A 161,808-nucleotide genomic window follows, 5' to 3' on the forward strand; every position below is an offset into this window, starting at 1 on the left:
TGTAGTCATGCGCCCAGGCGACGCGGCCGCGCAAGGTTATCAGGCCGCCGGCTGCGGCAAAGGACTTGTCCGCGCGCAGGCCGAGTTCGGTGCGGGTGCTGGTCACGTCCTTGGCGGCATAATTCAGCGCGAAGACGTTGCTGCCGACCACAGCGAACTCCGAATAGCTCGGAAGGCTGAACACGGTGGCCTGGAGCGCTGCATAGGGGGTGAGGCCGATCCACTGCCAGGCATAGCGATAGCCGCCCTCGACACGGCCCGAGAGCGCGTTGGCGTTGAACTGCGCACGCAATTGATCCACGCCGGCGGCGGTGACGATGCGATTGGTCGTGACGTCCTGCCAGCCATAGGCCAGCGCGGCCGTGACATAGGCCGGTCCTGCGTTGTGACGCACGAAGGCGCCGGCCTGGAACAAATCCGAGCGGCCCCAGCCGAGCCCGTTGACATTGAAGCCGGTGCCGCCGCCGGCGAGCGCAAAACCTACGATCGTCGACGGCGAGAAGCGATAATCCAGACCAACCGCCGTGCCGTACACGCTGCTGGTGGCGTTGTTCGAGCCAAGCGCCGCATTGCCGTCAGTCGCCTGCGAGCCGCCATAGCCGGCGGCCCAGACGTCCCAGCGCTGCTCGAATGTCAGCGGCGGTGCCTTGCGGTAGATCGAAGCAAGGGCGTCGCTGGCGTTCTTGCGGGTCGCGGCATAGGCAGTCGCGTTCGTCTCGTCGGCATAGGGCGTCGCGCCCGGTGCGCCGCCGCGTCCCGCGCTGAAGACGTCGGTCAACAAGCCGATAAATTGGTTCATCGCATTGAACGTCGTCTGCTGCGATCCCGTCCCTGATTCGCCGGAGGCTTGCGTCAGTCCCGTCGGCGAGAGATTCGCCAGCACCACGGGAAGGCTGCCGGTGTTGTCGAAGTAGTGCGTCAGAATGTTGGCGACATTCTGCTGGTTGATATTGAGGCCGCCGCCATAGCCCAGCGCGAGATCCAGGAAGACGTTGTTGGGGTCGTAGCTCAGGGTCGCATGCAGGTTCGACGACAAACCCGCGACGACCGGATTGAAGCTGTCGGGCAGCGTGCCCGCGTTCAGGATCGTGTAGTGCTTCGCGATCGAGCCGGTCGGTACGACGACGACCGTGGCGCCGGCGAGCGTCGCCGTTCCCGTGACGACCGCGACGCCGTTGCTGGTGCCCGAGACCTGCACCATGTAGTGCGACGCCGACGTAAACGAGAGATCACCGGACACGTTGAGCGTCCCGGTGGGACTGCCCGGTGCTAGCGTGCCGCCGTTGACGGAGATGGAGCTTCCGACCGTGCCGACGCCACCGAACGTGCCGCCGGCCGCGACACTCACATTGCCATTGATGGTGCCGGCCAGCGTGAGCGTGCCGCCCAGCACGTTCCAGTCCTGATTACCCGTGCCGGTCACCGTCCAGGTCGAATTGTCGACCTTGTTGAAGGTCGAGAAGCCGTCATACTGAAGAAGGGGACCGATCAGGTCGAGGTTGAACGTATCCTTGCCGATGCCTCCGAGCTGGAACGTGTCGACGCCAGTGCCGAGCACCAGGCCGTTGATGATGCTGCCGGGTCCTAGCGTCAGCGTGTTGGGGCCGCAGGCACAAAACTCGATTGCAGCGATTCCGGCCGCAGCGTTGATGGTCCCGGAGTTGAAGACGTTGGCCCCGCCGCTCACGCTGATGCCGACGCCGCCAGCACCGACGGTGATGGTTCCGGTATTGACAACGTGGTTTGTCGTTGTGAACGAGCTCACGTCGATGCCGAAGCCGGAATCGCCGACCGTGATCGTACCTCTGTTGATGATGGTGTTGGAATCACCGAGAGCTACGATGCCCTCGGCGAAATCGGCCCCTGTGATCCGTCCATTGTTGCTGATCGTGGAGGACAGGCCCGTAAACGCGATGCCCGCACCGCCCAGACCCACGCTGATCGTCCCGTTTTGGTTGATCGCGACCCGATTGCCCTGCACCGCAATGCCGGCGGACGTGCCATCGCCCGACTTGATCGAGCCACTATTGGTGACCTTGGCGTCATCACCGAACAAGGCGATGCCGGCACCAAAGTCGCCGGCCGTGATTGCGCCGAAATTGCTGACGATTTGAAAACTACCCTGCATAAAGATGCCAGCGGCACCCTGCCCGACCGAAATCGTGCCGGTGGCGGTGTTGGTGACCGTGTTGTTATCCATGGTCGCAACGATGCCGCCGGAGAAGCCGGAGGAATCGCCGACCTTGATCGCGCCTGCATTGGTCACGGTCGTGCCACCGAACGAAGCGAAAATCCCGATTGAATCATCGAGTCCGGTGATCGTGCCCGTCGCGGCGTTGGTGATCGTGTTGCTCTGGACCGCGAAGATGCCCGCGCCCGACGCGCCGATGGACAGCGCACCGCTGTTGCTAACGCTATTGTTGTTTCCTACCGAGATCGCGCTGCCGTGGTCGCCGGTGGTGACGGTCCCGGCATTGATGATGATGTTGTGATCGAGCGCGGAGATACCGAGGCCGTTATCAAGCACCGTGATGGCGCCGTTGTTGGTCACGGTGTTCGAATTGCCGCCATTGATGCCGGTGAGGCCCGAGCCCGCCGCCACCGTGCCATTGTTAGTGATGACGTTGGTGTCATTGACGTTGATCGCCGCCGTGCCGTTATCGTTGACGCTGGCGCCAGTCAGCACATTTACGGTCAGATTGGTGACGCCGCCGCTTGCCGCAAAGCCGTCGGCATCGGTGCCGCTACAGGTGACGGTCTGCCCGCTTGCCGCCGGGTCGGGCGCGCAGTCCGCCTGCGCAGGTGTCGCCGATAGGCCGAGGCTGAGAACGACCGCCACGACAGACGAAGCGACCGCGGCAAGGCGCAGCCCAATCCGACCAGCCCTCGGCGGCCCAAATTCCACTTTGATGCCCTCAGTCCAGCGCTCCCCAGCGGCGCCGCCGGCAAACTAGGCCGCCGGGCCCCTCCGTGGAACTACGGAATCGGCGGAATCGCTGGGGGACAGCAAAACCGGACTGATTCAGCGGACCATGTTGCACCAGAGGCACGCTTTTCCGGCGCAGCCTGGTCGATCCACGACGTTTGCGTGTTCGGTTCGGTCGCAATATTGACCGTCGTTCACATCAATGACTGATCATCTGGGGCGGCGCCGCGTCCCAACGGGAGCGAGCGGCACGCCTTCACACACACTGATTTGGGCAACGGCTTAGTAATTGGTGGGCGCCGCTTCATTCGGGATGCCGTCGATCGGGCATTCGGCGGTACCGGGCGTCGCGCGCGTCATCGCCTCGACCATGTCCCGGGTGCCTTCGGGATCGGCGATCCAGTTCTTGTAGAAATCATAGGGGCAGACGGCGAGGCCGCGCGGGCTTTCGCCGGAATTGATCATGCCGGTGTAGCCGCGGTGGACCAGCTTGTAGAGATGGTTCTGCGACTGGCCGTTGCGGCGCGCATCGCGGATCAGATGCTTCGACAGCTGGGCATATTGGATGCCGTAGTCCTCCTCGCCGCACTCGCCGAGGGTGCGGCCGTCGAAACCGATGATCGCGGAGTGACCGAAGTAAGAATAGACGCCGTCGAAGCCGGCAGCGTTGGCGACCGCGACATAGACATTATTGGCCCATGCCATCGCTTTTGAAATCAGGATCTGCTGCTCCTTGGCCGGATACATGTAGCCCTGGCAGCGCACGATCAGCTCGGCCCCCTTCATGGCGCAGTCGCGCCAGATCTCCGGGAAGTTGCCGTCGTCGCAGATGATCAGGCTGACCTTCATCCCTTTCGGGCCGTCGGAGACATAGGTGCAATTGCCGGGATACCAGCCCTCGATCGGCACCCACGGCATGATCTTGCGGTACTTCTGCACGATGTCACCCTTGTCGTTCATCAGGATCAGGGTGTTGTAGGGCGCCTTGTGCGGATGCTCCTCGTGGCGTTCGCCGGTGAGCGAGAACACGCCCCACACCTTGGCCTTGCGGCAGGCCTCCGCAAAAATCGCGGTCTCTTCACCGGGCACCGCGCAAGCGGTCTCATACATCTCCTTGGATTCGTACATGATGCCCTGGGTGGAGTATTCCGGGAAAATCACCAGGTCCATGCCGGGAAGGCCGGTCTTCATGCCCACCACCATGTCGGCGATCTTGCGGGCGTTGTCGAGCACCTCGGCCTTGGTGTGCAGGCGCGGCATCTTATAGTTGACCACCGCGACGCCGACGGTGTCGTTGCTGCTGGAGATGTCACCGTGAAGCATTTGAATTGCTCCTCTACTCTGTTTGAGATTGCCGCGTGAATCAGTGACTGATCATCCAGGGCCGCGCGGTGGGAAAACCCTTGGCACCGCTCCTGGTCTTGGTCACCAGCCGCGCCGGCTTGTTCTTATCCGGCGCGTTCTTTGACGAATTCTTACCCGTGGAGCAGCAGCCGCAACCGGGGCCATGCGAGGCCTTGTATTGCGCCAGCGTCTGCGGCGCGTGCGTGCTGCGCTCGTTGGCGGCGTGAGCCTTGCGCGTCTCCGACGGCATGCAGAAGAAGTTCGGGGCGGTCAGAATCACGCGGGGCGCCATGATTTCACATTGCGGACAGGCTTGCGGATCGTCGCATTCGGCCATCGGGCGCATATCCTTGAACGGACCGCAATCGTCACAGAGATATTCATAGACCGGCATCGCATCATCCCTACGCTGTTGTCTGTGAGAGAACTGTCGCGGCGGATGCGGGGCGACAGATACGCCGTCTCGCATCCGGTCGCGCAGGGATTACTTGTCCGGCGATATCGGCATCTGGATATCGCCCTTGATGTGCTTGATCGGACCTGCCGAGGACGGCATCACGTCGAAGTCGAAGATTTCCGTCGGCAGCCATAGCGTGGCACAGGCATTGGGCACGTCGACGACGCCGGAGATGTGCCCCTGAACCGGTGCCGTACCAAGGATCGAATAGGCCTGGGCGCCGGAGTAGCCGAACTTCTTCAGATATTCGATCGCATTCAGGCAGGCCTGGCGGTAGGCGATGGTGACGTCGAGATAGTGCTGCTTGCCGGCCTCGTCGACCGAGATACCTTCGAAGATCAGATAGTCCTTGTAGTTCGGTGTGATCGGCGACGGCTTGAAGATCGGATTCTTGACGCCGTACTTCGCCATGCCGTCCTTGATCACCTCGACCTTCAGATGCAGCCAGCCGGCCATCTCGATCGCACCGCAGAAGGTGATCTCGCCGTCGCCCTGACTGAAGTGGAGATCGCCCATCGAGAGACCGGCGCCGGGCACGTAGACCGGGAAGTAGATCTTCGAGCCGCGCGAAAGGTCCTTGATGTCGCAATTGCCGCCATGCTCCCGCGGCGGCACGGTGCGCGCGCCTTCGGCTCCGATCTTGTCCTTGACCTCACCCTTGGCGCGGCCGCCATGAGCGGTCGGCGCGAACGGCGGATTGGCGAGGCCGGGCACACGGGTCGGATTGGTTGCGATCAGCTCGGCCTCGCGCTTGTTCCAGGTGTCCAGCATCTTCGGATCGGGGAGACAGCCGATCAGGCCGGGATGGATCAGGCCGGCGAAGTTGACGCCCGGAATATGCCGCGACGAGGTGTAGAGACCCTTGATGTCCCAGATCGACTTCTGCGCCAGCGGGAAATGATCCGTAAGAAATCCGCCGCCGTTCTGCTTGGAGAAGAAGCCGTTGAAGCCCCACATGCTCTCCTTCATCGGGCCAACGTCGAGCAGGTCGACGACGAGGAGGTCACCGGGCTCGGCGCCCTTGACGCCGATCGGGCCGGAGAGGAAGTGCACGATCGACAGATCGATGTCGCGCACGTCGTCGGCGGAATCGTTGTTCTTGATGAAACCGCCGGTCCAGTCATAAGTCTCGATGATGAAGTCGTCGCCGGGATTGACCCAGGCCACGATCGGAATGTCGGGGTGCCAGCGGTTATGCACCATGTCATTTTCATAGGCCGACTTGGTGAGATCGACCTTGATCAGTGTCTCTGGCATCGAGAAGCTCCCCTTTTACACGGTTGGTTAGACGGACAGATATTTCGAGACCTGCGCGGCATCGACGGCGCCGCGCGGATCATCACGGACGATCTCGCCGTTCTCGATCACCAGCACACGGTCGGCGATATCGAGCGCGAAGCTCAGGACCTGCTCGGACACGACGATTGAAAGCCCCTTCTCGTCGCGGATGCGCTTGAGCGTGCGCGCCATCTCCTTGATGATCGACGGCTGGATACCTTCGGTCGGCTCGTCGAGCAGCAGCACTTTTGGCTTGGTCGCCAGCGCACGAGCGATCGCGAGTTGTTGCTGCTGGCCGCCGGAGAGATTGCCGCCACGGCGGTCCTTCATCTCCAGCAGCACCGGAAACAGTTCGTAGATGTCACCGGGCACTTCGGCTCCGCCGGAGACCACGAGGCCGGTCTCGATGTTCTCCTTCACCGTCATGGTAGAAAAGATCATGCGGCCTTGCGGCACATAGGCGAGCCCCTTGGCCACCCGCTCGTAGCTCGGCAGGCTGCCGAGCTCGGCGCCGTCCATGGTCACCGAGCCACTCTTGGCCGGCAGGATCCCCATCAGCGATTTCATCAGCGTGGTTTTGCCCATGCCGTTGCGACCCATGATCGCCACGATCTCGTTGGGCGCGACTTTGACGTTGAGCCCGTGCAGCACCTCGCTCTGGCCGTAGGCGACGTGAAGATCAGAAATAGCCAGCATCGTCGCGCTCCTTAGTGACCGAGATAAACTTCGACGACCTTGGGATCGTTCTTCACCTTTTCCATGGTGCCTTCCGAGAGGATCTGGCCCTGGTGAAGCACGGTGACCTTGTGCGCGATGTCCTCGACGAACTTCATGTCGTGCTCGATCACGAGCACCGAGCGATTTTTGATGATGCGGTTGAGCAGCTCGGCGGTCTTGGTGCGTTCGGACACGCTCATGCCGGCGACGGGCTCGTCCAGCATCAGTAGGTCAGGATCCTGAATCAGCAGCATGCCGATCTCGAGCCATTGCTTCTGGCCATGACTGAGCTCGGAGGCATAGGTGTTGAGCTTGTCCTTGAGGAAGATCATCTCGGCAACCTCTCCGACGCGTGACCTCACCAGCTGGTCACGCTGGAACGTGAGTGAGCCGAATACGGTGCGGCCGCGCGGAAACGAGATCTCGAGATTCTCGAACACGGTGAGGTCTTCGAACACCGACGGCGTCTGGAACTTGCGGCCGACGCCGGCCTTGACGATCTCGTTCTCCTTCAGCTTGGTCAGCTCGGTCCCGCGAAACTGGATCGAGCCTTCGGTCGCCTTGGTCTTGCCGCAAATCAGGTCGAGCACCGTGGTCTTGCCGGCCCCATTGGGGCCGATGATGACGCGGATCTCGTTCTCCTCGACGTAAAACGAGAGATCGTTGACGGCCTTGAAGCCGTCGAAGGAAACCGTCAGCCCGGAGACCGCGAGCAGGAATTCCTTGGGCTGATGACCAACGAGCATGATGGTCTCCTCACTCTGCTGGTGCGCCGTCGGCAACCGAATTGTCGCTCCAGCCCGGCTTCTTGCGCGAGGCGAAAAGGCGGTCGACGCGCGGCTGCACATAGTCGGCCCAGAGCCCCGACAGGCCGTTCGGGAAAGCGAGCACGACCGCGATGAACAGCGCGCCGAGACCAAACAGCCAGAGTTGCGGAAAGGATTCCGACAGGCTGGTCTTGGCGAAGTTCACCAGAATGGCCCCCCATATCGCGCCAAAGATCGACATCCGTCCGCCGACCGCGGTGTAGATCACCATCTCGATCGACGGCACGATGCCGACAAAGGACGGCGACATGAAACCGACATTGAGCGCGAACATGGCCCCGCCGATCGCGGCGAAAACCGCGGCCATACAGAACGCAAAGATCTTGAAGTTGGCGACGCTGTAGCCGGAGAAGCGGACGCGGTCCTCCTGTTCGCGCATAGCCACCAGGATGCGGCCGAGCTTGGTCAGGCGGATGAACTGCGCGATGCCGATGCAGGCGAACAGCAGCACCACTTCGACGAAGTACAAGATGACCTTGGCGTGGTCGGGCCGGATGTCCCATCCCTTGAGGGTGCGCAGGTCGGTCATGCCGTTGATGCCGCCGGTGTAGCCCTGCTGGCCCACGATCAGGATGGTGAGGATGGCCGCCACCGCCTGGGTGATGATGGCAAAGTAGGTGCCGCCCACGCGCCGCTTGAACATCGCAGTGCCGATGATCAGCGCGAAGATGCCGGGGACCAAGATGATGGCGAGGATGGTGAAGGCGAGACTGTGAAACGGCTGCCAGAACAGTGGCAGTGACGTGATCTGATTCCAGTCCATGAAGTCCGGGATGCCTGGCGTCGACTGGATTTTGGTATTTTCGACGCTGGAGGCCTCCAGCTTGAGGAACATCGCCATGCAATAGCCGCCGAGGCCGAAGAACACGCCCTGCCCCAGACTGAGAATGCCGCCGTAGCCCCAGCACAGCACGAGACCGAGCGCGACGAAGGCGTAGGTCAGATACTTCGCGACGAGGTTGAGACGGAACACATCCAGCGAGAGCGGCAGGATGACGAACAGCACGGCGGCCAGCACGAGGAAGCCCATGAGCTCGGATCGATTGAAGAAGCGTGAGTTGATGACCATGACTTGCCTGCTTCTTGTTATTTGCGGACCTTGAGGGCGAAGAGACCCTGCGGCCGCAGCATCAGGATTCCGACAACGGCAAGCAGCGTCAGCACCTTAGCCATCGAGCCCGACAGGAAGAACTCGAGGGTGGATTGGGTCTGCGAGATTGAGAAGGCCGATGCGATGGTGCCGAGCAGGCTTGCCGCGCCGCCGAACACGACCACCAGGAACGTATCGACGATGTAGAGCTGTCCGGAGGTCGGCCCGGTCGAGCCGATCATGGTGAAGGCGCTCCCAGCGACACCGGCAATGCCGCAGCCGAGGCCGAAAGTGTAGCGATCCACCTTTTCGGTGTTGATGCCGACGGCACCGGCCATGATGCGGTTCTGCACGACGGCGCGCACCTGTCGACCCCAGCGCGATTTGTACATCACGTAGGCGACGCCGACAGTGATCAGGACGGTGAGGCACATCACGAAGACGCCGTTGATCGGCACTTCGATGCTGTCGGTCACGTGCAGCGAGCCGAGCATCCATTGCGGCAGCTCGACGCCGACCTCGCGCGCGCCGAACACGGAGCGATAGGCCTGTTGCAGGATCAGGCTGAGGCCCCAAGTCGCGAGCAGCGTGTCGAGCGGGCGCTTGTAGAGATGCCGTATCAGCACCCATTCCACCAGCATCCCCAACGCACCGGATGCGACAAAGGCCAGGATCATCGCGAGGAAGAAATAGCCGCTGAACAGGCTCGGCAAATAGGATTGGAAGAAGCTCGAGGTCATCCAGGTGACGTAGGCCCCAAGGATCATGAACTCGCCATGGGCCATGTTGATGACGCCCATCTGGCCGAAGATGATCGCAAGACCCAGCGCCATCAGGACGTAGACGGAGAACAGGATCAGTCCTGCAAAGCCCTGCATGACGAAGATGGAGCCAAGGTCACCAAGCGAGTAGTCGCCGAACATCGATGTCCTCCGTCGGGAAAGGGTCCCGCGTCGCGAGCAGGTTCGCGACGCGGGGGTCTTCGGCGTGGATTTGCGGTCCACGCCAGGGAGAGGTTTTGCCTGAGAGGGAAACGGCGACGAACGCCGTGACTAACTGATAGATCTCGTCTTACTGGTAGCCCTTGGGGAACGGATCCGGCTCGACCAGATCGGCGGTCTCGTAGATCAGTTCGAACTGGCCATCGAGCTTGGCGCGTCCCACCCGGGTCTTCGACCAGAGGTGATGATTTTCGTGGATGCGCACATAACCTTCCGGAGCGCCCTTGAACTCGATGCCCGGCGACGCCGCGGCGATCTTGTCGATGTCGAAGGAGCCCGCCTTCTCCACCGTCAACTTCCACAACCACGGTCCGAGATAGGCAGCCTGGGTGACGTCTCCGATCACGGTCTTCTCGCCCCACATCTTCTTGAACGCAGGAACGAAGGTCTTGTTGTTCGGATTGTCGAGCGACTGGAAGTACTTCATGCAGGCATAGGCGCCCGCGATGTTCTCGCCGCCAATGCCGTCGATCTCGTCTTCGGTCACCGAGATCGTGAGCAGCGCCTGCTTGGAGAGGTCGATGCCGGCCGCCTTGAGCTGCTTGTAGAACGCGACGTTCGAGCCGCCGACGACGTCGGTGAAGATCACGTCGGGCTTGGTCAGCTTGATCTTGTTGATGACCGAATTGAACTGCGTATTGCCGAGCGGATAATACTCTTCGCCGACCACCTTGCCCTTCAGCACGTTCTCGACATGCTTGCGCGCAATCTTGTTCGAGGTGCGCGGCCAGATGTAGTCGGAGCCGATGAAGAAGAACGACTTGGCGCCCTTCTCCTTGGCGATCCAGTTCAGGCCGGCGAGGATCTGCTGAGTGGCTTCCTGACCTGTGTAGATCACGTTCTTGGACTGCTCGAGACCTTCGTAGAAGGTCGGGTAATAGAGCATGCCGTTGTACTGCTCCATGACGGGCAGCACGGCCTTGCGGGACGCCGAGGTCCAGCAGCCCATGATCGCCGCGACCTTGTCGTTGACCAGCAGCTTCTTGGCCTTCTCGGCAAAGGTCGGCCAGTCGCTGGCGCCGTCTTCCTGGATGAACTTGATCTTGCGACCGAGCACGCCGCCCATGGCATTGATCTGCTCGATGGCAAGCTTTTCGGCTTCGATCGAGCCGGTCTCGGAGATGGCCATGGTGCCGGTCGCCGAATGCAGGATGCCGACCGTCACCTCGGTGTCGGTGACCGCGAGACCCGTGGTGTTGACTGCCGAGGTCGCTGGGGCCTGCGCAAAAGATGCTCGCGGTAGCATGGTGATGGCCGGCACGGCCGCCATTCCCATCAATAATTTGCGCCGGAGCGGCGATAACAGGCCCTTGTTCGCTTCGTCTGACATGAGCACCCCACTGTTGTTCGAGGACACGCGATTGGTGCCGTGAGGATGGCTCGAATTTGTGCACTGCAAGCATACGCAAGATCGCGTATACTGCACCGCAAAATGACGACGTAGGCTTTTGGTACGGATTTTGCGAGGGGGTCCGGCGCGTTCGGGAGTAGGAGTGGGGGCTGAAGTGGCAGGGCGGCAGCGAATAGATCGCGTCAGGCGCCAGTACAACCAATGGGTCGCCAACCAGACGCTGGAAGACTACGCGCTGCGCTTCACCGCCAAGAGCGCGCGCCGGTGGTCCGCTGCCCGCGTCGCCAACACTGCCCTGGGCGCCATCTCCTTTCTCGCGCTTGAGGCGATCGGCGGCACCATCACCCTGAATTACGGGGTTACCAACGCCACCGCCGCGATCCTCGTCGTCTCCATCATCATCTTCTGCTGCGGCGTCCCGATTGCCTATTATGCCGCCAAATGCGGCATCGACATTGACCTGCTCACCCGCGGCGCCGGCTTCGGTTATATCGGCTCGACCGTCACGTCGCTGATCTACGCCTCCTTCACCTTCATCTTCTTCGCGATCGAAGCGGTGATCCTGGCCACGGCGCTCGAGATGTGCTTCGGCATTCCGCGCCCGATCGGCTATCTCATCAGCGCGGTCGCGATCATCCCGCTTGTCACCTACGGCATCACGCTGATCAGCCGCTTCCAGCTCTGGACGCAGCCGATCTGGATCATCCTGCACATCCTGCCCTTCGCGGCGATCGCCTGGGCCAACCCTTACTCGTTCACGGAATGGCGCAAATTCGCCGGCGAGCACGGCGACCCCAGCGGACATTTCGATCTACTGCTGTTCGGCGTAGCATCCTCCGTGGTGTTTTCGCTGGTGGCTCAGATCGGCGAGCAGGTCGACTTCCTCAGGTTTCTGCCGCGCGACCGCCGCACCTCGCGAACGTCGTGGTGGGCCGCCCTGCTGATCGCGGGGCCCGGCTGGATCATCTTCGGCGCGCTGAAATTGCTGCTGGGCTCGTTTCTCGCCTTCTTCGCGCTGAGCCACGGCCTCTCCAGCGAACTGGCGGCCGAGCCTGCGCACATGTATCTCGAGGCGTTTCGCTACGTGTTGTCGCAGCCGGACATGGCTCTGGCACTCACCGGCGCGTTCGTGATCCTGTCGCAGCTCAAGATCAACGTCACCAACGCCTATGCAGGCTCGATCGCCTGGTCGAACTTCTTCTCGCGTCTCACTCATAGCCATCCGGGCCGGGTCGTCTGGCTGGTGTTCAACGTGATGGTGGCCTTGCTGCTGATGGAGATCGGCGTCTACAAGGCGCTGGAGCAGACGCTCGCGCTCTACTCCAATGTCGCGATCGCCTGGGTCGGTGCGCTGGTCTCTGATCTCGTGGTCAACAAGCCCCTCGGCCTGCGCCCGCCGCAGATGGAGTTCAAGCGCGCCCATCTCTACGACATCAACCCGGTCGGCGTCGGCGCGATGACGATCGCGACCATCGTCTCGATCGCGGCATTCTACGGCCTGTTCGGCTCGACCATGAAAGCGCTCGCGGCCTTCGTCGCGCTGACGGTCGCCTTCGTCACCGCGCCCGTCATCGCCTGGCTCACCGACGGAAAATATTACATCGCGCGCAAGCCGAAGAGGAGTTGGGCCAACATCGAATCGATCCAGTGCTGCATCTGCGAGCACCATTTCGAGCCGGAGGACATGACCTCCTGTCCTGCCTATGCCGGCCCGATCTGCTCGCTATGCTGCTCGCTCGATGCGCGCTGCCACGATTTGTGCAAACCGCATGCGCGCGCGCAGGTGCAGTTCGCCGACGCACTCGCCAGGATCTTGCCGCAGGCGATCTATCAGCGGATCAACTCGCAGTTCGGCCACTACATCGGTGTGTTCGTGGTCTCCGCGGGCCTCGTCGCGCTGGTGCTGGGGCTGATTTACCTCCAGAGCTCGGTCAGCGTGCCTGGCGAGAACATGCTCGTCTCCAACGTGCTCTGGAAGGTGTTCTTCTCGCTCAGCATCATCATCGGCGTGGTGGCCTGGCTGTTCGTGCTGGCGCAGCAGAGCCGACGGGCCGCCGAGGCCGAGACCCGGCGCCAGACCACGCTGCTGATTCAGGAGATCGACGCCCACAAGCGCACCGATGCCGAGCTCCAGCGCGCCAAGGAAATCGCAGAATCCGCCAACCTCGCCAAGAGCCGCTACGTGGTGGGCCTGAGCCACGAGCTGCGCTCGCCGCTGAATGCGATCAGCGGCTATGCCCAACTCCTGGAGCAGGACACCACGCTCAACACCAAGCCGCGCGACCAGGTCCGCGTCGTCCGCCGCAGCGCCGATCACCTCTCCGGCCTGATCGACGGCATTCTGGACATCTCCAAGATCGAGGCGGGGCGGCTGTACCTGTCGCGCGACGAGGTGCGCCTGACCGAATTCCTCGACCAGCTCGTCGGCATGTTCCGCCTTCAGGCCGCGGCCAAGAGCATCGACTTCGTGTTCAGGCGGCCGGCGCATTTGCCGGTCGTGGTCTATGCCGACGAGAAGCGGCTGCGCCAGGTGCTGATCAATCTGCTGTCCAACGCGATCAAATTCACCCAGGTCGGCAGTGTGCAGTTCGTGGTGCACTATCGCAGCCCGGTCGCGGAGTTCGAGGTGATCGACACCGGCCCCGGCATCCAGGGCGACGATCTCGAGCGCATCTTCGCACCTTTCGAACGCGGCGCGCTCGGTGTCTCGCAGCCGCAGACCGGCACCGGGCTGGGCCTGACCATCAGCCGGCTGCTCGCCGGCGTCATGGGCGGCGACATCAAGGTCTTGAGCACGGTCGGCAGCGGCAGCACGTTCAAGGTCAAGATGCTGCTGTCGGAAGTCACCAATCCGCGGCGCATTGCGCCGGTGGAGGCCCCGATCTCCGGCTATCACGGCGCGCGCAAGACCATCCTCATCACCGACGACGATCCCGTGCATCGCGACCTCCTGCGCGAGGTGTTGACCCCACTCGGCTTCATCCTGCTCAGCGCGCCCGACGGGCCTGGCTGCCTGGCGCTAGCCCAGCACTGCCGGCCTGATCTGTTCCTGCTCGATATCTCCATGCCTGGCATGGACGGCTGGACGGTGGCGGAGACGCTGCGCGCGAACGGCCACCATCAGGCGCGCATCCTGATGGTGTCTGCTAGCGCGCTCGAGGCGCACGGCACACCGCTGGCACAGCCTTTCCACGACGGCTACCTGATGAAGCCGATCGATATTCCCAGGCTTTTGGAAAGCATCCGCCAGCTTCTCAAAGTCGAATGGCAATACGGCTCGGAGGAGATCGCGGTGCCGCTGTGGCGGCCGGAGAGCGGCTCGCGGCCGCCTGTACGACACATCGAGGCTCTGATCGGGCTCGGTCAGATCGGCTACGTCAAGGCTATCCAGTTGAAGCTGGACGAGATCGGCAGTGAGCACCCTGAACATGCCGACTTCGTCGCGGAAATGCGGTCGCTGGTCGACCGCTTCGATCTCGACCAGTACATGGCCACATTGAAGACGTTGCATGCGTATGAGCACTGAGTCGAAAAAGCGCGACGTCGCGCTCGTTGTCGACGACTCCCCGGAGACGCTGCGGCTGCTCACCGACGCGCTTGACAGCGCCGGGATGACGGTGATGGTGGCACTCGACGGCGCGGCCGCGATGCGTATCGTCGACCAGATCACGCCCGACATCGTGCTGCTCGACGCGGTGATGCCGGGCATGGACGGGTTCGAGACCTGCCGCCGCCTCAAGCGCGATGCGGGCCTTGCCAATGTCCCGGTGATATTCATGACGGGGCTCGCCGAGACCGAGCACATTGTGCGCGGGCTGGAGGCCGGCGGCGTCGACTACGTGACCAAGCCGATCGTGATCGAGGAGATGCTGGCGCGGATCCGCGTTCATCTCGGCAATGCGCGGCTGACGCAAAGCGCGCGCGCCGCGCTCGATGTCTCCGGCCGATTCCTGTTCGCGGTCAACCGCCAGGGCAAATTGTTGTGGGCGACCCCGCAGGCGCAGAAGCTGCTGGCGGACCACCACGGCGCGCAGGCCGACGACGATTTCGTCCTGCCGGTATCATTGCTGCAATGGCTGGAGCAGGCGAAGGGCAAGGGCAGCTCGAAATCTCAGGCGGCTTCCCTGCCCGACAATCCTCAACTCCGGTTGTACTACATGGGCGAGACCGCACCGAACGAGTTCCTGCTGCGGCTCTCCAGGGAATCCGGCACCGCGCCGCCACCCGAGTTCACCAGCGAGCTCGGCCTCACTACCCGCGAAGGCGAGGTGCTGGCCTGGCTCAGCAAGGGCAAGACCAACCGCGACATCGCGCAGATTTTGGGCTTGAGCCCGCGCACGGTCGACAAGCATCTCGAGCAGATCTACTCCAAGCTTGGAGTCGAGAACCGGACCGCGGCTGCGGCGATTGCAACGAATGCGACAAGAAGGAATTCGTAGTCTTGCTCCGAGTGAGTTGGGATGTGACTCAGCACACCGTGTCGTCCCGGCGAAGGCCGGGACCCATAACCCCAGGGAGTGATTTGGCGAAGACTAGTCGTTCGGACTAGCACCGTCCGCAATCGATAGGCCTCGCTGTATGGGTCCCGGCCCCCGTGCGCAATTGCGCACTAGGCCGGGACGACGTTGCAATGCTTGGTTAGCGCCTAGTCCTCACCCGTACACAAACTCCCCGCCATCCAGATTCGTCTTCGGGATCTCGTCCTTTTCGGTCCAGTAATCCTGGCTGTGCTGCCATTCCGGCTTGTCGCCGCGCTTGGGCAGCAAGTCCATGTTGCGCATCATATAGCCGGGATTGAAGTTTTCCGGATCGATCCAGGGCAGGATCGGCATGTTGTGGTCTTCGGCTCGCAACTTGACCTCGACCTTCTTCGCACCTTTGGCCTTCATGTGACCGAGCAGGCGGCAGACGAAGTCGGCGACGAGGTCGACGCGCAGCGTCCAGCTGGCGCGGAAATAGCCGAACACCCAGACCATGTTCGGCACGCCCGTGAACATCATGCCGCGATAGGTGACGGTGTCGCCGAAGGCGAGCGGCTTGCCGTCGACCTCGAAGGCGATGTCGCCGAGCGCCGCGAGATTGAAGCCGGTTGCGGTGATGATGACGTCGGCCTCGAGCAGCTTGCCGGATTTGAGCTGGATGCCGTTCTCGACGAAGCACTCGATCTCGTCGGTGACGACGGACGCCTTGCCGCTGGCGATGCCCTTGAACAGATCGGCATCGGGCACGAAGGCGATGCGCTGCCGCCACGGCCGGTAGCTCGGCGTGAAATGCGTGTCGACATCGTACTCCGGACCGAGCACTGCGCTGATCTGCCCGATCAGCTCCTTTTTCACCTGCTCGGGTTTTGACAAGCAAAGCTTGGTGAACGCGTCCTGCTCGAACAGGATCTTGCGGCGAACGATCTCGTGGATCCAGGCCTCGTCGACCTGCAGCCGGCGCAGCTCCTCCGCGATCTCGATGGCGTTGCGGCCGAGACGGAAATAGGTCGGCGAACGCTGCAGCATCGTGACATGCGCGCATTTGTCGGCAATGTTCGGCACCAGCGTCGCCGCCGTCGCGCCGGAGCCGATCACGACGACTTTCTTGTTCGCGAGGTCGATATCATCAGGCCAGGTCTGCGGATGAACGATGCGGCCCTTGAAGCGATCGGTACCTTTCCATTCCGGCGTATAGCCTTCCGAATGGCGGTAATAGCCCTGGCACATCCAGAGGAAGTTCGCAGTGAATGTTTTCGCTTCGCCGGTGTCGGTCGTCACCGCCTCGATAGTCCAGAGGTTTTGCTCGCTCGACCAGCTCGCCGAATTGATCTTGTGCTTGTAGCGGATATGCCGCGCGATATCGTTTTCGTCGATCACCTCGTTCATGTAGGCGAGGATTTCCTCGGCGGTCGCGATCGGCGGCCCGACCCAGGGCTTGAAGCTATAACCGAAGGTGTGGAGATCGCTGTCGGAGCGGATGCCGGGATAGCGATGCGTGGTCCACGTGCCGCCGAACGTCGCCTGCGTTTCCAGGATGACGAAGCTCGCACCCGGAAGCTGCTTGGTCATGTGATAGGCGCTGCCGATGCCCGAGATGCCGGCGCCGACGATCAGCACGTCGAAATGTTCAGAAGCCTGTTTGGCCGTGGCGTGACTGCGAACAGCGACATTCATTGTTGCTTCTATGCCTTGCTTGTTTTTGTGGCCGCCCTTGGTTGGGCGGCGCGTTTCCTCCGCGACGGACATGGTCGCCCATCGCGCTTCCGCTTCAAGATGACATAGATCGGGTCGCGGTCAAATCACAGCGCCGCACCCCAGCTCCGCGCGGTCTGCAAGATCCAGTCGCGATAGAGCGTGAGCGGCGTAACACCGGTCAGCCCGCCGCAGCCGGCGGCTCCGTTCGGCCCCGTGGACCAGCTGATGACGCCGACGAGCACGGATCCGGTCGGCTTGTCCTCGAATACGGGACCGCCGGAATCGCCGGTGCAGGCGCCAATTCCGTCGCGAACACCGTTGGTTACGGGGTCGACCAGCCGGATCTGGAGCGTGCCGGGCTGACCCGTCGCGACGAGGCCGGCAACACGCGTCGCGCCGCCACTCTTGCCCTCGCCACGCACGGTGACGCCGATACCGGCGATGACGAAGCGGCTGCCGACTTGGATCGGAATATTCGGCGCGCCGACGGGCACCGTCGATTTTCCCTTGAGTGGAATTTCCAGCTGCAGCAGCGCCACGTCGGCGGTAGCGCGATGCGCTTGCATTGCCTGCATGTTGAAATTCGGATGGATCGCGACGGTGCGGACATTCAGCAGTTGCGGCTGCCCGTCGGTGCCGCGATCGACGATCTTGTAGTCCGCGCCGGGTTGCACGCAGTGGGCGACGGTAAGCACCAGCTTTGGCGCAACGAGGGTGCCGGTACAGAAATTGCCGCGCGAGCCGACGATCGTGACGACGGCGCGCGCGACGCCATCGGCCTGGGGCGTGCCGCCACCAACGATGGCATAAGCGGGCGTGGCGAGCGGCAGCGCGGTCGCAATGAGGGTTACGAGCTTCTTCATGGGAACACGCTTTGGTGTTGGCGTCGGTGACAGCATTAGGATGGCTTCGGACTGGCCCTTGCCGATAGCGCATGCTAGCGCTCTTGGAAAGGAATTGACGAGGGCGGGATCTTGACGATCGAGGCTGTGATCTTTGATTTTGGTGGCGTGCTGACGAGTTCGCCGTTTGAAGCGTTCACGCGGTTCGAGACAGAGCGTGGCCTGCCCATCGACATCATCCGGCGCACCAATGCCGCCAATCATCTGGAAAATGCCTGGGCCAAGTTCGAGCGCGCCGAGGTCGATATCGACACGTTCGACAGACTGTTCGCGACGGAATCGCTGGCGCTCGGCGCGGAGGTGCGCGGCTGCGACGTGCTGCCGCTGCTTCAGGGCGATCTGCGCCCCGAGATGGTCGAAGCGTTGAAGCGCATCAAGGCGCAATTCAAGACCGGCTGCATTACCAACAATCTGCCGGCCAATGCGATCGGCAGCATGACCGGGCGCTCACTCTATGTCGCCGAGGTGATGGTGCTGTTCGACCATGTCATCGAGTCCGCCAAAATCGGCCTGCGCAAGCCCGACCCGCGCATCTATCAGCTGATGGTCGAAACGCTGAAGGTCGATCCGAAGAATTGCGTCTATCTCGACGATCTCGGCGTCAATCTGAAGCCGGCACGCGAGATGGGCATGACGACGATCAAGGTCACCAGCGGCGCCCAGGCGATCGCCGGGCTCGAGGCCGCGACGGGATTGAAGCTGAGCTAGAGCGTCATTCTCCGTCATTGCGAGCTATCGCCGAGCCAGAACTACTCCGCCGCAGCTGCGATCCGCTCCGGAAACGCCGCGGCAAGTGAGGCGCGATCGGGCTTCAGCACGCCGCGCTCGGTGATGAGGCCGGTGATGAGCCGTGCCGGGGTCACGTCGAAGGCATAGTTCGCGACCGGCGAGCCCTCCGGCACGATGCGCACGGTCTCAAGCCTTCCGTCCGCGGTGCGGCCGGTCATGTCGGTGACTTCCGTGCCGCTGCGCTGCTCGATCGGGATGTCGCGGATGCCGTCATCAACGGCGAAATCGATCGTCGGCGACGGCAGCGCGACATAGAACGGCACATTATTGTCGTGAGCGGCGAGCGCCTTCAAATATGTGCCGATCTTGTTGCAGACATCGCCATTGGCGGCAACGCGATCGGTGCCGACGATGGCGAGATCGACCATGCCGTGCTGCATCAGATGCCCGCCGGTGTTGTCCGGAATCACCGTATGCGCCACGCCGTGATGGCCAAGCTCCCAGGCCGTGAGCGAGGCGCCCTGGTTGCGCGGCCGCGTCTCGTCGACCCAGACATGGATCTTGATGCCGCGCTCGTGCGCCAGATAGATCGGCGCCGTCGCCGTGCCCCAGTCGACGGTCGCAAGCCAGCCGGCATTGCAATGGGTCAGCACATTGACGGTCTCGCCCGGCTTCTTCCTTGCGACGATCGCCTCGATGAGTTTCAGGCCGTTGCCGGCGATGCCGCGGTTGATCTCGACGTCCTGCTCGACGATCTCGTCGGCGCGCGCATAGGCGGCCTCCGCGCGCTCCAGTGCATCGATCGGCGCGAGGCTCGCGCGCATCTCGTCCAGGGCCCATTTCAGATTGATCGCGGTCGGCCGCGCCACCACGAGCGTGTCGTAGGCGCGCTTCAGGCCGGCGTCGGAAGCGTCCTCGCGCATCGCCAGCGCCATGCCGTAAGCTGCGGTCGCGCCGATCAGTGGCGCACCGCGCACCAGCATGTCGCGGATGGCGAGGGCCGCGTCCTCGCATGAGGTCAGCTTCGCAACGATGAACTCATGCGGCAGCCGGCGCTGGTCGATCGCTCCGACCGACCAGCCGTCGCGCTCACGCCAGATGCTGCGGAAATGCTTGCCGTCGACCTTCATGGGATTCTGCCTTTCGTATCACGTTCGCAGGATGCGCCCGGCCACCGCGTCGAGCTTCTTCAAGAGCTCGGGATCGCGCGCCTCGGGCGCGGTGATCAGCGCGGTATCGAGCGCGCGGTCCGAGCCGATCGGGCACGGCTCATGCTCGCGCGGGAAGTCTTTCGCCAGCCGCGCCACCAGCGCTTTTGCCTTGTCGGCGTTCGAGCTCAGAACGCGGATGATGTCCTGCACGGTGACGGCGTCGTGATCAGGATGCCAGCAATCGAAATCCGTCACCATCGCGACGGTGGCGTAGCAAAGCTCCGCCTCACGCGCGAGTTTCGCCTCGGGCATGTTGGTCATGCCGATTACGGAATAGCCAAGCGTCTTGTAGGTCATGCTTTCCGCATAGGTCGAGAATTGCGGTCCCTCCATGCAGACATAGGTGCCGCCGCGCGCAAACGCGATGCCCTCGGCTTCGGCCGCCGTGGCAAGGTGGATGCGCAGCCGCGGCGAGACCGGGTGCGCCATCGACACATGCGCGACGCATCCCCTCCCGAAGAACGAGCTCTCGCGTTTGTGGGTACGATCGACGAACTGGTCGACGAGAACGAAGGTTCCCGGCGGCAGTTCCTCCCTGAACGAGCCGCAGGCCGACAGCGAGATCAGGTCTGTGACCCCTGCGCGCTTGAGGACGTCGATATTGGCGCGATAATTGATGTCGGAGGGCGACAGCCGGTGGCCCTTGTCGTGGCGCGGCAGGAACACGATCGGCAGGCCGGCAATCGAGCCGCGCCGCAGGGGTGCCGACGGTTCACCCCAGGGACTCCTGATCACCTCTTCGCGAGCGTCCTCCAGCCCCGGCAGATCGTAGATGCCGGAGCCGCCGATGATGCCCAATACCGCCTGCGTCATGCCTGCTCCACCCCGTTCGCGCCATCGCGATTCCGTGGAGAAGCTATGCCAGTTTTACGTCGGTTTTGGAACGGGTGATGGGGTCAAGAGGTGCCGTCAGGAGAACGCGCGCCAGCACTCCCGGCTATGCCGCGGCCGCCGACCGCAGCTGGGTCGCGACCATGCGCTCCAGCGTCTCGACGGACTGGAAGTTCTCCGGTGTGATCTCGACCTGGGGAATCGTGAAGTCGAATTCGGCTTCGACGCCGAGCATCAGATTGACCATGTCCATCGAGGTCAGGCCGACGTCGACGAGCTTGGCCTGCGGCGTGACCTCAGCGGAGAGCGAGTTCTGCGCGAGGATGCCCTTCACCAGCTTGATGATGCGATTGCGCAACTCGGTATCGAAAGCCTGCATCGGTAAATTCCCATCTGTCGACAAAGGTCGGACCGGTTGCCGGCTACGATGGGCACGGCGGGCCGATCCCGCAATGGACGCCACCATTACTTCGCGTTTCTTAGTAAACGATGACTCAGATTGTCTGGATTTCCGGCTTCTTACAGATCCCTAACGCGATCGCGGAAATCCGGACGAGGCAAACAACCCGAACTTAACTGTTCGTTCGGAATTGGGCTTTGTTTACCCTCTATTTCATCGACGAATTTGAATTAAATCCGTAGCCTCATCTCATAAGCAAAGATGGTCGAAGGAATCGCTCAAGCGGCATCGCGAATGATGCCAGCGATCCTGAACGGCAAACCGGAGGCGGACGAGTATGAACGTGCGTGAAGCAGTCCTCACTGTCGACGAGACGCAGACGAGCTTTCTCGAGCATGGTCCCTCTCTCATTGAGCGCGCCGCCCGCACCGCCACCGTGGCGGCTGCCGACGCAGACGGGGTCGATCGCGATGCCCGCTTCCCCCACAAGGCTTTCGAGGTTGCGCGTGAGCAGAAGCTGCTCGGCGTCATGATCCCGGCCGAGTTCGGCGGCTTCGGTGCCTCGATCCACGACGTCACCGACGTCTGCTACACGCTCGGACGCGCCTGCGCCTCCACGGCGATGATCTACGCCATGCACACCACGAAGGTCGCCTGCGTCGTCAGGCACGGCCACGGCATCCCCTGGATGGAAACCATGATGCGCCGGGTCGCACGCGACCAGTGGCTGCTCGCCTCCTCCACCACCGAAGGTCAGAACGGCGGCAACATCCGCGCTAGCGCCGCCGCCGTCGACGTCGCCGGCGACACTGTCTCGCTGCTGCGCGACGCCACCGTGATCTCCTACGGTGCCGAGGCCGACGGCCTCGTGACCATCGCCCGCCGCGCCACAGACGCTTCTGCGTCCGACCAGGTGCTGTTGGCGCTCGCCAGGGACGATTATTCGCTGAAGCGGACGCTGGGCTGGGAAACGCTCGGCATGCGCGGCACCTGCTCGACCGGTTTCGAGCTGAAGGTCGACTGCCCGACCGATCGCGTCTTCCCGGAATCCTACGACAAGATCCACGCCCAGACCATGACGCCGTTCGCGCATCTGTGCTGGTCCTCGGCCTGGGCTGGTATCGCTGCAGCCGCCGTCACCCGTGCGCAGGCCTTCGTCCGTAAGGCGGCCCGCACCTCAGGGGGCCAGATGCCCCCGGCAGCCGCACATTTCACCGCCGCCAAGATGTCGCTGGCCAAGCTGCGGGCGCTGATATCGGCCAATATCGACGCCTTTGCTCGCGCCGAGCACGATGAACGCGCGCTCGGCTCGCTCGACTTCCAGTCTTCGATCACGCTTCTGAAGGTGCAGGCCTCGGAGCTCGCGGTCGAGACCGTGATGCATGCGATGCGCACCGCAGGCCTTTCCGGCTACCGCAACGACGGCGAGTTCACGATGGGCCGCCACCTGCGCGACGTGCTGTCGTCGCCGATCATGATCAACAACGACCGCATTCTGGCCAATGCCGCGACGTCGACCCTGATGAGCGGCGTGCCGACAAGCCTTCGGGACTGACGAGCTTTCGAGACTGACGTGCCTTCGTTCAATAAGAACAATTTCAGATAGCAGGAAGCCGACATGAACATTGCTGTTCTCCCCAACTCGCCCGAGACCGTGCCGCAGATCGCGGATCCGCTGGATCATCTCGCCGGCAAGCTCTTTCATCCGATGGGCTCGGACGGCGTCTATGCCCGCACCGCTCTTTATGAAGGCATCGTCGAAAAGCTCGCCGCGCTGATCACGAGCCATCGCGAGGCCGGCACCGAGGTGATGCGCTTCCCGCCGGTGATGAGCCGGTCCCAGCTGGAAAAATCCGGCTACCTGAAGAGCTTTCCGAACCTGCTCGGCTGCGTCTGCGGCCTGCACGGCACCGAGCGCGAGATCAACGCCGCGGTAAGCCGCTTCGACGCCGGCGGTGACTGGACCAGCTCGCTCTCGCCGGCAGACCTCGTGCTGTCGCCGGCGGCCTGCTATCCCGTCTATCCGATCGCGGCGAGCCGCGGCCAGTTGCCGAAGGGTGGCCTGCGCTTCGACGTCGCCGCCGACTGCTTCCGCCGTGAACCGTCAAAACATCTCGACCGGCTGCAATCGTTCCGGATGCGGGAATATGTCTGCATCGGAAGCCCCGATGACGTGGCCGATTTTCGCGAGCGCTGGATGGTGCGCGCGCAGGCGATTGCGACCGATCTCGGTCTCACCTTCCGCGTCGACTATGCCAGCGATCCGTTCTTCGGCCGCGTCGGTCAGATGAAGGCCGTGAGCCAGAAGCAGCAGCAGCTCAAGTTCGAACTGCTGATCCCGCTGCGCTCGGAAGAGCAGCCGACCGCCTGCATGAGCTTCAATTATCACCGCGAGCATTTCGGCACGACGTGGGACATCAAGGACGCCAATGGCGAGCCGGCCCACACCGGCTGCGTCGCTTTCGGCATGGACCGGCTGGCGGTCGCCATGTTCCACACCCACGGCACCGACCCTTCCGCCTGGCCCGCCAAGGTGCGGGAGATCATGGTCCTGCAGCCGCAGATCGCGGCCGATGCCCACGGCGAAGGCGGGCGCTAACGGAACGAGGCCGGTCATTTCCACGGGAAAGACGAGCGTGATCCACACCAAGGTCCGATGCCGCGAGATCACCGAGTCCGACGTCGATGCGGTCGCGGACTTGCTGACGCGCGGCTTCGTCGGGCGCTCGCGCGGCTATTGGATCCAAGGCCTGCGCCGGCAAGCCTTCCGACCGGTACCGGATGGCTACCCGCGCTTCGGCTACATGCTCGACAATGACGGCACGCCGGTCGGCGTGCTGCTGCTGATCTACACGGCGCGGAGGGACGGCGATGAGACCGCCATCCAGTGCAATTTGTCGAGCTGGTACGTCGATCCGGCCTACCGCAACTACGCCCCGCTCCTGACCAAGATCGCGCAGCGGCACAAGGACGTCACCTATCTCAACATCAGCCCGGCGCCGTGGACCTGGCCGATCATCGAGACGCAGGGCTTTCGCGCCTATTGCAGGGGTATATTCTTCTCCGTGCCTGCGCTGGCGCGCGTCCCACGCTGGAGCAAGATCGAGGTCATCTCGCAGCACGCCAAAACGATCGACGGGCTTTCCGATGCCGAGACCGAGCTCTTGACGCGGCATGCGCGCTACAATTGCCTCAGCCTCGTCTGCCGCACGCCGAAGGGAGCGTTCCCCTTCATCCTGCAACCGGTGCGCATCCGCCGTGGCATCATTGCGCCGCCCGCGATGAAGCTGATCTACTGCCGCAACGCGGCCGAGTACACCGAATGCGCGGGCCGCATCGGCCGGCTGCTGCTGCGGCTCGGCAAGATCGCGGTCGCCGTCGATTCCAACGGCTCCGTTCCCGGCCTCGTCGGCATCTACACCGAGCGTCGCGGCCGCAAATATTTCAAGGGCCCGCACCGGCCGCAGCTCGCCGATCTCACGGATACGGAACTCGTGCTGTACGGGCCGTAGGCCCGTTTGGACCAGACATTCGATGTCCATCCGGGCCTAAGGCGCAATTGCGCAGGCCGACCGGCGCGACGCTACCTTGCACCCCCCTCCACATTGGCAGCATCTCTGCATCACGGTCACCCTCCGTAAACTACGGCGCTTAAGGGAATTTTCCCGCCTGTTCGCTAGCCTCGGCGGCTGAATTGCCCTGCGTTAAGTCTATTGCCCGCCGAGACCCCGCCGCCCCATGACGTCGATCCGCGACAACGAGCTTGATGCACGCCGCGAGCAGGGCCCGAAGGCCCTGGTCGGGCTGAGCCAGCTTGCACTCGACCACATGGAACAGGGTGTCTGCGTCTACGATGCCGGCAACCGGATCGTGCTGGTCAATCAGCGCTATCTCAGCCTGTTCAACATGTCGGCCGAAATCGTGCGGGTCGGCACGAGCTACCGCGACGTGCTCGCCCACAGTGTGGCCCTCGGCAACATCCCCGCGGGGGAAGTCGACGCACTCTATGCCGCGCGCATGGCGCGGATCGCAGCCGGCCAGCCGTTCCGGACTCAACAGACACTCGCGAGCGGCCTCGTCATGGCGCTCGAGCTGAAGCCGCTTCCCGGCGGCGGCTGGATGACGATCTGCGACGACGTCAGCCGCCTCGCCCGGCTCGAGGCGGAGCTGCGCGTGCAGACCGAGCGCAGCCAGCACGCGCTCGCCAACATGGCGCACGGCTTGATCATGTACGATGCCGACAGCCGCGTCGTCGTCTGCAACGAACGTTTCCTGAATCTCTATAACCTCGACCCGGAAATCGTGAAGCCGGGCGTCTCGCATTGTACGGTCATCGAGCATTGGATGTCGCGCGGCAACCTGCCGGGCATGCCGGGCGAGGAATTCCACGACACCAGGCTGGAGGACGTGCGCACCAGGAAGGAGAAAACCCTGCTGGTGATGCGCTATGACGGACGGATGGTGCAGGTGGTTTCCCGTTTTCTGCCCGACGGCGGCTGGGTGACGGTGCACGAAGACGTCACCGAGCGGCTGCAATACGAGGAGATGCTGAGGCACCAGAACTTCATGCTCGATGCGGCGTTGGAGAACATGGCGCACGGACTCGCCTTCTACGACAGCGAGATGCGCCTGCGCGTCTGCAACACCACCTACCGGAAGATCTATCGGCTCTCGCCGGAGGAAGCCAAGCCGGGCACGCATCTCGGCGAACTGATCGAACGCTCGATGGCAAACGGCGCGTTCTCTTCCGAGTATAGCCCGCGACACCTCCTGGAGGCCGCCAGCGCAAGGATCGCTGACCGCAACTCCTCGCCGATACGCCGACGGATGTCGAACGGCACCACGATCTCCGTGCGCTTGCGCCCTGGCCGAGGGTGGTTTTGTGGCCACCTACGAGGACATCACCGAGCGCGAGCACGCAGTCGAGGAGCTGAGCGAGCAGTATCGGCGCTTCGACGCGGCCCTGAACAACATGAGCCAGGGCCTGTGCATGCTCGATTCGAGCTTGCGCGTCATTGTCTGCAATCGGCGCTACATCGAGATGTACGGACTGTCACCCGAATTGGTGAAGCCGGGTGTGTCGATGCGCGAGATCATGGAGCACAGCTGCGAGCTCGGCATCCATCCAAACACCACCGCCGCGCGGCTCTATGCCGACTATGTCGAGAGGCTGCGCGAGGGCGAGCACACACTGCACCGCTATTTGGGCGACGGCCGCATCATCAAGCTCAATCACAAGCGAATGGAGCATGGCGGCTGGGTCGTCACCTATGAGGACGTTACCGAGCGCCACAAGGCCCAGGCCCGCGTTGCGCATATGGCGCGGCACGATTCGCTCACCGACCTGCCCAACCGCACGCTGTTCCGCGAGAAGATGGGCGAGGGGCTGAACCAGGTCGCAATCGCAGGTGGCGCGATGGCCGTGCTGTGCTTCGATCTCGACAATTTCAAGACCGTCAACGACCGCCTCGGACACGCGGCCGGCGACCGGCTGTTGCGCTGGGTCGCGGCGCGGCTGCAGGAGAATGTCGGCGAGCACGACACCGTCGCGCGGCTCGGTGGCGACGAGTTCGCGGTTCTCCAGCGCGGACCGCAGCCGCAATCGGCGGAAAGGCTCGCACGCCGCCTGGTGGAGATCATCGGTCACCCGCCGCCGCTGGAGAACCAGTCGATCCATGTCGGCGTCTCCGTCGGCATCGCAATCGCTCCCGATCACGGGCTCGATGCCGACGAGCTGATGAAATGCGCCGACCTCGCGCTGTACGAGGCCAAGGCCAAGGGGCGCGGCGCCTATCAGCTGTTCGAGCCCAAAATGGAGGAAGAGGCGCGCAGCCGGCACGCGCTCGAGCACGATCTGCGCGGCGCGCTGGAGGCCCGTGAATTCCACCTGGCGTTCCAACCGCAGGTGCGGCTCGACACCACCGAACTTACCGGCTTCGAGGCGCTGCTGCGCTGGAAACATCCCTCGCGCGGCCTCGTCCCGCCGGCCGAATTCATTCCGATTGCGGAAGAGAACGGGCTGATCGTTCCGATCGGAGAGTGGGTGCTGCGCACAGCCTGCGCGACCGCCGCGACCTGGCCCGATCTCACGGTCGCGGTGAACCTGTCGCCGGTGCAGTTCCGATCGCGCGGGCTGGTGACGATGGTGACGAGCGCGCTTGCGGAGGCCGGCCTGCCGCCGCATCGGCTCGAGCTCGAGGTCACCGAGACGGCGCTGCTCGACGACAGCGAGGCGACGATCGAGATCCTGCACCAGCTGCGCGCGTTGGGGGTGCGCGTCAGCCTCGACGATTTCGGGGTCGGCTATTCTTCTCTGAGCTATTTGCGCAAGTTTCCGTTCGATCGCATCAAGATCGACCGCTCCTTCGTCGGCACGCTCGGCGAAAGCCCGGAGAGCGTGGCGATCGTCCGCACCATCGCCAGCCTCGGCTCGGTGCTCGGCGTCGAGACCACGGCGGAAGGCGTCGAGACGATCGAACAACTCGACTTCGTCCGCGAATGCGGCTGCACCGCCGTGCAGGGATATTATTTCGGCAAGCCCTCGCCGGCCGCGGAGGTCGGACGCATGATCGAGACGCTGAGCGCAGTCCGCCGTGTGGCGTAAGGGCTCAGCCGAGAGCCAAATTCCGTATCTCGGCACGCCTCCAAACGACCAATTGTCGCATGTGCGCTTTTCGGCGGGATCACCGTATCGCCCCTGCGGGGCCGCCGCGCAATGCGCTTTTCTTCTCCCATGATTTCGGGGACAATCCCGTCATAACAATGAGAAACGGCGGTCCGAACGAGGCCACCGCGAGGGAGGAGTTTCGATGTCGCGATACGGGCTGAAGACCTTTGCCATTGCCGCCATGCATGCCGTCGTGAGCGCGCTGCTCGCAACCGCCGCGGGTGCACAGGATTATCCCACCAAACCGGTGACGCTGATCGTTCCATGGCCGGCCGGCGGATCGACCGACATCTCGATGCGCGCGATCGCCGACAGCGCGTCCAAGGTCCTGGGGCAGCCCATCGTGATCGACAACAAAGCCGGTGGCGGCGGTACGGTTGGACCGGCCACCATGGCCGCGGCTGCGAAGCCGGACGGCTACACCATCTCACAGCTTCCGATCACCGTCTTCCGCCTGCCCCTGATGCAGGAGGTGTCGTGGGATCCGGCAAAGGATTTTACCTACATCATACATCTCACCGGCTACACCTTCGGCGTAACCACCAGCGCGGAGTCGCAATTCAAGTCCTGGAAAGACGTGGTCGAGTTCGCGAAGGCAAATCCGGGCAAGGTGACCTACGCGACGCCCGGCACCGGCACCTCGCTTCATATCGGCATGGAGCAGATCGCCGCGATGTCCGGCATCAAGCTCACGCAGGTGCCGTTCAAGGGCGGGGCAGAGACCAACGCCGCGGTACTCGGCCAGCACACCATGCTGCAGGCCGACTCCACCGGTTGGCGACCCTTGGTCGACGCCGGCAAGCTGAAGCTTCTCATGGTGTGGACCGGCGCGCGATCACCGAACTATCCTGACGTGCCGACGCTGAAGGAACTCGGCTATCCCATGGTCTATGATTCCCCGTTCGGCATCGCCGGCCCCAAGGGCATGGATCCCAAGATCGTCGCCAAGCTGCACGACGCCTTCAAGAAGGCAGTCGAGGATCCCGCAGTGATTGCCACGCTCGCCAAATACGACATGGTGCCGAGCTACAAGAATACCGAGGACTACAAGAAGTTCGTCGTCGAGGTCACGGAATCGGAGCGCAAGGTGATCGATACGCTCGGGCTTGCGAAGAAGTAGTATTGAGCCACTTTCGTGTTCCGGGCGTGGTGCAGCGCTTCTCCAGCGCTGCACCACAGAGCCGGGATCTACCTTTGCCACGCATCTATCGATCCCGGATCTGCAGCGCACCGCTTCGCGCCGCATAGCGTCCCGGCACGGCCGAGAGGTATTGATGAACGACCAAACCACCGTCAAACTCCGCCTCAACAACTCCGAACTCTGGGGTGGGTTGATCGGGCTCGCACTCGGCGGCTTCGTGATCTGGCAAGGCTTAAAGCTCAAGCTCGGCACCATCAACGACCCTGGCTCCGGCTACGTGCTTTTCTACACGGGCATCCTGATGTGCGTGTTCGCGGCCAGCATTATCATCTCGGCCATCACCGAGGGCGGACCAACGCTGGCTTCGCGCTGGCAGAACGTGAGCTGGAGCAAGCCGTTACTCGTCATCGTCTGCCTTACCGCGTTTTCTTTTGCCCTTGAGCCGCTGGGATTCCTACTGTCATCGATCCCGCTCATGCTGCTTTTGTTGCGCTTGATCGATCCCTTGCGGTGGACATTGGCGATGCCGATCGCCGCTCTGGCACCGCTCGGCATGTGGTGGATGCTCAAGCGACTGCTGCTGATCCAGTTACCCTCCGGCCTATTCGGGATCGGCTGATCGCATGGATACGCTTCTCAACGTCGCGCATGGGTTTGGCGTCGCTCTCCTGCCGATCAACCTGCTCTACTGCTTCATCGGCGTCTTCATCGGCACGCTGGTCGGCGTGCTGCCGGGCATCGGGCCGATCTCGGCGATGTCTCTGTTGCTTCCGGTGACACTGTCAGGAACGCCGGAATCCGGCATCATCATGATGGCGGGAATCTATTACGGCTCGATGTATGGCGGCTCGACGACCTCAATCCTGGTCAACATTCCCGGCGAGGCGGCTTCCGTCGTGACCTGTATTGACGGCCACCAGATGGCGAAGCAGGGTCGTGCCGGCCCCGCGCTGGGCATCTCAGCCTTCGGCTCGTTCATCGCCGGCACATTTTCACTCGTTGCACTGATGCTGGTGGCGCCTCGGCTCGCCAACATCGCCATCGCGTTCGGCCCTGCCGAATATTTCAGCCTGATGGTGCTCGGCCTCGTCGTGCTCACCTTCCTCACGCAGGGATCGATGCCGAAAGCGCTTCTGATGGCATGTATCGGCGTCGTGCTCGGACTGATCGGGCTCGACAGCATCACCGCGCAGCCGCGGCTGACATTCGGCCGCATGGAGCTGATCGACGGCATAGGACTGGTCCCCGTCGTGATGGGCCTGTTCGGCGTCGCCGAGGTGCTGCTCAATACCGAGCAGGTGATCAAACGCGACATCATCAACGCCAAAATCACGCAGCTGCTGCCCAACAAGGCCGATTGGCAGGCGAGCGCCGGCCCGGTGGCGCGCGGCACGTTACTTGGCTTCCTGCTCGGCATTCTCCCGGGCGGCGGCGCGGTAGTGGCCTCGTTCGCGTCCTATGCGCTGGAGAAGCGGCTGTCGAAGACGCCGGAGCGCTTCGGCTATGGCGCAATCGAGGGCGTAGCGGGTCCCGAATCCGCCAACAACGCGGCGGCCGGCGGCGCGTTCATTCCGCTGATGACCTTGGGCATCCCCCCAAATGTGGTGATGGCGCTGCTGCTCGGCGCCTTCGTCATCCACGGCCTGCAACCGGGACCGCTGCTGATCACGCAAAACCCGGGCCTGTTCTGGGGCATCGTCGCCAGCATGTATATCGGCAACGTCATGCTGCTGATCCTCAATCTGCCGCTGATCGGCATGTGGGTGCAGCTGCTCAAGCTGCCCTACAACATCCTGTTCCCGCTGATCATCCTGTTCACGATCCTGGGCGTCTACTGCTCCAGCAACAATGTGTTCGACGTCTACGTGATGATCGCATTCGGCATCGTCGGCTATTTCATGCGCAAGCTCGGCTTCGAGCCCGCGCCGCTGGTGCTGGCGTTCGTGCTGGGACCGATGATGGAGAACAATCTGCGCAAGTCGCTGATCCTGTCGCAGGGCGACCTCTGGACCTTCGTGCAGCGGCCGATCTCGGCAGCGTGTCTTGCGCTCGCGCTGGTGCTGCTGATGGCGCCGCTATTACCCGCGCTGCGTAAGAAGCGCGAGCTCGTGGCGCTGGATGAGGGCGCGTGAGGGATTGGCAGGTGTCTCAGCCTGCCGCGGGCAGCACGTTATCCGGCGGCGCGCCCCAGGGGCGGTCGGCTGAGGCGAGCCCGATCAGGCGGCCCTGGATGTAGTCGCAGCCCCAGTCGCGCAGCATGTTCGCAGCTTCTTCGTCCTGCACCCATTCGGCCACCGTCTTGATGTCGAGGCGGCGGGCGAGGTCGATCAGGGTCTGCACGAAGGCGCGGTCGTCGGCGGAACGGGTAATGTTCTGCACGAAGGCACCGTCGATCTTCACGATGTCCACGCCCAGCTTGCGCAGATTGCGGAACGAGGTGTAGCCGGCGCCGAAATCGTCGATGGCGATGCGGCTGCCGAAATTCTTCAGCCGGGTGACGAAGCCGCGCACATCGTCGATGTCCTGGATCGCGACGGTTTCGGTGATCTCGACGATCAGCCGCTCGGCGACGCCGGGATGGGCACGCATCAGCGATTCGATTCCCGCCCACCAATCCGGATCCATGGTGGTGTCGGGCGAGATGTTGAGGCTGAGGCAGATGTCCGGCGCGGCCGCGAGCTCGGCGACCACGAGCTCGAGCACCCGGTGATCGACCAGGCGGATCAGGCCGAGGCGTTCCGCAACCGGCACGATGTCGGGCGCGAGCAGCACCTGGCCCTCGCCCTGGTCCATCCGCACCAGGCATTCGTGAAAGGCGCAGTCGCGCGAAAGGGCGGCAACTACCGGCTCATAGGCAAGCTTGATGCGGCGCTCATTCAGTGCGGTGACGATCTCGTCGGTGACGCGGATGTTGACGCGGCGCTGGGCGTCGCGCGCGGCATCCGGGCGCCAGGCTGCGAACGAGCCGACGCGGCGTTGTTTCGCTGTGTCCAGGGTCTCGTGGGCGCGATTGACGGCTTCATCGGCGTTGCGGGCATAGCGCGGCACGCTGACCGCGCCGATCGAGGCGGTGACCGACACCGGTCCGGATTTGGTCGGCACCACCTCGTCGCGAATGCCGGCGAGGAAACGTTCGGCAGCCACGTTCATGTCATCGACGGTGCAGTTCTTCAGGATCAGGCCGAACTTGTTGCCGGAGAAGCGGCCGAGCACGTCGCCGCCGCGCAAGCGCGCGCGAATGCGCGTGGCGACGTCGAGGATCACGGCGTCGGCAACGTCGAAGCCGAAGGCCTCGTTGACACGCGCGAGATGATCGATGCCGACCAGCATGAAGGCCGCGGTCGAGCGGAAACGGGTCGTCTCCTCGATGGCCTCGGCCAGCGCGGCGATCAGATGCGAGCGATTGAGCTCGCCGGTCAGCGGATCGAGCCGGGCCAGCTTCGTCAGTTCCTCGTCGCGGGCATGGCGTTCATTGTTGATGCGGACGGAGCCGATCGCACGCACCGGGCGGCCGTCGGGGCCGGCGAACCAGCGGCCGGTCTCCTCGATCCAGACCATGGGATCGGCGGCGCTCATGCGCACGCCGTACTCGACCCGGTAGGGCGTGCCGTCGGCGCCATGCACGGCGGAGGTCTGTGCCAGCGCGGCGGTCCGCATTGATTGCGCGGGCTCGATCAGCCTGGCGAATTCGGCGCCGGTGGCCAGCCGTTCGGCGGGAATTCCGGGAAAGATGGCGCTGACCTGCTCACCCCAGACGATGGCATCGCTGGCGATGTCCCAGGCGAACACGGCCTGGCCGAGGGCAGCCAGGATGTCGGAGGCTTGCGGCAATGCGGGGGTCAAAATCGCCTCGTTTCGGGACAGCGGGGAGTCCTGAGCCGGCACAGGATAAAGCCAGATTCGCCATTGACCCTAGGCAAAGTTGATAAACAATTTGGAAACCACGTTTCCTCGCTCGCAGGAACCGAAGCGGCTCACCCGGCATAGGCCTTGCGAGTACATGACACGCACCGGCGCCAGCGTCTCGAAACGCGACAATCTAGGCCGGTCAACGGTGATTGCGATGTTGAGTACTGGTCAACGGGACGTGGCGGACAACGGCACAGGCTCGGCCCTGGTGCCGCTGATGCCGGTTTTGCAGTGGGTCCACAAGGCCCCGCTGCCACGCCCCGATCCCAGCTTCGTCGCCCAGCTCATCGCCAATGCCGAGCATCTGCCCCAGGCGAGCCGGCTCCGCCGCGCGTCTTCCGAGGATGCGCAGGTCGCCTATGGCAGCAAGCGCCCGCTTCCGAGCGTTAGCGCGCGCACGCGGCAGGTGGCTTGAATCAGCGCGGCGCGTCGGGAGACGGCTGGGTGCCGTTGCCCGGCTGCAAATGCGGCGAGGGAATTTCCGGCGAGGGCGCACTCACAGGCTTCGGCGCCGGGTGATCCATCAGCACGGATTCGGCGACCGATTGTGCCGTGGGCGCGGGCGGCTCCGCCGGAGCTGGTCGCGGAGCGGACACTGGCTCGAACTTGGGCTCGAACTCATCCGCCGGCGTCTCGGCCTGGCGCTTGGTCTTGCGGGGCGCCGGCACCGTCGTTTCGGCGACATAAGCGACGCGGCGGCGGGTGCGCTGGGCGATGCCGCCCAGGAAATCTGCCATCGCGAGCAGCACCAGAAGGAAATAGGTGGAGTTGCCGAATTTCGGCCACATCACGAATTCGGCCGCAGCCGCGCCGAACACGATCAGCGACAGCAGATGATCCATCAGGAATTTCGAGCCGGGCCGCGCGCCCTTGACCACTTCGAGCAGCAGCAGCACGATACCTAGCGCGAGCATCACGTCGGCGAGCGTGACCGGCCAGGCCTCGCCCGTGATCATCGGCACTTTGAACAGCACGTCCGCAAAGGACACGCTCGGCATCAGGAATGCGATGATGTTGTAGACCGCGAGCGGGATCAGGAGCAGCGGGAAACCGACCATCGGCGAAATGCCTTCTCGATCAAGATATCCAGACAGGACAATGCGGCGGCGATGCATTCGCTCCGCCGCCGTCACTGTCATATCTCATGGGTTGGCCGAAATCAGGCAGGCCCGATCGTCCTGCCCACAGAAAGGTCCCGAACTCAGGACTCTTTCTTCTTCAGGACCTGACGGCCCTTGTACATGCCAGTCTTGAGGTCGAGATGGTGCGGACGACGCAGTTCGCCGGAATCCTTGTCTTCCACATAGGTCGGCTTCTTGATGGCGTCTGCCGAGCGGCGCATGCCACGACGGGACGGCGAGGTTTTTCTTCTCGGAACGGCCATTTCAATATCCTCTAGGGATTGGTGTTTTGGGGCATCGTCCGCGAGGGGACGGCTCAGCACCCGCAAACCGAGGCGAGCTGAATGCCGGTCAAGGCCGGGCTTATAGAGGAAGGCCTGCCTTAAATCTAGGGCTCTGGGCTGGAAAATGCGCCCGAAAAGGACCGGAAATCAGCGGTTCTCCCGCCAGCAGGTCGAAAGCGAGCTCGCCTGCGCTCGCACCACATAGGTCCCGGCCAGCCGCCGGACACCCGGTCCCGGCGTCCTGGCGCTGCGTTTGACCGGATTCGGCAGGATGGAGGCCAGAAGCGCGGCCTCCCGGGGGGAGAGGTTCGCTGCCGACTTGCCGAAGGCATAGGCGCTGGCGGCCTCGGCCCCAAACTGGCTCTGCGGGCCGAGCTCGGCGACGTTGAGGTAAATCTCCAGGATCCGTGCCTTGGGCAGGACGAGATCGATCCACAGCGCCAACGGGAATTCCAGCGCCTTGCGGACGAAGTCCCGCCCCTGCCAGAGGAACAGGTTTTTCGCCACCTGCTGGGTGATGGTGGAAGCGCCCCGGAACGGGGTGCCGTCCTCCTTCGCATCGTCGATCGCCTCACGCAGCGCACCCCAGTCGATGCCGTGATGCTTGCAGAAATGGGCGTCCTCGGCCGCCACCACCGAGCGTGGCAGCGAGGGCGACATCGCTGCCAGATCGATCCATTCCCGCTGCATCGGCGCACCCCGCAGCGAGCGCCAGATCATCAGCGTCGAAACGGGATGGCCGGCACGGTAGAACGGCGCGACGACATAGGGCGCGAGAGCCGCGACCGCGAGCACCAGGAGAAGGGTTTTGACGACGCGCAAATCAACCTTTCCGGCGCAGAACGAAACGCGGCCACGGGCCCGGCATTAAGTCTGTGATAATTCGGGCCTTTTCCAGCACTTTTTAGGCCTTCCAAACGATTGACTGAGGCGGGCGCATAAAGGATTGTCCCGCCGAATTTTAGTTCTGGAGCCCTTCTTGATGACCGGCACGTCCCCGTCCGATTTCGCCAAACGTCTGGACAAGACCGCTGATGACACCGAGGCCCTGCTCGGGCGCCTGCTGTCGGACGACATCCTGCCCGATGAGATCGCCCGGCCCAAGCGACTGATGGACGCAATGCGCTATTCGAGCCTCAACGGCGGCAAGCGCCTCCGGCCCTTCCTGGTGGTCGAGAGCGCGGCCGTGTTCGGCGTGTCCCGCGAAGCCGCGCTGCTCGTCGGTGCGGCGCTCGAATGCATCCACTGCTATTCGCTGATCCATGACGATCTGCCGGCGATGGACAATTCGGACCTGCGCCGCGGCCGCCCGACCCTGCACAAGAAGACCGACGACGCGACCGCGATCCTCGCCGGCGACGGCCTCCTGACACTCGCCTTCGACATCATCACCCGCGACGAGATTCATCGCGACGCCAATGTGAGGCTTTTGCTGACCCGCGCACTCGCGCGCTGCGCCGGCATCGGCGGCATGGTCGGCGGCCAGATTCTCGACCTCGCCGGCGAAGGCCGATTTGGCGGCAACGAGCCGATCGACGTCGCCCGCATTCAGCAGATGAAGACCGGCGCGCTGCTGCGCTACGGCTGCATCGCCGGCGCGATCCTCGGCCAGGCCTCGCAAAAGGAATATCAGGCGCTCGACGATTACGGCCGCGCGCTCGGCGAAGCCTTCCAGATCGCCGACGACCTGCTCGACGTCGAAGGCGATGCCGCCGCGCTCGGCAAGCCTGCCGGCGCTGATGCAGCGCTCGGCAAGACCACCTTCGTCACCCAGCTCGGCATCGAAGGCGCCAAGCAGCGCGTGCGCGATCTGCTCGCGCGCGCCGACAGCGCCGTGTCGATCTTCGGCGAACGGGCCGCCGTGCTGCAAGCGGCTGCGCGGTTCGTGGCCGAACGGAAGAGCTGATAGCGCGATGGAGGGCGGCAGCAAGGAAGACCCCGCCCTCGCCCGCTTTCGCAAGATGTCGCGGCCGATGCGGCTGATTTATGCGCGTCCGCGGACGTTCATGTCGCTTGCCGTTGGTATTCTCGTCTGCCTGCTCATCCCGGGTTCGCACCGGCTGGTCACGCGGCTTCTGTTCGGCTGGGATGCGTTGATCGCCGTTTATCTGGTGCTGGTCTACGCGATGATGCTGTGCAACGACCACCAGCACATCCGCCGCGCCGCAGCGATGCAGGACGACGGTCGCTTCGTGATCCTGCTGGTGACGGCGATCGGCGCCTTCGCCAGCATCGCCGCGATCGTCTCCGAGCTTGGAACGCCGCATCGCGGCGGCCTGGAGCTGAGCATCGCAATCACCACCATCGTATTGTCATGGGCCGCCGTGCACACAATCTTCGCTCTGCATTACGCGCATGATTATTACCGGCACGCCACGCCGGGCGGCCTTCAGTTTCCCAGCGGCGACAAGGAAGACCACGCAGATTACTGGGACTTCGTCTATTTCTCGTTCGTGATCGGCATGACCGCGCAGGTCTCCGATGTCGGCATCTCCGACAAGACCATCCGCCGCACCGCCACCGCGCACGGCATCGTCTCATTCATCTACAACACGGCCTTGCTGGCGCTGACGGTCAACATCGCGGCGAGCGCGATCTCGACCTGAACTCATTTCCGCAATCCTAGTTACAGACCTCGGCATTGCCATCGTTGCCCGGGCCGCCGCCGCCGCGATATTCGAGATGGCAGCCGCGGTTGACCGCACGACAGCCACTGTTGTTGCAGAATAGCTGTCCGCCACTCGAGCGGCGGCTGGCGCCAGCGGCAGCAGCGATGCCCGCAGCGCCACCAAAGCCGCCGGCCGCTCCGGCAGCCTCACCGCCGGCCTGACGACGCTGCCGTGCGGGACGCTCGTCGCCGTCGTCCCGCTTGGCGGTCGCAGGCTTGGCGGTCGCAGGCTTGGCGGCACGCTGCTTCTCGCACTCGTTGTCGTCGTTGAGCGCATAGCCATCACGGCAGACGATCTTGGTGCATTTGTCGCCGTCGGTCTTGAAGCCGTGCTCGCAAACCAGCGGACAGACGCGCGACTGTTTCGACTTGACCGTGTCGAGTGCATCGGTGCTCGCCACCTTCACGTCGAGCTTGGTGCCGGCATAACGGTTGAACTGCGATAACGACCGCTGCGCGGATGTCGTCCAGTTGCCGTCGGCGGCGCCGGAGAAGCAGCCGACGCGGCCGAGCTCGGTCTGTACCGAGCGGCTGAGATCGGCCGGCGCGATGGCCGGCGTCAGCGAGGCGACGTTGGTGCCGGCGGGGCCCGCCGTGCTGGCGGGCGCTGCACTCGGCGCCGCGGCGGCGAGATTGACGCGCTGCTGCTCGGCAGCGGCCGCCTGCTGCTGCGCCTGCTCCTTGGCCTTTTGCGCCGCAAGCTGTATCTGCTCGGCGGCCTCCGCATCGGCGGCTGCCTTGGCCTGCGTATCCTTCTGCGCGCCAAGTGCGGCAAGACGATCGCGCTCGGCCTCGGCCTGTTTCGCCTTCTCGGTGGCCGCCGCATGAGCCTGCTCGGCGCCGATTTTCTCGAGTTGCAGCTTGGCAAGGCTCGCATAGAAGCCGTCGGGATGCTGGGCGAGAAAGGCCTCCCACGCCGGCCGGTTGCCGACCTGGAGCGCGAGCTCGTAATCGCGGCGGATGTCGGCCTGAGGGTTGGGCGCGGGCGCAGCGGCAGCCCCAGCGGTCACCTTGACCGGCACCAGCGGCACGTCCTCGCCGCCGAGCGAGCCATAGACGAACGGCTCCTGCTTATTACCTGTCGACTTGAGCACGTCGTCGCGCACGAAGCCGAAGGCACGGCGGACGTCGAGGCCGGGCCTCGTCAGATGCTTCGACAGCGCCACCGTAAAGGGGCTGTTCGCACCGTCGCCATCCTGCGCCGTGAAACCGGCCTTGGCCGAATAGGCGATCAGCGTGTTCGAGCTGGTCGGCTCGACCTGGGCGAGGCCGCGGCCGACGCCTCGCGAGGCGATCGTGCGCTTCATGGTCTTGCCGAACGGATTGTCACGGCAGGCATCCAGGATCACCAGGCGAAGCTGCTTGGCCGGTTCGACCGCGACCAGGACGCGGTCGAGGGAGAGCGCCTCGTCAAAGACGTCGGTGTCACGCTCCAGCTTGGCGTCGACAGGGATCAGATAGTTCGAGCCTTCGACCTCGAGGCCGTGGCCGGCATAATAGACCACGGCGATATCGGCATCGCGGGTCCGGTCGGCGAATTCGCGCAGCACACGCCGGGTTTCCTGCGCCGTCAGGTCGTGCCGGGAATCGACGATGTCGAACCCGGCCTCCTTCAGCGTCCGGGCCATCACCGAACCGTCATTGACGGGGTTCGTCAGCGACGGCGCATGCTGATAGGCGGAGTTGGCGATCACGAGCGCGACGCGCTTTCCGGCGAAAGCAGGCCCGGCGCCGAATAGCAGCGCGACGGCGAGGAGGACTGGGCAAAGTCTGAGCAATTTGCGCATGACACGACTTCCGATTTCGGGGCGGTTCGCGCCCTTTGGGACGGCTTTAGCAGGGTCCGTCGCGGACGCTTGTAACGGAGGTCACGAAGATGGCGCCGGCGGCAAGCCGAAAGGTCCCCTTTGTTCGTCGCGCCAGTCCGGCCGCGGTTCGCCGCCAAACAGGTGCGCAGCAGGTTCCCTCAGACATCCCCGATGTGGCCCCGATATTGCGGCAGATTATCCGTAATCTCGTGCCAGGGCGCCTTCGACCCCACGAAAATGTGGGCGCTCGGTCGGATCGAGGGGGCATCGACCAGGGTTCCCATGGCGACGTGGACCCATTTTCCGTCGCGCACCCGGGAATAAAGCAACGAGCCGCAGCGGGCGCAGTGGGCGTCGTGGGTGGTTTCGTCACCGTAGATGGTGAGCTGGTTCTCGCCTCTGACGATGCGGAGCTTGCCCTGCTCGATGCCGGCGAACGGCTTGAAGGCAGCGCCGGTGGTGCGGCGGCAATTCGAGCAATGGCAGTTCATCGCATAGGAGAACGCGTCCGCTACCTCGTAGCGCACGGCGCGGCAGCAGCATTCGCCGATCAGGAAGGGAGCGTTCGAATTCTCTGATCCGGTCATCACAGCGTCCCAGCAAATGGTACGGACACCATAGCGCATTTTGACGTGTACGACTAAGTTCGCCCTGAGCCATCATTCAAAGGGATGACCCATGAGCCAGAACCGTTCGAGCGTCGAAGCCGTCGTGCAATCTTACTTCGACGGACTTTACGAGGGTGATGCCGAAAAGCTCGGCGCCATCTTCCATCCCTCCGCCGATTTGCGCTGGGTCGAGAAGGGCGAGCTGCAGGTGCTGACCGTGCCGGACTGGCTCGACCGCGTGCGCAAGCGCCCCTCCGGCAAGGCCGAAGGCAAGCCGCGCGAGGATTTCATCGTCACGATTGACCGTTCGGACGACAAGACCGCCTTCATCAAGGTCCGATGCCAACTGCCGCCGCGTTTTTTCACGGACTATCTGGTGGCTATGAAGCTCGCCGATGGCTGGCAGATCGTATCGAAGTCTTACCGGTATGATCTGCGAGAGTGAGGGCTTCCGCTGCCCGAAATCGGGCACACTCGTCCCACATCCTCCGTCATTGCGAGCGCAGCGAAGCTAGCCAGAGTCTTTCCGCGGAGGAAGACCGGATTGCTTCGCTGCGCTCGCAATGACGATGCGGATGGAGTGCATGCCGCATCTCTCCTCCGCCCCCGTCTCGCTCAAAAGGTCCACCATGCTTCTCGACCGCCGTTCGCTGCTCGCCTCGCTGTACTGGATCGCCGCCTCCCCCGCGCTCGCCGCAGACGCGCAGCCTGAGCTCGAAACCTATGAGCGCGAGAGTGGCGGCCGGATCGGGGTCTATGCCGAGAACCTCGCGACCGGCGCAAGGCTCGCCTGGCGCGCCGACGAACGGTTCGTCATGTGCTCGACATTCAAGGCTTCGCTGGCGGCTTGCGTCCTGGCGCGGGTCGATCGTGGCGAGGATCAGCTTGCGGCCATGATCCCGTACGGCAAGGCCGACCTGCTGGAGTACGCACCGGTTGCCAAGCAGAACATTGCCGCCGGCGCAATGTCGGTCACCGAGATGTGCAAGGCGATCGTCGAGCTCAGCGACAACACCTGCGCCAATTTATTGCTGGCGCGGATCGGCGGTCCCGCCGCACTCACCGCGTTCTGGCGGTCGCTCGGCGACACCACCTCGCGGCTCGACCACAACGAGCCCGAGCTCAACCGCTCACCGCCCGGCGATCCCCGCGACACCACGACGCCGGCGGCGATGGCAGGCAATCTGCGCCGGCTGCTCACGGGCGAGGCGCTGTCGGCCACCTCGCGTGCGCAGCTCACGGAGTGGCTAGTGGGCTGCAAGACCGGTGCAAACCGGCTGCGTGGCGGGCTCCCCGCAAGCTGGAAGATCGGCGACAAGACCGGCAACAACGGCAAGGACGCCTCGGGCGACATCGCGGTGGCCTGGCCCAAGCCCGATACGAAGCCCGATGCACCGATCCTGATCGCGACCTATACCCAGGGCGGCACGCCGAGCGCGGCGCAGATCGAAGCCGTGTTCGCACGCATCGGCCGCATCGTGGCCGAGCGGCTGGCGTGAGCCGCACGCATTGACCTTGCGGCCGCTTCCGGGTGAAGACAGACCATCATGGAAGCGAAATTTCAGACCTTTCTCATCCTGCTCGCCGTGCTGGCGGGCACCGCGCTTGTCGCGCGCCGCTTCAACATCGCGCCCGCCATTCTGCTGATGCTCTCAGGTGTCGGCCTTGCCTTCGTGCCGGGCATGCCAGCGGTCGAACTGCCGCCGGAACTGGTGCTGCTGATGGTGCTGCCGCCGCTGATCTACTCGGCGAGCGTCGCGATGAGCTGGCGCGAGTTCAAAAAGAATCTTCGCCCGATCGTGCTGCTGGCGGTCGGTGCGGTGATCTTCACCGCGGCGTTGGTCGCAACCGCCACGCATTATTTCATCGGCCTGCCCTGGACGATCGGCTTCCTGCTCGGCGCCATCGTCGCGCCGCCCGACGTGGTGGCGCCGCTCGCGATCGCGCGCCGGCTGCATCTGCCGCGCAGGCTGATGGTCATCCTCGAAGGCGAAGGGCTCGCGAATGATGCCACCGCTCTGATCCTCTACCGCTTCGCGCTCGCCGCAATCATGGTCGGGCAATTCTCGCTGCCTCTGGCAGGCGGCGAGTTCTTGCTCATCGTCGCCGGCGAGATCGCCTTCGGCATCGGCGTCGGTTGGCTCTCCCTGCGGTTCCGCAAATGGTCGGGAGACCCGCAGGTCGAGCTGACACTGTCGCTGATCACGCCCTACGTGTCCTACTGGCTGCCCGAGCATCTCGGCGGCTCCGGCGTGATCGCCACCGTCGCCTGTGGCCTCTATGTGAGCTGGAATGGCCCGCTGCTGATCTCGGCATCGACGCGCCTGCAAGGCATCTTCTTCTGGGACCTCGTGATCTATCTGATCGAGGGCTTGCTGTTCCTGCTCACCGGATTCCAGATGCGCGCACTCTACGAGAAATCGAAGGCGTTCCCGCTCGACGACATCATGATTGCGACTGCCGTGGTGCTGGCGGTGGTCGTGATCGCGCGCTTCGCCTGGCTCTATCCCGCGACCTATCTGCCACGAATGCTCAGCAAGTCGCTGCGTGCGCGCGATCCGTCACCACCATGGCAATGGCCGTTCGTGCTTGCGTTCACCGGCGTGCGCGGCGCGGTGTCGCTGGCGGCAGCACTGGCGCTGCCGTTCACGCTGCCGGGCGGCGAGGCCTTCCCGTTTCGCGACCTGATCCTGTTCGTCGCGTTCGGCGTCATCGTCATCACACTGATCGGCGTCGGCCTCACGCTGCCCCCCGTGGTTCGTTGGCTCGGTGTCGCGGAAGCCGGTCGCAACGAGCATGCCGCCGAGCACGAGGCCGAGATCGCGGCACGGCGCCAGGCCCTCGACGCGGCGCTAAAGTCGCTCGACGCGCTGACCGAGGAAAAGGACGTGTCCGACGAGGTGATGCGGCTCCTGCGCGCCCGCCACGAGATCCGGGTCAACCAGCTGCCGGACTCGCTCGATCCCACCCACCACGACGTCTCCGCCGCCGGCACCGCCCTGACCCGCGGTCTGATCGCCACCGAGCGCAAGTTCATCCACGAGCTGCTGCGCGAGGGCCAGATCACCGACGAGACGCGGCGGCGGATCGAGCGCGATCTGGACCTGGAGGAGGCAAGCTTGGCAAACCGGGAGTACCGGGGAGGGCCGCTATAGATTCCCGTCATTGCTAGGGGCGCGAACTACCGCCTCTCGCAAAATTCCCTCATCGCCACCGCCACGGCGCCCGCAATGATCTCCTGCCGCTCCGGGGAGTTCATCGCCATCTCCTCGTCGCGGTTGATGATGGAGCCCGCTTCGAGCAGCACTGCGGCGCTGCGGGTCTGCGAGAGCACAACGAGCCCGTCATAGCGGTAGACGCCGACATCCTTGTCGAGCAATTGGCGCCGGTAGCGGCCCATCACCGGCAGGGTGTACTGGCTGGCATAGTGCAGGTCCTGCTGCTTCAGCTGCCTGCCGATCATCCGGGCCAGCATCAGGCTGGCGGCGAAGTGCGGATTCCGCTGCGACACGAACAGAGAGTGGCCCGAAAAGCGGTCGCTGAAATAGCTGTTCGCGCCGTCGAACTCCCAGCTCGCGAGCAGCTTGTCCGGCACCGAATCGTGATGGATCGACAGGAAGAGATCGGCCCGGGCGTCATTCGCGGTGCTGACGCGCTTGAACAGGCTCGGCCGCGCCTTGCCGTCCGTGACGAGCAACCGGGTCGCGGCAAAGCCTTCGGCCTTGAGCCTCGCCGTAATCAGACTTGCAAGCCGGAAGTTGAAGCCGAACTCCGTGTCGTTGCGCGCGCTCAACGCGCCGTAGGAGTCCGGGGTGTGCCCGACATCCACGAGGATCCGGAATTTCGACAGCTCACACTTGACCGGCGCGTGCGGCGGCTTGGGTTTCGCGATTTTCCGCGCGATAGCAGCATGACCAGAGTCTGCAGGCGCCAGCGACCATAGCAAGATCGACGCGACCAGCGTCGAGACGAGACTTGCGATGATGCTGCGCGGCTGTCCCAAGTACTACTCCGCTGCCGCTGTTCGCGGCCGGCCGACAAAGCCTGTGACGTCACCGAAACGCTCCAGCATCACCGCGGAAAGGTCCTTGGCCTTGCTGGTGACGCAGGCGCCCGAGCGCACGGCATAGCGATCCTGATGCGCGGCCTGCGGCGGCGGCTCGCCCTGCTGAAGCGCCCGCGCCAGCTCCATCACGACTTTCCGGAAATGCATGATACCGAGATCGGTCGGACCGAGATGCTCGCGGGTGCGTCGGCGATCGGGCCCTGGCTGTCCTGCACGGCCGCATCCTGTTCGGAGACGCCCTTGATGCCGGTGTAGCTCCTGGTCTTCTGCAGCTTGCGGTCGATCAGATAGTCGTTGCCCTTGTGGCGCAGCGGCACGTAATTGTCGCCAACCTCCGCGATCACGCCGTTGCCGCGGTCAAAGACGTCGCGCTCGGCTTGCGTCAGCGGCCGCTCCGGATTCCAGGCATAGGTGTAGATCCAGCAATTGGTGTCGGTGACGGGCACGAAAGTCTGCCCAAAGATGTTCTCACCCGGCATCGCGCTCGGGGCATAGGCGTGGAACGGCATCAGAAACTGCGCAATGCGCCAGTAGATGTTGTCGCCGCCGGTGAGCCGCCCGCCGGCGATGGTGAGGCCCGCCGCGTGCGGCGCGATCTTGATCACAGGACGCGGATCCTCCGCGATCCAGCGCATGTGATCGCTCGACATCCGCGCGATCGGATTCACGAAATGCTTCTTGATGTCCAGGATCTCGTTCTCCTCCTTGTCGAAGGAGAGATGGGCGAAGGTGAAATGCGCGGTGTCGATCGAGCCTTCCAACGCCTGCACCCAGTTGCAGTCCTGCCATTTCTTGCTGACATAGCGGTGCGAGGCCGGCAGCAGCGCCATTTCAAGATCGGGCAGCTCGGGCATCGCATCCGCGGGACCCATATAGGCCCAGATCATCTCGCCCCATTCGCGCGCCGGATAGGATTTGATACGGATGAGGTCTTTGGCATTGAGGTCGGGATAGGACGTCGGCATGTCGACGCAGCGGCCGTCGGTGTCGAACTTCCAGCCGTGATAGACACAGCGGATGCCGCATTCCTCGTTGCGCCCGAGCCAGAGATTGGCGCCGCGATGCGGGCAGTATTGATCGATGATTCCGACAACGCCGCGCGTATCGCGGAAGGCGAGCAGCTCCTCGCCGAGAACGATGATCTTCTTCGGCTCGCCGTCGGGTTCAGGGAGTTCTTCGGACAGCAGCACAGGAATCCAGAACCGGCGCAACAATTCGCCCATGCCCGTACCAGAGCCCGACTCGGTCAGGAATTTGTTGTCCTCGGCGCGGAGCATGGAAAATCCTCCCGACGGTCGTTGTTGCCGGCAAGATTGGCGCGGACGCGGGAAGACGTCAACGCGGAACGCGGCGCGCAGGCCGGTTAAACCGGCCGCTCCCCCTTCACCGTCACGCGCGTGCCGGAGCGCGTGTGCGGCCAGTAATCCCACATCGCGCGGTGCTGGGTGCAGCGGTTGTCCCAGAAGGCGATGGCATTCTCTGTCCAGCGAAAGCGGCACTGGAACAGCGGATTCTCGGCGTGCTGGTAGAGATAGGCAAGCATCGCCTCGCTCTCGTCGCGCGGGATGCCGTTGATGTGGCGGGTGAAGCCGCGGTTGACGTAGAGCGCCTTCTTGCCGGTGACCGGATGCGTGCGCACCACGGGATGCTCGGCACTCGGATAGGACGGGCGGTCGGCGACGCCGTAATTGGCGTAGAGCCCGCGATAGATCGGCTCGCCGTCATGCAACGCAGTCAGCCCGTCGAGATAGGCCTTCATCCGGTCCGACAGCGCCTCGTAGGCCGCATACATGTTGGCGAACAGCGTGTCGCCGCCGCGCGGCGGGCACTGCTTGATGTAGAGGATCGAGCCCATCGGCGGCTCGTGATCGCAGGACACGTCGGAATGCCAGCCCTCGCCATTGGCCCGCGGCGAATTCGCATCCGCATAGATCTTCATCAGGGCCGGGTCTTCATCCTCATGCGGCGCGGCGGGATGGAAATGCAGCTCACCGAACTTGCGGCCGAAGGCGAGATGCTGTTGTGGCGTGATGTGCTGGTCGCGGAAGAAGATGACGAGGTTTTCGGCAAGCGCGCGGTGGACCTCGTCCATCTGCCGGTTGGAGCGCGCATCGTCGGAGACAAGTTTGCCGATGTCGACGCCGGAGATCTCCGCGCCGATGATCGGGGTCAGCTTTTCGACCGCGATGGTCTCGTAAGGCGCGCCGTCGTCCATCGCGTGGCGATAGCGCGGGCCCTGCTTGCCGGCGAGTGAGCTCATGGCGTGTCTCCCGATGCATTCTTGCTTGGGAGCATCGTAGCAATGTATGGCGGCTTAGCGAAGCGTAACCCGCCACTTCGCGCCCACAAAAATAAGGCGGGTTACGCTTTCGCTAACCCGCCCTACGATTCCTGATCTGGAGCAGAACTATTCCGCCGCGGTCACCGGCACCTTGGCGCCCTGGCCGTAGCGCTGCTCGATGTAGTCGATCACGAGTGCTTTGAAGTCCGCGGAGATGGTCGGGCCGCGCAGGGTGCGGAACTTCTTGCCGTCGACGAACACCGGGGCAGCCGGCGCCTCGCCCGTACCCGGCAGCGAGATGCCGATATTGGCGTGCTTGGATTCGCCGGGGCCGTTGACGATGCAGCCCATCACCGCGACGTTGAGCTCTTCCACGCCGGGATATTTCGTCTTCCAGGTCGGCATCTCGTCGCGGATGAACCCCTGGATCGAGCTGGCCAGCTCCTGGAAGGTGGTCGAGGTGGTGCGGCCGCAGCCGGGGCACGCCGCAACCAGCGGCACGAAGGTGCGGAAGCCCATGGTCTGCAAGAGCTCCTGGCCGACCTGCACTTCGCGGGTGCGGTCGCCGCCGGGCTCCGGCGTCAGCGAGATGCGGATGGTGTCGCCGATGCCCTGCTGCAACAGGATGCCGAGCGCGGCCGAGGACGCCACGATGCCCTTGGTGCCCATGCCGGCCTCGGTCAGGCCGAGATGGATCGCGTAGTCGGAACGGCTGGCGAGATCCTGATAGACCGCGATCAGATCCTGCACGGCCGAGACTTTGGCCGAGAGGATGATGCGATTCTTCGGCATGCCGAGTTCCTCGGCGCGCGCGGCCGAGAGCAGCGCGGATTGCACCATGGCCTCGCGCGTCACCGCGCGCACGTCGCGCGGATCGGGGGAGGCGGCGTTCTCGTCCATCAGCTTGGTCAAGAGCTCCTGGTCGAGCGAGCCCCAATTGGCGCCGATGCGCACCGGCTTGTTGTTCTTGTTGGCGATCTCGATGATGTCGGCGAACTGGGTGTCGCGCTTGTCCTTGAAGCCGACATTGCCGGGATTGATGCGATATTTGGCGAGCGCCTCGGCGCAGGCCGGATAGGCGGCGAGCAGCTTGTGGCCGATATAGTGAAAGTCGCCGATCAGCGGCGTGGTGATGCCGCGCTTGAGCAGGCCGTCGCGGATGTGCGGGACGGCAGCGGCGGCCTCCTCGCGGTCCACGGTGATGCGGACCATTTCGGAGCCGGCGCGGGCGAGCGCTGCGACCTGGGCAATGGTGCCGTCGATATCGGCGGTGTCGGTGTTGGTCATTGACTGCACGACGATCGGGGCACCGCCGCCGACGGCAACGTCGCCGACCTTGACCTGGGTAGTCTTGTGCCGGGGCGCGGGGCCCGCGACGTCGGAATCGATGGTTTTTTCGAGCTTGTTCATGGCGTCCAAATATCAGGTTTTGGTGACGTTCAGCAATGCATCGCGCGGCGCCGCAGCGGATTGACTGGGACGGTTAACCAGAAAAAGCCCAGCAATGACAAGGACGGCGGCAGCCCCGAATGTCAGGTTCAGCGTGTCGTGCATGATGAAATAGCTACCCACCACGCCAAACAAAGGGGTGATGAAGGTAAAAGCCGACAATTTGCTGGCCGAATAGGTCTTCACCAGCGCGAACCAAAGCGTGAACGTGGTTCCCACGACCCAGATCGCCTGGAAGGCCATCAGGCCCAGCGACAGCGGCGACGGCGTGTGGGGGATGGTCTCCCCGAACAGCCAGGCGGCCAGCCCCAGGATCGGGATCGAGGTCGCGACCTGATAGCCCAGAGCCTTCTCGGGCGCCGCGAAGCGCAGCCGCGTGCCCTTGGCAACTAGCGTGGTCGCCGCCCACAGCGCGGCGCCGCCGACGATCATGAGATCGCCGAGCAGGACATGCGAATCGACGTTGGGCTGCGGCACGCCGATCGCGAGCGCGACACCGGCAAAGCTGATGGCGAGCCCCAGCCATTGCGTCCCACCAAGTCGCTCGCCGAGCACCTGGTAGGAGCCGAGCGCGACGAAGAACGGCGCGGTGTAGAGGAACACGACCGCCCGCGATGCTGGTGTGAACCGCAGGCCCTGGAAGATCAGCACGAACTCGATGCCGAACATCAGTCCGGCGATGACGCCGGGCTTCCAGGTGCCGTCGCGCTCGAAGAATTTAACGCCGCGCAAGCTGCCGATGATGAACAGCACCGGCAGCGCGCCCATCGAGCGGAACGTGGCCTGAAGCATCGGCGGAATGTCCGGCAGCACCAGCTTCACGGCGATCTGGTTGAACCCCCAGGTCAGGCACAGCATGAGCATCAGGGCGATGGCGCCGGCACTGAGGGGACGACCGGCGGACGGTATGGCTTGAGGTGAGGACATTTCTTCCTAAAAACCGGCTTTGCGCCGTTGTTGCTCTATGCGGCTTTCTGACAATGCGCACAAACGCCCGTGATTTCCACCACCGACAATTTGGGAGCGAAGCCTGAGCTGCGCGCGGCGGCGTTGAGGTCCTTGGCGAAGGATGCCGACGGAATCTCACCGACCAGGCCGCAGCGCTCGCAGATCAGGAACGTCACCGCCGAGATCGCGTCGTGGTCGTGAGCGGCGCAGGCGAGATAGGCGTTGCGGCTTTCGATCCGGTGCACGAGGCCGTTGGCCATCAGGAAATCGAGAGCACGATAGACCGTGATCGGCGCCGGCCGCTGCATCGATTTCGCCAGCTCGTCGATCACCTCATAGGCGCCGAGCGGCCGGTGGCTCGAGAGCAGCGCCCCCAGCACATGGCGGCGTATAGGCGTGAATTTCTGCGCGCGCTCTCCGCAGACGGCCTCGGCATGCGCCAGCGCATCCGCGGTGCAGCGGCCGTGATCGTGGTCGGGCGCGGGAAATGCCGGTCTTGCAAGGGTCATGCGATCGGCGTTCTAGCATTTCGAAAGGGGAACCCAAAGCAGGACCGGCGATGCGGCCAGCAGCCATGCTCGGCCTGCGGGACAGCGTCCCGCAAACCCGCCGTGAAATAATCATAAGCTTGCTTATTATATTCCAAGCTTATTGGAGACCAAGCTCATGAGCCCCGGACCCGTGGACCAGAATTTCCTGTTTACACTCGCCGAGCTCTACCGCCTGCTCCGGGTCTATGCCGACAAGGAAGCCTCGCGCTTCGGCATCACCCGCGCGCAATGGGCGGTGCTGGCCAAGGTCGAGCGCAGCGAAGGCATGAAGCAGTCGGAGCTTGCCGAGCTTCTCGAGGTGCAGCCGATCACGCTGACGCGCCTGATCGATAAACTCTGTGACAGCGACTGGATCGAGCGACGCAACGATCCTTCGGATCGCCGCGTCAAGCGGCTGTACCTGAAGAAGGCCGGGCGGCAGTTGCTCGGGCGGATGAGCGGGCTGAAGTCCGAGCTCACGGCCAACGCGCTCGACGGCATCACTCCGGCGGACGCCCATCGCCTCCTCACCCAACTCGAAACAATCAAGGAAAACGTGCGGTCCGCGATCCAGAGCAGCGGAGCGGAACAAGCGCGTAAGGAGCAACGCTATGGCTGATCAGGTTCTCAAGTTCCAGCCCGAGCAGAAAATCGACGGCGGCAAGCCCACCAAGAAAGCCGGCACCGATCCGCGCCGCCGCCTGGTGGCGGGCCTGCGCCGCTATCGCCGCGTGCTGCTCCTGGTTGTGCTGCCGCTCGTCGTCGCGGTTGCCGGCTTCACCTTCTATCTCAATGGCGGCCGTTACGTCGGCACTGATGACGCCTATGTCGGCGCGCAGAAAGTGCTGGTGACCCCTGATATCTCCGGCAAAATCCAGAAGGTCGTCGTCAAGGAAGGTCAGGTCGTCAAGCACGGCGACGAGTTGTTCGAGATCGACCCCGCTCCGTTCCGTCATGCGTTGGAAGAAGCCAAAGCGCAACTCGCCCAAGCCCGCATCACCTATGACAATCTTGTTGCCAACATCAAGATCTACGGTGACATGCTCAATCTTGCCCAGCAGGGCATGGACCTGAAGCAGCGCGACGTCGAACGCAAGCAGTCGCTGGTGAAGAACAATTACGGCTCGCAGCTCGATCTCGACAACGCGTCCAATGCACTGGTTACCGCCGGCGCGCAGGCGCAATACATCAAGCAGCAACTCTCCAATGCCAAGACCCAATTGCTGGGGAATCCCGAGTTGCCGCTGGAGCAATTCCCCGCCTACGCGCAAGCGAAAGCCAAGCTGGACGATGCCCAGCGCAACCTCGACCACACCGTGCTGCGCGCGCCGATGGATGGCGTGGCAACACAGGTCGAACAGATCCAGCTCGGCCGCTACGTCGCCGCCGGCACGCCGGTGTTCTCCATCATCGACGTGGCCCATCCCTGGGTCGACGCCAATCCGAAGGAGAGCGACCTCACCTACGTCACCGAAGGACAGCCGGTCACGCTCGAGGTCGACGCGTTCCCGAACCATACCTTCAAGGGCAAGATCGGCTCGCTCTCGCCCGGCACCGGCGCGCAATTCGCGATCCTGCCGCCGCAGAACGCCAGCGGCAATTTCGTCAAGGTGGTGCAGCGCGTGCCGATCCGCATCTATTTCGACGAGACCGACAAATACGTACGCAAGCTGAAGGCCGGCATGAGCGTTTACGCCACCATCGACACCGGCCACCAGCGCTCGCTCGCCGGTCTGCTCGGCCTGTCGGCGACCGCGAGCCAAGACAAAGATCAGGAGGACTAATCCTATGGCGGAGTCCAATCCCGCCCTTATGGTCCCCGGCCTGCGCCGGAACATGGTGACGATCTGCGCCATGACGGCAACCATCATGCAGGCGCTGGACACCACCATCGCCAACGTCGCCCTGCCCTACATGCAGGGCACGCTGTCGGCTTCGCAGGACCAGATCAACTGGGTGCTGACCTCCTACATCGTCGCCGCCGCGATCATGACGGCACCGGTGGGCTGGATCGCCAACCGCTTCGGCCGCAAGCGCATCTTCATCATCTGCTCGGCCGGCTTCACCATGGCATCGGTGCTGTGTGGGCTTGCGCAGGACATCAACCAGATGGTGATTTTCCGCCTGCTGCAGGGCGTGTTCGGCGCGGCCCTGGTGCCGTTGTCGCAATCGGTGATGCTCGACTATTACACGCTCCAGGAACGCGCCAAGGCGATGTCGATCTGGGGCATGGGCGTGATGATGGGGCCGATCATGGGTCCCTCGCTCGGCGCCTGGCTGACCGAGACTTATTCCTGGCACTGGGTGTTCTTCGTCAATTTGCCGTTCGGCGCCATCACCGTGATCGGGCTGATCATCTTCATGGACGAGACCCGGAAGGATCTCAGTCTCAAGTTCGACTGGTTCGGCTTCGCGGCGCTGGCGGTCGCGATCGGGTCGCTTCAGCTCGCGCTCGACCGCGGCGAGCAATTGGGCTGGCTCGAATCGGGTGAGATCCTTGCGGAGTTCATCGTCTCGGCCGTCGCCTTCTACTTCTTCATCGCGCATTCCTTCACGACCTCGACACCGTTCATCCGCTTCGGGCTCTTCAAGGACCGCAATTTCGTCACCGGCTGCGTGTTCATGGTCGTGATGGGCCTCGTGCTGTTCTCGACCATGGCGCTGGCCTCCCCCTATATGCAGAACGTGATCGGCTATCCCATCATCACCGCGGGCCTGCTGCTGGCGAGCCGCGGCTTCGGCACCTTCTTCGCCATGATGCTGGTCGGCCGCATGATGCGTTACATCGAAGCCCGCACACTGATCATCACCGGCCTGACGCTGACCGCGGGCTCGCTGTTCCAGATGACCGGCTGGACCGATTTGACCCAGGTGCCGGAGATCGTGACCGTCAGCGTCATCCAGGGCTTCGGCTTCGGCCTCGTCTTCGTGCCGCTATCGACGGTGGCGTTCCTGACCTTGTCGAATGAGCTGCGCACCGACGGCACCGCGATGCTGACCTTAATGCGCAACGTCGCGAGCTCGGTGGGCATTTCCGTCGTCATCGCCCAGCTGACACAAGGCACGCGGCGGACCTACGCGATCCTGTCCGAACACATCAACCCGTTCAACCATGCGCTCCAGATGCCCAGCGTCAGCGGCATGATCAATCTCTCCACCGACGCCGGTCGCGCCATGGCCGATCGCATGGTCAACGTGCAGGCGCAGATCATCGCCTTCGCGCACGACTACGAGCTGGTGATGTTCTTCATCCTCTGCACCATCCCGCTCGCCCTGCTGATCGGCTCGACCAAGGCCACCCTGCGCAAGCAGGCGGCGGGGCCGGAACATGCGGTGATGGAGTGATGCCTTCGCCGGGACGACACCGATGATGTTGCGCGCCTCTACCCCAAAATCTCCTCGCAGCCCAGATCCTCGACCGCCATCATCACCCGCTCCAGATTATTCCACCAGATCACCGGTGGGATGTTGATGCTCCACTGCCAGACTGGCTTGGTGATGTGCCACAGCACCGACCGCCGATAGTCCTGGTCGAGCGCGCCGCGCGTATAGCCGCTGACACCGTGCGCCATCAGCGTGTCGTGGTAATGATTGAGCAGAAGGCGTTCGAACGCCTGCCGGCGTTCCGGATACCACTGCAGCGCCATCATGTAGGCGAGGTCGTGAGTCGGCACGTTGATGTCCCACAAGTCGAAGTCGAAGATGCGGACAGTGTCGGACACGCCGGCGCGCGGCAGCAGAAAATTCCAGATGTGGGCATCGCCATGGGTGATGGTGAATGGTAGCGCAGTGACATCCTGTCGGACCGATCGATGAAGCGGCGGTAGAGCGTGCGGCGCTCTTCACTGAGACGATCGCCGAGCTGATCAGCGAATCGGTCGTAATGGGATGCGAACGTTTCCATATGCCCCGCCGTATCGTCGGTGCTCGCCCAGACCCCGACGGTCTCGCCGAGACCAGCATGGTCCCACCACGCCGCGTGCCAGCGCGCGAGCGCGGCGACGATGGCCATCGCCTGAGCGCGCGATGGCGGCAGCGGCCATTGGGTCGCTATCTCGTGACTATCAGTGAGATCCTCAAGCAGGAGATGCCAGGCGAGGCTCTCCTCGTCGAAATTCCCGTCAAAGCAGCGCGGCACCAGCAGCGCGGGCGTTCTGGGTGCAAGCTGTGTGTAGTAGGCCACCTCATGGCGACCGGCATTCGCCAGCGGCTTGGCAAACGCGGCATGGGGCGTCTTGAGAATCAGTGACTGCGGCGAGCCGGCGGATTCCCCGACATAGCGCAGGCCGAGTCGGGTGATATGCGACACGACCGTATCGCGCTCATGCAGGACCTTGACCTCGCGCACGGCACCGGCGTCCAGTGCGCCAGCCTTGCGCAGCGCCGCGGTTAGATTTGCCGCGTCCGCCACCGCCGGCAACCGTGTATCTTTCATGCGCGCCCGACCCCCGTCGCGTTGCTCCATTCTGTACAACCGCGCTGCCGGGCGCCAGCGGCATCAGCCGCCCGGCTCAAGCCGCAGCGGTCGAGTCACGCACGGTCCTGACGACAACCGACCGGAGCTGCTCGAGATTGGCCGCCATGCCGGCGATCGCCTGCCTGACCTCCGCGGCGCGCTCGTTCACGGAGGCGGCGTCGCGGCTGACATCACCGATCTTGGCCGAGACCTCCTTCGCCGCGGAAGTCGATTCGGAAATCGACCGCGTGATCTCGCGGGTCGCGGCGTCCTGCTCTTCCATCGCGGCGGCAACCGAGGTGGCGACGCCGTCGATCTCGACGATGTGGCCTCCCATGGTTTCGACGGCGTCGACGGCGGCTTGCGTCGAGGCCTGGATCTCGGCGATCAGCCGCGCGATCTCCTCGGTGGAGTTGGCGGTCTGGTCGGAGAGGGATTTCACTTCGGCGGCGACCACCGCGAAGCCACGGCCGGCCTCCCCGGCGCGCGCCGCCTCGATCGTGGCGTTGAGTGCCAGCAGATTGGTCTGGCCGGCGATGCCGCCGATGAGGTCGGAGACCTCGGCGATCTTCTTCACCGATCCAGCCAGCGTCTGGATGGTCGAGCGCGCCTGTTCCCGACCGGCGACCGCCGATTTTGTAACCGTGCTGGTCCGCGCGACCTGGGTTGCGATCTCGCGGATCGAAGCACTGAGTTCTTCAGCTGCGGCCGAGACGGTCTGCGAGCTGCCGAGGGCCTGGGTGGAGGCGGCTGCGACCGCCTGCGATTGTGTCGAGAGCGACCTTGCGATCTCGGACAGACTGGAGGCGGCACGCTCCACGCCTTGCGTCGCCGCGCTCGCGGTGTCGACCGAGCGGCCGGTCTCGCGCTCGACGGTTTCGGCCATCTGATGCAGGGCCTCACGCTTGGCGAGCGCCGCCTCCTGCTCCTTCTGCAACTGCTCCTCGCGCAGGCGGAAATTCTCGACCGCGGACTGCTTGAACACCAAGAGCGCACCCGCCATCGAGCCGACCTCGTCCTGCCGGTGCGCGAAAGGAATGTCGGCGGCGAGATCGCCGGTCGCGAGCTTTTGCATCGCGCTGGTCATGCGCACGATCGGGCGCATCACGCCGAAGGCGACGCCGAGCAGGCCCGCCGCAATGAAGGCGAGGACGGCGGCGGAGACGCCGAGGAGGATGTAAAGCATCGAGCTGTCGCGGTCCGCGGCCAGCTTCTCCATGTCGGCATTCTGCTTGTTGGCGCTCTCGACGATGCTGTCGATGACGGCGCGATGCGCGGTATAGGCCTCCTTGAGCTGCGCGTAGGCCCGCTCGGAGACGGCCGTATCCTTGGCCTTGAGGGCGGGGAGGAGCTGGTCGGACAACAGCTTCCAGAACTTCTGCACCTCGGCGTCGGATTTCGACACCAGGGTCGTCTTCAGGTCGGCCGAGAGGCTGGAGGTGACCCAGAATGCCTTGCGCTCGTCGTAATCCTTGCGGAGCTGGGCCAGGCGTTCGGCATGGGCCGCCAGCTGGTCGGGCTCGCGCATGGCGAGCGTGGCCTCGAGGTAGGCCTCGATCACATATTCCGGCGGCGGCAGGATGTCGGCGATGAGATCGTTTCCGAGCTTGATATCAGAATAGAGCGGACCGCCGACCTTGAGCTCTTTCAAGGCGTAGAGGCTGGTCGAGACCACGGCGGTAAAGCCGATGGCCAGAACGATGCCGAAAGCAATGATTGCGGAAGAAAGCGAAAGACGAATTTTCATGGAAAAATCCAATGGGCCGCGCTGAATCCCACGGACCCTAAAGGATTACGGTAAACACGGGATTGCATCGCGCGGAAATTGCATCGCGCGAACTCCGGAAAAATACGGGAAATGGCGTCAGGTCAACGGTTTCGGGCAGCGAAGCTTGGGCCCGTCCTCCGCTGTCGTCCCGGATCGGGGCTCCGCCTGTCCGGGACGGCGCTGGGGGTCACACGTCGAAAAATACCGTTTCGTTGTCGCCCTGGAGCCGCAGGTCGAGCCGGTACACCGGCTTGCCGGCCTCGCGCACGGCCGTCAGCGTGGCGCGACGGTCGGCAGGCACCACCGCCAGCACGGGATCGGCGGCATTGCCGGCCTCGTCACTGAAATAGATGCGGGTATAGAGATGCCGCAGCATGCCGCGACCAAACACCGCAAGCAGGACATGCGGTGCCTGCGGCTTGCCGTCGGGATCGGGCACCACGCCCGGCTTGATGGTTTCAAAGGAATAATTGCCGTCCTTGTCGGTGCCGCAACGGGCAAAGCCACGGAAGCTCGCATTCGACAGCCCGCGCTTGTCCTGCGGATCCGCGAAGCGCCCCTGCCCATCGGCCTGCCATATCTCCAGCATGACATCGGGCACGGCGACGCCATCGCCGTCGAACACGCGGCCCTCGATCCGGACGCGGTCGCCGGTGACGTCGGGCGTCAGGGTCGAGTTGGTGAACGCATCGTTCCAGGCGTACTCACCGGTCGGCGTCAGGCCGTATTTGAAGAACGGGCCGACGGTCTGCGACGGCGTGATCCCATTGTCCTGCACTTAATGGTTCTCCATAGGCGTGGCGTTCTTGCCGCGCAGCACGATGTCAAAGCGGTAACACAGCGCCCATTCGGGCTGGGTGTTCTCGAGATCAAACGATGACACCATCCGCGCCCGCGCCTTCTCGTCCGGCACCGAATTGAAGATCGGATCGAACGGGAACAGCGGATCGGCCGGGAAGTACATCTGCGTCACGAGACGCGTGACGAAGGAATGGCCGAACACAGAGAGATGGATGTGTGCGGGACGCCAGGCGTTATGATGGTTGCCCCAGGGATAGGCGCCAGGCTTGATGGTGACAAAGCGGTAGTAACCGGAGACGTCGCTCACGGTGCGGCCGGCGCCCGTAAAGTTCGGATCGAGCGGCGCCGGATGCTGGTCGCGGACGTGAACGTAACGGCCGCAGGAATTGGCCTGCCAGATCTCGACCAGCGAGTTCGGCACGCCGCGGCCGTCCTCGTCGCACACATGGCCGTGCACAATAATGCGTTCCCCGAGCGGCTCGCCGGTGTGTTGGGTGGTGAGATCATTGTCGCCCTCGCGAACGGTCTCGTGGCCGTAGACCGGGCCGGTCAGCTCCGACAGTGTATGGCGCATCGGGATCAAGGGCTTGTTCGGCGCCCGCTTGATCGAGCTTTTGTACTCGGGCGACAGCGGCAGCGGATGCGCCGTGTTGCTGTCGACGGGATAGATGAATGTCATTGGCGAACTCCTCCCCGGCCCTTTTCCGACCGGTCAACGCTTCCGCCAATCATTATAGGATATAACTAATTGGGGGAAGCGGCTTTGAGCCCTATTTGATCGGCGGACGCGGCAGGACGGCCTCGCCGGCTTCGAGCCGATAGACATGGTCCAGCGAATACCAGGGCGTCGCGACGTCGCGCTCGGTCGGATGTGGCGTGTCATGGCGCAGGAACTTGCCGATCAGCGCTTTGGTCACGCCGAACTGCACGTCACTACCGATATGCGGGTCGGCGGGGTCGTAGACCTGCGAGATCAGCACCTTGAATCCGGGCTTGAAGACCAACGCGTGCAGGTGCGCGGGACGATAGGGATGCCGGTTCTGCGCCTCCAGGAGGCGGCCGACCACGCCGTCGGTCGGAATGGGATAGCCGACCATCATCACGGAGCGGAACGAGAAGGCTCCGTCCTGGTCGGTCGTAAACTTGCCGCGCAGGTTCATGTCGGCCTGCTCGGGGTCCTGGTTTTCATAAAGACCAACCGGCGACGCGTGCCAGACGTCGACCTCGGCGCCGGCGACGGGACGGCCGTCCTTGTCCACGACGCGGCCGTTGACGAACAGCGGCGCGCCTGGGGTCTCGGAGCGGACGATCGATCCGCCATTTTCCACCCGCGGCGAGTTCAGCCGCCAGAATGGTCCGAGCAGCGACTGGTCGGTCTCCGTGTTGCCCTCATCGCCATTGTTCAGCAGGCACACCAGCGGCGAGACGCCGAGCGAGCCCGCCATCAGCACGACCTCGTTATGCGTGTCGGTCGAGAGCTTGCCGAGCTCGGCGATAACAGCCGTGGCGTCGCGGAATTCCTTCTCGGTCAGGCGAACGTCGCGAACAAAACCGTGCAGATGCTTGACCAGGGAGACCATGATCTGGCGTAGCCGTGGATCGGATGTCTGCTCCATCACCGCCAAGGCCGCGGCCGTGACGTCCTGCTCGCGCGCGATGATCATGGGATGCTCCCTCACCTTGCGTCATGGCCGGGCTTGTCCCGGCCATCCACGACCTTCTTCTCGCGGCACCAAGAACGTGGATGCCCGGGCCTTCGCCTCGCCGAAGAGGCTTCGGCCTCGCAGGCGGGACAAGCCCGGGCATGACGAGTCTGGGGCACCCGGCTCCGGGATGACGGAACGCCACGCGTCCCGTCAGTTCAGCTTCTCGATCGCGACCGCAACGCCCTGGCCGACGCCGACGCACATGGTGGCGAGCGCGAGCTTGCCGCCGCGCTTCTCCATGCCGTGTACCGCGGTGAGCGCGAGCCGCGCGCCGCTCATGCCGAGGGGATGACCGAGCGCAATCGCACCGCCATGCGGATTGACGAAATCGGCATCGTCGGCAACGCCGAGCTGGCGCATGCAGGCGATACCCTGCGAGGCAAAGGCTTCGTTGAGCTCGATCAGGTCGAAATCGCTGATTTTCTTGCCGAGGCGCTCCATCAGCTTGCGGGTGGCCGGCACCGGGCCGATGCCCATGATGCGCGGCGGCACGCCGGCCGAGGCGAGGCCGAGGATGCGCGCGCGCGGCGTCAGGCCGTGCTTCTTAACCGCAGCCTCGGACGCCAGGATCATCGCGGCGGCGCCGTCATTGACGCCGGAGGCGTTGCCCGCGGTCACCGTGCCGGGATTGCGCACGATCGGCCTGAGCTTCGTCAGGGCTTCCAGCGTGGTCTCGGGACGCGGATGCTCATCCTTGTCGACGGTGACAGGGCCGGCCTTGCCGCCGGGAATGGTGATTGGGGTGATTTCTTCGGCGAAATAGCCGGCCGCAATCGCGGCGCCCGCGCGCTGCTGCGAGCGGATCGCGAAGGCGTCCTGATCGGCGCGCGAGACCTGGAATTCCTCGGCGACGTTCTCGCCGGTCTCGGGCATCGCGTCGACGCCATACTGCGCCTTCAGCAGCGGATTGATGAAGCGCCAGCCGATCGTGGTGTCGAAGATCTCAGCCGAGCGCGAGAACGCTTCCTGCGCCTTGCCCATCACGAAGGGCGCGCGCGTCATGGATTCGACGCCGCCGGCAATCGCAAGCTCGATCTCGCCGGAGCGGATGGCGCGGCCGGCGGCACCGACCGCATCGAGACCGGAGGCACAGAGCCGGTTCAGGGTCTGGCCTGGAACGGAATCCGGCAGGCCCGCAAGCAGGAGCGCCATGCGTGCCACGTTGCGGTTGTCCTCGCCGGCCTGGTTGGCACAGCCGAAGAAGACCTCGTCAACCTGTGCCCAATCGAGATTGGGGTGCTTGGCCATCAGCGCCTTGATCGGGGCCGCCGCCAGGTCGTCGGCACGCACCTTGGCGAGCGACCCGCCAAAACGGCCGATCGGGGTCCGCACGGCATCGCAGATAAAGACGTCACGCATGGTTGTTCTCCCTGAATGCCGCGATCCGGCCTAAATTCTTCAATGTCGACGGAGTTTTAGGAGGGCGCCCGCGGCAGGTCAATTGACCGATACGCGCGTGTTCCGAGGGGTGTGCACGCGAGTTGCGCATGCCGCGGTGCGGACAACGTGGAAAACCTCCCCTCTCCGGCCAAAGCGATAGGAGCGCGGGGCGAAATTTTGTAGGTTGCGCCGCCCATGACAATGCAACAACCGATCCCTGCACCGCCTCCCGACGATACGCCCGCGCCGCAGGCGGAAGCTGCCGCGCGCGTCACGCCGATGATGGAACAGTACCTTGAAATCAAGGCGGCACATCAGGGCCTTCTGCTGTTCTACCGGATGGGCGACTTTTACGAGCTGTTCTTTGAGGACGCCGAGATCGCCTCCAGGACACTCGGCATCGTCCTGACCAAGCGCGGCAAGCATCAAGGCGCCGATATCCCGATGTGCGGCGTGCCAGTCGAGCGCTCCGAGGACTATTTGCACCGGCTGATCACCGCCGGGCACCGGGTCGCGGTGTGCGAGCAGACCGAGGATCCCGCGGCGGCGAAAGCACGCGGCAACAAGAGCGTCGTGCGCCGCGGCGTGGTGCGCCTGGTCACGCCGGGCACGCTGACCGAGGACACGCTGCTCGACGCGCGCGCCAACAATTACCTGCTGGCGCTCGCGCGCGCGCGCTCATCGGCGGGCGGTGACCGCTTTGGCCTCGCCTGGATCGACATCTCGACCGCCGAATTCACGGTGACGGAATGTTCGGGCGGCGAACTCGCCGCCACGCTGGCGCGGATCAATCCGAACGAGGTGATCGTCACCGACGCGCTCTATAACGACAGCGAGCTCGGACAGACCCTGCGCGAGCTGCCGGCGGTGACGCCGCTGACCCGCGACGTCTTCGACGGCGCCACTGCCGAGAAGCGGCTGTGCGACTATTTTGCCGTCGCGACCATGGACGGACTGTCCCAGCTCACGCGGCTGGAAGCCACTGCCGCCGCCGCCGCCGTCACCTATGTTGACCGCACCCAGGTCGGCAAGCATCCGCCGCTGTCGCCGCCCGCGCGCGAAGCCTCGGGCGCGACCATGGCGATCGATCCCGCCACCCGCGCCAATCTCGAACTGACGCGGACACTCGCCGGCGAACGCCGCGGCTCGCTGCTCGACGCGATCGACTGCGCGGTGACCTCGGCCGGCTCGCGCCTGCTGGCGCAGCGGCTTGCCGCGCCGCTGACCGATGCGGCGGCGATTGCGCGGCGGCTCGATGCCGTCGGCAGCTTCGTTGCCGACTCGGCCGCGCGCGAGGACATCCGCAGCATCCTGCGCGGCGCCCCGGACATGTCGCGGGCGCTGGCCCGTATATCCGTCGGCCGCGGCGGTCCGCGTGACCTCGCCGGCCTGCGCGATGGCATCATCGCCGCCGACCAGGTGCTAACGCGGCTTGACGAACTCGACCAGCCGCCGCAGGAGATCGCCGTGGTGATGGCGGCGCTGCAAAAGCCATCGCGCGAGCTCGCGGCGGAATTCGCCAGGGCGCTCGACGATCAACTGCCGCTGATCAAGCGCGACGGCGGGTTCGTTCGCCAGGGCTATGAGCCTGCGCTGGACGAAACGCGAAACCTGCGCGACGCCTCGCGCCTGGTGGTGGCCTCGATGCAGGCGCGCTACGCCGACAACACGGGTGTGAAGGGGCTCAAGATCCGGCACAACAACGTGCTCGGCTATTTCGTCGAGGTCACCGCGCAGCACGGCGACAAGCTGATGTCGGCGCCGCTGAACGCCACGTTCATCCACCGCCAGACGCTGGCCGGCCAGGTCCGCTTCACCACCTCCGAGCTCGGGGAGATCGAAGCCAAGATCGCCAATGCCGGCGACCGCGCACTCGGGCTCGAGCTCGAGATTTTCGAGCGGCTCTGCGCCAAGGCTTTGGCAATCAGCGAGGAGCTGCGCGCCGCCGCCCACGCCTTTGCGCTGCTCGATGTCGCGTCGTCGCTGGCCAAGCTGGCGCTCGACGAGAACTATGTGCGGCCCGAGGTGGACTCGTCTCTCGGCTTCGCGATCGAGGCGGGCCGCCATCCCGTGGTCGAGCAGGCCTTGAAGCGCAATGGCCAGCCGTTCATCGCCAATGCCTGCGATCTCTCGCCGGGCCCTGCGCAAAAATCCGGCCAGCTCTGGTTGCTGACCGGTCCGAACATGGCGGGTAAGTCGACCTTCCTGCGCCAGAACGCGCTGATTGCGTTGCTCGCCCAGATCGGAAGTTTCGTGCCGGCGACACGCGCGCGGATCGGCATCATCGACCGCCTGTTCTCGCGTGTCGGCGCCGCCGACGATCTCGCCCGCGGCCGTTCCACCTTCATGGTCGAGATGGTTGAGACCGCTGCCATCCTCAACCAGGCCGGCGAGCGCGCGCTCGTGATCCTTGATGAAATCGGCCGCGGCACCGCGACCTTCGACGGCCTCTCGATCGCCTGGGCCGCAATCGAGCACCTGCACGAGAGCAACCGCTGCCGCACGCTGTTCGCGACGCATTACCACGAGCTGACGGCGCTCTCCGCCAAGCTGCCGCGGATGTTCAACGCGACCGTGCGGGTGAAGGAATGGCAGGGCAATGTCGTGTTCCTGCACGAGGTGTTGCCGGGTTCGGCCGATCGCTCTTACGGCATCCAGGTCGCCAAGCTCGCGGGCCTGCCGCCGGCCGTGATCACGCGCGCCAAATCGGTACTGGCGAAGCTGGAAGCCCAGGACCGCGGCCAGACCGCGCGCGCGCTTGCTGACGATCTGCCGCTGTTCGCAGTGCCCTCGCGCGCCGCCGCAGAAGCCACACCGCCGAGCGAGGCCGAACTGCTGATGGACGCGGTGAAGGCGCTGCATCCGGACGAGATGTCGCCACGCGAAGCGCTCGATGCGCTGTATGCGTTGAAGGCCAAGCTGCCGAAGCAGTGACGGTGCCGCAGGGTGGGTTAGCCGAAGGCGTAACCCGCCACCTTTGTCAGCGCGCGAGAAGTGGGGGGACGCTTAGCTAACCCACCCTATGCTTCTGAACGCTACGCCCTCGCCGCGATCGCCGCCGCTTCCGCTGCGGCGCGCTGCATGCTGGTCGACATCTCGTTGGTCACCGTGCTCTGCTCTTCGATTGCCGCGGCCGTCGACGTCACATATTCGCTGACGTTGCTGATGGCCGTCTTGATCGAAGCCAGGGCGGTGACGACGTCTCCAGAGATGCCGTTGAGGCTACCGATCTCAGCGCCGATCTTGTCAGTGGCCTGCTTGGCTTGGTTGGCGAGGCTCTTGACCTCCGAGGCCACCACCGCAAAGCCCCGACCGGCTTCGCCGGCGCGGGCGGATTCGATGGTGGCGTTAAGTGCCAGGAGGTTGATCTGCCCGGTGATGTTGTTGATGAGCTCGACGATCCCGCTCATCGCCAGCGCCGCTTCAGTGAGGCGCTGGGCCTGGGCATCAGCGGACGCGACCTGCTCCACCGCGCTCATCGCCGTCTCGCGCGATTTGGTCATGGCCCCGGAAATCTCCCGCACCGAGGCGTTCAGCTCTTCCGATCCGGCGGCGACCGATTCCATCATGCCGCGGACGCGCTCGTTGCCCATGCGGACCAGCACCTGCTTCGTGACGTCGGTCGCATATTTCACGACCTTGAACGGCTTGCCGTTGAGATCCATGATCGGATTGTAGGAGGCCTGGATATAGACCTCCCTGCCGCCCTTGCCGATGCGCTTGTATTCGGCCGCCTGATACTGGCCGCGGTTGAGCGCCGCCCAGAACTCGCGATAGCCATTGCCATCGCGCTCCGAGGGCTCGACAAACATGCTGTGGTGCTTGCCCTTGATCTCAGCCAGCGAATAGCCGAGGGCGCCGAGGAAATTGGCGTTGGCGGTGATGATCGTGCCGTCCATGTTGAACTCGATCACCGCCTGCGCCTTCTCGATCGCCGAGATCTGGCCCGCAAGGTCGGCATTCTTCAGCTTCTCCGCCGTGACGTCGGTCGCGAACTTGGCGACGCCGAAGGGCTTGCCGTTCTCATCGAGTAGCGGATTGTAGGAGGCGAGAATCCAGACCTCGCGGCCGCCCTTGCCGATGCGCTTGAACTCGCCAGCCTGGTATTCGCCGCGGTTGAGCTTGGCCCAGAACTCGCGATAGGCCGCGCCGTCGCGCTCGGCCTGGGGCATGAAGAGGCTGTGATGCTTGCCCTGGATCTCGGCCAGCGAATAGCCAAGCGCGTTGCAGAAATTCTCGTTGGCCGTGACGATGGTGCCGTCGAGCTTGAACTCGATCACGGCCTGGGCGCGGCCGATAGCGGCGATCTTCGAAGAGGCCGTCATGCTCCGGATCTTCTTCTCGGTGATTTCGGTCGCAATCTTGGCGACCATCACCGTCTTGCCGTTGCCGTCGAGCACCGGATTGTAGGATGCTTCGATCCAGATCTCACGGCCGCCCTTCGCGATCCGCTTGAACTCGCTTGCCTGATACTCGCCGCGGTTCAATTCAGCCCAGAACGCCTTGTACTCGGCGCCGTCGCGCTGGTCGGCCGGCATGAACATGGCGTGCTTCTTTCCCTTGATTTCGTCGAGGGAATAGCCGAGGGCGTTCAAGAAATTTTGGTTGGCGGTCAGGATCGTGCCGTCCATGGCAAACTCGATCATGGCCTGCGAGCGGCCGATGGCTGCGAGCTGAGCATCCGCGTCGTTGCGGGACTTGCGACCAAACATCAGTGAATCTCCGAAATCATGAAATTGCGTGACGGGATCAGGGGACGTGACGGCGCGGCACACGCGCCGAATTCCAATCGAAACTTCCGCCGGTAAAACTCGCATTGCGAAGACCGAGGCGGGTATGCAGAATAATTCAGTACCCATAAGACTCGAATAAAGTGCTAACGAATTCTGCGAAAGGCGATGGCCGACAAAGCAGCCTAAAGCTGCACGACGGCGCGCCTTACACGCTGCTCGGTCGGCGCTGCGACTTGAAATGGCCTTGGTCCTTCAGGAGTTTGAAGGAATGCGTCTCGTGACCGGTCATGGCGAGTTTGCTACGGAAGTATCCGGCGACGCCGCGCCGCATGTCCGTAGTGTCACGGCGCTTGCCGCGCCCTGTGCAGCGTACGCCGCCCGATCCCCCACAGCGTAAGATTCCAAACAATGCAGGTGGCGAGTGCAAGCCCAAGACCGACGGCGGAGCCGAACCACGCCACCGCCACGTGCAACACCGCGATCGCCATTCCGAATCCGAGCAGCCCCCAGGCCGAATTGGCCAGCACCGCGGCGGTCGGCGGACCGCCGATTCGCGGATGCAGGATCACCATGATGCTGGAAAACACCACCGGATACAGCGCGATGATGCCGCTGATCCGGGGACCGACCCAGCCCGAGGTCGAGACGACGATTGCGACGAGGGTCGCGACCAGCGCGGCCCGCATCGGCACGTCATACCAGCGTCGCGTCACCAGCGGCATCTTTACATGGCGATAGCCCGCGAGCAGCGGAATGCAGATGCCGAATGCGATCAGATTGGCGGCGAGCCCGGCGGTGAGCGGCCAGTCAAACTGCTTGATGATCGAGGCGAACACGATCCAGACCGCGACCGCGCTTCCGCAACTCACCAGAAGGCTGCGCCGTTGCGCCAGCACCACATAGGTGAGACACATGAAGATCGTCGCGGCATTGACCGGCAAGCTCGACAGCGCGCCCTGCGCGATGAAGGCGGCATCGTGGTCGAGCGCAAGGAAGACGTAGGATGGCCCGGCCGAAACCGGCAAGGTCGCGACCAGCGCGCCGATCACCGGCCCTGAGCGCTCGGTGATGATCGACGCCGTCACGACGAACGCCGCCGCGACCATCATGCGCAGAACGAGGATGAGGATGAGGTGGAGCTCGGGGGACATTTTTTTCTTTTGTCGTCCCGGGCTTCGCCGAGACGACACGAATTGTTGGGCGAGCGGCCTTCGCTCGCTACATCCGCTGCATCGACACCGAGACCTTCGGGCCGTTCTTGATGGTCTGATAGACCACGCAGTAGCGCTCGGTGAGCTTGAGCAGCAGGTCGAGCTTGTCTTGCGGCGCATCAGTATCGACGTCGAAGCGCAGACGTATCTCGGCGAAGCCGACCGGCGTCTCCTTGTCGACGCCGAGCGTGCCGCGGAAATCGAGATCGCCCTCGGCGTAGACGTTGCCGGTCTTCAAGGGCACCTCGATCGCGGTCGCGACCGATTTCAGCGTGACGCCGGCGCAGGCGACCAGCGCCTCGAGCAGCATGTCGCCCGAGCAGAGCTCGAGGCCGGAGCCGCCAGTCGCGGGATGCAGGCCGGCCATCGCGATGGCGCGGCCGGTCTCGACCTTGCAGGCGATGCCCTCGCTGTCGGTCGAGCCCTTGGCCTTCAACGTGATCATCGCGGTCTTGGGGTCGGTCTTGTAGCGCTCCTTGATCGGGGCCTGCATCTGGCGCAGTGCTGCGGCGTCCATTTTGTCTCTCCCGGGAAAATCGTCTCTACGAAGTACCGGCTTGCGATGTACCGGCTCGGAGCGAAATTGTCACCACCACATGGCCTGACCGGGACCCTGGGTTGCGTCACGGTCGGGCACGCTGCGGTCGAGCGAACGGTCGAGTGACGTCAGCACACTTCGCTTGAAATTCTCGAACAGCGGCGAATTGCGGTCGCGTGGCCTGCCCAGGTTGATCTCGATCTGGTCGAACAGCCGGCCCGGCCGCGGCCGCATCACCAGCACGCGGTCAGCCAGCACCACGGCCTCGTCGACGTCATGGGTGACGAGGATGAGCGTCGGCCGCGTGTCGGCCCAGAGATCGAGCAGATGATCCTGGAGGTCCCTGCGGGTGAAAGCGTCGAGCGCCGAGAACGGCTCGTCGAGCAAGAGCACCTCGGGCTGCGGCACCAGCGCGCGGGCGATCGCGACGCGCTGTGCCTGCCCGCCCGAGAGCTCGCGCGGCCAGGCCTGCGCCTTCTCGGCGAGCCCGACACGCTCGAGCGCACGCGCCACCTTTTCACGCCGCTCGGTCGCGGGCCCATCGGCAAGACCAAAGCCGATATTGTCGGCGACGCTGAGCCAGGGCAGCAGCCGCGGCTCCTGGAAGATGATGCCGATCTTGGCATGCGGCGCGGCGATCGCCTCGTTGTCCAGCGTCACCGTGCCCGAGCTTGCGCGGTCGAGGCCCGCGATGGCGCGCAGCAGCGTGGACTTGCCACAGCCCGAGCCGCCAATGATGGCGACGATCTCGCCTTGCCTGATCTCGGCGGAGAAGCGCGCCAGCGCCTGCACGCCGTTGGGATAGGTCTTGCTGACCCGGTCGAGCGCCAGCATCGCCTTATGCTCCCGTTGTACGCCCAAAGGCGTCCTGCCAGCGCAGGAAGGGCGCAGCCGCGATCTCGATCAACCAATCCGTGAGCTTGCCGAGGATCGCGAAGATCACGATGGCGGCGAGGATCTGCGCGGGCTTGCCGAGCTGCTGGCCGTCGAGCAGGAGATAGCCGAGGCCTTCGGACGCGCCGATCAGCTCGGCCGCCACCACGAACATCCAGCCCAGACCAAGACCGACGCGCAAGGACACGACATAGGCCGGCAGCACCGCGGGCAGCAGGATACGGCGGATCATGGCAGGCCCGGAGAGACGGAATGTGCGACCGACCTCGACGATCTTGCGATCGACGATGAGGATCGCGCCCATCACGCCGAGATAGACCGGAAAGAACACGCCGACCGCGATCAGCGCGATCTTCGAGGTCTCGAAAATGCCGAGCCAGAGGATGAACAGCGGCACCCAGGCCAGCGACGGGATCGCGCGCAGCGCTTGCACGGTCGGGTCGAGCAGCCGCCGCGCCAGCGACCAATAGCCGGATATGGCGCCGAGCAAGGTGCCCGCGACCACCCCGAACGCGAAGCCGAGGCCGACACGCCACAGCGTTGCGGCGATGTGACGGAACAGTTCGCCGGAGCGCGCAAGATCAACGACGGTGGCGAACACGCGCGAGGGCGGCGGCACCAGCCGGCCGTTGGACCAGCCGGACCAGACCACGAGTTCCCAGCCAAGCGCGAGGGTCAGTGGCAACACTAATCCCAGCGTCGGCCCCGCATAGCGCGACAGCCGCGAGGGCGCGGCGCTCTCGGCCGGTTCCGTAGTCTGTTGCAGCACTGGCGCGTCAGAGATCATGGCCGGTAGGAAGCGCGTCTTGTGCGGGATTGCAAGGGCGCGCGGCATTCTCGGCGTCGTCCCGGACAATCGCAGCGAAGCGGAGCGCAGATCCGGGACCGATAACCACGGGAAGGCGTGGCTACGGGGACTTGGAGTTGCCCCTTTGGCGCCAAACCACTTCCTGTGGTTATGGGTCCCGGGCTCGCTTCGCGCCCCGGGACGACGACCGAGTTTGCCGCGCGCCTACCTTTAATTCGTCGGCAGCGGCACCTGATCGTCGATCAGCCCATCCAGCGTCGCCTTCACGTCGACCTTGGCGTCGACGACGCCGGCCTGTTGCAGGGCGAGGCCCGCGGCGAGGATCGATTCGCGCTGGGGCGCGCCGATGCGGCTGTGGGTCAGCTCGGTGCGCTCCTTGAGTTGCTTGTCGACGACAGGCTCCGGCAGCTTGGTCACGGCGATGAAGGTCTTCTTGAGCTCGTCGTAATTCGCGAGCGAATATTTGCGCGCCTCTTCGTACACCGCGAGCACGCGGCGGGCGGCGTCCGGATAGTCTTTCAAAAACTGCTCGCGCACATTGAGGATGCCCCAAGTGTTGGCGTCGGCCTTGCGATAGAACAGTTTCGCGCCGTCCTCGACCTCGGCCTGCGCCATCATCGGATCGAGCCCGGCCCACGCATCGACGTCGCCGCGGATCAGCGCGGTCTTGCCGTCGGCGTGCTGGAGCAGCACCGGCGTGATGTCCTTTTCGGTGAGACCTGCGCCAAGCAATGCGCGCACCAGGAAGATGTGCGGATCGGTGCCGCGCGTCACCGCGACCCGCTTGCCCTTGAGATCGGCGACATTAGCAATCTTGGAATCCTTTGATGTCACCAACGCCGTCCATTCGGGACGCGAATAGACGTAGATCGACTTGATCGGGTTGCCGTTGATACGCGCGACCAGCGCCGCCGAGCCCGCGGTCGAGCCGAAGTCGATCGAGCCCGCATTGAGGAATTCGAGCGCCTTGTTGGAGCCGGCCGACTGCACCCAGGTGACGGTGATGCCGTCCTTGGCGAACTCCTTTTCCAGGAGCCCCTTCTGCTTCAGGACCATCGACACCGGATTATAGGTCGCCCAGTCGATACGGATTTCCTTGAGCGGATCCGCCGCCCGCGCCGCGGGGGACATGGCAAGAGCGACCGCTCCCGCCAACAGTATGCGTCGCGTAATCCTGGTCATGCCAGACCTCCTCAAAACTTCATTGTTTTTCAATGAGTTAGATCTAGAAATCAACGAGAAAATCCATCCCTCGAAAGCGCGCCGGCTGAGAACAGCTTTGCCCAAAGCCGCACCTTTCCAGCATGGAACGACTATTGCGAGAGAATGGCGGGTGACAGCGCCGGCCGCCTCTTATATCCGGTGAGACATGGACAGCGTCGCGACTGAACACAAGGCCGAGGTGGACGATCGCTTCGACACCGCGCGGATCACCGCCGCGGTCGATGCGCTTGCCGAGAAGCACCAGGGACGCGAGGACGCGTTCCGCACGGCCATGGCGCAACTGCTCAAGGCCGAGCTGATTGCCTCGCGCGCTGCGGCACAGACGATCCTGCTGAAGGACCGTCATGGCCGGCGCTGCGCCGAGCGACTGTGCCACGTGCAGGACGAGATCATCCGCATCCTGTATTCGGCCGCGACCCGCCATCTCTACCGCTCGCCGATTCCGAGCGGTGCCGAGCGCATGGCAGTGGTGGCGACCGGCGGCTATGGCCGCGGCCTGATGGCCCCCGAGTCCGACATCGATCTGCTCTTCATCCTGCCCTACAAGCAGACCGCCTGGGGCGAGCAGGTCGCCGAGGCCATTCTCTATTGCCTCTGGGACATGGGGCTGAAGGTCGGTCACGCCACGCGCTCGGTCGACGAGTCGATCCGGCAGGCGCGCGGCGACATGACCATCCGCACCGCGATCCTGGAGACGCGCTTCCTTACCGGAGACCGGCCGCTCTATGACGAGCTGGTTGCCCGCTTCGACAAGGAGGTCGTGCAAGGCACCGCGTCCGAGTTCGTCACCGCGAAACTCGCCGAGCGTGAGGAGCGGCATCGCCGCGGCGGCCAATCGCGTTATCTGGTCGAACCCAACGTCAAGGACGGCAAGGGTGCGCTCCGCGACCTGCACACGCTGTTCTGGATCGCGAAGTACGTCTACCGCGTGAGCGACACCGACGAACTGGTCGACCGCGGCGTGTTCGACGCGCAGGAATACCGCACCTTCCGCCGCTGCGCCGACTTCCTCTGGTCGGTGCGCTGCAATCTTCACTTTTACTCCGGTCGCCCTGAAGAGCGCCTCTCCTTCGACCTCCAGCGCGAGATCGCGGTCCGGCTCGGCTACACCTCGCATCCCGGCATGCAGGACGTCGAACGCTTCATGAAGCACTACTTCCTGGTCGCCAAGGAAGTCGGCAACCTCACCGCCATCCTCTGCGCCAAGCTCGAGGACCAGCAGGCCAAGCCCGCGCCGGTGCTGAGCCGGATGATGGCGCGGCTGCGCCCCACCGCGGTGAAGCGGCGAGTGCCCGACAGCGACGACTTCATCGTCGACAACAACCGCATCAACGTCGCCGCGCCCGACGTGTTCAAGCATGATCCGGTCAATTTGATCCGCATCTTCCGCCTGGCGCAGAAGAACAATCTCGCCTTCCACCCGGACGCGATGCGCGACGTGACGCGTTCGCTCGGCCTGATCAACGCGCAGATGCGCGAGAATCCCGAAGCCAACCGGCTGTTGATGGAGATCCTGACATCCGACAACGCGGAAATCGTGCTGCGGCGGATGAACGAGACCGGCGTGCTCGGCCATTTCATCCGTGCCTTCGGCAAGATCGTCTCGATGATGCAGTTCAACATGTATCATCACTACACCGTCGACGAGCATTTGATCCGCTGCGTCGGGTTCCTCCAGGACATCGAACGCGGCGGCATCGAGGAATTCGCGGTGGCGAGCGACCTGATGCGCAAGATCCGGCCGGAGCATCGCTCCGTGATCTACATTGCGACGCTGCTGCACGACGTCGCCAAGGGCCGGCCCGAGGATCACTCGATCGCCGGCGCCAAGGTGGCGCGACGGCTCTGCCCGCGGCTCGGCTTCAGTCCGGCCGACACCGAGCTCGTGGCCTGGCTGATCGAGGAGCATCTGACGATGTCCACGGTCGCACAGTCGCGCGATCTCTCCGACCGCAAGACCATCGAGAATTTCGCCGCCGTGGTGCAGTCGGTCGAGCAGATGAAGCTCTTGACGATCCTGACCACCGCCGACATCCGCGGCGTCGGCCCAGGCGTGTGGAACGGCTGGAAGGCGCAGCTCTTGCGCTCGCTGTACTACGAGACCGAACCGGTGCTGACGGGTGGCTTCTCGGAGGTAGACCGCGGCAAGCGGCTCACGGCCGCGTATGCCGAATTCCGTAACGCCTTCGCGGAATGGCCGGCGGAAGAGCTCGACGCCTATATCGCCCGGCACTATCCGGCCTATTGGCTCAAGGTCGAGCTGCCGCGCAAGATCCGCCACGCGCGCTTCGTCCGTGCCAGCGAGCAGGCGGGCCACAAGCTCGCGATCAATGTCGGCTTCGACGAGGTGCGTGGCGTCACCGAGCTGACCATCTTCGCCGCCGACCATCCCTGGCTGCTGTCGATCATCGCAGGCGCCTGTGCCTCGGCCGGTGCCAACATCGTCGATGCCCAGATCTACACCACGACCGACGGTCGCGCGCTCGACACCATCTCGATTTCCAGGGAATACGACCGCGACGAGGACGAGGGACGGCGCGCCACACGCATCGGCGAGATGATCGAGGACGTGCTGGAAGGCAAGCTGCGTCTGCCCGAAGTGGTGGCCCGGCGCACCGTGCGCGGCAAGGCGCGGCCGTTCGTGATCGAGCCGGAAGTGACCATCAACAACCAATGGTCCGACCGCTACACAGTGATCGAAATGTCCGGCCTCGACCGCCCCGGGCTGCTCTACGAGCTGACCACCGCGATCTCGAAGCTCAACCTCAACATCGCCTCGGCCCATGTCGCGACCTTCGGCGAGCGCGCGCGCGACGTGTTCTACGTCACCGATCTCCTGGGCGCACAGATCAGCGCGCCGACACGTCAGGCCGCGATCAAGAGCGCGCTGACCCACGTGATGGCCGGCGACAAGGCGGTTCAGCCAGCGGCCTGACTTCTCTCGTCATTCCCCGCTGAATCATCGCGCCGACTTTTGTTCGGAGAATCGCAGCGCGTTCACCAGCGCAGACAGCGTCGCCGGTTGATGCCGACGACTGGGATAATACATGAAGAAGCCCGGAATTGGCGGAGTCCAATCCTCCAGCACCCGGACAAGGCGGCGCTTCGCAACATATTCGGCGACCTGCTCTTCATAAGCGAGTCCCACACCAACCCCGGCGAGCGCCGCCTGGATCACCAGGTGGGTATCGTCAATGATGAGTGGGCCGTTCACGTTGATCGTGACCGACTTTCGTCCCTGCTGAAACTCCCACCGATATGGTCCACCCGCAAGACGCAGCGTAATGCACCGATGATCGTTCAGATCCTTTGGTTTCTTGGGGATGCTTCGTGAAGCGAAATAGCTTGGCGAGCCCACTACCGCCAATCGCAGTTCGGGCGTGAGGCGAACCGCGATCATATCCTTTTGAATGTACTCGCCAAGCTGGATACCGGCATCGAACTCGCCTGCAACAAGGTCCACGGGGCCAGTGACGGTAACAACGTCCAGAACGATGTCCGGGTAGGACTCAGCGAAAGCTCTCAACCGCGGCAACAACACCATCACGGCAGCTGATCGTGACATTACGATTCGGAGACGACCTTCGGGTCGCTGCCGAACACTTCGGGCCTTGTCGAGGGCGTGACGAATTTGCTCAAGCGCCGGAGACAAGTCTTCCAAAAGAGCTGCCCCCGCAGCGGTTGGCGCAACGCTCTTGGTTGTTCGAGCGAGCAGCTGCAGCTCAAGCCGTTGCTCAAGCCTCCGGATTGTGTGACTCAAGGCAGACTGAGACACACCCAGCCTTATCGCAGCGCGCGTAAAGCTTCGTTCACTGGCCACGATTGCGAACGTCGCGAGCTCGTTCAATTCGTTTGTCATCGTCTATGAATATCGATCATAAGCCCATGCCGCGCAAGTCGGCTGGCTTCATAAACAACTATGCCGTAGGCTCCCACCCGCAATTCGACGACCTACGGTGCTTTTCTGCACGGGCGCCAGGCTGACGCTCGGCACGGCTGGCCGGGCCGGGCCGCATGAATGCCCGGTGTAACGGCTTTGAGGATGACAATGAATACGGACGTTCCCGCCTTGCACTCCCTTGCGCAAACCTATTTCGATGCTGCCTATGAAATGGATGCCGAGAAATTTGCATCCATATTTCACCCCTTGAGTTCCGTGACGAAGGTCGCCGAGGACGGCAACGTGGGCGTGACGCCGATTGCGACCTGGCTGGCAGCGGTCCGCGACATGAAAGCTCCAAAGCAACAGGGCTTCGAGCGAGACGATCAGATCCTGTCGACGGATGTTGAAGGAGAGCTCGCGCTTTTGAAGGTGAAATTGCGCATCCCGCCGCGTTACTTCACAGACCTGTTGTCGTGCTTGAAGGTGAACGGGACTTGGAAGATCGTGCAGAAAGTAATGACGTCGAACGTCTGATGGATTCGGTCACGGCGGGGGAGAGCGGCCGAAGGCTCGCTCGACGGCCCATCGCCGGCCGCCGCCAATCGCTCAACCGTTGTCAAACAGGCGCTTAGACCGCCACGCCTTCATGCCGCAGCAGCCAGCGCTTGCGCTCGAGGCCGCCGCCATACTTCACCAGAGAACCATCGGCGCCGATCAGGCGGTGGCACGGCAGCACCACGCTGATCGGATTGGAGCCGTTGGCATGGCCGACGGCGCGAATGGCTTTGGGCGTGTCGATCCTTGCGGCGAGCGCGCCGTAACTCATTGTGGTGCCGGCAGGGATTTGCGCCAATGCATTCCAGACCTTCTGCTGGAACGGCGTGCCGGCGATGCGCCAGGCGATGTCTGAGAGCTGGCCGAGATCGCCGTCGAAATAGTCCGACAGCGCAGTCCGCATGGCCGCGGGCGCGGGCTGGTCACTCAGGTCCACCAGACCGTAATGCAGGCGCAAGAGCTCGCGCATGCGGTGCTCGTAATCCTCCCAGTCGAGCGCGCGCAAGGCGCCCTCAGCGTCGGTGATCAGCAGCGCCATCCCGATCGGCGTCGCCAGCCGATCGAGGCCGAAGCTTACAGGCGGTTTGGTCGGTCGCGCGGGCATTGCGGCACCATTGCATCGAAACACGCCATCGCACTTGCCACGCCAGCCGTGCTAGCGTCCACCCGAAAGCTGACGCTGGGGGAGCTCAACTTGATCTGGATCGCGAATATCCTGGTGGCGCTGGTCGCCGCACTGCACGCTTACTTCCTGATCCTGGAGATGTTGCTCTGGGACAAGCCGCAGGGCTTGAAGGTTTTCCGCAACACGCCGGAGAAGGCAGCGATCACCAAGGTGCTGGCCGCGAACCAGGGACTCTATAACGGTTTCCTGGCCGCCGGCCTGGTCTGGGGGCTGGTGCACGGCAATCCGGCCTTCGCGTTCCAGATCAAGGCGTTCTTCCTGCTCTGCGTGATCGTGGCGGGCGCTTCTGGCGCGGCGACCGTCAGCACGCGGATCCTGATCGTGCAGGCGCTGCCGGCGGCGCTCGCGCTGTTGGCCTTGTTCCTGACCTGAGATGCCATAGCGCGGCACCGCGATCCTTGCGCGGCGCCTGCCGTTCCTCCACAATCTCCGACAGCGATGGCGACCGTTGGCAATCAACGGGACAAGACCGTCGGTCGGAAATTCCGTCAGGAGGAACAAGCCCACATGAGCAATCGCAGAGCCTTCATCACCGCCACGGCGGCGCTCGCCTTCGCGTTCTCCGCCAACCAAGCTCTCGCCCAGAAGAAATACGACACCGGCGCGAGCGACACCGAGATCAAGATCGGCCAGACCGTGCCGTTCTCCGGACCCTATTCCGTCTACGCCAATATCGGCAAGACCCAGGCCGCCTACTTCAAGATGATCAACGATCAGGGCGGCATCAACGGCCGCAAGATCAATCTGATCCAGTATGACGACGCCTATTCGCCGCCGAAGACGGTCGAGCAGGTGCGCAAGCTCGTCGAAGGCGACGAGGTGCTGTTCACCTTCCAGATCATCGGCACGGCCGCGAACGCTGCCGTGCAAAAATATCTCAACGGCAAGAAGATCCCGCAACTGCTGGCCTCGACCGGCGCCGCGCGCTTCAACGATCCGCAGAACTATCCCTGGACCATCGCCTATAATCCCAACTACGTGTCCGAGGGACGCATCTACGCCAAGTACATCCTCAAGGAGCATCCGAACGCCAAGATCGGCGTGCTCTACCAGAACGACGACATGGGCCGCGACTATCTCGCCGGCCTCAAGAGCGGTCTCGGCGACAAGGCCGCCAGCATGATCGTCGGCGAGGTGTCCTACGAGGTCACCGATCCGACGGTGGACTCGCAGGTGGTCAAACTGAAGTCGTTGGGCGCCGATCTTTTCTATGATGCCTCGACACCCAAATTCGCGGCGCAGGCGATCAAGAAGGTCGCCGAGCTCGGCTGGACGCCGGTGCACATTCTCGACATCAACGCGAGCCCGATCTCGGCGACGTTGAAGCCGGCCGGTCTCGACATCTCCAAGGGCATCATCTCCACCCAATATGGCAAGGAGCCCGGCGATCCGCAGTGGAAGGACGATCCGGGCGTGAAAGCGTTCTTTGCCTTCATGGACAAGTATTTCCCCGAAGGCGACAAGCTCAATACCGTCAACACCTATGCTTATTCAGTCGCCGAATTGCTGACGCAGGTGCTGAAACAGTGCGGCGACGACCTGTCGCGTGAGAACGTGATGAAGCAGGTCGCTAACATCAAGGACTTCACCCCGAGCTTCGCGCTACCCGGCATCAAGATCAACACCGGGCCGAACGACTACCGCGTCAACAAGCAGATGCAGATGATGAAGTTCAACGGCGAACGCTGGGAGCTGTTCGGCCCGATCATGGAGGATGCGGGTCCAGCGGGTTAGCCTCTCGGATATCTCATAGGGCGGGTTACGCCCGGCGGACTGCACTTCGCGCATCCGCCGGCGCTGGCCCACCTTACAAACCTGCTGCGCAGCCGCGCATGCTACGAACTGCGGGCGCACGCCCAGCTTGCGTTGCAACAACGCCTCATCCACTATCGCCGTCAGCGGTGACATCAGGTGCGCACAGGCGCACCTGATTGATCACCGGCAACAAACATTGAGGAAATGCGAATGAGGAATGGAATGCTGCATCTGGCCACGGCAACGGCGCTGACCCTGGCGCTATCGGTCTCGGCGGCCAATGCCCAGAAGAAATATGATCCGGGGGCCAGCGATACCGAGATCAAAGTCGGCCAGACCGTGCCGTTCTCGGGACCGGCATCGGCCTACGCGTCGATCGGCAAGACCCAGGCCGCCTATTTCAAGATGATCAACGACCAGGGCGGCATCAACGGCCGCAAGATCAATCTGATCCAGTATGACGACGCTTACTCGCCGCCAAAAGCAGTGGAGCAGGTGCGCAAGCTGGTCGAGAGCGACGAGGTGCTCTTGACCTTCCAGATCATCGGCACGCCATCGAATGCGGCCGTGCAAAAATATCTCAACTCCAAGAAAGTGCCGCAGCTGTTCGCGGCCACCGGCGCCTCGAAGTTCACGGACCCGAAGAACTTTCCGTGGACGATGGGCTACAACCCTAACTATTTCGTCGAGGGCCGCATCTACGGCCAGTACATCCTGAAGGAATATCCAAACGCCAAAGTCGGCGTGCTCTATCAGAACGATGATCTCGGCAAGGACTATCTGAACGGCATCAAGGCCGGGCTCGGCGACAAGGCCGCCAAGATGATCGTCAACGAGTCCTCCTACGAAGTCTCGGACCCGACCGTCGATTCGCAGATCCTCAAGATCAAGGATGCCGGCGCCGATCTGTTCTTCAGCGCCAGCACGCCGAAGCAAGCGGCGCAGGCGATCAAGAAGATCGGCGAGATCGGCTGGAAGCCGGTGCAGATCGTCGACATCAACGCCACCTCGGTCGGCGCGGTGATGAAGCCTGCCGGTCTCGACGCCGCCAAGGGCGTGATCAGCGTCAATTACGGCAAGGATCCGCTCGATCCGACCTGGAAGGACGATGCCGGCCTGAAGAAGTATTTCGACTTCATGGCGAAGTACTATCCGGACGGCGACAAGGATTCGAACTTCAATACCTACGGCTACGGTACCGCCCAGCTTTTGGCCCACGTGCTGCAGCAGTGCGGCGACAACCTGACGCGCGAAAACGTCATGAAGCAGGCGGCTTCGCTGAAGGACGTGACCAGCGATATCGCCCTGCCCGGCATCAAGGCCAACACCTCGGCGACCGACTACCGCGTCAACAAGCAGCTTCAGATGATGAAGTTCAACGGCGAACGCTGGGAGCTGTTCGGCCCGCTCCTGGAAGATGCGGGTCCGGCGGGTTAGTTCTCTCGGAGCAAGCAGGTGAGGCGTGGATGGCCGAGTCAAGCCCGGCCATCCACCTTGAGGAGGGAGTTCCGCCGACGCCGCTCAGGCCGGCACCTCGCCAAAGTTCTTGCCCACCGGCAGCACTGCGTGCCGAATGAGCCGTGAATCCTCCACGGCGGCCTGCCTGTGCTTAACCGCTTCGCGATAGACGGGATCGCGGATCATCTCGACGAACGCGGCGACGCTTGGGTATTCGGCGATGAAGCAATGGTCCCAGCGCTCAGTCTCGGGGCCGATCAGCATCAACTCGAATTTGCCTTGCCAGACGATGCGGCCGCCGAGGCGTTCGAACACCGGGCCGCTCTCGCGGCCATAGGCCGCATAGGCTTCCGCGCCGCTCGCCTTGCGGCCATCTGGATAGGCTGCCTCCTTGCGTAAGCGCACCAGGTTGAGCATGTGGATCGGGCCGGGACGGTCGTTGTCCCGGAACTGCGCGAAAATCTCCTTGGTTGGATCGATGTGGCCCATCTGGGTTTCCTTTTCTTTTATGCCGGCGATCCTAGCTCTGCCGACCTCCCAGCGGAACTGCGGCCAGCGAATGCCGCACCTCCTAATCGCGCGTTAAGCTCTGGGTAACCGGGCCTTAAACAGCGACCGCTAGCGTGCGGCGGGGCGGGCTGACCGGGCGTTTGCGTATGGGGTTGGGAAAGAAAAAGGGTGGGCGGAAGGAGCCGTTGTTCGGCTTGCCTGCGGCACTCGCCGATCTGCGCCTGACCGCGGCCGACCGCATTCCTGGCGGCGATGAGAAGCCGAAGAAATCAACGAAATCATCTGCCAAGCGCAAGAGCGAGGATGCCGGCGACGAGCCGCCGCGCGAGCGCAAGGCGCCAGCCGGCCGCGGCAGTGCCAAGCGCCGATCCAAGTCACGCATCGGCGCGAGCCTCGGCCGCCTGGTCTATTGGGGCGCGGTGCTGGGCCTGTGGGGCGCGATCGCCGTGATCGGCGTCGTGATCTATGTCGGCGCTCATCTGCCGCCGATCCAGTCGCTGGAAATCCCCAAGCGGCCGCCGACGATCCAGATCGTCGGCATGGACGGCAGCATGCTGGCGCAGCGCGGCGAGATGGCCGGCGCCAACGTCTCGCTGAAGGATCTGCCGCAATATCTACCCAAGGCGTTCATCGCCATCGAGGATCGCCGCTTCTATTCGCATTTCGGCATCGATCCCGTAGGCATCTTGCGTGCGCTCGTCACCAACGTGCTCCATCGCGGCGTGTCGCAGGGCGGCTCGACGCTGACGCAGCAATTGGCGAAAAACCTGTTCCTGACCCAGGAACGCACCATGGCGCGCAAGCTGCAGGAAGCGGAGCTCGCGATCTGGCTGGAGCGCAAGCATTCCAAGAACGAGATCTTGGAGCTCTATCTCAACCGCGTCTATTTCGGCTCCGGCGCCTACGGCGTCGAGGCCGCCGCGCAGCGCTATTTCGGCAAATCGGCCAAGAACGTCACCGTCGCGGAAGCGGCGATGCTGGCCGGTCTCGTCAAATCGCCCTCGCGGCTCGCGCCGAACCGCAACCCCGAGGGCGCAGAAGCGCGCGCGAAAATCGTGCTCACGGCGATGGCGGATGCCAAATTCATCACCGAAGCGCAGGCGCAGGCCTCGATCGGCCAGCCCTCCTACAATGTGAAGCCGGTCGGCGCCGGCACGGTCAATTACGTCGCCGACTGGATCGGCGAGGTGCTGGACGATCTGGTCGGCCAGATCGACGAGAGCATCAAGGTCGAGACCACGATCGATCCGAAGCTCCAGAGCGTGGCGGAAGCCGCCATCATCGACGAGCTCGCGGCCAAGAGCGTGAAATTCAATGTCAGCCAGGGCGCACTGGTGGCGATGACGCCCGACGGCGCGGTTCGCGCCATGGTGGGCGGGCGGAACTATTCCGAGAGCCAGTACAACCGCGCGGTCACCGCCAGGCGCCAGCCGGGCTCCTCGTTCAAGCCGTTCGTGTACCTGACCGCGCTCGAGCAGGGGCTGACGCCCGACACGGTCCGCCAGGACGCGCCGATCGAGGTCAAGGGCTGGAGGCCTGAGAACTACACCCACGAATATTTCGGCGCGGTGACGCTGACCCAGGCGCTCGCGATGTCGCTCAACACGGTCGCCATTCGCCTCGGCCTCGAGGTCGGGCCGAAGAACGTGGTGCGCACCGCGCACCGGCTCGGCATCTCCTCGAAACTCGAGCCCAACGCCTCGATCGCGCTCGGCACCTCCGAAGTCTCGATGGTCGAGCTGGTCGGCGCCTATGCACCCTTCGCCAATGGCGGCTTCACGGCGACGCCGCATGTCGTCACGCGGATCAGGACGCTCAGTGGCAAGCTGCTCTACATGCGCCAGGCGGACGAGCACAACCAGGTGGTCGACCCGCGCTATGTCGGCATGATGAACGCGATGATGCGGGAAACGCTGATCAGCGGCACCGCCAAGAAGGCGGAGATCCCGGGCTGGCCAGCGGCCGGCAAGACCGGCACCAGCCAGGACTACCGCGACGCCTGGTTCATCGGCTACACCGCCAACCTCGTCACCGGCGTGTGGCTCGGCAATGACGACAACTCGCCGACCAAGAAGGCCACCGGCGGCGGCTTGCCGGTCGAAGTCTGGTCGCGCTTCATGCGCACAGCGCACGAGGGCGTGCCGGTAGCAGCCTTGCCGAGCTCTCCAGGTGGCTGGGGCCTGTCGAACCTGGCGCAGGCGACGTCGCAGGTGTCGCCGCCAACAGCGGCAGCGCCCGGACCCGCACCGGCCAGCAACGGCGGCTATCGCCCACCCCCCACGCGCGCCAATGCGCGACCGGAGGCAGCCGCAGGACTCGATGGCTGGCTGATGGACCGGCTGTTCGGCGGGAATCGCTAGCGCCGACCTGAGGTCCGGGTGACCTCAAAACAAAAACAAGCGAAAACAACCCCATGCACAGTAGCCGAGGATAACGAAATCAACGGCTTGCGTGAGTCGCAAGACGGCTGATTCTGACAGCAAAGCCATTTGACACCTCGGGCAAAACAGAACCGTTCCGCCATCATCCCGAACGCGGCCGCTATCTCGGCTCTCCCGGTTCGCCACCGGTGTCGTCTTCGGCAAGTCCTGCCTACCATGGCAAAATCGGCCGATCCCCGCAGCTCCCGGAACGCAAAAACACCAGTCTCTTCAAGCTCCGGTCGGCGGCCCGGGATTTGCTCTCACAGGTTGAGCAAGTATCGGAGAGCGTTCCATGATGTCGGGTGTATCCAGCGCGGCGTTGCCTCATCTGCGACCCGCATCAACGTCCGCTTCGAATAGGACATCGAGTCTTCAGCCGGCGGGACCGGATGCGACTGATGCTGCGACCGACGGCTTTCGGATTGACGTCTCGCAGGTCAAGCCCCTGACAGGCGCCAAGTCGATATCGGCGGCGGACAATCCTCACCTGCGCGACCTCATGGCAACGAACTGGCTGATGACCCATGACACGAGCGCAACTCAGTCGGTCGTCTCGGACGATGCCACTGAGAACACCTATGCTCAGGTGAAGGTCGACGGCAAGGTGGTCGCCACCCTGTACAATGGCGGGTCCTCAACGATGACCAACGAGGCGGCTGGAAAGATCGGCAAGCTGGAGGATCCACCCGATCTGAGTGGACCAGATCTGGCGCAGTGGCGGGCCGACAGATACGCCGAGCGGCTCGGTGGCACCGTTGAAAAAGCTTCCACCGCGATCACGCAATCGCAATGGACCCCGCGTGAAAGCAGCTCCGCAACCTATAGCCGCGATCAACTCGACGCAGCCTTCCAGGCGATGCTGGCCGAGGGCCAGAAGGCCGGCGTGCAATTGCAGTCATCCTATCTCGCCTCGCGCACGCAGCCGGGGACAAGCGCGGATGTCAGCGCCTGAGCAGAGGGATGAATTGAGTACGCGCGGACGTCGCTGCATTCTCAACTGTCATTCCCGCGAACGCGGGAATCCAGTACGCCGCGGCCTCTCGGTTCAATAACAACCGCCTCGGAACACTGGATCGCCCGGTCGAGCCGGGCGATGACAGCGTCAGATGGAGGTTGGCAGCGAGGGCCTAATCCTCGACCCCGTAGCGGTGCAGGTCGTTGCCGTACGTATCGAGCCACTTCTTGGCGCGCTCCATCGACGGGCAGACCTTGCCGCAGACGCGCCAGAACCGCGCCGAGTGGTTCATCTCAACGAGATGGGCGACCTCGTGGGCGGCGAGATAGTCGAGCACGTAGGGCGGCGCGAGGATCAGGCGCCAGGAGAACGACAGCGAGCCGGCCGAGGTGCAGGAGCCCCAACGACTGGATTGATCGCGGATCGAGAGCCGCTTGACCTTGACGCCGAGCTCGGCGGCATAGGATTCCGCCGCACGCTGAAGGTCGCGGCGAGCCTCGCGCTTGAGGAAGTCGCTGATGCGACGGTCCGCATGCTCGACGCCGCCGGCGACGCAGAGAATGCGCTCCCCGCTGTCGCGCACTTCCGTCCACACCGTACCGCGCGTGCCGGCGCGATGAACGATGCGATGGGCCGTGCCGCGAAGTGGTATCACTGTGCCAGGCTGGAACGGCGCGGCCTTCGGCAAACGGCCGAGACGTGCCGCGATCCACGCGCCGTGGCGCTGCGCGAAGTCTTTTGCTTCGGCGAGCGTGCCGCGCGGCGGCATGGTGAGGATGGCTTCGCGATCGCTCGGATGAATTCTGAGCGTGTAACGGCGCGCGCGGCGATGCCGGCGCAGTCGAATCGCAAAATATTGCGATCCATGGGTGATCAGGAGGGTCTTCGGCTCGTGGGGCCGCCGATAGAGGAGTGCGCGAGTGGCCATGTCTGTCAGTCCGGGGGGCAGGAGAGCGCCCGGATTCTGCCATAACCGCCGCCAGGGAAAGCGCTCGGCGCAAAAACAAATCATTTGCCCAATATACAGGGGTCTGGCGTCCGGGAGACCCTACAGACTGGGGTTGGAACCGGCTTTTTTCGCCCCCGTTCGGCGCATGTGGCACCCCCAAGGGGTGAGGTTGGACTCACTCCTACAAAGCTACCTAAATACCGCGAATCTAGCGGGAACTCGCCCCTGTCGGAGCCTCCGACAGGGCGTCGATTTTCAGCGGGAAAGCCGAAAAACGCGATTATTCGGCCGCGAGAGCCTGCAATGAGCTCGGATTCGCCGCCGAGACCATGAAGTCGTGGATGCGCGGCACGATTTCCGATTTGAAGCGCGAGCCATTGAACACGCCGTAATGTCCGACGCCCTTCTGGACGTAATGAACGCGGCGGTGATCGGGAATCGAGCTGCACAATGTGTGCGTTGCTTCGGTCTGACCGATGCCGGAGATGTCGTCGTTCTCGCCTTCGACGGTCATCAACGCGACGCGCGTGACCTTGGAGGGATCGACGCGTGTTCCACGATGGGTCATCTCGCCCTTCGGCAGCGAATGCTTCACGAACACGGTGTCCACGGTCTGCAGGTAATACTCGGCGGAGAGATCCATCACCGCGAGATATTCGTCGTAGAAGTCACGATGCTTGTCGACGAGGTCGCCGTCGCCCTTCACCAGGTTGGCGAATAGCTGCTTGTGGGCATCCATATGCCGGTCGAGATTCATGCTGATGAAGCCGTTGAGCTGCAAGAAGCCCGGATAGACGTCGCGCATCATACCCGGATGCGGGAACGGCACCTTGGTGATGACGTGGTTGCGGAACCAGTCGATGCCGCGCTCCTGGGCCAGGTTGTTCACCGCAGTCGGATTGCGCCGGGTGTCGATCGGGCCGCCCATCAGCGTCATCGAGGTCGGCACAAAGGGATCGCGTAGCGCTTCCATAATCGAAACGGCAGCGACGACGGGAACCGAGGGCTGGCACACCGCCAGCACATGCGTGTTGCCGCCGAGGACATGCAGCATCTCGATGACGTAGTCGATGTAGTCGTCAAGATCGAAGCGGCCGTCGCTGAGCGGCACCATGCGGGCATCGGCCCAATCGGTGATGTAGACCTCATGCGCCGGCAGGAAAGCCTCGACGGTACCGCGGAGGAGCGTCGCGTAATGGCCGGACATCGGAGCGACGATCAGCACGCGTGGATGCGGACTGCGCAGTGGACGGGCGAACTTGCGATCGAAGTAGAGCAGGCGGCAGAACGGCTTTTCCCAGACCGAGCGGACCTCGACGGGAACGCGGATGCCGTTGACCTCGGTGTCGTTGAGGCCCCATTCCGGCTTGCCGTAGCGGCGGGTGGTGCGTTCGAACAATTCGCAGGCCGCGGCAACCGACTTGCCAACCTCGGTGCGTGCCCAAGGGTTCAGCGGATTCTGAAACAGGAGCTTGGTCGCGTCCGTGATCGCACGCGCCGGATTGAGAGAGGCTTGCCCCATCTCGTACATCCAGTACATCGGCGTCGTCAGGACAGGACTGCCTTCGGCCACCAGGGGCGGCGCGCCGCCAAACTCACCAATCGGCATCGCTATATTCCTCTTCGCATCGCAGCATACTGCCGAATGCGTAATATTGCGTCAATGCATGGTTCCGTACATCTACGTGGCCGAGGTGCCCAAACCGGGCAGAATCCACGAGAAAGTGACGTTATTCGCCGCCTGACAGCAGCGAGCCCTGCATCCTGGCGCTGCGCAAAAGGGCAAGGAATGCCCCAAAAGATGCAAGCAACAGCACCGCGTTGATGGCCAACGCGCTCAGCATCAGATCGGTCCTGAAGGTGTTTTCGATCAGCAGCGCGCGCATCCCTTCGAACACGTAGGTCGGCGGCAGCGTCCAGGCGATGTATTGCAACCAGACCGGCAGCACGCTGACGGGATAGTAGACGCAGGCGAGCGGCATGATGCCGAACATCAAGGTCCAGACGATGCTCTCGGCGCCGAGGCCGTTTCGCAGCACCAGTCCGGAGACGAAAATGCCGACCGACCAGCTCGTGAAGATCAGATTGCAGAAGAACGCGATCAGCGGCACGCCGAGCGCATAAACATTGAAGTGAAACAGGAATAACGCGAGCAGCGTCATGGGGATGACGCCGATCGCGAGCCGGATCAGGCTCATGATCATCAGGGACAGCAGAAATTCGATCGGCTTCAACGGGCTCATCATGAGATTGCCGAGGTTGCGCGCCCACATCTCTTCCAGGAACGAGATCGAAAAGCCGAGCTGCCCGCGAAACAGGATGTCCCAGAGAATGACGGCGCCGATCAGGGTGCCGCCGGCACGCGCGAAGAAGTTGGCATTCTGCGCGATGTAAAGCTGCAGAAAGCCCCAGGTGATGACCTGCAGCGCCGGCCAGTAGAGCAGCTCGAGCAGCCGCGGCCAGGACGACAGCAACAGGTACCAATAGCGCAGGATCATCGCGCCAATGCGGTGGACGGAGATGCCGCGGTGGAGGGAGAGTTCGGTCATTGCGGCACCGCGTAGCCCGAATGAGCGAAGCGATATCCGGGACCTTGCTGGCGGCGTTCCCGGGTATCGCTTCGCTCACCCGGGCTACGGTCGCAACATACGGCCTGGCTCATCGTGCCACCTCCTGCGCGCCGTTCACCCTTCCGCGCGCGACGTCCAGAAACACCTCTTCCAGCGTGGTGCGGTTGTAGCGGGCCATGATGGCTTCGGGCGTATCGTCGTCCTCGATACGGCCGCGCTTCATGATGATGACGCGATCGCAGAGCCGCTCGACCTCGAGCATGTTGTGCGACGCCAAGAGGATGGTGGCGTTGTTCGCCATGCGATAACGCTCCAGATGCCCCCGGACCCAGTCGGCGGTGTCGGGATCGAGCGAGGCGGTCGGCTCGTCCAGCAACAGCAGCTCGGGCTGGTTGATCAGCGCCTTGGCGAGCGCAACGCGCGTCTTTTGTCCTGCGGAGAGCTTGCCGTTGGCGCGGTCGATGAACTCGGTGAGATCGAGATCGTCGGCGAGCTCAGCGATGCGATCGGAGAGGTTCTTCACCGCATAGAGCTTGCCGAACACCGTGAGGTTCTGACGCACCGTGAGCCGCATCGGCATGTCGACATAGGGGCTCTCGAAGTTCATCCGACCCAGCACGGACGCGCTGTCCTCCGGCATCCGATGCCCGAGCACCTGCACGCGGCCGGAGGTCGGCAGCACGAGGCCCATGATCGTCGCGATGGTCGTGGTCTTGCCGGCGCCGTTGCCGCCCAGCAGCCCGGTGATGCTGCCGCGCGGAAGCGAAAAGGAGATGTCGTCGACGGCGCGGGTCTGCTTGTAGACCTTGACCAGGTGATCGACCGCGATTGCCGCGGAGAGGCTGCGATCCGCGACAGTCGGCCAGCTTGAAGCCTTGTCATTCTCCGTCATGCTGGGCGTTCTTCTGCTATTGCAGCGGAGAGCGCAAGGCTTGTAATCCGGCGGTTCCGTGAGCCGCGCGCTTGTGATCGAGAAGGCACCGCCCCATTGGCCGAAATGACCGAACTTGCCGCTTCCGACTTTCGCCCCGCGCAGCGGCATATCCGCCTGGATACGATCCTGCGACTGCGCTGGCTCGCGGTGCTCGGCCAGCTCGCCGCGATCTTCATCGTGGCGCAGGGGCTGGAATTCAATGTCGAGATCGTTCCCTGCGTCAGCATCATCGCCCTGTCGGCGGCGCTCAATCTGGCGCTCCAGACCGTGTCCAATCCGCTGCAGCGGCTGGAGCCGATGCAGGCGGCCGGACTGCTCGCGCTCAACATCGTGGAGCTGGCGGGTCTCCTGTTCTTCACCGGCGGACTCCAGAACCCGTTCTCGTTCCTGTTCCTCGCGCCCGTGCTGATCTCCGCGACGGCGCTGCCGGCCCGCTTCACCTTCGGCCTCGGCGTGCTGGCTGTCGCCTGCGCCTCGGTCCTGTTCTTCTTCCATCTGCCGCTGCCCTGGGATTCTGATGATCCGCTGGTGCTGCCGCCGATCTATCTCGTCGGCGTCTGGCTCTCGATCGCGCTCGCGATCGGCGTCACCAGCCTCTACTCGTTCCAGGTCACCGAGGAGGCGCGCAAGCTCGCCGACGCGCTGGCCGCGACCGAGCTGGTGCTGACGCGCGAGCAGCATCTGACCCAGCTCGACGGCCTGGCCGCAGCCGCAGCGCACGAGCTCGGCACGCCCCTCGCGACGATCTTCCTGATCTCGCGCGAGCTGGAGAAGACGGTGAAGGAGCCGAACTTTGCCGCCGACCTGAAGACCCTGCGCGAGCAGACGCAGCGTTGCCGCGACATATTGAGCAAGATCACCCAGCTCTCCTCCACCGGCGCGCCGTTCGACCGCATGAAGCTGTCGGAGCTGATCGAGGAGGTGGTGGCGCCGCACCGCGATTTCGGCGTCGATATCAAGGTGCGCATCGCCGTCGCCATCGTGGCCGAACCGGTCGGCTCGCGCAATCCGGCGATCCTCTACGGCGTCGGCAATATCGTCGAGAACGCGGTCGATTTCGCCCGCACCACCGTCGAGGTGAATGCGTGGTGGAACAAGGACACAATCGAGCTCGTGATCTCCGACGATGGTCCCGGGATTCCGCCTGACATCCTGAACCGGATCGGCGAGCCCTATTTGTCGCGGCGGCGCAGCAAGGACGAAGGCGGCGGCCTCGGGCTCGGCGTGTTCATCGCGCGCACCTTGCTGGAGCGCACCGGCGCCAAGGTCTCGTTTACCAACCGGACCTTTCCGGACCATGGCGCAGTGGTCCAGATCACGTGGCCGCGAGACCGTTTTGAGGCTATCGAGACCTTCGAAGAAACAATAGGATAGGCCGCGACCTTGCGTCGCACAACGGGGCCGATCGACCATTGGCGCCCTTGGCACCGCCCGATTGCGCCGCCATATGTAGACGCGCTGGAGAGAGGACGAAACCTTGAACGCCATCGCCGAACTGAACGAACAGACCGACCGCTCGCTGCTGATCGTGGAGGACGACAAGCCGTTTCTGGAGCGGCTGTCGCGCGCCATGGAAACGCGCGGCTTTGCGGTGACGTCATGCGACACCGTCTCGGACGGTCTGGCGCAGATCGGCAAGGCGGCGCCGGCATTCGCCGTGGTCGATCTGCGGCTCGGTGATGGCAACGGTCTCGACGTGGTCTCGGCGCTGAAGAAGAAGCGCCCCGACGCCCGCGCGATCGTGCTGACCGGCTATGGCAACATCGCCACCGCCGTCACCGCGGTGAAGATGGGCGCGGTCGATTATCTCTCGAAACCCGCGGACGCCGACGACGTCGTCGCGGCGCTGCTGTCGACCGGCTCGGACAAGTCCGAGTTGCCGGCGAACCCGATGTCGGCCGACCGCGTGCGCTGGGAACACATCCAGCGCATTTACGAGATGTGCAACCGCAACGTCTCGGAGACGGCACGCAGGCTCAACATGCATCGGCGCACGTTGCAGCGGATTTTGGCCAAGCGCGCGCCGCGATAACGGTGCCGTAGGGTGGGCAAGGCGCAAAGCGCCGTGCCCACCATGTCTGCTTCAATCTTTGACCTGGATGGTGGGCACGCTCCGCTTTGCCCACCCTACGGCATCGCGCTCGCGGCGCCGCTATTCCCAAAACTCCGCATGCCCCTGCGGATCGACCAGCCGGTTGATCCGCAACGCCGCCGCCATGGCGAACCGCACCGTCATCTGCTTGCGCGTGGCCGCAGCGAGCTTGTGCTCGGGCGCCTCGCATTGCAGGTGCGCACCATAGGCATCCGCGATGATCAAGCCGGTATCTTGCGGAAAGATCTCGCAAGGCAGGTCCTGCGTGAAGGCGAAGAACAGCCGGTCGCAATGCGCCCGGTATTCGTGCCATTTCTGATCGGCGCGCAAATCCTCCACCGACGATTTGATCTCGACGATCCAGATCTCGCCCCGCTCGTTCAGCGCGACGAGATCGGCGCGTCGCCCCGAGGGCAGCGGTAATTCGCTGATGCAGGTGAAGCCGAGCGAGCGCAACAATCGCGCCGTGCCGCGCGCGATCGCCAGCGCCGTCTCGGATTGACGGCGGTCCGGCGGCGGCACGAGGGCAATTCGGGCGGTGTTGTCCATCGGGGGAGGATAGCCGATTCCTCCGTCGTCGTCCTGGCCTAGTGCGCAATTGCGCACGGGAGCCAGGACCATGACTCCAAGGGATCGTTGGTGCACGAGGGGATCACCACCAGTCCTCGTCAAATTTCGGCCTGTGGTATTGGTCCTGGATCTGCGCTTCGCTTGTCCAGGACGACGGCGGGGTACGGAACCGCTCTCGCTCTTAACACTTATCACGCAGCCGCCGCACCTCGGCGGAACCACCGAGGCTGCGCGCGCATGATCGACGATCTCTGGTACAAGAACGCCATCATCTATTGCCTGTCCGTCGGCACCTATATGGACGCCAACGGCGATGGCATCGGCGATTTCAAGGGCCTGTTGCGCCGGCTCGATTATCTGCACGGCCTCGGCATCACCACGATCTGGCTGATGCCGTTCCAGACCTCGCCCGGCCGCGACGACGGCTACGATGTCGCGGATTATTACAGCGTCGATGCCCGCTACGGCACGCTCGGCGATTTCGTCGAGTTCACTCATGGCTGCAAGCAACGCGGCATTCGCGTCATCATCGATCTCGTCGTCAACCACACCTCCGACCAGCATCCCTGGTTCAAGGCGGCGCGGAGCGACAGGAATTCGCCCTACCGCGATTGGTATGTCTGGTCCGACAAGAAGCCGGCCAACGCCAATCAGGGCATGGTCTTTCCCGGCGTTCAGAAATCGACATGGACGCGCGACAAGGAAGCCGGCGCCTGGTACTTCCACCGCTTCTACGATTTCCAGCCCGACCTCAACACCTCGAACCCTCGCGTGCAGGCCGAGATTTTGAAGATCATGGGCTTCTGGATCCAACTCGGCGTCTCAGGCTTTCGGATGGATGCCGTGCCTTTCGTCATCGCGACCAAAGGCGCCAAAGTGAAAAAGCCGGCCGAACAATACGACATGCTGCGGACGTTCCGTGAATTCCTGCAATGGCGGCAGGGCGATGCCATCATCCTCGCCGAGGCCAACGTGCTGCCGAAGACGGACATGGAATATTTCGGCCGTGATGCCGACCGCATGCATATGATGTTCAATTTCCAGGTCAACCAGCATCTGTTCTATGCGCTGGCCTCGTCCGATTCCCGCCCGCTGGGGAAAGCGCTGAAGGCGACCAAGCCGCGGCCCGCCTCGGCGCAATGGGGCCTGTTCCTGCGCAATCATGACGAGCTCGATCTCGGGCGATTGACCAAGGCGCAGCGCGACACCGTGTTCAAAAGCTTCGGTCCTGACAAGGACATGCAGCTCTACGACCGCGGCATTCGCCGTCGCCTGGCACCGATGCTCGGTGGCGACCGCCGGCGGCTCGAGCTCGCCTACAGCCTGATGTGCACGCTGCCGGGAACGCCCGTGATCCGCTACGGCGACGAGATCGCGATGGGCGATGATCTTTCCCTCCCCGAGCGCAATTGCGCGCGCACGCCGATGCAATGGTCGACGGAGCCGCATGGCGGCTTCACCACCAGCGACAAGCCGGCCTTGCCCGTCATCGACGAAGGACCGTACGGCTATCCGCACGTCAACGTCGCCAAGCAGCGGCGCGATCCCAACTCGATGCTGAACTGGACCGAGCGCATCGTCCGCATGCGCAAGGAGGTGCCGGAGATCGGCTGGGGCGATTTTTCGATCATCGCGACGCGCGATCCCGCCGTGTTCATCATGCGCTATGACTGGCGCAACAATTCCGTGCTGTTCGTGCACAATCTCGACGAGAAGCCGCGCGAGATCGCGTTCTCGGCGGGGCTGCCACGCGAGGCCGGCGCGCACCTGATCAATCTGCTCGCGGAGGACCACAGCCACGCCGACAAGCGCGGCCAGCACCGCGTCGTGCTGGAGCCCTATGGCTATCGCTGGTACCGCGTCGGCGGATTGGACTATCTGTTGAAGCGGAGCGATATCGACGGGACGGTGCGAGGGAACAAGCATCCGGGGTAGTCAGTGCGACCACGCACTCCGTTGTCGTCCTGGCGAAAGCCAGGACCCATTACCCCAATAGGTGATTGTTGTACGAAGCTATCACCACGAATCTTCGTCAAACCACTCCCTGGGGCAATGGGTCCTGGATCTGCGCTTCGCTTGTCCAGGACGACGGTCAGGGTGGCGTGATGATCACGCCCTCGTTGCCGCGCAGATCCAGCACGCCTTCGATCCGCTCTCGCTCGCGATCCAGGAATGTCGACAGCAGAATCTCGCTGCCGAACCTGATCGCGCTGGTGGTGACCGCGATCGGCTCAGGGCCGAGATTGAGCACCACGGTGACCGCCCTGCCCTCGGCCTCGCGGCGATAGATCAGGAGATCGCCTTGCGCGGCAAGCGGATGATAGTCGCCCGCGACCAGCGGCGGACAGCCCTGCCGCAACGCGATCAGACGCTTATAGAGCGTCAGGATCGAACGTGAATCGGCCTCGAGATCGACGACGTTGTTGCGGATGTGATCCTCCGGCAGCGGCAGCCATGGCCTGACGTCCGAGAAGCCGGCGAAGTTGGAAGAATCCCACTGCATCGGTGTGCGGCAGCCGTCGCGGCCGACACCGATGCCGGGCACGTTCTTCTCGAAGGGGTCGCGCACGTCCTCGGGCGCGATCGCGAGCTGATGCATGCCGATCTCGTCGCCATAGTAGAGCGTCGGCGTGCCGCGCAGCGTCAGCAGCAGCATGGCGGCGACGCGGGCCTGCTCCGGCCCGACGCGGCTTGCGACGCGTGGACGGTCATGATTGCCGAGCACCCAGTTCGGCCAGGCGCCCTTCGGCAGCGCCTTCTCGTAATCCTCGACGATTTTCTCGATCGAGCGCGCGCTCCAGAAGGTCGAGAGCAGCGCGAAGTTGAACGGCATCTGCGCGCCGGTGAGATCGTTGCCGTAATAGGCCATGAGGCGATGCAGCGGCAGATAGATCTCGCCGATCAGGACGCGGGCATCATAGGCATCCGTGACGCGGCGCATCTCGGCGATGACGTCGTGCACCTCCGGCTGGTCGGTGGAATATTGCGTCATTATCTTTTCGTTCGGCGGCCGGCCCTCGGCATAATGCGGATTGGGCGGGTTGTCGCGGAACTCGGCGTCCTTGATCAGATGCCAGATCACGTCGACGCGAAAGCCGTCGACGCCTTTCTCCAGCCAGAACCGCATCACGTCGTAGATTGCCGCGCGGACATCGGGATTGCGCCAGTTGAGATCCGGCTGCTGGGCGAGGAAGGCATGATAGTAGTATTGGCCGGTGGTCTCGTCGAACTGCCACGCGCTGCCGCCGAACTCGGACAGCCAATTATTCGGCACGCCGCCACCCTCGCCCGGGTCGCGCCAGATGTACCAGTCGCGTTTGGGATTGTCGCGCGAGGAACGGCTCTCGACGAACCAGGGATGCTGGTCCGAGGTGTGGTTCGGCACGAGGTCGAGGATCAGCTTAAGGCCGTTGTCGTGCGCGGCGGCGAGAAGCGCATCGAAATCCGCCATCGTGCCGAACAGCGGCTCGATGCCCGTGTAGTCGGAGATGTCGTAGCCGAAATCGGCCATCGGCGAGGGGAAGATCGGCGACAGCCAGATCGCGTCGACGCCGAGCGATTTCACATAAGGTAGCCGCTGCAAAATGCCGGCGAGATCGCCGACACCGTCGCCGTTTGAATCCTGAAAGGAGCGCGGATAGACCTGATAGAAGATGCCGTCGCGCCACCAATCGCTGCCGCCCTGAGCCATGCGGGAAATCCATCCAAAACTGCTTGTTGCGCGGGAGAACGCGGAAGGAGCGCTCCGGTTCAAACCAGCAGGCGAATTGGGACGGCCGTGTGACGATGTCTGCGGTTGTTCCCAGGCCCCGGGGAGAAATCTTTTGCTTGGCGGCATGGCAAAAATCGGCATTGTGGCGCCATGACCGAGCAAAACGAGACACAAGCTGAGGCCAGCGCGAAGGCAGGCGCGATCATCGTCCCCGTGACGCTGTTCGAGCAGAATTGCACCATCATCTGGGACGAGCCTTCCAAGAAGGCCGTGGTGATCGATCCCGGCGGCGACGTGCCGAAGATCCTGGACGCCATCAAGCAGACCGGCGTCACCGTGGAGAAGATCTGGCTCACCCACGGCCATATCGACCATGTCGGCGGCGCGGCCGAACTGCGCGACGCGCTGAAGGTGCCGATCGAGGGCCCGCACGTCGCGGACAAATTCCTGCTCGACAACGTGGTCGAGAGCGGCGCGCGCTTCGGCATGACGGGGGTGCGCAATTTCGAGCCGGACCGTTGGCTCGACGAAGGCGACAGCGTGGCCATCGGCGATCTCCAGTTCGAGATCTATCATTGCCCCGGCCACTCGCCCGGCAGCGTGGTGTTCTTCAACAAGGACTTGCGCTTCGCCCATGTCGGCGACGTCCTGTTCGCGGGCTCGGTCGGTCGCACCGATCTGCCCGGCGGCAGTCACGCGACGCTGATCGACTCGATCAAGACCAAGCTGCTGCCGCTCGGCGACGATGTCGGCTTCATCTGCGGCCATGGCGCCGGCTCGAGCATCGGCCAGGAGCGGATGACAAATCCGTTCATCACCGGCGAGATGTGAGCGCCTATTCCGCGGCGTCTGCGAACGCCGCGGGCTGGCTCAGGTTGCGGTCACCCCATTCGCGGATCGCAGCGACGACGGGCACAAAACTCCTGCCTTATCGGCGCGACGGCCTGAGTTACTTCATCAATCCCGCGGCCGTGAGCGCGCGCGTAATGATCTGGCCGAGATCGAAGCCGCGGGCCTCCTCGCGCTTCGGCTCGGCCGGCTCTTCGGCGATCGCGGCGCGGATCGAGCGCGCCAGATGCGGCGCGGGCGAGCGGGCCGGCGTCGGCTTTGCCTCCGCCTTCTTCGCAGCGTCGGGAATCCAGCCGGTGAGGCCGAAGAATTTGGCGATGTGATAAGACGAGGAGATGCCGGCCTCGATCAGGAACGCGCCTTCCACGCCATAGCGCTGGTCGTTGTCGGCAAGGCCGAGCGGCGTGCCGTGGGCCATGTCGGTGATGGCGTAGGACTCGACGAGCGTCTCGCCGTCCTTGTTCCACCAGGCCTGGCGGGGATAGCCGTCGATGTCAGTTTCCGCCATCGGCGCCTCGGGCAGATCGTGCAGGTCGAGCCATTGCTTGACGATCTCGTTGGCATTGCCGGGATTGACGGTGCGATCGGCGCTGCCGTGCCACACCGAGATCCTCGGCCAGGGCCCGCGATGATTCGAGGCCCGCCGCACCAGATCGCCAAGTTCACGCGCCGGCCGCTCCGGGGAATGAAACATGCCGTCGAGCGCCTCGCGCAGATTGGTCGCGATGCCGTAGGGAAGTCCCGCGATCACCGCACCGGCCGCGAAGACTTCAGGGTAGGTCGCGAGCATCACCGACGTCATGCCGCCGCCGGCCGACAGGCCCGTGATGAAGATGCGCTTGGGATCGACGCGATGCGTTTCCGTCATATGCGCGATCATCTCGCGAATCGAACAGGCCTCGCCACTGTCCCGCGCCGTGTCTTCCGGATTGAACCAGTTAAAGCAGGTGTTGCTGTTGTTGATGCGCTGCTGCTCGGGCATCAACAGCGCGAAGCCGTAGTGCTCGGCGAGCGTCGACCATCCGGCACCGAGGTCGTAGCTTGCCGCCGTCTGGCCGCAGCCGTGCAGCACGACGACGAGCGCGCGCGGCTTCTGCAGTTGCGGCGGCACGAACGCGAACAGGCGCAGATTGCCGGGATTGTCGCCGAAGCCCGTGACCTCTTGCAACGGACTGGACGCATCGGCGCTCCGGCCAAACTCGGCGAAGCGCAATCCGTCCAGCTTTGGCAGACGTCTCAAGAGATCGACATTTCTGGTTAACGACACGGCAGCTCCTAGCAGGCGACGTTCAACGTCCACCCAAACCAAATAGTTGCTGCAGCGCAAAATAAAAAGACCGTGTGCTGTCGATGAGGTGCTAAATCTCAGGAAAGCCTGCAGAAATCAGCACGCATTAACCGCAATGCCTCAACTTCGTGCAGATACCCGGCGCATCCACGCCAGGAATGCGGCGCAGATCATGATTAATGTTGCGAACAGTGCGAGCGAGACGAGAAATCCTGCGCGCGCTGATTGCACCGCTTCGACGGCGAAAAACATGGCGCCGATTGCGGCCACTCCGGCCGCATTTCCGATCTGCGCCGTGGTGCCGTACATGCCGGAGGCAGAACCTGCGGCCACAGGCTTCACCGTCGAGAGCACCGCGCCGGAGAGCGGCGCCATCACCAGCCCCTGACCGTAGCCGAACACGATCATGGTGAGCGCGAGCAGGAGCGCGGACGGCGCGTCGACAGAGAACGCGACCAGCGCAAGCGCCGCGAGGCCCGCGATCTGAAGCGCGCAGCCTTCGATCAAGACCCTGGTGCCGCGATGGCGCGCCCGTACGCCGCTGTGGCGCGAGGCCACGACGAAAGCGAGCGCGAGCGGAATGAAGGCCATGCCGGCCGCGAGCGGCGGGATTTTCAGCCCTCGCTGCATGAACAGCGTCATGACCAGATAGAACGAGAGATTGGCGGAGAAGAAAAAGAACGCCGCGCCAAGGCCGCGCAGGAAAGCGGCGTCCGCCAGCAGCGAGAGATCAATCAGCGGCATGCCGCCGGCGCGTGTCACCGCATGCTCCAGCTTCGGGAACCCCAGGAGGATCGCGGCGCCGACCGCCATCACCAGCCACAGCCACGGTGCCCAGCCGACATCGTGACCCAGCAGCAGCGGACCGATCATGCACAGCAATCCGGCGAACAGGACGATGCTGCCCGTGATGTCAAGCCGTGTGCCGGCGCGATGCGGTGCCGAGGGCATGATGCGCCAGGCCGCCACCGCGATCACGAGACCGCACGGCACATTGACGAAGAACACCGAGCGCCAGCCGGTGCCGGCGAGATCGATCGTGACCAGGAGACCGCCGAGCAGAAAGCCCGCGGCACCCGCGAGCCCCAGCACAATGCCGTAGATGGCGAAGGCGCGGTTGCGCTGTTCGTCGGTGAACAGGAGATGCAGCGTCGCCAGCACCTGCGGCACCATCAGCGCGGCGGAGGCACCCTGCGTCAACCGCGCGACGATCAACTCCGAACCGGATCGCGCCAGTCCGCACCACAGCGACGTCAGGGTGAAACCGAGCAGGCCAGCCAGGAACACGTTCCTGGTGCCGTGAATGTCGCCAAGCCGGCCGCCGGTGACGACCAGCGTGGCATAGGCGATCAGGTAGATCGCGATGACGGATTCGATCTGAGCCGGCGACTCCTTCAACTCGACCGCGATGGTCGGAATGGCGACGTTGACCACGAAGGCATCGACGCCGAACATGAACTGGGCGGCCACGACGATCGCCAGCACCCACCAGCGACGCGACGTGTCGACCTGCTTTGTGACGGTTTGATGCATCGGCGCGTGATCCTCGGATGTCCTTGCCGATCATCTCAGACCGCATGCGGCGCCGCGATTACCTCGAAGGTAGGATCCTCGCGCGTTCCGCCTCTCTCAGCGTGCCGGGAGAGGAAGACGACATACGCATGGCTGCATTCCGCCGCGCGGGACATCGCGCGATTGCGTTCGCTGTCTCCAACACGTAGCTTCGCGCCACAAACAAAAAAATGTAAGCCGGAGAGAACGCCATGGCGCGCCTGAAGTTCGGAGCCTTCCTTGCCCCGCATCATCCGATCGGGGAGCATCCGATGCTCCAGTTCCGGCGCGATCTCGACCTGGTCGAGCAGTTAGATAGCCTCGGTTATGACGAGTTCTGGTGCGGCGAGCATCATTCCTCCGGCTGGGAGATGATCGCCTCGCCGGAGATGTTCCTGGCGGCGGCCGGCGAGCGCACCAAGCGGATCAGGCTCGGCACCGGCGTGGTGTCGCTGCCCTACCATCATCCCTACAACGTCGCGCAGCGCATGGTGCAGCTCGACCACATGACCGGCGGCCGCGCCATCTTCGGCTCGGGTCCCGGCGCGCTCGCCTCCGACGCGCATACGCTCGGCATCGATCCGATGACGCAGCGCGACCGCCAGGACGAAGCGATCGGCGTGATCCGCCGCCTCTTCAGCGGCGAGCGCGTCACGGCGAAGAGCGACTGGTTCACCATGAACGACGCCGCGCTGCAGCTCCTGCCGTTGCAGGAGGAAATGCCCTTCGTCGTGGCCTCGCAGATCTCGCCCTCCGGCATGACGCTCGCCGGAAAATACGGAATCGGCATCATTTCGCTGGGTTCGATGACGACGCAGGGGCTGATGTCGCTGCAGCAGCAATGGCAGTTCGCCGAGGACGCGGCGAAAAAGCACGGCACCAAAGTCGATCGCGCGAACTGGCGCGTGCTGCTGACCTGGCACATCGCCGAGACCCGCGAGCAGGCGCGCCGCGAGGCCGGCCCCGGCCTAATGCGCTGGCACAATGAATATAATGTCGGCACGCTGCAACGGCCCGGGCTCACCGCGTTCGCCTCACCCGACGAGGCCGTGGACAAGACCGCTTTCGTCGACGGCGCGGCCTCCGTCATCGGCACGCCCGACGACCTCGTCAAGATGATCAAGAACGTGATGCAGGTCTCCGGCGGAATCGGCGCCGTCATCGGCTTCGTGCACGACTGGGCCAATCCGGAGAACACGCGCCGGAGCTGGGACATGGTCGCGCGCTACGTGGTGCCCGAGATCAACGGCTACATCGACGGCTTGCGCAAGTCGCAAAAATTCGTGATCGAGAACCGCGCGATCTTCGAGCGCGCGGGACAGGCCGTGATGGCCAAGATCATGGAAAACGAAAAGGCCGCCGAGGCGCTGAAGGTGACCGGCGCCGGCCGCGTTGCGATTCCGGCCGTCAATGCGCCGGATTTGCAGAAGGAAGCGGCGAAGCGGTAGGCGCGGAGTCATCGCAGCTGGATTGTGTTATGTTGGCCGGGTCCAGCCAACCGGAGCAATCGTCATGTCGATGCAGAATGTGGCCGCCCCTGCGCACGGCTTCACTCCGCCCAAGCGCAACGAGCTGACCCACATCCCCGGCGACGAAGGCTGGCCGATCATCGGCAAGACCTTCCAGGTGCTCGCGGACCCCAAAGGGCATATCGAGGCGAACGGCGCCAAATACGGCCTCGTCTATCGCACGCATTTCTTCGGCGAGACCAATATCGTGCTGCTCGGCCCCGAGGCCAACGAGCTCGTGCTGTTCGACCAGCAAAAGCTGTTCTCCTCGACCCATGGCTGGAACAAGGTGCTCGGCCTGTTGTTTCCGCGGGGATTGATGCTGCTGGATTTCGAGGAGCACCGGCTGCACCGCAAGGCGCTGTCGGTCGCATTCAAGTCCGGCCCGATGAAGTCGTATCTGAGCGATCTCGACCGCGGCATCGCCGCCCGCGTCGCGCAGTGGAAGGCCAAGCCCGGCGAGATGCAGCTTTATCCGGCGATGAAGCAGCTCACGCTCGATCTCGCCGCCGCGTCCTTTATCGGCGCCGATATCGGGCCGGAGGTCGACGAGATCAACCGGGCCTTCATCGACATGGTCGCCGCTGCCGTCGCCCCGATCCGCCGACCGCTGCCCGGCACGCAGATGGCGGCCGGCGTCAGGGGACGCAAGCGCATCGTGGCTTATTTCCGCGAGCAGATTCCGCTGCGACGCGGCAATCTCGGCGGTGATGATCTGTTCTCGCAGCTCTGCCGCGCAACCCACGAGGACGGCGCGCTGCTCTCGGAACAGGACATCATCGACCACATGAGCTTCCTGATGATGGCGGCGCACGACACGCTGACCTCGTCGCTGACGTCGTTCATTGGCGAACTCGCGGCAAATCCCGGCTGGCAGGACAAGCTTCGCGCGGAAGTCATGGCGCTGGGGCTCGCCCCTGACGCGCCAAGCAGCTTCGACGATCTCGAAAAGATGCCGCTGTCGGAGATGGCGTTCAAGGAAGCGCTGCGGATCAAGCCGCCGGTGCCCTCGATGCCGCGCCGCGCTATGCGCGATTTCAGCTTCAAGGGTTTTTCGATTCCGGCCGGCACCGCGATCGGCGTCAATCCGCTCTACACCCACCACATGAAGGAGATCTGGCCGGAGCCGGACCGCTTCGATCCTCTGCGCTTCACCGAAGAGGCCCAGCGCAACCGCCACCGCTTCGCCTGGGTGCCGTTCGGCGGCGGCGCGCATATGTGCCTCGGCCTGCACTTCGCCTACATGCAGGCCAAATGCTTCGCGCGGCACTTCCTGCAGAACATCGAGGTATCGCTGGAGCCGGGTTACAAGCCCGACTGGCAGATGTGGCCGATCCCCAAGCCGCGCGACGGATTGCGGGTGCGGGTGAAGGCGGTTTGAGCATCGCAGTCGTCATTGCGAGCGATGCGAAGCAATCCTGACTTCCTCTGCGGAATGCTTCGTCGCTTCGCTCCTCGCAATGACGAAAACTACCCGGCCCCCTGATCGAACGCCTTGCGCAGGGCCACGTAGCCCTGCTGCTGCTGGCTCCAGTTGCGGCCGCCGGTCATCGCGCCGTCGATGACGAGGTCATGGCCGTTGATGAAGCTGGATTCGTCGCTGGCCAGGAACACCGCAGCATGGGCGATGTCATCGGGAAGGCCGGCGCGCGGGATCGGCTGCGCGGTCTTGTAGACCTCGCGCATCACCGCCGGCGTCTTCTCCGCCGCGTCGGTCGAAAGCCCGAGCGCCTTGCCGAAAATGCCGGTCGCAATGGCGCCGGGCGAGATCGAGTTGACGCGGACGTTGGATTCGCCGAGCTCCATCGCCACGCATTTGGTGAGATGGATCACCGCCGCTTTGGCTGCACCATAGACCATCGATGACGAGAAGCCGGCAAGACGGCCGGCGATGCTGCCATTGTTGATGATGCTGCCAAATCCCTGCTTCTTCATGTGCGGCGCGGCGTGCTTCATGCCGAGCATGACGCTGCGAAGCAGGGTCGCCATCGCCGCGTCAAAGCGCTCGACCTCGAGGCCTTCGATGCCGCCGGTCTGCGCCGGACCGCCGGCATTGTTGAACAGGCAGTCGATGCGGCCGAATTTGCCCACCGCGAGCGCGATCAGCGCCTGCATCTGCGCTTCGGCCGTCACATCCGTCTGGCGGAAGACGCAATTCGCCCCGAGCTGCTTCGCCAGGGCCTCGCCTTCCGGTATGCGCCGGCCCGCGATCACAATTTTGGCACCTTCGGCAACGAAGACTTCTGCGGTCCGCAACCCGATCCCGCTCGTCGCGCCCGTGATCACCGCGACCTTGCCATCCAGCCTGCCCATGGAATGTCCCTGTTTTCGAACCTCTTGACGCCAAATGGCGGACACCGACGACGGCGCCGCGACGGTCGGCGCCGCGGCAGGCACTATTCCTGCCGGCTTCCGACAAGGCAAGCTTTGCTTGGGGCCGGCGACATGCGTAACATTCCTGGCGATCGCTCGATTGTCGAACGCATATCGCGACCGGACTGCGCATGGGGAAGCTGATCGACGAATTCCGCAAGGGCTGGCAGGGCGTGGCACCGCCGTCGCTCGGCGTGAGCCTTGCGTTTGCGGTCGCCTGCCTGCTGGTTGCGACGCTGGCGCGCTGGGCCCTCGCCCATGTGCGGCCCGACGTCTATTTCACGCCGTATTTCCCGGCCGTGTTCTTTGCAGCCGCGTTCGGCGGCTTCCGCATCGGCATCATCACGGCGCTGGTGGGCGGCGTGCTCGGCGTCGTCGTGAATTTCGGCGATGCCTTTGCCGATAACGCGCGATTCGCCCTGCTGGCGCTATATTGGGCGGTCTGCGCGCTCACCATCTGGGGCGTCGAGCACTATCGCTCGCTCCTCGTCGAGCAGCGGCGGATTTCCAGACGCCTGATCGAGGAAGAAGACTACCGCAAGCTGCTGGTCGACGAGCTCCAGCACCGGCTGAAGAACAAGCTGTCGACGGTGCATGCCGTGCTGCATCAGGTGCTGCACGATCAGCCGCAGATCTGGGCCCGGATCGATCCGCGGCTGCGGTCGCTTGCCGCGACCGACGATTTGATCTCACGGATCGACAAGGCCGGCTGCGACATTCGCGACCTCCTGATCTCCGAGCTCGGCCCTTACGGCCATGTCCGCTTCACGCTCAACGGCGACCGGCTGTTCCTGCCGCCGAAACTTGCGGTCACGCTGTCCCTGATGTTTCACGAACTCGCCACCAACGCAGGCAAATATGGCGCGTTCTCCGCGCCGCGCGGGCTGTTGCAGGTGTCATGGACCGTCAGCGACGATCGCCTGACCGTGACCTGGGATGAAACCGAGGGTCCGAGCGTCGACAAGATCTCCGAGCCGGGTTTCGGCACCAAGCTGTTGAAGTCGGCGCTGTCGGCCTTCGACGGCAAGACGGAGGTCTCCTATCTCAGGACCGGACTTCATTGCACCATGCAATGCCGTATCCCCAAGGACGGTTAGACGCGGCGCCAACGAAACCCGTTCGCGCGCGTCGTTCGCGGTTTCACCGGACGCGTTGACGCCCTGTTAATGACGATAGGCTGCGCGCGTCGCATCGCCGCAAAACACCACCGTAATTCTCCGGGCCCCTTAACCAAACTTAAGAGGGAACCGCGCAAGATCGCGGCCATTGCAAAGGCGCGCTGAAACAACAAGATTCATGACTTCTATGAACGACAACAAATATTCCGGCGCGAGCGAAGCCGAACTCGGATTTCTCAAGGAAATCGTTAGAATGCTGCCTGCCGGCCTGACCGTGCAGGACGCGCAAGGCGAACTTCTCCTGGTCAACGATGTCGCGGCTGCCCAGCTCGGCATGGACGGCAGCCGCCCCTCGCGCGATCTCGCGTCGCGCCTCGAAGCCTGCCGGCAGGCCCTGAGCTCCGGCCAGGCGGTCGTCGCCGAGGAAGCGCTCCAAGACGGAGCCGCACGCCAGGTGCTGCTGACCACCCATCGTCCGGTCCGCCTCGACGGACGCGAGCTGCTGATCTCGGCCTCCTCCGACATCACCGAGCAGAAGAATTTCGAGGACCAGCTGTTCCGCTCGGCCTATTTCGACGATCTGACCGGCCTGCCCTCGCGGCGCGTGATCGAGCATCGCGCCACCAGCCTGCTCGCGCAGGGTCGCACGGGCGATCGCTTTGCGCTCGCCTTTCTCGACGTCGACAATTTCAAGCACATCAACGACTATTACGGGCACGCCGTGGGCGACGCCCTGCTGGTCGAGCTGTCGAAGCGGCTTGGACGCGGCTTGCGCGACTCGGACATGCTGTCGCGCATCTCCGGAGACGAATTCCTGCTGCTGCTATCGCCGATCCAGAACCAGGAGGAAGTCGCCGAATTCATGCAGTCGACGCTGGAGCGGCTGACGGCGCCGTTCTTCATCGACAATTCGGAAGTGTTCGCCTCAACCTCCGTCGGCATCAGCCTCTACCCCGATCACGGAAGCAGCTTCGAGACACTGCGCCAGAACGCCGACATCGCGATGTACCGCATCAAGAATGACGGCAAGGGATCGGCGGCCTTCTTCGATTCCAGCATGGAACGCGAGGCGCTGGCGCGGATGAAGATCGAGCAGTCGCTGCGGCAGGCCATCCTGGAGAAGCGCTTCTGCTGCGCCTTCCAGTCCAAGGTCGACATCCGCACGCAGGACGTGAAGGGCATCGAGGCTCTGGTGCGGCTGCGCGACGACGAGGGCGTGATCCAGGCGCCCGGCTCGTTCATCAATCTTGCCACCGAGCTCGGGCTGATCGACGAGCTGACCCATCTCGTGCTCGCCGAGATCGTCAAGTCGATCGACCTGATCAACGAGACGTTCGGTGCGGAAGCGACCATCAGCATCAACGTCGCGGCCAAGCAGGCCGGCAACCCGGAATTCATGCGCAGCTTTGCCCAGGCACTCGACGACACCGGCTTTCCGCAGCGCTTCATGATCGAGGTGACGGAAGACGCCTTCGTCGCCAAGAATCATTTCCAGGCCGAGATCCTGCCGATGTTCCGCAAGCTCGGCGTCGCCATCTCGATCGACGATTTCGGCACCGGCTATTCCTCGCTCTCGGCGCTGGCCGACATCACCGCGGACGAGATCAAGATCGACCGCTCCTTCATCACCGATATCCATAAGCGTCCACGCAACCAGGGCATCCTGCGCGCGATCGAATCCCTGAGCGAAGCGCTCGGCATGACCGTGATTGCCGAAGGCATCGAATCCTACGAGGAGCTCGCCTACCTCCAGGCTGCGACCAAGATCCGTTACGCGCAGGGCTATTACTTCTCCCGGCCGATCTTCCTGGAGGAGCTGAAGCTCGCAACGCCCATCTCCAGCGAAGCACGCGCCAGCGTCACAAATCGCTCGACGCAGCAGAACCGGCAGGGCTATTCCCGCGCGAACGGATACCGGCGGTAACCCCCGGCCTGATCGTTACTTTGCAAAGCCTGAGCGACCTGTTCCACGGGTGAGGTCAACAATTGCATCTGCCGATTTCCTCGGCAGAAGCGATCCGGCGCGGCCGGGCCGGACAATGTCACACATGCCCGTCGCGTGGTCCGCCGGAAGGTGGAATTGCAATGTCCGCACGGTTGTGCAAATCGCTATGGCCAAAGAATTCATCAGGAGGGACCATCGTGCGCCGATCGCTCATCTTAACAACAACCATCCTCGCCCTCTCCGCGGGCACCTCCGCACAGGCCGACGATCTCAAGATCGCGCTGATCTATGGCAAGACCGGCCCGCTCGAGGCCTATGCCAAGCAGACCGAGACCGGCCTGCAGATGGGGTTCGAATACGCCACCAAGGGCACCATGACGCTCGACGGGCGCAAGATCGTCGTCATCACCAAGGACGACCAGGGCAAGCCGGATCTCTCCAAGGCCGCGCTCGCGGAAGCCTATCAGGACGACAAGGTTGACATCGCGATCGGCACGACCTCGTCGGCCGCGGCACTCGCGATCCTGCCCGTCGCCGAGGAAAACAAGAAAATCCTGATCGTCGAGCCCGCGGTCGCGGATCAGATTACCGGCGAGAAGTGGAATCGCTATATCTTCCGCACCGCGCGCAACTCGTCGCAGGACGCGATCTCGAACGCAGTCGCGATCGGCAAGCAGGGCGTCACCGTCGCGACGCTGGCGCAGGACTACGCCTTCGGCCGCGACGGCGTCGCCGCCTTCAAGGAGGCGCTCGGCAAGACGGGGGCGACGCTCGCCGCCGAAGAATATGCCCCGACCTCGACCACCGACTTCACCGCGGTCGGCCAGCGCCTGTTCGACGCGCTGAAGGACAAGCCGGGCCGCAAGGTGATCTGGGTGATCTGGGCCGGCGCCGGCAATCCGCTGGCGAAACTCCAGGACATGGATCCGAAGCGCTACGGCATCGAGCTGTCCACCGGCGGCAACATCCTGCCGGCGCTCGCCGCCTACAAGGGCCTGCCCGGCATGGAAGGCGCGACCTATTATTTCTACGCGATCCCGAAGAACCCGGTGAATGACTGGCTCGTCGCCGAGCACCAGAAGCGCTTCAACGCGCCGCCGGACTTCTTCACCGCAGGCGGATTCGCCGCCGCGATGTCCGTCGTCGCCGCCGTCACCAAGGCGAAGTCGACCGATACCGAGAAGCTGATCACGGCCATGGAAGGCCTGGAGTTCGACACGCCGAAGGGCAAGATGATGTTCCGCAAGGAAGACCATCAGGCGCTGCAGAGCATGTATCACTTCAAGGTCAAGGTCGATCCGAATGTCGCCTGGGCCGTGCTCGAGCCGGTGCGCGAACTGAAGATCGAAGACATGGACGTTCCGATCAAGAACAAGCGCTGATCTTTCTTCCTTCACCTCTCCCGCTTGCGGGAGAGGCCGGGAGAAGGCTCTGTCCTCTTGGGGTTCTCGCCTGAGGAGACACCCTCTCCCACCCTCTCCCGCAAGCGGGAGAGGGAGCGCAGCCTGATCGCGGACAAATTCTCCTCTCATCATTTGCCAGATCCGCCATGACGCTGACCCTCGAAACCCGCGACCTCACCATCCGCTTCGGCGGCCATGTCGCGGTCAACAGCGTCACTTGCAGCTTCCGCCCGGGCGAACTCACCGCGATCGTCGGCCCGAACGGCGCCGGCAAGACCACTTATTTCAACCTGATCTCCGGCCAGCTCCGCGCATCGAGCGGCAGCATTCTGTTCGACGGCACCGACATCACCCAGCATTCCGCGCCGATGCGGACGCGCGCAGGCCTGGGGCGCGCCTTCCAGCTCACCAACCTCTTTCCGAATCTGTCGGTGGAGGAAAACGTCCGCCTCGCGGTGCAGGCCGCCAACGGCACTCACTACGACATGTTGCGGCCCTGGATGGTCCGCCGTGATCTGATCGCCCGCGCCGATGCTATCCTGGATCAGGTCGCGCTCGGCGGCCGCCGTGGCGTCGCCGCGACCGCACTGTCGCATGGCGATCAGCGTAAGCTCGAGGTCGCGCTGATGATGGCGCTCGAGCCAAAGGTGTTCATGTTCGACGAGCCGACCGCGGGCATGAGCATCGACGAGGTGCCGGTCGTGCTGAACCTGATCGCGCAGCTCAAGCAGGACAAAAGCAGGATCATTCTCCTGGTCGAGCACAAGATGGACGTGGTGCGATCGCTCGCCGACCGCATCATCGTGTTGCATAACGGGCAGCTTGTTGCGGACGGCAGGCCTGCCGAGGTGATTGCGTCACCGATCGTGCAGGAAGCCTATCTCGGCGTCGCGCCCAATAAAGTTGCAGGGAGCGCAGCATGACCGATCTGTTGAGGCTCTCCGGTGTTCACACTCATATCGGCCGCTATCACATCCTCCAGGGCATCGATCTCGCTGTCGCGCAGGGGCAGACCACGATGCTGCTCGGCCGCAACGGCGCCGGCAAGACCACGACGTTGCGCACCATCATGGGCCTCTGGCAGGCCTCCTCCGGCGAGATCAGCCTCGCCGGCGAGCGCATCGAGAGCCGTGCGACGCCCGACATCGCGCGGCTCGGCGTCGGCTACGTGCCGGAGAGCATGGCGGTGTTCTCCGACCTCACGGTGAAGGAAAATCTGGTGCTGGCGGCGCGCGACGGACCACTCGACGACGCCCAGCTCGACTGGATTTTTGGCTTCTTCCCCGCGCTGCGCCGGTTCTGGCTGTCGCGCGCGGGAAGTCTCTCGGGCGGACAGAAGCAGATGCTGTCGATTGCCCGCGCCATCATCGAACCGCGCAAGCTCCTGCTGATCGACGAGCCGACCAAGGGGCTGGCCCCAGCAATCGTGATGGCGCTGATCGAGTGTCTGAAGGAGATCAAGCGCAAGGGCGCCACGATCCTGATGGTCGAGCAGAATTTCTTTGCCGCCCGCGAGCTCGGCGACGACGTGCTGGTGATGGACAACGGCACCATCGTTCATCGCGGCGAGATGGCCGCCTTGGCCGCCGACGTGCCACTGCAGGAGCGGCTGCTGGGCCTGAGCCTGGAGACGCATCAATGACCGAGCTCGCCGCAACCGATCCGCTGCCGAAGCCGAAGCGCGACATCGCGCCGATCCTGCTGCCGATCGCGGTCGCCCTCGTGATGATCCCGCTGATCGGCTCGCCCAGCACCTGGCTGACGCTGACGGCCGCGAGCCTCGCGATGGGCATGATGATCTTCATCATGGCCTCCGGACTGACGCTCGTGTTCGGCCTGATGGACGTGCTCAATTTCGGCCATGGCGCCTTCATCGCGGTCGGGGCCTATGTCGCGACCCTCGTTCTGGCGCCGTTCGCGGCCTCGCTCCAGGTCGATTCGCTGTGGATCAACCTCGCGGTGCTGGCGCCGGCGGCATTGCTGTCGATGGCGGTGTCCGGCGCGCTCGGCCTGATCGTCGAGCGGGTGCTGATCCTGCCCGTCTACGGCCAGCATCTGAAGCAGATCCTGATGACGACGGGCGGCCTGATCGTCGCCGAGCAGACGCTCTATGCGGTGTGGGGGCCGCAGATCATCCCGACGCCGCTGCCGACCTCGCTGCGCGGCTCCTTCATCCTCGGCGACGTCGCGATCGCGAAATACCGCGTGCTGGCGACGCTGATCGGCCTCGCCGTCTTCATCGCGATCCAGCTGGTGCTCAACCGAACCAAGCTCGGGCTTCTGATCCGCGCCGGCGTCGAGAATCGCGAGATGGTCGAGGCGCTCGGCTATCGCATCCGCCGTCTGTTCCTCGGCGTGTTCATGACGGGATCGGCGCTCGCCGGCCTCGGCGGCGTGATGTGGGCGCTGTATCGCGAGCAGGTCCACGCCTCCATGAGCGACGACCTCACCGTCCTGATCTTCATCGTCGTCATCATCGGGGGCCTCGGCTCGATCGGCGGCTGCTTCATCGGAGCGATCCTGGTGGCAATGATTGCCAATTACGGCGGCTTCCTGGTGCCGAAGCTCGCCCTCGTCTCCAACATCCTGCTGATGGTCGCCATTCTGATGTGGCGGCCGCGCGGCCTCTATGCGGTGACCAGCCGATGATGATCCTGTCAGGCGATCCGCCGCGCAGCCGCGTGCTCACGCTCGTTCTCGTCCTCATCATCCTGGCGCTGGTGGCGACGCCGTTCCTGTTTCCCGGGGCGAAGGCGCTGAACGTCGCGGCCAAGATCTGCGTCTTCGCCGCGCTGGTCGCCTCCTACGACCTCCTGCTCGGCTATACCGGCTCGGTGTCATTCGCACACACCATGTTCTACGGGATCGGCAGCTACGCGATCGCGATCGCGCTGTACGGGATGGGCCCGAATTGGGGCGCGGTCGCAACCGGCATCGTGGTCGGCCTGCCGCTTGCCGCGCTGCTTGCGCTTGCAATCGGACTGTTCTCGCTGCGGGTCGCCGCGATCTTCTTTGCCATGATCACGCTCGCGGTCGCATCCGCCTTCCAGGTGCTGGCCTCGCAGCTGTCCTGGCTGACCGGCGGCGAGGACGGGCGCAGCTTTCAGCTGCCCGAGCTGCTCAGGCCCGGCACGGTGCTGATCTCGAAGAACGTGCTGGGATTTGAGGTCAACGGCCGCATCCTGACCTACTATCTGGTGTTCGCCGTCTCCGCCCTGATGATCCTCGCTTTGCTGCGGGTGGTGAACTCGCCGTTCGGGCGCGTGCTGCAGGCGATCCGCGAAAACCGCTTCCGCGCCGAGGCGCTCGGCTTCCGCACCGTTTTCCACCTGAGCTACGCCAACTGCATCGCCGCACTGGTCGCCGCCGGCGCCGGCATTCTCAATGCACTGTGGCTGCGCTATGCCGGCCCCGATACCTCGCTCAGCTTCTCGATCATGCTGGACATCCTGCTGATGGTCGTGATCGGCGGCATGGGCACGATCTACGGCGCGATCATCGGCGCCACCATCTTCATCCTCGCCCAGAACTATCTGCAGGCGCTGATGGGCGTCGCCTCCAAGGCGGCGTCGGAAGCCGGCCTGCCGCTGCTGCCAGGGCTGCTGCATCCCGATCGCTGGCTGCTGTGGCTCGGGCTGCTCTTCATCGCCAGCGTCTACTTCTTTCCGACCGGCGTGGTGGGACGGCTGCGCAGTGCCGGCGACCACAAGAGTGCGGGCAGCGCGCGTTAACGCGCGATTCATGATGCAGCGCGGCGGCTCGCTCGGCGCAACCGTATTCTCGCAACGAGATTAACGCCCAGGTAACTGGCTTTCCTAAGCTTTACGCCATTTGTGCGGTGTATTCCTGTCCTTCCAGGGGGAGGGAATGCGCCAGGTCTTTGCAGAGATTGCGTCACGAATGCTCCTAGCCGCGAAGCACGGCTGGGAGGCAGCCATTCGGCGCGGACCGGTGCTGTGGCTCACTTTGTGCGGCGTGTTGCTGGTCGCCGGGATCTTCGCCGTGACCGCCATGGCCGTCGGCGAATTTCGCGAACGTACCCTGGCCAACCGCGAGCGCGAGCTGGAAAATACCGTGCAGCTGATCGCGCGGCACTTCGATCAGCAATTCGAAGATGCGGACGTCGTCGCCGCCGATGTGATCGGGCAGATGAACCTGCCGGAGATCAGTTCCGCCGCGATGTTCCGCGAGCGCATGTCCGGACCTGCGACGAACCAGATGCTGCGGAGCAAGATCAGCTCGGTGTCTTATCTCGGCGACATCGCGATCTACGATGCCGATGGCGAACTGATCAACTGGTCGCGAGCCCAGCCGCTGCCCAAGATCAACATCTCCTCGCGCGCCTACTTCCAGACCTTCAAATCCGATCCGATGGCCGAACCGGTAATTCTGGAGTCGGTCCGCAGTTTCATCATCGGCAAATGGACCACGATTGTCGCGCGTCGGCTGAACGGCGTGGACGGCAGCTTCCTCGGCACGATGGTCCGCCGGATCGATCCGGACAGCTACCAGAACTATTTCGCATCCGTTGCGCTTGCGGAGGGCACGGCGATCTCGCTGTTCGACCGCAATGGCAAGATGCTGTCGCGCTACCCGCATGTCGAAGAGCTGATCGGCAGGGACTTCAAGGACGCGCCGCTGATGCGCAAGATGCTGGCCGAAGGTGGCCGGCACACCCTGCGCGTCAGGGGCCCGATCGACGGCGACGAGCGCCTCGGCTCCGGCGCCTCGCTTTCGCATTTCCCGCTGGTCATCGTCGCGACCAACACCACGAGCGCGGCACTGGCCGACTGGCGGCAGCAGACCGGTTTCATGGTCACCACCGCCGCGCTTTCGGCGACTGTGATTGCGCTGATCCTGTTCCTGATCGTTCGCCAGATCAGCCGGCAGAATCGGGAGGCGCAGCAGCGGCTGGAAGCGGAGCGAGGGCGGCTCGACACCGCCTTGAACAACATGTCGCAAGGGTTGATCCTGTACGATGCAGCCGGATACATCGTCACCTGCAACCGCCGCTACGCCGACATGTTCGGCCTCTCCCACGACGTCATCAAGCCCGGCTGTCACATCCGCGAGGCGATGTATCATCGCAAGGAGCGCAGCGCGTTCGAAGGCGATGTCGAGGCATTTTGCGCCGACGTCATGAGGATCGTCGCGGAGGGCACGGTCTCCACCAGAAGCCATCACTTGCCGAGCGGCCGCGCTTTCCAGGTCATCAACACCCCACTCGCGCAGGGCGGATGGGTGGCCACGATCGAAGACATCACCGAACGCCGCAATCTGGAGCAGGAACGCGACCGCAACTACATGTTCCTGCGCGAGATCATCGACCACATCCCATCGCAGATCACGGTGAAGGATGCTCAAACGCGGCAATATCTGCTGGTCAACCGGACCGCGGAAGAGCAATTCGGCCAATCGAGTGAAAACATCGTTGGCAAGACTCCCTTCGACATTTACCCGGATGCCTCCGCCAGAGTCGTCACCGACGACGACAGCAAGGCGCTGCAGATGACCGAGGGATTGTTCAAAGACGAACATGCCTGGCAGAGCCAGGCCAAGGGAATGCGCTACATCACCTCGACCCGGATCGGGATCCGCGACAATTCCGGCGAGCCGCGTTACCTCATCAACGTGGTCGAGGACGTCACCGAACGACGGCGCGCCGACGAGAAGATCGCGCATATGGCGCATTACGATGCGCTCACCGACCTGCCCAACCGGACGCTATTCCGCGAGCAGATCGAGCGCGAACTTGAGAAGGTCGGCGGCGGCAGTCAGTTCGCGCTGCTCTATATCGACGTCGACGAGTTCAAGGGCATCAACGATTCGCTCGGCCATCACGTCGGCGACGAGCTGTTGAAGGGAATCGCCGCCCGCATCCGCGGCTGCCTCGGACAGGACGACCTGATCGCGCGGCTCGGCGGCGACGAATTCGCGGTGATCCAGACCGGCATCAAGTCGTCCGCCGACGTGGTGTCATTCGTGACGCGGATCTTCGAGGCGATCCGCCGGCCCTATCACTGCTTCGGCCATCAGCTCTCCACCGACGCCAGCATCGGCATCGCGATGGCGCCGCAGGACGGCACCGATCTCGACCAGCTCATCAAGAATGCCGATCTCGCGATGTACGGCGCCAAGGCCGGAGGACGCCGCGCTCACCGCTTCTTCGAGCCGGAGATGGATGCGAGCGCCAAGGCGCGCCTGAGCCTGGAGCAGGATCTGCGGCAGGCCCTGGTGAACGGCGGTTTCGAGATCCACTATCAGCCGCTGGTCGACTTGCGCACCAATGAGGTCACAGGCTGCGAGGCGCTGCTGCGCTGGCGGCATCCCGAGCGCGGCATGGTGTCGCCGGCGGAGTTCATTCCGATTGCCGAGGACACCGGCCTGATCAACGAGCTCGGCGACTGGGTGCTGCGCATGGCCTGCAACGAGGCCGCGACCTGGCCGGCGCATGTGCGTGTCGCGGTCAACGTCTCGCCGGTGCAGCTCAAATGCGACACGCTGGCACTGCGGATCGCCGGCGCGCTCGTCGCTTCCGGACTTGCCCCCTCCCGGCTCGAGCTCGAGATCACCGAGGCCGTGCTGATCCGCGACGACGAGGCGGCGCTCTCGATCCTGCACCAGCTCCGCGCCATCGGCGTGCGCATCGCGCTCGACGATTTCGGCACCGGCTACTCCTCGCTCAGCTATCTGAAGCGCTTTCCGTTCGACAAGATCAAGATCGACCGCTGTTTCGTCGCTGATATCGCCGAGACGAGCGGCGCGCCCGTGATCGTGCAGGCGGTGGTGCACATCGCCGCCGCCAGCGACATGACCACGGTCGCGGAGGGCGTCGAGACCGAGGCGCAGCGCGAGATGCTGCGTGCGCTCGGCTGCACGGAGATGCAGGGTTATCTCTTCAGCAGACCGAAGCCGGCCAGCGAAGTGCGAAAGCTGTTCGGTTCGAGCCATGCCTTGCCGGTGGCGGCGGTGGCCTGAGATGGCGAAGCCGGGGAAAACGCCAGCCAAGACGGTCGACGTTGCGGATTCCTATGCCGTGCGGCTGATGCAGCATCTGGTGGTGCCGACCTTCGTGATCGACCCCAAGCGCCGCGTCGTGATCTGGAACAGGGCCTGCGAGCGGCTGACCGGTGTCGCCGCCTCCGAGGTGATCGGCACCAATAAGCACTGGCAGGCCTTCTACGAGACCAGGCGCCCTTGCCTCGCTGACCTCGTCGCACTCGACCGCCCTGAACAGCTGCCGGAGTTCTATTCGGAGTATGGCGCGCGCGGCCACAACGGGCTTGGCTTCAGCGCCGAAAACTGGTGCGTGATGCCGAAGCTCGGCAGCCAGCTCTATCTCGCCATCGACGCCGGGCCGATCCACGACGAGGCCGGCCATCTGATCGCGGTGGTGGAGACGCTGCGCGACCTTACCGACCAGAAGCGCGCCGAGATGGCCCTGAAGGAGCTTGCCACCAAGGACGGGTTGACCGGCCTGTCGAACCGCCGCGCGTTCGACCAGATGCTGATGAGCGAATGGGCCCGCGCCCAGCGGACGCAGAAGCCGATGGCGCTGCTGTTCGTCGACGTCGATCATTTCAAGCTGTTCAACGACCGCCACGGCCACCAGAGCGGCGATGAATGCCTGCGCGCGGTCGCGTCCGTCGTCAGCCGGCATGCCGTGCGCCCGCTCGATCTCGCCAGCCGCTATGGCGGCGAGGAATTCGCGCTGATCCTGCCGGACATGGATTGCGATGCCGCCTGCGCCATCACCGACGAGATCCGCTGCGCCGTGATGACCTTGCGGATCACCCATGGCGCCATCGGGGCCGGTGACCACGTCACCCTCAGCGTCGGCGTCGCCAGCCACATTCCGGGCGAAACCGACGGCAGCCCCGACCGGCTGCTGGGCGCCGCTGACCAGGCGCTCTATGCGGCCAAACGGCTCGGCCGCAACCGCGTCATGTGCTCCGAACGGCTGCTCGCCGAGTTCGCCAAGCTCGGCCGGGACAGCGTGCCGGTTCCTGGCCACGTGGCGCGTAAATCAGCCTAGCCCAAATCAGCCTGGCAGAAGACGGCGTAAGCGGTTGCCCGCCCCCCGCCAATCGGCTAAATGAACCTCGACTAGCACCCGTAGCTCAGCTGGATAGAGCGTTGCCCTCCGAAGGCAAAGGTCACACGTTCGAATCGTGTCGGGTGCGCCAGTAAAATCAAGTACTTAATTGATTTCGGTTTTTATTCTATTCCGGTCAGGTAAGCGCCGGGTAAGCAGCAGGATTGCCATTGTGATACGCGAAAGTCTTTTGCTCGCGGTTGTGACCGCGTCCATCAGTTTCACCCAAGCACTCGCATGGGACGGCACCAACACGACAACCGGATCAAGCGTCGAGGTTGAGCGGGGCCAACTTGTTCGATCCGGCCGCACGATAGAGGTGTACGATAGCGAGCACGGCTACAAAGAATACGACGTTGACAGCATTCGCCGGTATGGGCGGACGGTAGAGATCGAGGCGACCGATGCGACAACCGGAGAAAGCACCACATTCGAGATGGACGACAACTAGGCAGAAACGGATTCACCTGGTCTAGGCGCCGCACAACTGAACGCCTGTCTATTTTTTATCTTTGTCTTTGTCGCGATAGAGAACCGCTCGGAAGGCGCGCACGACGACATCAGCGAGGCCCGGCGGCGGGGGAGCCTCGGCTGGAGGAGCGTCGGCCGATGCGACAGCGTCGTCGAGCATCCACCATTGCGTCTCGTGAACTGCCGCGAAGTAGTCCTGCAAGCCCATCATGAGTTTCTTGTGTTCGTCTGTTTTGATCGCGGGTATTGGGCCGGTGAATGTGAGATCCGCGTGCGCGGCATCTCCGTCCTGGATCGGCGTATAGCGCACGTCTAGCCTCACGCCTTCGATGACTGCACCGATGATCTGCTTCCCGTGAACTGGCACCATGTAGCCGTAAAAGGTGCCGTTATTGTCTTTGCAGTATTGTATCGCGTGGTTGCGGGCTTCCTCGGTCGTGCCGGCGAGCGACCGGAGGCGCCCTGAAGCCTCAGCGTCCCATGGGCGGCCTTGCTGAGCGGGCCCGAGAAATCTGCCTTTGAAGGCGGCGTGGTTGATGCGGCCGCGAGCGCTGTAGCCGTCGCTCGTCAGCACTCGAAACCAAAAGTCGCCCTCGGCGGGTCGTTCGCCGTCGGCGAGCGGCATGGCGCTATTTGCTCAGATGATCAAAAAGGTCTTTGAGAATGGCTTTAGTCGTCTTCGGATCAAATCCGCCGTGTGTCACTGTATCGAAGTGACCATCGTGAAGCTTCCAATACGCCGTCCATTCTTCTCCCGGACCGATGTCGAGGAAGAGCTTGCTAAGTTTGTGGTGATGGTCAGGGACCCACTCGAGCGCAATGGTGCCATCGGCGGCCGGAGCCGCATCGGGCGCTCCCAGAACGGCCGGCATGACCTTCATAAGGTTACGCGCGTAGTCAAGCGTCGCTGCGGTGATCGCCTCGGCACCGTGACCATCCCAGTTCGGGGTCTGGTACTTCGCGTATCCCTTGAGCGGCTCGAGCGCCTGCTCGAAGAGGTCGCGATAGAGCCACAGCGCATTATTCGGCTTCACGTGCACAGGCGAGCTGTGGCTGATGAAGTGGAACACGTCCGGCTTCGTCGTGAGATTGGACTCCGGAAGAAGCAGCGTCAGCTTCTTGCAGGGCTCCGCCTTATACGAGGCCGGGACGTGCAGACAGTCAATCGCCTGCACTTGCATCGCCGCGGACAGGATATCCATGTCCAAATGCGTTAGTACGCACGTATCAAACGTCATGCGAAACCGTTTGATGGCTGCGCTAACAGGGAAGCTGCCCTGCGTGTAATACGCCTCGATCTTGCCCCAGTTGGTCGTTGGCTCATCGGCAACGTCCAAGGCGACCGGGTCCGGGCTGCTCGGCATGAGCACACCTATCGTGATCTCCGGCGGAGGAGTTGTGTCGTTTTGAATGGCGCGGGCGGTGCTCACAAAATTTCGCCTTCTGTGGCGTTCTGCAACGCAAGGTTGGTCAGCTCCTTGTATATGGGAACAAGGCGGCTGACGTCAAACGGGCTAGCGTGCTTCTGATCCGTATTGTGATCGAGCTCCAGGCGGACGCCGTACGTGAGCTCATTCGCAAATGCAGCGGGGCTGTTGCCGTCTGAGACGAACATTTGGATCTGGTACTGCTGGACCGACCACGTGGTAATGCGGTTCAGGGTAAGACCGTCTACGGCCGTGCTGTTCTGCGGCCAGTTTATCCGTAAGAGCACGTCCCGCATGTTTTCGGGCGACTGCCGGATTGATTTCACCAGGGAAACTAATGCTTTGTATGCATCGAGCCGCTCCTTGAGCGGGAGCACCAAAACGGGTGCGAAAGCCATGCGCATAACAGGGAACGACAGCTGCTCAAGGAATGGCGCCACATGCGCTTGGAAACCCTCCAATGCACTTGGCCATTGGCCGACCGCGGGGATGTAATCCTCCGGTACTTCGGTCAGCGTGACGGGGCTAAGAATGATGTCGCATCGATTAGCGATTGCCCCAAGGTTGAACTGTCCTCCGAGCATGGTGGATGCGAAAACGTGGCGCCCACCCCCCTTTTGTTCCTGCTCTGGTTCCTCCTGGCCGGTGAGCGCCGTCCAGCTCTGCGCCGAAAGTTTTACCGTCTGCGACGAAAAGAGCGACAGACGAATACTCTCACAGGTCCAGTCGAAAGCCATGGGGTCCTCAGATCTTGGAACACGCTAGCACCAACCGATTAAAGAAAACAGCCGGCGGCGGCCCTGCCGCGGTCGCGCGATCCAAGGAAATTGGGCTTTAGGACGGGAGGCCGCGGCGCCTTGCCCGACGCAGCCAGACGCCGATAGGTTGTTGCAGCGCACCTTGATATCGCCTTCTGGTTGCTATTAAGTTCCAACCGTTTGGGGCCCACATCTATGTTCGAAGCACTCGACGTCTCCGAGATGAACGAGACCGATGTTCGAGAGGCAATCGTCAGACCGTTGCTTACCGCGCTGGGGTATCGACACGGGACTAAGGCAAACATCAGGACCGAAATTACGCTCCGATATGATCAGGCGTTCCTCGGTCGGAAGGCTCCAAAGAAGGACCCAACACTCCAGGGACGCGCGGACTACATCTGCGAAGTGATCCCATATGGCCGCTGGGTTGTAGAGGTAAAGTCTCCAAACCAAGCCCTTGATTTGAACGATGCTCAGCAAGCTCACACATATGCCGCGCACCCAGAAGTCGCAGCGAAGTACTACATGCTCACGAACGGTCGCGAATTTCACCTCTACCTGACAGGCGCTCCGTTTGAACCCGTGTTGTCGTGGCAGCTCGAAGAGAGCGAACGGTTTTTCCACGCAGTTGGAAATCTGCTTGGACCAGATGCCATCGAAAAAGCTGGCAAGGTTATCCTTGACCACGGCAGACCCCTGGGGCCGGGACTTGGCTCACATGCGCGGATAGTCGGCGGCTCGATGAGCTACTCAGGCCACGATTCCACCAACGAAGCACTCCTAGCGGCAATGAAGCCTCTGACTGGAATGCGAAACACAGTGCGAGGGCAGGAGATACGCCGCGTACCGGATGGCGTAATCGAAGCCCGCATCGAGCTTGAGCCAGCATTCAATGCGTTCGACGAACTGAACAGAGCCTTGGGCTTTGTTCCGATCGTGTTTAAGTCAGCTGACGAGGTGATCTCAACGAACCCTGAGCGTCCGACTATTTTCGCCAATGCACTCACCGCCAGGATTTCGAGAGGCACCGCCCTGCCGGCCAGCCCCATCATGCGGGGCGGCATCTGCGGCGTAGACTGCGAGATAATTTACGACAACCAAGCTGTTGGTTACCTAGACGGCACGTCTTTCTATGGATCCTTCACTTCCGAGCAACAGATCGCAGTGCTGGGAAATATTCAGTCGATTACTCATTGGGGTCGGTTTGAGCTTGTCTTAGTCTAAGCCGCTTGGGGAGATTAGATGGTAGAGTCCTTGGGATGGCCAGCCGTGATTGGCGTGGTCGGAGGCGTGGTAGGCCTGCTCGGCGGCCTCGCATCATTTGGGGATCGCTTCTATAAGGGGCGCCCGGTCGGCTCGCTTACAATGCAGAGCTCCTTCGGCAACCCACTCGTTCACGTCCGGATCAAGAACATCACGAATTACGACGTGATGATCACCTACGCCAATGAGCGGAAGGGCGTCTATTTTCTCGCCGATGGCCCGGAAGTCGAAAGCATCGTTCGAGGCCAACTGGGTAAAGAGGCGTTCAAGCCCTCCATGCTCAAGCCTGGTGAAGAAAAGGAACTCAGAGTTCAGGCCAAGTACAAGGACGGGGTAGCGGTCGAGGCGCTCGGGAAGAAGTACGTCGAGTTTTGGATCCACTGGCGACGCGGTAATGCGCTGTGGCTGCCGCAAATTCCTTTGTTAGTTTGTGGCGACACTCAAACTATTCGCCGCATCGTCGGGGTCGAATGACACCGATCTTCGATCAAACAGTTCACGCCGCGTGCCAACTGAAAGTCCATCTTGGCGAGGCACGAGTGTCTTCGGCCGACGGTGCCGCGAGACGTAGCGGCTTGCGCTTCCGGGCTGCCGTCCATCTCCGCCCTCCCAATGCGCCGGGACAAATCAAACTGGTGATCTCGGTATTTTTTTAGTAGAACGGGCATTCTCCTAGCTGCGTTCCGGAGAATGCGATGCCCGACAATCAGACGCAAGAAGCGTGGCTTGAACTTCCGACGGTCGCCAATTATTCCGAGGCCTTGGGCACTGGCGTGTATCTTCCTTTCGCCGGTGGTTCGAAGGAGTATTTGTTAGATATTACTTACGACGATTTGCTTTCAAAAGACGAAGCTCAGAAGTACTACGCATTCGCCTGGGTGCCACACGCGGTGGCGACCCACCAGCAAGTCAAGCAGCCGACATGCACTGGGCGTTGCAGTAAGACTTGCAAAAGGCCGGGATGTCTCTGTGACCGCAGCATCGGGCAATGCCGATGATTTTTATAGGCTACCTCTTTACGGGCGTTCTGCTCGCACTTGGGGTAGCAATCATAATTGCCTCTTGGGATACACTTAATGCACTACCAAAGCTCGACCTGAAATACCTTTCTACTTTGGTCCAAGCCGCGATGGCATTCATCGGGGCTATTGCGGTCGCAATCCTTACAGCGACCGTTGGCCGATCGAATGAATACCTCAAGGTCCGGCTCACTCAGTCGGTGAATGCAGCAACTGCTAAGCTCAACGCGGAGTTGACTCGAGCCGTAAATGCTTCGACAGAAAGACTAAGAGCGGAGCTGACCGCCTCAGTGAACGAGTCAGCCCAACTCTTACAAGCGGAGTTGACCAAATCAGGTGATGTTTTCCGGGCAGAACTCAATCAATTGGTGCCAAGGCGTTACGAGGCCTACCACGCAATCTGGACCGCGCTAACTCAATATTTTCGAGCAGTCCAAAAGTTTGAGGAAGGGATCTTCGACGAGGATATCCTCAAGGCAGCCGACAAAGCCTGTGAGGACGCAAGCGGGCACACCCTACTCGTTGATCAGATCGACCAGGATACGTTTCATAATTTCTGGCAGGAGCTAACAAGGCTGTACGAGATTGCCAAAGAGAAGCGTGATCTGCCCGACGGTCTGCGAACGCTTTGGCGCAATGAGGGACGGACGCTCGGCCTCCACTATCAGGAAGTCCGAGAAGCTTTCGCCAATCGTCTTTTGGCGTAGTCCGACTGCACGGCTCAGTCTTGGCGCGCTGACCGCATACATCCGATAGAGACTAATTTCTTGCAATAGCCTGTCGAGATACATTTCTTCTTCTCCTTCTATCGCACGCCCGGCCAACGTTGGATTCGCTCTCCTTGGCCATGCACGCTACGGTCATCGAAAAGCGTCGGAACTAACATGCAGATTTCTCGATCTGAACTCTACGAACTCGTTTGGAAGTCGCCACTTAACAAGACCGCGCCCCAATTCGGCATATCTGCAACCTCCTTGGCCGCGATCTGCAGGACGCACAACATCCCGTATCCAGGATCTCTGTACTGGACGATGAAATCGATGGGACGCCCTGTCGAGATCCAGCCGCTGCCGGCTGCTTCAGATGAGGCGGTGCTGCAGGTCATCATCGAACCGGCCAAGCCGAGGAAAACTCGGGCAGATAAGCTATCTCAAGAACCACAGAGCTCCGGCGCTAGAAACAACGCGGTTCCGCTCATAGATCGTCCGGTTAAAGAGCATCCGATCATCACGAAGTGGATTGAGGACCGCGAAAGGCAACGTCGAGAGGCGCTCGCAACCCGTAATGAATGGGCCATCAAAGCTGCTCCTAGTCCTATCACCGATGTAGACACGAGACGGTACTCGATCCTAAGCAAACTCCTGCGCGCGATCGAAGTGAAGGGAGGCGTAGTCTCCAATGCGGAAAAGGGTAATCTTCAGGCCCGAATAGACGGCGAAACGGTAGAGTTTCAGATTAGAGAAAAGCGGCGGCAAACTAGGATCACTGAGACCTACGGCAGTCGTTCGTTCTCTAAGCAAAAGCTTGTCGGCACAGGAAAGCTGGCGTTCTCTGTCTTAACTTATTGGCCGGGACACAACAGTACGGAATGGAAAGAGACCGACTCCGTCGCGCTGGACTCCAAGTTGCCGAACATGGTCGAGCGCATATTCGACGGTTCGCAGGCAGTGAAGGCGTGGAACTCTCGTCGTAGAAAGGAGGAGGAGCAACGTCGCAAGGTCGCCGCCGACAGAGCGGAAAGGCAACGACAAGCCGAAGTTGAGCGGCATCGCCGGCAGAAGCTCGTTGATCTGGCAACTGATTGGCGGGCAGCAACCATCGTTCGCGACCTCATTGCAGTGCTGAGGTCGAAGGACCCTGATCAAAATCAGGATGTATCGGGCCGGACCGTAGCGGAATGGCTCGCATGGGCCGACGAAGTCGCGAACGATCTGGATGCAACACGGAACGGAGCCTCGGCATTCTTCTCCATGATTAAACCGGAAAGTTCCTGATGCATGACCGGACGTTCTACGCCCGTCCAGTACAGCGACCATTTCGAGATCGACGGCGCCGAGCTGTACCAGCGCGCCTGCCAAGCAGGGGCTGGAGGGCATCGTCTCCAAGGTGGCGGACTCACCCTATCTCGGTGGGCGGGGCGATACTGGGTCAAGACGACCTGTGCTCATCGCGAGACCTTGGCCATCGCCGGCTTCGCGCTTGATGGCAGTAAGTTTGACGGCATCTTCCTCGGCCGCCACAAGGGCGATGACCTGGTCTATGCTGGCAAGGTCGACCACGGGTTCGACAAGTCGGCAGAGGCAGAGCTGCGGAAGCGGCTGAAGCCGCTGATCAGGAGCAGCCAGCCATACTCCAAGCGTGTCGCGCACATGGTCGCGCTGGCTGACTATCTCGCCCGCGAGGCTGCGGGTCGCGTCGCGCTGGACCGTCCGTTCCGGTTTCCCGGTCTTGGCGGCTGATCGGCCGTGAAGCGGTCCTAAGCTTCGCCAAGATGGCGAAGCTTAGGGCGCCCCTTTCCGGCCGCGCCGTTCTCGTCTCCGGATGCACCGCTTCATACGCAGCCTTTCGCTTCGCGATCAGCTTCGCCCGCTGCGCTGGCGTCGGGTCGGGGCGGATTAGGTTTTCGTCGATTTCGGTCAGCGTTGCCCATGCCCGGACTTCGTCGTCATCGGCGTTGACGACGCGGCACTGGACGGACTTCAGCTTCAGGCGCTTGCACGCTTTAAGGCGATGCCGGCCGGCGACTAGCGTCGGCATGTGACCTGCGGCCCTGAATGATCGGATCGAGAAGGCTGACGACCGGCCCCCTGGGCCAAAAAAACCCCTTTTTCCTGCTTATGTATTAACTTCGTGGTTGTATGCTGTCTGGCGTTAACGTAACGGATCGCTTGAGGCTGGAGCGAGCAGAGCGAATGAGAGACGTCGATGTGCGCAGCGCGCTTCGCCGAGAGCTCAAGCAGCAGCATCTCGGCGATGATCGGACGTTGATCGTCGAGGAAATGGGCATCTGGTCTGGTGCCGTCCGGGTGGATCTCGCCGTGATCAACGGCGAGCTTTGCGGTTACGAGATTAAAAGCGCACGGGACAATCTCGAAAGATTGCCCGCTCAAGAGGCGCTATACAGTCAGGTTTTTGACCGCGTAACTTTAGTCGTGGCCGAGCAGCACGTTGCCAAGGCAGAAACGCTCGTCCCTGACTGGTGGGGAAGATCAATCGCTTCCACCGAAGCGGACGGAGCTATTTCGCTCAAGCTCGATCGACCTGCTCTTTTCAATCCTTCGATCGAGCCACTGCAGCTTGCTCGGCTCCTATGGCGTCCCGAAGCTCTTTCAATTCTTCAACGGCACGGCCAAGACAGAGGAGTGCGGAGTGCTTCAGCGGAGAAGACCTTCCGTCGGCTGGCCTGCACAGTTCCACTGGACACGCTGAGACAAGAGGTGCGCGAAGCGCTAAAGGCTCGTCCATCATGGTCAGGGAAGCCGGTCCAATATGAACGAGAAATGGCGGTTGGCGTTGATCTCCACCCATTGAGCACGTCCGCCAGCGCTCACGCTGGGATCGGCGGCGATCGTCGCAATCCGCTGATCGCCCCAACAGCCCGCTAAGCCACCAAAATCCGGCCGCCCGACTAGCGTCTGTGCATGCGCTCTGTATTGGGCGCCCATCGGAACACCCGTCGGCCCGGTTATGCGCCTGCCCTTCACCATCACCCAACGATCATCGATTGCATAGCGGACGCTCACCGTAGCGCCCGCCATCGCAAGGCCGGGCGGTTCAGCTAGGTCCCTGTGCGAGATACCGAAATCGCCGAAGTCGGTGGGCGTACCTGGCTGCTGAAGTTGCCTCCACGTCAGCCAATCGTTCCGAAATACTTCTGTCGTTCCTGTCGGAAGCTGGCCAAAGTCCTTCGGTGCCGAGGATGTGGCCAGCGTAACAGATCGCCAGCTCGTACCTTGCAGGCTCCCATTTAGAACATGCCCGATATAGCCCGCGAATGAGGCCGGATCGTATTCCGCAACGTGACCAGCATCGATAAGCAGATCGATGTTGGGCTGGGATTGTCCCATTTGCTGAGCCCAGTTCGCCGCAAGGTTAAGGTGCCCATGTGTACACTTCAGCATCACCCCGTTCGAGAACTGGCCTATGTGCGCGAACGCGGCTTGGTTGTAGGCGTTCGAAGCGCCGATCTCGATCACTGGGATGACCGGAATTCCCGCCGTCCCGAGCCCCGCGAACATCTCATCGAAATCTGCCGAACCTCCACTAAGATTGTGATTAAACGAGCCATCAAGGAAGCACCGCCGGCCGTGCCACGCGGATGCCATCCGAGCAACGAAGTTAGCTGGTGGCCTCTCGCCCAGGCTGAAGACAGGGGCAATCCTGTCCTTCTGTTCTTTGCTCAGGTGAAGCAGTGCGACGGCCTCTCCGGTCTTAGTCTTGAGTAGCGGTCGATAAACAAAAGGCATCCTGAACCTCAATGATGGGCGGCAATGCCTCGGTTTGTCCACGGCGCCCAGATAACGCAGCAAGTGTGCAGTGGACTACGTACGATCACTGCATATCTTTCGTGGCGATCGGCGGGGCGGCTCTTTAGCACCTCAACCATGACGATTGACGGCGTTGATGAGCCGTCCTGCGCTGCGTTTCTGCTGGGGTGGGGCATCCATCACCTAAACGCGGCACCCTTGGCTGGACGGTCTGGAAATAGCCGTTCGTACTACCGCGGAGCGCGAAATGTTCGTCATCGCGCGCGCATCAAACCGTCATTGGCCGCCGTTCCTGCAACGTCATTGGCCACCTCCAAATCCAAGAGATTTTCGCAAAAGGTGTCGCCAGTTTCGATCGCCGCATTCAAGATCATTTCTGCGACGCGACCCGGTTCAAGCGAGTGGCGCGCTGCAAGGCGCGACAGAAGATCAGTGTTCCGCGATTGGACCCCGACGCGGTAAATGCGCGATCCAGCGGCTTCCTGCCGCGGGCGACCGCCCTGTCCGGACAGCTGGATATTGCAGCGCTTGCAGAGTTCGAAGATGCGCGGCGCTTGGTTTGCCGCCAAGCCGATGTCCAGCGCGATTTCGCGCGCGGTCATCCGCTGAACTTCGGCAAGGTGCCGGACCCATGCGATACGTTCGTCATTCCAGTCGATCCGACGTCCGACATTGCCGAAATCAGGCTTCAACGTTTAGTGCCTCTTTTCGCATGGTCCATGTTGTGGCGCGCCTGGCGAACCTGCGGTTTAATCTGGTGGGGGCGGCTTCAGGATCAGCGCATGGATGTTTGGCGGTAAACTTCATGGGACGGTTAGGCTTGGACACCATGGGCGATGGTTCGGCTGGTCACTACCTTACCGCAGAAGCAGCGCGCAATCCCCTCGCCGAGCTACGTGAGAAGCGCGTGCGCGCCTGTGGAATTGGACCCTTACCGCCAATGCCGACTTGTCCCCTGCCAATCGGCTTCCCTTCCATAAGGGCGAAGCCGCAACGGAGGACCACCATGAACATTAAAAAACCCGTGGCTTCGCCGCGTACAGAGCCTAAGCGGCTGTCCCGCCGAGCGGCCATCGCGGGCATCGCCGTCCTGCCAGCCGCGCTTCCCGGAGCGGGGGCAGCGGAATTGGATCCGATCTTCGAGGTCATCGAGCGCCACCGAAAGCTGTCGGATGGGTATAGCGCGGCTGTATCGATTTCCGCGAAACTGGATGATGGCCCCGATTTTGATGTTGCCGACAAAATCAGTGGGGAAAGAAACGATGCGCTGTTGAAGCACGCTGCGGCAATGATCCGCTCAGAGCCAACTACAATGGCCGGCATCGCCATCTTGCTCCGTTACGCGGCCAACTTAGACAATTGGCAGGTGCCGGCAGACGACGGTTGGCATCAGGTCTTTCTCGGCACGTTGGCGGACGCGCTCGACGGCATCCTCAAACAGGCCAAGCGCTGATGCCCTCGCCTCAACGAAATGGCCGGCGGAGGAGGGGGCAGGCGTGCGGTTGGCAAGGCGCCCAGAAAGAGGTGAGCAAAATTCGCGAGGCATGGTTTCGGTCATCCCGCGCCCTCCTCGTATCGCCGTCACTGACTGCAACGCTCGACGCCTCCCGCTTCTTGCGGGAGCCAGGGTCGCCCCGTGCGTCGGTGACGATCTGATCGCAAAATTGGAAAATCCTATTGTCTTTCAAAGCTTCAACGCGGTGGCGAACGGGCTAGACAGCGGTTGCTAGTTTTGCAAACCACTGTCTAGCGGGAGGCGTCGAGCATTGCGGTCAACAACGGCAGGGTCCACATCGAGAGAGGTGGCCCCGCGGCCGCCTAACAACAGTGCTCTTGGCCGAGCATTGCCGTCTCCTGCGCAACTCGACTGCCCTTGCGATCGCGTGAGGTCCCCAGGACTGCGGCGCTCGACTCTAGTGTCCCTCCTCAATTCCTTTTGTCTCTGGGCAACGCCACCTTCAGCCCAGCTTCGACTAGTTGGCGAATAGCGTCCGAGACGTTCGGGATAGGACGCTGTTTGGCACGCCACTTGTCGATTGCTTCCAGCATGTCTGCGGTGAAACCGATCATCTTCTTGACCGGATAAATCTCAGGGCGCGGCATGTCTCCTCCAAAATAACGCATATGCGCTATTGACTATCGCATATATGACATATACGTTATTCCGGTGAGCAGGGCAAGTGCTTTTGCCCGACAACCGGAGCAAACCAAATGGCTAGCCGCAAAACCCCGAAATTTAATCTTTTCCAGATCACCGCAGATGCCTTGCCCGGCACCGTCTTCTTTTCGCTCACCGATCTTCGGAACGGCTGCCATGACGCGCTGACAGAGCGCCGCGCAATCGTCGAATACAAGGTCGATGGCGTTGAGGAAGCGCTATTCCAAACGCTGCACGGCCTCGGCTGGGAATACGGGGAAATCGCTGCGGTCGCGCGGGGAGCGGATATGGCAACTTCCTACGGAATGCCGACCGCTTAACGTTGCTCGAGCAAATAGTTGGTGGCGGGAAAAACTCTGCGGCGACTACCGTCCGCGAGCGTCTTGGTGGCCGTTGCCAGTCCGGGCAGCACTTTGGCGCGCCGCATCTTCCCGCATCCATTTTTCAAGCGGGCATTCTTCCTCCGAAACGCCCGACGGCGCAACGATTCCGGAAGCTTTGTCCAAGGCTAAATCAAGGGCTTTGCGGTCCCATCGCCGCGTTCCCCGCAGTGGGCCAGGAACGGTGCCGGGCCGCGACCCACTTGGAGAACGTCGCAGGCGTCACGCCGCAATGGGCGGCGGCTTCCGCACCGGATATGAGGCGCGGAGCGAGCGTCACTGCGACAGATCCTTCGTACGTTCAGATTTCTCGCGGCATTTCGGTCGCGCCCGTGCTCGACGTCGCTCCTGCATCTCCAATCGGTGAGCAGGCGCTGTGCGCGCCTTTACCTCGTCACGAAGCCGCTTGGCCTCTTTCTGCGGCCGCCTTAGAGCTTCGAGCGCGCCTGTCAACCCGCATGCGAGACAAGTCCGCTTCTGTGAGGCCAAGTGAGTTTGGAACGAGGGGCGTCGGCGTGTGCTCTCTGACTGAGACGCGGGTTTTTGAGATCATCACGCGGATCCCTGACAGGGACGCGAGATATGCCTTGCCCGGCCGGTAAACCGCTAGCTTCTCCTGTCGCGCGCGCAACCTAAGAGTCTTGGCGGTCACACCGCCATAGGGTAATGCCAGACGAGCAAGCTCATCCAGCGGTCGAAGCGTTTCGTCGGTCCAGTCAATCGAATCGGCCATGTGAAAAGAATACCGGATCTTGCCGAGCCCCGCTTAGCGTTGACATTTCGCATATAGATGTTGCGCTGCTTTTTTGGCCAATTGGATCTCCGCTTCAGATGTTCAAGTGATCGGTTTTCGTCTATTTTCTACCATCGGTTATTGAATTTCACATTGATCAGGAGCGCCTATGCCACTGTTCTTGAGCCTACTAAGTCTCGGTTGCTTCGCGGGAGCGGGAACGACATTTTTCCGATATGACGGTCGTTATTTCGAGTTGATGATTATGTGCGGGGTCATCTTATTGATCTCTTCTGAGATTGTGGGTGCCATTCGAAACGCTTCGTCAGGGCAAACGACTTTCGATCCGCAGAGCGCAGACGCCGTTCACGAACTCAAGGCGATCAATGACCGCCTGGTGAACGTCCAACTTGCTGTCGAACGACTAGACAGACCAAGCCAATCAAGAAGCTCGTGATGGTGGCGGTGCGCGCCGATCCAATTGCCTACCCGCCCCGCGGCATGCCCCGCGAGGAAGCGGCACGGTATATCGGCGTGGGGACGACCAAATTTGACGAGATGGTCGCCGACGGCCGCATGCCGAGACCCAAGAAAATCGACGGGCGGGTGATTTGGGACCGGCTCCGCGTCGAGGCGACCTTTACCGACCTTCCGGACGTGGAAAACGCATTAAACCCATTTGACCGGGTGTTTTAAGCGTAATGACGGAATCGCCGTTTGCGCCTCGCCTGCTTTCGGGGATCGACGCCGCAACCTACTGCGGAATTACGCTGGCCACATGGTCGAAGTGGGTGGCCGCCGGCTTGATGCCTAAGCCAGTCATCGGCAGACGCTGGGACAAAAAGGCGATCGATCTAGCCTTGGACAAGGCATCCGGGATCCAAGACCTCGTAACGAGATCAGTGCATCAACACGACGGTGATGCAGCGCTGGAAGCGTGGTGGCGTAAAGATGGAGCAAAGCACGGAGCTGCGTCCGGTGACGATCATTTGCGACGGCGCTACCGCTGGGAAGAGGCATTCGACGCAGCGTGGGCCGAACACCTGACCGAGCACGGAGCTTCGTACGCTCAACAACCCGCGGGCGAAACGGAACAACAGCGGCAAAGACTTTGGAACATCTGGAAAGACCTCAAGGGGACCGCACTCGCTCCAATGAAGAAACGCGATGAGCCGCGCTCCTGAGACCCGATTACGAGCCGAGCATGCCGCTTTACCCAGACGAACATCAGATTGCTCGTCTACGGCCCAATCGAAATCAGTTGGCTAATCCATTCCCCTGATACAGGCCCATTTGGTTTGCCATAGGAACGCAAGCGCGTGGTCGAGCTTCTGCTCCTGCAATTCGTAGCGGGCTTCCCACTTCCCATAGGTGGCGCGGCGCATCCCCTTGGGGCGGGGTGGCATGTTGTCCCACCAATCCGGCCCGTCCAGCCGTCGCCGCACTCTTTCCTTTGCCAGATGGCAGCGTGCAGTCGCGTCCGCGAATTGAGTTTGATATGCGACCTGACGGCCCCAGGCTTGGCGACACGCAAATCGCGATGCTCCATTCGGCTTCCATAGCGTCGAGCAAAGCCGCCCAGTCGCCGGACATTCAAAGTAGTACTGGCGACCCCCAAAATGACGCGGTCTGCTCGCAAATCGGATTTCCTGCTCAAAATCAGGGTAGCGAACCCGAATGGATCCCGCGCTTTCCGCTTGCAGCTCGCTCGGCATAACACCGGTGCGCCGCAACTGGTTTATGTCCAGCTTCAGGCCTGCCTCGAGACAGACGCGTTTACGGGCTCGGGACACGACACGCATTCCACTCGGCTATCGCATCGAAGTATGCCGTCGGGTTGTGATGAATCGTCAACAGCAACGCGCGAGCTGGCCCGGACGGCTTACGGCGTCTTTGCTCCCACCCTTGAAGTGTCCGAACGCTGACACCCAGCATACCGGCGAAAGTCGACTGGCCGTATCCGTAGCGCTCGCAGGCCTTGCGAATAGCCAGAACATCGATATCCCGCGGCGGGCGCGGTGTTCTCCAGGGCAGCACTTTCTGCTTTCCTTTGAATGTTTATTGCGTCAGTGACGTAAGCTTGCTCCGATCAGGTATCCATTTCGTGAATCTCCGCGCGCGCCGTATTGCGGTGATCCGTCCTATTAAATTACGCCACTGGCGCACGCTCACCGCTCGACTCTCAGCAGATAATTTCGCGCCCTCTCGGATGTTTTGTAACGCGTAACGCTGTAACGATCACTTCCTGGGAGGGTATACAGCACCTGTATGCTACCCATAGGGATACCCAATTCGGCATCAGCCCCTATTCTCATGGAGTTTATAGATTAGAGCGTTACAAGCGTTACAAGCATTACAGACCTATAGAACAAGGCCCTTTCTGCGTAACGCTTCCCCAAGAGAAGCGTCACACCAAGCGTAACATTCCTGGCTACCGAGCTAGTAGGGCAGCGCTGGAAGGCGAGGCTCCGGCCTGGGCGGCTCGAGCAGACGCTGCAGCACCGGGCGTCCCGTTACACCGAGCTGCGCGCCAAAGCCGGGCGCATTGACGGCAGGCATGCCACGTACCCAACCGCGCTGGACGCCCTCGCCGCCCCGATGAGGCTTGCTCTGAAAACCGAGTTTCGTCATTACCGGGACATAGGCCCCGCGGGACACGTCACGCCCGAGCGCTTGGCGTAGCAATAGCACCAAGTTTGCCGAGCTGATCCAGCAAGGCTCATCACCAGCGAACCAGTCTCTAAGAAGCATCTCCGCCGACGATTGAGCCGTCGCGGCCAACTGGTGTTCACCCGCTAACGCCCACACACCCCGCGGCAGGTTGATGTCGGTGCCGCGCGACTGCAACGTCGCGGCCTCCCCAACTAGTTGGGGAAGATGAAGCCTTACCCATTCTAGATCGATCTCGCTCTGCACAACGATCGGCAGGAAGCGTCGACCACCTGTCGGATCCTCCAGGAATTCGAGGCGATTGGTCGTGCCGATAAAAATGTTCCTTCGCGGTCGTTTGACGGTGGCGCGTCCGTAAGCCGGCCGACCCTCGTCGTGCGTGGCGGATATCATCGCCTTGACAGCGTCAACCTCCCCGCGCGTCCGCATTTCGGAGATCTCGGCTACGCTCTTGCCCGCAAGAAGGAGTACCAATTCCTTCGCACTCTCGCCGAGCGCGACGTTCTCGACGAACCAAGCGTCGTTCAGGGCAAGCATTCGAGCGAGAGTGCTCTTTGACGTGCCCTGCCTTTCGCTCACGAAAACCGGCATCAAATCGAACTTGACACCGGGGCAGCGTATGCGGGCGACTAATCCAAGGAAGATAGTTGCTGAAACCGCTTGATGGTACGCGTCATACGGAACGCCGCAGGCATTACTTAACCATGAATGAAGCCTAGCTTCCCCATCCCATGCCTTCTCCAGATCGTCGAGAACCTCACACGCTGGGTCTTGTGCGTTCTCAACCGCAAGCGCCTGTATCGTGCGCCAGACGAAGTCGACGGCCGGGGTAAAGCGCGTGCCGGTCTGCGCAGCGCGGGTCATAAGGACAGCCACCGCGCTATCGCTCAACTCGGTCCAAGTGGGCCACTTCCAACCTTGGAGTTCGACCCGCTCAAGCCACGCATTATATCTGACCTCCATGTTGAGGCTCGCCAGGAGGAACCTCACATTGTCAGGATTGTCTCGCTCGATCGAACCTTTGTGATCCCGCGTGTAGTCGCCAGGCGCGAGTCTATGCTCAACATCCTGCCGCAACGCTTCAGCCCGGGCTTTGACCGCAGGCGTGATGGCGGCAACCATCGCGGCCGTGCTGGGGTGCACGCATTCAACAACCGCGAGCGCGTCAATGTTGCCGCTGGCGATGATACCGGGAATTGCCCTGTTGATCGCATCGCGTATGGGGTGCCCAATGTCTGGCAACTCGGGATGGTCGGCGGTCCGCTCGAGTTGAGGCACGGCCGCAAGGATAGGTGCCCACAGCTTCGCCTGCATGTCACCGCGTCCCGACAGCATCGGAACGGCTGTCGTGGGAGCAGACAACGACGCAAGAGCCGCAACACCGGCAAACATCGACTCGGTCGAGGGGCGGATAGTGTGAGGACAGCCCGCATCGTGGGCGCGCTTCCTCAATGTGCCAATTTTTACCCCGTCAGCGCTAGGCTCTTGGGAAAAGGAGTGCCATTTCGCCTCTTCGGCCTCTGCGCTGCACGAACCATCGTTCGTCAGTTGCCAGAGTGAAAAGCCGGGATCGTCGCCGAATTCGCCGCGCAGAATCATGCCTGCCTCAAGCCATGATGAATATGAGGCAAAACAATCGTGTTCGGCCATCCACTCCAGCGCTTTAGCCGTATCCCCGGCATCGGCCGTACCAGCCCGATCCGTGACGTTCTGTCTCGATGCACGGGCGCAAGCAGACAGTAGCTCAGCGGGCGCCACATGCACCTTTGCGTTGGAGAGAAGCACATACATGCCACTCTCTTCACCCTTGGGAATGCCGTTGTAGAAGCTGCCCGGGGCAACGGCGAAGCCATTACCTACCCTCAGATCGACCACCGGCTTCTTTGAAATCCCCTCAATGGGGCCGATGAGTGGAACCTGGCGAAGAGTAGTAACGTCGAGATCCGGAGGCAGCGCGAATGCAACGTGCCAGCCGCCTCGGGCACTACGGCAATAGGACGTATACACCGGCAGCTCGCGGGATGTGCACCACTCTTCCCAGTACTTCCAAGCGGTCACAGGACCGACTTCAGCAACGTCGATGTCGGCAATCACGATCCGAGACGGGCCAGCTACGATCCCGAAATTGCACGCGTGCACGGCGAGCCAAGCTTCCCATTGATTCCGATCGCGGCTCCAATCGTGAGCAAACGATGAAACAATTCCGTGCGGAACCTTATTGCCATGAGGCATCGGAAACAGCGCAAGATCATTCTGCTCAGCGAAGTCCAAAAAGGCGGTCATGCGCTCACCTTCGATACCCGATCGAAGCCCGGATGCAATTTCAGCCAGGTGCGCACCTCGGTAATGCGGTGGCACCGAATGAATCGGCTGCCTACGGCACGCCATTGTTCGTGCAGGGTCGGTCGGTAGAACTGCGCAGCGTCGAGCGTGGTTAACTCTCGTTCGCACAAGTGCTCGGCTGCCAAGGTCAGCAAGCCCCGCACGGCCTGAACAGAGTCGGACATCTCGTTGTCGGAATCGAGCAGCTCACGGATCAGTTGGTCAAACGCGACGGCGCGATCGGGCCAGGAGCGCGTATGTAGCGCTACGTCAATCCAGGTCTCGACTAAGGGAGACTTGCGCAATGCCCCCGGCAGCGTCGAGTAATGAGGCTGCTCGGGGCGTTGTAGAAATTCGCCAGGGCACCGGCTGCCATCAGGCATTTGAAAGAGAGGGGAATGGGGCTCCCCATGTCGGCGCGAACACCAACCGATTTGCTTAAGCATATTAATCAGGCTCCTCATGCCGCGAACGCGGCGGTGAACCCGACCTTCACATTGACAATATTCGAAGCATGCACTATGAAAGGGCAGCCATACCAATTCAGAATACACGCTCGGTCGCTGCAAACGATCGGGCGTTTTCTTTTTCGCTTCAGGCAGGCACTGTATGAGTCGGCATCACTTAGCCTCCGCGTGACCGGTAGCGCGCTGCAGCAGCAGTGAATAATCTGATTGCCGCAGCGCCTTAACTTTACGGTTCAGCACGACCACGGGAATGCCGAACGCAACGCATGCCCTGTGCAGAGATTTGTTGGACTCAAAACCGATCGCCCGGCGCACGGCCGGAAAATGGATGAGTTGCAGTGACTCATCGATCATGGGCGTAAGCCTTGTAGTTATGGCGCGCATAGGGTTGACCCATGCGCGGCCGAAACTCGGATAGATTAGGTGGGGAAAGGCCCGTGCCGGTTTGAGCGAGAGGGCTGTTTGGTCGTTCTGCGCCGGTTTGAGCGGCAGGATCAGTTTCGTCGCTTTGAGAGGCCGGTCGCGAGCAAGCCTCTGATGCATCCGTCGCGAACGAACTAGTCCAATCTTCTCGGTTGTACCCGAGAGGTAGTAAAAAAAGAGTCAATCGCTACGAATTTTTCGAATTGGAAGGTTTAGCCGCGATTGCGCCGAGACGGGCCCGTGTAATTTAGTGACGGGCTCGGGGCACATCGGGCTTAGCCGTGCAAGCGCGCGCGAGCCCGAGTAACTGCCCGGTTGAGAAGATGCTAGACTCGACAATAGTGGTAGTGCATCGGGTTTCGCAATGTCGGACGAATCGCTGCGATGTCGGTCACGAAGAGGGGTTCTTTGAGCCTGGGCGCTCGTCGCCTTCCTACGTCGACATGACACCTGATCGGCAGGTCGTCGCGGATGGCCGCGTGATTACCTCTCCTCATCCGAGGACATTGCGGAACTGTAATAAGCACCTTGAGGAGCAACTTAACTGCAGGCCGCAAAACGCGTCTTAGTTTGCGCAGACAAACGCGTCCCGCCTTCCCGCTGGGCCTTCTTCTCCGCGGCCAAGGGCTTCTTGGTGTAGCCCTTCTGCATCCACCAGTCGCTGAATGCCTGGAAGGGATCGCACTCCAGGGCACTTAGCGAATGGAAATGGCTTTGCTCTTATTGATCCACTCGGGGATTTAGCAGAGCACGTGGTGGCTCGTGAACTAGGTCCCGCCGATTCCCGTACGTAGTGGCTGCTAACACCCTGCGTTAGAAAACGCGCTTGACACAACTGGCATAGAGGAATTCGATAACATACCGCGCCTGTTGCTTGGTCGGACATAGACTGCGACAAGCATCGGCTCATTTTTTTCATTATTTCTCGAGCCCTCCGATGGCCGAACCAACGGAAAACAAGGACATAACTCTCTGTCTGTCCGGCGGAGGATTGCGTGCTACATATTTTCACTTGGGCGTAATCTGGGCGTTTCGCCGGCAGGGACTTCTAGAGAAGTTAGAAAGGGTCTACTCGGTCTCCGGTGGAAGCATCGCTGCAGCGCATCTCGCCCTGAATTGGCGAAAGTACGCTGGATCGTCAGATAGGGACGCCATAGCAGCTGCCCAAACGCTAATGAACTTTGCGAAGCGGGACGTTCGAGGCCGCGTCGTCCGAAGAGCTGTGTTGGCGTTTCTCTGTTTCGTGCCCCTCGTGAATGCGGTGCTGTGGTTCTTCGGAAAGAGAATCCCAGTCGGAAGAACTGACTTTCTGGAGGCAGAGTACAAGGGGCTGTTCGGTAACGCCGAGCTTTCTTCGCTTAAGGTTGAGGGAGGACCAGAGTTTTTCCTGCTCGGCACAACATTTCTCACAGGAGACGCCTGCATTTTCTCTTCGGACGGCTACGCCCGAGGAGCTAATCCGCCATATGGTGGCCAGGAGCTCCCCGTAGCCAAAGCCGTTGCCGCTTCGAGCGCCTTTCCTCCCCTATTTCCGCCAGCCCGCATACTCGCAAGCGACATCGGCGCCGACCGCGCCGATCTGTTCGGCTTCAATGAAGATCTCGTCACCGATGGCGGGGTGTTTGACAATTTGGGCTACGACGTCCTCCAAGCAACGCGAGGGCAAGTATACATAAGCGATGCGGGAGCTCGCTTCGATCTACCGCCTAATCGCTGGTTCTGGAACATCATTTCGAGAACATCTCGTACCACAGACATATTGATGAAGCGGACGGGCGACAAAACGCTTCTTACCATCAAGAACAAGCCCGGCGTCAAATCCATTCAGATCGGAAAACGCGGCGCGCAGGGAGGTCTCCTGACGCTGGAAGCTGAAGCGAGCGCCGCTCGAATTAGAACCGACTTGGATAAGTTCAATGCATTCGAAGTAAGTGCGCTCGTCCTTAATGGATTTAGGAACGCGCTTCAAATTCTCGTGCCGGGGCCTACGCCCGCGGTGTCGCTTCAACCAATCCCATTCTTACCAGTTCATCAGGTTGCCAACGAGAAGATCACAAAGTCATCTAAGAGGTCGTATTGGCCCTTCCGGCTCTTGGATTGGGCTAGCTACGCGTTGTTGGCATACGCTGCACTCGTCTGCTGGCTCGTCTATCATGAAGTTTATGCACAGTACCTTGTCTTGCAGCAAAACAAGCTCTTAGCATCGCAGGCTCCAATTCTGGAACGCGATCTTTTCAACTCCCGCAAGGAAGTTTCTCGGTTAGCCGAAGAGGGAAATAAGCTGAGAGCGCAAGTTTCTCCACAAGCATCCGCTTGCCTGCCTGTGACGTTGCTAAGAACGCTCGACCTTTCGGATGTTCCGACGCTTGATGGAGAGGGCAACACAGTTGGGATAATCAGTGCAATAAAATTAAGCATCCTCCAAACCTGCGATGCTTCGGGACGAAGCGACAAGTACATTATGCAGTACGGATACTACAACGGATCGGGGACATGGCGCGGCTCTCAAAATGCCACGATCACGTTTCTGGGAGAGAACGGGGCCCTACTGAAAACAACGGAGCCTTTCCCAATTGATCGGAGCCGGTGTATCTATCAACGTCCTGAAACTCGCACCAAAGAAGGCCCGCTCGACAACGTCGGAACATTGGTCACAAGTGCAAGGATCGATGTGTCCCGCGTTCAAGGAACCCAAACACGTTGCTAAACGTATCGAAGTACGCCTACCGCAAATACAAAATACAATTACGTGTTCATCCATTACGGTTAGAGCGCTTCCGCCGAGAAGCGGAAGGGACCTCTGCCACCGTCAAGGGTTCGCATCAATAATTGAAAGCCTCATCCGCGGTACAACGCACTGCTTTGACCACCTTCGCAGTCATGCGATGCAACAAAGATCACGTCCAGCTCTCCGGGAAGAACAGGCTATCGGGACGTCATCAGCATTATCCAAGCGTGGCTCGCTCGGGCCGGCTTCCGCCTTAGTTCTCGTTGAACCGTTCCGCCAAGCTGTAAGCTTCGGCTAGATCGCCGGCTCGTCCAGTGTCGAGAAAAAACACAATGTCCTCGGACAGTTCATCGAAGCGAGGACGGGTCGCCGCAAATTTCGTGACAGCTTCGGTGACGGAGTCCATCTCTTGCCCCAAGAGCTTCACCGCCCACTCGCAAGGTGAAATCCCGATGTTTCCGAACAGCACCTCCAACCCCTTATCCGGGTCAGCTCGCAACATGTCTTCCAGCCTGACGTAACCTGACAGAACTTCTTTGAGCGAAGTACCGCGCCTGTCCGCTCGGTTGTGAAAGTCGGCAAGATCGGCGTCGCGCGCTGCGGCGACCTGATATTTTTCCAGGCCGGCTTTGAGTTCCTTTTCCATACGCAGCACCTCGCCGCGCACCGCTTGGGGTGTAGCAGCCCAATCCTCCTTAGCTGCTGCGGTGAATCGGTTTGGCGCCGGCTCAATTGCATCGGTGGACAGTAGGGTCGCTGCGTCCCCATGCATGCTCGCGCTCATTTTATCGAACGTCCTCTCGAGTTTATTGGTTATTGCTGCTGCCTTCGGCTGGGACCGACATACAGCCGGTCAGCGGCGCTGTTCCCAAGAAGTGCTGCCACGACAGCACCCGCGTTACCCGCCGTCTTCGCCCCCTCGACGTTCCCCTGGCGCGAATTGATCGCGTTCACGATCGCGAGCAGCCGCGCATCGCGCGCCGAACCTTGCTCTGTCAGCGCACGCGCTACCTCGCCGTAATGGCGGGTGGGATCGCTCTGCGTCAAAGCATCAACGACTTTTTGCGTCGTCTTCTTGCCTACGGTGGCAAGCATACCGGTTAGGGTCGAATTCGGGTTGAACAGCGGCGTCTCCGTCGACGGGTCCGGTTTCATCTCCTTGCGTGCGGCGTTGCGGAGGTCGGTCTGTGATCCCTCAACCACCTTCTGGTGAGTGTCCCGAAACTTCAGATTACGCTCAACTGAGGCGATCAGGTCGTTCGTCTCCGGAACGCCGTGAACCGTGGCCAGCTTGTCAGTATTCCAACCGCCTTCGCCCTGCAGCTCGCCACGGAGCGCCTGCAAATCGTTCGCCTTGGTGCCGAGCACGCGGTTCACTTCGCCACGGCTGCCCTTGGCAAATGCGATCTTCTCGCCCTGCGAAAGGGGCTCAAAGTCCGCAGCGAAACGCTCGGGGGAGGGCGTGGTCTTACCGGAGCCGAGATACTGCGTACCGTTCTGAACAGCCTCGCCGCGGCGCGCGAGGGCCGCAGACACGGCATTGGCGTTCGCATAGCCCGGCACCTGCTCCTCGAGTGCCTGATTGACCTGACCGCGCATGTGACGCAGCACACCTTGCTGACGCGTCAGGGCGCCGGCCGGAACGCCGAGACCCGGGGCGTCGTATTCAATGACGTTGTCCAGCTCCTGCTTGACCTTGTGGAGCACTTCGGCGTCGTTCTGCGACACCGGCACTTCCTGCCAGCGCTGGCGACCCATGTTGTCGTATTGCGGATGGCCCTGCGCGTCCAGGAGCGGCCGACGCTCCGTGGTCATCATCATGGCGCGAAGATTGGTCAATGCGCGATGTTCATTGCCAACCGAGCGCGGCAGCATGTCGTCAATCTGCGTCAGGATGTGCGCCGTACGGACGTCGGGAGCGTTCTCCAGGGCGGCTGGATAGTTGACATTATCGACAGCCGACCGGTGCGCGCGGATCGAGTCCGTGACGATTTGCGGATCTTCGGCCGGACCGAGCGCTTGGTTCACGTCCCGTTGAATACGCGCGTTGGTGCCTTCATTGCGCGTGGTGAGCGCAGTTTGAAGCACCGAGCGGCCTTCGTCACTGTTGAGGCTCGCACCCTGCGCCTTACCGAGCAGGGCAGGGCCTGCATCGGCAAGCATGGCGTCCGGTCCAAGCTCGGCCACGCGCGCCTGCACCGCGGCCGGGCCGTCGGCCTCCACGGCGCGCACCAGATGGCCGCCGGCAGCGCGGGACATGCCGTCGACCTTGCCAGTGATCGCGTTGGTCAGCGCCCCATAAACGCGCCCCGCGGCGCCGCCTGCCGCAGGCATGACGCCGCCGAGCGCACCGCCAAGGATTCCACCGACAGCTGTATCTTTCACCAGCTGCGGAACATCAGTCCAATCTTTCGAGCCGAAGGCGCCCTGGACCGCGCCAATACCGCCGCCAGCACCCGCGCCGAGCAACGTCTTCGTGCCAAGCGTTGCGCCCTGCGCGGCGGCACCTAGCACGCCGATCGGCGCGATAACGCCGCCAGTCGCCTCGAGTACGGGAGCCGCGATAGGATGAGCCTTGGCGAACTGCTCCGTTTCGCCCTGTTCGTTCTTCAGATGCTCGCCGTATCCGCCGCCACTGAGCGCGGAATCAATGACCGCGCGAGCGCGATCGCCGAGTCCAAGCATCACGCCATTTTCCAGTGCGCGGGTCGGGGCGTGGATGGCCTCGCGGACCGTCTGGAGCATGCCTTTCGGTTCGGTCGGAGCTGCCGCAGGCGGCGTCGTGCCGTTCAGGGCCGCAAGCAACGCGGGGTCCGTCACCCTTTTACCTGCCGGCGCCGGATAAGCCTTGCCCATGGCGCTCTTGATCGTCTCGTCCGACGTTCCTGCGGGAAACTCCACGACCGAGCCGTCCGGCGCGCCTATGTGAATAGGATCAGGGGCGTTAAGCTGCTTAAGCAGCGCAGCGTCTGTCACTGGCTTTGGCAACGCCTTGTGAATCTCATCAACGGCCGAATTTTGCTGCTCGGGCGAGAGCTTTAGAAAGCTATCGTCGACTGTGACCCTGCGCCCCTCAATGTTAAGTGTGACCTTCTTAGGTGCGGCAGTCACCTGTTTCAAACCCGCAACGGCCTGGTGCTCGTCCGGAGCATCAACCTCGTATTCGGCGCCGGTCGGGTCAGTCAGGCGAAACTTGGCCATGCTGCCCTTAGGCGCCAGTGCTGACTGACGCATCTTAGTGATTTCACCGGCAAGCGCTCGCGCAGCATCCACATCGCCTGCCGCATCCGCGTTCGTCAATGCTTTCCCGAGTTCGTCTAGCGTCGCCATCGTTCATTCTCCAATTTGCAGCCCCAGCCGCGGCTTTCTTTTCGAAGCACCGCGGCTGAGACGATCCAGGCGCCAGTACATCTCTGACCGCGCGAAATTCAGTTGAGCAGCGGGCCGCCTGGACGGCCCACCACCACAGGGTAGCCGCGCGCATCGCAAGTGAGGCCGACGCGGCAAGTTTCGTCGCCGCCCCGCTCGCTCCGGTACTCTTCCAGGAGCGTTTCGACTTCGGCGTTCACCAAAGGCATCGCGCATTGAAGCTTATCGAAAGTGCTTCGATCGCCCCCGGCGTTGACCAAAGCAGCTTCCTCATTCATCCGACCTATGATGACGCCTTGCAGCCCGATCAGGTCGTAAAGCTCAATAGCCAAAGGGTGATCGGGCGGAATATGGAGGCACTCATTCGAAATCACGCCTGTCCTCCAGCGAATAGGATGTAGTTGGTGATGATGGTAGGTTGCACGTTGGGGAAGGCTGCGCTGGTGCCGCCCTGCGCAGTGCCTGTAAAAGTGGTGGTCGCCTGAGCCACACCGCTTCGGTTTGTCATATCAGCATTCGCTTGGCTCGGTCCGGTCGTGAAGCCCTGACTCGCCCCTGTTGCCTGAGATGTGACCTGCATATTTGAAAATGTAATCGCTCCGTTCGTGATGGTGCCAGACGGCGTATAAGGTGGCAGGTTTGCAGTTAGAAGCGTGCTGCTTTGTGCGCCACCCGTAGCTCCCAGGATTGTCGGATCTCCTCCTTGAGCACCGAACGCATTGCCGGATCCTGTCAACCGACCGGCAGCAGAGCCGCCCATGTTGTCCTTGCCAGCCACGACGCGCCCACGCAAATCTCCAATTCCGAAAGTGGTCGAGCCGTCGCCATTATTGAAAAACGTATTGCCTGCAGCGATCTCGATCTGTGCTTGCGTCCATAGCGCCGCGTAGGTCGTGCGCGACAGGGTTTGACCGAATGGAAGCACCCACAGAGATGACGGGGCAGTTGTGCATACGTAAGGCACCAGTTCGCCAATGACACGCGCTCCGATGATGCCGCCCGCCAAGAACTCCCCGACCTTAACGCCACCAACCGCGACGCCAATGCCATTCGTGGTTTTATAAAACCCTGTAGTCAGATCGGTGCTGAAGACAGCACCAGGAAGCCCGACCACGCCTGGTGTAAACTGTATCGGCCCGGTCATCGCAGCCGTGCCGTCACGCGACAGGCGAGCGGTCAGCGCTGCCGCGATATCCTCGAGCGGCGGGTTATGCTGGCTGGCTTGGATGGTCGTACCCGTGACAGCCAAATAGCCCGATGGAAGGGAATAGACGCCATTTGCGGAGGGCATTTAAGTAGCTCCCAAGGTTTTCAAAGTTTAGCCGGCGCTACTGTTGCTGCAATCGACATCAGGCAGCGGCCCGGTGCGAGGCACACTCGGAAGTGGAACGAACCAACGGTCCGATCTTGTTCTGCGCCCAGGAATCGAGATCCGGCTTTGGGTAGAGAGGTATACGGCCAGCCTTGTGAAAGGGCGGTCCGTCGGAGCTGACACATGCAAGTTTGGCCAGCGTCTTGGGCGAGCAGGGTATGCCGTATGTGTCCGTTACGTATTTTGCAGCTTCGGTCCGACGTAAAAGCCTATCAGACCTTGCCGCGTCTTGCTGAGAGAATTCCATTCGAGCCTCGCTTCGTCACGGGACAATTTCCGTCAACGCGAGGTAACGTAGGACAACGACCGACCAATGCATAAAGGGTGCAAATAATTTCGTTCTAGAATTTTTGCCCGCTGGCGCCGTTCTTCCTTCGAGTCGGCCTGCTCTTCGCATCTCTGATCGCTTTTGCAATCGCCTCGTCCGCATAAGGCTTTCCGCTATGCGTAATGCCGAGGAGATCCACTCCGGCTCTGACAAACCGGAACAGTGGGCCTCCAGGCCTGCCATTGTCGGCGGACCGAGAGATGCCTGCTTTGCGCTTGAAATGGCTAGAGAAGATCAGAGGCATCAACTCGCCTGCGAGATACTCAAATGGACTTCGCGACAATTCGAATGCGTTTAAAGGCCTACCTGAGAGCTGCTTCGAAATCTCTTCCTGCAGCCCGCCAAGCGCAGCTATTAGTCCCATAATTGAAATGGTGCCCTCTCCACCTGCGGCCTTGGCATCCTCCGTTTCTGTCGAGAATGTTGCTGGCGCTCTGACGCTGAACCACCGCACATTTTCTTCATCTCTTAGAGCTTCCTGCAGTTGGGACGTGATCGACCTGGTGTGACTGAGCCACTTCTTCCGTTTATTTGCAGTTCCGCCTGAGCCAGACATTTTTCGGGAGCGATACCTTGATCCGGCTCCTTCGACGTCCCGCTTGAGCTTATTGAAATCAAGCTCGGCGTGAGGGCCGATACCGACTTGCTCGACCAGGTACTCAATTTGTTTGGTAGTCAGCGCCATGAGGGACCTATGATAGGAGCCCCGCAACGGTGCTCCGAACGATACGGATTAACTTGACAGGCTCATGCCTTCCGGAGTTTCCGACCCATCATGGCTTCATCGATGTGCCGCGCGATCTGATCGGCCGCCGCCAAGAGCGCCGAATCGATCTTGTGAATATAACCTTCCGTGACACTCGACCTGGAATGCCCGATCAGCGCCTTGATCGTCGGGATCGAATAACCGAGATCCTCAGCCGTCGAGCTGAAGGAATGCCGCAGGCCGTGACTGGTGATTCCCGGCACTTGCTTGGCGGAGACCTTCTTTAGCCATCGGGTAAGACCGGTGTGGTGCTTTGATTCGGTCGTGACGGCAGGGAAGACGTACTTGGATTTGGACTTTGCCATTGCTGCTTTCAGGACCGCAACAACGGCCGGTCCCACCGGGCGGATGCTTTTCCCGGACTTGCTGTCTCCTAGACGAAGGGCCATCCCGACTGGATCGACCTCGGTCTTCAGAAGGCCTTCTATCTCGTCCAGGCGGCAACCTGTCATTGCGGACGTCCGGCTTGCGAGAACGCGCTGCCAATGCTCGCCGTTTGCCTCGGCCGCGTTGAGACACTTTCCGAGACGCCGATAGCCGGCGTCGTCCAGGCGCCACTCCCGGGTCTGATCCTTCGGTCGCCTGATGCCGTTAATCGGATTGTCCGGCCGATAACCTTCGTCGACCGCGTAGCTGAATATCCCGCCGAGGAGGCCCATCGTCCGGGCGGCGGTGCCTTTCCCGCCCTTCACAATCGCCCTGCCCCGGGTTTTTGTCTTCACGTCCGCGGCGGACTTACCGGCGATGATGTCGCGCTGGAGGCCCTTGGCGTCAGTGGAGGTGAAGCCTTTCACCGTCTTCTTACCAACAAGCTTAATGATGTGCCGTTCAATCCGCCCCTTGTCGCTGTACAGGGTCGTTTTGCTCTTGGTCTCGCCCCGCCGCGTTAGGATCAGGCCGCGCTCCGCCTTGTCGAGGTATTCCCGGCAAAGTTCCTCGACGGCCATGGCCCCGCGGGCGAGCTTCTTGCTCTCGACGGGATCTGAGCCCCTCACGACGTCTGCCAGAGCGAGCTTGGCGTCCTTGCGGGCCTCTTCAGGAGTCAGGACGCCATATCGACCTAGCGTGAGCCGGCGGCTCCGCCCGTTCGCGTTCCGATACTGGACAATGAAGGACTTGGCGCCGCTTTTCTTCGCCCGCAGGCCGAAGCCCGGCAGCTCGTCGTCCCATACAAAGACGTCAGTCCCCTTAGTATCGGCGGCATCGACGGTCCGCTTGGTGAGTTTTGGCAATTTCCCCTCGGGTAAGCAGTGGGTAAGCAGGCGCCGGAAAGCGGGGGTAATCTGCAGAAACGACCGTAGCCCCGAAATTGGCCTGTTTTCAGCCTATATGTGCTGGGGATCAATTCCAAGGGATTTCAGGTAAGCAAGGGTAATCTATTCACCTTTGCCCTCCGAAGGCAAAGGTCACACGTTCGAATCGTGTCGGGTGCGCCAGTCTCTTCCAGTCCGCGCTGGGAGCACCCTCACCCGAATTTCCTTGATACCGCTCGCGCCGGAGCCATCGCCTGCTCAGCGCAAGCCCACGCTCAATTCAGCATCGAGATGATCGTCTGGACCTGGTCGGAAGCCGACGTCACCAGTCCGGCGTACGACGTCTGACCGTGTGCGGCCGCCTTCAGGATGCATTCGGCGACCGCCGCCTTCAGGCCGAACACCGACTGATCGGGCGGCACGCTGGCCATCACGGCCTCCAGCGCCTGACGCATCGTTCGAATGAGTTCGGAGCTGTATTGCATGGGCTGTCCTCCGCAGCCTCATATTAGAGCGCGTGGCCATGCTGGCCACTCACAAGCCTGAGATTGTTTTTTGATGAAGTGGGACATCCCGGAGCGGCGGCCAGCCTGTCTCGAGCGCTGAACCACACCCACCTCGCGCTTCTCATCGCTCGATTGTATCATCTTGCCATGAGCGAATCCGACACGGCGACCGGCGAAGCTTCGCCCGTCCGCAAGATCATCCATATCGACATGGATGCCTTCTACGCGTCCGTGGAACAACGCGATCATCCGGAGCTGCGCGGAAAGCCGGTCGCCGTCGGAGGCTCCGCGGAACGTGGCGTCGTCGCGGCCGCCAGTTATGAGGCCCGCGAGTTCGGCGTTCGCTCTGCCATGCCATCCGTGACGGCGAAGCGACAATGTCCCGATCTGATCTTCGTCAAGCCGCGCTTCGAGGTCTACAAGGCGATCTCTAGGCAGATCCGCGACATCTTCGCGGAGCATACCCCCATCATCGAGCCGTTGTCGCTCGACGAGGCCTATCTCGACGTGACGGAAAACCTGCAGGGCATCCCGCTGGCGCGTGATGTTGCGCTCAGGATCCGCGAGAGGATCAAGGCCGAGACGGGCCTCAACGCTTCGGCCGGCATCTCCTACAACAAGTTCCTGGCCAAGCTCGCCTCCGATCATCGCAAGCCCAACGGTCAGTTCGTGATTTCACCGGAGATGGGACCCGCCTTCGTCGAGACCCTGCCGGTCGGAAAGTTCCATGGGATAGGCCCGGCCACGGGTGCGAAGATGAACGCGCTCGGCATGTTCACCGGTCTCGATATTCGTCGTCAGACGCTGGAGTTCATGAATGCGAATTTCGGCAAGTCGGGCGCCTATTACTACTGGATTTCGCGCGGTGTCGACGAACGGCCGGTCCGGGCCAACCGGGTCCGCAAGTCCATCGGCGCGGAGACCACGTTCTCAAGCGATCTCACCGAATTCGACGCGCTGGTCGCCGAGCTCAAGCCGCTCGTCGACAAGGTGTGGCGCCATTGCGAGGCGACGGGCAGCCGTGGCCGCACCGTCACCTTGAAGATCAAGTTTGCCGACTTCGAGATCATCACGCGCAGCAGGTCCGCTCTTTCGCCGGTTGCAGGCCGGGACGATCTTGAGCGGCTGGCTTGCGGCCTGCTCGAAGTCGAGATTCCGCTGCCCAAGAGCGTCAGGCTGCTGGGGGTCTCGCTGTCTTCCCTCCAGGCCGGGGACGATGCGGAGCCGCCGCAGCTGACTCTCGGCATCTGAACCAAACCGACGGGCTTTCGGCGGACGCAGAGAGCCACGTCGAGCGCGCTCGCAACGCAAATCTACGGTGGCGGGTTTTCAGACTCGCCGCCGAAGGACGATCCGCTGGGCCCGATCAATGCCTCACGTGCTCGAACACGACGATCACGCCCGTCGGTTCGGGCTCGTGTGCCATCAGGCGGGTCAGCTCGGAATCGCCCCAATCGGCGAGGCTGACGACTTCGCCGCTCTGACGCTCGGTGCCGGGCGGCGCCGTGGGCTCGACGACCTTCAGCCCCGTCTCATCGACGAAGAAAGTGTGCTCGCCGAACATGCTGTTGAGCTGCGGCATCGCGGGATGCTCGTCGGGCAGCACTTGAGCGCCGAGCTGGTTGACGGTCTGCTTCACCTGTTCGGATGTGAGCTTCATGAGCTGCTCCGTTTCTGTCACGTCGGTTTCACTGAGCTGAGCCAGAGCGGGCGTTCCCTGCGCTGATGTTCGCCTGGCCCAATCTCCCGAACAGGTGCTACGCACAAATGTTCCGGAGAAATGCATTTCGTGATCGCGCGTCGCGTCTGCCGCGCTTGCGGCATCAGATCGCCACAGGATGCACATGATTCAACATCCCAAGAGCCAAATTCCAAGAGCTGATTTCAAGAGCCGAATTCGTTACTCGCTTCTGTTCTCGCCAACAGAGAGCGCGCAGATGCGTGACAGATATGTGTAGGAGAACCCGGTCTCCTCGGCCCAGGCGTTGAACTGCGCCTGCACCTTGGCGAGATCGCCCTTCGACTTGACCTCTTCGGCAATGTCGAGACCGGCATCGCGCAGGCAGGCCACGACGTCCCTGGACGTCACAAAGCCGTCCCAGCCGACGAACCGCAGCAGCATCTGGCCGGTATTGCCACCCAAACGGCTGCCGCGCTTGCTTAGAAGCTCGAGCAGGCCGATCTGGTCGGACGGCGGCCACTTCGTCAGAAACCTGCCGAAGCTGCCGTGCTCTCTTGCGATCTCCTGGACGAAGGCCGCGTTGTCGCGCACCGACATGATCTTGGCACCGTTGCGCACGATGCGCGCGTCGCGCAGCAGGTCCTCCCAATAATCCTCCGGCTGGAAGGTGAGCTTGGCCGGTTGGAAACGCAGGAAGGCGTCTTCAAACCCGTCCCATTTCGTCTCGATCACGCTCCAGGCAAAGCCCGCGCAAAACACACGCTTCGTCATCTCTGCGACGATGCGGTCGTCGCCGCGTTTGGCGAGGCCCTTCAGGTCGGGCTTTTCCGGCATCAGCTTTTCGAGCGCCTTGGGCCCGCCCTTGCGTTTTTCGGCGCGCGCACGAATGGTCTTGAAGGAGGTCATTGGGAGACACGCGATTGAGGGTGTGCCACGACACCAGAATTCGACGCTCGGGTCCAGCTCCGCCACGTCCGCCGACTTCGGTCGCGCTTGCTCGGTTCGCGGCAAGCCCGGCTATCGCGACAGACGCTTCGCGAGATGGACCGACTGCCAGTCTCCGAGACCGGTGTCCTCGAACCCCGCCTTCTTCGCAAGACCGCGCATCTCGGCGTTCACGCGCGCGGTCTCGGCTGCAATCATCTCGTGACCGAGATCGCTCGCGTGCCTCTCCATCGCCGTCATCATCTGGAGGCCGACGCCCTGGCGCTGAAAGCCATCGGCAACAGAGATGGCGAAATCACCATGCCGTGCAGCCGCATCGTAGGCGTATCTGGTTTCGCCGATGATCGTGCCCTGCCCTTCGTGCCTGATCTCGGCGAGCAGGGTGAAATGACCGGGATTGCTGGTCTTGGCGACGCATTCGGCCGCGATCATTGCAAAGTCCGCCCGCGCGCCCATGAAGCGCTTGTTGCGCGATGTCGTGGAGAGGCTCGTGAAATAGATCGAGAGGATCTCGACATCGGACGCGCTGGCCGGCCTGATACGAAGCGTGGCGTTGCCTTCGGCTGACTCGACAATGGCATCCAGCAACGGCTGTGACATGCGCGCGGCTCTCGGCAGGTTGCATCGAATGCACACCTAGCCGAGACCGCGCGCTTACCGCTTGGACGGTGCTGCCAATCTTGCGGCCGAAAACGAACAGTTCGTTGCTCGGTGCCGGGCGTCACACGCGAGAGAGTGAAGGCACCTCCTCCGGCACGATCGCCTGGAGGCCGCCGAAGCGACGCTCGCGGCCGTGGAAGGAGGCCAGGGCCGCAGCGAGATCGCCCGCGTCGAATTCGGGCCACATCCGCTCGGTGAAGTGCAGCTCGGCATAGGCACCTTCCCAGAGCAGGAAGTCCGACAGCCGTTTCTCACCCGAGGTGCGGATGATGAGGTCGACGTCGCGCAAACCGGCCTCGCCGGTGACGAGCTGCGAGAACGCCTCGCGGGTGAGACTCGTCAGCGCCGCCGCCTTCGCCGCCGCGTTGAGGATGGCGTCGCGGGCGGAATAGTCGACGGCGATGCGCAGATGAAGCGTGCCACCGTGCGCGGTGGCGTCTTCCGCGCGCGCGATCGCATTGGCGATACCGTCGGGCAGGCGGTCTCGCCGGCCGATCACGGTGAGGCGCACGCCGTTCTTGACCAGGCTCTGCACCTCGTTGCCGAGGTAGAATCTCAGAAGCGTCATCAGCGCGGCGACCTCGGCCTTCGGCCTTCGCCAATTGTCGGTCGAGAAGGCGTAGAGCGTCAGCGTGCCGATGCCCTGCTTGGGCGCGGCCTCGACGATGCGGCGGATCGCCTCGACGCCGGCCTCATGGCCGCGCACGCGCGACAGGCCGCGCCGCGTCGCCCATCTGCCGTTGCCATCCATGATGATGCCGACGTGAAGCTTCTCGTTGCGGGACACAAGGTCACTTTGCATTGCAAAGTCTCCGGTCAAAAGAGGGGGAGGATCAGGTCGAGACGATACCGAGACGGCCGAGCGGCGCCGCCTCGCGGCCGGCAGCCTTGGCTGCGTCGCGCACCAGGCGTTCGAGCACGGCGAGATAGTCGAGGAAGCGGCGGCGGCCGGCCTTGGTCAGGCGGCAGGTCGTGTGCGGGCGATTGCCCTCATAGCCCTTGGTCACCTCGACGAGGCCGGCTTCCTGGAGCACGGCGAGATGCCGGCTGAGATTGCCGTCGGTGAGGCCGCAGAGCTGCTTGAGATCGGCGAACGCCAGACCTTTCGGATGCGCCATCAGCGAGGTCAGAAGTCCGAGCCTCGCCTTCTCGTGGATCACGCGGTCCAGTCCTTCATAAGAGAAGGGTGCGCTGTCAATCTTCGACATCATGGTCTCCCGATGCGAAATACAGAATGCCCGCCATCACCGATTGCCCGATCACGAAGGGCAGGCCCATGGTCCATGGCGACAGCGTATGGGTCTGGCTCGCGAGCACCACCACCGCAAAGCCGGATATGAAATACCAAGCGCCGGCGAGCGCCACGGTGCGCGGCAGCGAACGGACGGAGGCAAAAATGCCGAGCGACACCAGGATCTGCCACAGGCCCGGCAGCAGCCACAGCGTTTCGCCCGCGAACTTCCACATCACCACCGCAAGCAGCACACCGGCAACGCCAGCGGGCAGGAATTGCTCGACAGCCTGGTGGATCATGGCATCAGCGAGGCCCGAATGATGGCGGCGCGAACGCGCGCGCATCTCGATGCCGATGATCAGGCCGGAGAGCGCGGCGGCAATGAACCAGCCGAAGAAGAAGCCGAGCGGTTCGCTGGTGGCATCACCAAGCAGCCAGAATTCCAGGATCGCGGTGAGAAGCGCGACCGCGCCGGTCGCGGCCATCGTCGCCGGGCCGTAACCGCGAAATGCCGTGCCTGCCGCAATCTGGCTGCGGATCGCCACGATGTCGGCCAGTGCCTTGTCGAGATCGCGCATTGGCAACGCCAAAACCTCGCTCCGCCTATCCCTGCCGGGTCTATCGGTCCGTTACTTTGTACCGCAAAGTATATCGGATTGCAAAGTAAAGGCAAGTCCCGAAGTCGCCCGAGAGGATCCGTCCTCAACAGACAACTGCCGGTTGCGCGAGACGTCCTCCCGCAGATAAGATGCGCGCGAACGCGCTGGGGGGAGAGTATGTGGCTTAAGTCATTCATCGTTGCGTCATTGTTGCAGGTGAGCGTCGTCACCGCAGCACAGGCAGCCGGCCCATTCGGCAGCGTCAAAATCGGCAACTGGGTCGGCGGCGCGTTCAGCAATGACGAAACGGGAGCCTTCTCGCATTGTGCCGCGACGGCGCCTTATGCCAACGGCGTCATTCTCGTCGTCGGCCAGAATGCTGGGGGCTCGTGGATCTTGAGCTTTGCCAGTCCCAGCTACCGCTTCAAGCAGGGCGAGAACGCCGCGATCGACGTCATCTTTGACGGACAGGAGCAGGCCAGACTGTTCGCCACGGCCAACCAGACGAACATGCTCAGCTCCGTCATGCCTGCCAACGTGGTACGAACGTTCAGAAGGCAAGCCTGATGGTCGCGACGAGCGGCCGCACCGTGCTGAATTTCGACCTGACCTCGGCCGGGCCCGTGATTGCGGCACTGGCCAATTGCGTCACTAAGGTGAAAGCCGACGGGCTCGACAAGGCCGGCGACTTCACCAAGATCGCCGCCAAGCCGCAGCCAGCGCCGGACAAGCAGGGACCGCCAGCCAACGGCAGCAAACCTGCCAGAGCCAAGAGCGGCACCGGGTTCGTCGTGAGTGCCAGCGGACACGTCGTCACCAATAACCATGTGATCAATGGCTGCATCGGCGACATCAAGGGCAATCTCACGGGCGAAGCCGGAATGGTTTTGCGCGTGGTGTCGAGCGACGCCAACAACGACCTCGCGTTGCTGCAGGCGCCGTCGACGACCATGTTCAAGGAGTTCGCCCGGATCCGCGACCGCTCGATCCGCTCCGGCGATTCCGTCGTCGCGATCGGCTTTCCCTTCCATGGGCTGCTGACTTCGGACTTCACCGTCACGACCGGCATCGTCAGCTCGCTCAGCGGCATGCGCAACGATTCGCGTTTCCTGCAAATCAGTGCGCCGGTGCAGCCCGGCAATAGCGGCGGCCCGCTGTTCGACACCACCGGGCAGATCGTTGGCGTCGTTACGGGAAAGCTGGACGGATTACGGATGGCCGCTGCGACCGGCAACATCCCCGAAAACATCAACTTCGCGATCAAGACCGGCGCGTTGCGCGACTTCCTCGACAACTCCGTGGTGCCTTACCAGACTGCCGAACCGAAAGGCGAGATCAAGACCACAGACATCGCGGGCAATGCGCGGCCCTACACGATGCTGATCTCATGCAACGGAATCGAGCAGGCCGACGCGAAGCGGTAGCGGCAACGCGGGCCGGCTGGAGGCGTCGAGCCTATACGAGGCGCTCCAACCGGGCTGAAGTCAGCCAGCTCGCTAGTACGGCGCGACGGGGCGCGGCCGCCGGTGCGATCGCGGTTGCGCCGGAGAAACCTGGCTGTAGGCAAAGCGGGGATTGCGATCGCAGTACAGCAGCCGGCCGGACACGCTGGCTTGGCATTGTTCATAGCTGCTGTAGGAGCATTCCCCCGGATAATCATACTCACCGCCCTGGGCACACCAAGGATAGTCGCGCGCCGCTGCCGGCGTAACCGTCGCGAAGCCGGCAAGGGCCGTCACGCCGAGTGCCACCAGCACCAATTGCGTCTTACGCATGATCTACTCCTCTCCTCACAGCGCATCATACGCGCCATATACCCATCAGGTTTCACGAAGCCGCTTTATTCCAGCTCAATGGCACGGCATCCAAGAAAAAAGCCCTGCCGAACGGCAGGGCTCCATTCCCGGACATCACAAGATCGCTACTCGACCTTCAGGCCGGCGAACTCGACCACCTTCTTCCATTTCTCGGTCTCGGCCTTGATCTCGTCGCCGAACGCCTCGGGCGTCTGCGCCCGCGGCTCGCCGCCGAGCTCGACCAGGCGCTTGGCCATGTCCGGCTCCTTTATCAGCGTGTTGATCTCGCTGTTGAGCTTGGCGATGATCTCCTTGGGCGTGTTCTTCGGCGCCCCCATGCCGAACAGCGCGCTCGCCTCATAGCCCTTCACGGTCTCGCCGATCGCCGGCACGTCGGGCAGCTGCGGCGAGCGCTCCGCCGTGGTGACGCCGATGGCGCGGAGCGAGCCGGAGCGGATGTGCTGGATGATCGAGGGCATGTTGTCGAAGATCACCTGCACCTGGCCGCCGAGCATGTCGGTGATCGCGGGTGCGGCGCCGCGATAGGGCACGTGCTGCATCTTGCAGCCCGTCAGCGCCATGAACATCTCGCCGGACAGATGCACCGAGGTGCCGTTGCCCGAGGAGGCCATGTTGACCTTGCCGGGGTTGGCCTTCACGTATTCGATGAACTCGGCGACGGTCTTGGCCGGCACGTCCTTGTTGACGGTCATCACGTTCGGCACGCGCTGGAACGAGGCGACCGGCGCGATGTCGCGCACGAAGTTGAATTTCAGGTTGGTGTAGAGCGAGGCGTTGATGAAGTTGGCCGGATTGACCAGTTGCAGCGTGTAGCCGTCGGGTTCGGCGTTGACGACCGATTCGGTGGCGATATTGTTGCCGGCACCCGGCTTGTTTTCGATCACGAATTGCTGGCCGAACTTCTCCGACAACCGCTGGCCGATCAGGCGCGCCAGGATGTCGGTGGCTCCGCCCGGCGGATAGCCGACCACCCATTTCACCGGATGGGTCGGGTAATCGGCGGCAAGGGCCTTCGACAGCGGGCTGGCTGCAAGCGGACTGGCGGCGAGCAGGCTCAGCGCGGTACGGCGTGTGATCATCTCAAGGGTTCTCCCAACGTGTTGTTCTTGAAGCCAGATAGCTTGAAAATGGCGTCGGCGCGGTTGTAACAAAGCTTGCCGCAGGCGGAAAGTACACGGGGCGCATCACGACGAAAGGATAAGGCATGGCGGTCAAGGTCGAAGCCCTCGATCATCTCGTGATCAACGTCGCGGACGTCGCAGTGACCGCCGAGTGGTACGGCAAGATTCTCGGCATGGAAGTCAAGGTGTTCGACCCCGGCGGCGGCAAAGCGCCGCGGACGTCGCTACAATTCGGTAACCAGAAGATCAACGTCCGGCCGCGCGATGCCGACAAGGTGGAGTGGTTCACCGCGGACCACCAGACCCCCGGCAGCGAGGATCTGTGCTTCCTCACCTCCGCCAGCCCCGACGAGGTGGTGGCGCATTTGAAGGCACATGGCGTTGCGATCGAAGAGGGCCCGGTTCCCAAGCAGGGCGCCCGCGGCACGCTGCGCTCGGTCTATTGCAGGGATCCGGATGGCAGCCTGATCGAGATTTCGTCATACGAGGACGGCGGCCGGTAAGGCCAAGCCGCCTGCCCCACGCACCGTCGCATGAGGGCCGAGCGAGCAGGAAGACGCAATCATCAAAACGCGGCCGCCGGCAAGATGCAGGCTGCACGGGAGGACATATGCCGACTTCGCAAGCCGCCGCCGGAATCGTCGGCCCATTCGACGGGCTCGATGTGCCTTGGCTGCTGAAGATGCGGGCTGACGTGCGCAGCTCACATCCGTTCCTGATCTGGGCGCCGTTCGACGCGCCTGCCCGGCGCTGGAGCTATGGCGAGTTTCACGAGCGGGTCGGCGCGCTCGCGGCGGGACTGGGGAGGCGCGGCGTGAAGCCGGGCGAATATGTGCTCATTCACCTCGACAATTGCATCGAGGCGCTGCTGGCCTGGTTCGCCTGTGTCGAACTCGGCGCCATCGCGGTGACCACCAACACGCGCTCGGCGCCGGCCGAACTCGACTATTTTGCCGATCATTGCGGCGCGGTCGCCGCGATCACACAGCCGGCCTATGCCGAGATCGTCGCGCAGAATTGCCGCAACATCCGCTGGATGGCGGTGACTTCGCACGATGCGGGCGCGCCGCCCGGGAACCCGGTCTCACGCGGCGACAGCTTTGAGGAGCTGTTCGCCGATAGCGCCGACCGTCCCAGGCGCGCGATCGATCCGCTCGCGCCGTGCAGCGTGCAATACACCTCGGGCACGACATCGCGCCCCAAGGCGGTGCTGTGGACCCACGCCAACGCGCTGTGGGGCGCCAAGATCAACGCCGCGCACGAAGACCTGCACGCAAGCGACGTGCATCAGGCCTATCTGCCGCTGTTCCACACCAACGCGCTGGCCTATTCGATGCTGGCGACGCTATGGGTCGGCGCCACCTGCGTGATCCAGCCGCGCTTTTCCGCCAGCCGGTTCTGGGGCGCTGCGCGCGAGCACGGCTCGACCTGGACCTCGACGATCCCGTTCTGCATGAAGGCGCTGCTCGAGCAGGAGATCCCGAGCGATCACAAATTCCGTCTGTGGGGCACCGCGATCAACGAGCCGCCGGCCTTCGCCGCCTTCGGCGTCAAGATCATCGGCTGGTGGGGCATGACCGAGACCATCACCCACGGCATCGTCGGCGAGATCGACCAGCCCAACATCCCGATGTCGATCGGCCGCGCCGCGCCGGAATATGAAATCCGCATCACCGACGACGACGGGCGGCCGACCGAAATCGACGGCACCGGAAATCTCTCGATCAGGGGCATTGTCGGCCTGTCGCTGTTCGCCGAATATCTGCACAACGAAAAGGCGACGCGCGAGAGCTTCGACGAGCACGGCTTCTTTCTCACCGGTGACCGCGTGGGGCGGCTGGAGAACGGCTACATTCGCTTCGCAGACCGCAGCAAGGACATGCTGAAGGTCGGCGGCGAGAACGTCGCCGCGTCGGAGATCGAGCAGGTGGTCGCACTGGTCCCCGGCGTGCGCGAGGCCGCCGTGGTGGCGAAGACGCATCCAATGCTGGACGAGGTGCCGGTCGTCTTCATCATCCCGCAGGGTGGCGTCGCCGGTGCCCGGCCTGATCTGCACGACGCCGTGATGGCCGCCTGCCGCGCCGGCCTTGCCGACTTCAAGATGCCGCGCGAGATCCGCTTCGTCGACGACATGCCGCGCTCGACGCTGGAGAAGGTGGCGAAGGCGGAGCTGAGGAAGATGGTGGGGTAGCACGAGCGATTACCACAACGTCGTCCTGGCTTTCGCCAGGACGACACCGGAGTTCAGAACGACCCCAGCGCCACCGGGCGGAACGCTTGCAACAGCTGCTGGTCCAGCTTGCCGCCCATGCCTTCCATCATCGCAAACGCGCGCGAGTGGGTGAAAGGCATGCGATAGGCGCGCTTCTCCACGAGTGCCGCGTAGATGTCGACGATGGTTGTGACCCGCACGATATCGCTGATCTGGTTCGACGAGAGATTGTTGGGATAGCCGGAGCCGTCGAGGAATTCGTGGTGATGCAGCACGACGTCCAGCATCTCCGGCGGGAAGCCGCCTTGAGCCGCGAGCGCGTCATAGCCGCGGCGCGGATGCTGGCGGACTTCAGCCATCTCCTCGTCGGTGAGCTTGCCGGGCTTGTCGAGCAGCGCGGAGGGAACGAAGGCCTTGCCGACATCGTGCAGCAGCGCGGCACGGGTCAGCCGGCGCTGGTCGTCCTCGCGCATGCCGAGGTGCTGGGCGAAGGAGACCGCAAATCCGGTCACGAACAGGCAATGCCGGTAGCTGCCGACATGGTGGCAGCCAACCGTGGTGAGCCACTCGCGCAGCGAGGAGTGCTTGATCGCCTTCAGGATCTTGCTCTCGGCGGCGATGACGTCGTCGAAGGTCAAGGGCACGCCGAGCGGCAGCTTCTCGAACATCTTCTTCAGCACCGCATGCGCGGCCTCGACGCCGCGATTGAGCGTCTTGCCGCGATCGGTGGCGTCATAGACGGCGGTGTCGGGGAAGGCCGCACGGATGCGCTGCAGGATGTCCTCGGGCTGAAGCGGCCGCGAGATGGTGTCGGTGGCGCCCAGCGCCCAGGCCTGCATGGTGCCGTGATGCAGAGCGTCCGCAAGCACGAACAGACGAGGCATGGCGCGATAGGCGTCGCCGCGCAGCTTGTTGCGCACCCGCTGCACGCTGTCGGGCGACCGCAGATTGATGTCGACCACGAGGCCGGAGAGATCGCGCGAGGGCTGCTCGGGGAGCTCCTGCGTCGTCACCGTTGCAACGTCGCCGACCGCCTTGAGGATGCTGGCGAGCTCGGTGCTCTCGTCGCTCCGGTCGGAGGCGAGCAGAAGCCGGCGTTTCGCGGCGGGTTTGGCTGAGGCGTTCATGGTTTCCCCAAGAGCACGGGCGTGTTTCGGGCAAAAGCCTAAGCCGGATCAGGTTCTCCGGCCCTTAAGAGGCGTGCTCAATGGAACCCTGCGGAATCTGGGACAATTTTACGGAATTCGCGTCCCGGGCGGTTCCAATCAAAAACCTCGAAAACAACCCCATGCACAGTTAGAGATGTGCTTGCAAACACAGGGCTTTTTTAACGACGAATCCGCCGGGGGCTGCCCCCCGGCGGATCAGGTCAGGTCAACAATCGCAACCAGCCTTACGCCTTCATCGCGCCCTTCACGGCTTCGGCCGTGATCGGCAGGCCCCGGACGCGGGCGCCCGAGGCGTTGAAGATGGCATTGCCGATCGCGGGTGCGATCACCGTCACCGCGGGTTCGCCGACACCAGTGGCCTTTTCGCCATTGGCGATCACGGCGATCGCGACCTCCGGCACCTGGCTCATGCGCAAGGGCGTGTAGCTGTCGAAGTTGGTCTGTTCGATGCCACCGTCCTTCAGCGTCGCCTTTTCGTACATCGCCAGCGACAGGCCCCACAGCGCCGCACCCTCGACCTGGGCGCGGATGTTGTCGGGATGCACCTGCGTGCCGACGTCGGTGGCCACCGTGAGCTTCTTCACGGTCACCTCGCCCGAGGGCGCAACGGCGACATGGGCGACGCAGGCCGTCCAGCTCGCGGTCGCGCGTTCCTGCGAGGAGACGCAGGCCACGCCCATGCCCTCACCTTTCGGCAGCTTCCTGCTGCCGTAGCCGGCAAGGCCCATCGCGGCGAGCAGCGTGTTGCGCAGCCGCTGCGCGCCGCCGTCGTTCTTTCCGGCGCCGTCGAGCAGCGAGATGCGGAACTGCGCGGGGTCCTTGCCCGCCGCCGCCGCGATCTCGTCGATCATGCTCTCGACCGCCCAGAAGGTCCAACCCGGCGCGACCGAGCGGAGCTGGCCGGACGGCGTGGCGTTGTGCGCCATCTCGTTCTTGATCGCGCGCACATGATGGTTGGGCACGGTGTAGAAGAAGTCGGCCCCGTTCACCGTGAAGGAGTCGAGCGGACCCTTCTTGTCCACCGACGGCGTCAGGAAATCAGGGATTCCCCAGCGCGCCGTTGGCCACGCCGAAACCACGTCGTGGCTGAGCGCGACGAGCTTACCGTCGCCGTCCACGCCCGCCTTTACTTTTTGATAGGTGAGCGGACGCGAGAAATCCATCGTCATGTCGTTCTCGCGCGTGTAGATCACCTTTACCGGCTTGCCGATGGCCTTCGCCGCCTGCACCGCCGGAATCATCATGTCGGCATCGAGCCTGCGGCCAAAGCCGCCGCCGAGCCACATCTGATGCATGACCACGAACTTCGGATCGATCCCGGCCGCACCCGCCGCGATCGCGCCGGAGCGCGTTGCGAACTGGTTGCCGGAATAGATGTGCAGGATCTCGCCCTTGAACTCCGCAGTGGCGTTCATCGGCTCCATCGGCGCATGGATATTGATGCTGGTGGTGTACTCCGCCTCCAGCACCTTGGCCGCCGTGCCGAACGCCGCCGCGGGATCGCCGTCCTTGACGAAGAACTGGCCGGAATCCTCCTGCTTCTGAAGCCGCATGGCCTCGTCGAGCAGCGACTGGGTCGACACCTTCGCGTTTGGACCGCCGTCATAGGCGATCTTGAGCGCCTGCGCCGCCTTCTTGGCGTTGGCATAGGTGCCGGCGACCGCGACGACCCAGCCCGAGGTCGTTCCGGTCTTGTCGTCGAGGGTGACGGCCTTGATGAAGCCCGGCACTTTCTTGGCGGCACTGTCGTCGACCGATTTCACCGTGGCGCCGAAGCGCACGGGCGGCGTCACGACCGCGCCATAGGCCATGCCTGGCAGCATCACGTCGATGCCGTATTTGGCCGTGCCGTTGGTCTTGGAGGGAATGTCGAGCTGCGGCACCGACACGCCGATCATGGTGTATTGATCCGGCGTCTTCAGCTTGATCGCCTTCAGCTCGTCCGGCGTGAAGGTTTTTGTCGCCTTGCCGCTCTTGACGACATCGGCGAAGGACATCGCCTTCTTCGACTTCGGGTGCGAGATCATGGAATCGCGCACCACGAGCTCCGACGCCGGCACGCCCATCGCGGCGGCCGCGCCTTCTGTCAACGCCATCCGCCCGGCAGCGCCGGCGCGGCTCATGGCCTCGAAGTTCATCATGGTCGACCAGCTGCCGCCGGTGATCTGAGCGCCCAACACGGGATCGTTGAACTTCGGATCGTTGGAGGCAAGCTGTACGCGCATGTCGCTCCACTTCGCGCCCAGCTCTTCGGCCACGATCTGCGCCATGGTGGAGGCGATGTGCTGGCCCATGTCGGCCTTGCCGCAGGTGACGGTGACGAGACCATCGGGCGCGATCGCGTACCAAACGCTCGGCTCGAAGTTCGAAGGCGCCGCAAGCGCCTCACCGATGCCGGGCACGCCGGCATAGCCGAGCACGAGGCCGGTGGCCGCTGTGCCGACCAGGAAGGAGCGGCGGCTGAGATCGGTCGCCTCGGGCGCAACGTTGTTCACGTGCTTGTTCATGTGGGCCTCCGCTCGTTGCCGGAGGCGGATGCGGTGCGCATCTCGGTTGCGGCGCGCATGATTGCCTTCTGGATCCGCGAATAGGTCATGCAACGGCAAAGATTGCCGTCCATATGCGCCACGACCTCTTCCTTGGTCGGGTTGGGATTCTTCGCCAGCAGCGAGGCCGCCTGCATGATCTGACCGGACTGACAGTAGCCGCATTGCGGCACCTGTTCGGCGATCCATGCCTTCTGCAAGGGATGGTCGCCCTTGGCGGCGAGGCCTTCGATGGTGGTGATCTTCTTGCCGGCGACATCGCCGACCATGGTCTGGCACGAACGCACGGCTTCACCGTTGACGTGCACGGTGCAGGCCCCGCACAGGCCGGCACCGCAGCCGAATTTGGTGCCGGTCATCTGCAATTGCTCGCGGATCGCCCAGAGGAGCGGCGTGTCGTTCGCCGCATCCACGGACAGACTCCGCCCGTTGATGGTGAGAGTTGGCATAGGCGTCTTCCCCTGCCGGTGCATGAAGCCGCTTACGGCGGCAACTTGAGTAGCGGACGCCCACCGGGCCGGCGCCAGCCTTGATCGCAAGAATGATCGCGTTCAGGCGCGGAGGCAAATGCAATTTGGAATCGATCGAAACAAACGAGGCGCGCGCATCTTGTGCGTTGCGAGAACAGCGGTGATGCAGCGGCTGAACGCAACAGAGTGCACGCCAAGCAGGCAGGCCATCGCATTCAGGCAGTTTCCTCCGAGTAACCCGGCGCGTTAGGATGGGGGAAGACAAGATAATAAGGTGGATGCAATGCTTAAGATCGATCGGGACGGCGTCGGAATCCATTACGAGGTTCATGGCGAGGGCCCGCCGCTGCTGCTCACCCACGGCTACTCATCGACTTCGGCAATGTGGCATGGGCAGGTCGAGGCACTTGCCCGGGATCACAAGCTGATCTTGTGGGACATGCGCGGTCACGGCCAGTCCGACTATCCCGACGATCCCGCCGCTTACAGCGAAGCACTCACCGTCGGCGACATCGCCGCGATCCTCGATGTGGTCGGCACGGAGCGCGCCATCATTGGCGGGCTCTCGCTCGGCGGCTACATGTCGCTTGCGTTCGCTCGCGCGCATCCAAAGCGCGTCCGCGCGCTGCTGATCATCGACACCGGCCCCGGCTTCAAGAAGGACGATGCACGCGAGGCCTGGAATGCGCGCGCGCTCGCCACTGCCGACAAGTTCGACCGCGAAGGGCTCGACGTACTGAAGGCGGCGACGCGCGAGCGCGCCACCGCGAGCCATCGCGATGCCAGGGGATTGGCGCTCGCCGCACGCGGCATGCTGACCCAGCGCGATGCCAAGGTGATCGAGCTGCTGCCGGAGATCAAGGTGCCCAGCCTGATCGTAGTCGGCGCCGACGACACGCCGTTCCTAGCTGCCTCGGACTACATGGCTGCGAAAATTCCCGGCGCACAAAAGGCCGTGATCCCCGCCGCCGGACACGCCGTCAACATCGACCAGCCACAGGCTTTTGTTGACGCGGTGCTGCCTTTCCTGAAGAACTTGCCGGAATAGGTCGGACAGGAACAGTGGCGATGAAGCGAGCTATATTGGCTGCGGGCGCGGTGTTGCTGTCAGCATCCGCGCAAGCCGAGCAATTCGGCGGGACATTGCCCCGCCTGCCCTTCGTCGCGACCTTGTCGAACAACACGCCGCTCGCTTTCGGCATGGATGCCGACCAGACTGCGCGGGCGCTGGGGCAACCGCTGCAATATGTGCGGGGACGCCCCGGCAACGAGATCTATCTCGCCCTTCGCAACATCGGCGGCAGCAGACTGATCCCCACCCGTCACCGCCTGTTCCTGCAATTCCGCCACGGACGGCTGGCGGGCTGGAAGGAGGATTATGGCGAGAACTGGATGTGGGAGTGAGAGTGGCTTTTCATGACGCAGAGCAATCGTCTCTGCGCCATCATGCGTTGGAGCTGCCACATCGTCATGGCCGGGCTTGTCCCGGCCATCCACGATCTTTCCTACCGCACCAAGAACGTGGATGCCCGGGACATAGGCGAGCGGAAGCGACGCCGTCCTTCGGACGGCTACGCCCGGGCATGACGAGTTTGTGGAACGAGCGGAACCCGCAATCGAAGACTAACCAAAAGGACAACCCGCGTGGGACAGGACATCAAGCTGACGGCCTCCGACAATTTCCAGCTCAGTGCCTATCGCGCTGACCCCGCCGGCACGGCGAAGGGCGCGGTGGTGGTGATCCAGGAGATTTTTGGGGTCAACCATCACATCCGCTCGGTCTGCGATCGCCTCGCCGGGGAAGGCTATGTCGCGATCGCGCCGTCGATCTTCGACCGGACCTCGCCGGGCTTCCAGTCCGGCTACTCGCCCGACGAGATCGCGGAAGCGCGCAAGTTCGTCGCCAGTCCGGACTGGGACGCGATGCTGCGCGACACGCAGGCGGCGATCGATGCGGTGAAGAGCGTCGGCCCGGTCGGCATCATCGGCTTTTGCCTGGGCGGCAGCATCGCCTTCGCCGCGGCGACGCGGCTGTCGGGCCTGAAGGCCGCGATCGGCTATTACGGCGGCGCCGTCGTGCGCTATGCCGACGAGACACCAAAAGTTCCGACACAGCTGCACTTTGGCGAGAAGGATGCCGGCATTCCCCTGACCGACGTCGAGACCATCAAGACGAAGCGGCCGGACGTGGAGGTCTTCGTCTATCCGGGCGCGCAGCACGGCTTCCATTGCGACGAGCGGACGAGCTACGACAAGGCCAGCGCCGACATCGCCTGGCCGCGCAGCATGGAATTTTTCGCGAAGCATTTGAAATCGTAGCGCGCGCAGCTGTCTTCGCTGTCATTCCGGGCTCGCGCTTCGCGCGCCCCGGATGACGAGCAGGAATCGGGTGGCTGCATCCTGCTGCCCGGCGATAGAGCTGGCTGATCAAGCCAATTCGCGCCGGGAGATCATGATGCAGCAGGCCAATACGAACATCGTCATCCGCAATCCGTTCGGCACCATGGACGTGCCCGCGCCTGATGATCGCGACGTCATGGACTATGCCGCAACCGCCGCGCTTGCCGGCGATGCGGCTGACGTCAACGCGGCGGCATGGGCAATTATCGCGGCACAGTCAGACCCGCTCGACGGCATCTGGGCCAGCCGCTGGAATGGCGGCGCAGATCCGACCATTGCCGGCGATACGCCACAAGCCTGGAAAGAAGGACGCGCGGAGGTGCGGGTCACAGGCGAGCGCATCTTCCTGCGCTTCGACTGGGACCACGGCCGCCGGCACGGGCTGATCGATACGGCGCGTGATCGCGCGGGTCGCCTAATCGGGAAATATATCAACCTGACCAACCCGGCGATCACACGGCCATGGGTTGGACTGGTGGTCGACGCCACCAGGATCGACGGATGTTTTCCGAACGGGCGTCTGGATTTCAGGCGGTGAGCTAGAGCTTCGGTTCTGATTGCATCAGAACCGAGGCTCTAGATTCTTTTCTGACGCGCTTTCTTTACGTGAACCGGCATCCACTTCGCTCAAAAACGCTCTAGAACCAGCGCTCGCCGACGAACACGGTGTCGCCGGGGCTCAAGGGGGTGCCGAGCGGCACCACGGCGCGCATGGCGCCGCCGGCTTCGGTGTGCGTGACGGTGACCACGTCGCGCTTGGCGCGGGGCGAGAAGCCGCCGGCGATCGCGACGGCGCTTTCGACCGTCATGTTCGGCACGTAAGGATACTGGCCGGGCGCAGAGACTTCGCCGAGAATGAAGAACGGACGATAGGCCTCGATCTCGACGGCGACCGAGGGCTCGCGGATGTAGCCGTTGCGCAGCCTTGCGGCGATCTCGCCGGCAAGACCCGCGGGGGTGCGGCCGCGTGCCGGCACGCCGCCGATCAGCGGCATGGTGATGGAGCCGCCGGCGTCGATTGCGTAGCTGTTGGTGAGACCTTCCTGGCCGTAGACAACCACGCGCAGCCTGTCGCCGGCGTCGAGATGGTAGGAGGAATCGTAGCGGACCGGCGCCGCCATCGGCGCGGCATAACCGACCGGCATGGGCGCAGGCGAGGCAAAGGAATTGCTGAGTGCTGCGATGGCACCGCCGCCACTGCCGACGACGACGGGCTGCGGCGCGTTGTACGGCTGGCCATAGGCCATCGAATCGAGATCGGCGCGCGGCTGCACATAGGCGACGGGACCAGCGGTTTGCATGCAGCCGCCAAGGGTCAGCGCGGCGGACGCTGCCAGGGATGCTGCCGAGATCGACCATCGAAACGCGCGTGCAACCGGCACCGGACTTATCCCTCGAAACGAGACAGATCCAGTGATGCACCGGTTATGGTTAATAAAGCGTTGAGGGGGGGCGGGTGGCTCGGCAATGGTACCAAACACTCCGTCATGCCCGGGCTCTTCCCGGGCATCCACGTTCTTGGTGCCGCACGAAATATCGTGGATGGCCGGGACAAGCCCGGCCATGACGAGGGACCAGCTTACGCGCTCACACCGACGCCGATCGGGCAGGACACGCCGGTGCCGCCCAGGCCGCAATAGCCGCCGGGATTCTTGGCCAGATATTGCTGATGATAGTCCTCGGCAAAGTAGAATTCGCCGGCGGGTGCGATCTCGGTGGTGATGGTGCCGAGGCCTTTTGCAGCAAGCGCCTTCTGATAGAGCGCCTTCGATTGATCGGCCGCTTTCTTCTGCGCGTCTGAATAGGTGTAGATCGCGCTCCGGTACTGCGTGCCGACGTCGTTGCCCTGACGCATGCCCTGCGTCGGGTTGTGGCTCTCCCAGAACGTCTTCAATAGCTTCTCGTACGACATCTTGTTCGGATCGAACACGACCAGCACCACTTCGGTGTGACCGGTGCGGCCCGAGCAGGTCTCTTCATAGGTCGGGTTCGGCGTGTGGCCGCCGGCATAGCCGACAGCAGTCGTGTAAACGCCGTCGCCGAGCTCCCAAAACTTGCGCTCGGCGCCCCAGAAGCAGCCGAGCCCGAACACCGCCTGCTCGAGACCGGCGGGATAAGGCGGCTGCAACTTCGCGCCGTTGACGAAATGGGTGGTCGCGGTCGGAATGGCTTGCGCACGGCCCGGCAGCGCTTCCGCGGCACTCGGCAATGCGGTGGTCTTGCGCATGAACAGCATGGACGGATCTCCGAACGAGCCGTGCATCGCCTGGGCTAATTACTCAGGCGGCGTGCTCGCGATCAGGTGGGAATATAGGTCTTTACGCACGGAGCGGCAGCCCTGTTACAGCGCCGCATGCTCGAAAGCTCAATCCCGGGAATAGCCGATCAACGGCTTGCGCGGGCGGAACAGGATCATCAGGAGGATGCCGAGAATGCCGAGGACGGCGAAAACCGGCTGATCCAGCACCAGGCGGATCACCGAGGTCCACAGCCAGGGCGCCTTGGCCTCAACCCAGGTCCGGAATGCCGTCTGGCTGGCCTGATTGATGTCGTTCCAGAACTGGCCGAAGCGGGTGAACCGCAGGGTCTGGTCGGCCACCCAGCGGGCGCCATCATAGACCATGAAGATGAACCCGCCGGCGAGCAGCAACAGCCCAATCAGTCGGAAAAAGCCGCGGATCATGCCTCACCCTATATAGTCGTCCGATCGGACGACCCTCGGAACGCCGCCAGCCATTACAAGGGCGACGGCAGAAATTCAACCTCTTCAGGGCGTTACGGCACTCATCCCGGCTCTGAGGGGCTGCTTTTGCAGCCCGGGAAAGCGTTGACGGTGCCGAAGACCCTCTCTATAAGGGCGCCAACTGGCGGCGGGCGCAATCCTGCCGCCGCTGTTCTTTGAGCAGATGCAGGCTCTTTGGGCTTAGAGGCTCCTTGGGCCTCAGAGGCAGCCGCAAGGCCGTCGCTCATGTTCCGGGAACAGCCTAGCAACCGAACACCCTAATTCCGAGCGTCGATTACGCGGTCAAGCAAAGCCGGCGCTACCCGACCAAGACGCGACCGGTACCCGCAAAGGACATTGAGACCATGGCCAATACCACTTCCGCCAAGAAAGCGACGCGCAAGATCGCCCGCCGCACCGCCGTCAACAAGTCGCGCCGCACCCAGATGCGCGGTGCCGTGCGTAACGTCGAAGAAGCGATCAAGACCGGCGACCGCGCCGCTGCCGTGACGGCGCTGGCGAATGCCGAGCCCGCCTTGATGCGCGCCGCGCAGCGAAACATCATTCACAAGAACAATGCCAGCCGCAAAGTCTCGCGGCTCACCGCGCAGATCGCCAAGCTCGCCAAGTAAACTCGCGAGCGTTCTGGCACGCCGTCCGATCGAGTCGTTCGATCGGGCGATCACATCGCACATCACACGCGTCAAATAGCCCGGCCTCACGCCGGGCTTTTTTGTTGCCCGTCATATTCACGCAAGCAGTCACGCGTCGAACGACCTTCGATCGGAGGATTGCGGCGCTTGCACCATGACGCGTCCGTAGTTTTACCTGCGAATGGTTTTGCAACAGCGGAAACTTGCACCGCGGTGCAAAAAGCCCCTGCGAGGCGGGCGCAAGTTGAATTCGCGGGCTTGCGAGTTCTGCACACCGTAGTTTCCCCGGATCGCGTCACGCGATGGAGTTACCCTGTGAAACGAGACTCAAAAAACGATGGCTCACTAACAACTTATCGACATAGTGAGGCCAAGCATTTGGAAAATTCACCCGCGCGTCGCGCGCGTGACGCTTTTGTAAAAAATTTTTGGCGGTGGCGGAGAATTGTCACATCGGACGCGGCATCTTCGATTCTGTGCACGAATCCAAAAACTTGCTCTGAAGCCTGTGCACAAGTGCCGCGTGGCGTTAACGCAGATCAAGATTTTTGATGCCTCAAGTGTGAATCAATTCCGTTGCGAGTCTTTCCGCATAGTGTATTCCTTAAGACGTCAGCGGCGCCCACGATCTTGAGACCAGCGCGGTATCGGAAACGGGGCGAGCGTGCAAATCGGCGGCGGTGTGCACGTAGGCGACGCTTCAACAAGCGATTGTCGGATCAAAACCCACAGCAATGTGGGAACGGTAGCTCTTTGTCTGAATGTCTCCAAGCGGGATCTTTCTCTCGCGCTTAAGAGACATCTTGAAAGCTGCCCCGACAGGCATGATGGCGAAGCCTAGCGGACGACGAGTACACGGGCAGGCATCCGACTACGAAGCGGGTGTCGTTTGGACACGCAGGACCTTGTCGTGAGCAATCACGGCAGGACGGGGAGGTATCATGTCTTACGAACTCAACGCGGTATTGAAACACATTTCGACTTCCAGCATTTCGACTTCCAGCGATGCCGTTTTAGATCCGTCGGACATCAAGCCTCCCGCGTGTAACGGAGCGCCGAGTACGCGCTGACCTCGCGACCCCTCCATCTCTAGACATTGCTGATCGGACGCGGCGTTTCCGCCGAACGGTCGAGCCATGCCTGCAGGTGAAATCGCTTGAGGTCCCGCCATCGCAAATATCCCTGAGCAGGTATCCCTGGCAGGAACTCAGCATGGCGCTCACCACGCAACCTTATCTCTCAAGAAAAGTTCTCAAATG

At 62.9% G+C, this 161,808-nt stretch carries 144 protein-coding genes, 1 tRNA gene and 6 pseudogenes (1 of these 151 only partly in view); 67 read left to right on the top strand and 84 right to left on the bottom strand.

Going from position 1 to position 161,808, the window contains the following annotated elements; genetic code table 11:
- From RX329_RS41090 to urtA, 9 genes are all read right to left on the bottom strand, one after another.
- Positions 1-2,839 carry the 5' portion of an autotransporter domain-containing protein gene (locus RX329_RS41090; protein WP_317245439.1) on the bottom strand. The gene continues 215 nt to the left of window position 1, outside the view, so only the first 2,839 of its 3,054 coding nucleotides appear in the window; the start codon lies at positions 2,837-2,839; the stop codon falls past the left edge of the window.
- A 369-nt stretch (positions 2,840-3,208) separates the two neighbouring features.
- Positions 3,209-4,249, bottom strand: coding sequence for an aliphatic amidase (locus tag RX329_RS41095; RefSeq protein WP_085348669.1), 1,041 nt, complete (start codon positions 4,247-4,249; stop codon positions 3,209-3,211).
- A 40-nt stretch (positions 4,250-4,289) separates the two neighbouring features.
- Positions 4,290-4,664 carry an FmdB family zinc ribbon protein gene (locus RX329_RS41100; protein ID WP_018455946.1) on the bottom strand — a complete coding sequence of 125 codons (375 nt, stop codon included), beginning with the start codon at positions 4,662-4,664 and terminating at the stop codon, positions 4,290-4,292.
- A 90-nt stretch (positions 4,665-4,754) separates the two neighbouring features.
- Positions 4,755-5,984 (bottom strand): formamidase, encoded by a 1,230-nt coding sequence (gene fmdA, locus RX329_RS41105; protein ID WP_007598072.1) that lies wholly within the window; start codon positions 5,982-5,984, stop codon positions 4,755-4,757.
- Between the two features lie 27 nt (positions 5,985-6,011).
- Positions 6,012-6,701 carry an urea ABC transporter ATP-binding subunit UrtE gene (gene urtE / locus RX329_RS41110; RefSeq protein ID WP_085348670.1) on the bottom strand — a complete coding sequence of 230 codons (690 nt, stop codon included), beginning with the start codon at positions 6,699-6,701 and terminating at the stop codon, positions 6,012-6,014.
- Positions 6,702-6,712: 11 nt separating this feature from the next.
- Positions 6,713-7,468: an urea ABC transporter ATP-binding protein UrtD gene (gene urtD, locus RX329_RS41115; protein ID WP_018455944.1), complete on the bottom strand. Its 756-nt coding sequence runs from the start codon at positions 7,466-7,468 to the stop codon at positions 6,713-6,715.
- 10 nt (positions 7,469-7,478) lie between these two features.
- The gene (urtC, locus tag RX329_RS41120; protein WP_018455943.1) at positions 7,479-8,618 is read right to left on the bottom strand and encodes an urea ABC transporter permease subunit UrtC; all 1,140 of its coding nucleotides are present in this window, start codon (positions 8,616-8,618) and stop codon (positions 7,479-7,481) included.
- 17 nt (positions 8,619-8,635) lie between these two features.
- The gene (urtB, locus tag RX329_RS41125; protein ID WP_018455942.1) at positions 8,636-9,562 is read right to left on the bottom strand and encodes an urea ABC transporter permease subunit UrtB; all 927 of its coding nucleotides are present in this window, start codon (positions 9,560-9,562) and stop codon (positions 8,636-8,638) included.
- Positions 9,563-9,710: 148 nt separating this feature from the next.
- Entirely contained in the window at positions 9,711-10,970 is a 1,260-nt protein-coding gene (urtA, locus tag RX329_RS41130) for an urea ABC transporter substrate-binding protein (RefSeq protein ID WP_018455941.1), read from the bottom strand.
- A gap of 175 nt (positions 10,971-11,145) precedes the next feature.
- Here urtA and RX329_RS41135 point away from each other — a divergent pair, with 175 nt between their 5' ends.
- Positions 11,146-14,517: an ATP-binding protein gene (locus tag RX329_RS41135; RefSeq protein WP_317246492.1), complete on the top strand. Its 3,372-nt coding sequence runs from the start codon at positions 11,146-11,148 to the stop codon at positions 14,515-14,517.
- Complete coding sequence (locus tag RX329_RS41140; protein ID WP_007598081.1) at positions 14,501-15,430, top strand: response regulator; 930 nt, start codon at positions 14,501-14,503, stop codon at positions 15,428-15,430. Before RX329_RS41135 ends, RX329_RS41140 begins: the two co-directional genes overlap by 17 nt.
- Positions 15,431-15,643: 213 nt before the next feature.
- On the opposite strand, the gene RX329_RS41145 is transcribed toward RX329_RS41140, so the two are convergent.
- Together RX329_RS41145 and RX329_RS41150 are read right to left on the bottom strand one after the other, a co-directional pair.
- Positions 15,644-17,146, bottom strand: coding sequence for a flavin-containing monooxygenase (locus RX329_RS41145; protein WP_085385568.1), 1,503 nt, complete (start codon positions 17,144-17,146; stop codon positions 15,644-15,646).
- A 125-nt stretch (positions 17,147-17,271) separates the two neighbouring features.
- Positions 17,272-18,030: a S1 family peptidase gene (locus RX329_RS41150; RefSeq protein WP_085349790.1), complete on the bottom strand. Its 759-nt coding sequence runs from the start codon at positions 18,028-18,030 to the stop codon at positions 17,272-17,274.
- 111 nt (positions 18,031-18,141) lie between these two features.
- Between RX329_RS41150 and RX329_RS41155 the strand changes: the two genes are divergently transcribed.
- Positions 18,142-18,777, top strand: a complete 636-nt coding sequence (locus RX329_RS41155; RefSeq protein ID WP_085385513.1) for an HAD-IA family hydrolase — start codon at positions 18,142-18,144, stop codon at positions 18,775-18,777.
- A gap of 41 nt (positions 18,778-18,818) precedes the next feature.
- Here RX329_RS41155 and mtnA read toward each other — a convergent pair whose 3' ends face one another.
- The 3 genes from mtnA to RX329_RS41170 all read right to left on the bottom strand — a co-directional run bounded on the left by mtnA (position 18,819) and on the right by RX329_RS41170 (position 21,219).
- Positions 18,819-19,928 carry an S-methyl-5-thioribose-1-phosphate isomerase gene (gene mtnA / locus RX329_RS41160; RefSeq protein WP_018455935.1) on the bottom strand — a complete coding sequence of 370 codons (1,110 nt, stop codon included), beginning with the start codon at positions 19,926-19,928 and terminating at the stop codon, positions 18,819-18,821.
- A gap of 18 nt (positions 19,929-19,946) precedes the next feature.
- Positions 19,947-20,822: an S-methyl-5'-thioadenosine phosphorylase gene (locus RX329_RS41165; RefSeq protein ID WP_018455934.1), complete on the bottom strand. Its 876-nt coding sequence runs from the start codon at positions 20,820-20,822 to the stop codon at positions 19,947-19,949.
- A gap of 124 nt (positions 20,823-20,946) precedes the next feature.
- Positions 20,947-21,219, bottom strand: a complete 273-nt coding sequence (locus tag RX329_RS41170) for a phosphopantetheine-binding protein (protein WP_018455933.1) — start codon at positions 21,217-21,219, stop codon at positions 20,947-20,949.
- Positions 21,220-21,577: 358 nt separating this feature from the next.
- Between RX329_RS41170 and RX329_RS41175 the strand changes: the two genes are divergently transcribed.
- From RX329_RS41175 to RX329_RS41210, 8 genes and pseudogenes are all read left to right on the top strand, one after another.
- The gene (locus tag RX329_RS41175) at positions 21,578-22,795 is read left to right on the top strand and encodes an acyl-CoA dehydrogenase family protein (protein WP_085349789.1); all 1,218 of its coding nucleotides are present in this window, start codon (positions 21,578-21,580) and stop codon (positions 22,793-22,795) included.
- A 63-nt stretch (positions 22,796-22,858) separates the two neighbouring features.
- Positions 22,859-23,839, top strand: coding sequence for an amino acid--[acyl-carrier-protein] ligase (locus RX329_RS41180; protein ID WP_085349788.1), 981 nt, complete (start codon positions 22,859-22,861; stop codon positions 23,837-23,839).
- A gap of 37 nt (positions 23,840-23,876) precedes the next feature.
- On the top strand, positions 23,877-24,752 hold the full coding sequence (locus RX329_RS41185; RefSeq protein WP_026233056.1) for a hypothetical protein: 876 nt from the start codon (positions 23,877-23,879) through the stop codon (positions 24,750-24,752).
- 316 nt (positions 24,753-25,068) lie between these two features.
- Positions 25,069-26,046: pseudogene (locus RX329_RS41190) on the top strand (PAS-domain containing protein); the annotation flags it as partial.
- Between the two features lie 184 nt (positions 26,047-26,230).
- Entirely contained in the window at positions 26,231-27,844 is a 1,614-nt protein-coding gene (locus RX329_RS41195) for a putative bifunctional diguanylate cyclase/phosphodiesterase (protein WP_240543367.1), read from the top strand.
- A gap of 205 nt (positions 27,845-28,049) precedes the next feature.
- A complete protein-coding gene (locus RX329_RS41200) occupies positions 28,050-29,027 on the top strand; it encodes a tripartite tricarboxylate transporter substrate binding protein (RefSeq protein WP_085349787.1) in 978 nt (325 codons plus the stop codon).
- Between the two features lie 154 nt (positions 29,028-29,181).
- On the top strand, positions 29,182-29,667 hold the full coding sequence (locus tag RX329_RS41205) for a tripartite tricarboxylate transporter TctB family protein (protein WP_085349786.1): 486 nt from the start codon (positions 29,182-29,184) through the stop codon (positions 29,665-29,667).
- A 4-nt stretch (positions 29,668-29,671) separates the two neighbouring features.
- A complete protein-coding gene (locus tag RX329_RS41210) occupies positions 29,672-31,180 on the top strand; it encodes a tripartite tricarboxylate transporter permease (RefSeq protein ID WP_085361932.1) in 1,509 nt (502 codons plus the stop codon).
- 16 nt (positions 31,181-31,196) lie between these two features.
- On the opposite strand, the gene RX329_RS41215 is transcribed toward RX329_RS41210, so the two are convergent.
- On the bottom strand, positions 31,197-32,891 hold the full coding sequence (locus RX329_RS41215; protein WP_085385514.1) for a bifunctional diguanylate cyclase/phosphodiesterase: 1,695 nt from the start codon (positions 32,889-32,891) through the stop codon (positions 31,197-31,199).
- A gap of 220 nt (positions 32,892-33,111) precedes the next feature.
- Here RX329_RS41215 and RX329_RS41220 point away from each other — a divergent pair, with 220 nt between their 5' ends.
- Positions 33,112-33,372, top strand: a complete 261-nt coding sequence (locus RX329_RS41220) for a hypothetical protein (RefSeq protein ID WP_085385569.1) — start codon at positions 33,112-33,114, stop codon at positions 33,370-33,372.
- Position 33,373: 1 nt separating this feature from the next.
- Here RX329_RS41220 and RX329_RS41225 read toward each other — a convergent pair whose 3' ends face one another.
- From RX329_RS41225 to mtgA, 3 genes are all read right to left on the bottom strand, one after another.
- Complete coding sequence (locus RX329_RS41225) at positions 33,374-34,015, bottom strand: hypothetical protein (RefSeq protein ID WP_026233053.1); 642 nt, start codon at positions 34,013-34,015, stop codon at positions 33,374-33,376.
- A gap of 143 nt (positions 34,016-34,158) precedes the next feature.
- The gene (gene rpmF / locus RX329_RS41230; RefSeq protein WP_007598106.1) at positions 34,159-34,341 is read right to left on the bottom strand and encodes a 50S ribosomal protein L32; all 183 of its coding nucleotides are present in this window, start codon (positions 34,339-34,341) and stop codon (positions 34,159-34,161) included.
- Positions 34,342-34,509: 168 nt separating this feature from the next.
- Entirely contained in the window at positions 34,510-35,184 is a 675-nt protein-coding gene (gene mtgA, locus RX329_RS41235) for a monofunctional biosynthetic peptidoglycan transglycosylase (RefSeq protein ID WP_085385516.1), read from the bottom strand.
- A gap of 160 nt (positions 35,185-35,344) precedes the next feature.
- On the opposite strand from mtgA, the gene RX329_RS41240 reads away from it, so the two are divergent.
- Positions 35,345-36,268: a polyprenyl synthetase family protein gene (locus tag RX329_RS41240; RefSeq protein WP_085361935.1), complete on the top strand. Its 924-nt coding sequence runs from the start codon at positions 35,345-35,347 to the stop codon at positions 36,266-36,268.
- 7 nt (positions 36,269-36,275) lie between these two features.
- Entirely contained in the window at positions 36,276-36,968 is a 693-nt protein-coding gene (locus RX329_RS41245) for a DUF1345 domain-containing protein (RefSeq protein WP_317245440.1), read from the top strand.
- Positions 36,969-36,984: 16 nt separating this feature from the next.
- Here the strand turns inward: RX329_RS41245 and RX329_RS41250 are convergent, their stop codons facing one another.
- Both RX329_RS41250 and RX329_RS41255 read right to left on the bottom strand, forming a co-directional pair.
- On the bottom strand, positions 36,985-38,817 hold the full coding sequence (locus RX329_RS41250) for a caspase domain-containing protein (protein WP_085361936.1): 1,833 nt from the start codon (positions 38,815-38,817) through the stop codon (positions 36,985-36,987).
- 179 nt (positions 38,818-38,996) lie between these two features.
- Entirely contained in the window at positions 38,997-39,425 is a 429-nt protein-coding gene (locus RX329_RS41255) for a GFA family protein (protein WP_018455918.1), read from the bottom strand.
- Between the two features lie 91 nt (positions 39,426-39,516).
- Between RX329_RS41255 and RX329_RS41260 the strand changes: the two genes are divergently transcribed.
- The 3 genes from RX329_RS41260 (at position 39,517) to RX329_RS41270 (ending at position 42,601) form a co-directional block, all read left to right on the top strand.
- Entirely contained in the window at positions 39,517-39,891 is a 375-nt protein-coding gene (locus RX329_RS41260) for a nuclear transport factor 2 family protein (RefSeq protein WP_007598116.1), read from the top strand.
- Between the two features lie 184 nt (positions 39,892-40,075).
- On the top strand, positions 40,076-40,945 hold the full coding sequence (bla, locus tag RX329_RS41265; RefSeq protein WP_085362047.1) for a class A beta-lactamase: 870 nt from the start codon (positions 40,076-40,078) through the stop codon (positions 40,943-40,945).
- 48 nt (positions 40,946-40,993) lie between these two features.
- Complete coding sequence (locus RX329_RS41270) at positions 40,994-42,601, top strand: Na+/H+ antiporter (RefSeq protein WP_317245441.1); 1,608 nt, start codon at positions 40,994-40,996, stop codon at positions 42,599-42,601.
- A 26-nt stretch (positions 42,602-42,627) separates the two neighbouring features.
- Here the strand turns inward: RX329_RS41270 and RX329_RS41275 are convergent, their stop codons facing one another.
- The 7 genes from RX329_RS41275 to RX329_RS41305 all read right to left on the bottom strand — a co-directional run bounded on the left by RX329_RS41275 (position 42,628) and on the right by RX329_RS41305 (position 48,699).
- Positions 42,628-43,449, bottom strand: coding sequence for an N-acetylmuramoyl-L-alanine amidase (locus RX329_RS41275; RefSeq protein ID WP_317245442.1), 822 nt, complete (start codon positions 43,447-43,449; stop codon positions 42,628-42,630).
- A gap of 3 nt (positions 43,450-43,452) precedes the next feature.
- Positions 43,453-43,659 carry a hypothetical protein gene (locus tag RX329_RS41280; RefSeq protein ID WP_240543368.1) on the bottom strand — a complete coding sequence of 69 codons (207 nt, stop codon included), beginning with the start codon at positions 43,657-43,659 and terminating at the stop codon, positions 43,453-43,455.
- On the bottom strand, positions 43,638-44,789 hold the full coding sequence (locus RX329_RS41285) for a Rieske 2Fe-2S domain-containing protein (RefSeq protein ID WP_240543369.1): 1,152 nt from the start codon (positions 44,787-44,789) through the stop codon (positions 43,638-43,640). The genes RX329_RS41280 and RX329_RS41285 overlap by 22 nt, the downstream gene beginning before the upstream one ends.
- Before the next feature lie 86 nt (positions 44,790-44,875).
- Positions 44,876-45,772, bottom strand: coding sequence for a TauD/TfdA dioxygenase family protein (locus RX329_RS41290; RefSeq protein ID WP_085361938.1), 897 nt, complete (start codon positions 45,770-45,772; stop codon positions 44,876-44,878).
- Positions 45,773-45,919: 147 nt separating this feature from the next.
- Positions 45,920-47,203: a flavodoxin-dependent (E)-4-hydroxy-3-methylbut-2-enyl-diphosphate synthase gene (ispG, locus tag RX329_RS41295; protein ID WP_018455912.1), complete on the bottom strand. Its 1,284-nt coding sequence runs from the start codon at positions 47,201-47,203 to the stop codon at positions 45,920-45,922.
- 12 nt (positions 47,204-47,215) lie between these two features.
- Positions 47,216-48,169: a DMT family transporter gene (locus tag RX329_RS41300; RefSeq protein WP_007615962.1), complete on the bottom strand. Its 954-nt coding sequence runs from the start codon at positions 48,167-48,169 to the stop codon at positions 47,216-47,218.
- A gap of 35 nt (positions 48,170-48,204) precedes the next feature.
- A complete protein-coding gene (locus RX329_RS41305) occupies positions 48,205-48,699 on the bottom strand; it encodes a Fur family transcriptional regulator (RefSeq protein ID WP_085349774.1) in 495 nt (164 codons plus the stop codon).
- A 157-nt stretch (positions 48,700-48,856) separates the two neighbouring features.
- On the opposite strand from RX329_RS41305, the gene RX329_RS41310 reads away from it, so the two are divergent.
- Genes RX329_RS41310 through RX329_RS41320 form a run of 3 tightly spaced genes read left to right on the top strand, consistent with a single transcriptional unit; the run spans position 48,857 to position 52,065 of the window.
- On the top strand, positions 48,857-49,339 hold the full coding sequence (locus RX329_RS41310; protein WP_026233050.1) for a MarR family winged helix-turn-helix transcriptional regulator: 483 nt from the start codon (positions 48,857-48,859) through the stop codon (positions 49,337-49,339).
- Complete coding sequence (locus tag RX329_RS41315) at positions 49,332-50,504, top strand: HlyD family secretion protein (protein ID WP_085349773.1); 1,173 nt, start codon at positions 49,332-49,334, stop codon at positions 50,502-50,504. The genes RX329_RS41310 and RX329_RS41315 overlap by 8 nt, the downstream gene beginning before the upstream one ends.
- 4 nt (positions 50,505-50,508) lie before the next feature.
- On the top strand, positions 50,509-52,065 hold the full coding sequence (locus RX329_RS41320) for an MDR family MFS transporter (protein WP_317245443.1): 1,557 nt from the start codon (positions 50,509-50,511) through the stop codon (positions 52,063-52,065).
- A gap of 38 nt (positions 52,066-52,103) precedes the next feature.
- Here the strand turns inward: RX329_RS41320 and RX329_RS41325 are convergent.
- From RX329_RS41325 to pcaF, 6 genes and pseudogenes are all read right to left on the bottom strand, one after another.
- A pseudogene (locus RX329_RS41325) lies at positions 52,104-53,155 on the bottom strand (phosphotransferase).
- 76 nt (positions 53,156-53,231) lie between these two features.
- Entirely contained in the window at positions 53,232-54,923 is a 1,692-nt protein-coding gene (locus tag RX329_RS41330; protein ID WP_085361939.1) for a methyl-accepting chemotaxis protein, read from the bottom strand.
- A gap of 208 nt (positions 54,924-55,131) precedes the next feature.
- A complete protein-coding gene (gene pcaG, locus RX329_RS41335; RefSeq protein WP_085349771.1) occupies positions 55,132-55,722 on the bottom strand; it encodes a protocatechuate 3,4-dioxygenase subunit alpha in 591 nt (196 codons plus the stop codon).
- Positions 55,723-56,424 carry a protocatechuate 3,4-dioxygenase subunit beta gene (gene pcaH / locus RX329_RS41340; protein ID WP_085361940.1) on the bottom strand — a complete coding sequence of 234 codons (702 nt, stop codon included), beginning with the start codon at positions 56,422-56,424 and terminating at the stop codon, positions 55,723-55,725. It abuts the gene before it with no gap.
- A 91-nt stretch (positions 56,425-56,515) separates the two neighbouring features.
- Entirely contained in the window at positions 56,516-57,409 is an 894-nt protein-coding gene (locus RX329_RS41345) for a dioxygenase (protein ID WP_317245444.1), read from the bottom strand.
- A gap of 192 nt (positions 57,410-57,601) precedes the next feature.
- Positions 57,602-58,810: a 3-oxoadipyl-CoA thiolase gene (gene pcaF, locus RX329_RS41350; RefSeq protein ID WP_027566040.1), complete on the bottom strand. Its 1,209-nt coding sequence runs from the start codon at positions 58,808-58,810 to the stop codon at positions 57,602-57,604.
- Between the two features lie 216 nt (positions 58,811-59,026).
- On the opposite strand from pcaF, the gene mutS reads away from it, so the two are divergent.
- Positions 59,027-61,765: a DNA mismatch repair protein MutS gene (gene mutS / locus RX329_RS41355; RefSeq protein WP_085361942.1), complete on the top strand. Its 2,739-nt coding sequence runs from the start codon at positions 59,027-59,029 to the stop codon at positions 61,763-61,765.
- Positions 61,766-61,866: 101 nt separating this feature from the next.
- Here mutS and RX329_RS41360 read toward each other — a convergent pair whose 3' ends face one another.
- The 6 genes from RX329_RS41360 to RX329_RS41385 all read right to left on the bottom strand — a co-directional run bounded on the left by RX329_RS41360 (position 61,867) and on the right by RX329_RS41385 (position 68,197).
- Positions 61,867-63,543, bottom strand: coding sequence for a PAS domain S-box protein (locus RX329_RS41360; RefSeq protein WP_085361943.1), 1,677 nt, complete (start codon positions 63,541-63,543; stop codon positions 61,867-61,869).
- Between the two features lie 362 nt (positions 63,544-63,905).
- Positions 63,906-64,715 (bottom strand): hypothetical protein, encoded by an 810-nt coding sequence (locus RX329_RS41365; RefSeq protein ID WP_085361944.1) that lies wholly within the window; start codon positions 64,713-64,715, stop codon positions 63,906-63,908.
- Positions 64,716-64,782: 67 nt separating this feature from the next.
- Entirely contained in the window at positions 64,783-65,292 is a 510-nt protein-coding gene (locus RX329_RS41370) for an OsmC family protein (protein ID WP_027566043.1), read from the bottom strand.
- Positions 65,293-65,361: 69 nt separating this feature from the next.
- A complete protein-coding gene (locus RX329_RS41375) occupies positions 65,362-66,147 on the bottom strand; it encodes an ABC transporter ATP-binding protein (RefSeq protein WP_018455896.1) in 786 nt (261 codons plus the stop codon).
- Between the two features lie 4 nt (positions 66,148-66,151).
- Complete coding sequence (locus RX329_RS41380; RefSeq protein WP_085349796.1) at positions 66,152-66,994, bottom strand: ABC transporter permease; 843 nt, start codon at positions 66,992-66,994, stop codon at positions 66,152-66,154.
- 231 nt (positions 66,995-67,225) lie between these two features.
- Positions 67,226-68,197: an aliphatic sulfonate ABC transporter substrate-binding protein gene (locus RX329_RS41385; protein WP_085349765.1), complete on the bottom strand. Its 972-nt coding sequence runs from the start codon at positions 68,195-68,197 to the stop codon at positions 67,226-67,228.
- A 187-nt stretch (positions 68,198-68,384) separates the two neighbouring features.
- Between RX329_RS41385 and RX329_RS41390 the strand changes: the two genes are divergently transcribed.
- Positions 68,385-71,174 (top strand): [protein-PII] uridylyltransferase, encoded by a 2,790-nt coding sequence (locus RX329_RS41390; RefSeq protein ID WP_085361945.1) that lies wholly within the window; start codon positions 68,385-68,387, stop codon positions 71,172-71,174.
- Between the two features lie 24 nt (positions 71,175-71,198).
- Here RX329_RS41390 and RX329_RS41395 read toward each other — a convergent pair whose 3' ends face one another.
- Positions 71,199-71,783, bottom strand: a complete 585-nt coding sequence (locus tag RX329_RS41395; RefSeq protein WP_317246493.1) for a LysR substrate-binding domain-containing protein — start codon at positions 71,781-71,783, stop codon at positions 71,199-71,201.
- 186 nt (positions 71,784-71,969) lie between these two features.
- Positions 71,970-72,098, bottom strand: a pseudogene (locus RX329_RS41400) (LysR family transcriptional regulator); the annotation flags it as partial.
- 189 nt (positions 72,099-72,287) lie between these two features.
- On the opposite strand from RX329_RS41400, the gene RX329_RS41405 reads away from it, so the two are divergent.
- Positions 72,288-72,656: a nuclear transport factor 2 family protein gene (locus tag RX329_RS41405; RefSeq protein ID WP_085349795.1), complete on the top strand. Its 369-nt coding sequence runs from the start codon at positions 72,288-72,290 to the stop codon at positions 72,654-72,656.
- Between the two features lie 94 nt (positions 72,657-72,750).
- Here the strand turns inward: RX329_RS41405 and RX329_RS41410 are convergent, their stop codons facing one another.
- Positions 72,751-73,281, bottom strand: a complete 531-nt coding sequence (locus RX329_RS41410) for a methylated-DNA--[protein]-cysteine S-methyltransferase (RefSeq protein ID WP_085361947.1) — start codon at positions 73,279-73,281, stop codon at positions 72,751-72,753.
- Positions 73,282-73,371: 90 nt separating this feature from the next.
- Here RX329_RS41410 and RX329_RS41415 point away from each other — a divergent pair, with 90 nt between their 5' ends.
- From RX329_RS41415 to RX329_RS41425, 3 genes are all read left to right on the top strand, one after another.
- Positions 73,372-73,734 (top strand): DUF1304 domain-containing protein, encoded by a 363-nt coding sequence (locus tag RX329_RS41415; protein WP_162496325.1) that lies wholly within the window; start codon positions 73,372-73,374, stop codon positions 73,732-73,734.
- Positions 73,735-73,869: 135 nt separating this feature from the next.
- Positions 73,870-75,096 (top strand): ABC transporter substrate-binding protein, encoded by a 1,227-nt coding sequence (locus tag RX329_RS41420; RefSeq protein ID WP_026233046.1) that lies wholly within the window; start codon positions 73,870-73,872, stop codon positions 75,094-75,096.
- Positions 75,097-75,327: 231 nt separating this feature from the next.
- Positions 75,328-76,554: an ABC transporter substrate-binding protein gene (locus RX329_RS41425; RefSeq protein WP_085385519.1), complete on the top strand. Its 1,227-nt coding sequence runs from the start codon at positions 75,328-75,330 to the stop codon at positions 76,552-76,554.
- An 84-nt stretch (positions 76,555-76,638) separates the two neighbouring features.
- Here RX329_RS41425 and RX329_RS41430 read toward each other — a convergent pair whose 3' ends face one another.
- Entirely contained in the window at positions 76,639-77,064 is a 426-nt protein-coding gene (locus RX329_RS41430) for a DUF1330 domain-containing protein (RefSeq protein ID WP_018455884.1), read from the bottom strand.
- Positions 77,065-77,231: 167 nt separating this feature from the next.
- Here RX329_RS41430 and RX329_RS41435 point away from each other — a divergent pair, with 167 nt between their 5' ends.
- Both RX329_RS41435 and RX329_RS41440 read left to right on the top strand, forming a co-directional pair.
- A complete protein-coding gene (locus RX329_RS41435) occupies positions 77,232-79,445 on the top strand; it encodes a transglycosylase domain-containing protein (RefSeq protein ID WP_085349760.1) in 2,214 nt (737 codons plus the stop codon).
- Between the two features lie 355 nt (positions 79,446-79,800).
- Positions 79,801-80,460 carry a hypothetical protein gene (locus RX329_RS41440; protein ID WP_085361949.1) on the top strand — a complete coding sequence of 220 codons (660 nt, stop codon included), beginning with the start codon at positions 79,801-79,803 and terminating at the stop codon, positions 80,458-80,460.
- Between the two features lie 175 nt (positions 80,461-80,635).
- Here the strand turns inward: RX329_RS41440 and RX329_RS41445 are convergent, their stop codons facing one another.
- From RX329_RS41445 to RX329_RS41460, 4 genes are all read right to left on the bottom strand, one after another.
- Positions 80,636-81,475 carry a M48 family metallopeptidase gene (locus RX329_RS41445; RefSeq protein WP_026233044.1) on the bottom strand — a complete coding sequence of 280 codons (840 nt, stop codon included), beginning with the start codon at positions 81,473-81,475 and terminating at the stop codon, positions 80,636-80,638.
- A gap of 217 nt (positions 81,476-81,692) precedes the next feature.
- The gene (locus RX329_RS41450) at positions 81,693-83,021 is read right to left on the bottom strand and encodes a polyhydroxyalkanoate depolymerase (RefSeq protein ID WP_018455880.1); all 1,329 of its coding nucleotides are present in this window, start codon (positions 83,019-83,021) and stop codon (positions 81,693-81,695) included.
- Positions 83,022-83,142: 121 nt separating this feature from the next.
- Complete coding sequence (locus RX329_RS41455; RefSeq protein ID WP_018455879.1) at positions 83,143-83,961, bottom strand: ABC transporter permease; 819 nt, start codon at positions 83,959-83,961, stop codon at positions 83,143-83,145.
- A gap of 109 nt (positions 83,962-84,070) precedes the next feature.
- The gene (locus tag RX329_RS41460; RefSeq protein ID WP_085349757.1) at positions 84,071-84,874 is read right to left on the bottom strand and encodes an ABC transporter ATP-binding protein; all 804 of its coding nucleotides are present in this window, start codon (positions 84,872-84,874) and stop codon (positions 84,071-84,073) included.
- 105 nt (positions 84,875-84,979) lie between these two features.
- Between RX329_RS41460 and RX329_RS41465 the strand changes: the two genes are divergently transcribed.
- Both RX329_RS41465 and RX329_RS41470 read left to right on the top strand, forming a co-directional pair.
- The gene (locus RX329_RS41465; RefSeq protein WP_018455877.1) at positions 84,980-86,290 is read left to right on the top strand and encodes an ActS/PrrB/RegB family redox-sensitive histidine kinase; all 1,311 of its coding nucleotides are present in this window, start codon (positions 84,980-84,982) and stop codon (positions 86,288-86,290) included.
- Positions 86,291-86,393: 103 nt separating this feature from the next.
- Positions 86,394-86,948, top strand: a complete 555-nt coding sequence (locus RX329_RS41470) for an ActR/PrrA/RegA family redox response regulator transcription factor (RefSeq protein ID WP_007598178.1) — start codon at positions 86,394-86,396, stop codon at positions 86,946-86,948.
- 120 nt (positions 86,949-87,068) lie between these two features.
- On the opposite strand, the gene RX329_RS41475 is transcribed toward RX329_RS41470, so the two are convergent.
- Positions 87,069-87,557, bottom strand: coding sequence for an MmcB family DNA repair protein (locus tag RX329_RS41475; protein WP_085361950.1), 489 nt, complete (start codon positions 87,555-87,557; stop codon positions 87,069-87,071).
- Between the two features lie 258 nt (positions 87,558-87,815).
- Here RX329_RS41475 and RX329_RS41480 point away from each other — a divergent pair, with 258 nt between their 5' ends.
- Positions 87,816-89,513 (top strand): alpha-amylase family protein, encoded by a 1,698-nt coding sequence (locus RX329_RS41480; RefSeq protein WP_085361951.1) that lies wholly within the window; start codon positions 87,816-87,818, stop codon positions 89,511-89,513.
- A 157-nt stretch (positions 89,514-89,670) separates the two neighbouring features.
- Here RX329_RS41480 and RX329_RS41485 read toward each other — a convergent pair whose 3' ends face one another.
- Positions 89,671-91,269, bottom strand: coding sequence for an alpha-amylase family glycosyl hydrolase (locus RX329_RS41485; RefSeq protein WP_085361952.1), 1,599 nt, complete (start codon positions 91,267-91,269; stop codon positions 89,671-89,673).
- Between the two features lie 171 nt (positions 91,270-91,440).
- On the opposite strand from RX329_RS41485, the gene RX329_RS41490 reads away from it, so the two are divergent.
- Positions 91,441-92,121, top strand: a complete 681-nt coding sequence (locus RX329_RS41490; RefSeq protein ID WP_085361953.1) for an MBL fold metallo-hydrolase — start codon at positions 91,441-91,443, stop codon at positions 92,119-92,121.
- A 118-nt stretch (positions 92,122-92,239) separates the two neighbouring features.
- Here RX329_RS41490 and RX329_RS41495 read toward each other — a convergent pair whose 3' ends face one another.
- Complete coding sequence (locus RX329_RS41495; protein WP_085385574.1) at positions 92,240-93,406, bottom strand: PHB depolymerase family esterase; 1,167 nt, start codon at positions 93,404-93,406, stop codon at positions 92,240-92,242.
- 141 nt (positions 93,407-93,547) lie between these two features.
- Positions 93,548-94,960 carry an MFS transporter gene (locus tag RX329_RS41500; RefSeq protein ID WP_317245446.1) on the bottom strand — a complete coding sequence of 471 codons (1,413 nt, stop codon included), beginning with the start codon at positions 94,958-94,960 and terminating at the stop codon, positions 93,548-93,550.
- Positions 94,961-95,190: 230 nt separating this feature from the next.
- Between RX329_RS41500 and RX329_RS41505 the strand changes: the two genes are divergently transcribed.
- The gene (locus RX329_RS41505) at positions 95,191-96,426 is read left to right on the top strand and encodes an LLM class flavin-dependent oxidoreductase (RefSeq protein WP_018455870.1); all 1,236 of its coding nucleotides are present in this window, start codon (positions 95,191-95,193) and stop codon (positions 96,424-96,426) included.
- A 64-nt stretch (positions 96,427-96,490) separates the two neighbouring features.
- On the top strand, positions 96,491-97,867 hold the full coding sequence (locus RX329_RS41510; RefSeq protein WP_094183357.1) for a cytochrome P450: 1,377 nt from the start codon (positions 96,491-96,493) through the stop codon (positions 97,865-97,867).
- 89 nt (positions 97,868-97,956) lie between these two features.
- On the opposite strand, the gene RX329_RS41515 is transcribed toward RX329_RS41510, so the two are convergent.
- Positions 97,957-98,799 (bottom strand): SDR family NAD(P)-dependent oxidoreductase, encoded by an 843-nt coding sequence (locus RX329_RS41515; RefSeq protein ID WP_085361956.1) that lies wholly within the window; start codon positions 98,797-98,799, stop codon positions 97,957-97,959.
- Between the two features lie 191 nt (positions 98,800-98,990).
- On the opposite strand from RX329_RS41515, the gene RX329_RS41520 reads away from it, so the two are divergent.
- From RX329_RS41520 to RX329_RS41570, 11 genes are all read left to right on the top strand, one after another.
- The gene (locus RX329_RS41520; RefSeq protein WP_085361957.1) at positions 98,991-99,956 is read left to right on the top strand and encodes a sensor histidine kinase; all 966 of its coding nucleotides are present in this window, start codon (positions 98,991-98,993) and stop codon (positions 99,954-99,956) included.
- Between the two features lie 208 nt (positions 99,957-100,164).
- Positions 100,165-101,901, top strand: coding sequence for a putative bifunctional diguanylate cyclase/phosphodiesterase (locus RX329_RS41525; RefSeq protein WP_085385525.1), 1,737 nt, complete (start codon positions 100,165-100,167; stop codon positions 101,899-101,901).
- 218 nt (positions 101,902-102,119) lie between these two features.
- Positions 102,120-103,304, top strand: a complete 1,185-nt coding sequence (locus RX329_RS41530; RefSeq protein WP_085385526.1) for a substrate-binding domain-containing protein — start codon at positions 102,120-102,122, stop codon at positions 103,302-103,304.
- 167 nt (positions 103,305-103,471) lie between these two features.
- Positions 103,472-104,248, top strand: a complete 777-nt coding sequence (locus RX329_RS41535; RefSeq protein WP_018455864.1) for an ABC transporter ATP-binding protein — start codon at positions 103,472-103,474, stop codon at positions 104,246-104,248.
- Complete coding sequence (locus tag RX329_RS41540) at positions 104,245-104,967, top strand: ABC transporter ATP-binding protein (RefSeq protein WP_085361960.1); 723 nt, start codon at positions 104,245-104,247, stop codon at positions 104,965-104,967. Before RX329_RS41535 ends, RX329_RS41540 begins: the two co-directional genes overlap by 4 nt.
- Positions 104,964-105,974: a branched-chain amino acid ABC transporter permease gene (locus tag RX329_RS41545; protein ID WP_027514610.1), complete on the top strand. Its 1,011-nt coding sequence runs from the start codon at positions 104,964-104,966 to the stop codon at positions 105,972-105,974. Before RX329_RS41540 ends, RX329_RS41545 begins: the two co-directional genes overlap by 4 nt.
- On the top strand, positions 105,971-107,056 hold the full coding sequence (locus RX329_RS41550; RefSeq protein ID WP_198957652.1) for a branched-chain amino acid ABC transporter permease: 1,086 nt from the start codon (positions 105,971-105,973) through the stop codon (positions 107,054-107,056). The genes RX329_RS41545 and RX329_RS41550 overlap by 4 nt, the downstream gene beginning before the upstream one ends.
- 136 nt (positions 107,057-107,192) lie before the next feature.
- Complete coding sequence (locus RX329_RS41555) at positions 107,193-110,303, top strand: EAL domain-containing protein (RefSeq protein WP_085361962.1); 3,111 nt, start codon at positions 107,193-107,195, stop codon at positions 110,301-110,303.
- 1 nt (position 110,304) lies between these two features.
- Positions 110,305-111,360, top strand: a complete 1,056-nt coding sequence (locus tag RX329_RS41560) for a diguanylate cyclase (protein ID WP_085361963.1) — start codon at positions 110,305-110,307, stop codon at positions 111,358-111,360.
- A 74-nt stretch (positions 111,361-111,434) separates the two neighbouring features.
- A tRNA-Arg gene (locus RX329_RS41565) sits at positions 111,435-111,511 on the top strand.
- A gap of 81 nt (positions 111,512-111,592) precedes the next feature.
- Positions 111,593-111,871: a DUF5334 family protein gene (locus RX329_RS41570; RefSeq protein ID WP_317245448.1), complete on the top strand. Its 279-nt coding sequence runs from the start codon at positions 111,593-111,595 to the stop codon at positions 111,869-111,871.
- Between the two features lie 48 nt (positions 111,872-111,919).
- On the opposite strand, the gene RX329_RS41575 is transcribed toward RX329_RS41570, so the two are convergent.
- Genes RX329_RS41575 through RX329_RS41585 form a run of 3 tightly spaced genes read right to left on the bottom strand, consistent with a single transcriptional unit; the run spans position 111,920 to position 114,055 of the window.
- Positions 111,920-112,516: a hypothetical protein gene (locus RX329_RS41575; RefSeq protein ID WP_317245449.1), complete on the bottom strand. Its 597-nt coding sequence runs from the start codon at positions 112,514-112,516 to the stop codon at positions 111,920-111,922.
- Positions 112,517-112,520: 4 nt separating this feature from the next.
- Complete coding sequence (locus tag RX329_RS41580) at positions 112,521-113,321, bottom strand: hypothetical protein (protein ID WP_317245450.1); 801 nt, start codon at positions 113,319-113,321, stop codon at positions 112,521-112,523.
- A complete protein-coding gene (locus RX329_RS41585; RefSeq protein WP_317245451.1) occupies positions 113,318-114,055 on the bottom strand; it encodes a hypothetical protein in 738 nt (245 codons plus the stop codon). The genes RX329_RS41580 and RX329_RS41585 overlap by 4 nt, the downstream gene beginning before the upstream one ends.
- Before the next feature lie 216 nt (positions 114,056-114,271).
- Here RX329_RS41585 and RX329_RS41590 point away from each other — a divergent pair, with 216 nt between their 5' ends.
- The 6 genes and pseudogenes from RX329_RS41590 to RX329_RS41615 form a co-directional block, all read left to right on the top strand.
- Positions 114,272-115,300, top strand: a complete 1,029-nt coding sequence (locus RX329_RS41590; RefSeq protein ID WP_317245452.1) for a type I restriction enzyme HsdR N-terminal domain-containing protein — start codon at positions 114,272-114,274, stop codon at positions 115,298-115,300.
- A 45-nt stretch (positions 115,301-115,345) separates the two neighbouring features.
- A complete protein-coding gene (locus tag RX329_RS41595; RefSeq protein WP_317245453.1) occupies positions 115,346-115,813 on the top strand; it encodes a hypothetical protein in 468 nt (155 codons plus the stop codon).
- 221 nt (positions 115,814-116,034) lie between these two features.
- Entirely contained in the window at positions 116,035-116,337 is a 303-nt protein-coding gene (locus RX329_RS41600) for a hypothetical protein (protein ID WP_317245454.1), read from the top strand.
- Complete coding sequence (locus tag RX329_RS41605) at positions 116,328-117,065, top strand: hypothetical protein (RefSeq protein WP_317245455.1); 738 nt, start codon at positions 116,328-116,330, stop codon at positions 117,063-117,065. The genes RX329_RS41600 and RX329_RS41605 overlap by 10 nt, the downstream gene beginning before the upstream one ends.
- A 177-nt stretch (positions 117,066-117,242) precedes the next feature.
- The gene (locus RX329_RS41610) at positions 117,243-118,352 is read left to right on the top strand and encodes a hypothetical protein (RefSeq protein ID WP_317245456.1); all 1,110 of its coding nucleotides are present in this window, start codon (positions 117,243-117,245) and stop codon (positions 118,350-118,352) included.
- An 18-nt stretch (positions 118,353-118,370) separates the two neighbouring features.
- Positions 118,371-118,775 (top strand): annotated as a pseudogene (locus tag RX329_RS41615) (DNA ligase); the annotation flags it as partial.
- Here RX329_RS41615 and RX329_RS42235 read toward each other — a convergent pair.
- Entirely contained in the window at positions 118,690-119,115 is a 426-nt protein-coding gene (locus RX329_RS42235) for a ParB N-terminal domain-containing protein (RefSeq protein ID WP_410706266.1), read from the bottom strand. The pseudogene RX329_RS41615 and the gene RX329_RS42235 overlap by 86 nt on opposite strands.
- A gap of 155 nt (positions 119,116-119,270) precedes the next feature.
- Here RX329_RS42235 and RX329_RS41620 point away from each other — a divergent pair, with 155 nt between their 5' ends.
- Positions 119,271-119,963, top strand: a complete 693-nt coding sequence (locus tag RX329_RS41620; RefSeq protein ID WP_317245457.1) for a sce7726 family protein — start codon at positions 119,271-119,273, stop codon at positions 119,961-119,963.
- Here the strand turns inward: RX329_RS41620 and RX329_RS42240 are convergent.
- Together RX329_RS42240 and RX329_RS41630 are read right to left on the bottom strand one after the other, a co-directional pair.
- A pseudogene (locus tag RX329_RS42240) lies at positions 119,913-120,824 on the bottom strand (beta family protein); the annotation flags it as partial. The gene RX329_RS41620 and the pseudogene RX329_RS42240 sit on opposite strands and share 51 nt — an antisense overlap.
- Before the next feature lie 275 nt (positions 120,825-121,099).
- Positions 121,100-121,537, bottom strand: coding sequence for a hypothetical protein (locus RX329_RS41630; RefSeq protein WP_317245459.1), 438 nt, complete (start codon positions 121,535-121,537; stop codon positions 121,100-121,102).
- Between the two features lie 314 nt (positions 121,538-121,851).
- Here RX329_RS41630 and RX329_RS41635 point away from each other — a divergent pair, with 314 nt between their 5' ends.
- Positions 121,852-122,298 (top strand): hypothetical protein, encoded by a 447-nt coding sequence (locus RX329_RS41635; protein ID WP_317245460.1) that lies wholly within the window; start codon positions 121,852-121,854, stop codon positions 122,296-122,298.
- Between the two features lie 473 nt (positions 122,299-122,771).
- Here the strand turns inward: RX329_RS41635 and RX329_RS41640 are convergent, their stop codons facing one another.
- The gene (locus RX329_RS41640) at positions 122,772-122,948 is read right to left on the bottom strand and encodes a hypothetical protein (RefSeq protein ID WP_317245461.1); all 177 of its coding nucleotides are present in this window, start codon (positions 122,946-122,948) and stop codon (positions 122,772-122,774) included.
- Between the two features lie 108 nt (positions 122,949-123,056).
- Between RX329_RS41640 and RX329_RS41645 the strand changes: the two genes are divergently transcribed.
- The 3 genes from RX329_RS41645 to RX329_RS41655 all read left to right on the top strand — a co-directional run bounded on the left by RX329_RS41645 (position 123,057) and on the right by RX329_RS41655 (position 125,300).
- Positions 123,057-123,323, top strand: a complete 267-nt coding sequence (locus tag RX329_RS41645; RefSeq protein WP_317245462.1) for a hypothetical protein — start codon at positions 123,057-123,059, stop codon at positions 123,321-123,323.
- A gap of 1,249 nt (positions 123,324-124,572) precedes the next feature.
- On the top strand, positions 124,573-124,812 hold the full coding sequence (locus RX329_RS41650) for a hypothetical protein (RefSeq protein ID WP_317245463.1): 240 nt from the start codon (positions 124,573-124,575) through the stop codon (positions 124,810-124,812).
- Positions 124,813-124,817: 5 nt separating this feature from the next.
- The gene (locus tag RX329_RS41655; protein ID WP_317245465.1) at positions 124,818-125,300 is read left to right on the top strand and encodes a hypothetical protein; all 483 of its coding nucleotides are present in this window, start codon (positions 124,818-124,820) and stop codon (positions 125,298-125,300) included.
- A gap of 81 nt (positions 125,301-125,381) precedes the next feature.
- On the opposite strand, the gene RX329_RS41660 is transcribed toward RX329_RS41655, so the two are convergent.
- The 4 genes from RX329_RS41660 to RX329_RS41675 form a co-directional block, all read right to left on the bottom strand.
- Entirely contained in the window at positions 125,382-125,522 is a 141-nt protein-coding gene (locus tag RX329_RS41660) for a hypothetical protein (RefSeq protein ID WP_317245466.1), read from the bottom strand.
- A gap of 1,033 nt (positions 125,523-126,555) precedes the next feature.
- On the bottom strand, positions 126,556-129,069 hold the full coding sequence (locus RX329_RS41665; protein WP_317245467.1) for a VapE domain-containing protein: 2,514 nt from the start codon (positions 129,067-129,069) through the stop codon (positions 126,556-126,558).
- A complete protein-coding gene (locus RX329_RS41670) occupies positions 129,066-129,554 on the bottom strand; it encodes a hypothetical protein (protein WP_317245468.1) in 489 nt (162 codons plus the stop codon). The genes RX329_RS41665 and RX329_RS41670 overlap by 4 nt, the downstream gene beginning before the upstream one ends.
- 174 nt (positions 129,555-129,728) lie before the next feature.
- Entirely contained in the window at positions 129,729-129,929 is a 201-nt protein-coding gene (locus RX329_RS41675) for a hypothetical protein (RefSeq protein ID WP_317245469.1), read from the bottom strand.
- Positions 129,930-130,935: 1,006 nt separating this feature from the next.
- Here RX329_RS41675 and RX329_RS41680 point away from each other — a divergent pair.
- A complete protein-coding gene (locus RX329_RS41680) occupies positions 130,936-132,705 on the top strand; it encodes a patatin-like phospholipase family protein (RefSeq protein WP_317245470.1) in 1,770 nt (589 codons plus the stop codon).
- A gap of 274 nt (positions 132,706-132,979) precedes the next feature.
- On the opposite strand, the gene RX329_RS41685 is transcribed toward RX329_RS41680, so the two are convergent.
- From RX329_RS41685 to RX329_RS41715, 7 genes are all read right to left on the bottom strand, one after another.
- Positions 132,980-133,510: a hypothetical protein gene (locus RX329_RS41685; RefSeq protein WP_317245471.1), complete on the bottom strand. Its 531-nt coding sequence runs from the start codon at positions 133,508-133,510 to the stop codon at positions 132,980-132,982.
- A gap of 29 nt (positions 133,511-133,539) precedes the next feature.
- Positions 133,540-136,056 carry a hypothetical protein gene (locus tag RX329_RS41690; protein WP_317245472.1) on the bottom strand — a complete coding sequence of 839 codons (2,517 nt, stop codon included), beginning with the start codon at positions 136,054-136,056 and terminating at the stop codon, positions 133,540-133,542.
- 98 nt (positions 136,057-136,154) lie between these two features.
- Complete coding sequence (locus RX329_RS41695) at positions 136,155-136,469, bottom strand: hypothetical protein (protein WP_317245473.1); 315 nt, start codon at positions 136,467-136,469, stop codon at positions 136,155-136,157.
- Positions 136,466-137,386 carry a tail fiber protein gene (locus tag RX329_RS41700; protein ID WP_317245474.1) on the bottom strand — a complete coding sequence of 307 codons (921 nt, stop codon included), beginning with the start codon at positions 137,384-137,386 and terminating at the stop codon, positions 136,466-136,468. The genes RX329_RS41695 and RX329_RS41700 overlap by 4 nt, the downstream gene beginning before the upstream one ends.
- A gap of 422 nt (positions 137,387-137,808) precedes the next feature.
- Positions 137,809-138,480: a hypothetical protein gene (locus RX329_RS41705; RefSeq protein WP_317245475.1), complete on the bottom strand. Its 672-nt coding sequence runs from the start codon at positions 138,478-138,480 to the stop codon at positions 137,809-137,811.
- 62 nt (positions 138,481-138,542) lie between these two features.
- Positions 138,543-139,793: a tyrosine-type recombinase/integrase gene (locus RX329_RS41710; protein WP_317245476.1), complete on the bottom strand. Its 1,251-nt coding sequence runs from the start codon at positions 139,791-139,793 to the stop codon at positions 138,543-138,545.
- Positions 139,794-140,089: 296 nt separating this feature from the next.
- On the bottom strand, positions 140,090-140,299 hold the full coding sequence (locus tag RX329_RS41715) for a hypothetical protein (RefSeq protein WP_085361988.1): 210 nt from the start codon (positions 140,297-140,299) through the stop codon (positions 140,090-140,092).
- 168 nt (positions 140,300-140,467) lie between these two features.
- Here RX329_RS41715 and dinB point away from each other — a divergent pair, with 168 nt between their 5' ends.
- On the top strand, positions 140,468-141,571 hold the full coding sequence (gene dinB / locus RX329_RS41720) for a DNA polymerase IV (protein ID WP_018455858.1): 1,104 nt from the start codon (positions 140,468-140,470) through the stop codon (positions 141,569-141,571).
- 115 nt (positions 141,572-141,686) lie between these two features.
- On the opposite strand, the gene RX329_RS41725 is transcribed toward dinB, so the two are convergent.
- From RX329_RS41725 to RX329_RS41750, 6 genes are all read right to left on the bottom strand, one after another.
- Positions 141,687-141,980 carry a hypothetical protein gene (locus RX329_RS41725; RefSeq protein WP_007598221.1) on the bottom strand — a complete coding sequence of 98 codons (294 nt, stop codon included), beginning with the start codon at positions 141,978-141,980 and terminating at the stop codon, positions 141,687-141,689.
- A 240-nt stretch (positions 141,981-142,220) separates the two neighbouring features.
- A complete protein-coding gene (locus tag RX329_RS41730; protein ID WP_085385540.1) occupies positions 142,221-142,907 on the bottom strand; it encodes a DNA-3-methyladenine glycosylase I in 687 nt (228 codons plus the stop codon).
- 111 nt (positions 142,908-143,018) lie between these two features.
- Entirely contained in the window at positions 143,019-143,546 is a 528-nt protein-coding gene (locus RX329_RS41735; RefSeq protein ID WP_085385541.1) for a GNAT family N-acetyltransferase, read from the bottom strand.
- A gap of 121 nt (positions 143,547-143,667) precedes the next feature.
- Positions 143,668-144,408: a di-trans,poly-cis-decaprenylcistransferase gene (locus RX329_RS41740; protein WP_085361990.1), complete on the bottom strand. Its 741-nt coding sequence runs from the start codon at positions 144,406-144,408 to the stop codon at positions 143,668-143,670.
- Positions 144,409-144,439: 31 nt separating this feature from the next.
- A complete protein-coding gene (locus RX329_RS41745) occupies positions 144,440-144,814 on the bottom strand; it encodes a winged helix-turn-helix domain-containing protein (RefSeq protein WP_007616058.1) in 375 nt (124 codons plus the stop codon).
- Positions 144,801-145,418 carry a hypothetical protein gene (locus RX329_RS41750; RefSeq protein ID WP_018455854.1) on the bottom strand — a complete coding sequence of 206 codons (618 nt, stop codon included), beginning with the start codon at positions 145,416-145,418 and terminating at the stop codon, positions 144,801-144,803. Before RX329_RS41750 ends, RX329_RS41745 begins: the two co-directional genes overlap by 14 nt.
- Positions 145,419-145,616: 198 nt before the next feature.
- Here RX329_RS41750 and RX329_RS41755 point away from each other — a divergent pair.
- Positions 145,617-146,863: pseudogene (locus RX329_RS41755) on the top strand (S1C family serine protease).
- A 72-nt stretch (positions 146,864-146,935) separates the two neighbouring features.
- On the opposite strand, the gene RX329_RS41760 reads toward RX329_RS41755, so the two are convergent.
- Positions 146,936-147,214: a DUF3551 domain-containing protein gene (locus tag RX329_RS41760; protein ID WP_083926408.1), complete on the bottom strand. Its 279-nt coding sequence runs from the start codon at positions 147,212-147,214 to the stop codon at positions 146,936-146,938.
- A 146-nt stretch (positions 147,215-147,360) separates the two neighbouring features.
- Complete coding sequence (locus RX329_RS41765; RefSeq protein ID WP_018455852.1) at positions 147,361-148,335, bottom strand: Bug family tripartite tricarboxylate transporter substrate binding protein; 975 nt, start codon at positions 148,333-148,335, stop codon at positions 147,361-147,363.
- Between the two features lie 125 nt (positions 148,336-148,460).
- Here RX329_RS41765 and RX329_RS41770 point away from each other — a divergent pair, with 125 nt between their 5' ends.
- A complete protein-coding gene (locus RX329_RS41770; RefSeq protein ID WP_085349736.1) occupies positions 148,461-148,880 on the top strand; it encodes a VOC family protein in 420 nt (139 codons plus the stop codon).
- A 107-nt stretch (positions 148,881-148,987) separates the two neighbouring features.
- On the top strand, positions 148,988-150,568 hold the full coding sequence (locus RX329_RS41775) for an AMP-binding protein (protein WP_085349735.1): 1,581 nt from the start codon (positions 148,988-148,990) through the stop codon (positions 150,566-150,568).
- 53 nt (positions 150,569-150,621) lie between these two features.
- On the opposite strand, the gene RX329_RS41780 is transcribed toward RX329_RS41775, so the two are convergent.
- The 3 genes from RX329_RS41780 to RX329_RS41790 all read right to left on the bottom strand — a co-directional run bounded on the left by RX329_RS41780 (position 150,622) and on the right by RX329_RS41790 (position 154,753).
- A complete protein-coding gene (locus tag RX329_RS41780; protein ID WP_085349734.1) occupies positions 150,622-151,716 on the bottom strand; it encodes an HD-GYP domain-containing protein in 1,095 nt (364 codons plus the stop codon).
- 266 nt (positions 151,717-151,982) lie between these two features.
- A complete protein-coding gene (locus RX329_RS41785) occupies positions 151,983-154,265 on the bottom strand; it encodes a xanthine dehydrogenase family protein molybdopterin-binding subunit (RefSeq protein WP_085361992.1) in 2,283 nt (760 codons plus the stop codon).
- A complete protein-coding gene (locus RX329_RS41790; protein WP_007616069.1) occupies positions 154,262-154,753 on the bottom strand; it encodes a (2Fe-2S)-binding protein in 492 nt (163 codons plus the stop codon). The genes RX329_RS41785 and RX329_RS41790 overlap by 4 nt, the downstream gene beginning before the upstream one ends.
- Positions 154,754-155,057: 304 nt before the next feature.
- Between RX329_RS41790 and RX329_RS41795 the strand changes: the two genes are divergently transcribed.
- The 5 genes from RX329_RS41795 (at position 155,058) to RX329_RS41815 (ending at position 157,712) form a co-directional block, all read left to right on the top strand.
- Entirely contained in the window at positions 155,058-155,822 is a 765-nt protein-coding gene (locus RX329_RS41795; protein WP_317245477.1) for an alpha/beta fold hydrolase, read from the top strand.
- Between the two features lie 20 nt (positions 155,823-155,842).
- Positions 155,843-156,178, top strand: coding sequence for a hypothetical protein (locus RX329_RS41800; protein ID WP_085349731.1), 336 nt, complete (start codon positions 155,843-155,845; stop codon positions 156,176-156,178).
- Between the two features lie 12 nt (positions 156,179-156,190).
- Positions 156,191-156,361: a hypothetical protein gene (locus tag RX329_RS41805; protein ID WP_158091539.1), complete on the top strand. Its 171-nt coding sequence runs from the start codon at positions 156,191-156,193 to the stop codon at positions 156,359-156,361.
- 57 nt (positions 156,362-156,418) lie between these two features.
- Positions 156,419-157,093 carry a dienelactone hydrolase family protein gene (locus tag RX329_RS41810; RefSeq protein ID WP_085349730.1) on the top strand — a complete coding sequence of 225 codons (675 nt, stop codon included), beginning with the start codon at positions 156,419-156,421 and terminating at the stop codon, positions 157,091-157,093.
- A gap of 136 nt (positions 157,094-157,229) precedes the next feature.
- Positions 157,230-157,712 carry a hypothetical protein gene (locus RX329_RS41815; RefSeq protein ID WP_085349792.1) on the top strand — a complete coding sequence of 161 codons (483 nt, stop codon included), beginning with the start codon at positions 157,230-157,232 and terminating at the stop codon, positions 157,710-157,712.
- 100 nt (positions 157,713-157,812) lie between these two features.
- On the opposite strand, the gene RX329_RS41820 is transcribed toward RX329_RS41815, so the two are convergent.
- The 3 genes from RX329_RS41820 to RX329_RS41830 form a co-directional block, all read right to left on the bottom strand.
- Positions 157,813-158,556: a polysaccharide biosynthesis/export family protein gene (locus RX329_RS41820; RefSeq protein WP_027514652.1), complete on the bottom strand. Its 744-nt coding sequence runs from the start codon at positions 158,554-158,556 to the stop codon at positions 157,813-157,815.
- 197 nt (positions 158,557-158,753) lie between these two features.
- Positions 158,754-159,410: a peptide-methionine (S)-S-oxide reductase MsrA gene (gene msrA, locus RX329_RS41825; protein ID WP_085349729.1), complete on the bottom strand. Its 657-nt coding sequence runs from the start codon at positions 159,408-159,410 to the stop codon at positions 158,754-158,756.
- 129 nt (positions 159,411-159,539) lie between these two features.
- On the bottom strand, positions 159,540-159,857 hold the full coding sequence (locus tag RX329_RS41830; RefSeq protein ID WP_007616084.1) for a hypothetical protein: 318 nt from the start codon (positions 159,855-159,857) through the stop codon (positions 159,540-159,542).
- A gap of 404 nt (positions 159,858-160,261) precedes the next feature.
- Here RX329_RS41830 and rpsT point away from each other — a divergent pair, with 404 nt between their 5' ends.
- Positions 160,262-160,528 (top strand): 30S ribosomal protein S20, encoded by a 267-nt coding sequence (gene rpsT, locus RX329_RS41835; RefSeq protein ID WP_007598259.1) that lies wholly within the window; start codon positions 160,262-160,264, stop codon positions 160,526-160,528.
- Positions 160,529-161,808: the final 1,280 nt, after the last annotated feature.

This window comes from Bradyrhizobium sp. BWC-3-1, assembly GCF_032917965.1.
GTDB classification, from domain to species: Bacteria; Pseudomonadota; Alphaproteobacteria; order Rhizobiales; family Xanthobacteraceae; genus Bradyrhizobium; species Bradyrhizobium canariense_D.

What these genes read in the sequence shown, in the direction of transcription:
- RX329_RS41095 (WP_085348669.1), bottom strand. Translation starts at nt 4,249, where the DNA reads ATGCTTCACGGTGACATCTCCAGCAGCAACGACACCGTCGGCGTCGCG.
- RX329_RS41100 (WP_018455946.1), bottom strand. Translation starts at nt 4,664, where the DNA reads ATGCCGGTCTATGAATATCTCTGTGACGATTGCGGTCCGTTCAAGGAT.
- fmdA (WP_007598072.1), bottom strand. Translation starts at nt 5,984, where the DNA reads ATGCCAGAGACACTGATCAAGGTCGATCTCACCAAGTCGGCCTATGAA.
- urtE (WP_085348670.1), bottom strand. Translation starts at nt 6,701, where the DNA reads ATGCTGGCTATTTCTGATCTTCACGTCGCCTACGGCCAGAGCGAGGTG.
- urtD (WP_018455944.1), bottom strand. Translation starts at nt 7,468, where the DNA reads ATGCTCGTTGGTCATCAGCCCAAGGAATTCCTGCTCGCGGTCTCCGGG.
- urtC (WP_018455943.1), bottom strand. Translation starts at nt 8,618, where the DNA reads ATGGTCATCAACTCACGCTTCTTCAATCGATCCGAGCTCATGGGCTTC.
- urtB (WP_018455942.1), bottom strand. Translation starts at nt 9,562, where the DNA reads ATGTTCGGCGACTACTCGCTTGGTGACCTTGGCTCCATCTTCGTCATG.
- urtA (WP_018455941.1), bottom strand. Translation starts at nt 10,970, where the DNA reads ATGTCAGACGAAGCGAACAAGGGCCTGTTATCGCCGCTCCGGCGCAAA.
- RX329_RS41140 (WP_007598081.1), top strand. Translation starts at nt 14,501, where the DNA reads ATGCGTATGAGCACTGAGTCGAAAAAGCGCGACGTCGCGCTCGTTGTC.
- RX329_RS41145 (WP_085385568.1), bottom strand. Translation starts at nt 17,146, where the DNA reads ATGAATGTCGCTGTTCGCAGTCACGCCACGGCCAAACAGGCTTCTGAA.
- RX329_RS41150 (WP_085349790.1), bottom strand. Translation starts at nt 18,030, where the DNA reads ATGAAGAAGCTCGTAACCCTCATTGCGACCGCGCTGCCGCTCGCCACG.
- mtnA (WP_018455935.1), bottom strand. Translation starts at nt 19,928, where the DNA reads ATGAAGGTCGACGGCAAGCATTTCCGCAGCATCTGGCGTGAGCGCGAC.
- RX329_RS41165 (WP_018455934.1), bottom strand. Translation starts at nt 20,822, where the DNA reads ATGACGCAGGCGGTATTGGGCATCATCGGCGGCTCCGGCATCTACGAT.
- RX329_RS41170 (WP_018455933.1), bottom strand. Translation starts at nt 21,219, where the DNA reads ATGCAGGCTTTCGATACCGAGTTGCGCAATCGCATCATCAAGCTGGTG.
- RX329_RS41175 (WP_085349789.1), top strand. Translation starts at nt 21,578, where the DNA reads ATGAACGTGCGTGAAGCAGTCCTCACTGTCGACGAGACGCAGACGAGC.
- RX329_RS41180 (WP_085349788.1), top strand. Translation starts at nt 22,859, where the DNA reads ATGAACATTGCTGTTCTCCCCAACTCGCCCGAGACCGTGCCGCAGATC.
- RX329_RS41195 (WP_240543367.1), top strand. Translation starts at nt 26,231, where the DNA reads ATGCTCGATTCGAGCTTGCGCGTCATTGTCTGCAATCGGCGCTACATC.
- RX329_RS41200 (WP_085349787.1), top strand. Translation starts at nt 28,050, where the DNA reads ATGTCGCGATACGGGCTGAAGACCTTTGCCATTGCCGCCATGCATGCC.
- RX329_RS41205 (WP_085349786.1), top strand. Translation starts at nt 29,182, where the DNA reads ATGAACGACCAAACCACCGTCAAACTCCGCCTCAACAACTCCGAACTC.
- RX329_RS41210 (WP_085361932.1), top strand. Translation starts at nt 29,672, where the DNA reads ATGGATACGCTTCTCAACGTCGCGCATGGGTTTGGCGTCGCTCTCCTG.
- RX329_RS41220 (WP_085385569.1), top strand. Translation starts at nt 33,112, where the DNA reads ATGTTGAGTACTGGTCAACGGGACGTGGCGGACAACGGCACAGGCTCG.
- RX329_RS41225 (WP_026233053.1), bottom strand. Translation starts at nt 34,015, where the DNA reads ATGGTCGGTTTCCCGCTGCTCCTGATCCCGCTCGCGGTCTACAACATC.
- rpmF (WP_007598106.1), bottom strand. Translation starts at nt 34,341, where the DNA reads ATGGCCGTTCCGAGAAGAAAAACCTCGCCGTCCCGTCGTGGCATGCGC.
- RX329_RS41240 (WP_085361935.1), top strand. Translation starts at nt 35,345, where the DNA reads ATGACCGGCACGTCCCCGTCCGATTTCGCCAAACGTCTGGACAAGACC.
- RX329_RS41245 (WP_317245440.1), top strand. Translation starts at nt 36,276, where the DNA reads ATGGAGGGCGGCAGCAAGGAAGACCCCGCCCTCGCCCGCTTTCGCAAG.
- RX329_RS41250 (WP_085361936.1), bottom strand. Translation starts at nt 38,817, where the DNA reads ATGCGCAAATTGCTCAGACTTTGCCCAGTCCTCCTCGCCGTCGCGCTG.
- RX329_RS41255 (WP_018455918.1), bottom strand. Translation starts at nt 39,425, where the DNA reads ATGACCGGATCAGAGAATTCGAACGCTCCCTTCCTGATCGGCGAATGC.
- RX329_RS41260 (WP_007598116.1), top strand. Translation starts at nt 39,517, where the DNA reads ATGAGCCAGAACCGTTCGAGCGTCGAAGCCGTCGTGCAATCTTACTTC.
- bla (WP_085362047.1), top strand. Translation starts at nt 40,076, where the DNA reads ATGCTTCTCGACCGCCGTTCGCTGCTCGCCTCGCTGTACTGGATCGCC.
- RX329_RS41270 (WP_317245441.1), top strand. Translation starts at nt 40,994, where the DNA reads ATGGAAGCGAAATTTCAGACCTTTCTCATCCTGCTCGCCGTGCTGGCG.
- RX329_RS41280 (WP_240543368.1), bottom strand. Translation starts at nt 43,659, where the DNA reads ATGCATTTCCGGAAAGTCGTGATGGAGCTGGCGCGGGCGCTTCAGCAG.
- RX329_RS41285 (WP_240543369.1), bottom strand. Translation starts at nt 44,789, where the DNA reads ATGCTCCGCGCCGAGGACAACAAATTCCTGACCGAGTCGGGCTCTGGT.
- RX329_RS41290 (WP_085361938.1), bottom strand. Translation starts at nt 45,772, where the DNA reads ATGAGCTCACTCGCCGGCAAGCAGGGCCCGCGCTATCGCCACGCGATG.
- ispG (WP_018455912.1), bottom strand. Translation starts at nt 47,203, where the DNA reads ATGAACAAGCTCGAAAAAACCATCGATTCCGACGTCGCGGGCCCCGCG.
- RX329_RS41300 (WP_007615962.1), bottom strand. Translation starts at nt 48,169, where the DNA reads ATGTCCTCACCTCAAGCCATACCGTCCGCCGGTCGTCCCCTCAGTGCC.
- RX329_RS41305 (WP_085349774.1), bottom strand. Translation starts at nt 48,699, where the DNA reads ATGACCCTTGCAAGACCGGCATTTCCCGCGCCCGACCACGATCACGGC.
- RX329_RS41310 (WP_026233050.1), top strand. Translation starts at nt 48,857, where the DNA reads ATGAGCCCCGGACCCGTGGACCAGAATTTCCTGTTTACACTCGCCGAG.
- RX329_RS41315 (WP_085349773.1), top strand. Translation starts at nt 49,332, where the DNA reads ATGGCTGATCAGGTTCTCAAGTTCCAGCCCGAGCAGAAAATCGACGGC.
- RX329_RS41320 (WP_317245443.1), top strand. Translation starts at nt 50,509, where the DNA reads ATGGCGGAGTCCAATCCCGCCCTTATGGTCCCCGGCCTGCGCCGGAAC.
- RX329_RS41330 (WP_085361939.1), bottom strand. Translation starts at nt 54,923, where the DNA reads ATGAAAATTCGTCTTTCGCTTTCTTCCGCAATCATTGCTTTCGGCATC.
- pcaH (WP_085361940.1), bottom strand. Translation starts at nt 56,424, where the DNA reads ATGACATTCATCTATCCCGTCGACAGCAACACGGCGCATCCGCTGCCG.
- RX329_RS41345 (WP_317245444.1), bottom strand. Translation starts at nt 57,409, where the DNA reads ATGATCATCGCGCGCGAGCAGGACGTCACGGCCGCGGCCTTGGCGGTG.
- pcaF (WP_027566040.1), bottom strand. Translation starts at nt 58,810, where the DNA reads ATGCGTGACGTCTTTATCTGCGATGCCGTGCGGACCCCGATCGGCCGT.
- mutS (WP_085361942.1), top strand. Translation starts at nt 59,027, where the DNA reads ATGACAATGCAACAACCGATCCCTGCACCGCCTCCCGACGATACGCCC.
- RX329_RS41360 (WP_085361943.1), bottom strand. Translation starts at nt 63,543, where the DNA reads ATGTTTGGTCGCAAGTCCCGCAACGACGCGGATGCTCAGCTCGCAGCC.
- RX329_RS41365 (WP_085361944.1), bottom strand. Translation starts at nt 64,715, where the DNA reads ATGTCCCCCGAGCTCCACCTCATCCTCATCCTCGTTCTGCGCATGATG.
- RX329_RS41370 (WP_027566043.1), bottom strand. Translation starts at nt 65,292, where the DNA reads ATGGACGCCGCAGCACTGCGCCAGATGCAGGCCCCGATCAAGGAGCGC.
- RX329_RS41375 (WP_018455896.1), bottom strand. Translation starts at nt 66,147, where the DNA reads ATGCTGGCGCTCGACCGGGTCAGCAAGACCTATCCCAACGGCGTGCAG.
- RX329_RS41380 (WP_085349796.1), bottom strand. Translation starts at nt 66,994, where the DNA reads ATGATCTCTGACGCGCCAGTGCTGCAACAGACTACGGAACCGGCCGAG.
- RX329_RS41385 (WP_085349765.1), bottom strand. Translation starts at nt 68,197, where the DNA reads ATGACCAGGATTACGCGACGCATACTGTTGGCGGGAGCGGTCGCTCTT.
- RX329_RS41390 (WP_085361945.1), top strand. Translation starts at nt 68,385, where the DNA reads ATGGACAGCGTCGCGACTGAACACAAGGCCGAGGTGGACGATCGCTTC.
- RX329_RS41395 (WP_317246493.1), bottom strand. Translation starts at nt 71,783, where the DNA reads ATGGTGTTGTTGCCGCGGTTGAGAGCTTTCGCTGAGTCCTACCCGGAC.
- RX329_RS41405 (WP_085349795.1), top strand. Translation starts at nt 72,288, where the DNA reads ATGAATACGGACGTTCCCGCCTTGCACTCCCTTGCGCAAACCTATTTC.
- RX329_RS41410 (WP_085361947.1), bottom strand. Translation starts at nt 73,281, where the DNA reads ATGCCCGCGCGACCGACCAAACCGCCTGTAAGCTTCGGCCTCGATCGG.
- RX329_RS41420 (WP_026233046.1), top strand. Translation starts at nt 73,870, where the DNA reads ATGAGCAATCGCAGAGCCTTCATCACCGCCACGGCGGCGCTCGCCTTC.
- RX329_RS41425 (WP_085385519.1), top strand. Translation starts at nt 75,328, where the DNA reads ATGAGGAATGGAATGCTGCATCTGGCCACGGCAACGGCGCTGACCCTG.
- RX329_RS41430 (WP_018455884.1), bottom strand. Translation starts at nt 77,064, where the DNA reads ATGGGCCACATCGATCCAACCAAGGAGATTTTCGCGCAGTTCCGGGAC.
- RX329_RS41435 (WP_085349760.1), top strand. Translation starts at nt 77,232, where the DNA reads ATGGGGTTGGGAAAGAAAAAGGGTGGGCGGAAGGAGCCGTTGTTCGGC.
- RX329_RS41440 (WP_085361949.1), top strand. Translation starts at nt 79,801, where the DNA reads ATGATGTCGGGTGTATCCAGCGCGGCGTTGCCTCATCTGCGACCCGCA.
- RX329_RS41445 (WP_026233044.1), bottom strand. Translation starts at nt 81,475, where the DNA reads ATGATTTGTTTTTGCGCCGAGCGCTTTCCCTGGCGGCGGTTATGGCAG.
- RX329_RS41450 (WP_018455880.1), bottom strand. Translation starts at nt 83,021, where the DNA reads ATGCCGATTGGTGAGTTTGGCGGCGCGCCGCCCCTGGTGGCCGAAGGC.
- RX329_RS41455 (WP_018455879.1), bottom strand. Translation starts at nt 83,961, where the DNA reads ATGACCGAACTCTCCCTCCACCGCGGCATCTCCGTCCACCGCATTGGC.
- RX329_RS41460 (WP_085349757.1), bottom strand. Translation starts at nt 84,874, where the DNA reads ATGACGGAGAATGACAAGGCTTCAAGCTGGCCGACTGTCGCGGATCGC.
- RX329_RS41465 (WP_018455877.1), top strand. Translation starts at nt 84,980, where the DNA reads ATGACCGAACTTGCCGCTTCCGACTTTCGCCCCGCGCAGCGGCATATC.
- RX329_RS41475 (WP_085361950.1), bottom strand. Translation starts at nt 87,557, where the DNA reads ATGGACAACACCGCCCGAATTGCCCTCGTGCCGCCGCCGGACCGCCGT.
- RX329_RS41480 (WP_085361951.1), top strand. Translation starts at nt 87,816, where the DNA reads ATGATCGACGATCTCTGGTACAAGAACGCCATCATCTATTGCCTGTCC.
- RX329_RS41485 (WP_085361952.1), bottom strand. Translation starts at nt 91,269, where the DNA reads ATGGCTCAGGGCGGCAGCGATTGGTGGCGCGACGGCATCTTCTATCAG.
- RX329_RS41490 (WP_085361953.1), top strand. Translation starts at nt 91,441, where the DNA reads ATGACCGAGCAAAACGAGACACAAGCTGAGGCCAGCGCGAAGGCAGGC.
- RX329_RS41500 (WP_317245446.1), bottom strand. Translation starts at nt 94,960, where the DNA reads ATGCATCAAACCGTCACAAAGCAGGTCGACACGTCGCGTCGCTGGTGG.
- RX329_RS41505 (WP_018455870.1), top strand. Translation starts at nt 95,191, where the DNA reads ATGGCGCGCCTGAAGTTCGGAGCCTTCCTTGCCCCGCATCATCCGATC.
- RX329_RS41510 (WP_094183357.1), top strand. Translation starts at nt 96,491, where the DNA reads ATGTCGATGCAGAATGTGGCCGCCCCTGCGCACGGCTTCACTCCGCCC.
- RX329_RS41515 (WP_085361956.1), bottom strand. Translation starts at nt 98,799, where the DNA reads ATGGGCAGGCTGGATGGCAAGGTCGCGGTGATCACGGGCGCGACGAGC.
- RX329_RS41520 (WP_085361957.1), top strand. Translation starts at nt 98,991, where the DNA reads ATGGGGAAGCTGATCGACGAATTCCGCAAGGGCTGGCAGGGCGTGGCA.
- RX329_RS41525 (WP_085385525.1), top strand. Translation starts at nt 100,165, where the DNA reads ATGAACGACAACAAATATTCCGGCGCGAGCGAAGCCGAACTCGGATTT.
- RX329_RS41535 (WP_018455864.1), top strand. Translation starts at nt 103,472, where the DNA reads ATGACGCTGACCCTCGAAACCCGCGACCTCACCATCCGCTTCGGCGGC.
- RX329_RS41540 (WP_085361960.1), top strand. Translation starts at nt 104,245, where the DNA reads ATGACCGATCTGTTGAGGCTCTCCGGTGTTCACACTCATATCGGCCGC.
- RX329_RS41545 (WP_027514610.1), top strand. Translation starts at nt 104,964, where the DNA reads ATGACCGAGCTCGCCGCAACCGATCCGCTGCCGAAGCCGAAGCGCGAC.
- RX329_RS41550 (WP_198957652.1), top strand. Translation starts at nt 105,971, where the DNA reads ATGATGATCCTGTCAGGCGATCCGCCGCGCAGCCGCGTGCTCACGCTC.
- RX329_RS41555 (WP_085361962.1), top strand. Translation starts at nt 107,193, where the DNA reads ATGCGCCAGGTCTTTGCAGAGATTGCGTCACGAATGCTCCTAGCCGCG.
- RX329_RS41560 (WP_085361963.1), top strand. Translation starts at nt 110,305, where the DNA reads ATGGCGAAGCCGGGGAAAACGCCAGCCAAGACGGTCGACGTTGCGGAT.
- RX329_RS41575 (WP_317245449.1), bottom strand. Translation starts at nt 112,516, where the DNA reads ATGCCGCTCGCCGACGGCGAACGACCCGCCGAGGGCGACTTTTGGTTT.
- RX329_RS41585 (WP_317245451.1), bottom strand. Translation starts at nt 114,055, where the DNA reads ATGGCTTTCGACTGGACCTGTGAGAGTATTCGTCTGTCGCTCTTTTCG.
- RX329_RS41590 (WP_317245452.1), top strand. Translation starts at nt 114,272, where the DNA reads ATGTTCGAAGCACTCGACGTCTCCGAGATGAACGAGACCGATGTTCGA.
- RX329_RS41600 (WP_317245454.1), top strand. Translation starts at nt 116,035, where the DNA reads ATGCCCGACAATCAGACGCAAGAAGCGTGGCTTGAACTTCCGACGGTC.
- RX329_RS41605 (WP_317245455.1), top strand. Translation starts at nt 116,328, where the DNA reads ATGCCGATGATTTTTATAGGCTACCTCTTTACGGGCGTTCTGCTCGCA.
- RX329_RS41610 (WP_317245456.1), top strand. Translation starts at nt 117,243, where the DNA reads ATGCAGATTTCTCGATCTGAACTCTACGAACTCGTTTGGAAGTCGCCA.
- RX329_RS42235 (WP_410706266.1), bottom strand. Translation starts at nt 119,115, where the DNA reads ATGCCGACGCTAGTCGCCGGCCGGCATCGCCTTAAAGCGTGCAAGCGC.
- RX329_RS41620 (WP_317245457.1), top strand. Translation starts at nt 119,271, where the DNA reads ATGAGAGACGTCGATGTGCGCAGCGCGCTTCGCCGAGAGCTCAAGCAG.
- RX329_RS41635 (WP_317245460.1), top strand. Translation starts at nt 121,852, where the DNA reads ATGAACATTAAAAAACCCGTGGCTTCGCCGCGTACAGAGCCTAAGCGG.
- RX329_RS41640 (WP_317245461.1), bottom strand. Translation starts at nt 122,948, where the DNA reads ATGCCGCGCCCTGAGATTTATCCGGTCAAGAAGATGATCGGTTTCACC.
- RX329_RS41645 (WP_317245462.1), top strand. Translation starts at nt 123,057, where the DNA reads ATGGCTAGCCGCAAAACCCCGAAATTTAATCTTTTCCAGATCACCGCA.
- RX329_RS41650 (WP_317245463.1), top strand. Translation starts at nt 124,573, where the DNA reads ATGGTGGCGGTGCGCGCCGATCCAATTGCCTACCCGCCCCGCGGCATG.
- RX329_RS41655 (WP_317245465.1), top strand. Translation starts at nt 124,818, where the DNA reads ATGACGGAATCGCCGTTTGCGCCTCGCCTGCTTTCGGGGATCGACGCC.
- RX329_RS41660 (WP_317245466.1), bottom strand. Translation starts at nt 125,522, where the DNA reads ATGCCACCCCGCCCCAAGGGGATGCGCCGCGCCACCTATGGGAAGTGG.
- RX329_RS41665 (WP_317245467.1), bottom strand. Translation starts at nt 129,069, where the DNA reads ATGACCGCCTTTTTGGACTTCGCTGAGCAGAATGATCTTGCGCTGTTT.
- RX329_RS41670 (WP_317245468.1), bottom strand. Translation starts at nt 129,554, where the DNA reads ATGCTTAAGCAAATCGGTTGGTGTTCGCGCCGACATGGGGAGCCCCAT.
- RX329_RS41675 (WP_317245469.1), bottom strand. Translation starts at nt 129,929, where the DNA reads ATGATCGATGAGTCACTGCAACTCATCCATTTTCCGGCCGTGCGCCGG.
- RX329_RS41680 (WP_317245470.1), top strand. Translation starts at nt 130,936, where the DNA reads ATGGCCGAACCAACGGAAAACAAGGACATAACTCTCTGTCTGTCCGGC.
- RX329_RS41685 (WP_317245471.1), bottom strand. Translation starts at nt 133,510, where the DNA reads ATGAGCGCGAGCATGCATGGGGACGCAGCGACCCTACTGTCCACCGAT.
- RX329_RS41690 (WP_317245472.1), bottom strand. Translation starts at nt 136,056, where the DNA reads ATGGCGACGCTAGACGAACTCGGGAAAGCATTGACGAACGCGGATGCG.
- RX329_RS41700 (WP_317245474.1), bottom strand. Translation starts at nt 137,386, where the DNA reads ATGCCCTCCGCAAATGGCGTCTATTCCCTTCCATCGGGCTATTTGGCT.
- RX329_RS41705 (WP_317245475.1), bottom strand. Translation starts at nt 138,480, where the DNA reads ATGGCGCTGACTACCAAACAAATTGAGTACCTGGTCGAGCAAGTCGGT.
- RX329_RS41715 (WP_085361988.1), bottom strand. Translation starts at nt 140,299, where the DNA reads ATGCAATACAGCTCCGAACTCATTCGAACGATGCGTCAGGCGCTGGAG.
- dinB (WP_018455858.1), top strand. Translation starts at nt 140,468, where the DNA reads ATGAGCGAATCCGACACGGCGACCGGCGAAGCTTCGCCCGTCCGCAAG.
- RX329_RS41725 (WP_007598221.1), bottom strand. Translation starts at nt 141,980, where the DNA reads ATGAAGCTCACATCCGAACAGGTGAAGCAGACCGTCAACCAGCTCGGC.
- RX329_RS41730 (WP_085385540.1), bottom strand. Translation starts at nt 142,907, where the DNA reads ATGACCTCCTTCAAGACCATTCGTGCGCGCGCCGAAAAACGCAAGGGC.
- RX329_RS41735 (WP_085385541.1), bottom strand. Translation starts at nt 143,546, where the DNA reads ATGTCACAGCCGTTGCTGGATGCCATTGTCGAGTCAGCCGAAGGCAAC.
- RX329_RS41740 (WP_085361990.1), bottom strand. Translation starts at nt 144,408, where the DNA reads ATGCAAAGTGACCTTGTGTCCCGCAACGAGAAGCTTCACGTCGGCATC.
- RX329_RS41745 (WP_007616058.1), bottom strand. Translation starts at nt 144,814, where the DNA reads ATGTCGAAGATTGACAGCGCACCCTTCTCTTATGAAGGACTGGACCGC.
- RX329_RS41750 (WP_018455854.1), bottom strand. Translation starts at nt 145,418, where the DNA reads ATGCGCGATCTCGACAAGGCACTGGCCGACATCGTGGCGATCCGCAGC.
- RX329_RS41760 (WP_083926408.1), bottom strand. Translation starts at nt 147,214, where the DNA reads ATGCGTAAGACGCAATTGGTGCTGGTGGCACTCGGCGTGACGGCCCTT.
- RX329_RS41765 (WP_018455852.1), bottom strand. Translation starts at nt 148,335, where the DNA reads ATGATCACACGCCGTACCGCGCTGAGCCTGCTCGCCGCCAGTCCGCTT.
- RX329_RS41770 (WP_085349736.1), top strand. Translation starts at nt 148,461, where the DNA reads ATGGCGGTCAAGGTCGAAGCCCTCGATCATCTCGTGATCAACGTCGCG.
- RX329_RS41775 (WP_085349735.1), top strand. Translation starts at nt 148,988, where the DNA reads ATGCCGACTTCGCAAGCCGCCGCCGGAATCGTCGGCCCATTCGACGGG.
- RX329_RS41780 (WP_085349734.1), bottom strand. Translation starts at nt 151,716, where the DNA reads ATGAACGCCTCAGCCAAACCCGCCGCGAAACGCCGGCTTCTGCTCGCC.
- RX329_RS41785 (WP_085361992.1), bottom strand. Translation starts at nt 154,265, where the DNA reads ATGAACAAGCACGTGAACAACGTTGCGCCCGAGGCGACCGATCTCAGC.
- RX329_RS41790 (WP_007616069.1), bottom strand. Translation starts at nt 154,753, where the DNA reads ATGCCAACTCTCACCATCAACGGGCGGAGTCTGTCCGTGGATGCGGCG.
- RX329_RS41795 (WP_317245477.1), top strand. Translation starts at nt 155,058, where the DNA reads ATGCTTAAGATCGATCGGGACGGCGTCGGAATCCATTACGAGGTTCAT.
- RX329_RS41800 (WP_085349731.1), top strand. Translation starts at nt 155,843, where the DNA reads ATGAAGCGAGCTATATTGGCTGCGGGCGCGGTGTTGCTGTCAGCATCC.
- RX329_RS41805 (WP_158091539.1), top strand. Translation starts at nt 156,191, where the DNA reads ATGACGCAGAGCAATCGTCTCTGCGCCATCATGCGTTGGAGCTGCCAC.
- RX329_RS41815 (WP_085349792.1), top strand. Translation starts at nt 157,230, where the DNA reads ATGCAGCAGGCCAATACGAACATCGTCATCCGCAATCCGTTCGGCACC.
- msrA (WP_085349729.1), bottom strand. Translation starts at nt 159,410, where the DNA reads ATGCTGTTCATGCGCAAGACCACCGCATTGCCGAGTGCCGCGGAAGCG.
- RX329_RS41830 (WP_007616084.1), bottom strand. Translation starts at nt 159,857, where the DNA reads ATGATCCGCGGCTTTTTCCGACTGATTGGGCTGTTGCTGCTCGCCGGC.
- rpsT (WP_007598259.1), top strand. Translation starts at nt 160,262, where the DNA reads ATGGCCAATACCACTTCCGCCAAGAAAGCGACGCGCAAGATCGCCCGC.